This window comes from Methanolobus vulcani (assembly GCF_900100715.1).
In the GTDB taxonomy this organism is placed as follows: Archaea; Halobacteriota; Methanosarcinia; order Methanosarcinales; family Methanosarcinaceae; genus Methanolobus; species Methanolobus vulcani.
In genome coordinates, this window is sequence record NZ_FNCA01000001.1 from 230,686 (window position 1) to 461,371 (window position 230,686).

A 230,686-nucleotide genomic window follows, 5' to 3' on the forward strand; every position below is an offset into this window, starting at 1 on the left:
ACTTAACTTTGAGATAATTATTGTTTGTTCAAAGACTAATATATGCAAACAATGTACCTCTTATTAAACCTTTCGGATTACTCCTATGAAAAAAGAATAGCAGGAGATACAAAAATTCCTGATGTGTTTGAGAATAACGTATAATATCAATAAAACAAATTAATGCAGACCAATTAAAGAAGTAGTTATAAAAATTGCTTTACCTACTATTCAAGATATTATACATCAAAATTATGAATAACAATTACAACAACAAGCTTACAGCTATGAAAAAAGCATCATAAAACTAAAAACAAAAAAGGCAACCCATTGGGTTGCAGAGAAAAGATTATTTCTTGAACTCGGTGTATCCGCACTTGCCGCATGCACGTCTGTCCTTGTGCTCTGCGAGGAAAACTCCCTCACCACAGCGTGGGCAGGACTGGTGTGTGCGCTCGATGGAATCGCCGTTTACTTTATAGAAGTCTTTTGCTGCCATGATTATTCCTCTGCGGTCTCTTCAGCTGCTTCTGGCTCAGGGAGTTTGTTCCTTTCAAGAACATATGCTTCCTCGACCTGCTTCATGCGAGCTGCATCTTCATATATCTTTACATATGACTCAACTTCCTGCTTACCGAACTCATTGTTCATCTTCTGTACAATGACAAGTTCCAATGGTGCATTGAGCATAGCTGCGATTTTAGCTCTAACATCGTTCCTTGATGGTGTTGCGCCATCGAATGTAACCGCAAGGTTTAATTCACGCCTGTTAAGGAGTGCATTATTTTTCTCTTTAATGATTTTGATATCCATTCAGTTTCCTCCGAATAGTTTCTATATCCTGATTGTTGAAGGTCTGTCCGCCAAGTATTGCCGACAACAGATCTTCCATTTGTTCCTTCTTATCTGATGTTATCTTGACAAGTACGACACCTTCATCCGGCTGTCCGTAAAGAACAGCTGAACCTTCCGGTGCCATAAGAATTGCAGGTACAGCCGCAAGGTCCTCCTCGCCGCGCACAAATATCCTGACATTTTCATCTGATTTTAGCGCATTTCCTACCGCATCTATCAAATCTTCGGTTATGACCCCTGCTGGATTGTCAACGGATATTTCGGTGAACCCTTTATGCTTGGTACCCACCACGACCCGATCAGATGCCGGACCGCGTTTTGTTCGGTCATCCACTACAAGGATGTCCGGAATTATTCCATGATTGAGCAAGTGGAAGGTAGTAACATCACCCACGGATATAAGTTTTGTGGGACTACCAAGATCCACGGAAAGTTTTTCAATTGTATCAGCGCCCTTACCTCTGTAAAGACGTCCGAATATTTCCCGAAAACGAGGACGTAGTGTATCGGGCAAAGTTAGCTGAAGGCCCAATTAGCGCACCTTCAATGCATATTTGTCCGGCACCCTCACATCTATTTTCTTTGCAATTTCCGAGCGTTCCGGATCGATGATAATTACCATACCGCTCCAGTCAGCACTGAGATTGCTTGAACCGCAAATGGGACATGTCTGACCATTAATGATCCTGTGACATTCCCTACAAACCTGTTCACTCATCTAAAGCACTCCGGTTTTGTTCACTCTTCTTTATCAGCGGAAGGCCTTCTGGCATCTTCCAACCATTCGAACTTACCCAAGGAATGCTGACGCATTGTCAGTCCTATCTTACTTTCCCTTGGTTCTCTCTCATTGATGCTCACAGCAACGATACGTGCCCTGACCTTGTCACCTTCTGAAAGTGCCCTGCCACCATTCTTGCTGACAAGTCTGCCGTTCTTTCCATCATATGACATGAAATCATCAGTAACCTGACTTACGTGCAGGAGTCCATCCATAGCCCCGATACTTACAAAAGCACCAAAGTCAACTGTCTCGACAACTTCTCCCTCAATGACTTCCTGGATAGTTGGCACAAAGACGATCGCATCAAAATTTACATCGTAATATACCGCACCGTCACCTACAAGGATATGACCTTCACCAATCTCATTGATCTGTGTGATGGCAACGATAGCACCAATTTCCTTGTCTATTCTGCCCTCCAGTTTGTGCTTCAGAGCATTCTTGACATTCTCGTTAACATCCTTGCCTAAAAGATCGGGCGCAACACGAATAGTATCGGCAAGCTTCATCTTTTTATACATATGAAAAACTCCAATAATCCTGTATAATTATATAACAACTTATATGATTTTAAACTGATCTATGATACGATCTCAAGCCTGTTCTTCTGACGCAGACAGATCACCGGGATATTCTTTTCTTCAAGTCTTCTTCTGAGTCCTGTATCATTGGTCAGTACAGCTGCTTCAAGGTCCATGGCAAGTTCCAGAATAATATCGTCAGCATGCCCCTCGGCACGGACGGTCTCACACCTCTCTGCCATTGATCTTGCAACCTTCGCTGCAATCCTGTCCTGTCCTTTGAGATTTTTGATCAGGTTGTCCAGTTCAGTAATGACAGCTGTGGGAACGAGATGAATATCAAATCCAAGTCGTTTCAGCTCTTCAAATATATCGACTTTGAACTGGACAGGTATCATTAATGCGTTGGTATCAATAATTACCTTCAATCCTTGATAACTCCTACACCGATAAGTCTCCAGCGTGATCCCACACGTCTGCTTATAGCAACCATGGAATCGTTTTCTGCACAGACTGGTCTTTTCAACTTGACTTCTGCAATGTCCTTACGTGCACTGGTGACAACACCAACGGTAGTTGCTGTACCTACATTCAGCATCAGTGGTTCACTGGTCTTTATAGGTCCGATAACTTCCTCATCGGAAACACCTACAACTCTCTCAAGCAGGTGTAACTCGAGTTTGAGGTCATCGCGTGTTGGCGGCAAAGTTCCGGGAAGACCTGCTACCTGTCCTGTAAGTGAATCACTCTTCGTGAGTGTCGGATCAAGAGTAGTACCGACTGCAAGCAGTCCTCCAGGTGTTGCCTCTTCAACATTTTCCTTTCCGGCAACGATCATGGAGACCTTGGTGACAATTGGTTCCCACCTGGTCATACCATCACTCTCAACTTTTCTTCCTGGCTTGACTTCAAGTTCATCACCGGGGCGAAGTACTCCTTCTGTAAGTGTGCCGCCGATAACACCACCTGTGATCTTCTTGATCGGTGTTCCTGGCTTGTTAATATCAAATGATCTTGCAATAAGCATGTGAGGTGGTTTGTCTATCTTGTGGACTGGTGTTGGGATCACCTCTTCCATTGTCATGATCAGAGCATCGACATTTATGTTCTGCTGTGCGGATATTGGCACGATAGGTGCATCCTCAGCAACAGTTCCCTTCACGAATTCCTTGATCTGATGGTAGTGTTCAATGACCTTTTCCTTTGGTACAAGATCGATCTTGTTCTGGACGATCACAATGTTCTTGATCCCAATAATGTTCAGTGCCATCAGATGTTCCTTTGTCTGTGGCTGTGGGCATGTTTCATTTGCCGCAATAACAAGAATAGCACCGTCCATGATAGCTGCACCGGACAGCATGGTAGCCATCAGTGTTTCGTGACCCGGAGCATCTACAAAGGATACGGTCCTGAGCTCTTCGGATGCTTCTCCACATCCTGGGCAGGTCTTCTCTACAGTATAACACTGAGGTTCCGGACAATTTGGACACTTTCTGAAAGTAGTGTCTGCATAGCCCAGTCTGATAGATATTCCACGCTTCATCTCTTCGCTATGTGTATCTGTCCATACTCCTGACAGCGCGCTGACAAGTGTGGTTTTTCCATGGTCGACATGTCCTACCATGCCGATATTAACACAAGGTTGACTCAATTTTTGATTTCCCTCCCGGTTGGGCAATATTCTAAAAGTGTAATGATTTCAGTATAAGTTTTAACGGATTACCTGTTTAGATTTGTGGTCTATCATTCGATTAATCATATTTAAATGATTTCGAACAGACCAGAAAATGCAAATACCTGTTGGTATGGCAAACCATGCCTTATTCTTTTAATAATGTATATAATTTACTACTATAACCAGTAATGAAAAGAAGAATACTGACCAAGGCATCATATTATTGATCTCATGGCATCGTTAATTATCTCATCCCTCTGGAAGATCTTCTCGATCTTAATACCCTGATTACTTATTTTGTAATTAAGAGGCTCCAGCGTAAGATAAGTACATCTCATTTTGGGAATATACATTTGCCTCATTCCCCTGCCTGTCACGCTATCCCTGATAACACTCAGTTCAATGTTACCAAAAGAAGTGTGCTGCGCGATGGCAAGTTTCTGTCCGCTTTCTTCCTGGCCGATCAAAAAAAGAGTTGTACATTTCTTATCAAAAAGGATATCATTTATAGTAAAGAACTTATCCGCAAATTCTTCCATATCATGATAAAGAGAAAGCATGTCCAGATTATCAATAACCACAATTTCTGTGTCATCAGGAATATCCTGAACACTCTGCACACAGTCCTTTTCCAGAAATCCTATTCCGCTGCCATGTCTTGCAGCATTGTAGATCTTATTAGTTCTGGTCTCAAAGGATTTGTTTATTTGCAGAGTTCCTTTTTCTATACATGAACTGAAATCTATTCCAATGCTCTGGGCTTGCTCAAGAAAACTTTCCACGTTGACCTGGGTAAGCATAAGTACGCATTTTTTTCCATCCTGACATGACCTATAAAGGAAATGGGTTGCAAGAATACTTTTTCCGGAGCCCGGAGGACCACTTACCAGAATACCCTGTTGTGAAGGATAGCCTCCTTCAAGTATTTCGTCCAGTTCTTGTATCCCCGTAGGAACTCTGTTAATCTGCATGTAATTAGTATTATACAAGTAATTATATAAAAGAACTTTTATTACTTTTTGTACATTATTATTTACAAGAACAATAAATAGAAATAAGTCCGGCCATTGAAGCCGGAAACCCTCAAAGGAAAACCTGAAGGATTTAGAAGATGATTTTATGTGATTATCTTGTCAAGCTGGTCGGTCTCAATTGCTCTTCTGATCTCAAAAGCAACACGGCGACCTGTGCTCATTGGCTTTCTCCATGTGGTGTTACCATATGGGTGACCAACTGACATGTGAACATTTGTTCCACCGCCAACACGTGGTGCTACATCATATATGTAGAAGTTAAGATCTTTGTCAACACAAGTCTGCAGACAGAACGGACCGATTACTCCTGGATCATAGTGCTTCTTTGCAGCATCGATGTATTTCTGGGAAAGCTCAAAGACCTTCTCAAGAAGTGATTCCCTGAGGGTCGCTGAGTTATGACCACATACTGTATACTCCGGTGTAAGCTGGTGTTCTGCAAGTGTCATCTGCTGTGGTGCTGGAAGACGTACGTGTCCGTCAAGACTTGTCTCAAAACGCCAGTCGATACCAAGTATCTCAAGTTTGCTCATTTCTGTCTCAACGGGTGAATAGAACATATCAAAGTTGAATACCGGACCAATCACGTAGCGCTCTATCCTTGCGTTGTCCAGTGCATCCTGTGTGATGACACCCTGTTTAAGAAGTGACTGAGCTTTCTGCTGGTATTCCTCGTAGGTTCCTGCTGTGAAGAAACCTCTTTCAAGTTTCTTGACTGCATGAGGAAGTTTTACCATTACAAGTTCCTCAATGTCCTGAGGGTCATTGATCCTTTCCGGGAATGGCAATCCTGCCTTTTCAAGGAGCCAGTAGTAGTCACGATCCATACCTCTTTCTTCACTGCGAAGCATATTCCTGCTTCCTACAAGAGGGACTTTGAAGTCGTCCTCTACTTCATCGATACCACAGTATGACGTGAATGAACGGTTAGGAATGAAAAGTACATTCTCTTCTACGAGCTTCTTCTGGACATCTGCACTTGTGGTCTCACTGAATTTGTTCAGTAAAATGTGCTCGTCCACAATGCCACGGACAATTTTACCGTTGCTGTTCCTTTGGGACTTGAAGTAGTCAGTGTAGGTTTTCTCACGGCCCTGCTGGCAAACAGCAAAGGTCCTGAAATCCTCTTCAATTGCACCGTCAAAGACATCAAGTGCTGAATGTGAAGCCACAGCACCGATCTTGACCTTATCTAAATCATAATCTTCAATGATCTCTGCGATCTCTTTTCTGTCTATCATTATTTACCCTCGGTTTTGCCCAGACATTGTATTTACTATTAATAAACCTGTTTACGTCAGTATTACATATAAAATGATAAATTAAAGAAGAAATTTAAACTCAAACCCCGCTTACCAGGTAGATAACTACGGGTGTTACGAAAGTCTCTATCACTGCTGCAAGGAATATAAGCGGTAATAACCAATGAATATAGAATTTTATTCCCCTGATAATTTCAGCTTTAAGGTCAACAGGTTCTGAGCGAAGAGCCTGCAATGCAACATATCCTATTTTCATTCCCACCGCAGAAGAGATTATCAGCATTGGGATCTCAATGATCCCATGAGGAGTAAGACCTGCTATCACAAAAAGTGCACCGTTTTCAACAGTCTGATAATGTGCAAAGATACCGAGCACAAAGCCGTTCAGTAAAATGAATCCCAGAGGCACTAGGCCAAGAGCAAAGCCCAAAAGTACCGATAAGAACATTTTCACGGCATTGTTCACAAATATCAGCAGCATTATTTCAATAGCAGAAAGACCCTGTATCATTTTTGCAAGTTCTTCCAGCCCACCAAGGGAATTCAGCGCATAGGAAGGATTGGCAGCATAATACACATAGCCTGCGATAGATGATATAATAAATGCCACAAGGCTGAGAAGAACAAATGGTTTTAACTCATTGATATACGTCCTGAATATCCCTCTTACATTTTCATCGTGCATTGATCAGACTCCAAATGCCATTCTGATTGTGTTCCTGCATGCAGGAGATAATCCAAGGACTATGATCACCAGTTTCAGGAATGTCTTTAATGTCTCAGACTCCTCGTCCTCATCAAAATGATTATCCAGTACATATAATACCGGAATGAATATAGATAGTTTTAACGGATACATCACAAAAGCGGTCCCTGTAAGACCGATCAGATATGAAGGAACCACGTGCTTTTCGTAATATCCCAGAAAATCAATTCCTGCAATAGTGGAAGATGCATCCATAAGGTGGACCCAGAGAATAGCCATATTGATCTTGCTTTTGAGAAGATCGAAACCTATGCGGTCAAATACTACCTTTAGTGAGATAACTATGAGACTGGCTGCGCCCAGCACAAAGACAGGGACCCATGGACGAGTCAGATCTTCCAGATAGAAAAGAATGGAAAGATTAAGTGCGAACCAGGCAAGCCCGAATCCTGCAAACAGATTCCTGTAGTCGCCTGTTCCTTTTAATTTTATTATCCATTTAGAAAGTACCAGGAAGAACACTGTTATGGCAAATACCACAAAATAGATGTTCGGAGTTATGAGAAGGTAACTGAAAGGATGAGTAAGGAATCCCGTATCCTCAAAAACCCTCATGGACGAGCCTGCAAGGATAAAAGGGACCACAGATATTGTAAATCTGTCGTCGATCTCTATATCCAGTTTTTTTAGCAACTTCACAACGCCGAAAATACAAATTCCCAGCACTATTGCCCATGTGACAGTATTAACGATATTGTAGCCACTATCATGCAGTATCGGATCGATGTAATATTCGTTAATGAATTGGGTAACTTTATCTATGAATGGCATTATAATCACAGCAGTAACATAATATAGGAATATCCTAATACAACTAACATTTAATAGTTTATGGGAAATGCAGAGTATATCAAAAGAATTTTCCTGCTTAAAGGGCAGGTCATCCAAAGACCTGTACTCATTTGATATTATTTATTATCTCTGCAATGAAATTCCACATAACAAAAAAAACTATCCAGTTTCTGGCAGGTATATCAAGTGATTCCCACACAAGGCAAAAAAAAATGGATGCAGTTACCAAGAGATGTCGTTGTTGGTCCTGATGTGATCTATGACCTGAAGGACGTATGTAATGACCTCAAGCTCAAAGAAGGTGCTTTCATTGTAACGGGACACCATACCAAAAAGATAGCTGGGGATGTTGTACATGACATTCTTAATGAATGTGGATACAATCCAGTTATAGCTTCCTCAAAAGAGGCATCCATGACAGAGGTCAATAAAATTGTAGAGCTGGCAAATGAAGCAAATTCCAGATATTTGATCGGAGTTGGAAGTGGTAAATCCATTGACGTGGCAAAACTTGCAGCAACACAACTTGACCTGCCTTTTATAAGTGTACCAACTGCTGCGTCACATGATGGAATCGTATCTTCCAGGGCATCCATACATGATAAAGGTAAAAAAGCCTCTATAGAGGTCAATGCTCCCATGGCGGTGGTAGCTGATACAAGTATAATAGCAAAGGCACCTTACCGTTTGCTTGCTGCCGGGTGTGGAGACATTATCTCAAATTACACAGCAGTCCTTGACTGGGAACTTGCCCACAGGCTTAGAAATGAACCTTTCAGTGAATATGCAGCAACTCTTTCCAGAATGACAGCACAGATACTGATGGACTGCCCGGAGGACATCAAACCGGAACTGGAAAGTTCTGTGAGAATAGTTGTTAAAGCGCTTGTATCCAGCGGAGTTGCCATGAGTATTGCAGGTTCTTCCAGACCTGCATCAGGTTCGGAGCATATGTTCAGCCATGCACTCGATATGGTCGCACCAAATTCTGCTCTTCACGGGGAACAATGTGGTGTAGGAACAATTATGATGATGTACCTGCACGGCGGTGACTGGAAGAAGATCAAAGAATGTCTGGAAATAATCGGAGCTCCTACAACCGCCAGTGAGCTGGGAATAAAAGATAGCTATATATTAGAGGCGCTTCTTGTTGCACACAAGATACGTCCGGAAAGATATACTATACTCGGTGCAGGTCTGACTCCTGAGGCTGCCGAGAAGGTCGCACGCTTAACAAAAGTTATTTCATAATTACTGTAAAATATCCTATTCAGTAAAATCAAGGTGATTATATGACAAATGATACTACCATTACGCTTATTGGCTCAAAGCTTGCAAAAGAAGGCGAAGACTTCGTGTTTATGGGAGAATCGCGCGAATGCAAGAAATGCAAGCTCAGGAGGACATGTATGAATCTTGAGCCAGGTAGAAAATATCGTGTTTCAAAACTCAGGGGCGACACTGTCCATGAATGTTTCATTCATGATGGTGGTGTGCTTACTGTTGAGGTTGAAACATCTCCAATCCTTGCGGCTATCGAATCACGTAAAGCTGTTGTGGGTTCAAAGGTAAGCTATGAACTTCCAAAATGCAAGGAGTTCGACGACAGCGTATACGATATCCTTTATCCTGAAGGCCTTAAGGAAGGAGACAAATGTACCGTCATAAAGGTACTCGGGCCGATGGAAGATGGAATGGTATCCGGATGCTCTCTTAAGAAGGTGGAACTGAAACTATAGTTCCGTTGCGAACATCTTTTATATAAAAAGGAAATCGTAAGTGTAAGTAAAATTTCGAATAATAACTATAATTAACTATAATAATAACGACTATTAATGTCACATAGAGGTAATCGAATGTCAGGGACGGAAGGTGATGTATTCCATCAGGACTTTTATACAGCAGAACGCTGGAACAACTGGGTCAACCAGGTAAAGGAATGTGATTTCAAATTTGATGAATCCGATGAGCCACAGGGAAAAGAAGGTGCTATCTTCGTAAATATGGAAGATGACATCATCCTTGCATGCCTTAAGATCATCGCAAAGTGTGAGAACGGGCAGATCTCACCGGAAACTGCAATGCTCTCCATCGCAGACATCAGGGACATCGCACTTGCAGAAATTGATCCCATCTCAGAAGATGCAGACATGATGATCGAATCACTCCAGACATCCCTCATGGGTAGCTTTGCAGCATGTGAAGCATACCTGAGTGGAGATTATGATGAGAACGCAGAGATAGCCGATCTTGTTAAAGTTGCACTTGAAGCTGAATCTTCTGATGACATTGAGATCGCAATCGGTACAATTGCAGAGATAGGTGCCCTTGTTCTTAGTGGAAAGGAGCTTACAGAGAAGGTCATGGAAGAAGTTCCATACGGACTCGTTGCGGAATGGCTTGACGGAATCGACTCCATCGCAGCTGCAATGGTAGGCTCTGACAGCTATAAGAATGATGAAGAAGACGATGAGATGTAAGGGAGCTTTTCCCACTCTCATATTTCTGACTTTACATTCCTGATCAAATCCAAAAACAACCATTTTCTTTTATTCTTTCTTTAAAATTACTATGCTTTCAATTGACAATTTGGATATTTCCAAAATGAGATTTCAAGACGCTTCCAGAGTTATCGTTCTTGACCTTACACACGCCGGAATGATAATTGCCACTAAACTTGCAGAGATGAAATATTCTGTAATTGCTGTTGATGTTTACAGGACCGTAGATGGAAAAACGCTTATTGAACTGGAAGAAAAGTATGGAATCAAGACATCAAAGGAACCGATGCCAGTTAATGGTACTGACATTGTAGTAAGTCCTGCTCATCTTGATCCTGAATATCCAGTACTTGTTGAAGCCAGGAAAAAAGGCATAAAGATACTTACTCATCATCAGGCAGTTGGCAGCATATTATCCATGAAAGAATGGCCGGAAAAAGGAACTGTTATCGAAATTACCGGTTCAAAAGCCAAAACCAGTTCTGCATCCCTGCTTGCTGAAATGCTTTCACAGAAAATGAAAGTGATACTTCACACATCCAGAGGTCTGGAACTGTGGGAAAATAGTCAATGCAAAATATTGAATTTAGGACTTAGCATTGCACCGGGAAGCATACTGCTTGCAATTGACAAACTGGAAGAACTTGAGGCTTCAGCAGATTGCTACATTTTTGAGGTTTCCATCGGCCTGACAGGTTTTGCAGATATAGGGATAATCACAACGCTTGAACCGGATTATTCAATTGCTGCATCAACTTCAAACTCCAGCGATGCGAAAATGAGCGTACTTTCCTATGCAAAAGAGAATGAGATCTTTTTCCTTAATATAAAAGACAGGAAAGCCCAGGATATGGCATATGAATTTGGAAGAACATTTTTTACATTTGGAGATTCGGAATATTCAGGGCATGATTACAAGAATGCTGATGTTGTAGCCGACATAGTGTATGATAGTGCTAATTCCAGTGTAATGTTCAAGCATCAAGAAGGAACTTTCTCATCCGGATTGTCTGAAAAGTATAACTCAAAGTCATATGCAACAGCTTTTGCAGTAGCAGTAGCAGTTGCTTTAAAGGTGGGAATTCCTAAAAAGAATATCATTAAAGTCATTGGTTCTTTTGAAGGACTACAGGGAAGAATGCAGGAAAAGAAGCTTGCTGGCAGATTACTCATTGATAATTCTAATTCAGGAATGGATATTAGATCAGCAGAGCGTTCGCTTGACTATGCTTTAAGCAGACTTGAAGATGAGAATTCAGGAATAATCATGGTGCTTGGCGAAGAAGCTGCACAGGTTTGTGAAGGACTTCCACCGGAACATGTCTCTGAGTTTGTGAAACGGTGCATTGATGACCTTTCTACCCTGATACTTGTCGGGGAAAGAATGCAAAATGTCGAAAATGGCAAGTTCATTTGTGCCAACGGACTTGAAGAAGGACTGGAGATAGCTAGAGGAATTGCCTCAGAGAAGGACATTATTCTATCATGTGTGAAATGCTTCAGATAAGATTCTCCATTCTTAGTTTATTGACTATGATTAGTCCTTTTATACAATAAAGATATAGATAGTGCAGAAAAACTGACTTGTAATAAGTATACTATTTATTACGAAATTACAAAATTATAATAATCTACTAGAATCAACCAAGTTTATCGGGATAAATATGGCTGAAAACGATATTTCTATAATACACCCGCGGCCCAGTTCTATTGTGGCTGCTTTATACACACTGCGTGATCTGAATGTAGATGTTGCAATACTCCATGGTCCACCTGGATGCTCATTCAAACATGCAAGGCTGCTTGAAGAAGATGGCATACATGTCGTAACAACAGCACTTGATGAGAATGGATTTGTTTTTGGAGGGCGTGAAGAGCTTTCAACATTGCTCTGCAAGGTCAATGAGATGTTCAATCCAAAGCTTATCGGAGTTGTTGGAACCTGTGCCAGTATGATCATTGGTGAGGAACTCAGTGAGCCTGTGCAGGATGCAAATCTTGATGTACCTGTGATCGGTGTGGAAGTGCACGCAGGATACCCTAATAACACTAAGGGTGTACTTCTTGCCCTTGAATCCGCATGCGAGGCTGGTGTCATTGATGAAAAGGAACTTGAAAGGCAGAAGATCCTGCTTGAAGAAGCCACCAATGTTGAGAAGCGTCATGGCGCAGCAAGTAAGGAATACCTTGTTCCATCCCGTGGTGACCTGAAATACAAGGTTGCTGAAAAAGTTATCAATTACCTGAAGGAAGGCAAAAAATGTCTGACCATCATGAACGCAAAGAAAGAAACCGGATACATGTTCGCTGACATTACCGTTGCGATCAATGAAGTAGCTGCCCAGCTTGGTGTTGCAGACAATGTCATAAATATGGCAAATGTAGATGATACTCTCGGCCTTCCACGTGTCCGCCACCATGCAACCAGTATCATGAACGATTTCAGGGAAAAAGGAATTGAAATTCACGAAATTATCGGTGGCATGGACGAATATCCGATTGCCGGTGAAAGGGTCAGCGATCTCATAGCTGAAAAATACAGTGACTTTGATTTTGCTGTGATTACCGGTGTGCCACATGCCATTCCAATGGACAACCTGCAGAACATGGATGTTATTTCCGTAACCAATGGTCCAAGGCAGGTTTTCCCGCTTAAAGATATGGGTCACTCAAATGTTATTGTGGAAATTGACCTGCACCCCAAGACACTTGGTGTGAGCAACATTGTGGAATCCGAGTTCGGTGCAACAATGCGAGAGGTTGCAAAAGACATGCAAAACAAGGAGGAAATCTGATGGAACAGAAAAGGATAGCCATTTACGGAAAAGGCGGAATTGGAAAATCCAGTACAGCTTCCAATGTTGCAGCAGCCTGTGCCGATGAGGGTTACAAAGTCATGATCATCGGATGTGATCCGAAGAGTGATTCATCCATCACACTTCTTGGCGGTAAGAGAGTACAAACCATCCTTGACCTTCTCAGGCAGAAGATAGATGTCAAGGAAGAAGACATCGTCCACGAAGGCTACAAAGGTGTAAAATGCGTGGAAGTCGGTGGACCGGAGCCTGGAATCGGTTGTGCAGGACGCGGTATCATCGTTGCTATTCAGAAGCTCAGGCAGATGTGCAAGTCCATTGATGATATGGATCTAATCATTTACGATGTCCCCGGAGATATCGTATGTGGCGGTTTTGTAGCACCCATACGCAAGGGACTTGTAAACGAGGCTTACATTCTTACATCAGGCGAATACATGCCACTCTATGCTGCAAACAATATCTGCAAGGGACTTGCCAAGATTGACACACCCCTTTCCGGCATAATCTGTAATTCCAGAAGCGTTACAAGGGAAGAAGAAATTGTGAGGAAGTTCTCAGAGGAGATTGGCAGCAAGCTTATGGCTTTCATTCCAAAGGAGCAGATCGTCCAGGACTGTGAAAGAGATGGATTTTCTGTGCTTGAAAAAGCTCCTGGTTCATCTGTAGCAGGTGTTTATCGAGATCTGGCACATGCTATTATGTCCAACGACAGTTCCGTACTGCCTTCATCACTTGAAGACGAGAGACTGCGTGAACTTACACGTAAGGTTTGATGAAAATGTCTGACATCCCTCATATCCCGGAAAATAAGGAGAAAAAAGAGATTCCAAGAATACTCCTGTCCGCTGGCAGTTCATCTTCTGGTAAGACAACTATAACCATCGGTCTTCTTGCGGCTCTTACGGAAGCCGGATACAAGGTCCAGCCTTACAAGGTTGGACTGGATTATATCGATCCAAGTTATTACACTGAGATCACCGGCCGCAGGGCTCGTAATATAGATGGTTTCCTTATGGACGAAGAGGGTGTAAGGGACGTTTTCATTCACGGTGCGGAAGTTGACAAGGACGCGGATATTGCTATTATCGAAGGTGTCCGTGGTCTCTATGAAGGATTTGACAGCTTTACCGATACTGGCAGCACTGCACAGATTGCCAAGATTCTGAAATGTTCTGTAATTCTGATTATTAATGCAAGGAGCATTACCCGCTCGGCTGCAGCTCTTGTTAATGGTTTTAAGGACTTTGACAAGGATGTGAATATTGTAGGTGTTATTCTCAACAATATTGGTGGTCCAAGGCACACAAAGAAAGCCACTGAAGCTATCGAGCATTACACAGGCATTCCTGTAATCGGTGTAATACACCGCAATAATTCCATGAAGATCTCCATGAGGCATCTTGGCCTTGTTCCTGCAATAGAGGAACGCCGTCGTGCCGATAATTACGATGAGAGGATCGAATTTATCAAGAACAAAATAAAAGACGGTATCCAGATTGACCGTCTGCTTGAAATGGCACATGCTGCACCGGCACTAGAACGTCCTTCAAAGACAGTGTTCACTCCACGTGAGATCGAAGGTGAGCGCCCGGTTATTGGTGTGGCTCTTGATGAGGCTTTTAATTTCTATTACCATGATAATCTTGAGCTTCTGCAACTTGCAGGAGCTGATATCAAATACTTCAGTCCGATACACGACAGTAAACTGCCCTGTGTCGATGGACTCTATCTTGGTGGGGGCTATCCAGAACTTTTTGCTGCAGAACTTGAGGAAAATGTCTCCATGCGCGAGGATGTTCTCGATGCTTCACAATCCGGCATGCCAATATATGCAGAATGTGGCGGCCTGATGTACCTGACCGAAAAGCTCAGTACGGGTGTGAAAGGCAAAGGTGCTCATCATATGGCAGAGATGCCTGAGTCCACTCATGATATGGTTGGTGCACTTCCCGGACATACTCTCATGGGGCATAAGCGCGTTGTAAGTTACAACATTGGTGAACTTGCAGTGGATTCTATCATTGGTAAAACAGGAAATTCTTTCCGTGGTCATGAGTTCCATCATTCTGAGGTGACAGAGATTCCAACTGATGCAAAATTCGCAATCAAACTTTCCCGTGGAACCGGTATAATCGATGGCTGGGACGGACTTACTGTTGATAATACACTTGGTTGCTATGCGCATCTGGTTGCAAGTTCTTACAGGGAGTTTGCAGGGAGTTTTGTAGATTTTGTGATGGAGAACAGATAATTTCTGTTTTATTGTACCCAATCATTTAACAACAATTCCCGACAAAATACTACTACCATCATTTGAGGGAGTAGTACAATGCAATACATCGTTTTCACAGATCTTGACGGGACACTGGTAGATCATGACACATATTCATATGAAGCAGCTTTGCCTGCAATCAATTTATTAAAAGAGAAAGGAATACCGCTTGTATTCTGTACTAGCAAGACCAGAGCGGAGATAGAAGTTTATGTAGATGAACTAAATACAGGGCATCCGTTCATATCTGAGAATGGTGGAGCTATTTTTATCCCACATGCATATTTTGATGTGGATTACGTATCTTCCAGGTCAACTGAAAAGTATGATATAATTGAGCTTGGTACGGATTATAACCTGCTGAGAAATGTCCTGCTGAACATTGCAGCATCTGAAGACCTTTCAATAACCGGTTTTGGAGACATGACAAACGAAGGTGTAAGCCAGGATACTGGCCTTGATCTTGAATCTGCCTGCCTCGCAAAACAAAGGGAATACGATGAGGCTTTCAAAATGGATGGTGATGAGAAAGATGCTGAAACACTCATCAATAAGATCCAGGCAAACGGCTTGAACTACACCCGCGGTGGCAGATACTGGCACATCATCGGAGAGAACGACAAGGGAAAAGCCGTGAACATCCTCACACAAATATATCGCAAGCAATACGGCAATGTAAGAACAATAGGTCTTGGAGACAGCCAGAATGACTATCCAATGCTGAAAGTAGTTGACATAGCATTTTTGGTTCAGAAACATAACGGCAAGCATGATCCAAAAATAACTGATACAAAAATCACCAAAGTTGAAGGCATTGGTCCGGTTGGCTGGAACATGGCAATTTCAGAATTATTGAAATAAAAAACCCAATAATTCCTTTTTTTGTAATTCCAGACAATATTTTTAATTTTTTATAACCATGTTATCTTCAAATTATTTATACTCATAATACAAACTATATAATTGGGAAACGCGGGAACATATAATCTTACAAGAATTGATAGCAATAAAACTGCATATTTTGTATTTCATGTCATCGCGTAAAATGAATCAATAAGTGTGGGATGAGGGATGATACGATTAAAGAATATACTTCCAAAAGCATTTTTAATAGGGATAGTTGAAATGGTGGATATCTCAGGGGTTGAGAAAACTTATGAGTGGATCAATACCCTTGGTATTAAACTGGCTGAAATAGAAGGTCCGGGATTCGAAGGAGCATGGGAGGACAATATAAATTATCTTCCAATCTATCCTTTTGGCAACGAATTAATAGAATTCATTCATATTTATGGTGGGGAGACACCACACCAGTTCACAGAACTTATCAACTACGTGAACAAACTAAAAGAAGATTCAGATGATCCATGGGACTATCCTGCCCTTGTAAGCGTTCTTGATATTTTCCAGAGTAGTTATGTCAAACGTAGAGCTGAACTTGCAGGAGCTCAAATCTATAATGTAGGCAGTAAATCGGTAATTAAAAACATCAAGGTTTACAATGAAGAAGCAATAGAAAAGGCCAGGATGACAAAGGACCAGGTCAACAAAATACTGGACCGTGCTTTTTGTGTGAATAAAGTAGAATACCTTGATAGGTAGAACCTAAAAAGGAGTGATTTTTTGAATTTCTCAGAAGCTGCTAAAATATACGAGAATAGTGTCAGGATCTTAAAAGAAAATCAGCATGAGAACGGGGGGTTCTATGCAAGTCCGCCAGGTACTCGTTACCCATTCATATACCCAAGAGATCATTCAGTGGATGTCCTCGGTGCCGTTGCCGCTGGATTGCTGGATGAAGCTAAGAAAGGACTTGAATTTGTCCTTAATGCCCAGAAACCACTGGGCGAATTCTCCCAGAGATACGATGTAGACGGCAACGACGCAAGTTACAAGGATCTTCAGATAGACGGCAATGGTCTTGTCCTATTTGCCATGGGTAAATACTTTGAAGCCACAGGTGCCTCATTCTTCGATGAGATGGCTGATCGTGAGTTTGTTGAAAAGTATTGGGAGCAGGTATCAAAGGCCGTGGAATTCATACTTATGAACAAGAATGAAGAAGTAGAACTCATTCATACCATTAATAGTATTCATGAATATCCTGCATATGAACACGGCTTTGAGATATATGCAAATTGTGCCTGCTGTGCCGGGATGTTTGCAGCCGTGAGAATGGGAGAAGCTATTAGCAAGGATGTTTCAGAATGGAAAATGGAAGCTCAAAAAATAAAAGACTCCATTCTGACGCGTCTTTATAGTCCCCGAAGGAGGTCATTCATAAAATGCATAAGGGTGAAAGACCGAAATAGCAAACCAATTGGTTACGATGCATTTGCTTCCACCGTAATAGATGTGGATGCCGTGGAGTATTCACCTGCATACTTCGGACTTTTGAGTGATCATGATATAAAAATCAGATCCACTGTAAAAAGAATACATGAAAAACTCTGGGATCCTGAAATTGGGGGACTTAACAGGTATCCTGAGCACTGGGGACGAAATAACGGTGGATATGGTCCATGGTGTCATTTCACATGTCAGCTGGCCAATCATTATATTGAGACCGATAATATGGACATGGCCGAAATGTATCTTGGCTGGGTGGTTGATATGGCTCACAACTGTATGTTGCCCGAGCATATTTCTACTATAGACAGATTTGAACTCTGGCTTGAGGATTATACCAATGCCAAGATACTCAGGGACAGTAAAAAGACCATGATTGAAAATGTACGTTCCCATCCTAAATGGGAAGACGGTCTTGCGTATGTTACAATACCCCTGATCTGGCCGCATGCGGAATACATCAGGGCTTACAGGAATTTTACCAGCAAAATTGACAATGAATATTCTTTCAAATAATTAATATTCATCAGAAAATATGATTTGTAATATCCTTGTAATCTAATAATTATCCAAGGGGAGTAAAGGGAGTGTTTACTAATGGATTTTTACCAGGAAAAGATAACTACAATACATGATTTTTCAACAGATGACGGGGCAGTTGTAAGTCATTTAATAGAACTTTCTAAAACAAGGCCGGCAGCATTGATAATTCCAATGCTGTATAAGGAAATAAAGAGTCCGTGCCTTGCAAAGATACGTGAAGAACTGAATAAATGTGAGTTCATTAACGAGGTTGTCATTTCACTTGCTGCCGACAGCAGAGAAGAATACGAACATGTTGTACGTTTCTTTCGGGAACTTAAATTAGACCACATAGTTGTATGGTGCAATGGTCCTAATGTAACCAGAATTGTAGAGGAAATGAAAGAAAAGGATCTTGATATCACACAGTTCAAAGGTAAAGGAAAGGATGTGTGGATCGCTATAGGTGTTGCAAGTCTGAATTCATACGCAATTGCCCTTCATGATGCGGATATAATAACATATTCCAGAGATTTTCCTGCAAAATTGTTGTATCCGATTCTCAATCCTAAACTCAATTTTCTGTTCAATAAGGGATTCTATGCCCGTATTAACAAAGAGAAGAAAACTATGCATGGAAGAGTATTCCGCCTTTTTGTCCGTCCTTTCATGGCAGCTTTACAGAGGGATGTGAAATACGAATCCTATGTACTTGATTATATCAGCGCTTTCAGATACACTCTGGCAGGTGAATTTGCCCTTACATCCGATATTGCACTACACCTGAGGTTCCCTTCAGACTGGGGACTTGAAATAGGTCTTCTCGCAGAAGTGTACAGAAATAGTTCCCTGAAGCGTACATGCCAGACAGACCTTGGTTTCTATGATCATAAACACAAGGATACGGGAGAGAATATCACCGAAGGTCTTTGTAAGATGGTAAATGATATTGTATTGACTTTTCTCCGCATAGCCAATGAGACCACCAGTGTCCATATTTCACAATCTTTCATTCAGGGACTATATGTAAAATATATACGGTTTGCCCAGGACTTGATCAGGCAACATCATGCTGATGCCATATGTAATAATCTGAAATACGACAGGCATGTTGAGGAGAGATATGTTGAAGTATTTTCCAAGATTCTCCTGAAAACCGGCAATTCTTACCTTGAGACTCCTTTAAGCATACAGATGCCTGACTGGAAAAGGGCATTATCAGCAGTACCTGATCTGAGGGAACTTTTAAGGGATGCAGCTTTACAGGATCTTGAAACCGTAAAATGAAAATTTCATTCCAAAATTACATATCTCATTATAGATGCCTATCAAAAAGTTTTTTTATTTCTTATTTATATTTCTAGATAATATTTTTAATTATTAATTATGCAATTCAAGGATGTATGGAGAACATGTACAATATCTCAGGATTGAAAGGAAGAAAAATCGCCTATTTTTCCATGGAGATAGGACTGAAGAATGAAATGCCTACTTACAGCGGTGGTCTGGGTATTCTGGCAGGAGATACTATAAGGGCGAGTGCTGATCTTGGTCTTCCTTTGATTGCCGTTACTCTTCTTAACAGAAAAGGATATTTTATGCAGAAGCTCGATTCAGAGGGCAGGCAAACAGAACATCATCAGGACTGGGCGCCAGCTGATTATATGGAACTTTTGCCACATGAAGTAACTGTTCAGATACAGAACAAGGACGTAAAGGTCAAAGCATGGCTTTATGAACACAAAAGTATGACTGAAGAGAAAGTTCCCGTACTTTTCCTTGACACTGATCTTGAAGGGAATTCTCCTGATAACAGGCAAATTACTTATAGTCTTTATGGCGGTGACAGGAAATACAGACTCAAGCAGGAGATGATACTTGGTATAGGTGGAGTGAGAATGCTGAACTGCCTGGGTTGTTCCATATCCAAATATCACATGAATGAAGGTCACTCAAGCCTGCTTGCTATTGAACTATTGCGTCAGAACAACATGAATGCTGAAAAGGTTAAAGAACACTGTGTTTTTACTACCCATACGCCAATTAAAAGTGGTCATGATGTTTTTTTGCATGACATTGTACTTGACTTAATGAGTGACTATGTTAATTTTGAAACTCTGAAAAAGTATGGTGGAGAACATGATTTGAACATGACTCTTCTTGGACTGAATCTCTCCAACTATATCAACGGGGTTGCAAAAAGACACAGGGAAATATCCCAGAAGATGTTTCCCGGATACAAGTTCAATTCCATTACTAATGGTGTTCATTCATACACCTGGGTTACCCCACATTTCAGACAACTATATGACAAATATCTACCTGGCTGGGCAAATGAACCTGAACTTCTTGTAAGAGTTAGGAGCATTCCTGATAATGAGATATGGGATGCTCACAAAGCTGCAAAGAAGGAGCTTATTGACTTTGTTAATAGTAAATGTGATACCAAGATGGATTACAATACCCTGACAATTGGCTTTGCTAGACGTGTAACTGAATATAAGAGGCCGACCTTTATCTTTTCAGACCTTAGCAGACTCAGGAAAGTCAATGAAGCAGGTAAGATCCAGTTGATTTTTGCAGGAAAAGCTCATCCTCGCGATACCATGGGTAAGGGATTCATTGAAAAGATACACCAATATGCAAAGGAGCTAAAGGGAGAGATCGAGATTGCTTACCTTGAGAATTATGATATAGACATTGCTATGAAAATGGTTTCAGGCGTGGATATATGGCTTAACAACCCGCAGAAACCACTGGAAGCATCCGGTACAAGTGGAATGAAAGCGGCCCACAATGGTGTTGTGAATTTCAGTGTGCTTGACGGCTGGTGGATAGAAGGTTGTGTAGAAGGTATTACTGGTTATGCCATTGGCCCAAAACCTGAAGATGAGAAAACTCCTGAGCAGATCAGAATGATGGAACTTGACGACCTATATAATAAACTAGAATACATCATGATCCCAAAGTACTATTGCAGGAAGGATGAATGGATAAATCTCATGAATAATTCCATTGAGATGATCGCTTACTATTTCAATAGCCACAGGATGATGCATCGTTATGTTACTGAAGCCTACCTCTAAAGCAGGCTTCACTCTTTTCTTAGCACAAGTTATGCCATTTGTTTCATGGGTTTTTCTTCAATATTTCACATTTCAGATCTTCAAATATAGCTGCATTTTCACGGATAGCTACTTCAGCTTCAATAAAGTTCATATCCTTGCATTCGTTGTAGAATTCCACAAATCTTGCAAGCCAGAGTACACGGAGCGCGTCTATCAGTGTATCATCCTTTGTTTTTGAATATTCCTGAAACATGTGCCAGACACATATTGCCCAGCTTTCTGCATCAAGTGCTGCATTGCCTTCCGGGAATTTATGTGTAATTTCAAGTATCTCTTTCGGCAGTATCCTTTCAAATATCTCATTGTATTCATCATAACGTGTTGCCACTGTTTCCATCATTTTCTCCCTGTTCACCTCCACCGGAACAGGTATAGGTCCATAGTAATCTGAAACTATTATGTCAGTCTTTGCAGGCTTTTCACTCCGGTATGAGTAATAGACTGCCAGATCAAACATAGTTGTAACCACCTGTCTGAACATTGGTATAAGAGATGATTCTGGGTCAAGATACTTTGTTGTAGATTCATGGAGTTTCAGACCTAGCATGGCTTCTCTTATTCTTGCTCTTTCTGCTGCAGCAACGGTTGTAATGAATATGTCGATTCCAAAATCCGAAGGGAAAAGAGGATGATTACGTAATATTTCCATGAGCTTTCTGGAAATACAGAACTCTCCTCCTATTGGTTGCCTGATATCGCTTCCATAATATGCTTTTGTGAATGGGTATGCAAGATTGTTGGTAATAACTCCGTCAAATTTGTCCCGGACATAAAATGGCACTACAAGATCTGTTCTTCCATAGAGAACGGGCATGACCATTTCCTGTATCCATTCTCCTTTGATGGACAAAAGATCCCCGTCTACAAAGGCGACAGTTTTTGAATTAGTTTCATGGGCAATTTCCATTACAGTGTGTATTCCGTCTCCTTTTCCAGGTACTCCCATCTGCTCAATAACTAACTTTTGTACAGGTTCTATTTCAAACATTCCTGCAAGTTCTGCAGTCCTGTCTGTGGAAAAACCATCTGCAACAACAATTAGTGTCCTGTACTGTGAAAGGTATTGTAATACTCCTTCCCTGACAACGTTTATTACGTGAAGTATGGTAGGCTCAACATTTTTAGTAAGGATGCCTATTACTACATCAACTTCACCTATTTCTTCGATTTTGTCTAATATTCCATGACTGAGTTCCATCTAACCTACTCCCCATGGTCAGATCCCTTTCTTACTTTTCCGGAAAATATAGATATATAATATAGGCAGAATTCCCAGTGTATTGATTATCAATATCGCAATAAACCAGTACTTATCATCATTTCTTGCAGCTTTCCATAAACCGACACCTTTCCAAAGTACTTCCCACAGGACCAGTACTATGAAAAAAGCCATGAATGCCGGACTTTGATATGACAGTAGCGTCATTCCTAGCATATTTTACACTCCCATATAAATTTGGATTCTTAGTGTATAAAAGCTTGTCCGTGTTTATACAAAAATTATTTATTAGTATCGTACAGGATAAATAAATTAATTTTAAATATAAGAAATATAGTAATTATGATGGGTTATTGATATGAAATATCATTATTTAAAAACGTTGTTGATTCTGTATATATGTATCTCTTTTATGCTTGCAGGAAATGCAATGGCTGAGACTATTACAGTAGATTTGTCTGGAACTGGAGACTATACGTCTATTCAGGATGCAATTGAAAATGCAAGTTCTGGCGATGACATTGTAGTTTTTCCCGGATTATATTCTGAAAATCTATTGATTAATAAGCCAATAAGTATAAGGTCTGAGTTAAACAATCCTGAAACTGTTGTAATAAGATCAGTTGATAATCAAAATTATGCAATATTTATCAATTCAGATGATGTCGCACTGAAAGGTTTTACTGTAACTGGTGCAGATTCTTCTAAAGCAGTATTCCTTTATGAGTCATCAGGTTGCCTTATAGAGAACAACATCGTTGAATCAAACAAATATGGTATTTACCTCAACAATTCAGATAATAATGAAGTTTTCAATAACACCCTGAAATCTAACACTTATATCGGATTATGCCTCTTTGAAAGTAATGACAATGAAATAAAATCAACGTATTCATCTAATGACTTTATTGGATTTGACCTCGTGAGATCCTGCAACAATACTGTTTTTGAAAATCATTTACAGGACGACAACATATATGGCATATATTTCCATGAATCGTCCCACAACAATTCATTAATCAACAATTCTATAATTCACACTTACTATTATGAAATTTCATCATCAAATGTTAACTCTTTTAGTGTTGATTCTTCAAATATTGATTGTCCTGACGAATTTGAACTTATTACAAAAGAGATACTAATCTCCTCAAACGAAAATGATAGCAAAAATAACACTGATTTAGTATTGAACTCTTACGTTACCCCTAATCTGGCAGTAGCAAGTGGAATTGCATTGTTTTTAAATCGTGACAATACAGGGAACTTAATCTCAGGAAATGATATAGAAGGCAGTTACATGGAAGGAATGTACATCGCTTACGGTTCTTCCGGAAATATGATATATAACAATTATTTCAATAACGATGTAAACCTGAAACAATATTCTAATGCATCTAACAGATGGAATATCGATAAAACAGCAGGAGAAAATATTGTTGGTGGACCTTATCTTGGAGGAAACTGCTGGACCAATCCTGATGGAACAGATTTTTGCCAGACACATCTAGATACTGATGAAGATGGGATCTGTGATGAAACCTATAATCTTAATCAGAATAATGTAGACAATTTACCTCTTTATTCTTATCAGAATCTCCCTCCTGAAGCTTCAATATTCTCAATATCTCCCGGATATGTAAAAACCGGTGAGAACGTTCACTTTGCAGGAATAGGTATTGACTACGATGGTTACATCCAGGAATATAGCTGGGAATCAAGCATTGATGGTAAATTAAGTGATGATGCTTACTTCAGCACAAACACATTGTCACCTGGAAATCATACAATCTATTACAAAGTAAAAGACAATGAAGATGAATGGTCAGCAGAAGTTACAAGTCACTTGACTGTTGAAAATGACAATGAAGCATACATTAGAAGTCAGGTTTATAATGGAAGTGACCTCTTCTCTATTTTTAGAGAGAATGCCATTGACACCGAAACCGGGTATCCTGCAATCGAAATAAACTCTTCAAATTTCAAAGCCTTTAACTATGATCTGGATACCAGTACGGGCAGTGAGTCATTAAGAATTTACAATTCCACAAATACTAACCAATCAACAGATGGCAGAACTCTCGAAGAAGGAAGACTCAATTACAAAACTGAAATACTTCAGGTAGCTTACGAAGCAGACTTTGATAACGAAGAGGTGTATGGATCTACATATCCTACCACCTATCCATCAATAGGATTCTTTGGTGATAGGTATGTATCAATTTCTGATGAAAAGCCAGATGAAATTGCTAAATTACTTTTAGATAGTGACGACACACATGCAATTAGAACAAGTTCTACTTTAGAGCTCCCGGAGGGCTACGAACTTACTGCAAAACAAATTAATATTGAAGGAGATAAAGTCTGGATGGAACTATCCCAAAATGGAGAGTTCATCGAAGATAAAATTATTGATATTTCCAGTGGTCCTGCAACATGGGAATATTATCTGGATATTGGTGATGAAGACAATGTTATTGTTTTTAGATTGCTTGTTACTGACGTATTCATAGGTTCAGTTGACAGAATTGTTATTACTGAAGGTATATGGTTAGTAGACTTTGAAAATCCCATAGATGTAGATGCACGATCAATATTTAATGAAATGGAAGTTCAGCTGGTTGATAATAATTCAATTATTATGAACAATTTGAATAGTATTGTTCTTGAAAAAGATCGTATTATACCGGTTGCCAATGACCTTTGTTTTAAAGTTGCTGATTCAGATGCATTACGTTTCTGTCTGATAAAAACATATAATCAATCAACACAATATGATATCCCAGGTGCTATTGCAACAGGCCCAAAATTATGGGATTATTCTAATTTTGCGGGTCTGTTCTATGATGTTGACAATAATATATCTTCAGAAGTATTGAAAATAGCGGAACCTTTGACAAATACTGAAAAAATAATCCACCCAGGAAACCTTACATACACAACAACTATCCAGAAAACTAATTTCACATGTGATGAATTAAATTCTGACGGAGAGCAATACGAAGTTGTAGGTATACTCGGAGAAAAGTACATACCTTTAGAACAGGGAAATCCGGCAAAACTTGGAAAACTGCTTCTTGATACAAATAAAGAATATGTTGTGACTGGAAGTGGTAATATTGATTTTAAGGATGGCTATGGCATCCATTATTCATACGATGAAGAAGAAGATGATTTGTATATAGACTTTAAAAAAGACAACTGTATATATGGCAGAAGTTCTTTTGATAACAAAATCACTTTTGACCCGGTATCTCAAGATGCTATATGGAAGTGGGAAGATGACATTGCTGGTGTAGACGATGTCAGAGTTATGAAATTGCATATTAAAAAAATAGAAGGACCAGTTTCAAAACAATTTATAATTGATGGTGTTTGGATTTTGGACTTTGAAGATATACTGAATTTTGAGATTTCGGATAAAGAGGGTTTACTAGAAGTAACTGATATTTCAGAGAATTCTATTACTTTCTCAAATTCGGATTATATCAATCTATTATCAGGAGAAAGATTTGATATTTATAATAGTTTGAAATTAGAAGTTGCAGATAACAGTACACTCTATTACTATCCGGTAATTGAAAAGACAATACCTGAAAATACACCAGCAAATATTGATTCTTATGAAACCAGAATAAGAAGTTACCAAAATGACAATCCTACGGTTAATATTCGTTTGGATTATCCCTCTGATGTATTATGGTATTTAGATGGTGATTACAAACAGATCAATTATTCCATAACAGATGCATCCTTTTGTCCAGATACATATGCATCAGGAGATTATGACATAACTGCCTTTGTATCAAATGGAAATGGTACAGATACTGTCAATTGGGAATGGATAATTGTAAAACCACCAACTTCAGTTGATATTACTCATGAAGGAAATATCGAAGTTAGAAGCCCTATATATGACAGTAATGATATAGGAGCTCTTAATAGCAACGGTTCTTATATAGAAATCAATGCATCCAACTTTCCAGGTTTTTACTATGATCTGGACAGAAATCTGTCAACTGAAACCATTTGTATCAAAAACATGACAGATACAGGAACCAGCGACATTAAAATCGGGAAATATGGCATCAACTATCTGACTTCTGTTCAACGGGTGGTGTATAAAGCAGATTTTGAAAACACCAGATATTTACTAAATGAAACTTATCCAATAATAGGAATTTTTGGTGACCCATATGTCCCCATTACAGAAATTAAAACTAGTACAAAATGTCAGTTTGCAAGATTGCTAGTTGACACTGGTAACAAATATACATTAAGAACAAACTCACCCCTTGAACTTGCAGATGGATATGCTCTCACAGCAAAACAGATTGATGTTGAAGGAAATAAAGTCTGGATAGAACTATCCCGAAATGGAGAGTTTGTTGAAGATGAAGTAATAGATGTAAGTGATGGATTAGCAATATGGGAATATTACTCAGACCTTGGAAACGAGTCTCATGTGCTTGTCTACAGACTACTTGTAAGTGACGTATTTCAGGGTCAAGTAGATGCCCTTGTAGTAATAGAAGGAATGTGGATGATCGACAGCAATGAAGATAATCTGCTTGAAATTGGCTATGGTGACAAGTTCAATGAATTAGATGTTGATCTTTTGGATAATAACAGAATTTCCATGTCTAATAATTATGATGACATCATTCTGAAAGCTGGAACTGAGACAGATATAGCACCGTACCTCTCAATAAAGCTCTCAAATTCAAGTGAGCATAATTTCTATCTCAAAAAGGATATTTACTCTACTAATGAATATGAAATTCGGGGCACGGTAGCAACCGGACCAATTACATGGAATGATAAATTATCCTGGGATTACAAGAACTTTGCAGGCTTCGTATATGACTTTGAAGAAAACATAGGAAATGAGCAACTTGATATAAGCCATATTTCAAATACATCTATTGAGGAAGGAGGAATCACATATTTCTCCACACTTCTTCAAAAAGAATATGCTGCAAATTTTACTCCTGAAAACAATGCATCATATAATGAAACGTACCCTATGATTGGTATTTTCGGGGAAGAATATGTATCTCTTAAAGACAACAGACCGGATGAATTAGTAAAACTGATCATCGATTCAGATTCACAATATACTTTGAAAATTGGTTCGCCGCTGGAGTTTTCAGATGGCTATGAATTGGTAGCAAACGATATTGAAGACAATAATACTGCTGTTATAAGCCTATTAAAGAACGGAGAACTACTTTTCAGTGAAAATATAGATTCTTTTGCTGGAGAGTTTACTCTGGAATGTCAGGAAGATATAGGCTTTCAGGAAAATGTTATTTTTCTCCGCACAAATATCAAAGAAATATCCTCTGGACAATCAGACAGTTATATAGTACTGAATGGTATCTGGTTAGTAGATTCTAAAAGTTATCTTGCAATAAATACTAGAGATAGATTTGGAGAATTTGTAGTTGATTCTATCACAGAGAACAATATCCATATGGTTAATTTTAGAAGCATTCCTATAGGAAAGGGATACGAAATAGAACTTGCTGAAGGTATCAAACTAAGAATTGCTGACAGTGATTCATTACGTTTCTATCCTTATAGAGAATATGAACCTACAGGCTCCATAAATAATTGTGTACCATCTGTATCTTCGTTATTCCTTTCAACAAACAGCATAATGTTCGGCTCAGAGATAAGCTTCTACGGTAATGGTACTGATTCAGATGGTTCAATTACTGCCTACAACTGGCGTTCCAACATAGATGGCCAGTTAAGCACAGAATCCAGCTTCACAACGTCCAATCTCTCGGTAGGTAATCATACAATATATTTTAAGATCAAAGATGACAACGGAGACTGGTCCAGCGAAGTATCAACAAATATTCTTGTTAATACAGCTTCAGGCTCCAATTCTGTTTCAACAACCTCCAGCTCCAGTGGTGGCGGAGGAGGCGGTGGTGGAACCACCGGCGAAACCTACGAAAACATCGCATTCAAGGATGTAAAATCAGAGTTTATAACCAAAGATTCAGTCACACACTATGACTTTGATAATGAGAACAATGAAATAGAATTCATCCAGTTCACAGCTTCCCGTAACTGGGGTAAGATATCTGCAACCATTGAATGCCTGCATGATACATCTGCTCTTGTGGACAAGGAACCTGAAGGAACAGTGTACCGAAACCTCAACATATGGGTTGGAAAATCAGGATTCTCAGATTCAGACAATATCAAGGACTGTGTGATTGGATTTAAGGTAAGCAGGCAGTGGCTTGAAGACAATGGAATAGATGAGGGTTCTATAAGGCTGTTGCACTATTCAGATAGAGAATGGGAAGAACTTAATACGGATATGACCGACAAGGATGATGAGTATCTACACTTTGAAGCAAGAACATCAGGATTGTCTCCTTTTGCAATCGTTGGTGATTCTGAGGAAGAAAAACAGAACTCTAATTCAGATTCCGCAAAAATGTCAACAGATTCAGTTGAAAACAATAATGATGTTGAAGAAGAGCTAACTGAAACTGCATTACAAAGCACACCTGGATTTGAATGTGTTACTTCAATAGCCGCATTTGTGCTTGTAATCTGTTGCATGACTCTCATGAGAAAGGACTAAAGCTGAAAGATTTAGTTTTTCGTTCTCGATCTTTTTTATAACCTGCCTATTTTACATTTACAGTTATACTTACATTTTCTGAATTTACAGATAAAACAGTCCACCACGGTTAAATATATAGTACAATATTTGAATCCCTATAACTCTTAAACGCATTCTTATTATTTCAGGTGAATTTTTTGATCGGAAAATTAGTCAAAGAAAAGGTAAGATCCGGGAAACAGGCCATCAACGAGCTTTACAACACCGGATACTATGGTCGTCCAAAGGGCGATGTTCTTGAGCTCACACTTGTTGAAGCCGCATATCTGCTTTATAAGAACAAGCTTGAGATAACTCTTGATGAAAAAAACCTTGGATTTGAAGAGTTTTTCACAGAAGCATCAAAAAGACAGCAGTTCTTTGAACTGAAATACATCGTTTACAAAGACCTCCGTGAAAGAGGCTACTATGTCCAGCCCAGCGTAACTGACTTCAGGGTATATCCAAGAGGCGGCCACCCCGGCAAGACACAGGCAAAGATGTTCGTTTATGTCAGGTCAGAACGTGTACCGATGCTACTAAAAGACTTGCTCACCCAGTATAATGCTGCGCTTAACGTCCGAAAACAAATGGTGCTTGCCATTGTTGACGAGGAAAGTGACATCACATATTATGAAGTAAAAAGACTGGACATTAAAGGCGAGATGGAACAAATTCTCCCTCTGGAAAAGCCTGTATCTGTTACGATGCTCGAAGACCGCGTTCTTGTCTGGGACGGCGAGACATCCAGGCTTCTTTATGAGAACGGCTTTTACGGTAAACCACTTGATAATGAGCGTCTTCAGTTGTCACTTGTGGAATCTGCCTACCTGCTTGATAAAGGCATAATAGACATAAAGGACAGCAATAACGGAATAATTCCTGACATCTCTGAATTCTCCGAAATTGCAGCTTCAATTGATCCTGATTTCACACGCAAGTACAGTGCATATGTTGACCTTCGCAGCAGAGGATTTGTCCCGAAGACCGGCTTTAAGTTCGGTACACACTTCAGGGTTTACAGCGAGTTGCATTCAACTGACAAGCTTCCTCACTCCAAATATCTGATACATGCGATACCACATGATCATGAGTTCTTACTCCCCGTAATGTCCAGAGCCATCAGACTTGCAAATAGCGTACGGAAACAGATGCTCTATGCAGTGAAATTTACTGATGCTATTGAGTACATCGATATTGGTAGAATTAAGATGTGATTATAGAAATAAGAGAGAGCAAACTTCAAAACCGCTCAGACTTAAATAATATACCCGTCTTTGCTTTAGAAGATGTTTGATATAATCGCAGTGGATATTTCCGGGAGACACAAAGTAAATAATGAATATCTCATGGTATGTGCGGCAGTTGCTGTTTCTGTCACTGCAGATCACATAGAGAAAGTCAACCAGATGGCTCTGAGATCTTTCAGGAGTAGATCCGCCCCTGATATCCAATCAGTTGTGAAGATGGTTGAGACCACTGTTTCTGAACTGAAGTCCGATGGTGTCATTGTCACAGAAGCAGGTGATTTCTACAATAAACCCCAATGGTTAATTGATAGTATGTTCACACGGGATTTCAAATATCAGGAATCGATCAGTGAAAGGCGATGCATTGAGATTGCTCACCACGCATCTCTTAGTTCACGAAAGCTTCTTTTAAAAGAACTGGACATCCAGTGAAATGCCCATATAAGGTATCCATATGATGCGTGCTATTTTAGTTAAACGGAATGACCCCAGGTCTGAAGATGAAAAAAATGAGCTTCAGATGAATGAGCTTCGCGAACTTGCCGGAGCCGCAGGCTATGAAATAATTTTTGAAATGATGCAGACACGTCATCCTGACCGTAAATATCATCTTGGAAGGGGAAAGGTTGAGGAACTGGCACAGGTTGTAGTAGACCTGAGACCCGATAAGATAATATTCCACAACCCTCTCAGCACCATGCAGATATATAATATTTCAGAAACATGCCGTTGTGAAACCATTGACAAATTTCAGCTTATCCTTGAGATATTCGCAACCAGAGCCACTACCCACCGTTCTAAATTACAAGTAGAACTTGCAAGACTGGAATATGAACTTCCTCGTGCCAGAGCAGTGATATCTATCCTTAAAAAGGATGAAAGACCTGGTTTTATGGGACTTGGTGGTTATGAGGACTCATATGCACAGGATATCAAGAACCGTATGACACGTATCAGAAATGAGCTTGAAACTATACAGAAGGATAATGAGTCCTTGCGGACACACCGCCATTCAAAAGGCTTCTCACTTGCAGCCCTTGCAGGTTACACTAATGCAGGAAAAAGCACTCTTTTCAATGCACTCGTGGATGAAAATGTCGAGTCAAAGGACATGTTGTTCACCACACTGTTGCCTACCACAAGATCACTTAAAGTAGAGGGTCGTGACATTCTTATCACGGATACTGTAGGATTTATAGAAGACCTTCCACACTGGATGGTTGATGCTTTCAGGTCAACACTTGATGAGATATTCCTTGCAGATGTTGTTCTTCTTGTAGTGGATTCATCGGAGCCTTTCGAGACTGTACGCAAAAAACTTCTTGTATGTCATGAGACAATGTGGGATCAGTTGCAGGATGTTGCCATTGTGACTGTTTTTAACAAGATAGACCTAATCACAGATGATGAACTGCAGGAAAAGTTCACAGGTCTTGCGTATCTTGCACCTAACTCTGTTGCTGTATCTGCAAAAACCGGTTTTGGATTTGAACAACTCAAATCCGAGATTAGAAACATTCTTCCTGAATGGAAAAGGATAGAACTTATAATACCACTATCAGAAGAAGGTATGTCACTTGTAGCATGGATATATGATGAGGGGCTTGTTCACGATATCAATTACACTGATGTAATTTCAATTGATTTTGAAGCAAGGGATAAAGTTATAAATAAAGCCATATCTTTAGTGAATGGACTATCATAACATGTATATACAGCTGTGAGATGTAAAATTTTTCATATACAGCGTTATATATATATGCTATCAGGTAGTTAGTACATATGCGAACGGGAAAACACTCTAATGTACCACCAATCCTATCCAACCACCCAACCACCAAAATTCTATCCCCGTTCGCAGTTTTTCTATTAATCACACATTGTTTGATTCGACCTTCGTTTTAAACGTTGAATCTAAATATCTTTATTAACCTTTACGACCAAGTTGCTTACATGAAGTTCGATCTTCACGTTCATTCCTGTTATTCCAAAGACAGCAACGCCAGTCTGGATGATATTCTTGAATCTGCTGCTGAAAATGGGCTAGATGGGTTTGCAATATGTGATCACGACCGCATAGAAGGCGGTTTTGTCTGTGCAAAAAGAGCAGAAGAGCTCGGCTCAAAACTGATTGTCATTCCAGGTGTTGAAGTTAGTTCCTCAAAAGGCCACATACTTGCTCTTGGGATCACTGAGCCGATTGAACCTGGACTCAGTCCAGAAGAGACCATCAAAAAGGCACGTCAGCAGGGAGCAGTAGTTATAATACCACACCCCTTTAAACTGACATCCCATGGAATAGGTTATATTGAGGGTCTGGATGCAGATGCAATCGAAGTCCTTAATTCAAGGTGTGTGACCGATGGCCCCAATAATAAAGCCCGAGAAGCCGCAGAAGAACTTGGATTTCCTATGGTTGGCGGAAGTGATTCACATGAAGCGGAAATGGTTGGCAGGTCATATACTGAAATTGATACTAACGCCACAACCGCTGAAGAAGTGCTGGATGCTATCAGGACAGGAAAGACAAGTCCTGGAGGCGGAAAAACACCGATGTCATTTGTGGTAAAACAAATGTTCATAGGGCATATGAATAAACTCACAAGACGTCTTGGAATGAGATAAAAAATAAGCAGTCATGATTTAAATTATATCTCATCCATAATTAGAGGTATATCTTCCGGTTTTTCCAGTATGCTAATGCCTTCCAGTTCCTTTATTATCTCTACGTTCCTTGCATCGATATCCCTTACTTTAAGCTCAACAGGACCGCCTTTTATTGCATTGTAGTTGCAGAGGTCTTTACAGATACCACAGCCACTGCATTTGAGCAGATCTATCTGATCGGTTATCGCACCATTTGGACAATTATCCTTTGGAGGACATGAGTCACATTTCTGGCATTTTTCCCTGGCAATGCCATAAGGAAGCTCTGATATAACAACACCTGCAATATCAACAGGGACCACATATACAGGCACACCACCTTTTACAGCCTGGGCAACCGCGTTGCTTACAAGTGAATCTGCCGTGCCGTGTGCTATCTTGGAAACCGTATTTGATGTGGCTGGTGTGACTACAAGGGCATCATATTTGTCTAGCAGGAAACGTCCGGTCTTAGGCCAGCTCTTACCCTGCTGCGTTTCAAGGAAAACTTCCTCTAGGTATTCACCGCAGGATATCTTTTCCAGTTCCTGCTCAAGTCCATACATCCTCACAACTTCTTCGGCAGCACTGGAAAGGAAAGTGTTCACTCTGATATCGTATTCACTTTTCATCTGGCTGAATATTTCAAAACTTGAGGTGAGAAAATGGCCTGCTCCGGTAATTCCCCATGCTATCGTTTTTGCCATAGGGAGAAAATAGTCCTTCTGTGTTATATACTTTAATATACTTGATTTTGCATTGAATCCGAATGATTACAGATAACCATAGAGCAGTTTCATGGCTTCCTTTTCTTTTTCCCCGCCGCATTTATCCACAATATCACCATATGCCTTGATGAGTTTGAGGTACTTGTCCTCACCTGTAAGCTGGTATCTGGTTGCATGGATGCATGCCTCAATTACACCAAAAATCCCACGATTTGGAGCTCTTATCCGGCATTTATTGACATGTGTTCTCAAAGGAATGAGTTCAGCAACCAGAGCGTCAGATGTGAGTTTAATATTGATACATTCAAAAGCCACCCAGCACTGTGCCTCCTTGAGAGCTACGATAGTCCTTCCATTAACATTGGTAGAGTCAAATTCAGAGTCTTTCAGATCGGAAAATGTTGAGTTTACAAAAGTGATGGCATCCCATGTGGTATTTGCAACAAGGACCTTTTCTGACAACACATTATCATAAGTGGTGGACCCTTTAAAAAGACGCACAAAAAGTTTGTCATTTCTGCGAATAATACCCATGGGTGCAGCATTCATAGACCATCCTCGATTTGTTGTAACAATAGTTTCCGAAATGCCTTCGTATATCCCGTAATCCTCAAGATTCAATTTTATGTGCATTAAAATCGGACTCCGGCAAGTAATGCTATGAACAGACCTGCAATGACCATATCTGCTGTGGAACCCGGGTTTATCTTCTTTTGAAGAAGCTCCTTATCCAGTTTCTCGATCAATGGTAATATACTATTAAAGTCTTCACCGATATTATACATTTGCTCAAGTATCCCTTTAGCTTTTTCAGATACATAAAGAGCCGTATTCGTATCATATTTAGTGCTTATGAATGTGTCTTCATTCTCAGAAAGCATCTTCAGAAATGCATAAACGGTAACATTATTAATATCAGCCTGAAGCCTGGGAGCTTCCAGGCCGTTCATACCATCAATTATCAGTTCCGCACAACGGGCACATCTCTTAAAACCCGTGACCCATTCATTGGCTATGATATCATAACCTCTGGCAATGTCCATGAGTTTGTAAAGGCTCATGTCCTTTTCATGGAGCTCATCTATAGCACTGTTGCTTTGAAGATCGAATTCATCAACGGAATTGACCTTGACACCTGCAACATCAAAACAACTATAGAAATCCACTGAATCTGCAGTTGTAGTATTTTTGACTATCCTGTAAGCAGACTCTGTTAGTTGCTGGATAGTAAATGTTTCATCTTCCTCAAACAGCTCTCCGGCAGCCATTGCAAAAGGTATCAGTAACAGAAAAGCCCCGAAATGGGTATTGCCGCCTTTCTGCCAGCACATGCTTTCATTAACTGCGCTTTTTATAAGTCTCCCTACACCAGTCTCGCAGGAAACTGCTTCTTCAATTACAGGATAAACAGCACTTGCAGATGCAAGGAAGTGCTCGTATCTTGTATCTTCATAATCACTGAACCTGTCAATATTCCCGGGTTTAGGTGAAGAGGAAACCTCAAGACACATGGCAAGCTGCGCACACCGTGCAATATGTGCTGGCAGAGGATAAGCCCCCCTGTCAATTGTGTAGAGAGAATCGATCATCTGTACCTTCTTCTATCTTCTAGCTAAGATGTGATTTTAATTTTGCTATTCATGCCTGACTGTTGATAGGCTTTTTAGCGTGCTCAAGTATGTAATCTGCAAGTTCCTTTTTAAGGCGCATGTACTCTGAATCTGAAAGACCAAGGGTTTCAAGTACTCCATCTCTCAGATAGCATGGTTTTGATATCTTACAGCACCATACAAGACTGCCAAAACATGTGCTATCGCCATATTCAAGCATTGTGCCTTTTGCAAATTCCATCTTTATATCTGCAAATTCCTGTGCGGAATAGCCAAGCTTGGAAATGTTGTGGTGAACCGGACATGGTTTTACAGGCAGGCAGCAGAATGCAAGTCCTCTAAGGTCGCCTTCACCGCGGCAAACATGTTTAGGTGCGTTGTACCAACCCATGTCTTCCTGCTGTATTGAGATCCTGTTCACAAGCTGACTTATTATGCCAGGCTCATCCAGAACAACACGTGCCACAGAAACCATTTCAGCTCCCCTTGTGAACATATCCTTTGCAGCCTCAATGTCAGTGACAGAGTTGTTGCAAATGAGGAACATTCTGGTAGAGTCGCGAATCTCTTTTATGAGTTTCAGGTCTGCACCGGTACCTTCCTTCATGGCATCAAGGTGAAGTATGTCTGCACCGGCAGCTTCTATTGCTTTTACAAGTTCAATATCATCAACAACATTTGCACGTACTTTTACAGAGAGCACGACCCCTGTTTCCTTGACCTTTGATATCCATTCGCTAAGCTTTGGAATATCATTTAGCAATGCCTGTCCGACACCGATATCTGTCATTTCCTTTTGTCTGCAGTGGGCATCAAGTTCAAGTATGGCACCGGCATCCTTTACAATCTCTGCTGCCTTTATGAGAGGGTCGACCTTTGAGCTCCTCACATTAATCCCGACAACAGGCCCTTCATTCATAGCTTTTATCTCGTTCTCTATAACCTTAAGAGGCTCATGGGACTCAAATTCCTTTCTTCCACGGGAAACCATTTCTGCAGCGGCTTTCTGTGTTGCAGAGTCGAGGTTATATCCTCCAAGGATCACAAGTCCTGCATCATTTGCTTTATCATTCGCAAAAGTACTGTTTGTAATTCCCCCCATGGGTGCAAGCGCTATTGGATTTCTGAAAGAGAAATCACCTACCTTAATATCAAAAAGATCATCAGACACGTTTTTACCTCAGGTAAATATAATATATATCAAGATTGATTTGAATTGTCTTCTATGCCGCTGAATAATGATAGGTTCTATTATTAAAATTGCGCCTTGTTTTGAGTTATTTTCCTGCAAAATAGTGTTTAGGCTTAAAGCCTATATACTATCAGCACAGACATTTAAAATAACCATAGATTCACACATATGAGTCTATGAATAATGTAAATGTGGAGGTAAATTCATGAACTGTATTGTTTGTGGTATTGAAAGTGAAACAAAGTATTGTGATGAGTGTGGAAAGGTAATGGATGAGGTAATAAGAACCGTAGGAGAAAAGCGCTGGAATGCAATTGATGATTGTTCTTTCATCTATCCGATGGTTCTCAGGGTTGCCAGAGGTGAGCTTACAGTCCATGATATAATCCAGGCTCTTGAAGTCGAGGATTAATCATCTTTCTTTTTTTAAATAGAAACATATTTCCAAAAAAAAGTGATCATCAGACTTACGTGTTAATCTTTAAGTTTCTCCAAACACTTTCTTTAAGGTCTGATATTTGAGTAATACCATTTGATTTAACATTATACCATTGATTTTCCGATATGGAAAATTTCACCCAAGTCATTTTTTTTTAGGTTATTTTCATGGCAGATCCAAATTATCATTTGTATCAAGTTCCCAGAATGGATTAAATGCGACCTCAAATAAATGTCCGTCTAAATCCTTAAAGTATCCGCTGTAACCTCCCCAGAATACTTTTTGTGCCGGTTTTACAATTGTTGCCCCAATCTTTTTTAGATGTTCGAGAACATCTTCAACTTCTTTTTCACTTTTAGCATTGTAGGCAAGTGAAATTCCAGAAAATCCTGTAGTTTCATCTTTTACTGTTGCATCATCAGCTAAAAGATTTCTTGGATAAAGAGAGAGAACAATTCCTCCAAGCGGAAACAATGCAAGATGATCCTGACTTGCAGAAGATCTTTTCCAACCTAACCCTTTCTCATAAAACTCAACTGATCTTTCGAAGTCGCTTACTCCAAGTGTAATTACATTAATTTTTTGTCTCATATTATACCTCTGGCATAATCAATTTATCTCGTTTTTTCTTCAATTCCTGTGCAGTTTAGCACAAGAAAATGGCAATGAATGCGCAGCTTCTGAGAGCCGGATAGTTGAATTCTTAACGTATTACAGCAGGCAAAAGGCTATTCCTATTAACAATAAAAATGCACTTTCATAGTTTTATTATTTTACATTCAGATAGATTTCAGAAACATTTTTTATGGGAAACACCATTTCTGTCAACATGATACAGGATATTCTTATCCCATTCATTCTTGTAGGTCTGGCGGAACTGGGAGATAAGACACAATTAGCTGTACTTGTTTTGTCCACGAAAACAAGAGAATACGCTCGTTTACTTGCCGGAGTGATGCTGGCCTTTATTCTGACAGATGGTCTGGCAATCCTTCTTGGAAATGTTATTGCAAACAGAATACCAATGGATTACGTGCGTATTGGTGCCGGGGTCATGTTCATCCTTTTTGGTGTGATAACACTGGTCAACAAAGATGAAGAGGATGAAGAAGGTACATATGAATTAAAAAGTCCTTTTATGTCCGGTTTTGGTCTTATCCTTGTATCTGAGATGGGAGACAAGACACAACTTGCATCTGCACTTTTTGCAACACAGTACAATCCGGTTATGGTATTCATAGGTGTCATCCTTGCACTGTTCCTGCTCTCTTCAATGGCAGTATATATAGGCAAGATGCTCATGGAGAAGATCAATAAAAACACTATTTCCAGAGCTGCAGGTGTTCTCTTTATTGTAATCGGTATTTCATTCTTCCTCTGAAGTACGGTTATTTTTCCTTCCTTTTTTGCAGTCAAAACAAAAATTAATAAGGCAGGAGTTTTAACATTAATAAAGGAGGTTTTACAATAGTACATATACTCAGGTGCAAGGATCTTGGCTTCAATGATGATTTTATAGTCATTGACAATGACCCGAAAAAAGCAAAGGAAAGAATGAAGGAACATGTCCTGACCGAGCACAAGGAAGAATTTGAATCACTATCAGACTTCCATCAGGAAGAGATCATTTCCAAAATGGATTTCCTGCTCACACGCGGTTGTGGCTGTGGAGTGCTTAAGCTCTAAGCCATCATTTATATTTTACTCACCCTTTACTGTTTACTTTGCTGAGAATTGTCCTTTTTTGTTCTGAAAACAACATAAATAGCTGCAAGCAAAAGAGGAAATCCTATTCCTAAAAGCAATACCTCAAATCCGTCATCTGAAGCATCAAATCCATTCACATGGAACAGACTGGTGTCAGTTTTTGTTACAGCTCCAGAGAACATGAATAGAAATAGTACCGTCAACAGCGTAATACCAACAATAAGATACCTGTTATATTTCATACCAACCATCTTAGTTGTTTAATTGGATTATAAATAAATGTTGTGATTCATATCCAATAATTTTAAGATGACGTGTTATTTTTAAATAGAATATGAAATTTCAATGAGATATTAAATTATAATAGTGTTGAAAGTCCACACGACATATTAGTACGCTATTGTCACAAGCTATATATCATTTGATTTCATCTCAGCTATTGAGAGAGGAAGGACGGCCGCCGGGTCATTTGACCTGAGGAAAGTCTCCCCACCTTCTAAACACACGAATGCCTGTAAAGGGCATCGGGCGAGAGCCCGGGCAGTTGCTTTGCAACTCATGTGCTCTGCACATGCTGGCACAGAAACGATACCGTACCATGTCAATGCAATGATGCTGAAAAAGCTGAGGTCTCATGGAATGCGGATGGAACGGCGAATCCTCGTGGGTGCAAGTCAGTAGTAGGGGGCAATGGTTGTTTAGACCATTCCCGAAGTTTATGTACGCGTAGCCGAATGCCGTCAATGCAGCTCTTATGAGCACATCATCCTGCCGGTCGGGATGAATGTATTGCATTAACAGAAGGGAGCTTACTCTCCTCACTCAACAATAATCTAATTTTAAGTGTTAGCTTTTGAGCCAGGAAGTAAGAATTCTGTAATAAATTTTTTAGCTAGATCTTTATACGTTTTGTTGAAAGCTGCCACTTCCAGATACATTTCAAAGAGCTCATTGCTGCTGTTTAGCGCATTAAATACTTTTTCCGGCTGACTTTGCATCAATTTTGCAAGGTAAAGTGAATACTTAAGATGTTCGCCAAATTCTGCATAGCACTTATTTTCATATTCCTTAAGTTTTCCTTTATTGCCTATGTTCATTGCAACAATTTCTGCCGCAATCTGTCCGGATCTTATGGCATAGGGCAAGCCCTCACCTGTCAGCGCATCAACGAAACCTGCTGAATCTCCGCTTAACAGAACTCTGCCTTTCACAAGTTTTCTTTTATGACCACCACATGGGAGTATATGCCCCCTTAGTTTGTACTCTCCGTTAAATCCATTATCTGCAAGGAATTTCTTCATGGTTTGTTTTGGATGTGGGGAATATTTTGCCATAGCACTTCCAAAACCTATGGAAAAATTATCATCATGCGGGAAAATCCAACCATATCCCATTCCTTCAGGACTAAAGTCTATTTCAATCACATCATTAGGTCTGTCAATATTTTTGCAGTCTATTTCAGTAACAAGACATACACCATATTCCTCTCTGCTATCAGGTTCCCTAACATGATTTTTAAGTGTACAAAGCGCACCGGTTGCAATAACCACAAATTTGCATTTATAGGTGTTTTTATCTGTTGTAACTGTTACTGAATCCTTTTCCGGTAAAATACCAGTGGCTTTTTCCCCTAAATTTACATCTATTCCTGTTTCTTTTGCCTTTTCAAGCAGGAAATTATCAAAAGTGCTCCTTGTTACAAGGAAATTTATGATATCATCCTTGTGAAATTCAACAACTTGGTCCCGGTAGCGAAGTTTTCCTTTAAAAACAGACTTTTTGATTAACTCTGCAGATATATCAAAATCCAGATAGGATATTGTATGCCCTGATATTGCTCCTCCGCATGGTTTATACCTGGGAAATATCTCTTTTTCTAAAATCAGTGTTTTAAGCCCTTTCTGTCCTGCGATTCTGCCAGCCGACGAACCTGAAGGACCTGCTCCTATGATTATAAGATCATATGTCTTCGCATCCATCTATATTCAATATTAACTTGAAAGTATTTTAAGTGTTTCAATTACTTTATCGTAGTCAACCTTTGTGTTGAAACATCCATCATTAAGCATTGGAATACCATACGTTACGATTTTCTTGCCTTTAAGGCCCATCATAACCTTATTTAGCTCATAATCACATGCAATGAGTAAGGCTGCATCGTAATTTTTTTCTTTAAGAACATGCTTTACAAACGATGAGCCTGTTACAATGTAAAGATCATATCCATATTTAGGAGCGTCTATTTTCAATTGGCTGAAGACACATTTACCACATTTGATGCATTGTATCCCGGTTCTTTTTGAAGAAGCAGGGCAATCCATTGCACGCATGCAATGAGGAGCTATGATCATACGTTTATTGGTTTTCTTAAAACTATTCCTGTTGGAGATGTTCTTCAGGGATACCATCCATTTATCAAGAATACGCGGATCTGAAAACTTATAGAAGAAATATTTCAGTGGCATATAGAAGAAATCCAGTATGCCTGCAAAGAATCCCGCAAGCCATACATGCCTGTTCAGGCTGATACGACTGACCAGCAGTGCTATTGCTGCCAGCAGGAATGAAATGATAAGTAAGAGAGTCACAATAATGCCAATTACCCTATACATCGTCGCATTCCTCCATCTTCCTTATGACCTCATCCACATCAACCTGGGTATCATAGCAACCATCCCGCAGCAGTGAAACGCCCTGTACGACCATAAATGGTGATGCTCCCTGCATGGACTCTGCAAGTTCAGGATAACAAGCTACCCCTATACAACTTTCCGGCCGATGCGCTTTGATGATCTTTTTCACAAAACTGCCTCCGGGAATAATATAAACTTCAAAGTTTCGTTCTTTGGCAGCTTTACATATGGCTCCGATATCACACAGACCACACAATTTACATTCGTATCCTATTAAAGGGTCACAACGAGCTTTACAGTTCGGATGCCTGAGACACTGAGGAAGAAACACGACCCTGCCATTTTTGATCTCTTTGAACTTATCAAGCATTACAGCATTACGAACCTCTACAAGAATCTCGTCTACAAGCGTATCTTTAATACTGAACACCCTGCATATCCACTTTGCAGGTCCGTAGAACAGATAAAGAATGAAGAGAACAAAATTAGGAAACAATATTTTGTGTTTCTTGAAACTGTAAGCACCAACCAATAGCGCTATTGATAGTACTACAAGTACAGTCACAAATATAAGAATAAAGACTTTTCCAAGTAATTCATAAGGGATTTGCATGAGAAAAGTAAATAGTACGAATAAGTATATTCAATTTGCCCTAAAAATAAAAGATAGAGTGATAAAATCACTCTGGTGCATCGCTGAGGTCAATTCCCATTGCTTCTGCAGCAAGAACTACTACATCCTCAACTTCAAGTTCCTTTGCGCCTATTGCATCCCTACCGTCACTGAGATTCCTTTTACAGAATGGGCATGCACTTGAAAGGAGTTCTGCGTTGGTTGCAAGTGCGTCTTCAACACGGGTTGAAGCAACACCGAGTGCGAGATCAGGAATACCTGCTTTTACTCCACCGCCAGCTCCACAGCAGCGCTGGTTCTCTTCGATCCTTTCCATCTCAATGAACTCAATACCTGGAATTGCTTCAAGTACAGCTCTTGGAGGTTCAAAGACACCAACGTGACGTCCGAGGTGACATGGGTCGTGGTATGTGACCTTCTTATCAATGGACTTCTCCCAGTTGATCTCTCCCTTCTCGATGAGATCCTGCAGGTACTGTGTGATGTGCATTACCTTAAATGGAAGTTCCTTTTCTGTGAGTCTTGGCCAATCGATAAGTGACGCTCTGAAACATCCTGCACATGCGTAGAGTACAATCTTTGCACCCTTTGCCTTGATGTTATCAATGTTCTTCTGGGCATTTACTTTTGCAGTGTCATTGACGAAATACTGACCGGTTCTGATAAGTGCTGAACCACAGCATATCTCATCCTCACCAAGCATTGTGAACTTGATTCCAAGCTTGTTAAGAAGACGTGTTGTTGCAAGAGCAAGTTTCCTCTGCTTGAGTTCTGCGGTACATCCACCGAAGTAAAGGATCTCTGCCTTATCTTCTACCTGAATGTCATCAGGGAACCAGTTGATCCTGTTTGCATTGTCTTCCATGTATGGGTTCTTGTACTCACCAATGAGCTTGAGGAAAGCACCCTGCTTGCCGAATGGACCGTTTCCGCGCTTTACAAGGTTTGCACGCATGGATTCCCAGAGTTCTACGGTGTTAATTGCTGATTCACAGACTGTTGCACACATACCGCATGTTGTACAGCCGTATACATCGTTCTTGAACTGTTCGATATCTTCCTCTGGAATCTCTTTTGGACCGAAGAGCTTTGCACGAAGTCCATAGGACTGGTTCATGTATTCTCTCCACCTGAGGATCTTGTCTCTTGGTGCAAGTCCTGGATCCTGTCCGGATGCATCGTATGTTGGACACCATTCCACACATTCGCCACAGCGGCTGCATGAGTCAAGTTCCATAAGCTGAACAGCTGTAAAGTTTTCAGTTGTAATGGATGGTTCACGTTTTGCCATTTTATTCTCCTCCCTTGTTTGCAAGGAGTGCAAGTGGAATTGCTATTACGTGTATATACTTACTGAATGGAATATATGCAATACAGAACAGAAGTGAAATAACCACGTGGAAAAGTGCCATTGGTGGTGCGAATTCAGAGTCAATTCCGAATCCCCAGATTCTGCCTGTTCTGATACCATCAGAAATGAATCCTGAAATGGTAATAATAGTAAGTCCTATAAGAAGAATAGAATCGTATGCGATTGTTGCCTCTCTGACCTTTACAACAAAGAGCCTTCTGTAGATCGCGATTACAATACCGATGAGCAGTATGTAACTGAATACGTCATTTGGAACTGAAAGAAGCTCTCTGAATGTCTCAGGGATCATGAACCATGGAAGTGAATGAGCATATCCTACCTTCTCGCCTATCAAGTGTATCATCTCAACAGCGAACATTGCACCGGACATTGCAAAAAGAGTCATCCAGCCTACGAAAATAGTGAAGTGCATAAACCATCTGAGAGGGCTTCTTCTCAGGATCCTTCTCTGGAAAAGGATGTCAAGTACAAATGTTTCAAGAACGGACTGATTGTGAACATGTGCATGCTCACTCATCTGATACATGAGCATTTTAGGGAATGCCATTATACTCTTAGATGGGGAAGCACCATATCCTGTGGAGCCCATACCCCATTTCTTTAAGTTAATGTACATTCCTACAACAAAAATACCCATGGCAAGAATAGAGATGAGCATCATCTGCACAAAAGTAACCCTTAGTGCATCGGTTACACCGGCAAAATAATCCATATTTTTCTTCTCCTGATATTATTATAAAGATATAATTATTATAAATATTAGCTATGCTTTACTTTAAAATAACCAGTTTGGTTTGCATGATTGTGGTGCCGATATTATTTAAAGATTTTCATCATTAAAATCTACATCGGCTGACGTGTTGTTGTGCTCAATCTCCACACAATTGACGATAAATAATTAATTAACCTTATATGTCGTCACATGCTTAATTAGTCGAAGAACAAAAAAGAAGCAATAGGTAGACTTTACAAATGGACCTTAAAATTGTGCTCGTTGAACCTCTATACCAGGGAAATGTAGGTTCAGTTACAAGAGCAATGAAGAATTTTGGATTCTCTGACCTTGTACTTGTAAATCCCTGTAAGTTATCAGACGAAGCAAAAGCCATGTCCTCTCATGCAAGGGATCTTCTGGAAAACGCAAAGAGAGTTTCAAGTCTGGATGAGGCCATTGCGGATTGCAGTATTATAATAGGTACTACAGGTATAGCAGGGTCAAGATTCGATTTGCATCTCAGAGTACCCGGATATTCTCCAAAAGAGATGAAAGAACGCCTTTCAGGTCTTGAAGGAAAAGTGGCAGTTCTTTTTGGAAGAGAAGATAATGGGTTCACCAGAGAAGAACTTAAAAAATGCGATCTGATAATGACAATTCCAACATCGGAAGTCTATCCTGTCATGAATCTCTCACATGCTGTTGCAGTTGTTCTTTATGAGTTCAGTGATATCAAAAGTGCACAGGCCCCTCTTGCAGACTCAAGGGATATGAGAATACTATATGAACATTTTGCAGAACTTCTTGATGCTATCGACTACCCTGAACACAAAAAGGAAAAGACGAATCTGATGCTTAAAAGGATATTTGGAAGATCCTGCCTGCTCTCTAGGGAAGTCCACACATTGCATGGAATTTTCAGGAAGATACAGAGAAAATCCGGCAATAATTACGAAGATGAGAATACCGATTGTGAAAATTAGAATAGACAGTAAGGGATGTGTTTCGAAATGTTCATATCATTTGAAACCTATGTTGCATTCCCTAAATGATTTTTAACTAATTATTGATTGAACATGACTGAAGGTAAGTGGGACGAAAAATTCGTAGTGTTCCTTAAAAAATACTATTGGGATGATATTCTTCAATTGGCTAATAGCTATCCCGACCAGCGCAGCTTGGAAGTGGACTTCTACGATCTAGATGTTTTTGACAGGGAAATAGCAAACGAACTTCTTTTTAACCCGGATGAGGTACTGCCAAGTGCTAACAATGCACTCCAGCAGATCGATCTTCCGGTAGAGAAAAAACTAATTGACGCTAAAGTGCGCTTTGTCAAGATCCCGAACAAGATACCAAACAGGGATCTTAGAAGTAAGCACCTTTTACAATTCGTTGCCATCGAAGGAATGATACGCAAAGCAACAGAAGTACGTCCTAAGGTGCTTAATGCCGCATTCCAGTGTATGCGCTGTGAACATGTGACAATGGTCCCCCAGAATGAGATCAAATTCGTTGAGCCAGTGGAATGTGAGAATGAAACATGTGGTCGAAAAGGACCATTCAAGATCCTTGTCAACCAGTCTGTTTTCGTCGATGCCCAGAAACTTCAGATACAGGAATCTCCTGAGAACCTCAAAGGCGGTACTCAACCTCAGAGTCTTGATGTTGATATTGAAGATGACCTTGCAGGTCTTGTAAAACCTGGTGATCGTGTTATAATCAACGGAGTGCTTCGCTCTCACCAGCGAACCACAAGAGAGGGAAAATCTCCTTTCTATGACCTTGTACTGCATGCAAACTCCATTGAATACACTGATCTTGAATTCGATGAGCTGGAAATAACACCTGAAGAGGAAGAAGAGATACTTGCCCTGAGTCGTGATCCTGAGATATACCAGAAAGTTATCGGGTCAATTGCTCCTTCAATTTACGGTTATGAAGATGTAAAAGAAGCTCTTTCACTTCAATTATTCTCAGGTGTTGCAAAACACCTCCCTGATGGTTCAAGGGTACGTGGTGATATTCACATGCTCTTTATGGGAGACCCGGGTGTAGCTAAAAGTCAGTTGCTAAGATACATGGTAAAACTCTCACCTCGTGGTGTTTTTGCATCCGGTAAAAGTGCATCATCAAGTGGTCTTACCGCAGCAGCCGTTCGTGATGACCTTGGAGACGGCCGTTGGACACTGGAAGCCGGTGCGCTTGTTATGGCAGACATGGGAATTGCTGCAGTGGACGAGATGGATAAAATGAGCACCGAAGATAAAAGTGCACTCCACGAAGCTATGGAACAGCAGACCATCAGTGTTGCAAAGGCGGGAATCCTTGCCACATTGAAATCCCGTTGTGCGCTCCTTGGTGCAGCTAACCCAAAATACGGTCGTTTTGACAGGTACGAAGGTATTGCCCAACAAATCAACATGCCACCTGCCCTTATTTCAAGGTTTGACATGATATTTGTCCTTCTGGATACCCCGAACGAAGACATGGACTCCAAGATAGCAAAGCATATTCTCAAATCACACTATGCAGGTGAACTCTCAGAACAGCGCAAGAACCTGCCTTCAAGTACTATAACCCAGGAACAGGTTGATGGTCATATGGAAGTTATCAAACCTGTAATTAATCCTGATTTTCTTAGAAAATACGTAGCATATTCAAGAAGGAATATCTTCCCTGTAATGGAAGATGAGGCCCGTGACCATCTTGTGAAATTCTATATGGACCTGCGAAGGATGGGAGACGGAAAAGATGCACCTGTCCCGGTCACAGCACGTCAGCTTGAAGCTCTTGTAAGACTTGCAGAGGCCAGTGCACGTCTGAGACTCAGTAACGTTGCAACCATGGATGATGCAAAAAGAACCACAAGAATCGTATATTCATGTCTCAGACAGGTTGGTGTCGACCCGGACACCGGGGCATTCGATGTGGATGTAATTGCCTCTGGTACAAGTAAGAGTCAGAGGGACAGGATCAAGACTATCAAGGAAATCATAAAGTCAGTCGGAGAAAAGCACCCCGGTGGAAAAGCCCCACTTGAAGAGGTTTATGCAGAAGCCCAGAACCAGCAGATAGACAGGCAACATGCTGAAGACCTTATTGCACGCATGAGGCGTTCCGGCGATCTTATTAAACCCGACAAAGAACATGTAAAAGTAGTTTAGAATCAGGAGTGAAGTGACCTCATGTATCTGAAAATCCATAAATCAGGCGATAGCACAATTGTTGCTCTGTGTGACAGAGAACTTATTGGAAAGACACTTAAAGAAGGTAACATAAAGGTTACTATAACTGAAGAATTCTACAAAGGAGAACTCATATCCAGGGAAGAAGCAGTTGAAATTCTTTCAACAGCAGGAAATGTAAATATCTTTGGGGAAAAAGCAGTATCTTGTGCCATTGAATGTGGGGTTGTAGATAAGAATAATGTAAAGATCATTAATGAAGTAGCACATGCCCAGGTATTTCGGATATAATTGCTACGAGGTTTTGTTATGAATAACGAGATGGCGGATCAGGGCGCAGAGAACAGTGCGCCACATACCTATGACAGGAAAGAGCTTATTGAAGCCGTTGTAGTGAAACACAAAAAGTACATTGATGAATACACTACTGAATTCAATGAGATTGGAAGCAAAATGAAGGAACTTCAGGACAACATCGATTCTTCCAAAAAGAACAGAACAGAGGTTCTGGAAAAGATCGAGATACTGGCTGAAAAGAGACAGTTGTTCTATCACCAGGCAGAGAAATTACTGGATGAACTCGCAGAATCTGTATCTAGTAGCGATTTTACCCGTGAGAAATCTAATGTTATGGATAAATTATCCAAAGTAAAAGGTTCACTGAGTCCCGAAGAGGAAAAAAAGCAGGTTGATTTGATCCTTCAGAGTATCTCAACACTGGGGTCAAAGGCATCCGGCATCGATAGTCAACTTGCAGTAATTAGCGAAAGAATAAAAGATGCTATTGGGTACAAAATAGAAATGAGCTCAATAGACAGTTCTGAAGAATCATTCAACAGCAACATGTCTTCCTGTGAAGAAGGAATAAAAGAGATCGAACCACGTTACAAATGGCTGGAGAACAGAATCAATAGTCACAAGGAAGCTATGGGATACTGGGAAAAGCAGCCACTTTCCAGTGACAAGCAGGAGGTTGAAGCATGAGCGATATCGACGTTTCATCAATGAATGAAAAAGACCTCAAAAATAAGGTGAACGACCTTCGTACCCAGATAGGCCACCATGAACGCGAGCTTAAAGGTATTTTCCGCGAACTCAAACTTCACCGCACAAACACCGATGATCTGAAAAAGAAAAGAGACAAGCTGAACGGCCAGGTAAAAGAACTGGTGGGGAAAGCACGCAATTCAAAATCAAAAAGAGATGAAATAAATGCAAAGATCTCTTCACTGAAAGCATCCAGAAATGCTGTCAATGAAAAAAGCCGCTCATTCTCAGATAATATCAACGAGTTCAAGACAAAAAGAGATGAACTCAACAAATTGTCAAAAGGAAGTGTAGAAACACTGTCAAAAGCCTATGCCGCTGACCTTGAACTTTTCCTTAATGCAGATATTCCATTGAAACATGAGATTGACCTTTTCGGAAGGCTCCTTGACCTGAAAGAACGTCTTGGAGCAGCTTTTGATGCAAACGCAATGCATGAGAAACTCATGGAAACCTATGCAGAATCCAAGGAAGTGTTTGAGTCCAGAGACGACTTTGGTAGTGAGATCGGTAAACTTGCTGAAGAGTCACAGAAATATCACCTTGAGATGATAGAACTCTACAACCAGGCCGATGAACTGAGAAAGGCAGCAGATACCGCTCACTCACAAATATCCGAGAAATATGCAGTTACTGCACCTATCAGAGAAAAGATCGATCCACTCAAAAAGAAAATAGCAGCCCTCAGAGAAGAACTTGATGTTTATCTTAGCAAACTCAATGACATTCAGGTTGAAAAGGATGATAAGAAGCAGGAAGAACATCTTGTTGTTGCAAAAGAGAAACTTGAGAAGAGTGGTCGTCTGAGTCTTGAAGACCTGAAAGTCCTTATGGAAAAGGGAGATCTGAAGTTCTGATCGTTCCCTTTCTGACTTTTTTATTGCAATTTCATTTTACTTTTTAATAGCAACTCTGCACAATATTAATGCGGATATGCATGCAAATGCCTGAAGTATAGTAAATCCACCAGTCTGTACCGTGGACGGATCTCCGGTTGAATTCTGGTCTTCTTCCTGGACAGAATTATTTGTCGTTTCTACAATTTCAGGCTCTGGATAATCGTCATCCAGATATTGATACACAGGTTTGAAAGTGATAAGTTCTCCCCCGGGACTTACATAGATCGTATCTACAGTAATACTAAGGATTTCTGAACTTTTAGAATATGCAAAAATATCACCTTCGGACAGGATATCGTCCTGTAACAATTCACCGTCATGTAAAAGCTTCACCCACACCTGTTTTTTATCCGGGTTAACACTTTTGACACTTAATGAATAGCCCTGATAGAAATCCCAGGAATCGCCAGTTGTCAGGAATATTCCCGTACCATTTATTAATACAGTATCTGTACCCATATCCATGCCCAAAGCTGAATTGATATGCAGAGGCTCAGCATTAACTGCCGTTGTTATGGTACTTAAAAGAAAAAAAATAAAGAAAACAGAACAAGTCCTTTTCAGAAAATCCATGAAAGGTCACTTCATCAACTAATCACTGTAACGGCAATTTCCGGCAATGATCTCGTGTTTTTTATTATTTTTGTCAAGAACAACAAGTGCACCTTTTTCAGTGATACCAACTGCTTTTCCTTCAATAAGCTTTATAGGAGTTGTAACCTTCACATTTCTTCCAATGGTATCTGAAAGATTTATCCACTCATCTACGATCTCAGCAAACTGCCTTGTCTTGAACCTTATATATTGCTGTTCAAGTTCATAGAGAAGAGAAGCCAGGAAAGACGTCCTGTCAATTGGTTTTCCAATTTCATTTGCAATACTGGTGGAATCTCTTCTAATATCATCTTTCAGGTCAGGAAGTTTGACATTTACATTAATACCTATTCCAAGGACAACATAATCTACTTTCCCGATCTCAGCACTAACTTCTGTTAGTATTCCGCATATCTTCTTACCTTTGACAAGTACATCATTGGGCCATTTGATATGAGCATCCACACCCATATTCCTGAGAGTATTGGCCACGGCAATACCTGCAACCAGAGTCACCTTTGACAGATTCTCAAGAGGGATTGAAGGTTTAAGAATAAGGGAAAGCCATAATCCTCCAGGAACAGATTGCCATTCCGTACCCATACGGCCTCTTCCGTTCTTCTGGGTCTCTGCAAGTACAACAGTACCCTCTGAGGCACTGGGTGCAATTTCTCTGGCAGTGCTATTGGTAGATTCAAGTTCGGAATAGTAGCGAACATCGTTACCGATTAGACTGGTTTTAAGAATATTTTGCAGCATCTCAGGATCGACCTTATCAGGACAGGAATCTAATATGTATCCGGTCTTCGGTGAAGATCGGACATCATATCCTTCTTTCCTGAGGGCCTTTATGTATTTCCATACCATAGCCCTGGTGATGCCTAACTTTTCTCCAATCTCCTGCCCGGATACCGGAGTCCCTTCTGATTTCCTTAATATACTGATAATGGATTTTTTATTATCATTCACAGGCATTCCACCCTATGGATGTTACTCCCCAATTAAACATACGTTGCCAAAGTTTATTACTTTGTCTGTTTTTTGGCAGCATTCACATATGAACTTACAGCAGCCGTTACCGCAGCAACTTTCTGGTCCTGATTGGAAAGTGCAGATGCAAGTGTTGCTCCCTTGGCAGAATCTTCTTCAACAACCTTTCTGACATCATCGATAATATTATAATCATCTATGAAGTGAGTTGTGAGCTTTCCTTCCCTGAATGCAGGATGCCTAAGAACTGCCTTGTGGAATGGTATGTTAGTTGTTACTCCAACGACAACGTACTCATAGAGTGCACGCTGCATCCTGTCAATGGCTTCGTCCCTGTCACTTCCCCATGCACAGAGCTTGGAGATCATTGAATCATAATATGGTGAAATGGTGTAACCCATGTGAACACCACTGTCAACCCTGATACCTGGTCCTCCGGCTGAACGATATCTTCTTATCTTTCCTGGTGAAGGAGCAAAATCATTCAGTGGATCCTCAGCATTTATACGACACTCAATAGCCCATCCTCGGATAGTGATATCTTCCTGTTTGAATGGCAATGGTTCACCGCATGCGATATGGAGCTGTTGTTTTGCAAGGTCTATACCTGTGATCATTTCACTGATAGTATGTTCTACCTGAAGTCTTGTGTTAACCTCAAGGAAATAGAAATCACCTTTAGAATAAAGGAACTCAACTGTACCTGCATTTTCATAGCCTATTGCTTTTGCAGCCTTAACAGCAGTTTCTCCCATCTTCTGACGTAGTTCCGGTGTCATTACCGGAGACGGAGCCTCTTCAATAAGCTTCTGATGTCTGCGCTGGATAGAGCATTCCCTTTCCATGACATAAACAGCATCACCATACTTGTCAGCAAGTATCTGGAACTCAATGTGCCTTGGTTCCTCAACATATTTTTCAATAAATACGGTCGAATCTCCAAAAGCAGATTCAGCAACGGACTGTATAGAATGAAGTGCATTGTTGAAATCTTTTCTGGAATGAACTATCTTCATTCCTATTCCACCGCCGCCTGCAGATGCCTTGATAATTACCGGATAGCCAATGCCATCTGCGATATCTGCAGCTTCTTCTGGATCAGAGATAGCTTCATTGGTTCCGGGAACTACAGGAACTCCGGCTTCTATCATGGTGTTCCTGGCAGCTATCTTACTTCCCATCTGCTCAATAGCCTTGCTGGAAGGACCGATGAATGTAATACCTGCTTCCTCGCACTTGCGGGCAAATTTAGCATTCTCTGAAAGAAAACCATATCCAGGATGAATTCCTTCTGCTCCGCATTCAAGTGCAACTTCTATTATTCTGTCACCATTCAGATAGCTCTGACTGGAAGGTGCAGGACCTATATTGTATGCTTCATCTGCATACTTTGCAAAGAGAGCATTCTTGTCAGCTTCGGAGTGAACTGCAACGGTCTGCACACCAAGTTCACGGCATGCACGCATTGCACGAATTGCTATCTCACCCCTGTTAGAGATAAGTACTTTCTTGAACATGTCTGTTCACCTACTCAATACTCAAAAGTACATCACCTGATTTCACAGCATCACCCTCTGAGATCAGTATGGCTTTGACAGTTCCGCCGTGTGGTGCGTGAATTGCATTCTCCATCTTCATGGCCTCAATAACACAAACAGTGTCACCTTCGTTGATACAATCACCTACGCACACCTTTACAGAGAGAACCATTCCCTGCATGTGGCTTGTTACAGCTCCGGGAACAGAGTCTGCTGTTGGCTTATCAGCTGCTTCAACAACCTGTACTGCACCGCCAACCGGATTGACCTTTACATTGAAGACCTCACCATCGATCTCAACATTATACTCTGTTGGTATACCGGTCATATCAGATACAGCACATGGATTCTTTTTCCCCATGATAGGTGTAAGTTGTTCTTCCTCGAGTTCACCCTTGAGGAATGCAGGAGCAATTGCAGGATAAAGTGCGTATGTAAGGATATCTTCTTCCTTCTTGACAATACCCATTTCCTCGGCTTCCTTTTTAACCTTCTCATATTCAGGAGCTATAAGGTCAGCAGGTCTGCATGTGATAGGTTCTTCGTCACCAATGATCTTTGCGACAATCTCGTCACTGATCTTCTGCGGTGGTCTGCCGTAAAGACCGCGGACATAGTCCTTTACCTCTTTTGGAATTACCTTGTATCTTTCACCCATGAGCACATTCAGAACTGCCTGGGTACCTACGATCTGGCTTGTTGGTGTGACAAGTGGCGGATAACCAAGTTCTGCACGGACAAGTGGCATTTCCTTTAGCACATCATCAAATTTGTCAAGTGCATCCTGTTCCTTAAGCTGTGAAACAAGGTTTGAAAGCATTCCGCCAGGGATCTGGTAAAGCAGAACATTAGTATCGACCTGCTCTGATATCGGGTCAAGGATGCATCGATATTCTTCCTTGAGCTCCTTGAAGTATTGTGAAATCTCTGAAATAAGTTCTAAATCAAGTCCTGTTGCACGCCCGGTCTCAGCAAGCGCTGCTACAATGGATTCTGTTGGTGGCTGCGATGTTCCCCATGCAAATGGAGAAAGTGCAGTGTCAAGAATATCAACACCTGCTCTGCATGCAGCCATATAGCTCATTGGAGCCATACCTGAAGTACAGTGGGCATGCAGGTCTACAGGGAGATTGACCTCAGTCTTAAGAGCCTTTACAAGATCATATGCCTGCTGCGGTGAAATAAGACCTGCCATATCTTTGATACAGAGTGAATCACATCCAAGCTCTGCAAGACCTGTGGCAAGCTCTACATATTTATCTACGGTATGAACAGGACTGATAGTATACGCAATTGTACCCTGTACATGTGCCCCTTCCTTTTTGGCTACAGTAATGGCTTTTTCCATGTTGCGTATATCGTTGACAGCATCAAAGACCCTGAATATGTCAATACCGTTCTCATAAGCCTTCTTTACGAACTTTTCAACAACATCATCCGAATAATGCCTGTAACCTACGAGGTTCTGTCCCCTGAGAAGCATCTGTGCAGGAGTTTCTTGCATGTGTTTTTTAAGTTCTCTTAGTCTCTCCCATGGATCTTCATTTAGATACCTTATAGAACTGTCAAATGTTGCTCCGCCCCACATCTCTAAAGAATAGTATCCGACCTGGTCAAGTTTATCCACAATCGGGAGCATGTTGCGGGTGCGCATTCTTGTGGCAATGAGGGATTGATGCGCATCTCGAAGAATAGTTTCAGTTATTTTTACTTTCATGGGAATCCTCCGGGAGTTTTATAATAGTATAATGATCAATGTGATAGAGAATCATCTAATTTCCAGATGAAATTGTACCTTATATATCATGTTCTTTTATGTAGTTTCTGGTGAGCGTTTATATAGCCACAGATGCCACACAATCATGATTTATAAACAAAGAAAAAGAGAGAAAAATATAGTTACGTTGCCATTAAATATCTTACAGAGGATCTATTTTTCTGGTAGTTCCCTGAAAACCCTGATAATTTCCACCCTCATCAAAAAGCATTTTTCCATAGATATCAATGGGTACCAGATCCATCTCCTTATTATAGATTAATGACTCTATACGGGTTCTAGAATTATCAGTCCCATTTTCCAGGAAATAAATAATAATTTCATTCAATTTTTGCATTTCGTTTTCAGGAAAATGATCACTTAATTTAGTACCTATCCATTCTTCAGGAGCATAACCTGCTATATCGTAAACTGCAGGATTCACATAAGTAAATACCATATCTTTATCTATAGTCCAGATGCAGTCCATGGTATTCTCAGCAAGAAGACGATATTTTCTTTCACTTTCCTTTAACTCTTCTTCAATTTTTCTCTGCTCAGTAATGTCCTGACCCGATGAAAGTATCCCGGTCACATTACCATATTTATCTTTCAAAGCAACATGTAACCACTTAATAAGTTTTGATTTTCCACTGGGAGTAATAATATAACTTTCACAGTTAATCTCTTTTTCTCCATCAAAAATCTGCTGACCCCTTTTCATTGATGATTCCCTGCATTCTTCAAGAATAAATTCATTCACGAAGTGATGACCTATGACATCATCAATTTCCCTCTCCAGGATATCAAGACCTTTTTTATTAATGAGAGTACATTTTCCATCAGTTTCTATCACAGCTATCAAAACACCGGCAATGTTCAGGTAGTTTTGAGCTTTTTCATGCTCATCCTGAAGCTTTTCTTCAATCTTTTTTCTCTCATCGATCTCTTTTTTGAGCATTTCATTAGTTTCTTTAAGCTCGGATGTCCTCTGAGAAACCAGTATTTCAAGCTTTTCCTGTTGTCTCTTGAGAATATTTCTGGAATTGATTTCCTCTGTGATGTTTTCCATAATAAGAGTAACACCATTTTCCCCATCGTCAAATGTAGAAGGGATTATCTTAGCCTTGAAGAAACACAATTCATTGTCAACGAATATATCTAAAGTCTCTACCTGCTCATTTCCATTCCTAGCATCCTTTATACTTTCCAGTAAGGTCTTGTTGGAAATCATCGGAGGGAACACATCACATAGTTTTTTGCCCTGTATTGCGTTTTTGGAAACTTTACTAAGTTCTAAAAACCTATCATTTGCCTGAACTACTTTGTTGTTATCATTAATAACTACGATAAAATCAGATGAAAAGTTAAGCAAAGTGGAAACAGGTATCCTTTGTGACAGAAAATAGACTTTTGCAGTGCCCACATTTTCCATCTCAATGTGACCACTGATCCTCAGAAGTTCCAGATACTTTGCAACTGTATTACGGTTAACACTCACATGTTTGGAAATATCCGTGACACTCATGCCACGAGGATTTTCTTTAAGAAGTGATTTTATCTTAGCAGCCTCGTCATTATATAACTCCATTAATATAATAGAGACATTTTCTCTTTATAAATTTTACGAGCAATGTAGCTGTTAATTGGAAGTGGTACACAATAAAAGAGGTTATTATATCCACTTTACTTAGAAATAAGACAGCATATCCCGTAGGATTTTTATCCAAAAAACAACAGAGCTGATTTCTTCTCAAATATTGTTAATATATAGGATAAATTTATATATGTACCCATGATAATATTCTTTTGCATTGCAAAGATGCTTGTCAAATGTGTGCTTTGCGCAAAGTTCTCACAGAAGGTACACAAAAAGGATCAATCGTTAATGGACGGGTGTATATGTTAGGAATGAACGACAAATTAAAAACAGAAATTATCAATGTACTTGAGGCAGCGAACTCAGGAGATTCAGAGGCCAGAATCTCCACTAAAGATTCAAAACAGGATGATCAAGTTGCACAATCACTAAACTCCCTTTTAGATGACTACTTTTCTTTAAAAAATGAAGTTGCACAAAAAAGAAGCATTATTGAACTAAAAGAGGCAGAAGATTATCATAACCAAATGCTTGCAAATCAGGTTGTAGAACTTATTAATGCAGTTGTTGAAGGCAAATTGGATGCCCGTGGCGATACGTCCGAACTGAACGGCAATTGTAAAAATGTACTGGAAGGTGTTAATCAGCTTCTAGATGCTGTAATGGGACCACTCAACGTATCTGCGGAATATATCGACCGCATATCAAAAGGAGATATTCCCGAAAAGATAACTGACGAATACAAAGGTGATTTCAATGAGATTAAGAACAATCTCAACATGTGCATAGATGCCATTAACGCCCTGGTTGAAGATTCCATAATGCTGGCCCAGGCAGGAGTTGAAGGACAGCTTGACAGGCGCGCTAATGCCAGCAGGCATAACGGAGATTTCCGTAAGGTTGTGGAAGGAGTCAACGGATGTCTGGACGCATTCATTGGACCTCTGAATGTTGCAGCTGAATATATCGACCGTATATCAAAAGGAGACATCCCACAAAAGATCACAGACTCTTATAGCGGGGACTTTAACGAAATAAAGAACAATCTCAACCTTTGTATCGATTCTATTAACTCATTACTTAAAGAAGCTGAATCCCTTACAGATGCTGCGATTGAAGGTAAACTGGCAACACGCGCAGATTCTGCAAAATTCAATGGTGAATATGCCAGACTCGTAGACGGAATGAACCAGGTTGTTGGTACACTTGTAAGCCATATAGATAGTATCCCGGTACCATTCATGATAATCGACCGTGATTATAATGTCAATTATGTCAACACAAAAGCAGCAGAAACAGTGAACCTCACAACTGGCTCTATGGTTGGCACAAAATGCTACGACCATTATAATACTAACGTATGTAAGACCGATAGCTGCGTATGCACACGTTCTATGATCTCAAATTCTGTAGAACATGGTGAAGCTGTTGCAGATCTTGGCAAAGATATACATATTACTTGCAGCGGTGTTCCTCTTAGAAACAGAAATGGAAATGTAATCGGTTCCCTTGAAATATTTATGGATCAGACTGAGATCAAAGAAGCCATCGAGGACTCAAGCTCAAAGGTTGAGCTTCTCAACAAGATCCCATCTACAGTAATGGCAGTTGACACAGACATGAACATTACTTTCATAAATGAATATGGAGCCAATGCTGCGGGAAGACCGGCAGAGGAATGTGTTGGTGTAAAATGTCATGAATTTTTCAAGAACGCCCATTGTAATACCGAAAAATGTTGCGTTGCAAGGACTATGAGAGAAGGAGTAGCCTTCACAGCAGACACCGTTGTCCGATCTCCAACCGGTGACCAGCCAATAAGATACACTGCTTCACCATTAAGGGATGAGAACGGATTCATTGTAGGAGCACTTGAATATATGGTCGATCTGACCTCCGAAGTAAATGTTACAAAGGAAGTGCTGAAACTTGCAGATGCAGCAGTGAACGGAAGACTGGATGCACGCGCTGATATTAATCAGTTCCAAGGTAATCCGCGTGATATAGTCAATGCTGTAAATGAAACATTAGATTCTTTTATCGGCCCTTTGAATGTGGCTGCAGAATATGTTGATCGTATATCAAAAGGAGATATACCTGAAAAGATCACAGATGAGTACAGAGGAGACTTCAATGAAATAAAGAACAACCTCAATCAGTGTATTGACGGACTTGGAGCTCTTGTGGAATGCAATAATGTACTTCAGAAAATGGCAGAAAACGATCTTACAACTGATGTGTCAAACAACTACCAGGGAATCTATAATGAAATTGCCGAAGGCACCAATAAAGCCCTGGACCATAACAGGGTAGTGCTGAATACCACAAAGGAAATTGCCAGTGGAAATCTCAGGATGCTTGAAACCTATAGAGAAATAGGAAGAAGGTCTGAAAATGATGAATTCATTCCTGCTTACACAAAAATGATGGAAAACATACAGGGTCTTGTTGACCAGTTCGTTGCTCTTGGAACTGCCGTGGAGGAAGGAAAGCTGGATTACAGAGCTGATCCATCTGGTTTTGAGGGAGTATACAATGAAGCAATACAAGATGTCAATGGAGCTTTTGATGCTGTTGTATCACCATTGAATGTGGCTGCTGAATATATTGACAGGATTTCAAAAGGTGATATTCCAGATCACATCACTGACACTTATTATGGTGACTTCAATGAAATAAAGAACAATATCAATGGATGTATTGATGCAATCAACCTTCTTATAAAGGATTCACAATTACTGGCTCAGGCCGGAGTTGATGGCCAGCTATCCGTACGTGCCGATGCTTCAGAGCATGGGGGCGATTTTGCCAGGATAATTGAAGGATTCAACAATACACTGGATGCTATTGTCACTCCATTAAAGATAAGTTCCGAAGTAATATCAGCATATGCACAAGGTGACCTTAATAGTAGAATCACAATGAAGATGAATGGTGATTTTAATGAACTGGCAAACACTTTGAACTCTTTTGGTAATAATCTCCAGGAACTGATAAGCGATGCCAGCGAAGTCCTGTCAGAGATCTCAAAGGACAATCTTACAAAAGGAATTACTTTTGAATCTGTTGGAGATTTCAGAAAGCTCACTGATGGCATTGAAAGTGCACGTATGTCACTCAACGAAGTTGTCTCACACGTTATGAATGTTGCTGACATGGTTGTGAACACTGCAGAAAATATGTCTGCAGCAACCACACAACTGAACTCTTCAGCAACTGAGGTATCAGGAACTGTTGAAGAAATATCCCGTGGCTCACATGACCAGTCCATAAAAACAGAAGAAGTGTCACGTACCATGCAGCACATGACACAGAGTATTCAGGATGTTGCATGTAATTCACAGAATGTTGCAAGTCATGCACGTGAATCAAACCAGAAAATGACAGAGCTTGGAAGGACCAGTAATGAACTTCTCAGAATGATGGATGGCATAAAAGATGCAGTATCGGGTTCAGCTTCAGTTATCAACAATCTTGAAGAAAAATCAAAGCGCATTGATGAAATAGTTAACCTTATCACAAACATTGCCGACCAGACAAACCTGCTCGCTCTTAATGCTGCAATAGAAGCTGCACGTGCAGGGGACCATGGCCGTGGGTTTGCTGTTGTAGCAGATGAGGTCAGAAAACTTGCAGAAGATTCAGGAAATGCCGCAAAACAGATAGCTGATCTTATTCATGAAATACAGGCTGGTACTTCAGAAGCTGTTAGCTCCATGGAAACGGGTACAACTGAAGTTACCAAAGGTGCGGAATCATTAGGAGAAGGAGTCAGGGAAATAGAACAAGTGATCATTGCTGTGGACTATATCACAAAAATGGTCGTAGATATTGCGACTGCTGCTGAAGAGCAATCTGCTGCCATTGAACATGTCGCATCCTCCATTGAAGAGGTTGCAGCAATTTCAGAAGAGACAGCAGCAGGAACTGAACAAACTGCAGCAGCTGTCCAGGAACAAACATCTTCAATGCATGAACTTGCAAACTCTGCTGATTCATTATCAGAGATTGCAAAAGACATGAAGAATGTCGTCAGCAGGTTCAGAATTGTTTGTGCGGAAAGCAAGGTGAATAATAAAGGTTCTGAAAAACCTGAGACACGTGGATCCCGAACAAAGAATACTGCACTCGTCTGATAGGGAGGAATTATGAATGGAAGATACGTTTTCAGCTTCAAATGCAGCTCCTGAACATATGCTTCAGGTAGTTGTTTTTCAACTAGCAGATGAAGAGTTTGGGATTGACATCATGAGCGTGAAAGAGATAATACGTATACCAGAACTGGTCCAGATCCCACAATCTCCGGATTATGTTGAAGGTGTGGTCAATATTCGGGGCGATATAATAGTTGCGTTGAATATTTCAAATATATTTAATGTAGAAACTAAGGAAAATGATCATAATTCACGCATAATTGTCACAGAGCTTGATGATATCACTGTAGGGATCATGGTTGACTCTGTAAGTGAAGTCCTTAGAATCCCATATTCAGATATTGATCCGGCACCTGCCATGCTCCTATCCGGCAAAAATTCTGAATGTGTAGAAGGCGTAGGTAAACTTGATAATCGACTTCTTCTATTGATAGATTCTAAGAAGATACTAGGAAAAGATGAACAATTGACTATTGTTGAATCCGGATATCAGGAAATGGTTCCTACATAATCTTTTTTTAAAGATAAATCAATAACAGAAAGCATAAGTGAATTTATCCATGTACTTATATACATTTGGAAGATATATTTTTATATAATTATCAACATCTCTAACTCTGCATAATTATAATTATACAGAAGAGTATCATGTGCAAATAGGCAGCAGGTGAGTAAAAGTTAAACTTTGAGAGATGACTTTTATTACTTTAGGGTGAAAACATGTTAGGGAAAAACAACAATAAAGCATATTATGAGATCATCGAAGTCTTGAGATCAGTTGATAATGGGGATTTCGATGCAAGACTTGATAAGGCATCAACAGGTGTCGAGAAAGAAATGGCAGATGCACTAAACGCATTTTTGGATAAAGCTGCAGGATGGAAGAATGAAGTTGAACAACAACATGAACTATCAAAGCAGGTAAATAAAATGGTAACTGCAACTGTTGAAGGTCGCCTGGATGTAAGGACGAATCCTGATGAATTTGAGGGAGAATTCAGAGAACTTGCAGCAGGTGTGAACCAGATGCTTGATGCCATAGTTACCCCATTTATGGCAGCATCAAAGTATGTTACCCGCCTTTCCGACGGAGACATTCCTCCAAAGATCACAAAGGAGTTCAAAGGCAGTTACAACGACTTTAAGGACAGGCTCAACATATGTGTAGATGCTATCAATGCTCTTATTGAAGATTCTGAAATGCTGGCACAGGCAGGTTCTGAGGGTAAGGTTGACATCCGGGCAGATGCCGCCAGACATGGCGGAGAGTTCAGAACTATTATAGAGAACCTGAACAACACTCTTGATTCCATAGCAAAACCCCTGAGAGAAAGTACAGACATTCTTCTCAAACTGGCTGTCAATGACTTTGACAGTGCTGTTGAAGGAGAATACGATGGAATTTTCAAAGACAATGCATACGCAGTCAATGAGGTTCGCAACAGGCTCCTGAATATCCAGCGTACATTTGAATTCATGGCCAGAGGTGACTTTAGCGATCTGCCAAGATACAGGCAGGCTGGAAAGCGCTCTGATAATGATAAATTATTGCCATATACCATCAGACTTATGGAAACTGTCAAAGGAATGGCAGATGAGTTCATTGAACTGGGACAGGCTGCTGAAGCAGGAAGTCTTGATTACAGATTGGATGCTTCAAAATTCGATGGTCTTTTTCAGGAAGCTGTTGGCACTGTAAACGGTGCATTTGATGCATTGATCAATCCACTTAATATGACTGCAGATTATGTAGACCAGATCTCAAAAGGAGAGATCCCTGAAAAGATCACAGATGAATATAGTGGGGATTTCAACAAGATCAAAGATAATATCAATGCATGTATCGATGGTCTTGGCGGCATGGTCGAGGCAAATAATGTATTGCAGAAAATGGCAGTCAATGATTATACAAGCCATGTCGAAGGCAACTATCAGGGAATCTATTCTGAAGTCGGCAATGCAGTAAATGGTGTTCGTGAACGCCTTCTCAATCTAACAGACACTGCTCAGAATATATCACGCGGAGATATGAGCGATCTTGAGACATACCGTGTGATAGGTAACGGAACTGGAAAACGTTCAGAGAATGATGACATTACTCCTTCTTTCATTAAAATGATGGAAAATGTCAACGGAATGATCAATGAGACTGTTGACCTTACAGATGCAGCCAAGGCAGGAAACCTTGATTACAGAGCGGACTCTTCCGGCTATGAAGGTGGATTCAAACTTGTTCTTGATGGTATCAACGAAACACTTGATTCCGTAGTTGGCCCCCTTAACGTTGCAGCCGATTATGTTGACCGGATTTCCAAAGGTAATATTCCAGAGAAGATCACCGACCAATACAATGGTGACTTCAACCACATAAAAGACAACCTCAACCAGTGTATCGATGCTGTGAACATGCTTGTTGATGATGCTTTGTTGCTGGCAAATGCAGGTGTTGAAGGTCGTCTTGATGTAAGAGCAGATGCTTCCAGACACACAGGAGACTTCAGCAAAGTTGTTGAGGGAGTGAATAATTGCCTGGATGCCATCATCTGTCCACTGAATATGACCGCCGGATATGTAGAGCAGATCTCAAAAGGAGAAATTCCTGAAAGAATAACTGACGAGTATCTTGGAGATTTCAACAGGATCAAGAACAATATCAATGATTGTATTGAAGGACTTGGAGGACTTGTCGAGGCAAATGAGGTCCTGCACCTGATGGCGAACAATGACCTGACAAGAAGTGTTGAAGGTGACTATCAGGGAATCTATTCCGAAGTCGCAGAAGCAACTAACGGCATTCGCCAGAGAGTACTCACTATTACAAATGTAAATAAGAATATTGCTAAGGGTGATCTGAGCGACCTTGAAGGACTGAAGAAGATCGGTAAACGTTCAGAGAACGATGAACTGATCCCATGTTACATCACCATGATGGGCAATATTGAAGGAATTGTTGATGAATTTATAAAACTCGGTAACGCTGCCGAAGCTGGTAATCTGGATTACAGAGCTGATGGAAATCCATACGAGGGAAGCTTTAAGGATGCTATCAACACTGTCAATCTGGCAATTGATGCCCTTATGGCACCAATGAATGAAGCAATGCGCATGGTCCATGAATACGCCGCCGGTCATCTGGAAGCAAAGTTCGGCTTTGATACAAAGGGTGATTTCAAGGTATTCTCAGATGCTATTGATGAATTCGGTGGAAACCTCCAGGCCATTATTGCAGACTCTTCAAGAGTTCTTGAAGCCATATCCAAAAATGACCTGAGCAAACCTATAAGGATACACGGAGTAGGTGATTTCAAAGAACTTACAGAAGGTATCGAGAACACCAGAAGATCCCTGAATGATGTTGTTTCACTTATCCATGACAGCTCAAGAAATGTTGCATCCACCTCACAAGAGATGTCAGCATCCGTCGAAGAGATGTCATCTTCATCCTACCAGATAGCCGATACAGTGTCTGAGATCTCAAAAGGAGCACAGAGCCAGGCATCAAAGACGGAAGAAGTTTCACGTGCAATGGTAGATATGACCATGACCGTGCAGGAAGTTGCAACTAACTCACAAAAGGCAGCAGAGAATGCAAAGGATTCCAATGACCTGATCAATAACCTTGGCACAATAGCCAAAGACCTGATCATAAAGATGGATTCAATTAAGAATGCAACTGCTGATTCATCCGGAGTTATTATGGAGCTTGATGGCAAATCCAAACAGATAGGAGAAATTGTTAATCTCATTACTAATATCGCTGACCAGACAAACCTCCTTGCACTGAATGCAGCTATTGAAGCAGCACGTGCAGGAGAACATGGCCGTGGATTTGCAGTAGTAGCAGATGAAGTTAGAAAGCTTGCAGAAGATTCAGGCAATGCTGCAAAGCAGATATCAACACTTATCGGTGAGATACAGGAAGGTACGCACAACGCAGTTACTTCAATGCAGCAGGGATCTGCTGAAGTTGATACCGGTGCTGTTGCCCTGAATGAAGCAGTACAGGTTGTCGAACAGGTCGTAGCTGCAGGTACACAGATAGCTAATATGGTACAGGATATTGCTGCTGCTGCGCAGGAGCAGTCTGCTTCAATTGAAGAAGTCACTTCCTCAATAGAAGAAGTAAGTGCCATATCAGAAGAATCTGCTGCAGGAACCGAAGAAGCATCAGCCGCCGTTGAACAGCAAACTGCAACTATGCAGGAGCTTTCAAGATCAGCAGAGGATCTTTCAAGCCTGGCAGCTGATATGAAGCTTGTAGTTGACAAATTTATATTAGAATCCGTTTCCATGAATGGTGGGAAAAGTGCTAGCCCCGGGAAAATGGAACAAAAAGACAAAGAGGAACATATCCTCGTATAATGAGATGAGAAGATGAAAGATGTTTCAATATCCGGAAATGGCCCGACTGATGAATTATTACAGATGGTAGTTTTCCAGCTGGGTGGTGAAGAGTTTGGCGTAGAGATAATGAAAGTGCAGGAAATAATCAGGATGCCTGAGATCACTCAGATCCCTCAATCTCCTGAATTCGTAGAAGGTGTTATCAATCTTCGTGGCAGGATCATCGTTGTCATTAACCTTGACAAACGTTTCAACCTTGCTTCAAAGGAAGTGGACGCACACTCACGTATCATTGTTGTTGAGATCGGCGAAAATGTTGTTGGAATGATAGTCGATTCCGTTAATGAGGTTTTGAGAATTCCCAGATCAAGTGTAGACCCTGCACCTGAACTTGTAACATCTAACATCAGCCGTGAATATATTACCGGTGTTGGAAAGATCGATGGCCGTCTTCTGATCCTTCTTGATCTTGCAAAGGTCATGGACAAGAAGGAAGCACAGGAAATCGCAAATCTTGCCTGATAAGGCAGGATTTTCGTCTTTTTTATAGTAATATTTTTCAGTGCTATTCATTTAACTTCTTTGTTAATTTTTAAATTTATCTTGTATTTGTTAATTGATATTTCGAGCCAATTACGCCATCAGAAAACATGGACATAGGTTACTTACTTTTGAACATTATATATATATTAATGTCCATTAACTATTTCCAATATAGGAGAGGAAAAATTATGGCATTCACTTATTTCTTCAGAGACATGCAAACACTGGAAATGATCAGAGATTATGTAATTCCTGAACTCAGAAGCAGAAGATACATCCATATATGGGATGCAGGTTGTGCAATGGGACCTGAACCGTATTCCCTGGCTATAGTGTTAAGAGAGAATATGGGAATGATCTTCAGGAATGTAAAAATACACGCAACTGACATTGATAACAGTAACCTTTTCGGTGACATCATCAAAGACGGAATATATCCAAGAGAAATGGTTCAGAGAATACCAAAACCAATATTTGAGAAGTATTTCTCACCAGCAGACGAACCTGACCATTTCCAGATCTCCGATGAGATCAGAAGAAGTGTTGATTTCACAAGACACAACCTTCTTGACATGAAACCCATCAGATCAGGACTGAACCTTGTTCTCTGTAAAAATGTCCTGCTACATTTCACCGAAGCTGAAAGGATAGAAGTAATGCAGATGTTCCATGACTCCCTTGACGGTGGCTATTTTGCAACAGAACAAACACAGAAGATGCCAGCAGAGCTTCAGGACCATTTTGAACCGGTTGTTGCAAATGCACAGTTGTACCGCAAATTGAACAACTAGCTACATTTGTACACTAAATGGAGAGATTATGAACATGCCCCAGGAATTAAAATTCACACTACTTCCACCTGCACAGGGCTCTGAATGCAGGTGGATGAACATAGACAGAAGAGGAATAAGAGTAGGAAAAGCCAGGGGCAAGGCGGAAGGTAACGTTCTTATAATCTATTCCATCAACATTTTCCCGGAATTTGAAGGCAAACATTACGGGAAAAGGACGATCGATTTGTTAAAATCACAGTTCAACACCATTGTTGCGGACAGAGTAAGACCTACTGCAATTGGTTTCTGGGAAAAGATGGAATTTGTCAACAGAGGAGATGGCTCCTACATATTCATAAAAAATAGGTCTGTGCATAATTCCTAAGAATGTTACATTCCTACTATTAATTTCGTTTAATTCACCCTTCATTTTGCTGCTAATCCTGCTATTACTGGTAGAAACTTTTTAACTCTTGACACATATTTCTCAGTATGGAAATTGAAGCTAAATTCCTCATATCTGAACGTGATACTTTTGAAAAGCTCAAAGGCATTGAAACTGTTACCGGATTCAATCCGAAAAAGCCTGTTGATAAAGATTTCACTGATACCTATCTTGACACAATGGATATGGCAATTTATGCTTCCGGTTTTTCCTTCCGCTGCCGTGAAAAAGGTAGCAAAGTGACCTACACACTAAAATCACTTTCAACATCAAGCTCGCTTGTACACATGAGGGAAGAAGTTGAATTCACACTTACTGAAAAGCTACCTGTAAAAGACTGGGATAATTGCGTTCTCAGGAAAAGAGTAATTGATATAATAGGCTCCGGAGAGCTATTCCCACTCTTTACTGTAACACACAAAAGAACTGACATCCTGTTGAGCAGAGACCAGAGAAATGTTGCAGAGATGAGCTTTGATGATGTGGTCCTTACCTGCGAGAAAAGCGAGAAAAGCTATCTCGAACTGGAAGTTGAACTTACAGGTGATGGTACGGAAGCGGAAATGAACCAGATTGCTGAATATTTCAGAGATGACAGGGGACTGACTCCGGGAAGCAATTCAAAGTTTGATAATGGTCTTGAGCTTTTCATGGAGAATGTGAGGAAGAATGCCAGTATATTAAATTATGACATAAATATCGGAAGTAAAAATACCAAATATTCACCCCTTCAGGACATGATCGAGGAATATGGTATTGAAAGAGAACATGCAAGAAGAGTTGCAGAAAATTCCTACCGGCTTTTTAAAGATTTGAAAAATATACATCATGTGCGTAATGAGTTAATTCACACACTGAGAATAGCCTCAGTTGTTCATGATATTGGTGTCATGACCAATGTCAAGAACCACCATAAGGCCGGGAGAGATATTCTCTCTGAGACATGTCCTGATGAACTTCCATACCCTTTATGTGCTTTCCTTCCATGGATGACATTCCTGCATAAGAAAAGAATAGACCGGAAAAAACTGGATAAACTGTCCCTGAAAAAGAAATTCTTATCACTTCCATCCCAGATGCAGGATGATATACTCAAACTTGCAGCCATACTGAGAATGGCTGATGCTCTGGATTACAGCCGGATGGAAAGCAGAATATCAGAGATCGATCTCTCAAAAGAGGATATCATCGTCAAAATAGCCGGAAAAGGAGCCAGTATCGATGCCGACAGAGCAGACACAAAAGCTGACCTCTGGCGCCTTCTCTTTGAAAAAGATATATATTTCAGGGAAGATTACTGAAACATGCATCCCTAAGGTCATTTTATTTTCATTTAAAATGTAGTGATAGCCCTACAAATCATTTCTCTGAATTGGTATCCTAATGGAGAAAGTGCTTCCTTCTCCTTCGTTGCTTTCAACATAGATTTTACCCGAATGCATCTCTATGTAATGTTTGGCAATAGCAAGCCCGAGTCCTGTTCCACCATGAGCACGGTTTACAAATGAACTAACCTGTTTAAATGGGTCAAATATAGCTTTTTGCTGATCCAGAGGAATACCTATTCCATTATCACACACAGTTATCAGAACATTACCGTTCACTACTTTTGAATTTAGCTGCACTTTACCTTTTTCAGGTGTGAATTTGATAGCATTGCTAAGAAGATTATAGATTACCTGTTTGATCTTTAACTTATCAGCATTGATTTCCAGTTTCTCAAATTCAATATTCATTTCAAAATCGTGCCCTTTCTCCTTAAAAAGAGGGTCCATCAATGATATGATCTCACACATCTCTTTGTGAAGATCAATTCTTTCAGGCTTATATTCCATTCCACCAGATTCTATTTTTGAAATATCAAGAATATCATTGATCAATTCTAACAGATGGTTTCCACTTTTAAGAATGTTGCAAACATAATGCGTTTGCCGTTCATTTAGATCTCCAAATAGTTTATCATTCAATACCTGTGAAAAACCGATTACTGAATTGAGTGGTGTGCGAAGTTCATGGCTCATATTTGCAATAAACTCTGATTTAATTTTATTTGACTCTTCAGCCAATGCTTTGCCTTGAAGAAGAGCCATTTCAGCTTGCTTCCTTTCAGTTATGTCAGTTAAGAACAACGTAAGCCCAATAATAGTTCCTTCATCATCTCTGAGAGGACTGTAAACATTCTCGTACCATTTTCTTTCAAGTAATGAATCACCGTATTCTTCAACAATTGTGAAGGCTTCCCCTGCAAGCACCCTGTCAAAATTTGCTTTTGCCTTTTCTGCGTCTACGGGGTTTTTGATGTAATCCAGCATACTGAAGCCAATTTCGATTTTGGCACCCCATATATGTTCCATTGTCAGTTGATGATTCTCATTAAAAGTAATGTACTGATATTTTTTGTCAAGAGCAAATATGACAACATCCCTTGGACTTTCAATAACTTCCTGCAACAACTTATATGCATGCCTGTATTTCTGCTGGGCCTGTTTCAGCATTTCTTCGGCTTTCTTTCTGTCAGTAATATCCCTACAAACACAAAAAGAGAGTTTCTGACCATCAATAATTGCTCCGTTCGAACTAACTTCTACATTGATTAAAGTCCCATTTTTACGACGATGGCATGTTTCAAATGTAAGTCCTGATTCATCAACGTCCTTTATTACCTGAATTACCTCTTCAGGTGTCCAAATATGTTCCCAGTCCCATACGTGTAACTTAGCAATTTCATCCAGAGAATACCCCAGCATATCCGCAAATTTCTGATTAGCCTCAACAACTTCACCTTTGCCGTTGACAACAACGATCCCATCGTTTGATTGTTCAACAAGTATGTTCTTTCTGATACGTTCTTCTTCGATTTTCTTCTCAGCTCTCTTTTTCTCTGTAATGTCTGAATGGGTTCCATACATGAGAAGAGGATTGCCAACTTCATCCCACTCTATAACCTTGCCACGGTCAAGCACCCATATCCAATCGCCACTCTTGTGTCGCATGCGTGCTTCAGTTTCATAATATTCCAAAACACCTGTAAAATGTTTATTAAGGATTATTTCTGCTTTCCTCATATCCACAGGATGAATCAGCTTCCTCCATGTGTGAATATCAAGTGGAGTCAGTTCATCAAGTGTATAACCTACTATTTCAGCCCAGCGTTCATTGAATGAAGTTTCACCAGTCTGTATGTTCCATTCCCATGTTCCGACATTCGTACCTTCAATGATATTCGCAAGACGCTTGCGTTCTTCTAAGACTGCCTTTTCTGCTTGTTTTCTTTCAGAAATGTCCCTGCCAACACCTATAACTCCTATGACTTTGCCACTGGAATCACGCATAGGACTTTTGATAGTTTCCAGATATTCTTTGTGGCCGTCATACGCATAAGTTATGAGTTCTTCATTAACCGATGGTCTTCCAGCTTCCAGTGCCTCAATATCCTTTTGCCTGAATAAATCTGCAAGTTCTTTATCGACAAAATCATAATCGGTCTTTCCAATAATTTCTTCTTCTTTTGCACCAAAGAAACGTTCAAATTTAGCATTACATGAAAGATAACTTCCATTGGCATCCTTTAGCCATACAAGATCAGGAATAGTATCTATCAAAGTACGCAGTTGTCCTTCACTATTTCTTAGTGCTATCTCTGCATTTTTACGTTCAGTTATGTCAATTGTTGTTGCCATTACCCTTTCTACGCCGTTGATTAGCACAGGGCTTAGTCGAACAAACTCCCAAAAATGTTCTCCATTTGCTTTTCTATTAAACCACTCAAACTCTTGCTGTCCTTCGGATGCAGTTTTATGTATCCATTCAAGTGCATCGCTAAAGGAATATGGAGAATCAGCCCAGAACTCATTTGCTTTTAATTGTTCTAAAGAAGAAAAACCATACATTTCATAGGTTTTCGGGTTAGCATCGATTATCTCTCCGCTTTCCTTGTCATGTATTATTATTGAAATAGGTGCTTCTGTGAAAAGAGTTCTATATTGCACCTCTCTTTCAAGAATAGCTTTTTCCGCTTCCTTACGTTCAGTGACGTCTTGAAATACAGTTGCAAAACAATTTTTATCAACTTTATAGGCATTAATACTGTAATGCTTATTCAATGATGGTGAAAATGTTTCAAAATTAGTAGGAGTACCTGTGAGCACAACGTTTCCATATGTATTTATTAAGGTTGATTCTTCAACACCAGGAAGAACTTCAGTAATAGGCTTCCCAATGATATCATTTACATTCAGTCCAGTATGTTTTTCGAATGATTCATTTGCATCAAGGAAGATGTAATCAATTGGCTTACCATTGTCATCGAAAATAACTTTATGGATTGCCACGCCACTAATATCGTTTTCAAAAAGTCCCCTGAATTTTTGTTCACTTTCTTTTAGTGCATTCTCAGCTCCTATCTTTCCTATGATATTCCATACGGAATCCATAAGTAAAGTAAGCTGTAGGGCATCGTTATCAGTATAATCTGATTCTTTGTTGGCAACTCCGACAACGGCAACGGTTTTGTTGTTCTTAAAAATTGGTACAGTCATGAACTTATGAAGTTTGACATGTCCTTGCGGGTAGCCTTTTTTCAACGGATTTGAAGCATGGAAATCATTTACAATTATCGTTTTACGTTGCCTGACAACTTCCCCCCATATGCCCGTTTCTTTAAGATCATATATTGTCTGAGGTTCTGTTATCTCACATTCTTTCATTACATCTTTAGACCATGTGTTTAAAGTGAACTGTTCTTTTTTCTCACTATAATAGTAAATGTAACCAAATTTACTATTAGTAAGTTTAATAGCTTCATTGAGTGTAAAATCAAGGAATTCCTGGATAGAATCATGTCTAGAACCCAGAATCTCAAGGATACTTCTCAATCTGGCTTCCTCAAAATCGAGCTCTTCTCCCATTTCTTTAGTTATAGTAATGTCATGAACTATAAAAGAAAGCAGGATTTTATCTTCGGTTTTGATAGGAATAACACAAGTTTCAACATCATGGATGCTATGGTCCTGCAATCGATGTTTAAAAAGAAAATGATTTTTAATTCCCTGTTTTGCTTTAGACAGTTCTGTTTTTAGCTTTTGTTCAGGTAATGTATCAATCTGGCTCATTTTCTTTTGTCTAAGCTCTACGCATGACCAGCCATAGTAATTAGAAGCAGCATTATTAGCATCAACAATATCCAGGCTATCAGGATCAATGCTTAACATCACAACATAATCATTAGCGAATAGCTGTGCATAGTCTATTGTTTCATCCTGAATGCATCTAGAAGAGATGTTATTGTTTTGCATTATAACCCTTTGTTGATAGCTTTGAAAATCAATAGTTGTTTAGTCGTTTGAACATCGCAATATACATTTATAAATGGTAAATATGTTATGCAACTTTTGCACACTAATATAATACACCATATTATATAACCAAGAGTATTTAATAGTGTTCAGGCTATGATATGATCTAAATAATTGAGAGATTTAATTTTTGTAGCAATTGCAATATTAATAGCTCCTTCATTTCCAGTGCAAAATATACTACTTTTCTATTTTAGTATAATTTTGAAAAGTAGTGATTTGTCTGTATTTATTTCAAAAGCAAGTTGAAAGTTATTCTCAATAAATACTCCGTAAACTCATCAAGCAAGATACATGATATATACAAAATAAAACGGAAACTATATTTCCAGGGAATTAAAATGAACGCTGATGGGGAAGATTACTGAAGTCCTCGTTCCCTCAGTTCATTTTCAATACGCTCAATGACCGTGTTCATAATCTTTATCCTGGAATAATACTTGTCATTGGACTCCACAATGGTCCAGGGTGCCCATGAAGTACTGGTCTTCTTCAGCATCTCGTCAGCAGCATCAAGGTAAAGATTCCACTTCTCGCGATTGCGCCAGTCATCTGGGGTGATCTTCCATTGTTTATACTCAACTTTTTCACGCTGTTTGAACCTTTTTAACTGCTCATCCTTATCAATGTGCATCCAGAACTTGATAATTATAGTACCGTAATTGGAGAGCGTTTCTTCAAATTCATTGATCTCCCTGTAGGCACGTTTCCATTCCTCAACATTACAGAGGTCCTCGACTCTCTCAACCAGCACTCTTCCGTACCAGCTCCTGTCATATATTCCTATATGACCCGCTTCAGGGATCTGGTTGTAGAATCTCCACAGGTAATGACGTCGAAGTTCATCGGGAGTGGGAACTCCTATAGGACTTACCTGGTAAAGTCTGGGATTAAGCTCTTTAACAAGCCTTCTGATACCTCCTCCCTTACCTGAGGCATCCCAGCCCTCAAATACAGCAATAAGTGGTATCCTGTTTCTGAAAAGGTCATACTGGAGCCTTTTAAGCTTTTTCTGACATTTTTTCTTTTCTTTCTTATATTCTTCGTTAGTGAGGTTCTTGTCAAGATCAATTTTTTCCAGTATAGAAGACTCGATATTAGGAATGATACAATTATCCTTTTTCTGATTTTGTTCTATTAGTGCCTTGTTTTCAAAATCCTGAACCTTGTATTCAATAGATTCTATGACCTTTGCCAGGACTTTTACGGTTGCAAAATTCTTATCATCAGCTTCCACAATGGTCCATGGAGCAGAGGCACGATCGGTTTTTTCAAGAATTCCCTCAATAAGCGGCAGATATTTGTCATAACCGTTAAGATAATCCCGTTCTTCCTCTTCAATAATGAACTGGGGAACTCCTGTATCCTTCATCTCCTTGTATCTTTTGTCCTGTTCATCCTTGCTGATATGCAAGAACAGTTTGACCATAAGATAACCACCGTCAGTGAGCTGCCTTTCAAAATATGTAAGTCCTTCAAGACATTTGTTCATGTCTTTGTTGGTCTTACCTTTCTTGTTATGTTCAATGATAATTCTGCGATACCAGCTTCTGTCAAAAATTACCATTCTGCCTTTTTCCGGGATCTTTGTCCAGAAACGCCATAAAAGAGGCTTCTGCTCTTCCTGATAACACGGTCTTCCGGTGGTGTGCAGGTTAAAACCCATTGGACTTAAGGTCAGAAGGAACCTGTTAATTATCTCAGACATACCTGAAGCATGCCAGCCTTCAAAAACAATAATTATCGGAATATCCATTTTCCAGGCTTTTCGCTGTAGTTCTCCCATTCGAATTTTCAGGTCTTCCATTAGCGTTTTATACTCATCCTTTGGAAGGGTTTTGGTAAGATCTACATTTTCAAGCATAGTATCATCATAATTATGGTTTATCTTTGTATATATAGTTATATTGATACGAATTTGGTATAAATTATCAGATATAGAAGCTCCATACCAGCAAAGTGACCGTTCCAACCAGTGCAATCACTATGAAAGATAATACCGCTGTTCTGAAAAACTCCGGTGAACCACTTACCTTGATATACAATGGCTTGTTGAGGGTGCTTACAAGACCTGCAAGTATAGCCGTTATGCCGGCAGTGTGATAGGAAATATTACCTGAGAAAGCAAGGGCTGCAACGGAAGCAGTAACTGCCGAGCTGCTGACTATTCCACCCAGTGCCGTTATGTAGGTTCCTTCGGCTCCTCCATATACATTTGCATAATTTGCGATAATTAAGAGTATTGTAAAAACGGCACCGAACTTGAATGCCGGACCAAGGGCAAAAGGTGATCCTATTTCGATACTTTCCTGAGGATTTAATGTCTTTTTCCATTTAATCGCCACAAATGTAAGAGCAACTATTCCCATTATGATGAAAGGAGGGGCCATAATGGAAGCGGTCTGAGCGGTTGGGTCTGCTATCAGCGCAATTATGGTGTTACTGATTATCATGGATACAACTGCCAGTAAGGAGCCTATATGAACAGAATCTTTTAACAAAGGACCTTTTTTTGACAGACCTGCAAGAGCTGCAACTGTTGCTTCACTGCTTATGAATCCTCCAAAAAAGCCAGAGTAAGGGATACCACCTTTTGGACCCATTTTTTTCAGGGATACATAACTTACAAAACTAATGAAAGAAACAAGTACAACAATAAGTATGGATTGTTTCAGATTTATTATTCCAAAGATAGGTTCTTCTGGCATTACCGGATACAGCACAAAGGCAACTGCAAGAAATTTAAGTGCGCTGCTTATGTCTTCATCTGAGAGATGCTCTGCAAATGAATGAAGTGGTTTTTTCTCAATGAGCAGGAATGTCATTAGAAGTCCTGTAACTATGGCTATCAGATAGAATCCTTCAGCTACAATAACTCCGAGCAGATATGTACAGAATAACGCAATAGCTGTTGTAAGGCCGGATTTTCCCTTGATGATGTTGACAAGATATACAATGGATGCAGAAGCAAATAATACCAGTAATGTTGTCAGTACGAGTATCCACATACCTATATAATCAACCAGGAATGTTGCAAGAGTACCGGCAATACACGTAATGGAAAATGTCCTCACACCTGCAAATATTTTTTTATCTGAACGCCAGTGTTCTCTTTCAAGACCTACAAGTACACCTATTGCCATTGAAAGTATGATTTTTTCAAGTATAATAGCATATAATGGATCAAGAGCCCACTGAACATTCATAGCGATCACGTTTCTCCCAAACAACTGAATGGCATATGCGATTTCAACTTCTGTACAGGTATTATAGTAATCAAATAATTAATAACGCAGCATTCTAAGTATATCATATTCACTGTATATACTTTTATACCTTCTAAACCCATTAGTAATGGGGACTGATATCATGCCATGGGTCAATAAAAAGAAATGTGTGTCATGTAAGAAGTGCGTTAAGAAATGCCCGGTGGACGCCATTGAAATGGTAAAAGGTAAAGCCCTTATCGAAGAAGACAAATGCATCAATTGTGGAAAATGCATAAAGATCTGCCCGGTCAAAGCGATTCTGAAGGACAAGGACATCATAGATTTCACCATTGATTCAAATGTAAAAGCTGCAAAAGCATCAATTTCAAATTACAAGGGTAAAAAAGCAAAGAAACGCGCCATAAAAAGTCAGATGAGGCAACTGAAGCGCCAGCAAAAGATCTTTCAGGGAACAATGAAAAAATTAAAGCGCATCAAACTTTAATTATTGAAAGACAATATTGTAACAATACAAAATTCCAGGCAGAGTATTATTAATAATTGGAGATTGTCAGGGGGAGAACAATGGCATCGAATATATTCGTAAAGAAATATTCCTTAGCGGCATCACTGGGTTTTCTTGCAGGCCTTGTATCCTGTATGACGGGACTGCTTTTTGCTATTGTCAGCAGACTTAACCGTGGTTCAGGTTCAGAGACAATTCTGGTGGTCTGCATGTTATTTGGTGCAGGCGTTGTGCTGATACTTTCAGGAATAAATGTTGCAGGTATTGGCCAGAAGCTTTCACGCAGCTATTCCTTCCTTGCCGGTCTTTTGTTATCCGCGATCGGACTATTTATTTTTATGATATCTTTCCCTGATAACTGGGTCTATCCAAGGGTCAGCTATGCAATTATAGCATACTCACTTGGTATTTTCCTGTTGCTTATCAATATATTTGTGAACTATTTCCTGCAGGCATTGGGAGATTCAGGACAGCAGGAAGATAAGAATAAAACGGACAATGTTCAATATGAACCTCAACACAATGATTGTTCTGTTCTTACAACCTTTGCAGGCATACTAATGACAAATATCACATCAGGTACCTACGAGCCTGCTTTTATAACAAGTACCAGTGATGATGAGAACACTTACATTATAAATAATACCACTTCAGAAGAAAAACATCCGGAGCCTCTATTTATGGAATCCAACGAGGAAAAATCCATCACCGAGACTAAAAGTATAACTGCAACAGATGCGGTTAACGATAAAAGCGTAAAAATATGTAATGTTGATGACGAGCAGGAAGAAACTACCGCTCTTGAAACAACACAATTCCCTGAGATAGCTGAAGTTATTGAACCTGAGATTGAAAAAGAGATCGAGGATATTGAAGGAACTCAGGATAATAAAGGAGAGGGAGAAGCACAATATTCATCTGAGGAAGCGCTTTGTTCAAAGGAAAAAACTGATGTACAGGAACTTGTTGTTCCATATGCGGAATTCCGGTCACTTAAAAAAACAGATATAAGATCTGATGATACCATGCGTGAAGCTGCACGCAAGATCCTCATGTATCATTTTGGACAGATGCTGGAGCATGAGAGAGGTACCAAGATCGGTCGGGATATTGAAGAACTCCATGACATGAGAGTTGCTGCAATGCGTATGCGTTCAACTGTAGAAGTTCTTGAAGATTATCTAAACATGAACGAGATGTCTTCCTATTACAAGGATATAAAGTCCATAAGGAAGACACTTGGAGCTGTACGCGATCTGGACGTATTCCTTGAGAAAATAGACCATTATCTTACGGCCCAGCCACTTGAAAGAGCTCTGGAAATTGAGCCTCTTACAGATTCACTCCTGATAGAAAGGGCAAAGCATCGTGGAAGTATGCTTGTGTACCTTGATGATTCACGTTACAATAAATTCAAAAAGAACTTTGCAGATTACCTGCGTACCAGGAAATCATGGAAGATGAAATCTGCAAAGAAAAATGGTGAACCTATACCTGCCAGAGTTGTAGATGTACTGCCTGTGCTTCTTTACTCTCAGCTTGCGACTGTGAGAGCATATAGTGATGTACTTACTGACGACACAACTATTGACCCTTACCTTGAAAAATACCATCAGTTGAGAATAGATGTGAAGATACTGCGTTACACCATAGAATTCTTTAAAGAAGTCTTGGGTTCTGAAACAAAGACCCTTATAAAAGACCTCAAAGGCCTTCAGGACAATCTTGGTGATATGCATGACACTGTGGTTGCACTTGAGATGCTTGAGAACTTCGAGAAATATGGCGTGTGGGGAGAGACCCACGGAAAGAAGAACTCTGTAAGTATCAGGGACTATCCTGGCGTTGATGCATATATTGAATATAGAAAGAAGGAACTTGCATCTCTGCTTGATTCATTCCCTGATGCATGGTCAAAGGTTATCGATCCCGATTTCAGCGTGAGGTTCTCACAGGCAATAGCAGGAATTTACAATTCCTGATGATAATCTACAACCTGAATTGTATTGATTATGTAAGCTATATTGTGCTATATACTACTATATATGAAACTGTATGAAGTGTTATATAATAGAATCACTGTTGTTTTCTCAAAACACAACAGTTATCTAACGTTTTTAAAACTGAAAAACATGAGTTTTATGCCAAATGAAGTAAACGAATATGTCAACAGGGAAATCAGCTGGCTTTCTTTCAACGCAAGGGTACTGCAGGAAGCAAAGGACCCAAGTGTCCCCTTACTTGAGCGTCTGAAATTCCTAGGGATATTTTCTTCCAATCTTGATGAATTCTTTAGTGTGAGAGTCGGTACCCTGCAGAGAATGATAGATGCAGGCGTTAAATCAAAAGCAATGGTTGGTGTCTCACCCAAGAAGGTCATGAAAGAGGTACACAGTACAGTACTTGACCTGAGAGATGAATTCGATAAGGTTTTCACAAGAGTGACAAAGGAACTTGAAACCCAAAATATTTATATTGTTGATGAAACTCAGTTGGATGATGTCCAGAAAGCATTCCTGAAAGTCTATTTCCAGGAGAAGGTACGTCCACGTCTTATTCCTGTGATGCTGAAGGATATTCCGGATTTCCCATACCTTAAAAACCAGGTGATCTATCTTGTTATCGACGTCAGGAAGAAATGGGACCCTCAAAACTCAAAATTCGCATTGATAGAAGTTCCCGCAGATGTACTTCCCCGTTTTGTCAATCTCCCGGATTCACAAGGACGTAAATGTGTGATCATGCTTGATGATATAATTCGTTTCGGACTGGATGATATATTCTCAACCTTTGATTATGACTCCATAGGTGCGTACACCATCAAGCTCACAAGGGATGCTGAACTCGATATTGATGATGATGTTACCAAGAGTTTCTTTGAAAAAGTATCAGAGAGTCTTGAGGAAAGGAAAAAAGGTCAACCGGTACGTTTTGTTTATGACAGGGAAATACCTTATTACCTTCTTGATTTCACCCTGAAAAGACTGGATATAGAAAACTTCGAAAACCTTGTACCTGGTGGTAAATATCACAATGCTAAGGATTTCATGGGTTTTCCGAAAATTGGACCGGAATCATTCTATTATGAGAAAAAGCATCCTTTACCTCACAAAGACCTGAGAAATTACAAGAGCATGCTTGCCGCCATCAGGGAAAAAGATATCCTTCTTCACTATCCATACCAGTCCTTTGATTATTTCATTGACCTGTTAAGAGAAGCAGCAATTGACCCTAATGTCACAAGCATAAAAGTCACTCTTTACAGGGTTGCGCGCAATTCTAATGTGATCAATGCACTCATAAACGCTATCAAGAATGGAAAAACTGTAACTGTTGTCATTGAACTTCAGGCACGTTTTGATGAAGAATCTAACATTTACTGGACCCAGAAACTGGAAGATGCAGGTGCAAGGATCATCGATGGTGTGCCAGGTCTTAAGGTACATTCCAAACTCTGCCACATTACCAGAAAAGAAGGTGAAGACATCGTTCACTATTCCTGTATCGGAACCGGTAATTTCAATGAGTCAACTGCCAAACTCTATTGCGACCACATGTTAATGACCAGAAACAAGGACATTACGCATGAAGTTGAAAAGGTCTTTGATTTCTTTGATCATAACTACAAGGTCTACGATTATGAACACCTTTTTGTTGCACCACTTCAGATGAGAAATAAGTTTACAAGACTTATTGAGAATGAGATCAAGAACGCAAAAGAAGGGAAACCTGCATACATCCATGCCAAGATGAACAGCCTTGTGGACAGTGAAATGATAGACCAGCTTTATGAAGCCAGCGAAGCGGGTGTAAAGATCAAACTTGTTGTAAGGGGTATATGTTCACTGGTCCCGGGTATTAAAGGACGCAGTGATAACATTGAGGTCATCAGTATAGTCGACAAATATCTAGAACACTCCAGGATATTCATATTCTGCAATGATGGTGATGAGAAATACTTCATCTCATCTGCTGACTGGATGGTAAGGAACCTTGACAGGCGTGTCGAGGTTGCTACACCGATATATGATGTGGCTTTAAAAAAGGAACTCAGAGAATATATGGACATCCAGTTTGTTGACAATACAAAGGCCAGAATAATCAATGAAGCCCAGGATAACAAGTACGTTAGAAACAATTGTAAGATCTGTCGTGCCCAGGAAGACACATACGCATTCCTTGAAAAGCAACTGCAAAATGAGGACACATAATGAAATTCGCTGCCATAGACGTTGGTTCAAACGCTGTCAGGCTTCTTCTCTCAAAAGTTGATTCTGAAGGAGTTGAACCGGTCTTTGAAAAGATATCATTTATACGAATGCCAATCAGACTTGGAGAAGATTCTTTCATTCACAATAACATCTCACCGGAAAAAGAATCAAGCCTCGTAAAAACCATGATGGGTTTCAAATATCTGATGGATGCGTACGAACCACTGAATTACATGGCATGCGCCACTTCAGCCATGCGAGAAGCAGAAAACAGTGATGAGATCATAGCCAGAATTAAAGAAAAAAGCGGCATTGATCTGAAAGTGATAAGCGGCAGGAAGGAAGCAAAGATAATCTATTCCAACAGGATAGAAAAAATAATAGGAAGCAGCGATTCAACTTACCTGCATGTGGATGTGGGTGGTGGAAGTACGGAACTTATCCTTTTTAAGGGAAAACAGGTCTTTGCATACAGGTCATTTAATATCGGGACCATCCGACTGCTTGAAGGTATTGTGACAAAAGAGGACTGGAATGAAATGAAGAAGTGGGTAAGGAAAGTTACCAATGAACACAAACCGGATTATGCAATTGGAAGTGGCGGCAACATAAATAAACTTTATCGAATGTCTGGTCGAAAAGATGGTACACTCCTGTTAAGAGACGACATACGTCAACTCAAAAAGTACCTGAGAGGATTCACACTGGAGCAGAGAATTACAAAACTTGGTCTAAAGCCGGACAGGGCAGATGTTATAGTTCCCGCTTCCAAGATATATTACTCCGTTATGAAATGGGGTGACATTGAATATATGCATGTACCAAAACTTGGTCTTGCAGACGGAATAGTGCATGTACTGTATAAAAAACATATAGACAGATATATAAAATAAAGTCCATATTTACCGTGTTTTTTGAACATGGAATATTTTCCAAATATCCGGCATACTGATGTCTTTTTGTGATTATGTTGAAATTTATGTACGGAAAATATAGCCATAGATGGCAAATCCTATGTTCATAATATATAAATACTGATTTAATCGAATCAACTTTTATCAAGAAAAACGGATCCCATGTATTTTGTTGTAATTCCATGTGGGTCTCAAAAACAAGCAGTTGATTACATGGAAGATCAGACAACCAGTGATAAGAGCCTGTATATTGGCATAGATGCAGGAATGTTCAAAACCTCTGTGTGTACCAGTGAAGGAAAAAGGTTCACTGAACGCAGTACTGTTGCTTATTCCGGTGAGAACAGCAACAACCAGGAACAAAAAGTAGTATCCGGCAAGGATGCACTTGATCTGACAAATGGGAATATAAAAGAGCTTTTCAAAGGTGAGCTCAGGACAGAAGAAGACATAGATACTTGCAGAAAGTTCCTGAGATCTATTCTTGAAAAGCATGATATTGACACAAGTAGAAATACTTATGCAATACTTGGAACTCCTTCAAATGCAAGCAAAGAATACAAACGTAAATTCCTTGAACTTGCAAATGAGGTATTTTCAGGTGCTATGCTTGTTGATGAACTCTTTTGTGCATCCTACAAGAACAATCTTCCTGACAGGTCCATAATAGTTGACATTGGTTACAGTAAAACGGATATTTCCATAATAGACAGTGAAGTTCCCAGGGAAAATGATTGCCTGAGAATCTCATGTGCCGGGAAGGACATTGATTCTGAGATCGTTAAACTGATCAGCGAAAGGTGGGAAGATTCAAAAGTAACTGAAGAACTTGCCAGTGAATGGAAAGAGAAATACGGACATCTGGGGTCCGGCTCAAACAACTGTGTCGTTGAGGTTCCACTGGAAAGTGGCAATGTCCAGGAATCTATTTTAGAAGAGTTGCAACTGGCATGTGAGTTCGTTGTAACGGACATTGTGTCGGGAATTATCAAACTGATATCGGATATTGAGCCGGAACTGCGTGAAAAGTTAAGGAACAATATCCATATTTTAGGGGGGACCAGCGATCTTGAGGGACTTGATACTTTTATCGAGAACGAATTGAAGGTGCTGGGCGGTGGTAAAGTTATTTCTGATATCGATCCTGTGTACGGGATCTCAGAAGGTGCACTTGAAATTGCAAAGAATATGCCACCGGAATTCTGGAATCAGCTGAATGCTGAAAACAAAACTAAGGAAATGATAGTATGAATCCATTGAACTTATCAGGTAGGAAAAAGGAAAATGAAAATTCATCACAGGTATTTACCCCGAATATCTACCGCAAGCCCGTTATGAAAGAGGAATATGAGAAGGAGACTAATACTGCTTCTACAAATCCTCATAACTATATGCCAGCATCTGAAAAAGATGATGACACATTTACCAATCATACTACTCAAACAGTTCATACTGTCAATATTCCTGAAGGTTTCAATTCCAATATAGAGGAACTTATCGAGAAAGAAGCAGAACTTGTTAAGATCAGAGAACGCTATGAGGCTGATATTAGCGAGTATGAGAAAAAACAGAAAGAGCTTGATGAGCTAAAAAACGAATTTTCCGAGCAGGAAAAACAACTCCGCAAAAAGTGTGCGATTGTGAAATCTGCTACTGAAAGAGCCAAGAAGGCTATTCCACAGAATCAGAAAGATAATCTTGAAAAGGAGATCGCTGAGTTTGAAAAGAAACGCGGGGAACTTGAAGCCCGTGTCAAAGAGTTTGAAATATCCAGACAGAAACATGAAAAAGATCTTGCTGAATACCAGACTAAAAAGGATGAGCTTGATTCCCTGAGATCGTCTTATGAAACTGAATTTGAACAGTACAAAACAAAGAGATCCGAACTGGATGAACAGTGCAGGATACTTGAGGAGCAGCTTTCAAAAGGAGAAGAATTATCTATCGAGTTCAGTGAAGCGACTTCCCAGGCAGCACTTGAGGTTATCAAGGCAGGTTATTATTCTGAATTGAAAGAGCTTAACAGGAAAAAGGCAGATATCCAGACCGTAAAAACACAATTGGAAGATGATGAAGCACTTCTTGCTGATAAACGTTCTTCTGTTGAAAAGATGAGAGAACATCTCCAGACAGAGATATCTGATATTGGAAACAAGGCAAAGGAACTGGAGAGTACTGTTGCAAATTATGAAGAAAGGCTTAAAGAGCATCAGGAAAAGGAGCTTTCTTTTGAAGATAAGATAAAGGCTTTCGATGAGAAGAAAGAAGCTTTCAAGGCTGAGCGTGAACAACTCAGGTTAAAGCATGAAGAGAACATCAGAGCCTGCGAGGCGACCTTTGAGGAGAGAAAGGCTGAGTTCGAGGCTGAGAATGAAAGGATCAAGCTGGCACATGAGGAGAAAATCAAAGCCTACGAGAAGACTTTTGAGGAGATGAAAAATGGGTTCAAGGCTGAGCGTGAACAACTCAAGTTGAAGCATGAAGAAAATATCAAGGCCCATGAAGAAAAAGAGCGTGCTTTCCAAGAAGATATGAAAGCTCTTGAAACAAAGAAAGCTGAGATCAAAGCTGAAAGCGAGAATCTTGACCAAAAACGTGAAGATAACTCAAAATTCGAGGTTGAGATGGAGAAAATGCTGGCCGAGATGGAAGAGAAAAGAAAAGAACTTGACGAGATGATCGAGAAAACAAACAATGAGATAGGTGTTCATGTCACGATTCATCGCCAGAACCTTGACATTAAGAAGCTCAATAATAAGCTGGAACAGCAGACCATCTACATACAGAGTCTTGAATCATCGGTTTCTGAACTTAAAAAGAACCTTGAAGAAGCAAAATTTGATGTGAAAAAGAACGAAGTGTTCTCTCAGATACTTAAATCCAATATGGAACTGATGGATAAGCCACAGTTCATATGAAATTATATGTGTGCCTCAGAACTCATAGGGTTCATCATAAATCAGATGTGATTTCTCATCATTGGCACACTGTATCACTATTATATTACTATACTAACGTCTGAAAACGTCTGAATGAGTTTCCAGTTTCCGAATTCTTCACTCTGGAATTCTCAGAGGAACTCTTTCATCTCATCAACCAGCTTTTTTGCAGCCATTGCAGGATCTTCGGCCTGGTAGATGCTTCTACCAACGATAACCCAGTTGGCTCCTGCTTTTATGACATCGGAAGCTGATCCGCCCTGTGCACCGACACCGGGTGAGATTATTGAAAGCTCGTTTCCGATTATCTTTCTTATCTCTGCAACCCTTTCAGGACGTGTTGCAGGTGCAACAACACCTGATGCTTTTGCATCTGCTGCCATCTTTGCAATTCCTTCGCCGACCTGCTGCATGAAATCAAGTGCACCAGGATGGCTCATTTCAGTAACCACGTAGATGTCCTTTTCCTGTTCCTTTGCAAGTTTTACGGCAGCTTCAAGGCTGTCATGTCCTGTAAATCCCTGGACAATCACAGCATCTGCACCTGCTTTGAAGACCTGCTCGCATATCAGGCGGTTTGTGTTAGGAATGTCTGCAACCTTAAAGTCGGCAATGATAGGAGCGAATTTTGAAAGCTGGCTGATCATGTCCATTCCGGTTGAAAGTACGAGTGGATATCCTATTTTGATCGCATCTACATATCCTGCAACCTTTTCGGATATTGCCACGGCTTCCATCCTGTCTGTAACATCAAGTGCCAGTATAAGTCCTGTCTTTCTTTCCATGTGATTTCTCTCCCTCTGCAATTTACATTTTTGAAAGTCTGCTCCTTGCTGCTGCCACCATGATCGGAAGTGTGATGGTTGCATCGGAGTGGACTGTTACTGAGCGTGCTGTTTCGCTGACCTTACCCCATGAACGTGCTTCGTCAAGTGTTGCACCGCTTAAGCCTCCCGTTTCCGGGGTGTCCATTGTGAGCTGGATAGCATACTCGAATTCCTGATGAGTTACAAGCATGGACTGGAAAATGTAGTTCTTTGGGACACCGCCACCGATAAGAACTGCTCCCGGATCTTTTGCTTCATAGCAGATATCGATTATCTCTTTCATGTCTGCAAAAGCATCAACGTTGAGTGGGTGCATCTGTTTGAAAAGCCATGCCTGAAGTCCGATCATTGAGTCCTGGATTGCAGGACAGTAGACCGGAACATTCATGTCTGCTGCGGCTTTTAAGATGGAGTCCTTATCTTCAATGTGATTTCCAAGCTGTGTCATGAATTCCCTGATGGATATTGTGTCACTGCCAACATCGGAGAGAATTGCCTTCATCTTTTCCTCAAAGTCTATAAAATAAGGTTCCGGGAGATAGACATCGTATATCCTGTTTATTTCTTCGTGTTTAAGTTCGATGTCGTCACATTCCGCACAGCCTTTGTAGTGATGCAGCCCCATGGATTCCACGATTTCATGAACCATGTTAGCACCGGTTGTGACAAGTACATCGATGTAGCCGTCATAAATGAGATCGGTAACTATCTGCCTCATTCCCGCAGGCACCATTGCACCGGCAAGTCCGAAGAAACTGGTTGACCCGTTTGCAAGCATCTCAGTGTAGATGTCAACGGCGTCTGCAAGTTTTCCTGCACCAAAAGCACAACCATCGATTGCATGCACCAGTTCGTCAACGCCCATATTTTCTGTAATCTTTGCCTGTTTTATCGGATTTTTCAGTTTATCTTTATGTGAGTGACAATGTTCCATTTGAAAGCCTCTTTAATATAAGCAGAGTTAACGATGAAGTTGTTCTTTAAGGTTATTATGTGAGGAAGAAAGTTAAGTACAAACCTCAATAAATTAGAAATATTTTTAATTGATTATGGTCTTTTCTTAGATTATATAGGGGTAGTGTTCAGATTATGGTTAAAACTTGTTTTGTGATAATGCCAATAGGAAATCAAAAAATCGGAGATGAAATGATTTCTGCTGAAAGTCTTCGAAGTAAATATGATGACCTCATAAAGGAAGCTATTTTAAGAGCGAAACCTGATTTGGACGTAACACGTGCAGACGATGTTGATATACCAGGAGTTATTACAAATGATATTCTTAAAAGATTAATGACTTCTGATTATGTAGTTGCAGATATTACTTTTCCAAATCCAAATGTATTTTATGAATTAGGACTTAGGCACGCATGCAAAATAGGAACCATTTTAATCAAAGAAAAAAGTGATGTTCCGCTTCCTTTTGACATTGCACATTCAAGATATATAGAATATGATAATACAGGTACGGGGTTGAAGAAATTATCTCTAAGGTTAAAAAAACAATTTGAATGGTTTGAAAATAATAAAAATATTCCTGATAATCAGTTCATTGAATTGGCAAACCATATCACAAAAAACCTGCTGGACAGTAAAGCGGAGCCTTCTCCAAAAATCACAATGGAAGATACAAACCATAACAATATTTCTAATTTTAAGGATTTTCATAAAAACGTTTCAAGACAAAAGACATTGTCTTTGCTCAAGAAAGATAAAACAAGTAGCTCATTGGCTGAAAGGGTGAGATCTGCCAATACTCCAACATCCGGTACTGTTTACGAGGGAGACATAACATATATCGGTACAGACCTTCACGATATAATCGGTTTAGATGATGAAATGTATATCGAAATTAATGCAACTAATTTTAAGGGATTCATTTCTCAAGAAAAGCTCAAGATTTATGGTGGGTCTTTTGTTGATGATAGAAATATTAAGAAAGGTGGACTTGTATATGAAACTCGAATAGAGCAGATTGATTTTAAATCCGATGCATGGGAAGACACCTATAACGTTATGGAATTATTTGGGGATGTGTATGTTCCACTAAAGAATAGCACACCAAACAAGTTGACCAAGCTTCTCCTTGACACCCGCGACAAGTACACTCTAAGACTTGGTTCTGAATTAAAGCTCGCTGATGGCTATGAACTCACCGCAAAGCAGATCGATGTAAGTGGTGACAGAGTGTGGATGGAATTATCAAAAGACGGTGAATTCATAGAAGATGAAGTAATCCATGTTGACAACAAAACAGATAGAACATGGATATATTATACCGATATTGCAGATGAGATTAATGTTGAAGTTTTCAGAGTGAATGTAACTAAGTTATTTCAAGGTCAGGTAGATAGCCTTGTTGTAGTCGAAGGCATCTGGCTAATTGATTACGAGAATATCCTTGAGCTTGAAGTAGGCGACGAATTTGATATTTTGAAAGTTGACCGTATTGTTGATAGTTCAATGATTATGGTGAATGAAGACCCAATATTATTAACAAGAAATTCAATTCAAGAAATAGCAGAGGGTATGAAATTAAAAGTTACTGACTCAGATGATCTTGCATTCAAACTGATAAGAGAGTACGTCTAATCTCTAAATTACTGCTCATCCCATAAAGAAGAAAATTCTTTACTAACACCTTCACAACCCAAATCAAAATGGTTCTATTCAACATCATACAACTACATATACAAAATTTGCTACCAAGATACCTTCAATGCAAACACCAAAAAAGCGAAGCTGTGAAATTCCAACAAGAACCATCGAAAGAATTGCCAGAAATGCATCTAAAAATGCAATAATGAATGCATTTAATCACGGATTGCCTGTTACAAGAATAACCGGAAAAGAGACGATATCGTATATGATGCAGCGTTTGAGAGTGTTTGCCAGACAGAATGGTTCAGTTAAATTATGATTTGCTTCTTTTAAGAAAAATATCTCCATGAGTTTGCCTGTCCCTGCAAGTAAAATAACTTCCTTTCAAAGTATTAATTTCTTCAAAATCCAAGAACGTGATGCCATAATGTTTATGCATAGTTTCTGCTGAATTTGAAGAGGGTTCATTTACATATTGATAAACCAATCGAGATTCTGACAATGATATAGAGGCAACCTCACTCTTTGATTTTGAAGTATTCGTTTTCAAAATAATAGAGATAGAACTCCATGTTTGTTGGATATCGACTGTAATATCGATTTTATATCTTGAATTATGACTTGTTATTATATGTCCTTTCCATTTTCCATTTAAATCTGGAACTTTTGATAGCCTGAATCCTTTTAATGATATTTTCCAGAGAACTCTGTCTAAAAGATAGAAAAATAGCATATATAAGAATCCAAAAGTTGCCAATTGTGGAATATATGGAACATGATTAATGTAAGGAAGAGCATTGATATTATCCACAATTGGATTGAAAATTTTGAGGATTATTAAGGAAGCTATAAATGCTAAGCTTCCTATGGAACTTAATATTTTAATCCTCTTTTCATCAATAGAATATGAATGCATAATTACTTCCAATCGTTCCAAAATTTAATAGCACTATTTATAAATTTTTGAGCTTTGCCTGTCGACCACTGATCAGATGAATCCCCAAAAAGATCTGTAACTCCATTTTGACATTTAAAATTACTTATATCACTTTGATTCAGATACGACAGTACATTATAGACTGTATTTCCATAACATGACTCAAATTTGGAATTTGGAATATTGTAAAGTAAACATTCAATGAAATATGAAGGTGCTTCACTTTTACCAATTAAATTATTATCAATAAGTTTTGATTTTATATTTTTGAATATCCTGATTGCAGAGTAATAATTGCCATTAGTATTATTGCTTTTTAGTGTCCCATTTTTGTCATGTTGTTTCGGATAATTTACTACCCACCCTTCATTTGACTTAAAAGTCATTCCTTCAATGTATTTTTCATGTACACTATTAGAGTATTTTTCATAAAGCCGATATTGCATACAAACAACAACATCTGCATCTAAGTATGGAGTTTTCACTTTAATACATTTATTTCCCTGATTTACTGTAAAACCATTCTTATTGTTTAAGGCACTAAAAATATCTGATCTAAAATTATCCCAAAGATATGTTGCATTAGAATGATCTTTGTTATATGCATCTTTTTCAGGTTGTGATAATTTGCTTAAATCCTCTCGGAAAGTTGAATTTAATTGTATAACAACATCAACATCACTATTACTTCTGGTTGTTGTTGAATTCTTATATGAGCCCTGTAGATAGATTTCATAATTTGGCTTTCCACTTGGCCAACTATATGCAGCTATAGCCTTGCGTATTGATTCATGTGCATCTTTATATTTAGCTTGTGAACCGGGATTTGCCCAGATATCCAGTTGATTTTCAGGTATTGTCATCTAATGTCACCTATAGAATATACAACATTAATGGTGAAATTAACTATATACTTTACTCATAAATTTTATATTGTTTTGGGTTTTGTGCACAGACATTTCCTACTCAGGAAAAGATTACAAAATAGTACTATGATAATGTGCACTGTCCACTATACGATAATTATTCTTCACTCAAACCGTATATCAACAACCTCTCCTGCCACTAACCGAACTATAGATATCCATAATTCCCTTGGATGGATACATCATATTCTGATGCACCGACACGATACAATTACAGGCTTTCTGAGGAAGAGAACCTTTTCCGGTTCTATTTCAGCATTTTTGAACGCCTTATCAAAAAGATTGATCTCCCGTTTATGTTAAGAGCTGATGGCTTTGCCACCGACAGCCAACCCCAGCTTGTTGCTGTCCGTGAAGCTCTAGTGAATCTTCTGATGCACTGCGATTATTTCAGCCCAATGAAGCCAAGGATAAGAGTTTTCCTTGATCGGATAGAGTTCTTAAATCCCGGCAGCCTGCCAAAGGATATCGAGTCCATCATAAAAGAAGACTTCACAATGCCAAGAAACCCTATTATCGCTAAAATATTCAGAGTAATCAAACTCTCTGAAAATGCAGGCTCTGGCTTTGATAAGATGTTCAGTGGCTGGAAGTCGTATTATGAGATTGAACCCGAGGTTTCAAGTGATATAGACCACTATAAGATAACTTTCCCACTGGAAAAAGACACTATTCCTGAAAAAGTGTCGGAGAAAACTAGGGAGAAAACTAGGGAGAAAACTAGGGAGAAAATACTGAATATCATTTCCCAAAACCCTCAGGTAACAACTGCTGAACTGGCAAAATTGACAGGAATAACAGACAAAGGTATTGAATGGCATATTAAGAAACTAAAAGATGAAGGATTGCTAAAGAGAGTTGGAGCAGACAGGGGCGGTCACTGGGAAGTAGTTGGGAAATAATAGCTACAATTTTGGCACAGCTTGTGTCAGCATTGAAACACAGAATATTTTTACTGATTTTCAAACCGCATCTTCAATAACTTTCCCACTTCAGATTTATTTCAAATTGTAGAGAATTATAGAACAAAAAAAAGAAAAGCATATCAAGCATCTTTGTTTCTTGTACGGTCCTCTGCAGGATCAATGTCCTCATTTGGATCACATGGTGGTGCTGGATCTCCCTTTGCATCGTCATTGACAGGACCGGGCTGCGGTTGTGAATCATCCGCGCTGTGGTCGTTATAGTTCTCATCGGCTATTGCATTGCCGGCGAACATCGTTATGGCAAGTGCAATAGCAAGCAATACTGCGAACGTTCTTTTCATAGAATCACCCATATATATTATTCATTTAATGAAATATCTCTTTTTTGGGTTTCCAGGGAACTTTTGAGCCCCCACGCATTTCCAACTTTTCCCTGAAATGAGAGTAAAGAAAATAGCTACCGCTCTTCATACTATAACGCATGATAAAACAAAACTCAATAGAAAAAATAAAACAGGAAAATCAATATTTAGATTTTCCATTACATATTAATTATTAATTGAAAGAATTAAGCTAATTCGCCAAATGCGAACTTGCTAAGTACTTTAGTAACTTTAATTGTAACTTCGTCGCCGACTTTTGTCTCTGGTACAAAAACAACAAATCCGCTTACTCTTGCAATTCCATCGCCTTCTCTTGCGATATCTTCGATAGTTACATCATAGCTTTCTCCAGCTTCTACTGGAGCATTTGACTGCATGTTATTAAACAAATATTTCACGTCCTTTAAGTATTAGCTTAAAAAGAATACAACCATTTGGTTAAAGATACGAAAAAACAGTAAATACGGTTAAGGTAATACTATCTAGACCTATAATTATCAAAGTAGTTAAAGCCTCTAAAAGCATACTTACTAAGTTCGGATACTATATAAATATGATAGTACATATGCAAATGAGATACATTTCTGTTTTCTTTATCTACAAATATCCACAGATAAAAAAGGAGAATATTAGTTAAATCTCAGTCACAGCTATTGAATCTTTAAGAATATGATCATAAAGCTCTTTTGTCCAGTCAACTGCACTCTGACCTTGACATAACATGAACTTATGATCAAAAACCCCTTTCTTATTAAACGCACTTATCAGAGAGTGGACACTATCAAATGTAAAATATAAGAATTTCATCTTTTTAGTGTAAACATACATGTGGAAGAACTCATTATTAATGAAACTTGTAATCTCTTTTTGATATTCTGTTCTCAGCTTGTTAAGTAATTCCTGAGAAACTATATAGTAGAAATCGACATTACTTTCAAGCAGTTCTTCGATGATCGAATCGAAATTGGGGTAGAGTGTAGTAGTAACTACATAGACCTGAGGCGATACCTTATAATCCATGTTAAAAGATTTGTGCACGGAGAACAATTCTGTAATATGCGGGGTTATTATTTTGCAATCATTAAGCTGACCTATTTTATCTAATAAAGGAGAGGGAATGAAATCAAGATCCCGGCTTCCCCAATAATCAATATCAATATCAAAAACACCAATTTTATCCAGTAAAGGGATCATATCATCAACAACAACTTTTCCAATTGTTGTCAACTCATAGGTGTCATTGTAGTGAATGATCAGATAATGCTCTTCCAGAATCTTCATTTGAGGGAGCAATGAATTTCTGTTCGTGTCCATTAACTCTAGAAGAGTATCCATCTCTTTTGCACCATTACGCAAAAATAATAGCACATTCATCCTCTTTTCAGAAGCAAATGCTACATCAAGTAACCGTTTTTTCACTAAATCCACACCCATGAACAGGTATTATTTATCTTCTAATTTGATGCGCATTTATGTACCGATTTTATTTAAATCAAATCAGTGAATGGTAATTACGTCTGTTTGTATATGACATAATTATAAAAATATCCGAATATATGATTGCTATATGCACAAGCTTGTCCTAAAATGAACATTCAAATTAAATGGTTTCCCATTCTTAAGATTCGGCATCTATAAATCAAACTTCAGTTTTTCTTCCTGTGAACGACAATGTTCCATTTGAAAAACTCTTCAATTTGCTATACTTTGTACTAAGGTAATTCTGGAAAGATGTGAAAGGTTCAGGCTGATTCATTCTCATATTTAAATGATGTGATATATATCATTGTTAAGTATAAGTACAGCAAAAAATCCTCATGAGGTTTAATCATTTTGGTATGCTGCGTAAAAATATTATAAATTATCCGCAAATATAAAAAGAGTGAATAACTACAATTATATAATTAGTACAACACAAATAATAATGGATGTTGGATATTAAATCATTATACATTAGCCTATTTATAACTCAAGTTATTTTAACATTAATTTACTTTTTTTATTGGAAAACACAAAAGACCTATCCAGGATTTTATGAATGGACACTTTCACTTTTTGTAGCATCCATAGCAAAAATTCTATTTATATTCAGGGATACTCTCCCGGATTTTCTAACAATTACCATTGCTAATACACTTTCGGTTTTGTACTTTGTCTTAGTACTGGATGCACTGAAGCTCTATTTCACAAACCACAGATTACGCCGTGAAATATATTTCCTTTCTTTTCCTTTGATAATAAGCCTTTATTATTTTACAGAATATGTTGATAGTGCAGAGATTCGCAACAGCATCTATTCGATATCAAGCATCATATTAATAATCTTAATACTAAAGGTTCTTTTGACTAAGTCCAATTCAACTGGAAAATTATTTTCTAGACTCCTTGCAGCAGGTTATGTTCTTTATATGTTTACTCTTGTAGTGAGACTTGGAGACTGGTTTTCAAATTTTGCGAGCCGTAATCTATTCTCTCCATCAACATTTAACCTGCTTCTAATGCTTATTGGTATAATAACGATCTTAGATGTAAGTCTATCATTCATTCTACTTAATTTTCAGAGATCAACGCAGGAACTCGATAAAGCAAAGATAGAATCACAGAATATTGCCAACCGCTACTCTCTTGCTGCAAGTTCTGCAAAAGCAGGTCTCTGGTATATGGATTTGAACACAGATACATATCATTGGGATGATTCTCTTGAAAGACTGCTTAGACCTGAAATAGATATATTGAAGAAATTACAAGAAATCTGGAATTCATTTGAAATAACAAATGAATACATGCCAGATACTGATAAAAGATGTACCCAAATAACAGATGAACGTCATTTAACTACTGAATTCAGTTTTCATCGTAAAAATAAAGGTCTACTTCATTTTATGGTTCATGCCCATATTGTGTGTAATGCCGAAGGTTCCAATGTTGTTGTCGGGCTAATATATGATATTACTTCGCTGCGTAAAGCAGAAAATGCGCTTAAAGAATCAAATAAAAAACTGAATCTAATGAATAGTATTACTCGACATGACATCCTGAACATGACCAATGGGACAAATGGTTTTGCAGAACTGCTTATAAGGGAACTGGATGATCCGGAACTCAATAAAATGGCTGAACACATTGCTTATTGTGCTGATATGACTTCTAAATTAATATCATTCACAGCCCAATATCAGGACTTAGGAACCACTGAACCTTTATGGCAGAACATATCTCTTTTATTGGAGGATGATGAGTTCAAGTTCATTACAGAAGGCAAATCACTAAATTATCCGGAACCAGATATTCTTATCTATACTGATAAGATGCTCAAGAAAGTTCTCTATAACCTCATAGAGAACTCATTGAGGCATGGTCAGAATGTTAATTCTTTCTCGTTCTTTTATGACTTTTCAGAAGATGGACTTAATGTAGTATATACTGACGATGGCATTGGCATTCCTGACGAGAATAAAGATAAAATCTTTGAAAGAAACTTTGGAACAAACACAGGACTGGGGCTTTTCTTTTGCAGGGAAGTGCTTGAGATTAGTGGTTTGAAAATCCGTGAAAATGGTGTGTATGGTCAAGGTGCCAGATTCGAGATTAGTGTGCCTTCGGGTTCATTCAAAGAAGTTAATCAACATCTTGACTAAGAATATCAATACATACTCACCCTAGTTGCATAATATAATAATAGATAAATGTCATATTATCTTTAATGAGTTCAGTATTTCAAAAACTGGTACCAAAACAGCGAAAGATGTCAACAAGAATTGGAGGATTGTTGATAATAGTAGGGGAAACCATGTTTCTTTTTTCCCTGCTCAATTTCCTGATGATCACAAGGCTGCAGTATTATAATTCAGGTGATAGTTTCATGAGGACGCTTTTTCCTCATTACCTGCTGTTCCTTGCAGCACTTTTCATAGTAGCATTTCTTGGAATGTGGCTCACCTATGTGTATGTATTCCCGAGCAAGCAGCGGTTTTCTCAGGAACAGGCAATTAAAGATGACAGAAGTCCGATGTACAATAAGATCCTCGAACTTGAGGATGATATCGATGAACTGAAAAAGGTTGTCTTTGAGATGTCAGAGAAAATAGATCGCCTGAATGAAAAGGATAATAGCTAAGGACAACAGCTAATTTGAGAAAAGAATCGTTACAATGACAATTCAAATTGATCCGCTTATTGATGAACCTGCCCTTGTGGTAAGCAACGAAACAAAGTCACTGGTAGTTGCCGATATCCATCTGGGAATTGAATGGGACCTCTACAGAAGTGGATTTTCCATACCAAGCCGCATGAAATACGGCCTTGAAAGGATTCTGAAATACATCGACCAAGTGGCTCCTGAAAGAATTATTCTGCTTGGAGATGTAAAACATAACGTGCCACAAATATCATGGCAGGAAAGAGACGAAATACCATATTTCCTTTCAGTACTTTCCGACCATGCAGATGTGGAAATATTCCCCGGAAACCACGACGGAGGAATAGAGTATCTGCTTCCGGACAGGAAAAACATAACCGTGCATCCTGCAAGGGGAGCCATTATTGAAGACGTAGGTTATTTTCACGGACATACGTGGCCGGACCCTAAAATGTTCAAAGCTGAATACATCATCACTGCGCACAACCATCCTACAATCCGTCTTACCGATTCACTTGGCTATGCCATGGTAGAACAGAGCTGGATAAGGACACGCCTGAACCTCCCTGTTCTGCAGGAACATTTCAGCAGTCTTGAACTTGAAAAGGACAGTGAGAACTGGAATGATCCTGAAATGATAATCGTACCATCCTTCAATGAACTATGTGGAGGTGTGGCTTTCAATGAATCGCTGCATGATGATCTTCTGGGACCATTATTCTCATCACGCGGTGTTGATATCGATAATGCACAGGCATACCTGCTTGATGGAACCCAACTGGGAAAGCTGAAGAACATAAGAAAACTTGAGGAAAGCAAGGTTCGCACGAGGATAAAACGTAAAGGTTCAAAGAAAAAGGAACAAAAAGGGAGCGGAAAATGAGTTTTGACAACATATTCGATTCATTTGATCCGAGAATTCAGACCGCTCTGGAAAAACAGGGATTTAAAGCACCAACTGAACCTCAGGAAAAAGTGTTTCCTTATATCCTGAAAGGTGATCATACATTCCTTATTGCTCCAACGGGTTCAGGAAAGACCGAATCTGCAGTTCTTCCCATATTCCATGCCATTCTTGCCAAAACCCAGGAGCAAAGGACAGGAATATCAGCTCTTTACATCACACCCCTAAGGGCTCTTAATCGTGACATGCTTTCCCGAATACAATGGTGGGGAAAGGAACTTGGTATCGATGTCCAGGTAAGACACGGAGATACTTCCCAATATGAGAGACAGAAACAATCACGCAAACCACCTGATTTCCTGATCACAACACCTGAAACTTTGCAGGCGATGTTTACCGGTTCACGCCTGAGAAAGAACCTGTCCTATGTAACTCATGTTGTCGTGGATGAGATACATGAAATGGCATCCTCAAAAAGAGGAACACAGCTTGCGGTTGGACTTGAAAGACTTGTGGAACTTTCAGGAGAGTTCCAGAGAATCGGGCTTTCAGCCACTGTAGGTAATCCTGAGGAAGTTGCAAAGTTCCTTGCAGGTTCTGAAAGAGAGGTGTCCATAATCTCGGTTTCCCTGCTAAAGCTGCTGGATTTCAGTGTTGTAAGCCCGCAGGTTACTGATGATGACATTACGCTCTCAAAGAAGCTGGCATGCGATGTGAACTTTGCAGCACATATACGCTGTGTTCGGGATATTGTTCTGGATAATGTTTCCACGCTGGTTTTCGTGAATACAAGACAGAGTGCTGAAGCACTCGCTGCCGGATTTAATATGCTGGAACTGCCAATTGGAGTTCATCATGGTTCATTGTCTGTGGATTCACGTATCGAGGCAGAGGAATCATTCAAAAACGGTGACCTTCAGGGACTAATTTGTACATCGTCAATGGAACTTGGAATTGATATCGGCAACGTGGACCACGTTGTCCAGTATGGCTCACCTAGACAGGTTTCCAGACTTTTGCAGCGTGTTGGACGTGCAGGTCACAGGATACATGAAGTTTCCAGAGGTACAATCATTGCAATGGATGCCGATGATGTGGCAGAAAGCATGGCAATCTGTAAACTTGCCACTGAAGGAAAGGTTGAATCTATTTCTCCGCACATGAATTCACTGGATGTTGTGGCAAATCAGCTTGCAGGTATCGTTCTTGATTTTGGAGATATCGGAATTGATAAGATATACAGCATCTTAAAACGTGCCTATCCTTTCAGGAACCTTCGGATCGAGGTTCTCAGGAAAGTAATAGCTCAGATAAAGGATTACCGTATGGTCTGGCAAGAAGAAGGTTCCGATAATATCAGCCGCAGAAGGAAGAGCTGGCAATACTATTACGATAATCTTTCCATGATACCGGATGAGAAGAAATACGAAATATTTGATATTGTAACCGGCAGACCGGTTGGAGTTCTTGATGAGGCTTTTGTTATTAATTTTGCAACACCTGGTGCGGTTTTCATTACAAAAGGAGACATGTGGCGTGTCATAGAGATGATAAGCGACCGCAACAGAATAAAAGTTGAACCGGTCAGAGGCATGGGAGAAATACCGAGCTGGACAGGCGAAGAGATCCCTGTTCCTTTTGAGGTCGCTCAGGAAGTTGCAAATATTCGTTCTATAATTGCAGGTATGATCCTTGAAGAAAATGAAGACGAGGAAATAGCCACTAAACTGGCTGCGTTGTACCCAATTGACCCCGAAAGCCTGACAGAGCTTCTTTCCATAATCAGAGAACATGTTGAAGGTGGTTATCCACTCCCCGACCAAAATATGTTCGTTATTGAGAATGATGGGGATGCAGTGTTAATAAACACCTGCATCGGACACAATGCCAACGAAACGCTTGCAAAGGTGCTGACATCACTGCTGGCTGCAAGATATGGAAGCAGCGTGGCACAGGAGATCGACCCTTACAGGATAAAGATGACATTGCCACGCAGGATCAAGGCTAAGGAAATTGAAACACTTTTGCAGGATATTCAGCCGGAACATATTGAACCTATTATTGAAATGACCTTGAAGAACACTTCACTGATGAAGTGGAAGATGGTGCATGTTGCCAGGAAGTTCGGTGCCCTTAGCAAGGATATTGATTATGACAGGATTAGCATGAAGAAGCTGCTTGAGATATATCGTGATACTGCAATGTATGACGAAGTTATCCGGGAGATCTTCCATGATATGCTGGATGTTGAAAGAGTTACGGATATACTTAGAAGGATGGCTGAAGGTGAGATCCGCCTTGTGGTGAGCAAGTCAACACCTATAGGAAGTTCGGGTTTCTCTATGAAACGTGACCTTGTGGCTCCTGAGAAAGCTGACAGGTCAATTGTTATGGCTCTGAAAGAACGTATTATGAATGACAATGTTATCCTTTTCTGTGTGCATTGCAAGAAATGGACATCAAGAAGACAGGTGAAGAATGTTCCTGATAAGATAATATGCCCGGTTTGTGATTCCGGGATGGTGGCTGCACTCAAACCATGGGAAGATGAGGAGATCAAACTTGTCAGAAAGCAGGATAAGGTCACTGCAAAGGAGGATATCAAACGTATCCGCAGGGTTTACAGGAATGCGAATATTGTCATGACACATGGAAAAATGGCAGTAATAGCACTTGCAAGCAGAGGTGTGGGACCTGAAATGGCAACCCGTGTGATACAGAAAATGCGACATGATGAAGAAGCATTCTATCGTGACATTCTGGTAGCTGAAAGGAACTATGCCAAGAACAAGAGATTCTGGAGCTGAATTGCTTTTATGTATGAGATTACCTGAATAGACAATCTTATATCAATATAAAACAAATATAAAACGGCTGAAGATTACCAGTCTTGAGCCGGGAGGAATAAAATGCAATCTTTTATAGTTGAGCACTATCTGCAAAAAAAGATAGACATTTATTGTGGCGGTCCAGACAGGTTCTATGGAGTTGTTGAAGCATGCGCAGACGGCGTGCTGACAATCAAGGATGAAAATAAATACACACACATTGCCATTGATAAGATCATTGCCATATGGAGCGATGAAAAGAAGTAAACTGAAATATTTATGAATGGTAATTTTATCTTAATATCCTTTTCTTATTTTTAATAAACTATTTGCCTATTGGTCATACTTGTCCCGTATATTTCTGATTTGTTAATGGTTATTAATTTGAATTTTTTTTCATTTTCTGCATCCCCCTGCTTTAATCCAATAGTTTTATATCTGATGTAACGCAAATCAAGGTGACTAAAATCTACTCAACAGAGAAGGATTCATTATGAACATGAAAGAAAGATTACTCAAAGCATTAAAAGGTGAAGAAGTCGACAAAGTACCTGTTTGTACTGTTACACAGTCCGCTATTGTTGAGCTTATGGACCAGACAGGTGCAGCATGGCCAGAGGCACACAGCGACGCACAGAAGATGGCAGACCTCGCAATCGCTTCATACGAAGTATGTGGTCTTGAGGGTGTAAGAGCTCCATACTGTCTCACAGTACTTGCAGAAGCAATGGGCTGTGAAGTCAACATGGGTACAAAGAACAGACAGCCATCAGTCACAGACCACCCATACCCAAAGGGTGTTGACAACCTTGCTATGCCAGAGAATCTCCTTACAGTAGGCAGAATCCCTGTCGTAATGGAAGCAATGAAGCTCATCAGAGACAAAGTAGGAGACGAAGTACCTATCATCGCTGGTATGGAAGGTCCTGTAACACTCGCATCCGACCTCGCAAGTGTAAAGAAGTTCATGAAATGGTCAATCAAGAAGCCAGAAGACTTCCAGACAATCCTCGACTTCGCATGTGATGCATGTATCGAGTACGCAAACGCACTCTTCGACGCAGGAGTAGACGTAATAAGTGTACCAGACCCAGTATCATCCCCTGACCTCATGGCTCCTGACACATTCGACAAGATGCTCAAGCCATGCCTTCAGAAATTCGCTGATGGTGTAAAGGGCCCAATGATTCTCCACGTTTGTGGTGACGTAACCCCAATCCTTGAAATGATGGCAGACTGCCACTTCGAATCTATCAGTATCGAAGAGAAGGTAAAGGACCTCAAGGGCGCAAAAGCAAAGGTAGGAGACAAAGTCACTATCTGCGGTAATGTATCAAGCCCATTCGTACTTCTCGCAGGCGACGAAGCAGCTGTAAAGGCAGCAGCAACAAAGGCTCTCGAAGACGGAATCGATGTTCTCGCACCAGGCTGTGGAATTGCACCTGACACCCCAGTTGCAAACCTTAAGGCAATGGTCGAAGCAAGAGACGAATACTACGCATAAATTTTTTAAATAGCATGCCATAGTTCTGCTATGGTCATGCCATATTCTTTTTTTCTTCAGCATCATTGATTTGACGTTTATTGCTGTCGTTTTCAGTCTTCGGCGTTAACATAAATCTTTAATATAACCTGAACACATCTTTTATTGATCAAAGGTTATTTGCACAACTGCACGTCTTTTCAAATTTAACTTTGGTTCTTTTGCATTGTAAAAAAGGAGATATATTATGCACTATAGTCTAGGAATTGATGCTGGCGGTACGTATACTGATGCTATTCTTGTAAGGGACTCTGATGGAACCGTGGTCGGCTCAGGGAAAGCGCTTACAACATATCCGGATCTTGTAGAGGGAATTAAAAATGCAATCGATACTCTTGATCCTGAATATGCGAAAAAAGTAAACCTGGTATCAGTTTCGACTACTCTTGCAACGAACACAGTGCTTGAAGGAACCGGAAGTCCTGTTGCCCTGATACTGGTAGGTGAACATCCCGTGAAAGGAGATTTTCCTGCAAAACATGTACTTTCGATATCAGGAGGACATAGTTATAATGGAGAAGAAATAGAAAAACCTGACATTGCTGCAGTAAAGGAATTTGCTGGAAAGTATAAGGATGATGTTTCAGCTTTTGCTGTATCTTCATTTTTCAGTGTAAGGAACCCTGAACATGAACTAGAAATTACAAAAGTTCTTCATGAGACCACGGGATTGCCTGTGGTTTGTGGTCATGAGCTCTCACAAGACCTTGGGGCTTATGAGCGTGCTGTAACTGCATCACTTAATGCGCAGCTGCTTCCAATATCCCATAAATTCATCCTGTCAGTTATAGACGAGATCAAAAGAAGAGAGATCGATGCACGTCTTTTGATGTTGAAATGTGACGGCACGGTTGTTGGTTTGAAAGATGCACTGGAAAAACCTGTGGAAACGATATTTTCAGGGCCTGCTGCAAGTCTTGTTGGGGCTTCATTCCTTTCAGGACTTGACACATGTGCAGTTGTAGATGTTGGTGGAACCAGCACCGATGTATCTGCCATAATAGATGGAATTCCTGAACTTTCTGACACCGGAGCAGTTGTAGGTGGATGGAAAACCCGTGTCCGTGCAACAAGGATGGAAACATCTGCAATGGGTGGCGACAGTCATGTCTGGACACGCAACAAAGTGATCCACATTGGACCGCGAAGAGTAATGCCTCTCTGTCTTGCATCATCAAAGTATCCTGGATTTCTGGATAAACTTAAAAGAAACTTAATTCCTAAGAGAAGTGTTCTTGACAGAAATATCCAGCCTACTAAATTTTTCATGAGATCGGGGTTTGTCCCTAAAGGACTTGAAGATTCTGAAGCAGAAGTACTCAAAGCCATTTGTAATGAACCAATGAGCCTGGATGAAATTGCTGCAATTTCTACTCGCTACCCTTCAACTGTTATACTGGACTCCCTTATACAGAAAAGACTTATTCAGGCTATTGGCTTCACTCCATCAGATGCTCTTCATGTTCTTGGAGAGTACAACTCATGGGATTCTAAAGCATCGGAGATAGGTGCTGAAAAACTTGGAAAACTGGATAAAATGACTGCCGTTGAATTCAGCATGAAGGTAAAAGAGATAGTTGCAAAGAATATGGCTTTCAACCTTATGAATTATATGTTACCTGATATTGAAAGAAACGGGATAAAGAAGATTGTCGATGGAAAATTCAATGCAAGGTTTAAAGTTGATATTCCTGTTGTTCTTCTTGGCGGGCCGGTAGTAGCATATAAGGAGATCATGGAAAGAATTATAGATGCAGATATTATTGTTCCTGAATATGCCCAGGTAGGTAATGCTGCAGGAGCTCTCTTTGGAAAAGGTATCCGAAGAATAGAACTTATAGTCAGACCAGTATCTATCAATGACCTTGATGCAGGATATTATGTATTTTCCCCGGAAGGAAGAAATACTTTTTCAGATTATCGGGAAGCTGTGGAATTTGCCGAGGATTACGGACAGAAAATGGTTGTTGAATATATGGGAGAATGTGGTGTCAGCAGAGACAATCTAGATATCAAGATGACAAAAAATACTTTTTCTCCTGAAGACTGGAAACATGATCCGGTTGAAACTGTGATACAGATCACAGGCATAGGTTATCCCAAGAGATTCATAAAATAACCTACTTTTTTATTTTTTAATTCGTATGGTGAATTAATATAACTAGAGTGGCAGTGCTATATTTCTGATAAAAGCAGACTTTACAGTAAGCCAATTAATTGATGAACTAAAAAAGAAAAAAGGAACAAGTTCCGAAAGAACTTGTTTCGCTTCTAGACTTAGAACTTGTAGTTGTCGTCTGGTCTGAATACAGCGACTTCTGCCTTGTACTTCTCCATGCTGTCGCTCATGAAGGTGTCGGCTTCGTCGGTCATTGCATCGAGTGCTGCCTTTGCATCGTTGAGTGCGTTTGTCTCGAACTTGGACATGACAAGTTTCTTCTTGTCTGCTGCGTTCAGGATGTCACAGCATGCAATTGCTGCGTTCTTTGCACGGAGGTAGAGGTCGTCTCCATCCTTTGCGATTGCTTCAGCTACTGAGTATGCGTTGTCGTATGCAAGGACGTATCCCTGTGGGTCTCTGTATTTGTCAGAGAGTACGAGGATGTCACGGAGCATCTTTGCGTTGCCTGTCTCGGTTGCTACGTTGAGCATTGCTGCATCGTAGTTAAGGGACTCGGACCAGCACTGTACAGAGGTACCACCGAATTCACCGTGGTATTCTACAGATTCGTTTGACCAAAGGTCACAGCACTGCATGACAAGGTTACCCATTACATCAGAGTGTGCACAGGTTGAGGTCTTTCCTTCCTGAGCGATTGGGCATCCTGTGATTGCCTTTACGATTGTGTTCTCGTATCCACAGTCCTTTCCTGGACCCTGAGCACCTGCTTCATATCCTGCGAGTGTCCTTGGTGCGGAGATTGCTCTTGCGATGATTGCAATGGTGTGTGCAAGGTTCTTGTCGAGGAGACCACCTGCTATGAACATAGCGGTGTTTGCCTGTGAACAGTCTGTGTCACCAGCTGCAATTCTTCCCTTCTTGTCTGCGATCTTCCTGATGTCTTCCCAGATCATAGTCATGTCAATTGAGCCGAGGCAGCCAATTGCATATACGAGACCAGGAATGTCGTTCCTGAGGATTGCGTAGTCGAGAATTTCCTTACCGCCCATTGTTTCGATGGACAGGAAGTCTGCTCCAGCATCTGCTACAGCTTCGAATGACTCCATAAGGGTGTCATACTTTGCGCCGATAAGTGCAAGGAGGTCACGGTTCTCACGGATGTCACCAGGTGTGTGTCTGAGAGCTGTCTTGATTCCATATTCCTCATGGTATTCTTCCATGATGGTCTTCTGGACGTGTGCGACTTCTCCTCCCCAGTCTGGGTTGTTGGTCATCTGTTCTACGTGTTCTGTCTCGAGTGAGATACCTGGGAAACCGACCTGTACAGCTCTTGCCATAATGTCAGTTGTGAGTCTGCGGTATTCTGAAACGAGTTTCTCTTTGGAGACACCAGCTTCAGGCCTTGGTGCGTAGTTAACTTCACCAGTTACGTATCCTGCACCTACTTCTAATCCGAGTTCTGCTTTTACTGGGTATACTGACTTACCGAAGATCATGTCGTCAGCATTCTTGTATGCAAGTGATGTGTATCTTTTTACCATTTCTGTCACCTCTTTAGTGTTTGTGGAACTGCTCCTTCAGCTGTGCAAGACCCTTTCCTGAAAGGATTGCGTCTGCCATCTTTGGTGCGTCTGCTGCTTCTTCACCATATACACCGAGTTCGTACTGTGTAACGAAGTCCTGGTTAACTGCTCCGCCACCGCACTGGAATGGTACTTTGATTCCGGACTCGAGGAGTCTGTCGTTGACTTCCTTGAATGCATACATTGTTGTTGTCATCAATGCTGTACCGGTGAGCATCATTGGGCTTTCCTTCTTTACAGCTGCGATAACTTCATCTACTGGTACGTCACGGCCAAGGTCAACTACTTCGTAACCAGCTGCTCTGAGGAGTGCTGCTACAATTGACTTACCGATGTCGTGTACGTCACCTTCTGCTACGTGGCATACTACCTTGCCCTTTGGCTTTGGTGCTGCGCCACCCTGTTCCTTACAGTACTCGATACCCTCGAGCATTGCATCTGCTGACATCATAACGTTTGGCAGGAAGATGACACCCTGGTCATATAAGTCTGTGACGATCTTCATTCCTACCATCAGCACATCATCGATGAGCTTTACAGCGTCTGCTCCGCCCTCGATTGCCTTCTCAAGGCCTTCGATTACGTCGTCTTCTTCTCCATCAAAGATTGCAGCACAAATAGTCTTTGCAGGCTCTGTGCTTGGATACATCTCAGCTGCCATCTCTTCAGGTGTCTGTGCTTTTTCTTTAGCAACATTGTACCTAACTAATATTTTGCTTGGGTCTACATCCATCTAATTCTACCTCCTTAGATCTAGATTGACTTCCTACTGAAACGCTAGCATACATCAAACGAAGTATGTACATTACAGCAGATGGATATCAGTTGTCATATGACATTTAACTCTTAGCAAAAGTCTCCACAACCATTTGCTAACATGTTTTAGTCATTTGCTAACTTCATCTTTCCACATAACCACGTATTCTAGATAGCTATATAAACCTAGCGGTTTTGGATATTTATAAAAATAAAACCATGTTATAGAGAGATATATTTTTATACAGTACTACCAGACTTCATTTTTTATGACTAATACGAGACAAAATGCCTGATTATATTTAGGATGTAAACCGGTATTTGTATAATTTTGTGTATAGAATTGCCAAATAAACATTGAAAGTTACGGTTAACTTTAAATATAGGTGCACGATTTTTCCATTTTTGCACCCATAACTAAAGTTAGCTTGTTGAAAGTGATTTGTTTTAATAGATTAATATAAAATAGCATTTGCTTTTTTTCTTTTGACTGTATGAAGAATAAACATGTATAATTTAGATGATATACAAATTATTTTAGACACCGAGAAGAGTTTAGATTTTTTTTAGTAATTGTTAACCGTTCGATTTAAGTATCGTCAAAAGTCGAAGTGTACAATAGAACTAATGATAGAAAATGTAACAGATAGCAAACTTACATGTTATGCGTTATACTTATATATGACATAAATTTGGATAAATGCCTTACAAAATAAAGATAGAAAATGATTCGTCAAACCATGAATATAAAATAATATCTTAACAAAATAATGGATAAAAGTAATAAAAAAGATAGCAGCAAAAGGAATTGCTGCAGTTATTTGTCATAATCAATTGTTATTGACTAGATCTATTGGTTTGACATGACCATGACTATGATCGTGGTCATGAGGTTTATTGTGCTTGAAACCTATCTTCTGGTCGCCCAGCTTTTCAGAAATAGTATCATTTACTAGATTCACAAGCTTATCATGATCAATACTGGAAACTGCCGAGAGAATCTTGAGTCTGGGCACTTGCCCGGTCTCCGTATCAATGACTTCCATGGTAATATCCTGATCATATGCCGTAAGATTGGTCTTTACAGTATTAGAACCGGATTCAATGAAGAGCTTAATGTGCCCCACAAATTCAGGACTTAGCTCTATTACCCTGGACTTAAGGGCAGTCATGATATCTTTTGCAGTTGCCTGGGCAAGCTCTGTGGATATCCGTCCATCAAGCAGGAACTCTGTGGCATAACTTGCAATACCCGAAGCCTCGATAGAATCCAGAGTCTGCTCAACAGCCTTTCCTGTTGTCTCATCAATAACCTCTGTCTCAGGACTTGTAGTTTTCAACACATGATGTCCATGCTGGCTGGGCACATCTCCCATTGCAAGCTCAACGAATTCATACCAGTGCCCATCTTCCTTGGAAGTAGAAAGCAACAGCACCTTTGCCTTGGGATTAAGCTGCTGGACAGAAGTCTCAAGGATAGGTATGCGTATCTCATCAATGAGGTCAACCTTATTAATACATAAGATCTCAGCATCGATGATCTGGCGCATAGCAAAGTTCTTTGCTTCCTTCATTAGCTGCTTGAACCTGCTACCATCTATAAGTGTGACAAGAGGCTGTACGGTAGTATCCTTCAGATCCATCAGATCGATCTCATTCTTGATGATTTGCGGGAAGGCTATCCCAGTTGGTTCTATTAATATGATATCAGGATGGTAATCCTTGTTAAGAATGGTCAATGTTGTTTTCATATTGACCTTAAGAGAACAGCAAATACATCCGCTTGTGAGTTCGGTCATATCAAGACCGTACTTGGAAATGACGTCTCCGTCAAGACCAACTTCACCTATCTCATTGACAATAACAGCAACTTTCTGACCGGCTTCACTGAATTCCTTACCCAGTCGTATAATGGTGGATGTTTTTCCACTACCTAAAAATCCACCAACAACAAGTATTTTCATATTCAATTCCTTCTAAAAATTAAAAGAGAAGGCTATTAAGCCTGCTCAAGAACGACCAGATTCTCCCACTTGAAAGTATCCTTTGGACATGCATTGATGCATCTCTTACAGTTTGCACCATCACAAAGGTCAGAACTGATCATAACAACACCCTCATCATCAATGGTTATGGCATCGTTAGGACAGACCTTGATACACTTTGGACACTCAGGACAATTGACCTTCATTGTCAGATATGTACCGACCTGCTCAAGAACCTGAAGTCCTTCCGGACCAAGTACCGGAATATCTTTCTCAACGACCTTGTTGACCTTTGTTGCCTTTTCAGGCAGATCGATCTGTGGCAGTCCCTTCTTCTTGAGGAACTTCTTGAGCATCTTAAAAGGCATTCCTTCTGTCCAGTATGAAATCTCCTGGATGTATGCTTCCTTAAATGCAGGATCAGTTGCAAACATTACATGGTTGCTGACAATCTTGGCTGCAATGTCCTGGAGTTCCCAGAGCCTATCCTCTGAAAGAAGGATCTCTCTTGCAACGATAAGTGAAGTGTTACCTATCTGAATTACTTCGTCAACATCAAATGGAACCATACCGACCTGGTGTGCCTTGATAGCATCCATATAGGTACCTGCAGCACCGGACATGTATGCTTTCTTAACATCGGAAACCTCTACTCCTGCTGCATTACAGAGTGCAAGGTGTCCTGCGCGGATAGCACCAATAGCAAGACCGGCTGCTTCAACGTCCTTCTCAAAGAACTTGATCTTATTCTGCAGGTAAAGGATGTGGTCTGGTGTGTTGATCTTTGGAAGGGTGATAATTCCGTTCTTCATTCCTGCTTCAAGAATTGCGATAACACCTGTACCTGTGATTCCTTTTGCTTTGATGGAATCTTCTTCGATTATATCACCATTATTAGGGTTGATCAACTCGGCCTTGACGGTGTTCATCTCTTCATCAAGTACATAGTTGCGCATGTTATTGCCCTCAAATTCAACATCTGAAACAACAAATGGTGATGCAAGCTTACCATATTTGATCTGCTGACCTTCCAGAGCAGGACCTGCTGCTGCGGAACCTGTGTAGATTGTTCCTTCATGGATAAGAGCCATTTCTGCATTTGTTCCGTAATCAGTTGCAATGGCTGTTTCTGTTGTGTCAAGGAATCCTGATTTTATGATAAGTGCAAGTGCATCAGCACCAACTTCGTGTCTGATTGCAGGTGGAACAACAAGCTTAGCGTTTGGATATACATCAAGTCCCTTGATCTCAGAACAGTCAATGATCCTGGCACTTCTGTCAGATTCCTTGATGTTGAGCTTTTCCTTCTTCCTTTCTCCTGCATAAGCAAGGTCATCGATTGGGATTCCCTGGAAAATTGAAAGCTGTATAGGGTTTCCACAAATGGACATTCTTTCCAGTTCTTCCGGCTTAACTCCCAATGTCTCTATAACATGCTTTACAGCATTGACGTGCAGACCCTGAGCAAGATCAAGACCATAAGTGATGGCAAAGTCCAGGTGATCCATAACATTTGCCCCAGGGAGGGGGTTACGGAGAGTGATAACTGTTTTCTGGATATCACCAGTGTCAAGGTCAATTTTCTGTGCTCTGATACCACTGGTACCTATGTCTATTGCAACTCCAAGTTTCATTTGAATCCCTTTTAATTCCTTTTAAATTTAATAACGTAGTATCTGTGTCCGAACTTAAAAATATATGTTGCGGTATTTTTTGTGTCTGATTGTCATTATTTAAACTGATTGAAGTACATCTTAAAACCGCTGTAATTTAACAGTACCGTGCGATATCCGGCAGCATAGATGATATTGCATGAATAACAATTATAATAAAAATATTCAGTATTCACATTTCTGTAAACACTTAAAAAACAGAAATGAAGCCTAGCAATGGTGTTTAATTAGTTGCGGCATATCCTTTCACCTTTTTCAGTCAATTGATATGCCTTCGAACCGGAGATGTCATTACTACCAGAACAAGAAGACGCCGCGGTGCATGAACAACATGCAGATGACTTGGGACTTGAGTTATTACATATTTCCTGCACATATCCCATATGTTGCAGCATAAGCAGTCTGTCTTTGATATCACTCTGCTTTACACCAAGCTTTTCTGCAGCTTCCTGAAGTGTACAATTATCAATGAAAAGGACTTTTAGCGTTTCTTTGATCATTTTAGATCCATCCTAATGTTAGTTCCGGAGATTGGTTCAAAAAAATCCTTCCATTTTATATAGGCAAAAAGCGGAAGAATTGCAAGATAAATACCGGGCCTCATATCACTGAGAGGTGTCCAGCCTGCAAATTCCACATTCTTAAGAAGATAAGCCTCAAGCATATTGCCTGTACTCACAAGCAAGTATATAATTGCGAATATCAGTGCAAGAAGAATCCCCACATAAGCATAGGATATACCCTCATAGATGCCTGAACGCATTTCCATGACACCATAAATGAACACGGTACCAATAAGTAACAGGACAAAAGCTCCTATGAGATCCGCAGGAACAAGAAGAATTCCGGCAAGTGGAATACTGAAATCCGTACCAATTAATATCCTGCCTGCTCCAGATGCCATCTGAAGCAAACCCAGAATAATATATAGAGAACCACAGATCACTGAAAAAACCATAGGCACATTTGTATCTGGTTTCTCTTCTACTGTTCCATTAATATCCAAGTAGAACACCTCCCTTGTATATTGTAAATGCTGTTATCCATGCCACTATTATTCCATAGAAAATGGCAAACAGAGTCCATTTCCAGGAACCCGTCTCTTTTCTGATAACTCCCACTGTTGCCACACAAGGCATGTAAAGCAAGCTGAAAGCCATGAGGCTAAGAGAAGTAAGCGCAGTCATACCTGAATCTGCGATCAGCCTGTCACTCAGCACATTCGAATTGTCACCTGCCCCGTAAAGAACACCCATTGACGCAACAACGATCTCCTTGGCAACAAGCCCGAATATCAAAGCAACCGAGATCTTCCAGTCAAAGCCTAGAGGTTTGAGCAGAGGTTCCACAGCATGACCAAGTAAGCCTACATAACTATTCTCGCTTCCATATTGCACACCCCAGGGGAAGGATGCAAGCGCCCAGATAACCACAACACCTACTAATATAATAGTACCAGCTTTCTTGATGTACATGAAACCATTGTCCCACATGTGAATAAAACTGGTCTTAAGAGTGGGAACCCTGTAAGGTGGAAGCTCCATGATAAAAGGCGCTGGTTTTCCCCTGACAACTGTCGTCCTGAGTATCTTTGCAGATATTATCGCAATAACAATACCCAGCACATACATACCGAATATTACAGTTCCTGCCTGCCTGCCAAAGAAAGTTCCCGCAAACAGTACATATATAGGTAATCTTGCTCCGCATGAAACAAAGGGAACTACTAATATAGTGATCAGACGGTCCTTTTCGTCCTCTATGCTCCTTGCAGCCATTATAGCAGGCACGTTGCACCCAAATCCCATGAGCATAGGGATGAATGACTTGCCGTGCATACCTATCTTATACATGAGCTTGTCCATGATAAACGCTGCCCGGGCAAGATAACCGCTTCCTTCAAGCAATGATAGCAGGAAGAACAATATGAAGATGTTAGGCACAAATACAAGCACAGCACCCACACCGCCAATTATACCATCACCTACAAGGGATGCGAGCCATGCAGGTTGCAAACTGGATGATACATACTCTGCAAACCATGTTGATGCAAGGTCTATCATATCCATGAAAGGGGTCGCAAAAGCGAATGTCAGCTCGAATGCACCCCACATAAGTGCTAAGAATATCGGAATACCAAGGTACTTGTTAGTAAGCACCCTGTCGATCATATCGGATTTAGTAAGTTTGTCATTTGCCCGGGTGCACATCTGAGGAAAAACTGTATTGATTGCAAGATAGCGCTTATCAGCTATTTCAGCCTCATATTCTTCCTGGTCAATGGAATCTATTATCTGCATTACCCGATCATAGACCGGACTTTTTGAAATCTTCTCACGGACATTGCTGTCACCTTCAAGAAGACGTATACTAATCCATCTGAGAGGATAACGTGTGTCTCGTGTTTCGTCCTCAGCAAGAACTTTCTCGATCTCAAGTATCTTGTCTTCGATCTCGGTACCATACCCGATCTCATGCCCATGATGTTGCTGGATCTCTTTTTGTTCAATAACCCTATCCAGCAGGTCGCATATACCTTTTTTCTGGCTTGCAACGGTTCTTATCACAGGGGTTGCAAGGAGCTCTTCCATCTTCTCTATATAGATACGGTCGCCTCTTTCCTCTGCGATATCACACATGTTTAGTACAATGAGGATCTCAGAACCAAGTTCCATGAGCTGTGTTGTGAGATAGAGATTCCGTTCAAGGTTGGACGCGTCCACCACCTGAATGACAATATCCGGCTTTTCCTCAATGATAAAATCACGGGCAACGATCTCATCCATGGAATATGCAGTAAGACTGTACGTACCCGGCAGGTCTATTACCTCAATGTCATAATCTTTGTATGAGACCCTGCCACTCTTTTTTTCTACGGTGACACCAGGCCAGTTACCCACATGTTGCCTGGAACCTGTTAGCGCATTAAAAAGCGTGGTCTTACCCACATTAGGGTTTCCTGTTAATGCTATCTTTATTTTCCTGCCTTCCATGAAATATCCTCAGGAACAGTTATAATGTAATTACAATATACGATAATGGGCACAAAACATCTAAAAGCTTTGGAAAATAGCCCGTTCATAGCTTGTTAATGAATATCTGTTTTGCCTCTTCTTTGCGAATGGACAGGTGATAACCTTTTATGTTATAATCCATAGGGTCTCCAAGAGGAGCATTCCTGACAAGTTCGATCTCAGTTCCTGCAACCATTCCCATATCCATTAGTTTTCGCCTTGCAGTACCTTTGACCCTCACCTTTGTTATCCGGGCCTTCTCTCCGGGTTTTAACGTATCCAGTGTGGTCTCGTGATCTTCGCTCAAGTCATTCCCTGTCCTTTTTAATGGTAGCTCTAATCAGTTTTTTGTATATAGCAATTTCGCCTTGCCTAATTTGTTTCAGTATACAAAAAACAAAAGATATTCCCATTTAGAGTTATAACTGTTAGAACCAGATCGCAAACCATAGTTAAAAGAAAGCACAAGAAAACACAAAAAGGAAAAAAGGAAGGTAACTTCAACAGCAATTTATTAAAAATTACTTCTTGTTATGATTTTTGCCATGAATAGGACATGTGTCCTTTGCAGCCGGACTGCAATCAATATACTCGCCGGTTTCACAATAATAATTGAAATGGTCCAGCCAGTATGGCCATTCGTCCTTCATGTTCATGAACTCTACGAACTTAGTGAGCGTTTCAAAAGTCTCAGGTGCCAGAACATGTTCTATCTTACAGGCATCCTGATCAGCAATTTCCTTATCAAGACCAAGAATTAGTAAGAAGTCCTTAATCACACCATGTTTTTCCATGGTACACTTAGCAATCTTTTCCCCTTCAGGAGTAAGTGTGACACCACCATACTTTTCATAATTAATGAAACCCATCTTGGTAAGTTTCTTGAACATTCCGGTGACACTTGGAGAACTTATCTCAAGCTCCCTTGAAACATCCTTGACCTGCGCATAGCCTTTTCTTTCAATTATCTTCTCGATGACCTTCAGATAATCTTCAGTTCTCTCAGTTGTCATTTCAAAAACTACCTTTTATGGATTTGATAAACAGGTTGCCTATCAATCTAATAATTGTAGGCTATAATTTTGTATACTACAGGTAGTATTTTAAGTTTACCAATTTCACCTACAAAAAATAGGTAATATAAAAATAAGTAAATAGACATCGGATGAAAAATGCAGAACAATGCTGCATTAACATCATTCTTTATTCAGGTATTTATCCAGCCTGTCCATGCCTTCTTTTATATAATCAAGACTGTTAGCATAGGAAAATCGCAAATGACCTTCTGCACCCTGTCCAAAATCAATTCCAGGAGTAACTGCAACCCCTATATCCTCAAGGATCTGCCTGCTAAGTGCAAGTGAATCCTCACCGAACTTACGGGCATCTGCAAGAACATAGTAAGCACCCTTAGGTTCAACCTTTATGTCAAAGCCGATATCTCTAAGCCTTTTAATAAGATAGAGGCGCCTCTTATTATAGGTCTTCACCATTTCTTGTGTTTGCTCCTGCGGACCTTCAAGAGCAGCCATACCTGCGTACTGGACAAAGGAATTCGTAGAAATGAACAGGTTCTGCTGCACCTTCTGTAAAGTTCTGATATACTGCTTAGGTGCGATAAGGTATCCAAGTCTCCAGCCGGTCATAGCATAGAGCTTTGAGAAACCATTGAGTACGAAAGCGTTGTCAGTGTACTCTAATATAGTATGATCCTCACCTTCATAAACAAGTCCCTGATATATCTCATCGGATATGATCGGCACATCACCTGCAACCTGCGCGATTCCCTTTAGGGTCTCTGCGGGCAACACCTGACCCGTAGGATTGGATGGCGAATTGATCAGAATTGCCTTTGTTTTAGGATTGATATGTGCGGCAAGTTCATCTGGCTGTAACATGAACCCGTTATCCTCATTTGTGTAAATGAAATCCGGTACACCACCGGCAGTTGTCACAAAGTTCGGATAACATGCATAATGAGGATTTGACATGATTATCTCATCACCCTGGTCTATGAGCGCAAGGAAAAGCAAAAGCATTGCAGGACTTGTACCTGATGTGACAATGATCTGACCAGGATCGATGTCTACATCAAATTTTTCCTTATAGCTTTTTACAATAGCCTGCCTGAGTTCTACAAGTCCCTGGCTGTGAGTGTATTTTGTATTACCTGCACACATTGCAGCCTTTGCAGCATCACATATGTGCGAAGCCGTTGGAAAATCAGGTTCACCTATCTCAAGGTGAATTATGCTTTTGCCCTCTTCTTCAAGCTGTTGTGCCCTTTCCAGTACCTCCATAACATAAAACGGAGGAATGTTTGCAACTTTTTCGGATAACATGTTACTCATCGTCCGCGCAAACTGTGTACGCATTACAGAAAATAAACAGATTCAGGATTGAACCGGTACAATAAAAGATTTTTGTTCCAAAAGAGAGAAAAACACTGGCAAAGATGCCAGCATTAACATTCTATAATAACCTGTATTGAAAAGCGTCTTAACATGTCATTTTCTTGCTTTTGCATATTCCACAAGTGCGTCCTTTATACCCCATTTGAATGCCACGACAACTGCGATTCCCCATGCAAGTGGACCTATGAGTATATAAAATATACTTGTGTCGATAAGCATAGCATCCAGTGCCAGCAGAATGACAACAAATGCAAGGAAACCCCTCAGAGCCGGAACCCATATATTAGTACCCTGAACATTCATGTTCTCAAGCAGGCTGCCGATGTAATCTGCAAACAGATCGATGGACAGCAGCCCTATCAGGAGTATCAGAATACCTGCGAACAGATTTGGCAGGTACGCCAGTATTGCGGCTATTACTCCTGCTATGATGTTAAGTTTGAGAATATTCAGGGCTGCCATGATAAACAACAGGTAACCAAAGACCTGAACAATAAGGGCAATAAGTCCCGAAGCGCTAAGGCCGCTTGCATCCATGGAACTTCCAAGACTCGTTCTGGAAATATGTTCATCAAGTCCTGAAGCTACAAGGATGTTCTTTACGAGATTTGCAAGGAAATCAACGACTAGAAGACCTATAATAAGAACAACTACAGCTGAAAGTATTATAGGTATATAAAGAATTATCTGCGTAATGAAATCTGCAACTATCTGTACATTAAGAAGATCTATGATTATCACAGCGAAAACAAAATAAACGAACCATCTGATTGTGGCATCAAAAAACTCCACTGTGGTGATATTAGTCCTCTCGATCATTTTTCCAAGAGATGTTTTGTCTATCAGGTCATCAAGTCCGATCTTGTCGAGTATTTTCGACCCGATCTTACCCAAAGCCTTTCCTGCAATCATTCCAACTATCAATAGCACTATTACAGCTATTAAAGTCGGAAGAAAAGCGATCATCTTGTCGAGCATAGTGTATACACTATCCAGTATTGGCGATGCTGCCATATTGTTCCTCCTTAATATTATTTCAGAACCGTAATTGCTGGTTCTGCCCCGTTTTCCATTAAAAAATTTCTTGCCATCCTATATAAACATAGCAGAATCTATAGAGAGGATATCTACATAATTAATATTTGTAAAAACGCACTACAAAAAAAGAGGAAAGAGTTTTAGCCTTTGGTGATGCATTCATATTTTACATCAGCTCTTTGAATATCTGGCACATCTCCCCAGAAACCCATGAACTCACCCTGAATTACAATAGCACCTTTTATTCCTTCAACGTTCTTTACAGCATCAAAAGAACCTTCAACAGCATCCCTTCCAATATCCGTTGCATTTCCAAGGGCTGTTGCTGCTGCATCGGCCAGAGATACATTATCTGAGAATACCACAGCAGCATCTGCCATTCCAAAACTGATGGAAGGACCGACACTACCTGAAGAAGTACAAACGCCTGTAATAGAATCACGGGGTTCCATTACAAAACCAAGGTTATTCAGTGAAGAATTTCCTGCATAGATGCCCATAAGCACAGGTCTGTCATTGATAATAGCAATGTCACCACCATTATCAACAATAGCGAATTTCGCCCCGGCATCAACCATGGCCTCTACTGCAAGAGCAGATATAGTACCTGCCACAGCACTCATGGGTCCGATGCCCATAGCATTTCCTGCATTGATCATTCTCCTGACAACTTCAGGAAAATCATTATTGTAATCATAGGGTTCAAGAGTACTCTGGAAAAAAGGGTCATATGCAATATATGATTCAAGTTCCCTGCGATTTTCTCTTATTGATCCACGGGCAACTTCAATATAGACTTCAGAGTCTGCCTGAATTGTAACAATGGTCTCCTTCAGCCTGAAATACTCTTTCATGCTACTGAATCCGGATTTGTAAAAAAAGAAGAATGTATCACTTGTTGTTTCCAAGTGATAGCGCATTGTGAGGACACATATCTACACATGTTCCACACTGAATGCATTTCTTATCATCTACAACCAGACTGAAATCTTCTGCAAGAGAGAAAACCTTGGTTGGACAAACCGAAACGCAGGCACTGCACTCAACACATTCAGTCTCGTCCCATTTGATAGGTACATCCAGTTTTATAACCACTGCACCCCGGTTTGTCAGGGATTTGCACATTAGATCGAACTTATCAGAGTCAACATCTGCAACCACTTCACCATGTGAACGGTCAAAATGTGCCTGTGATATGTTCAGCAGTACACCAGTTTCCAGTATCGCTTCCGCCATAATTGGTTTTGTGAGTATCTCACTTGAAATATTAATCTTGATCTTCAAATCTATGACCTCCTGGCATACAGTTTGCTGATATCATCACTGGTTATCATACCTATGACATGCCTATCCTTGTTAATGACCGGCATAGCAGAAACCTCATTCAGGTCAAGCCTCCTTGCCACTACAGCCACCTGTTCATCTGCATTTGAAGTTATGACCTTGCGGGTCATTATATCTTCCACAAGATCGAATTTGTTGAGAGAAACCGCCTTTGCGATATCCCATGCAGTAATTATTCCTGCCAGGGTCTTATCATCATTCAACACAGGAAGATGGTTAAATGAAGTATCCTGTATGATCTTGGCAGCATCATAGACACTGGCATCCTTGTTTATGGTCACTACATTGACAGCCATAATATCTGAAACAATAGCAATACCTTCTGTCTGCTTCATAGGTTTTGCCGAGATGTCCTTTGGAAGTCTCTCAACAGGCATGGATACAAAGAACTCACCCTTTGCTATCCAGTCCTTAAGTTCATTGGCAATTATCCTGGATTTCTTAAAACTTGAAAGTGAAGATGTCGGGACTTCCTTACCATTAATATCTACAAAACCACTGCGAAGTTCCTCATATGTTACATCACGCATTGCTGGTCTGTCCCTGCTTGGTATGCCGTAATCCAGTATCTTGGTTGTCACACCTGCATCACTCACCGCAGTTGCCTGGGCTATCTGCTCATTCAGTATTGGGATAGGAACACCCATTCCAACATAAAGTGAAGTGCCATAACCTGTAAAATTTGCAGCCCGGATATAATCAGTGCTCATTTTCTTGAGGTCACCCTGAACCATCAGAGTACCAAATCCTCCGCCGGAAGAATGTTGTGTTCCTTCTCCAACTATATAACCCTGGGCACCTCCAAGGAATATCCTTGTGCCTGTACCGATGGTCATGTAATCCGGGTCATTTGACAAAGGTGAAAGAACGCCGGCTCCTGAGTATGTGACGTTTCCAAAGGATGGAAGTAATGATCCCATGTAAGTGTGTATCGTGCTTCGGGTACTGTTTGTTGCAGCATTGTATTTCTGATATGCATTGCGAGGGTTCATCATAATGGCCTGGTTCATGTCATCAAGGGAAAGCGTAGTGTCGAGAACCTTCCTTGGATAACAGTCCGTTCCGTGGGACATTGCATGAAGATGCACGGACTTGCCTCTTATCAGATCTTCAATCACATGGGCACCGCCGTAATCCATGCCAAGGGTTTCAGAGATCTGTGTTGCACCTATGAAAGCATCAACTGCCGCAACACCGGTATATGCCTCCACGTCATTGAGGAAGACCTTTTGCATTTTTATAGGTGGTTCCGAGTGACCGAAGTTCAACCAGACACCAGATGAACACATCGCACCAAATGTCCCGGTAGTTACAACATCAACTTCCTTAGCAGCCTCTTCTGCACCGAGTTCACCTACAATGTGAACCATTTCCTCGGCAGTGACAACATTGACACTTCCATCTCTGATCTTGCCATTGATCTCATGAATTGTTTTCTTAACCATGCCATATACCTCTAAAGCATAACAGTAATTTTTTGGCACCTATATATTACTTATGGTAATTAGTTATTACAGATACCGTTCAGAAACAATAATGAACTTCAATTTATCTATGCACTTACTAATTAAAGTTATGATTCAGTTCTGTCAGCTGCAGAAACGGTAAACCAAAAAGTAGTGCCAACCCCGGTATAACTATCTTCAACATGAATATCCTCACCATGACATTTCAACGCCATACGGACAATTGCAAGTCCCAGGCCATGACCACTCACATGTGAAGTGTCAGCTCTCCTGAACCTGTCAAATATCTTTTTCTTATCCTTATCAGAAATTCCCGGGCCTTCATCTGATATGCTGACCTTCCACTTGCGATCTTGAGGATCAACATTCATCATTTCAATATTCACCATAATTGTGGCACCTTCTGGAGAATATTTGATAGCATTAGAAAGCAGATTGTAGAATACTTCTTCAATTATCGGGTTAACAAGCGCATTGCACTGCCTGGGTGAATCAAGCTCAACATTTATATTTTTAGGAGAAACTTTTGACAACATCCTCTCAAGGGCACTATAATAGATCAAACGAAGATCAAGCTCCTCAATGTTCATATCAGATGCACAGTTAAGTCTGGCAAATACAGTAGCAGAATCTATTGTTTTCTTCAATTTAGCTGTACTGCTTACAACATGCCCCAGAAGATGCTTTTTTTCCTCATCAGTTTCCATCTCCTCAAGATAACCTGCAAATCCTTCTATCAAGGAGATAGAACCTATAAGATCATGGCTTGTTACATCTGCAAACATATCCTTGAGCTCATTGGAATATTCAAGCTGCCTTGCACGCTCCCTTATTGCATGTTCAAGTATGCGGCGTTCACTGATATCACGGCCAATTAACACTATATATGTGGTACCTTCATTTTCGACAAATGCAAGACTTATCTCAGCAGACAGCAATGAACCATCCTTTCTCAGTAGTTCAGATTCAACCACAAGACTTCCTTTTTCAGCTACCTGACCGATCAGTTCCTGCATATCATGCCCGGTTATAAAACATCCGGGATCAAAGACATCCTGTTCCAGTACCTCAGCTTCCGTGTAACCAAGATCATGAAACACCTTGTCATTAACATAGATGAACTTCTTTGTCACCGCGTTGAGAACCATAATAAGATCATTGGACTGGTTTATGAGATTCCTGTAAAGTTCCAGTGACTTGAAAGAATCACGGAGTTTGATAGATTCAGCAAGGATGTTAGCAACAGACTGTAAGAAATTGATATCATGCTCTGTGAATTTTCGTTGCCTGTCCGTGTGTACGCACAGCACACCATACATATCTTTTCTGTCACCAATTATCACAGTGACACTGCTCACAACATTATGCTCATGAAGAAAACGAGGGATCAGGAATCTATCCTCTGTACGCATATCGACCACAACCAGAGGTCTGCCGGTAAAAGCCGTGTAACCTGCAGGAGAACCCAGGTCCTTATCCACAAGCGCTGAGCCCACGCACCACTCACTAAAACCATATCCGTATCTAAGCAGGAATTTACCATCCTGAAGTAGTTCCATTATTAGAGAATATTTTGCATTTAGGGTCTCTGCTGCTATTTTTAGTGCATAATCCATTAATAAATTAATATTAGTACATGAGAGAGCCTTTTCTCCGAGTTTTGAAAGGACTTTTTCCCTGAGATACATATTTTCAATTTTGTATTTATCAAAGGATTTTTGATTTTCATTGGTATTTGGCGTAGTATCTGCCCTTATAATGCATATTTTTCCACCTTTGATTTGATAAACATCAGGAAACGGAAACATATCGCATAACAGGTATCTGATATTACCCTGCTTATCTGCTATGTGGAATTTGCAGGACTTGCCACTTTTGTCCAAAGGTTGTGATGATAAAAAGAAATCTGACAGAGAAGTATAATCATTAAAGGTATCACAGCAAAGCTCGGTGTGGCTTAGATTTAAGATATCTTCAGCCGTGAAACCTGTAAGGTCACCCACCGCTTTGTTGGAACAAAACACTCTGTTATGTTCATCAAGATAAATAACCCCTATATTTAACCTGGTGAACAGATCCTGATCGATGTTCTGTAACATCAATTGCGGGAACGGGTCGTGTATGTTTTCTGAACTCCCAGACATTTACATCCCACTTATTATATTTCAGCAGACCAACTATGGTATACTCGTAGTTCATAAATACATTGTGGTCAGCAAGCATAAAAACAGATAATCAAAAAATAATAAAAGCCGGACGGCTTTAATCGATATGCACAGAGCGGGCAACACCCAGCTCTTTCATGTCCATTATTATCTCAATGACACCATTGCGATATCTTGCTTTTGCAGAATCCGGGTCAACGCTGGAAGGAAGATCGATACTTTCCTCATACACTACATCTTCATTTTCTGCGCTGATCTCAAGTGATGTCTCAGTAACATTAAGATCGATGTCCTCTTTGTCAACATCCTGAAGCTCGATCATGACATGCACTTTATCATCTATCTCAAATACATCCATGAGTGGTTTTCTTTCATTTACCCTGAACTGCTGTATAATGGATTCTTCTTCATCGTCCTCATCTTCATCATCAGAGAAGACATTTCCAAATTCCCTTATCTCAGGCTCCTCCCCAGGATGGCGGGAAACTGAAAAACCATAGAAGAATGGCTGCTTTTCAAAATCTTCGAAGTTAAGACCGAACCTCTCCATCATCTGATCGATAATATCTTCTATATCTGTGAAACTGCCTTCATTGAAGATATCGTCAAAAAAACCTCTCTTTTTTCTTTTGTCAGCCATAGATATACTCCGCTTTGCTAGGTAGATAGAAGTCGCACTATTTATTCTTTGGGAACTATTTCATTCTTTTGGGAGGGGAAATTCAGCTTCGGTTTATATAAAAAACAGCAATCAATACTTATATTAACCGTGTCAATATAATTTATAAATACAGGACAGCAGAGCAGGAGATCCAGATGGAAGACAGGTTAAGAATTCAACCTTTTATTGTCGAACATTTACTTGGAAAGGATGTTATAGTATACTGCGGAGGTATCCTCACATTCCGCGGAAATGTCAAGGCATGCAGCGATGGCGTGCTGACCCTTGAGATAACTAAAGACCGCTATTCTCACATCTCTGTTGACAGTATAATCACAATAAAGTATGATGAAGATTCCTGAAACTTAGTTCCTGTTTTTTGACAGGAAAATTATAATCTTATGTAAGTCTTTTTTAATAAGACCAGTTACTGGAGTCATGACAATGAACATGGATTACGATGCATTTATAGTTGGTACAGGAGTCGCAGGTTCTTCAATAGCATATAAGCTCAAAGCTGCAGGGATGAAAGTTGCCATTGCAGATAAAACAGGCTTTGGAGGTATATGCGCATTTCACGGCTGTATCCCAAAGAAAATACTTAGCGGTGCATCGGAAATTGTGGACGGTGGAATACGCATGCATGGCAAAGGTGTCAATTGTGATCCTAAACTTGAATGGGCAGATATGATCAGTTTCAAAGATGAATTGGTCCACTCATTTACCGACCCGAAAGAAGCAGCTTTCAAAAAAGCAGGTATTGACACATATCATGGCATGGTGAGCTTCCACGACCATCACACTTTGCTTGTGGGAGAAAAACTCGTGTCTGCAAAGTATATATTACTGGCAATTGGTGCAACCTCAAGAAAAATAGAGATACCTGGTTCTGAGTACCTTACTACAAGTGATGAATTCCTTGACCTGAAAGCATTGCCTGATAAGATGATCTTTGCAGGTGGCGGATATATCTCATTTGAATTTGCCCATATAGCTGCAAGAGCCGGTGCAGATGTAACTATAATACACAGAGGCGAGAATCTGCTCAAGAACTTTGATCAGGACCTTGTAAGCATACTTGTGGAAGCATCGGAAAAGGCAGGTATCAAAGTCATAACCGGACAGGAACTTAGAGAGATAATAAAACACGAAAACAGTGACGTATCAAATGAGATTGCTTCCGAACTTGAACTTGTCACTTATGACAAGAAGTCCCAAAAAGAAGTTCGCCATAAATGCAACATGGTTGTTCACGGACTTGGAAGAGTTCCTGACATTGAAGGACTTGAAGCCGAAAAAGGCGGAGTGAAAATAGAGCATGGTGCAATTGCAGTGAACGAGTATCTGCAAAGTGTATCAAATCCTGCGGTTTATGCTGCCGGTGACTGTATTCTACCCGGACCTGCACTTACCCCGACTGCAAGTCTTCAGGCAAATGTGCTTGCTTCTAATATTATTAAAGGCAACAAACATACAGCAGACTATACAGGGATTGCATCCGCAGTTTTTACAATTCCAACTCTTGCAGCAGTTGGATTATTAGAGAAAAATGCCACAGATAAACACAAAGTGATCACCAGTGACCTTAGTAAACTCTATTCTGCAAGAAGAACAAACCTTGGATACTCTGTGTCCAAGGTAATTATTGAAAAGGACACGGAAAAGATAGTTGGCGCACACCTTATCGGACCCGGGGCAGATGATGTAATTAACATCTTCACTCTGGCAATAAAAGCAGGACTCACACTGCCGCAGGTAAGAGAAGCAATGTATGCATATCCTGCTAACAGTTATGATGTGAAATACATGCTAAGGTGAACACAGGATTCCTGTTCCTGTTCTTTTTTCTTCTTAGACATTACTCCTGACCGGCAGGTGCATCAAATGAGCGCAGGCGCATGGAAAGAAGAACTACACAGCCTATTATAGCTGCAGTTAGAATGAAAGACCATCTTCCGACAAGCCCATAAACAAAGCCCCCTCCTATCAGGCCAAAGATACCGGCAAAACTCATGACACTTCCTGAAACTCCCTGAACCAGTCCCTGGTCATCTTTTCCTGCAAGTCTTGCAAGCATGGATTGTATTGACGGCCACATCAGACCGTTTCCAAGAGCCAGCAATACTGCTGCTACATAGGTTAGGAATGTGGTTCCAAATGTCAGTACTACAAAGTTCAGGCCAAGAATGAAACTTCCACCAATTATCATTGTGGAATCCCTTGACCTTTTAGATATGTATGAAAGCACAGGCCCTTCAACGATTACAAGCACGATGCTCAAAAATGAAAAAAAGAAACCCAGTTCTGCTATGCTCCACTGGAGATAATTGGCTGCATGGACCGGAAATGCAGTGTAAAATGTATTGAATCCCAGGAAGATCAGGAAATAAATGATGAACATCAAACGAAGATCTGTCATTTTCCAGACATCCCTGATACCTTTTTTGTGATTTACATTGGGACTGGTCACATTAATTGACCTTGAATTGACATTTCCAGGATCGTTGTTAGCATCTGGTTTATTTTTTCGAGTCTCAGGGATGTACAATGCTATCATTATCAACCCTGCAAGAGCGATCAAAATGGCAGCCAAAACCGGAAGTGCTTCTCCATAGACTGTCACGCTCAGAATACCTGCAAGTGCCGGTCCCAGAATAAAACCGAGATTTGTGGATATTGAAAGTTTACCGAAATTACTGCTGCGGGTCTGATCTGTACTTATATCGGCAATATATGCATTAGATACAGAAACATTGCCACCGGTCAGACCATCCAGACCTCTTGCAAAGAAGAGCATTAACAAGGGAATAGTGATCATGAATTTACCAAGAAGACCTGAGTCTATATTGGTCAAAATTGTTACAGGTACAAAGAGCGCTATAAAGAACAATATCCATGACAGCAGAGTTCCGGCCTGGCTGACGAACAGGATCTTTTTCCTGCCGTAGATATCAGACCATTTTCCAAGAAGAGGTGAACCTATTAACTGGAAAAAAGGGTACATTGAGGAGAGAAGCCCATAAACAAGAGCATTGCCGCCAAATCTCTCTACTAGAAAAATCAGGAAAGGAAGAACTAGACTTATTCCCATGGTCCCGATAAAGTTCACCATGAGAAGAGGGTATATGGATACATCTGTTCCTTTCTCGTCTGACATTTATTAATAATTTTAGGGTGCGGTTAGTATATGATTTTTTTGAGAGGAGGAAATTAGTCCGTTCTTTTAAACATAGATTATAAACTATACTGTTTTTGATTTATCCCCACATGTGTGGGGAACTCTCGCATAGGTTGCAATATACTTCTTCAGATGACGGTTCATCCCCACGTGTGTGGGGAACTCGCGGGAATGTCTTGAGTCAATTGAAGAAGGTACGGTTCATCCCCACGTGTGTGGGGAACTCGTTGGATCTACGTCAATATTTGCAACTGTGAACGGTTCATCCCCACGTGTGTGGGGAACTCCAGAGCAAATAAGGCGTCCGGTACTGTAATAACGGTTCATCCCCACGTGTGTGGGGAACTCCAGAGCCGCAAATACAATATAACACGCTATCACGGTTCATCCCCACGTGTGTGGGGAACTCTGTTTCGCGATAATAGAGCCGCTGAAAGATGTCGGTTCATCCCCACGTGTGTGGGGAACTCTTTATTATTATTATTGTAATTTATTAGTTGTGCGGTTCATCCCCACGTGTGTGGGGAACTCCAGTATGCCGACCCCTATTAAAATTAAAATGTCGGTTCATCCCCACGTGTGTGGGGAACTCTATAGAGTAATTTGTCCCAGAGTCGCCAAACTCGGTTCATCCCCACGTGTGTGGGGAACTCTGCCTCTGAGGTCGCCCAATCTTGAATAGTTCCGGTTCATCCCCACGTGTGTGGGGAACTCTTATACAGGTCGCTCTGAGGGCGTGAAACGGTCGGTTCATCCCCACGTGTGTGGGGAACTCTGTTTTTAGGATCATACGGGAAATAGCCAAATCGGTTCATCCCCACGTGTGTGGGGAACTCTGTGATATATGGAATTTCGTAGTTTGTAGCCACGGTTCATCCCCACGTGTGTGGGGAACTCCAAAAAAAGCATGTAATTCGTCCAGACCTACGCGGTTCATCCCCACGTGTGTGGGGAACTCGTATTACTTTGATCAAGACAGCATCCTTGAACCGGTTCATCCCCACGTGTGTGGGGAACTCGGTAGAACATATCCCATTTGCCAGATATTTTATGGTTCATCCCCACGTGTGTGGGGAACTCGGAGGAATAGGTAAGAGCCTATCCTGAAAATACGGTTCATCCCCACGTGTGTGGGGAACTCTCGGAATCAAGGTTAATTTCATTTATGAAGTTCGGTTCATCCCCACGTGTGTGGGGAACTCGCAGTCACGGTTTCATCTGTCACCCGAACAGGCGGTTCATCCCCACGTGTGTGGGGAACTCTTTTACGGTGATGAACTCATAAGAGAATAGTACGGTTCATCCCCACGTGTGTGGGGAACTCTCTGATACTTGACTTTTGATACCTGGCACATTCGGTTCATCCCCACGTGTGTGGGGAACTCGTTTGGTGATGATCTGTTGTTGTGTGTTATGACGGTTCATCCCCACGTGTGTGGGGAACTCTGTGCATCATTTATGTAATCAATAAAGAAATAGGCTTCCGTCTTCTTTTATTATCAAGGTTTTATGGGATTTGAGTGAAACATCCACATGTTTGACATCTGTATCAGTAAAAATCATGAACATAAAACACCTAATCATTTAGTATCAGGTAAAAAAGATATTAACTTAACCCCATCCATTTCCTTCGGAATACGGCGGTTTTCGCCCATTGTAATAAAATCATAACCTGCTTCATTAGGATAGTTCCAGACAATGACCGCATTTCCATCTTCAAGACCTGCTTCGATGTTCTCAATAATCATGTCTCTTACCTTTACTGAATAATCACCAACATAAACACCTGCACGAACCTCTAATAACCATAAGGCCAGACGTCCACGCAGCCTGTCGGGTGCATTCTCAAGCACGATGACCAACATCGCCAATACTCCTTTCATTTGGAATTGCCGGTGGCCATTGATCCTTAGGTGTATCCGGGATATCAATTCCACCTGCCGAAAGAACATCTTCAATAGCAGGAATTATCTTCTTCAACAGTCTTGTTTCCCTGAATGCATCCCTGCAGGCAAGTCTTACAGCCCTTTCATAATTGGTATGTTTCTCAGATGCAACCCTGAAAGCAACGGGGATTACAGTTTCAAACTTGAAAAGGTCTGCAATGTCATACACAAAAGAACGGGGTTTTCCAGTATGAATGAAGCCTACAGCAGGAGAATAACCTGCGGCAAGAATTGCCGCTTCCGTTACACCATAAATACATGAAGTTGCAGAACTCAGACATTTGTTCTGTACATCTGCACTGTCCCAGTCTTCCGGATCATAACTACGTCCCTTCCATTCGACACCGTATTGCTGGGCGTACAACTGATATAATTTTTTAACACGTGCTGCTTCCATTCCACGCATCTGTTCAATACTGTAATTTTCAGGCACTGGCTCATTGAATCTAATTTCATACATCTTTCTGGAAACTCTGATTCTCATATCATCATCAAGGGCAAGCTTTGCTTGATACAACAACCTATCTGCACGTGCACCTCCCGGCTGTCCTGCTGAGTAAAGTCTGACACCAGCTTCTCCAACCCATATCAAAAGACAGCCAACACGTGCTGCAAGTGTTACTGCTGCATGGGATACTCTTGTACCAGGTTCAAGCATTAAGCAGGCAATTCCCCCTACAGGAATCTGTGAACGTACGCCATTCTTATCAATAATGACAAACGCCCCGTCCACTACATCAAGTTCGCCTTTTTCAAGGAACAGCAGTGAAAAACGTTCTTTTATTGTTATTGGTTTTAGTTTTGGAAGCATTCGATTAACACCTCATTCAAATGAATCAGATTTTTGCAAGAGTTAAGAGACCACATCCAAAAGATTTAGCAGGACCAATTCCATTTGCTATTTTAGCAATCAATAATTCCGGATTTTCTACAGTTAGAACTCCTAAAAAAGTTACAGTTTGAATCTTGCCAACATGCCGGTCTCCAGATTTATTCTTATAAAAACGAAGCAAGTTCTTGTGAACCAGTTCAACGGAATCTACTTCTGCACTACCCTCTAACTGCCTTTTAATCCATGCTACAATTTCCTCATCATGAATAAGAGGCACTCTTACTTTTCCTTGGTTTCTTTTGTCCTTGCCACTTTTGTCATTGATTTTTTTAGTTGGGTTCGCACACAACATGAATCTATAGCTATTTCCGGCTTTTAAGTCAAAATGAACTTCCTTTGGTTCTCTTAACATAATCAGTTCCTCGGATGTTGCTTGTGGCTGAGAGAGGGATTGCAAGAAAATGTGTTGTTCACAGTTTTGTCTGGTGTTTTCAATTCTGAATAAAAAGGAACGTTCAGCATCGGCTTGATCAGGGAACAATTGCCATATTATTTTGTGTAATCGATATGGATTTACCGGTTTATTGGATTTGAGCAACCACTTACTGAAGTACATGTTCATCTCCTAGAATGTATATTGTTCGTGTAGCAAACTGTCGCACCGGGTCTTGAATAGGAACATCACGGATTTGCATGGGTGATGAACCTGTTATCTTTTGCTCGCTGTACAGAGTGCCTTGTTTTGGCTCTATCTGGTCCAATGCTTGCTGGACATTTTCAGCGGATATTATTTTTTCAAATAAAGGGCGATGTATAGGACATGACCGACGCCCCAGAACTGGAGTATAATATGGTTTCTGAATAGCTTCCTTTACCTTTTCCAGAGTGTAAACTGCGTCATCTCTAAAAGCTAAAGCTAATGTAAATTCAGCATCGTACAGATATTCGCGATAAGAAATAATTGCATCAGATCGCGAGCTTCCATCGACTTTGCGGGCATCAAGGACAGTATGATAGTCTGTCAATTTTTGCATTCTTAATGGCTTTTCCTTGATACGGCCAAAATGCTCTGTTTTGAGCTTACGGCGATCAGCCCTTACAAAAAGCTCAAAACTTGCATTTAAATCTGCTCGACTTTGAATATCCGATCTGTCTATACCCAGACAAGCACCCAATAACCCGACAACTGCACTGCGGGTAGGAAATATGTGGCTTGGGCGATAATCCTCAAAGGTATGCCCACCCCAGGATTGCATTGCACCCTGCAACTTTATTATTAAATATTCTTGCATGGTTCACATCCCGGCTTAATTTCCATTATTTTTTAACCATTCCTTGAGCTTTGAGAGATCAGCACCCATATTCGTTGCAGTTTCTAAATTGCATTCCTTTGTACTGAAGAGGGCTTTCTTGTCATCTGTTAAGCCATAAGCACTGGAAATAGTCTTATGATAATCCAGCAAGGCATTAATTGAAGGCTCCATGAATCCGTTTCCTCTTGCTTTGACAGGATTTTCAAAAGCATTTGCTAATGATATTGGTTGATCACTAAAACTGACAAGTGCGAAATCTGCGAGGTTAAAAGCTGCAAAAGCATTTTGTTTGGCAGATGGCACGACTGTTGCCAGCATATGCAGGACATGTGAAGCAATATCCAGTGCCTGCTCACGGTCTACATCACCCAAGTTTTCTTGTAGCTGCCTGAGGTTTAAACTTGCATATCGATAGAACACACCTGAACTGAATTCAGTTGTATCTAAGTGAGCTGAACCGGTTTCTCCAGTTTCCTGATTCAGATCATCAACAGCAGTGAACCAATCTATATCAGTATCTACAGTGTGTGTTGTGATTGCATGTGCAACTGCAAGAGAAGCATCCACGATGGTCATTATTCCTGAAGTGGCCATTCTTCCGGATAAGGCTATGTCCTGACCATTTTGTAATGCTTCACGAAACAGCTTAACCTTTGTTTTATCATCGAGAAGCTTCTTTTTATCTGTTGCATTTTTCCATTCCTTTCCGAATTCCTTTTCATTCGGGAATTGCTCCTGTAACTGTTGATATAACTGACAGTATTGCTCCACTTCAGAGATAGTCCACGCTGCAACTGCACCAGATTGAGTGTTCTCCTTGATCTCTGATTCACCAGAAATCAATGACATAACAGATTTTACCAAGTTTTCACCATACTTGTCTTTCAAAGCTTCCACATACTTTGCAGTCAATTTTCCTAATTGTCTGGTTCTGTCACTTGGCATTCCAATGTTGTTTTTGTAGTAGTCTGAGTGCCTCATTGATCTCTTTAGACTCTGACTTGATATGCGCGTTCTTTTTATCCCACCGAATACAGCGGTTTTCTGCATGTTCATGTCATCCCTGTTAAGATTGGATGGACTGTGCGAAATCAAAATGTGGTAGTTGACATAATTCTTTTCATCCATGATTTACTCCTCCTCTTTAGTATAAATAAAGAAATTTTGAACAAGCTGTTTTTTTGATCTTTCTCCCCAATAGAACAGGCTTTTACCAAATGCATCCCAATCGATGCTCTTTAGTTTGGCTTGCTGTACAGCACGACGCAATTGAACCAGATCATTTGGTGAGCTTGAACGGACAATCTGAAAAATCCGTTTCTCACTGATTTTTCCATCGTTGAGTTGCCTGCCTAAAGGCTTGGCATTTTCACTATGTTTCTCAGCAAACGGTAAAAGGAAAGCTACGCGTGCCAGTTGTTTTATATATCCTGGATTTTGGTATCCTATAAGATGATAAAATGCTGGCAAACATTCCAGATCACCAGGAGTTGAAGCACGCCTTATTTCTGCACGTTGTCCATTATCCAGCGTTTCCCAGAAACGTTGATGAAGTTCAGTAAACTTTTCCATAATGTAACCTCATATTCTCCTATTATTTAGTTAGTTATTATCTCCTATTTTTGCAAGGTTTCTAGTTAGCGTTCTACGACCAGCTACAACAGCTTTCAGCAATTTTGGGTCATGCTCGTAGGGTAAAAAAGTAGTATCAAATGTACCCATAGCCAATTGAACAAAATAGTTTTTGTATTTTGATATCTCACTAACATCTAATCTTCTCATTATACTATGAAAAACTGGCTCAGACCCTGCAAAATAATTCTTTTTAGTTTGCTCTTTCAGTTTCTTTATTAAATTTGACTCCTGCTCCTTATTTCGTATAGTTCGAATTTCGTTTAACTCCTTTCCAAAAGAGTAGATGGCATAATCAAGTGCCTTTTGAGCATCTAAACCGTAGGATATTAGCAAATTAATTTCTGCTATCTGATTTTCCCAACCAGAAGATATTCCATATAATTCGTGTTTTCTAGCAGCTATACTTTCTTGTGATCCACCTTTAACATATCCTCCCACAACTAAATTTATTGATTTTCCACGACCAATCGTTTGTTCGTAGTGTGATACAACCACAGCTCTGCTTGCTCCTTCTTGTCCGGGACTTTTAGTATAAAAGTAACTTAGCATTTCAGTCCAAACAGGATAGTCTCTTCTCAAAGACAAAAATGGTTTTTTACTGGATTTATTTTCTTTAAAAGCTATTTCATCAATTGGTGTATGTGGATGTTTCCAAAATCCCTCAAAGTAACTCATTCCGGGTTCTGTTAAAAATCCGGATAATATATGATCGTCATCAACAAATAACTTTATTTTAGCAGGTTGCCAAAAAAGACCTCTTAGTAAACCAATGCTTTGGGCATTCTCTGGACTACTTTTATCAAATGAGGGGAGAACTACCCAACTAGGATTATTATTTTTGTTTCCATCAAGAAGAGAAGTATTTTGATGAAAATAATCTTTATTTATCACATTAGCCCAGATGGTTTTTCTTAAATTTGTAGCCTGTATCAATGTAGTTGATGGCATTGAGCCTTTTAAACCAACTGCAAATTGTGCACCACCTAAGCTAAAACCATTTGTAGCTTGCTGAAAAATTGCAATTGCAATTTCTCCATAAAACGCATTGTTGATTTCATATGCAGTATTAAAGAATGCTTTTGAAGAAGGCGAGCTACTACTAATTTCAGGCAAACCTATGAATAATTTCTGGAACGAAGTCCAGTTTTTAGGAGTCTGACCTTTTGAATTTGCATCTTTAGCTTTCACATCGGCACACTGCATAAATGGATATTTAGGATGTAACAAATCGAACCATTCCATAAATGACACTATGCCCTTCTCATAATCCGCCTCGCTCATTGTTTTTTCATAAGCATCTAACAAATCGTATTTGTCATCAGGCATGAAAATAACTTGTACAATACAAACTATCAGTTGCAAAGCAGCCATTTCCATATCATCGCGGGACAAACAAATCTGCCAGTCTTCATCATTACAAAGCAAACTTTTCAGGCTGATTGTTTCAAACTGCCCTTGCTTTTGAACTGGAATCCAATCCTCTGTAAGTAAATTAAAACCTGTCATATTTTGCCCTTCTGCAAACCTCTGTCCTGAGTATAAAGTAAGTAACCGCCATCATAATCAAAACGCCATCCTTCATCTGTTTTAGTCATAGCTAAGTAATACAATCCATCTCGATTTTCAGGCAAAATGCTCCTCCAAAAATTGCTGTCTGGAACTCCCAGACTGTTTTGGCTCAAAAGTTCCCGATCAAACTTATCATCTGGCTTGGGTACAGGCAAACCGTCCAAAAAGTATCTAACTCCAGCTTCTTCTGTCACCGGTATTACACTTAGATTCATTTTTCCTTCACGTGTAAGCGAATTTGCATTGCCTTCTGAATCCATAAAGAAAGTATCAGCTTGAGTCAGTCCCTTCGATATCCACTTACTTGCCCATTCTTCCGTTTCATATTCTTCATGCAATTTTGTCAATGACTCCGGCTCATTCTCCCATCTGCTCTTATCATAAACACGTTCAATCCAATCACGATATGCTTCTGGAAACTGGATTGTATTATTTTGCTCTAACAAGCATTGAGTGCGCCAAAGAACTCTTGTATTTTTATAGACAAAATTATGTAAGCCGTATATTTTCTTTGGATTATCAGTTAAATCCACATCAGCAATATTTGGCATCACAACCGTGCAGCGTGGCTTATTATAGGAATCAGGACGCTGCTTTAAATGCCTGTGCAACCTCCCCATACGCTGAAATAGCAGATCAATTGGACATATAAATGATATCATCCAATCAAAATCAATATCCAATGATTGTTCAATTACCTGAGTTCCAACTAATATCCGTCCCTGATCAGGACTCTTTTTATCATAATTATCCAATACTGTTTTTTCTTTATTCATTCTGTCACAGTATCGATATCTTGAATGGAAAATATCAACTGGAATAGAAGCCATTTCACCTAGAAGATGTGCATATCTTTGTGCATCATCAACTAAATTACAAACAATGCCGACTTTAGCTCCCTCTTCTGCTGCTTTAACTATCTGTTCAAGTTGTTCATTGGATATTGAACAATCATCCGTTTTCCATAACTCGATTTCAACAATTTTATCCTGAATATTGTTCCGAGTCTCTAATTTAAATATATGAACATCGCTATCTGTTGCCTGTAAAATCAAAGGATATTCTTTTTCATCGATTACAGCATCAGTACCCCACGCACTACACAGCGATTGCTTTTGATATGCAGGAAGAGTTGCAGATAGTAAAATGACACTGCCACCTGCTTGTTTTTGTTGTTTGATTACAGCTTCCAAAATGCCGTACATGTAAGCATCATAAGCATGAATCTCATCAATTATCAAAACACTTTTTCCGATTCCAAAACTCCGAACAAAATAATGCTTTAAGGGTCTTATTGCTGAAAGCATGACCTGATCAACAGTAGTGACTGCAATTTGTCCTAAAAAAGCACGTTTTCTGCTGGAAGATAACCATTCACTACACTGTGCACCGGCTTCAAGATCACCCTGAGGATTAATAGACTGTCTGTGTCTTTCAATCATCCTTTTGAAGTGTTCATTAGAATCCCGCTTCCCATGTGCCAGGATAACGTTGTCATTACTTTCGAATATTTTGTAAGCAACATTTTCCAGACGATCTAACATTGCATTTGCTGTTGCTTGCGTGGGCAAAGCAAAAACTATACTGTCCGCTAAACTATCCGCCAATAATCTGGATGCGTAAGCCAAAGCAGCTTCTGTTTTTCCACTGCCAGTACTGGCTTCAACTATGATTAAAGACTGTTCTACTGACAATCTATCGATTAGTGTTTGTATGTTCTGTGGTGTGTAATCAGGATAAAGAGCTTGCATCCCGCCAATAGTATGTACATGAGCTAAAAGACCAAAGTCATTCAAAGCTTTTAATGCATTTTCTTTTCTGCTACTAAAGTAATCCTCTAATGATGCTTCATTTGAGGATTCAATTTGTTGGAATTCAAAATGTTCTCTATTGGACCCCAGCCAATCACAAACACTACAAAATCCTGCAAGCAATACCGGTGGATTTTCTGTAGGGATATTATCAAAACTAATACCGGCAGGCTCTAAAAAAATGCGGTTCAATTCTTGTATCAACATTTGGCGAGCCAGGCAATCTTGCACTGTTACAGATTCATCAACAAATGGAGGAAAATTGGGTTCAGCGTTTGTAGGAATAGACCCGTGATGTCCTGCAACTGCGGCAAACCAATTTTGTAACCAGTCTTGCTGCCTGTAAGCAACATTCTCAAAATAAATATCACTTTCAAGCACGAACCACTTGTATCCTTCGTCACCATGAAAATAATTCTTCGTTCCTAAATTTTTAGGCAAATTTGCATTGTAGTTTGTTTCAGCTAAATCCAAAACCTTCATCTGGAACCGAACATCAAATTTCCCAAGATCATGTAACGCAACGAAGAACATCACCCATGCATGAGCTTGTTCTTCGAACAAGCCTGTTTCATGGGAAAAACGATGACGTATACTCGGGCTGTTCTCCCACCACTTATCAGCAACTGCTGCAACATCCATGCAGTGATAAGGCAATGGATGCCAGATTGACTCCTCCGCTTTCCCCCAATATTTGAATATTTCTTTCAATTAAATATCACTCTCACAATTGCTTGATGATAAATATTAAGCAAAATTCCAATGTATCTAATGTAATACTGTATACCTTTAATATATACTTTACTATTCAATAATTAAACTGTATTACTATCAAAATACTATGTACCCATATATCATCGAATACACCTATATACGTCTACTTGTATACAGGTAAACGATGCCAAATCTAACACTCATAACTACACTCTACACACTCGACCCCGTACTGGTCTGTATAACACGTCTTTCACCTTCAAGAGTGATAGTTATTACAGAAGATGGAGCAGTTGACAAGAAAGCCCAAGCAGAGCGGATACTGGAAACCACATTTGGCAAAGTGATTGAGATTCAGAAACTGATTACTTCGCTGTATGATCCGGTAATGGTTGCTCAGGATGTGGCAGATATCATTGAACAAGAACATGACATGGGAAATCAAGTAATTCTCAATGTGTCGGGCGGAAGAAAACCACAGGCATTTGGATCTCTTTTTGGAGCCTATGCACGAAGTGAAATGGTAAAAAAGGTTGTCTATGTAAAGGAAGAAGATAATGCTATGATCGAGTTTCCTATACTTGGGTTTAATATATCCCCCACCAAAAAAGCAATCCTTGAACATATTAAGCAGGGTGAGAAAGCAGTTAGCAAAATTGCCGTGAAAGTAGATATCTCAAGAGGAATGGCCTATAATCATATTCGTGAACTCAAGGAAATGGGCTACATATCAGATGAGGATGGATTCGACATTACCGATTCAGGAAGGCTTGCAGTAATCTGATCGTTCTTTTATATTTAGAGATAATTGCTAATGCAAAAAATTAATTCAGATAAGTTACTTTTACTGCATCCATGAAAGAACTATACCTTACTGATTGTTACCTGAAAGAGTTTGATGCAACTGTTGAAAGTGTAAAGGATGATAAATTCGTGGTTCTGGACCAGACTGCATTCTATCCAAAATCCGGCGGACAGCCACATGACACAGGGAAACTTGTGAAGGAAGACGGCACAGAGTTTCCTGTGATCTTCGCCGGAAAATTTGGTGGAGACATCAGTCATGAGGTTTCAAAACCCGGACTTAATCCAGGGGATAAAGTAAAGGGAATAATTGACTGGGACAGAAGGTACCGTTTCATGCAATATCACACCGCCTGCCACATTCTAAGTGCTATTATCCACAACGAGACAGGTGCCATGATAACTGGAAATCAGCTTGGAGAAGATAAGACTCGTGTTGACTTCAATCTGGAGGACTTTGACCGTGAGCAGATAGCTTCCTATGAAAGCAAGGTCAATGAGATTATAGATCGCAATATTCCGGTGAGCATTGATATAATGCCACGTGAAGAAGCTTTCAGCATTCCTTCTGTTGTCAAACTCAAGGATGCATTCCCTCCTGAGATCGAAGAGATAAGGATAATCAGTATTCCTGGTGTTGATGTGCAGGCATGTGGAGGTACACACATGGCAAATACCGGTGACATTCCACACATATCAATAATAAAAGCCGAGAACAAAGGAAAGAACAACAGAAGAGTATATTTTAAATTTGCAGATGAGTGAGAACTTATCGGCATTAATAAGATCTTAGATTTTATTTTTTGATTTTTCTTTTTAATATTGTCCTGATATATTATTCAGTTTCGTGGATATCTGGATTGAACAGAGGCAGAGATATATGAACTGTTGTTCCCACCCCTTCCTCACTTTCTACTTCTATTGCTCCGCAATGCAATTCCACAATATTTTTTGCCAGGTACAGACCAAGACCATTTCCACCATAGATACGGGTGGCTGAGCCATCCACCTGATAGAACCTGTCAAATATCCTGTCCATGCATGAACCCGGGATGCCAATTCCGTGATCAGTAACCGATATATGAACTTCCTTCTCTGATTCAGTGACGGTGATGGTAACTTTAGAATCCTTTGATGAGAATTTGATAGCATTATCCAGAATATACACAAAAAGATATTTCAGGAATTCACAGTTCCCATAAACAAGATGCATGTCGCCAGGACAGGCTTTTATTATACTGATGCCTTTTTCCTCTGATCTCATCGAAAGACTTGTAATTGCATTGTCCAGGACATCTTTCAGGTATATAGGAGATAGAACATGATATTTTTCAAAATAAAGAGAATTCATGTTGAGTAATGATTCTATGAGTCTTTCCAGACGCTCAGAGTTGGAAACAATTATTTTCATGCACTGTTTTTGCTTATCTTCCAGCTCACCCAGAAGACCTTCATATATTACTTCACTGTATCCTTTGATGGAAATCAGAGGAGTTTTTAATTCATGGGTTATGTTGGCAACAAACTCATCCTTCATTCTGTCCAGGGATTTCAGTTCCTCATAGGCTTTACGAGTTTCATTAATAAGACGTATATTCTCCACAGTTATGCCTATCTGGCGACCTACATTACCAAGTATGTTGAGATCGGATTTTGATATAATAGTATCCTGATCAGGCAGGAGTAAAATAACACCCACAAGATCCTCACGGGCCATGATTGGAATGTAAACTAATTTTCCGATGCTTTCCGAATCGATTATCCACTTCAGGCATCCTTCTATCTCATCAACTTTTCCGGTTATCCACGTGTTCTTAGTATCAGGAACCATCTTAAAGAGCGGATCATCTTCTTTTAAGCAGTCCAGCTTCTCGATTATCTTATCCCTGAAACCTGTGGAAGAGCACAGATCAAATCTGTGTTCTGCGGAATTGAAAAGGTAAACCGAGCCTGCAGAACAACCAACGTATGAATTGATCTCTTTAAGGATATCTCTTAGGAAATCTTTCATTTCCATTGAACTTGCAGCTATCATGGCCGTGGACTGGAGTATCACAAGATTACGATTCTTTCTTTGCAGATCCTCCTGGGCAAGTGATATTTCTGTTATATCCTGGGTTGTTCCCTGGAACAGCATCTGCCTTCCTTCACTGTCCCATGTGACCTCACCAAGAGAATGCAGTATACAGATACTTCCATTCTTTTTGATAAATCTGGTTTTAATATCAAATTTGTATCCCGGTATGGAAAGCGCCAGTTCAGTACATGAAGTGAAAGTTTCCCTGTCCTCCGGATGCATCCTGTCATAATAATGATCCCTTCCGATGTTAATTTCGCCAGGGGAGTAACCCATTAAATGATACATTTCATCTGACCAGAAATGTTTCTTTGTACGCAGGTCTACTTCCCAGCTTCCAACATGCGAGATTTCCTGCGCCCTGGCCAGTCTTTCACGGTGCTTCAGGATGGACTGTTCTGCTTTTTTTCGTTCGATACTGTCTATGAAAATGTCCCCGATAACCCTCATTAGTTTTACATAATTATGTGGCCATTGTTTTTTTCGGCCAATCGTATCGAATCCAAGAAAACCGATCATTTTTCCGCCGGACTGCAAAGGTATGGATAGCACGGATTCAATGCCTTCCTCTTGCAATACTATCTTCTCCTTATTGGCAGAAGGTGGTAGTTTTGATGTGTCAGGAATGTGAACGATCTCGGGACTGGCCATTTTTTCCATCCACCAGGGGAAATCACGCCCAGGGTAATTGTAAATTTTTCTGTTATCCCTATCGTTAGTGTGCCACTGGTATACCGTATCGTTTTCACCTGGTTCCAGGGACAGTAATATTAGGTAGCTGCGGTCAGCATCTGCAAAATCAGCCATTTTTTTAAGTGAATGTTCAATAGCATTGTCAATATGTTCTAATTTCTTTCCAATGAAATTAGAAGATATCTCTGCAACAAGGTTCTCAAACCTTAACTGAGATATTAATTCGTTTTCAGCAAAATGGCATTTCTGAGCCATTTTTGAAACGGTCATCCCGAAAAGAAGAAATCCAAAAAATACAAATGATCTGATGGAAAAGTTATATAGTGTTTCTTTTACTTCAATGGAAAAAGGCAGTATATTAACAGAAAAGAGCAGATGAGCTATGTACGTATCTGCAATTAAAAATGTCAGACCGAAACATATTGAAATCAGTATTATTTTTACGTCTTTTCTCATATACGTTCCTACTACAAAAAGAAAAATTCATTTCAGCATTGTAGATGCTTTATTTCTTTTTCAAGAGCGTTTAGGCTTACATTAGGCAAATATAGAGGATTTTATATATAACTTCCTATTTTATCTGGATTAAAAATTAAGGACTGGAATCATCAGGCAAAATGGATTACCTCAAGGACCTCCTGTGATAATTTCTATGCCCTTAACGCTTATTTCTTTACAATCCTTCTTTATATTATTACGCACTTAAATTCTTAAAGAGACAAGTATATGTAAAATGGTGCATTTACAAAGTAGGTTAAAATAGGTTGAGGTCACTTGAACGAAATCAAAACCTTACGGGCATTATGTAGAAAAAGATATAATTGCATTTGTCCTTTAAACCTATAAAATCAAAATGCGCAATAATTATTGCACTTATCTGCGGAGATAGACAAAATGAAAGTACTAGTCAGTGATCCATTATCAGAACAGGGATTAACAATACTTCAGCAGCATTTCACAGTTGATGTTATTACAAAACTTTCCGAAGAGGAACTTGTAGAGAAAATACCGGAATATGACGCACTTGTAATAAGAAGCGGAACACAGGTTACAAGAAAGGTCATCGAGGCTGCCGATAAGATGAAGATCGTGGGCAGAGCAGGCGTTGGTGTTGACAACGTAGACGTAGAAGCAGCAACAGAGAAAGGAATTATTGTTGTCAATGCGCCTGAAGGTAACATGCTTTCTGCCGCAGAACATACAATTGCTATGATGATGGCACTTGCAAGGAACGTACCTCAGGCCGATGCATCTCTTAAAGCTAAAAAATGGGAACGCAGCAAATTCATGGGTGTTGAGGTCAACGGAAAGACCCTTGGTGTTATCGGTCTTGGACGTATCGGTGCCGAAGTTGCCAAGAGAGCACAGGGTATGAACATGAATATCCTTGCATATGATCCCTTTGTCTCAGACGAGAGGGCAAAGGAAATGGGTGTGAAGATGATGTCCGTTCAGGAAATCGCAAAGGAAGCTGATTTCATTACAGTTCACACACCACTTACAAAAGATACAAGAAATATCATCGATGCCGAAGAGTTTGGCATGATGAAGAGCAACGCAAGAATAATCAATTGTGCACGTGGAGGCATCATCAACGAGGAAGCTCTTGCAGAAGCCCTGAATAGTGAAAAGATTGCAGGCGCAGCAATTGATGTCTTTACCAGTGAACCACCTTTTGACGGGCCACTTCTTGACTGTAAGAACATTATAGTTACTCCGCACCTTGGTGCTTCAACTGCAGAAGCACAGATCAATGTAGCAGTTTCAGTTGCAGAAGAAGTTGTTGCTGTACTTAACGGCGGAACTGCAAAGAATGCGATTAATATTCCTTCCGTAAAACCAGAGCTTATGACAATGCTTGCTCCTTACATTCAGCTCGCTGAGACAATGAGCAATGCATGCGCGCAACTCCTTGGTAAGAACTACGAGAAGATCTCAATATCATACAACGGTGACATCGCTGAGAAGGATACAAGACCTGTCACAGTTGCCGCGATAAAAGGTATGCTGCAGGTTGCCCTGGGTTCTGCAGTGAACTATGTGAACGCAGGTGCCCTTGCAAAGTCAAGGAAAGTAGAAGTTATCGAAAGCAAGTCAGAGACAACAGAAGAGTTCAGCTCCACCATAAAGATTGAAGTTACTATGGGTGATGAGAGGGTATCCATTGGCGGTACTGTTATAGCAGGCAAAGGAAAGATCATAAGTGTCAATGGAGAGCATGTTGATATTGTGCCATCCGGATACATGATCGTTGCAACACACGTCAATAAGCCAAATGTTATCGGACCATGCTGCCTTGTGCTTGGAAAGAACGGCATAAATATTTCCGGTATGCAGGTAGGAAGAGCTGAAATAGGTGGAACTACCATAATGGTACTTAATGTTGATTCCGAAGTGCCTGAGAATATATTGAAAGAGATGAGGGCAGTTGAAGGAATAATCGACGCCAAGCTCATCAAATTATAAACCCGGAACAAAATACTATAAACAAAAAGGATGGTAGCAGCTAAAAATGATGCGAAAGCGAATTTATCATCGATTTCCGCACAGGACTGTGGAGTTTGAACAGAAATACCGCTACCATTCGGACCTACCTTTTTTTGTAAAAGTGATGGCAAACATGGACGGCAAGTTCGGGATGTTCGTTACCGAATCGGTAACCAAGAGAGGACACCGCATCCAGGCTAAAAGAGAAATAGGTGTGGAAATCGTTACCAACGGAATTGATTTTTCACCTCTGAATTATGATACCGTGGAAGGTGTACTTGATACACTTGAACCTGAAGGTATTGTGGATTTCAGGATACATCTGAGATACAGCTACCTTGACGGAAAGTATAACCGTGTGCCATTCAGGGGAGATATCTATCTTGTCAGGGCCATCCTTGAGCATGAACTGCTTGTTCTCCAGATCAATCATATAGACGGTCCGAAGAGAACCGAATGTGGCAGAGTTGCCGACACTATTATAGATGAACTTCGCAGAGGTTCCTGATGGACGAGCTGATGCTTGTTGCAGCTACCCCTTTCAAAAGAAATAACAAAAAATCCCTGTCAATTAAGGATTTTGAATTTGTTCTATCCTTTGATCTGAAATGGATGGCACCAGATGCTGCATCAAAGATCAGGGATAAGGCGATAGGGGCTCAGTTGCTTAGGTTTGAAGGAGCAGAGCTTACTCCTGCATTTGATATTTCCAAAATAGAAATACCGCATGGTTTCAAACCATCAGGTTCACTGTTTCAGGAAAGGTCAATTATAGAGGATATCATTGCCATGATCGTTGCCAGTTGTGGGAAGAATACTAAAGATACCATAGTTATGATCAATAAAAAACAGGAAGAACTTGGGGATCTTATAGATATCGAGATAGCAGGACTTCTGGTTGCAAGGGAAATGGGATGCAGCATTGATTCTATCTATGACCGTGTTTATAGTAAGGTCTTAGGAACCGGAGAAAAATCCACATAATCTTTATGTACTATTAATGTTATTCAGACACCAGTCTGAGTTTACAGACTCTATGTTCTTACTTAACTGACACCTAACGGATGTTCGAACGCACATTGTGCGTGAGTGAGACAAACTCTTGCGGAGGAACATTATGAGCAAGACTACAAACGTAAAAATCCAAAGAAAGACAAACCCTCACACTCCTGTGCTCATTGCAGCACTGAAGGAAGGGGCACGCCAGAACGAAGTCGCAATCTGGAGAGATGTGGCTAAGAGGCTGGAAAAACCTGGCAAGAACTATGCACAGGTAAACCTCAGTAAGATCAACAGGTACGCAAAGGACGGAGAAACTGTCATTATTGCAGGAAAAGTACTTGGTGCAGGACTCCTCGAGAAGGCAGTCACCGTTGCAGCATACAACTTCAGTGCAACCGCAATGGAAAAGATCGCAGAGGTTGGCGGCAAATGCCTGACCATTGAACAGATCATGGAAGAGAACCCAAAGGGTTCAGGTATCAAGATCTTGCAGTAGGTGAAGAAAATGACAATTATCGATGCAGAAGGACTTATTCTGGGCAGACTTGCAAGTACTGTTGCAAAAAAGCTGCTTGCTGGTGAGAAGGTCGAGATCGTCAATGCTGAGAAAGCAGTAATCTCCGGTTCAAAGTACACCACAATGAGAGAGTATGATGAAACCGTGAGAAGAGGAAAGCCTGAATTCGGTCCTTATTTCCCAAAGAGACCGGACCGCATTCTTAAGAGAACAGTAAGAGGTATGCTCCCCTACAAACGTGCAAGGGGAAAAGCAGCAATGGCTAACCTTAAGGTATACGTTGGCATTCCAATGGAACTTGAGAACAAGGAATGTATAAAGATCGAAGAGGCAAACATGGATCGCCTCAGTTCAAACAAGTACCTCAAACTCGGCGACCTCAGTAAGAAACTCGGTGCTAAGTTCTAAGAAGGAGGAAGATCATAATGACTACTAAAGTTATAACCTCATCAGGTAAAAAGAAGACAGCTATTGCACGCGCAACAGTAAAGAAGGGAACCGGAAAGGTGCGCATCAACAAGAAGCCACTTGAGATCTTTGATCCGGAATTTGCAAAGCTCAAGATCACAGAAGCAGTTATGCTTGCTGGCGAGGCTGCTGAAAGCGTGGACATAGATGTCACAGTAAAGGGCGGCGGAATCATCGGTCAGGCAAATGCTGCAAGGACTGCAATTGCAAGAGGCATTGTAGACTGGACCAATGATACAGCCCTCAGAGATACTTACATGGCATACGACCGTAATCTCCTGGTCAATGACTCCAGGCAGAAGGAAACCAAGAAGTTTGGTGGACCAGGTGCACGTGCCAAATATCAGAAATCATACAGGTAGGCGAAAGGATGTTACCAGTTCGATGTTTCAGCTGTGGAAAAGTTGTCTCAAATGTTTGGGAAGAATACAAACAGCGTGTTGCTGAAGGTGAAGACGCGGCTGCTGTACTGGATGATCTTGGGGTTGTCCGCTACTGTTGCAGAAGGATGATCCTTTCACACGTCGAGCTAGTAGATACACTTGCCCCATACCAGTAAAGGGGCCGTAGGGTAGCCTGGACCATCCTTCGGCGTTCGGGACATATGTATTTACTATGCGAAACACGCCGGAACCTGAGTTCAAATCTCAGCGGTCCCACACCCTTTAATCAGGTATACTGGTTTAGACTGAAATGTAATATGACCACATTCGGAGGGATTCCGAATAAATTTATATTTATCAGGGTTATCATTGACCGCATTAATGGCTATTCATACAGGAACACTTTTTGGAAGCAATAGGGGTAGCTATCTATAATTGGGCTGTTGATATTTCCATATATTATTTTGATCAGGTGATCTATTGACTACTGAACATTACACCAGGTATGAAAAGGCAAGAATCGTTGGTGCGAGAGCACTTCAGATTTCTATGGGAGCTCCAGTGCTCATCGATGATCCAAGCATGAACTCATTATTCCTTGCCAAGAGAGAATACGAACTTGGGGTCATCCCCATTACTGTTAAAAGAGATGCATAATTTTTAAAACTATTTTAAGGTGATTTTATGGATTCAATTGAAGAAACTACAACTAATGAAGTTACTACCGAAACAACAACAACCGAGACAGGAGAAGAAGCAAAAACAACTTCACTTGTACCTATAGACGAGTACCTTGCAGCAGGTGTGCACATCGGTACCCAGCAGAAGACCGAGAACATGATGAAATTCGTTTATCGTGTCAGAACAGATGGTCTTTACGTACTTGACATCCAGGCAACCGATGAAAGAATTAAGCTCGCAGCTGCATTCCTTGCAAACTACGACCCACAGAGAATTCTTGTGGTTTCCGCAAGACAGTACGGCCAGTTCCCTGCAAAGATGTTCGCAAAGGCAATCGGTGCAAAATCAATGGTAGGAAGGTTCATTCCTGGAACCCTCACAAACCCAAAGGTAGAGTACTTCTACGAGCCTGATGTGGTAATTGTAACCGACCCAACCGGTGATGCACAGGTAATCAAGGAAACCGTGAATGTGGGTATCCCTGTTGTTGCACTCTGTGATACTAACAACATGACGTCAAACGTTGACCTTGTTATCCCAACCAACAACAAAGGTAGAAAAGCACTTTCCCTTGTCTACTGGCTGCTGGCAAGAGAGATCGCAAAGGCCAATGACTCAATGTTCACTTATGAACTTGAAGACTTTGAAGCTGGAGTCTGAACTGACAACTTGTTAAAAGCATACTACATATATCCAGAAACCCTTATAGAATGATATAGGGTGATCAGTAGTATGAGACAAACAACCGTTGCCGGTCAATTCTACCCGCAAAATCCGAAAAGTCTGAAAAAGGAACTTAGCAGGTGCTTTAAGGATGTGGCTATCTCAGAGGAGCCTATTCTTGGTGCTGTCGTGCCTCATGCAGGATACGTATATTCCGGAGAGGTGGCAGCACATGCATATGCCCGGCTTCCGAAAGCAGACACATACGTCCTGTTTGGCCCAAACCATACAGGATATGGCTCTGCAGTAGCTCTTTCCCAGGATAGTTGGACAACTCCTCTCGGGGTTGTTGAAACAGACAGAGAGATCGGAAAGCAGCTAGCCGGATCTATTATAGACTTTGATGAGCTTGCGCATCATTTTGAGCATTCCATTGAAGTGCAGATACCATTTTTGCAGCATCGTTTCGACAGTGACTTTACAATACTTCCAATATGCATGGGACTTCAGGATGAAGAAACAGCCATGGAAGTAGGATCAGAGGTAGCCAGAGCAGTTAAGACCACAGGGAAGAAAGCGGTCTTTATCGCATCCAGTGACTTTACGCATTATCAGCCGGATGCTGTTGCAAGGGATCAGGATAGCTACCTGATAGAAGCTATACTGGATATGGACATTCCTGAGTTTTACAGGCGCAGGGAAGAAAGAAATATCTCTGCATGTGGATTTGGACCTATCGCGGCCATGCTCGCAGCTTCAAAAGAATTTGGAGCAAGCACTGCCTCATTGATAAAATATGCAACAAGCGGTGATGTTAGCGGGGATATATCAGGAGTTGTCGGATACGCGGCAATCACTATTGAATAAGGTCAGTAAGACCTGTATTCACAAAACAGATCATAATATCACATAAGGATAAGAAAATCTATGATCACATGCTCCGCACCCGGAAAAGTTTACCTTTTTGGTGAACATGCAGTTGTATATGGAGAAAGCGCTATCTGCTGTGCTATTGAACTTCGCACGAAAGTAAGTGTGGAAAAATCCGATGAAATAATCATCGAATCTGTTCTGGGACGCACCGGGCTGGACCATGATAACCATCCTTATGTATCATATGTCATTGAAAAGATGCGTCAATTTACTGACATACAAGGTGTACATATAGTCATAGAATCCCAACTTCCGGTGGGTTCAGGACTTGGGTCATCAGCTGCAGTTACAGTTGCAAGCATTCAGGCATTGAATCATCTTTACGAATGTGAACTTTCCCTGGAAGACATAGCAAAGACCGGGCATGAGATCGAAAGAATGGTTCAGGGCAATGCAAGCCCAACTGATACATACGTCAGCACCATGGGTGGTGTCGTTATGATTCCGCAGAGGAAGAAACTTGACCTTATCAATTGTCCTATTGTGGTCGGCAATACTCACAAATTCTCTTCTACAAAAGAACTTGTAGGCAATGTTGCAAAACTGAGAAGCGATTTTCCATCTGTGGTTGAGCCAATACTTTCCAACATCGGACAAATGTCCATTCTGGCAGAAAGACTGGTTGCTGAAGGTGACTACGAAACCATCGGGAAACTCATGAACATTAATCAAGGGCTACTGGATGCCATTGGTGTTGGTAGTGCAGAGCTTTCATCCCTGGTATATGCTGCCCGTGGCAGTGGTGCCATTAGCGCCAAGATCACAGGCGCAGGTGGCGGAGGTTGTATGGTTGCACTTGCCCGGGAAAATAATGCACAGGACATTGCAAAAGCAATAGAGGATACTGGCGGAGAAGCCATAATTACAAAGAATACGGCAGAAGGCGTGCGATTGGAGTCATTGCATGGATAACACTAATATTACTATCCTGAAGATTGGCGGTAGTGTCATCACAGACAAGAGTGCTGATGACGGTGCTGCAAGAATAAATCAGATCGAAAGAATAGCATCTGAGATTGCAGGTTTTGAAGGAAAACTTATCATTGTACATGGAGCAGGGTCATTTGGACACCCACAGGTCAAACGTTTCGGACTTACCGGGAAATTCGACCATGAAGGTTCCGTAATTACGCACATGTCAGTAAGGAAACTCAACACCATGGTTGTTGAAGCCTTAAACTCTGCAGGAGTTAACGCATTGCCAGTACACCCAATGGCATGCACAGTATCAAACAACAGCCGCATAAAAAACATGTTCCTTGATCAGATCGAAGAAATGCTTGCAAATGGATTTGTGCCTGTTCTTCATGGTGACATGGTAATGGACATCGAACTTGGAACCTCGGTACTTTCAGGCGACCAGATAGTCCCATATCTGGCAATACAGATGAAAGCATCAAGAATAGGAATTGGAAGTGCAGAAGAAGGCGTTCTTGACGACAGGGGAGAAGTCATACCCATCATCAACAATGGAAATTTCGATAAGATAAAGGCGTATCTTGGTGGTTCTGCCAACACAGATGTCACCGGCGGCATGCTGGGAAAAGTACTTGAGCTTTTAGAACTAAGTGAGCAATCAAACAGCACTTCTTATATATTTAATGCAGGCAATACAGGAAATATATCTGAGTTCCTTAACGGTAAGAATATTGGTACAGCAATTGGTACCAGGACAATTTAACAAACATATTTTGTAAAGATATTAATAAGGGTATTAATCATGAGCACATCCAGAAGAAAGATCGAACATCTAGAACTATGCGCTGCAAGTCCGGTAGAATCAAGGAAAACAGGAGCAGGGTTTGATGATGTGATGCTCGTTCACAGGGCACTGCCTGAGATGAACATGGATGAGATCGATACATCGGTCAGTTTTCTGGAAAAGGAAATGAATGCACCTTTCATGATAGCTTCCATCACAGGAGGACACCCCGAAACAACTGCAGTCAATGCTGCCCTTGCTGAAGCAGTTGAAGAACTTGGACTGGGAATCGGTGTTGGCAGTCAGCGTGCTGCCATTGAGGACCCATCGCAGGAAGAATCATTTCGCGTTGTAAGGGATAAAGCACCCAATGCATTTGTTTATGGCAACATCGGTGCAGCCCAGATCAGAGAATACGGCGTGGAAGGCGTTGAGAAGATCATAGAAATGATAGATGCAGATGCTATTGCAGTTCATCTGAATTTCCTTCAGGAAGCCATTCAGCCAGAAGGAGACAGGGACGCATCTGGCGTTCTTGAAGTAATCAAGGATATTTGTTCACTGGCAGTACCGGTGATCATTAAAGAAACCGGTGCGGGCATATCAGATGAGGATGCATTCATATTTAAAGAGGCAGGAGTTGCTGCTATTGATGTTGGCGGTGTCGGAGGCACAAGCTGGTCAGGAGTAGAGGTTTACCGTGCCAGAGAAAGAAAGGACACCGAATCTGAGATGCTAGGAGAATTATTCTGGGACTTTGGAATACCCACTGTTCCAAGCATAGTGGAATGCAGTGTATCGCTTCCTGTAATAGCCACAGGAGGATTGAGGACCGGACTTGATATTGCAAAATCAATTGCTCTTGGGGCTTCAGTTGCAAGTGCAGCCCTTCCTTTTGTCGGACCGGCCCTTCAAGGAAAAGATGCGGTAGTAAAAAGCATAGAGCACATGCTAAAAGAAATGGAAGTTGCAATGTTCCTTTGCGGATGTAAAGACCTTAAGGATCTGCATCTTGCGCCGGCAGTTATCAGTGGCTGGACACGTGAGTATCTGGAACTGCGCGGGTTTAATGTAAAGGATTTTGCCCTGCGTTCAAAGAACAAGGACTTCCAGAGAGTATAACATTCATCTATTAATGGGAACTTAAATAAAATAATTTTAATAATTAGAGGTAAATATATATGACAGAAATAGGAATTATTGCAGTCGGCGGATACAATGAAATGGGCCGCAATATGACTGCCATCAGGATTGACGAGGATATCATCATCGTCGATATGGGTCTTCGTCTGGACAGAGTCCAGATTCACGAAGACGTGGAAATAGATAAAATGCATTCACTTGAACTCATTGAAATGGGAGCCATTCCAGATGACACCATAATGAAGGAAGTGAATGGAAATGTACGTGCAATTGTCTGTACACATGGTCACCTTGATCATATCGGTGCGATCTCAAAGCTGGCACACAGGTACACTGCACCAATTATCGGAACCCCATACACAACAACCCTCATCAAACACCAGATAGAATCTGAGAGGAAATTCGGGGTAAAGAACAACATTGTATCCTTAAATGCAGGTGATTCACTGGAGATAACAAAAGAGATTTCCATTGAATTCGTTAACACCCAGCACAGCATAATCGACACTGTTTTTCTTGTTATCCACACAGTAAGCGGATCAATTGTCTATGCATGTGACTTTAAGCTTGACAGGACCCCAACCCTTGGAGAAGCTCCTGACTTTAACAGGCTCAAGGAACTTGGTGAAGAAGGCGTCATAGCCCTTATCACAGAAAGTACAAATGCAGGACGAAACGGTAAAGCACCTTCCGAAAGGATTGCTCATTCCATGCTAAGGGATGTGCTTATCGAGACAGAAGAGTCAGATGTTGGTATGATCGTTACCACATTTGCATCACACGTTGCACGTGTGAACTCTATTGTTAAATTCGCCCAGGAAATGGGAAGAATTCCAGTCCTCATGGGAAGCTCCATGGAGAGGTACATCGCAACAGCTCACCAGATGGAATACATCGAACTTCCGGAAACTGTCGAGATCTACGGCAACCGCAGAGAGATCGACAAAGCTCTTGCAAAGATCATGGAGAAAGGTAAAAATAAATACCTGCCAGTGGTCACAGGACACCAGGGCGAGCCAGGTGCTGTACTTGGAAGGATAGCAAATGGTGAAACACCTTTCAAGATTGACAGAGGAGACCGTATAATATTCTCCGCAAATATCATTCCAAATCCAATGACACAGGCAAACCGCTATGCACTTGAGACAAAATTGAAGATGCGCGGAGCCAGGATCTATGATAATGTCCATGTTTCAGGACACGCATACCGCGAGGACCACTGGGAACTTCTCAGGATGCTCAAACCGGAACACGTGATCCCTGCACATGGAACCATACAGATGCACAGCGAGTACATTCAGATGGCAGAAGATGCTGGATACGTACTTGGTGACACTCTTCACCTTCTGAGGAACGGAGAAGAGCTCTACATAGATGAAGAGTAAACTAAAGAATAGGGATGTTTATGGATCTTATCGAAGAGATTAAAAAACGTTCATCACACGTCGATAAAGGAATAGAGGAATACTTACCCATTGACAAGCCGTATGAACTTTACAAGGCAGCAAGATACCTCCCTGATGCAGGCGGCAAAAGACTGAGACCGGCAACAGTGATACTTGCAGCAGAAGCTGTTGGTTCTGACCTTGAAACTGTCCTTCCTGCAGCGGTAGCAGTGGAACTGGTCCACAACTTCACACTTGTCCATGATGATATCATGGACAGGGATGATATTCGCCGTGGAATGCCTGCTGTTCATGTAAAATGGGGAGAAGCAGGAGCAATCCTTGCAGGAGATACCCTTTATTCAAAGGCTTTCGAGATACTCACACATGCATCAGGAGAACCAGAACGTATTCTTAAATGTATAGACATTCTTTCCAAGGCATGCAGGGATATCTGCGAAGGCCAGTGGATGGATGTTGAATTTGAAGACCGCAATGATGTCACAAAGGAAGAATACCTTGAGATGATCGAGAAGAAGACCGGAGTACTCTATGCAGCTTCAATGCAGATCGGTGCAATTCTCGGTGGATCATCTGAAGAAGTATCAGATGCGTTCTATGAATTCGGAAGACTCATAGGTATTGCATTCCAGATCTACGATGATGTCATTGACATGACAACACCTGAGGAGATCCTCGGTAAGGTAAGGGGTAGCGACCTCATGGAAGGAAAGAAGACCCTTATTGCCATACACGCACTCAACAAAGGTGTCGAGCTCAGGATATTCGGAAAGGGAGAAGCCACAACCGAAGAGATCAATGAGGCAGTTCAGCAACTTGAAGATGCAGGTTCGATCGGTTATGTCAGAGACCTTGCGCTGAACTACATTGCAAAAGGTAAAGAGCTTCTCAATATTGTTGACGATTCTGAATCAAAGACAATTCTTCTTGCAGTTGCAGATTATATGATCACAAGATCATATTGATCTGCCAATTCTTCTTTTTTCTTTTGGATTTAACTTGTGTTTATAGTAATTCTCATTGGGTAGCTATGCTTTTGAAAAATCCCGAGTTTGCCAATGCTCAAAGCTAAACAAACAAATCAAATTAAATGGAACAAAAAAGAATAAAAAAAGAGAATTGAAATCAGGATTAGTTATCCTGCTTTTCAATTACTGCCTGTGCTGCTGCAAGTCTTGCAATTGGCACACGGAAAGGTGAACAGCTTACGTAGTTTAGTCCGACATTGTATCCGAACTTAACAGAACTTGGTTCTCCACCATGTTCACCACAGATTCCTATTTTAATATCAGGTCTTGTTGAACGCCCTTTCTCAATACCTATCTTGACAAGCTCACCAACACCTTCCTGATCAAGGACTGCAAATGGGTCGCTTGGGAGAATGGAGTTCTCGATATAGAATGGAAGGAACTTGCCTGCATCATCCCTGCTGAAACCGAATGTTGTCTGAGTAAGGTCATTGGTTCCAAATGAGAAGAATTCTGCTTCCTTGGCGATCTTGTCTGCTGTGAGTGCTGCCCTTGGAAGTTCGATCATGGTACCCACCATGTAATCAAGTTTGCAGCCTTTTTCAGCCATGACAGATTCTGCAACTTCAACAAGGTCTTTCTTTGTTGAGCTGAGTTCGTTCACATGTGAAACAAGTGGTATCATGATCTCAGGAACTATGTCCATTCCGCCTGCCTTAAGCTCACATGCTGCCTCAATGATAGCTTTTACCTGCATTGCATAAATTTCAGGGTATGTGATTCCAAGACGGCATCCACGGTGTCCAAGCATCGGGTTTGTCTCTTCCATGGAGTCAACACGTTCAAGGATCTTGTGAATACGCTCGATCTCTGATGCACTTGCACCTTCTGTTTCAAGAGATGCAAGTCTCTCTGCGATCTCGTCGTGTTTTGGAAGGAACTCATGAAGTGGCGGATCAAGAAGACGGATTGTGACCGGGAAACCTTCCATGACCTTAAAGATTCCAATAAAGTCCTCTTTCTGCATTGGAAGGAGCTTTTCAAGAGCTGCTTTCCTGGTTTCAGTATCCTCAGCAAGGATCATTTCCCTTACTGCAGGAATACGGTCATCACCGAAAAACATGTGCTCTGTCCTGCAAAGTCCGATACCTTCAGCACCGAAGTCTCTTGCAACCTGAGCATCATGAGGTGTGTCTGCATTTGTCCTGACACCCATTTCCCTTATCTCGTCTGCCCAGGAAAGAAGTGTGTCAAGTTCTCCGCTTACACCTGGTGTTACAAGCTCGACTTCACCAAGAATGAGATTACCTGTGCTTCCGTCAATGGTTACATAATCTCCTTCACTGATGGTAACATCACAAACAGAGAATGAACAGCTTGTCATATCTATGCTTACTGAACCACATCCGGCAACACATGGCTTGCCCATACCTCTTGCAACTACTGCTGCATGTGAGGTCATTCCACCTCTTACGGTAAGGATTCCCTGTGCTGCATCCATGCCACCGATATCTTCAGGTGACGTTTCAGTACGTACGAGAATTACCTTTTCATTGGACTTTGCCATCTGTTCGGCATGCTCTGCGGTGAAAACAACTTTACCCACGGCAGCGCCGGGGGATGCTGGAAGACCGGTTGCAACAACTTCATATTCGGCCTGAGAATCAATGGTAGGATGTAAAAGACGATCGATCTGTTCGGGGGAAACTCTTGTGACTGCTGTTCGTTTATCAATGAGACCTTCATTGACCATATCAACAGCAATTTTTAACGCCGCCGCCGCAGTTCGTTTACCAGTACGGGTCTGCAGCATGTATAATCTGCCTTCCTCAATGGTAAACTCGATATCCTGCATATCCGTAAAGTGATCTTCCAGTTTCTTGTAGATAGCCTCAAGTTGAGCGTATGCTTCAGGCATGTTATCTTTAAGAGTGGATATAGGCTCTGGTGTCCTAATACCTGCTACAACATCCTCACCCTGTGCGTTCATGAGGTATTCTCCGAAGAAACGCTTTTCTCCGGTTGCAGGGTCTCTTGTGAATGCCACACCGGTTCCTGATGTCTCACCCATGTTGCCGTAAACCATAGACTGCACGTTAACGGCTGTACCCCATTCGCCTGGAATGTTGTTAAGACGCCTGTAAGTTATGGCACGCTGATTGTTCCATGAATTGAAAACCGCATCTATTGCCATCTGGAGCTGCTCACGTGGATCCTGTGGGAAATCATTGCCGGTTTCCTTTCTAATGATACCCTTGAACTCTTCTGCAAGTTCTTTAAGTGCATCTGCATTCAGATCAGTGTCAAGTTCAACACCAAGGTTCTTTTTCTTAGCGCTGAGAGCAGATTCGAACTTTTCATGTTCAATGTCTAGTACGACATCACCGAACATGGTGAGGAACCTGCGGTAACTGTCATAGGCAAACCTTTCGTTACCTGTCTTATTAGACAGAGCTGTGACAGTATCATCATTTAAACCAAGGTTCAGAACAGTGTCCATCATTCCTGGCATGGATACTCTTGCACCGGATCTGACAGATAGAAGTAAAGGATTCCCGTTGTCCCCAAATTTCTTGCCAGTTGCCTTTTCGAGCTTTATTATTGTGTTGTTTATCTGGTCTATAACCTCTTCAGGATAAGCCCCTTTTTCAAGATAAAGTAAACAAACTTCTGTTGTTATAGTAAATCCTGGTGGAACAGGGATTCCCAGATTGGCCATCTCTGCCAGGTTGGCTCCTTTGCCACCCAGCAGATCTTTCATACTATTTTTACCTTCAGTTTCTTCGTTTCCGAAAAAATATACGAATTTGTTATCTGCCACCGAATTTCCTCCATGCATAGAACATATGATGGACATTCAATTAGTATTAAGTCGTGCCACAATTGTTCTTTTATAACTTTAAGGTTGTGGTCTGTGATTGAGTAGCATAGTCCCTACATATTTATTGGAAAATGAACATAAAAACAAGATTGGGGTCATTAAATCTAAACTATAATAAAATGAGCAAACAAACAGACCACAATCAAAATAGCACGGTATCATATAGTGACACAATTCAGGCATGGTCTGGAAGATTATAGATATGTTTTTGTACTGAAAAAAACTAATATTAAAATGCTTACGATATATTTATATACTATGAATGGAACATATAGTACAAAAACCTAAATACAATAAACGAAAGCATATGAAACGATTAGGTCAGATCCTGCACATTTCTAAGCAGAATGAAATCGTCGTCAGAGGCGATGAAAAACAGTTTTCCGGGTCAATGAGGGACTTGCCGCGAATAAACTCTTTTGTTCTTGACAAATCCATAAAACCCATCGGAAAGGTTTCCGGCATATTTGGTCCAGTGGATCAGCCTTATTTTACTCTGAAGCCTGACAAGCGAGTTATAGCTTCCGGATTGGAACGACTTGTGAATGAACGAGTTTACGTTCAATGAAGGATTGCAGGTTATATGATATATTACTTATGCTGTGAGCTGTGAATGATTGAGGATACACATATCAAATATATTTTCATGAGAGATTCTTTAAAGGTGATAGAATGGTCGAAGTAGAAAGGGTACGATATTCCGATACTTCCGAAAGGGAGAAGATACGTGCAATGATCAAGGCACGTAAAGAGAAAGATAAGAGCGCTGAAGTCGAAAAAGCAAAAGTCCAGTGTCCAGAGTGTGGCAGCCGCAACCTTGTACAGGACTACGAGAGAGCTGAGCTCGTATGTTCTGACTGTGGACTTGTGGTTGACGCAGAATTTGTTGATGAAGGACCAGAGTGGCGTGCTTTCGATCATGACCAGAGGATGAAGCGTTCCCGTGTGGGTGCGCCAATGACCTACACGATCCACGATAAAGGTCTGTCCACAATGATCGACTGGAGGAACCGTGACTCTTACGGTAAATCCATTTCATCAAAGAACAGGGCACAGCTTTACAGGTTGAGAAAATGGCAACGTAGGATAAGAGTAAGTAACGCTACGGAAAGGAACCTTGCGTTCGCTCTGTCCGAACTTGACCGTATGGCATCAGCTCTTGGTCTGCCAAGAACTGTACGTGAAACCGCTGCTGTAGTTTACAGAAAAGCAGTTGACAAGAACCTCATCCGTGGAAGAAGTATTGAAGGTGTTGCAGCAGCAGCATTGTATGCAGCATGCCGCCAGTGCAGTGTTCCAAGAACACTTGACGAGATAGGAGAAGTATCAAGAGTAAGCAGGAAAGAGATTGGCAGGACATACCGTTTCATCTCAAGAGAGCTTTCACTGAAACTTATGCCAACCTCACCAATCGACTACGTACCAAGGTTCTGTTCAGGACTCAACCTTAAAGGTGAAGTGCAGTCCAGAGGTGTGGAGATTCTCAGGCAGGCTTCCGAGAAGGAACTCACAAGTGGCCGTGGTCCAACAGGTGTAGCAGCAGCAGCAATCTATATTGCTTCAATCCTTTGTGGAGAGCGCCGTACACAGCGTGAGGTCGCCGATGTTGCAGGTGTAACAGAAGTTACTATCCGTAACAGGTACAAAGAGCTTGCAGAAGAGCTTGACATTGAGATCATTCTCTAAGCACACTATAAATTAAATAATGATAGACAAAGGAAGTCTCGTACCACCACTTCCTTTGTTACATATACTTTTTTACAAATCATTTTTAACATTTAACTGACTAAGCAGTGTAGACTATGTTCGAGCTACTGGAGATGCTGACAATCGGATTTGTTCTGGGACTTACAGGTGCACTTGTACCCGGACCTATGCTTTTTGTGACAATAGACACATCCCTGAAAAAAGGATGGAAGGCAGGTCCCGAAATTTTTGTCGGTCATGCAATACTGGAGTTTATGGTGTGCGTACTGATAATCTACGGTATTACAGCAGTCAGTGACAGCACTGTTATGGCAATATCCATTCTTGGAGGAGCTACCCTTGTGATATTTGGTCTTATGACAATGAAAAGTGCAAAAGGTGCAGCAGAATCCATGCATGAACATAATAAAAGTACTTCCAGACCGGTGCTTGCAGGAATTCTCACCTCTGCCTCAAATCCTTATTTCTGGATATGGTGGCTGGCAGCAGGAAGTGCACTTGTGCTCCGGGGAATGGAGATAGGTATAATTGCAGCCGTGATGTTTATGATAGGACACTGGCTTGCCGACCTTGGATATTTCACTGTTGTTTCCACATCTTTTAGCAAAGGAAAGAAACTCATGTCCCCAAAGGTTTATGAAAGAGTGTTACTTTCTTGTGGTCTGTTCCTTGTTCTGTTTGGATCATGGTTTATCATAGGTACGTAGACATGAATAAAAGTTGCATCAAGGTTTTGAAGAAAAAGGGTGAGCCAATACGCAGATTACTGCTGGAAATGGACCTGCTGGATAATTCCGCACGAATTGCTTCGCTGGGAGATTATCTTCTGCTGCCACTCACAAGGAAACCAGAGGAAGCAGAACTTAGAGAACTGCCCGGAGAGTTTGAGCTTACCGAGTATGAGTTTGAGGAGCAGAAAGGACAGCTTAAACTTGAAGACCTTCTGGAAGTCGTACCCCACTTTGAAATCGTCGGAGATATCGCACTTATCGAGGACGACGTTGCTGAACCTGAGAAGATGGCAGATGCCATCATGAAAGTGAAGAAGAACGTCAAGACTGTACTTGCAGCCCAGAGTCCTGTTGAGGGAGAGTTTAGAACCCGCAGGTTCAGGACTATTGCAGGAGAGGACAGAACATCCACAATACACCGGGAATATGGTTCGAGATTCTACATCGACCTTGAAAGAGCTTATTTTACACCACGTCTTGCAACCGAACGTTCACGCATACTTGAACAGGTGACTGAAGGCCAGACAGTTGTAGATATGTTCGCAGGTGTTGGCCCATATAGCATTATGTTCGCCAGGAAAAGCCCGGACATCCGTGTGATTGCAATAGACAAAAACCCGGATGCTGTTGAGTTCCTTCGTCGCAATGTCGAACTCAATTCAGTTCCAAACGTGGAAGCTATAGAAGGCGATGCTAACCTTGAAGCTGAAAAGTATGCCGGTATCGCAGATCATGTGATTATGAACCTGCCTCACAATGCAAATGAGTTCCTTGACGCTGCTGTGAAGGTTTGTGCTCCAAGCGGCATTATTCACTATTATGATATTACTCCTGAGGACGATCTTTTCGATAGTTCCCTGAAACTTATCGATGAGGCTGCAAAAAGAGCAGGAAGAACTACTGAACTTGTAGAGTCACGAGTTGTTCGTTCCTATGCACCGCACCAGTTCAATGTCTGCATTGAAGTGAGAGTGCTCTAGCTGATATTAATATAACTAAGCGCAATTATTAAATCATTATATAGAATTATAGTGTCGTTCAGTTTTGCCTCTGTGGCTTAGGGGTATAGCGGCTGATTCGTAATCAGCAGGTCGGGGGTTCAAATCCCCCCGGGGGCTTTTTTTATGCATTTTTGTGAATATGAAAATATATAGGTTAATTGAATTAGCTTTGCGTATGAAAATCCCAAAAATATTAGGAAATAACATGAAATTAAATATTTACCAGTTTTTGAGTAACATATCACCAATGTAAATTCCCACAAACAAGACACCTAATATAAAAGAATAATAAGCAGCTTGGATGTATTTTGATAAATGGGTATTCAATTCCATATTTTTACTAATGCCGCTGTAATACTCATGTATCAGATAATCTAATAACCCATCTTTTTCAGCCGAAAGTTCACATCCAATCATAAAGTAATTTAGGTCATAGCCTTCGCTCCATTCCCTCATTTTGAGAACTGACAAGCTAGCAATAATAGTTAATATGAAGAAAAAAAAACTAATCAAAAGAAGTATTATCCCTCTTTGACTATTTTGATCAATATTCGGAAAAGTAGCTGCACTTATCGTAAAAATAAGACCAACAAATCCAATCAAGCTTGCTGCTTTTCTTTCGATATTCAGTTTATTACTCCAGTGGAAATTGAACATGTCTTTTACTGCTTCATGAATGCAACATTTTCTAGAGATTTCACTATCTAAATTAATCTTTCCCACGCATAATAATATGCAAACCAATATATTTAATTATATTCAATTTGAGAGGAAATATATTCAAGCAGAACTCCATATCAAAAGTAACCATCCATAGAAATAAGCTGGAAGATACAGAACAATCCAATTCTGTAAAACCAGAAACTTTTCATATGAATTCAGGAACGAGGCCATCAGGAAGGTTTATCCCAGAAACAAAACTCCTATCGACCACTATTATCCTCTAGATCATCCTTAATATTCTCCAGGATATCCTTTTCCATCTCTTCAAGGGTATCACCGGAATCCCAGAGGAAATTAGGGATACCCTGGGTCATTCCTTCCACATGCTGTTTTCGGAAATACTCGCCAGCGGCAGTAACAAAGCCCAGCAATATTCCAATTCCTGTGAAAACATACAGAATGGTGAACATCTTACCAAGGTCGGTTTGCGGGGCAAGATCACCGTAACCTATGGTTGTCAGGGTAATCACTGAGAAATACAGGGCATCAAGCCATTTCCATCCTTCTATTGAATGATATACAACCGTTCCAAAAGCCAGTGTAAATATAACAAGCACAAAAAAACTTCTGAATTCCGGCTGTTTGAGCATTTTGTAGAGGGAACGCAGATATATGACGAATGTCAGAAAAAAAGGCATCATGATTATTCTAGTACTAAATCTTTCTTCATAGACAAATACTATTCGCTATGTTCAATGATACAAACTAAAAATGACAATCATGAACTATTTATAATTTTACAGCTTACTTTCTCTGGGAGTTACAATCACTTCTCTGCAAGTGATTGTTGAAAAGAACATTTACCATACGTATAAGGCTTTAGAACATATGTCATCGTCTTATGATAACTATTTAGGGGGAAAGTTGCATTATGGTTTTGATAAAGCAGTCGAAACTATCAATAAAACCATAGATGATACCGACCCTGCAAAAAAACTCAATGTTGCTATTCTGTCTTTACCCTACGGAGGAAAATCGCAACTTTTAGAAGATATAATTTACACACATCCAAGCCATACAGTAAGGACAAACTTTTCATCGGTACTAAAAAAAAGATCCGACATTCCTCTTCCTGAAAAAAAAGAAAAGATAATGATATTTGATAACTGCCATTATCTGTATACAAGGAAGATTGGCGGCTTTGATATTATCGAAGATTTCCTCAACAGAATGCTATTACAGGATAACAGAATCTGTATCACCACATGGAACATCCATTCATGGAACTATCTTGATCAGGTACTTAACATCAGCAAATATTTCTCTCTTCAGATTGCGATTCCTTCACTTGAAAAAGATGAAATGAAAGATTTTCTGATCTCTGATAATAGTGATATCGAATTTATAAATGACACTCAAAAAGAGGAGAAAAAGATCATTGAAATATCAAAAAGACCAGTGCTTGAGAAAATAACAAAAAGCAAATTTCATTTTTATAGTATACATGTCGACTATTCCCATTTGTTCTCTTTGCTAAAGAGGAATAAAGATGAAAGTCCGGAATCGATAATACTTAGAGAGATTACAAAATTGTCTTATGGCAATCCCGGACTTGCAAAGAAAATATGGGTAAAGTGGCTTGACAACAATAAGATAAAGGTTAGTACCACTTCAAATGCCTATGTGAATATTGATCTTGATGATACGGGACAGTTCATACTGGCCCAGATAATGTCATACGGGCATATCACAAAAGATGAGATCTCAGACATAATAAGCTGGGATTGCAGTGACAATTCCACGGAAATAGACAAAGTCCTTTTCCAGTTATCAGATATGGATTTTATTGTCAGAGATGATGATAATTACAGTATAAAGCCTGAGAAAATGTATTCTGTAATTACTTATTTGAAAAATATAAGACAGGTGTGGTGATGGCAGAATCCAACATACAGTTATTAATTGACAATTTTCAGGGAATTGGTATTACTTCTATATTGCTTTCCATTGTCATATTTATCATTGCCTTTCTAATTGCAAGGATAATTGCATTCATACTTACTTATACTTCAGAAAAAATATGGAGACACAGACTTCACTTAAAAACCATAATCCCTGTAATTAAAGTTTTCATTTATCTATTCGCCATTTATTACATTCTGACAGCAGTCTTTGCATTCTCGATCAATCAGGTAATGATACTGATGGCATTGCTTGGTGCTGCAATAGGTTTAGGACTGAGGAATCTATTTGAGGATCTTGCCGCTGGTTTTGTGATAGTGATTGAAAAACCATATCAGGTAGGGGACAGAATTGAAATGGGAGAATATTATGGTGAAGTAACAGACATAGGTTTAAGGTCCACAAAACTCGTAACACCCTATGACAATACTGTCTCAGCCCCTAACAATCTGATATTTACAGAATGCGTAGCAAGTGGAAATTCCGGCAGTTCTGAAATGATGGCTGAACTTGATGTTTATATTAATAGCAATGCTGATGCTGATTTGGCTATTAAGATATTAAGGGAAGCAGTTGTAACCTCTCGATTTGTTTATATTTCATCGTCAAGACCTGTAATAATACTTCTTAATGACTATCCGTTTTATAAAGCTATCAAGGCAAAAGCTTATGTAAACGACCTGAGGGATGAATTTGTATACAGATCAGATGTGACAAGAAGAGCATGGAATGAATTCCATAAAGCTGGCATCAAGCCTCCTGAGTTAAGTATATTAGGATATGGAAATGAATATTCAAGATCAAATAATAGGAAAGTCATTATAGACAATAATAGAAGTAATAGCTATTGACCTGACACATTAATCACACAATAATCCTGAAACGACACTCATCATCTCCAGAAAGCACAGTTTTCTCCATCTGAATATCCACATCCCTGTCAAATCCGAGCCTGAATTTCTTTTTCAGATTTCCCATGGTGCAATAGCAGAGTGTCTTTGAAGCACCTTCAATATTCTCATTGACAAGCGGACAATAGCATTTATCAAAGACCACATAGACATTTCCGTTTTCAATTTTTACACGCCACTGTCGGGAGAGTTTTTCCAGGAGATCGGATTCATTCTCAGATGAGTTTTTGATCTCCAGGAGTTTGTCATCTTGAAGGTGGGTGAAAGGACATTCTTCTCCGCAAGCTTCCATAATTTTGATCTTTGTTGATTCATCCAGATTATCATCCAGAGTTACAAGCAAATTCTTAATCCAACTGTTCATTGAGATTCACGCTGCATGTTGTTAACACCTAGGTAAGCAATCTGTAAATTTTAACTCTATTTTAATTAAAGTTTACATATCAAAAAGAATTATATGTTTTGTGCTTATTTTTGAGATTGGTGGTATGAATTCTAATACAAAGATAGCAGTAGCCATTTCCTTATATCTCTTAATGATGCTTACTGTTGCTATTTTAACCGGGATTAGTACAATGTGACATCTAAACCCGCAATAGCAGCTTCAAATGATTTTATCTGACATCGCAAATATCCGTAGTTACTTGGAGAATCAATAAATGTGCTTATTTATTGAGCCAATTGCTCTCATTTTAGATTAGACCGGATCTATCATTTTTCATTGAATCACTACCTATGACTGTGTACTTTACAATTTGAGACACATTATGATATGTTCAATAAAAACACAAAATAGATATTAATAATATTGGTTCAGAAAATAACATCTTTATAAAAAATATACATAACCATACCAATGAAATCAATATCTAGTGAATAAAATCAGCAAATTAATATAATAGAGTATTCCAATATAATAATTGAGAGAAACATCCGGTAGAGAAATTAAACTCTATGAATTGTTGAAATAGTGTAATAATTGATCAGTTTATTAATTGTGGGTTAATTGTGGGTTGGAAATCTGTAAAGAACAGAATAATATTAATAAGACTGAGTGCCACTTCCTTGAATCCTGAAACTGATTTTGCAGACACATGAAATAGGAATAGTTGAAAACGTTAACAACCGTAAACAGTAGGCAATATCATGCAAAGGGATTCGGCGGAATACAGAACATTATTTGAAAAAAACCACACTCCTATGCTGTTGGTTGATCCTGATAAACTGGATATCATTGACGCCAATAGTACTGCCTGCAAATATTATGAATCATACCATGAAGAACTGACCCGGATGAAAATATTTGATATCATCACACATCCTGAAGAAGAATGTAGGCAATGTGTCAGCAGAGCACTTAATGGACAACAGGATCAGTTCATCTGTACTTCTCAGTTTCCGGACAAAGAAAAACATGATGTTGAAATTTCTACAATACCAATTAAAATAGAAGATAAATACATACTCTGCTTCAGTATTATTGATATAACCAGAATAAAAGAAGCAGAAAAAGAACTTCATACAACGGAAAAAAGGTTAAAGAGCCTTGTAGAGATCCTGCAATCAAAACATGAATCCATTCATGAAGCACTGGACTATGCACTTGAGGAAGCTATCCGTTTAACAGAAAGCAATGTGGGTTACATTTTCTATTATAGTGAAAAAGAAAAACTATTCACTTTGAACTCATGGTCCAGAAATGCAATGAAAGAATGCAATGTCATAGATATACAAACAGTTTACAAACTTGAAGAGACAGGAGTCTGGGGGGAACCTGTAAGACAACGCAAACCAATTATTGTAAATGACTTCCATGCACCAAACTCCCTGGTCAAAGGATATCCAGAAGGACATGTCAAAATTGATAAGTTCCTGGGCGTACCCATTTTCAGAAATGGAAAAATTGTTGCTGTCATAGGTGTTGCCAACAAAGAATTGGATTATACTGATAACGATGCCTTTCAGCTAACTCTTCTCATGGATTCAGTATGGAAAGCTATAGGCCAGATAGGTGCAGAAGAAGCTCTCCGGGAAAGTGAAAAGAAATACCGTGGTCTTTTTGAGAATAGCATCAGTGGAGTAGTGATCGCTGAGATACTTAGAGATGAAAATGGAACTCCAATCGATTTTGTTTTCCAGGAAGTAAATGAGTTTTTTGAAAATAATACCGGACTTAAAGCCGAAGACATAATAGGAAAACGTGTAACTGAAGTTTATCCCGGTATGGAAAAAAAGGAGAACACAATTCTTGGCCTGCATCTGAAAGTAGCAAACAATGGAAAGCCTATTAGTACTGAGATATATTCTGAAGAATTAAACAAGTACTTCAACATTAACGTTTATCTGATCGAAAAGAACGTTGTGACCAGTATTTACCGAGACATTACAAGGCGCAAGGAGATGGAGATAGAACTTGGAGAAAGCCGGGAAATATACCAGATGCTCTCTGATCTGACGTTTGAAGGGATCACTATTCATGACAACGGTGTCATCCTTGAGGTAAACGAAGCTGTGTATCGCATGACGGGATACACAAAAGAAGAACTTTTGGGCAGGAACATTCTGGAAGTACTTGCACATCCTGATGACGTTGCCAACATCCGTCAACAGATCAAAAATGATACTGCAAAGCCCTATGAGATTCGCGTTATAAGAAAAGATGGTACTGTATACCCTGCAGAAATAGAATCACATACTTTTATGTATAAAGGAAAGAAGGTTCGCGTAGCTGCAGCAAGAGATATTACAGAGCGTAAAAAAGCCGAGCAGGAACGCAGGGAAAATGAAGAGAGATTCAAAACACTCCACAGCGCATCTTTTAGTGGAATTTTTATTCATAAGGACAACATCATAATTGACTGCAACCAGGGACTTGCAGAGATGACTGGCTACACGGTTGATGAACTGATCGGAATGGATGGACTGCTACTTACAGATAAAGATTACAGAGATGAAGTAGTAAGCAAGATCGGAGTAGATTATCAAAAACCATATGAGGTAATGGGAGTTCGAAAAGATGGAACCAAGTATCCACTTGAAGCACATGGAAAAGATATCCCATATAATGGTGAAAAGGTCAGAGTTGTTGAGTTCAGGGACAGAACAGAACAGAAAGAAGCTGAAGAAGAATTGAAACTGACAAGTGACAGACTTAAGCTGGCAACACGGGCTGGAGGAGTGGGGATATGGGATCTGGATCTGCTAAACAATGATCTTGTATGGGATGAACAAATGCTCAATCTATATGGTATCACAAAAAATGATTTCAGTGGTACCCTTGAAGACTGGCAGAAACTTGTTCATCCTGAAGATTTTGAAAAAGGTGATGAAGAAGCCAGGATGGCACTTCGGGGAGAGAAAGAATACGATACTGAATTCCGCATTATCCGACCTGATGGAAATATCCGCACCATCCGATCTCTTGCCCTTGTCCTGCGAGATGGAAAAGATAATCCTGTACGCATGATCGGTATGAATTGGGACATAACAGCTCAGAAAGAAGCTGAAAAAGCCCTCAAAGAAAGTGAGGAAAAACTAAGGCTGTTCATAGAACATGCACCAGTATCAATAGCGATGCTGGACCGCGATATGAGACACATTGCAGTAAGTCGCAGATGGCTTGAAGATACAAAACTTACTGGACAAGACATCATCGGACTAACACATTATGAAGTATACCCGGATCTTAGTGAGGAAGTTAAAGAAGCACATCATCGAGCGCTGAAAGGAGAAATTGTTCGCAAAGAAGAAGATAATACCACGCTACCTGATGGAAATATGGTATGGAATCGTTGGGAAGTCAGACCATGGAAAGCAGCTGATGGTACAGTTGGTGGAATAATCATTTTCTCTGAAAATATCACGGAAAGAAAAAAAGCTGAAATTGCGCTCAAGGAAAGTGAGTCTCTTCTGAAAGAGGTAGGAAATATCGCTAATGTCGGAGGATGGGAGTCTGATGTAGCAAGTGGAATCACTAAATGGACGCCTGAAGTATACAATATCTTTGAGACTGATCCTGATTTTGATACTAGTTCTCAAAATACATTGGATTATTATCCCCCGGGTTCAAGAGAGATCATTGAAGAAGCATTCAACAATGCCATTGAGAAAGCTGAGCCTTATGATCTTGAATTGGAATTTGTCTCTGCAAAAGGCAATCATAAATGGATAAGAACAATTGGAAGCCCCACAATAGAAAATGGAAAAGTGTTAAAGGTAACCGGAACATTTCAGGATATAACTGAACGCAAGGATGCTGAGAAAAAACTGCGTGATAGTGAGAAAAAACTAAGGTTGTTCATAGAGCAGGCTCCAGCATCAATAATGATGTTAGACCGCAATATGCGACACATAGCCATAAGTCATAGATGGCTTGAAAATATTAACCGTCCTGATCAGAATGTTATCGGACTATCACATTACGAATTATACCCAGATCTTAGTGACGAAACTAAAGAAGCGCATCAGCGCGCTTTAAAAGGGGAAGTTATCCGAAAAGACGAAGATATGGTCACACTACCTGACGGTAGAAAAATATGGTCTCGTTGGGAAGCAAGACCATGGAAAGCAGCCGATGGTACTATTGGTGGAATTACGATTTTTGCAGAAGATATCACAGAAAGAAAACAAGCACAAGATAAACTTCGTGAAAGTGAAGCTTTTCTGAGTGAAGTTGGAAGGATCGGCAAAATTGGCGGATGGGAACTTGATGTAATATCAAATGAGATTACATTTACGCCAGAAGTTGCAAGGATCCATGAAACTGAAGAGATCAACACTTATGATAAAGCAATAGAACGTTTTGCTCCGGAGTCACGAACCATAATCGAAAAAGCAATGAAAATTGCAATCGAAAAAGGTGAACCTATTGATCGCGAACTCAAGATCATTACTGAAAATAGAAAACATAAATGGGTAAGGGCAAGTGCTCGTCCTAAAATAATTGATGGAAAAGTCCTAAAAATAACCGGTACACTGCAGGATATTACAGAACGTAAGGATATGGAACAGGAACTCAGGGAAAGCCATGAAAAATACCAGATGCTTTCTGATGCTACCATGGAAGGTATTGTCTTCCATGATAATGGCATTGTTCTTGATGTAAATCAAGCCGTGATCCGTGGTACTGGGTATTCAAAAAAAGAGTTATTGGGAAAGAATATTCTTAAAATGGTTATCCATCCTGACGACATAGACATAGCCTTCCAGAAGATGAAAAATAAGGTTTCAAAACCTTATGAAGCTCGTTGTATCAGGAAAGAGGGATCCGAATTCCCAATTGAAATTGAATCCTATCGCATAACCTACAAGGGAAAAAATGTCCGTGTTGCAGCAATAAGAGACATCACTGAACGTAAGAAAGCCGAACGGGAACTCAAAGAAAGTGAAGAAAGGTTCAAAGCACTACACAATGCATCTTTTGGTGGGATTACCATTCATGATAAAGGACTGATCCTTGATTGTAATCAGGGTCTTTCTGAAATAACAGGATACTCGCATGATGAATTAATTGGAATGGATGGACTGCTGCTGATAGCCGAAACTAACAGGGATCTGGTAATGTCCAATATCCTTGAAGGATATGAGAAACCATATGAAGCAATAGGATGTCGCAAAGATGGAACTGAATATCCCCTCAGGCTTGAAGCAAAGAATATACCATACAAAGGAAAACAGACAAGAGTTGTCGAGTTCAGGGACATAACAGAACAAAAGCAGGTTGAAAATGCTTTGCGTGAGAAGACCGAAGAACTTGAGCGTTATTTTACATCCAGTCTTGACATGCTATGTATTGCTAACACCGAAGGCGAATTTATTCGCTTGAACCCGGAATGGGAAAACGTGCTTGGATACACTGTCAGTGAGCTGGAAAAACATAACTTTATGGACTTTGTACATCCGGATGACAAAAAAGCTACCATTGAAGCTATTGCAACACTTGCCAACCAGAACGAGGTCCGAAACTTCGTAAATCGTTATCGTGCCAAGAATGGAATTTATCACTGGCTTGAGTGGCGTTCTGTTCCAATAGGAAAACTTATCTATTCAGTAGCAAGGGACATCACAAAACGCAAGGAATACGAAGAAAAGTTGCTTGAAAGAGAATCTCTTCTTACAGAAATGGGAGATATTGCAAAGATTGGCGGATGGGAACTTGATCTGCTGACCAACAAAGCTGCATGGACTCCTGAAGTTGCAAAGATACATGAACTGGATTATGATGAGGCGGCAAATATTGAGATGGGACTAACATATTACCCTTCCGGATCCAGAGAAATACTTGAAAAATCAATTAATGAACTCATAGAAAAAGGTACATCCTATGAACTCGAACTTGAATTCATAACAGCTAAAGGAAAACATAAATGGGTCAGAACAAGTGGTTATCCTAAGATAGTAAATGGAAAGATCATAAAAGTAACAGGCACACTTCAGGACATTACAGAACGTAAGAGTGCAGAGGAAAAGCTGCTGGAATATGCGGAGGAACTGGAAGATAAAAATGTCGAACTTGACAAAGCTCTGATCATAGCAGAGGAAGCTACCAGAGCAAAAAGTGATTTCTTGGCCAACATGTCACATGAGATCCGCACTCCAATGAATGGTGTAATAGGAATGACAAACCTTCTCTTCACTACACAGCTAAATGAAGAGCAGAAACACTACGTAGATACTGTAAAAAAAAGCGGGGAAACTCTGCTTGAACTTATCAATGATATTCTTGATATCTCCAAGATAGAAGCAGGAAAGCTGGAAATTGATGAAACGGACATAAACCTTCAGGAACTACTGGAGGAACTGGCAACCCTTCTGTCTGTAAAAGCACATGAAAAAGGACTTGAGTTTATATGTATAGCTGATCCTGAAGTACCGTTGAATATCAAGGCAGACCCTGCAAGGCTTAAACAGATACTTATCAATCTCGGCGGTAATGCAGTAAAATTCACACATGAAGGTGAAGTTGTTATAAGAGTAACCCTTGAATCAGAAACTGATTCTGAAGCTACACTACGTTTCTCTGTAAATGATACAGGTATTGGAATTCCTGCAGAGAAAAAGAACTTACTTTTCCAGAAATTCAGTCAGGTTGACACTTCAACAACACGTTACTACGGTGGAACAGGACTTGGACTCGCAATTTCAAAGGAACTTGTTGAACTGATGAACGGTGAGATAGACTTTGAAAGCAAGGAAGGAAAAGGTTCAGAGTTCTGGTTCAAACTGAACTTTGAGAAGTGCCCCGGAAAAGATTATTCTGATAAACACCACCCGGAGGTTGAAGGTATTCACATACTTGTGGTGGATGATAATGAAAATAACCGTGAAGTACTGGTGAAGCTTCTTGGTTCATGGAATATGAAAGTAGAGGAAGCAAAAGACGGACCTTCAGCAATCCAGAAGCTTTTCAAAGCACATGAGGAAGGAGAACCATTCCAGATAGCTATTCTGGATATGCAAATGCCAGGAATGGACGGTGCTCTGCTGGGGCGTATCATAAAATCTGACAAGGATTTGAGCGCGATCTCATTGATAATGCTAAGTTCTGCAGAACTGATGACTGAAAGCTGGAACCAGAATAAAAACAACTTTGCAGCCAGCCTTTCAAAACCCATCAAATCCTCCATACTATTCGCTAAATTATTATCACTGCTTTCCGATGCTTCAAAAGCTGAAAGAAAAAAGACTTATGAAGAAGAGAACAAAGTATCCGGCATAGATCACGATGGACGGATACTACTTGTAGAAGATAATGTTGTCAACCAGCATGTTGCCCAGAGTATGCTCCAAAAGCTTGGTATTACTGCAGATGTTGCAAATAATGGACTGGAAGCCATTGAAGCCCTGGAAACAATACCTTATGACCTTGTATTTATGGACATCCAGATGCCTGAGATGGATGGGATGGAAGCAAGCAAACACATACGCAATAAACAATCTTCGGTCATCAACCATGATGTTCCTATTATTGCTATGACTGCACATGCAATGAAAGGGGACGAAGAAAAATGTATAGAAGCAGGCATGAACGACTACATGTCAAAACCCATTAGTCTGAAATTGCTTGCCGGCAAAATAGACAAATGGCTGAAGCATGATGCAAAAAAGAGTTATACAAACAATTATCAGGATAAGAATGTCAAAGAACCTCTGATATTTGATTATGAACAATTTATGGAAAATATCATGGATGATATTGACATGGCAAGGGAGATCATTGAGATATTCTATAAAAATGCACCTCGTCAGCTTGAAGAGCTAAAGGAAGCTATTGACAAAAAGGAAATAGAGAATATCATAAATAGTGCACATTCATTAAAAGGCGCTTCGGCAAGTGTTGGTGGAATGGCATTGAGTGATATTTCTGCCAGTATTCAAAATCAAGCAAGTTCCGGACAGATAGATAAGGTTATGGAGATTCTGCCTGAACTGGAAAAGAATTATAATCTCCTTGTCAAAGAATTAGATAAAATATAAAGACGATATATCTTTTTTACAATTCGTCTTATTAAAAAAGAGATTTACAAACAACAGCTCAACCAGAGCTGCCGTTTGTTTTGTTTGTGTTGTTTCTATTCTTTCTCAGATCAGACAAATGCATTTTCCGGGAAAGAGGAAAACATATCATTTACCTGCGAAGAATCGTCGATATCCAGATCCTCATTTTTTGCTGATGATGTATTGATGCATAACTTATCTATACGGAACTTGGCAACCACAGACTGCATTCCAGAGGCAACCTCTGCAAGTTCTTCGGCAGCTCTGGCAAGCTCATGCATAGAAGCTGTCTGTTCCTGAACAGAAGCGGAAGCCTGTTCTGCTCCTGCAGCAGACTCTTCAGAAATTGCAGATACTTCCTCAACAGAACTTGTAACCTGCTCAATGGATGCAGACTGTTCCTCTGCTGCTGCAGCTATCTCCTGAACCATCCTCACAATTACATTTCCTGCTTCAACAACTTCACCAATTGCAGCAACTGAGTGTTCCAGGGACTCTGCTCCGGTATCAACTTCCTCTGCACCCTTCTTCATGGATGAAACAGCTTCATGAGTTCCACTTTGCATCTGACCTATCAGTTCTGCTATCTGCTTGGCAGCATTACCTGAATCTTCAGCAAGCTTTCTAACTTCATCTGCTACTACTGCAAATCCACGACCATGTTCTCCTGCTCTTGCAGCCTCAATGGCAGCATTCAGAGCAAGCAGGTTTGTCTGGTCTGCAATGTTCGTTATCAGGTTAACAATTTCCCCTATCTGCTTGGATTTCTCATCAAGTTCGTTGATCACATTTGAAGAATCCCCTACAGCAGACTTTATGCCTGCCATTTTGAACTTAAGATCCTCAGACATCTGACCAAGGTTCTGTATCAGGGTATTTGACTGAACTGCACTATCGGCAGCGCTGCTTGAATTGGAAGCAACTTCCTGGACCGTGCGGCTCATATCACCCATTGCATGGGATACCTCCTCAGCTTTCTGAGACTGGACCTGTGTTCCCTTGGAGATCTCAGTTACTGTTGTTGTTAGCTGTTCGGCAGTAGCTGATAACTCTTCACTGGATGAGGACATCTGCTGTGCAGTAGCCGCAATACTCTCTGCATTATCAGTTACAAGAGCAACGATCTCATTCAATGAAACCCTGCAGTTCTCTACACCATCGGTCAGCTGTACAAAGTCTCCTACACCACGTACATTAATTTTTCTTGTCAGGTCCCTGGCTGAGATAGACTCCAGAACTTCACATGAATCAGTGATAATAGCTTGCAGACTGTCACCGAATCCATCAAGTGTATCGCTTAACTGTTTGAAATCACCCTTCGCATCAATGCTTACCCTTGTATTAAGATCACCATCAGCATAAGCATTAATTACTCTGGCTGTCTCATTGATCGGGCCAACGACCGCATCCAGACAATTATTGACGCCTTCAACAATAGCACGATAGTCACCACGGTGTACCGACACATCGGCACGGGTACTTAGTTCACCATTAACTCCTGCCTCTGCAAGCATATTGGCATCAGAAACCAGAGCATTGATGGCATCGATACATTGGTTAAGGTTGTTCTTGATGGTGTTGAAATCACCGTTGTACTCATCAGTGATCTTATCCGGAATAGCACCGCTGGATATGAAATCAACATAATCTGCAGCAACATTCAGAGGACCGATAACAGCATCAAGAGTGTTGTTAACACCTTCGACAATGGCACGATAATCACCCTGATGTCTGGAAGCATCAGCACGGGTGCTGAGTTTACCTTCAACTGCAGCTTCTGAAAGCATATTAGCATCGGAGATAAGTGCATTAATAGCATCGATACACTGGTTAAGGTTATTCTTGATGGTGTTGAAATCACCGTTGTACTCATCAGTGATCTTTTCTGGAATATCACCATCAGAGATGCGAGCAACATAATCAGCTGCTACATTCAGAGGACCAATTACAGCATCAAGAGTGTCATTGACACCTTCAACAATAGCACGATAGTCACCCTGATGTTTGGTTGCATCGGCACGAGTATCGAGCTGACCTTCAACAGCAGCTCTTGAAAGCATGTTAGCATCGAAAACAAGTGCGTTGACTGCATCAATGCACTGGTTAAGGTTGTCCTTGATCTCATTGAAATCACCACGATAATCATCAGTGATATGGTCAGGAACATCTCCTTTTGAAATGCGGTCAACATATTCTGCAGCAACATTAAGAGGACCTATTACTGAATCAAGAGTATTGTTCACACCTTCAACGATAGCACGGAAATCACCTTGATGCCTTGTTTCATCAGCACGTGTATCAAGTCTTCCTTCTACAGCTGCTTGTGACAGCATATTAGCATCAGCTATCATAGCATTGATGGCATCGATACATTGGTTAAGGTTGTCCTTGATCTCATTGAAGTCACCATAGTATTCATCGGTGATTTTTTCAGGAATATCACCCTTAGAGATACGATCGATGTATTCAGCAGAAACGTTGAGAGGACCAATAACAGCATCAAGAGTATCATTAACACCTTCAACAATAGCACGATAGTCACCTAAATGCCTGTTTGCATCGGCACGGGTGGCAAGTTTACCCTCAACAGCAGCCCTTGAAAGCATGTTGGCATCAACAACAAGTGCATTTATAGCATCGATACACTGATTAAGATTATTCTTGATGGTGTTGAAATCACCATTGTATTCATCTGTGATGTGTTCAGGAATGTTACCACTTGAAATGCGGTCAACATAATCAGCTGCAACATTAAGAGGGCCAATGACAGCATCAAGGGTATCATTGACGCCTTCAACGATGGCACGGTAATCACCCTGGTGTTTTGAAGCGTCGGCACGGGTGTCGAGCTTTCCTTCAACGGCTGCTTTTGATAACATGTTGGCATCTGAAACCAGTGCATTGATGGCATCGATACACTGGTTAAGGTTGTTCTTGATCTCGTTGAAATCACCATAGTATTCATCGGTGATATGATCAGGTACTTCACCCTTGGAAATGCGGTCAACATATTCTGCAGCCACATTGAGTGGACCTATAACGGCATCAAGAGTGTTATTTACACCATCGATGATACGTCTGTAGTCTCCGAAATGCTTAGTTGCATCGGCACGAACATCAAGCTTTCCTTCAACAGCTGCATCTGCCAGCATATTAGCATCAGTTATCAGTTCATTGATGGCATCGATACACTGGTTAAGGTTGTCTTTGATCTCGTTGAAATCACCTTTATATTCATCAGTGATCTTTTGAGGAATATCTCCCTTGGAGATACGGTCAATATATTCGGCGGAAACATTGAGAGGACCGATGACAGCATCAAGAGTGTCATTGACACCGTCAATAATAGCTTTGAAATCTCCCTGGTGTCTTGAAGCGTCGGCACGGGTGTCGAGCTGACCTTCAACAGCGGCAGCAGAAAGCATATTGGCATCTTCAACAAGTGCATTAACTGAATCTATACACATGTTCAGGTTATTCTTGATCTCGTTGAAATCACCTTTATATTCATCAGTAATCGGGGCAGGAACATCACCTTTAGAGATCCTGTCGATATATTCGGCAGCAACATTAAGAGGACCAATTACTGCATCAAGAACCTGATTGAAGCCCTTTGGAATATCTATGAAATCAATTCCGACATTTGTGCTTGCCCTCTTGTCAAGTTTACCATCAAGAGTGTCCTTGGTCAGTTGTTTGAAATCATCTACAATGTCATTGATGGATTTTGATATTAGCTTAGAGATCAGGAATGACATCACAATACCTAGTATTACTGCTAGAATCAGAACAGCTGTCAGTGTAGTAATGGCAGTGTCCATTCCAGCTTGCATCTTTTCTTTCTGGTCGGCACGTGCCTCTTCGGTTATGGTCTGTACTGAAGTAGCACTCTGCTGCATAGTTTCTTTTGCAGTTATCTGCTTTTCTGAATAAGAAACATAAGAATTAAAGTCTGCCTTGTAGGCTGTTGCTGCAGTAACTATAGCCTGTGCATTGGCTTTGTCATCCGGATGCTGGAAACGTGAATCAAGAGTTTGTGAAATCGTTATAATCTTATCCATAATGTCATTGACATTGTCTGCATATTGCTGATCAACATGTATCATAAAACGCAATCTTTCACCACGTGATTCGAGATTCAATTGCAAAAGCTGGTTTGCATAATCAACATTCTCAATTTCACTTTTTATGACAGAGTTTTCTGCATTCTGTGCAATTGCGTTGGACAGGTCATTTGACTGTGTTGAAAGTATTTGATTGATTAGTTCATCAAGAACAAGACCACGGTCTACAAGAGCATCTTCAGCTGTTTGCTTTTGTTTTTCAAGTTCTGCATAGTTATTGAATGCAGCATTATAATTAAGAGCAGCCGTCTGGACATCATCCATCTGCTGATCATTGGCCGGATCAGTGAAAATGGCTTTTGATGACTCGGTCTGAGCTACTATATCATCTATAATACTGTTTACCTGAGTTGCATATATCTCATCCTGTGTTAATTGATAGTTATCTTCTGCTATGCGGGCATCTTTCATGTATTTTACAAGGCGGTTCATGTCATCTGCTTTTACCACCCTATCATCAATATTGATAATCCCACTATAACCACCATATCCTACGACAGCGGTTAATAGTAATAATACTGCAAAACTCCCTATAAGGATATTTTTAATTTTCATATTCTCAAACATTTTATACCTCACCAAATACCAATCAGTTTGTAATTTTGTTACTCATCAAATACAGATCGTTATATTGTGAATGTAATGCCACCATAATTAAGCAACAGTTCAACTAGTACAAATAATATCTAAATAATTATATATAAATTCCATGGTATTAAAAAAATACTCCTTGCATGATACTGTTTTCTTACAAATACAGCTGATATACAAAACAATACGTATATACACAAAAGTGTAAGTGTTCAACTACACCATGAGGAAATAATATTTTAAATAAAATACACAGTAAAATAGAAGCAAATAATTGGTTGTGTTTATTCTTACATCAAACAGGATCAAATTATAAAAACAGGTGCAACAAAGCTGTAATATGATTAAAAAAAATAAGAATAGCTTATAAAAAAAAGAATAATAGAATAATTAGAATAATTAGATGCTCAAATTAATTAAATGAAATCATGTAGTAAAGGTTAGAAGTATATACAACTGTGCAGTTGTAACTTAGAAAATAATATCTGAATTAAGACATAGATAAATAATATTCATCCACTCTAAAGTAGATAAGGAAGCAATGTTTTGAATTTAAACCGCATATAAATTTTTTGCCACCATACTCAATTATAGTTTCAAAAGCACTAATAGATCATATTCAATTGTTGCAATTCAAAACCAGACTGCCGGACTTACTCAAAAAATTAATAGTTGACAATAACACATCAGTAAAAATATATACTACCCTGACCAATCTTTTATTGGGGATCTGAATACCATAATAAAAAAATTAAGTGCTATCAAGTAAGGCAAAGTGTGGTTGGTTTGTAGGTACAAATATCTTCAAATGATGAGAAGAAAACGTTGATAAATGTATTTCATCATTTGTATATCAATAAAATGCTTCTTATCACACAAAAAATTAGATTTACTTAATTGCACAGGTGTGATAAATAGTGGATGCAGATGAAATGGGAATTCCTGAACATATAACAGAGGGGAGTCCTGGCTTTTTTAGATCATTATTCATTAACAACGATGCGATCATGTTACTGATAGATCCTGAAAATGGAGATATTATCGATGCAAACAATGCAGCTTGTAGATATTACGAATGGTCCCATGAAGATCTTATCCACAAAAAGATATGCAATCTGAATACTTTACCACAGAAAGAAGTCGTTGCTGAAATGACAAAAGCAAAGAATGAGACCTGGAATCATTTTTTCTTTAAACATCAAAAATCCAGTGGTGACATTCGTGATGTTGAAGTCTTCAGCGCTCCTGTTACAATAAAAGATAAAAAGTTACTCTGGTCAATAATTCATGACATAACTGAAGCAAAAGCCGCGCAAACCGAGTTAGCAAATAATGAAAGAAAGTACCGGAAGCTTTTTGAAAACGATATCAGCGCTATTGCAATTCATAGAATAATCCTAGATCAAAAAGGTAAACCCTGTGATTATGTTTTTCTGGAAGCGAACGAAGCCTTTGAAAAACATACAGGACTTAAAGCAAAGGACATTATAGGAAAAAGACTAACAGACGTAATTCCGGAAACTGAGAATGAAACTTTTTTCGATATTTTTGGTAAAGTCGCTCTCACCGGAATCCCTGTAATGTTTGAACAGTACAGTAAACAACTAAAAAGATACTATATTATTAGTGCATACCAGATCAAAGATCAGATTTTTGCAACCATTTTCCAGGATATAACTGAAAATAAACTGGTAGAAATAAAACTGCGTGAGAAAACAAAAGAACTTGAAACCTATTTTGAATCCAGTCGGGATCTACTGGGCATTGCTAACAAAAAGGGAAAATTCATTCGTATGAACCAGGAATGGGAAAGAGTTTTTGGATATTCGATCAAAGAGCTTCAAAATCATTCGTTCCTTGACTTTGTACATCCTGATGACATTGAATCTACTCTAGAAGCTATTGATTCTCTTGACTCCCAGAAAACAGTCCTGAACTTAGTGAACCGTCATGTCTGCAAGGATGGTTCCTGCCGCTGGATAGAATGGCGTTCGAGACTTGAAGGTGACTTGATCCATACAGTGGCAAGGGACATTACAGAACGCAAACAGGCAGAAGAAGAAAGACTGCAATACGAAATAGAACTTGAAAAAAGCCGTGAGCAGTTCATGTTAGCTGTGAGTGGTTCCAATGATGGTATATGGGATTGGAACATCCGTGAGAAAAAAGGATACATGTCCCCCAGACTAAAAGAGATTATCGGTTTTGAGGACGAAGAGTTTCCAAATAAATATACAGCATTTGAGGAACATATTCATCCTGATGATCAGAAGATAGTCAAAACATCCATGGAAGAATACCTATCTGGAAAAAAACCTAATCATAGTGTCGAATTCCGCCTTCGCCATAAAGATGGCAGTTATATCTGGGTACTATCTAAAGGTAAAGCTCTGATTGATGAAAAAGGCAAACCTTACAGAATAGCAGGATCTCTGACAGATATCACTGAACGTAAACGGTCAGAAGAAAAACTACGCCATTATACAATGAAACTTGAAAGAAGCCGGGAACAGTTTATGCTGGCAGTTAGAGGTTCAAAGGATGGTATATGGGACTGGGATCTACGTAATAAAAGCCTATATCTTTCAGAAAGATGGAAAGAAATTATCGGTTACAAAGATTCTGAACTGCCAAATGAACTATCTACATTTGACGGCCGTCTTCATCCCGATGATAAAGACCGTGTTCTAAATTATATTGAAGAATACCTGAATGGTGGAATACCAAAATATCAGATGGAATTTCGTCTGAGACATAAAGATGGTACTTACAGGTGGATACTGGCAAAGGGTGAAGCTTTACGTGATGAAAAAGGAGTTCCTTACAGGATGGCGGGCTCCCATACGGATGTAACCGAACGCAAGCATGCGGAAGATAAATTAAAGGAGAACAGGGAGCTTCTTCAGTCTATAATAAATATTCTTCCGGGAGTTCTTACAGTAGTGGATACGGACTACAATATTATTACTCTAAATGAATCGGATAGCAGACTAAAAAGAGTCGGATTCACTTATGCCAGTGAACTTGAAGGAAAAAAATGCTATAAGGTATTTCAGGAAATGGATTCACCCTGCCCGTGGTGTAAAATAAATGAAGTGATTGACACAGGTGAAAATGCGTATGATGAAACCGGTCCTGATGATATACGTGAAAAGAAAACAGGTAGAGCTTACAGCTACACTGTTTGTCCTATAAAGGACAAATCAGGAAATATAATAAGTGTCGTGGAATACGGAGCTGATGTTACAGAACTCAGGAACTCAAAACTTGAAGCCGAAAATGCAAACAGGGCTAAGTCCGAATTCCTGGCAAATATGTCACATGAGATACGTACACCAATGAACGGTGTCATAGGCATGACAGGATTACTTCTTGATACCGAATTGGATGCAGTGCAAAGAAACTATGTGGAAATGATCAGGAAAAGTGGTGAAACATTAATTGAGGTCATCAATGATATCCTTGACATATCCAAGATCGAAGCAGGTAAATTAGAATTGGAGAATGTGGATTTCAGCCTGTATGACCTCCTGGAAGAGCTGTCATCACTATTTTCTATTAAAGCTTACGAAAAAGGACTTGAGCTCACATGCCTGATCGAGAATAATGTACCGGACCATATTAGAGGAGATCCATTTAAACTAAAACAGGTCCTTACAAATCTTACCGGCAATGCGTTGAAATTTACAAATGAGGGAAGGGTCACGATACATGTCAACCGTGAATCAGGCACTGATAAAAGTGCCACATTATGTTTCTCTGTAAAGGATACTGGCATTGGCATTCCTGAGGACAAAAAATATCTTTTGTTTGAAACATTCAGCCAGGTGGACGCCTCCACAACACGCAAATACGGAGGAACCGGACTTGGGCTTGCAATAACCAAGCATCTTGTTGAAATGATGAACGGGGAAATAAACGTAAGGACATTAGAAGAAAAAGGGTCTGATTTCTGGTTCAGGATACCTATAGAGATATCAGGGGAGCTATCAGGAAAACATGTTAAACCTTATGACCTGCCATATAAGAAAGAACAAGAGCTTATTCACCACAAAAATAAAGATCTGTACGGGCATGGAAATACAGATGACATTAGAATTCTGATAGTTGAGGATAATCAGATAAACCAGAGGCTTGCCCAGGCATTGCTTCAAAAACTGGGATATGATCCTGATGTTGTGACCAACGGTAATGAGGCATTAAAGCTTCTCGAAACACAACCTTATGACCTTGTTTTTATGGATGTGCAAATGCCTTTAATGGATGGACTGGAAACCACACAGCATATCCGCAACCCTGATTCCACAGTTATTGACCATGACATCCCTGTTATTGCTATGACAGCTCATGCCATGAAAGGCGACAAAGAGCAATGCCTCGATGCTGGCATGAATGATTATATGTCAAAACCTATCTCTGCAGAGCAACTTTTTATCCTGATGGAAAAATGGTCATCGATCATACTGAAAAGAAATACGGAAACCAATATCCGGAAGAATTCACCGATATCAGGAAACACGCTTCAGATATTTGTTAAAGAGAAATTTATGGAAAGAATGGCAGGAGATTACAATCTCGCCAATGAGATCACATCGATGTTCCTGAACAATATACCCGTAATTATTGCGAACATGAAAAAAGCTGCAGACATTGATAATATGGAAGAGGTGAGCAGTTATGCTCATTCTATAAAAGGTTCTTCTGCAAACATAGGGGGAGAAGTTTTGAGTGACATTGCTGCAAAGATCGAAAAACTTGGAAGATCCGGAAAAATCACAGAAGTTCAGGCTTTGATACCTGAACTTGAAAGACAATTCGAATTACTGACAGAAGAATTTAAGAATATATAAACAAATAATGTACCCAGAGCCTAATGTAAATATAGATGGCTTTTAGAACTATTGCAATATCTTCATCATATTTTGAACTTACATATTCTAAAACAAAGAATGCAAATAAAAAGGACTGGAACTGATATTTGTTATCAGTTCCCTGAAATCCGTTAAAAATGAATATTAATCGATCTTATCGAACCTGAATGCAGGTGCACCGCAGACAGGACAGTTATCTTCAGGTTTACCTTCATGTGTATGCCCGCAGACACTGCAAACGTAATAATCCGTTTCTTCGTTGCTGCCAAGTTCCTTAAGTGCTTTTTCATAAAGAGCTGCATGGGTTTTTTCCACTTCATTTGCAACCTTGAAACTCCAGAGAGCCTTGTCATTACCTTCTTTTTCTGCTTCTTCGATGAAGGCAGGGTACATGCTCTCAAACTCATAAGTTTCACCATTGATAGCCTCTTTCAGGTTATCCTCGGTTGAACCGACGCCATCCATGCGTTTAAGGTGATTCAGTGCATGGATCGTTTCAGCAGCTGCTGCAGCCCTGAAAAGTTTAGCTACCTGAGTATATCCTTCTGAATCTGCTTTTGCTGCAAAGGCCAAGTATGTCCTGTTCGCCATTGATTCACCGGTGAATGCTGCTTTTAGGTTATCTTTGGAACTCATAATTATCTCCTTTAATCTTTTCAGCCTGATTACGTGTTCCTGCATATATCACATTAACGCTGCAAGAATAATAAAAATGAAAGAATATGAATGAGGAGAGATATCACTCCACAATAACCTCATTCTCCTCTGCCCATGCAGGCTGGTCTATTGCAAAGAACTCAAGATCTGTATCCCCTGTATTTTCAGTACTTTGCACTGCATTGGCAGGTATTACAACAAGGTCACCTGCTTTTACATCAAAAGGAACATTATCAATATAAAGCACTCCTTCCCCCGAGATCACATAATGGGTTTCCGGGTTCTTCATAATGTGGGCCTCAATGGAAGAACCGGATTTAATGATCACATGTGCAATACTGTAATCAATTCCAAGGTCCCGGCCAACTTTTGCAGGATGAAGCAGATTTCCAAGGGAAACGGTATCAAAGCGTGTGAAATATTCTATGTCATCAAGACTATTGGTATAAACATAGTTGTTAACATAGAACCCGGATGTAACCAGATATTCCTGCTCACCTATTGAAGCTTTCTTTACGAAGGTATATTTCATTGAAGGAACTGTTTCTCCTGGTTTTGTCCACTGATAAGTTACCCAGCCCTCACCTTCATTACTTGTGGCGGTATCTATAAAGTACTGGCCAAGAGGAGCACCGTCGTAATCTGTCATACCTGAAGCATCCTCACCTTCACTACTTACGTTTGGAGCGTAGACTGTTCGGATACCATCTATGGTCCATATACTGAGATAAGTATCATCATGGAACCATTTGCTGTCTGCCTGCCTGAATTCATCAAAGGCATCTGTACCCTGTTCATCCATAAGGGCAATTGCATCATTGACAAGTGACTCTGTGCTGATCATTGCAGACTGCAGACTGTCCTGTCCCGAAGTGTTAATATCCGTTCCCTGTTCTCCGACTGATGAAGCGTTCCCATTCTGGTCGTTTATACCTGAACCATCAGTTTGTACACAACCAGCGACCATAAGTAAAAGGATAGATAAAGAAATTGCAAATATTATTTTTCTTATAGAAATCATTTTTAGCACCTGTTCTTTGAATTGATGGACAGAAAAAACTTAAAGGAATGTCTTGATCGACCATCATCTTATTACAAATCAAATTGGAGATTACTTGTTAAAAATATAAATAGATTCATGTTAAGGAGAGTGACAATATTCCTACATGCTGAATTGATTCTAAAATCACTACTCGCATTGTAAATAATATTATACATATGGCATGTAATTTTGCAAAGTTTTATATGAATTGCCTGCCATTAAATGTTAGGAATGGGATAAAAATATGAAATTCAATGAAAAAGCTATCAATTCAATAATGAAATGGATAATCCTGGCACTAGTTGTACTGATAATAATTCCTGTTACATTTCATATCGGCCAATTGCTTTGGGGAATAATAATTCTGTTCTTTACATTCTGGATGACGATGCTGGTTGATTGCCTGCAGAGAAATGAAAATGATTTTCCTTCAAAAGGACAGAATGAAAAACTTATCTGGTCGATGGTCCTTATCTTTCTTAATTTGATAGGAGCATTTCTCTATTTTGTGCTCGTGTTCACAAAATACAATGAAGTTACTGACCTTCAGGTCAGCAAAAATATGAATTGAATTACGCGAAGAAATATGATTTGATAGTCCACATAACTCCGATAAGTACCATAAAAATTCCAGTCAGCCCTACATTAAAAAAGATCGAAGGCAATGTATGAGGACTTCCGGTTGGATTACCTGCTGCATCACATGCACTTTCAGTAAGATTGATTCCGGCTATGTTGCATATTGACAGGACACTTGCTACAAGAAAAATAATAACAAGTCCGCCTGCTACCATATACATTGGCGTTTTTAAATTCATCTGTCCCGTAATGGCATTCAAACGATATAACTTTTTACAAATTCATCCGTAAGTCGATCGATCTCAGCTAACACATTAATTCCAAATCAAAAACGAAGAAAAAGATGCATCGTTTGTGGGGGTGTATGCTGTTATGATCCTTATCTCACCTTCCTATTTATTCAAGCAGGAAGGCAGACCACCTGTTCTGGCTAATGCCTATTGAGATGGTCTGCCTGGTGAGACCACCCCCACGTCTGATAGAATCATTTCAGTAAACAATGTAATATAAGCTTTGTGAAATTGACCGGGATAAACAAGGTATTCAGGAAATTATCCAGTTAATTGTAGATATTTTATAACAAATAATCATTATATACATTAAAAACATATAATAACGCGAGGTAAATAATGAATAACAATGCAATCATCAGCGCCAAGAAGGTAGGACTGATGTTCTTCCTTTATATCCTTATGCTGATGGCAATTGTCGTAATAGCAGGACTTGTTAATACCTGATAGATTACGACATCACCAAACTAAAGTATACACACCAATTTACTGGTGCTTATTACATTATTTCTATATTTGCATTATTTATGTTCAGGCAGTTGGAACTACGTAAGGGATTTCCTCATAAGGTTGAATAACCACAAATCCTTCTCCCTTAAAAGCCATCTGTATGCTTTCGCCACTCGATCTTCCGACTAATGTCTTCAGGGAAATATCGGTCTTTATATCAGGTTGCAGATTTCCTGACCATGCAACTGTTGCATTTGGATCTGTAAATACCGGCCTGTCAGAAGACACCATAAGTGTGAGCGGATCGTAGTGTGTAGTAATAGAAACTCAACAGGATTAGGTATGGTTGCAAAATATATCGGCATCATTAGACATCCATGCCACATTGCAAATAACATTAGATTGTGGCATATGGAATAAAAGATTTTCTTTGATTGATAAGGAAAAATAGAAATGTTTTTATTCAAGTAATAAGTCAAACTGGTAAAGATTTTTATGTGACAAACATGCAATGCCAAACGCCATTTATATTTGACCTTGATTCTGATTCGTCTGATGTTGATTACTCTAAAGCCCTTTCGATTACTAGATATGTGACAAATTATCCATTTGACGTAGATGAAATTAATAACAAGATGAGTGATAAAAAAATCAAAATTAGTGATGATTTTGGTTGTTTGAATATAAAGAAAAATTCCGATTCCGTTCACACATTGTTTGTAAAAACTGGTTATAAATCATTACTAGGACTTAACTATGAATCAGATTCCGTTTATTTAGAAAAATACAAGGTAAGCAACGTGGTAGTTGCAACAATGCATATTGACCATTTTCCTGATGAAGATAATAATTTAAATCTGCTTGTTTTTGGTGGAGGTCAAATCTCACAAGATATGTGGGTTAATTATTATAAAAAAACACTAGGGATACACAATTTTAATATTGTTAAGTTCAATGAATCACAAATAAGAGAAATGTGTTTCAAAAAATATAGTGATGTAATATATGAAATGATATTTGACCCTGCATCTGTGGATAAATTTGGAAAAGTTGACATTGCTCAATATAAAACAAATAAAAGTAAAATAGATATAGATGCAGAAAATATCAAAGAAATAGTTGACAATGAAGAGATAAAAATAATCAAATTTAAATCAGAATATATTTCTACATGCAAGTATTTAGACAAAAGTTATCCCATAAAATTCACTATAAACACAAGCGGAAAAATGAAACTAGACTTCCCTTCACTTTCTTTTACCAATGTGGAGAATGCATATGATGTAGAAAATTTATTTTACTCATTTGCTCGGAAAGTATACAATGAAATAATATCTGATGAATTATATGAATCAGTTGAACAAAAACAACAGACTTTATTTGAATTTATGTGATGAATATGGTTCAAGTAGCTACAAGAGATATTTTTCAAAAGCTAACCGAAATGGCATTCAATGACGATACAGTATCAAAAAACCTATCTGGTATTGATGGTTTTGTAAATAACAATTCTAATGACGCTACTGTTCTAAAAGAGATACTAGACTCTATGCTTGAATGTGGAAAAACAAATGTAGAATCATACATCAGATTTTACAACTACTCAATGAAACACTCTTTGTTTTGTTTGAACCATTTGTTTTTAAAATCATCTATTGTTCTTTTACACGATTTCCAGAAAACTAATAAATTAGATACCAACACAACTCAAATAACATTGTTATCAAAAATAATAGCTACTATTTTAAAATATGAGATTTGTGATTATATTGATATTACTGACTCATTTGAAACTATTTACTTTGGTAAAGATGTACGTTTTCCAGTATCTTTTTCCGATATTAAAAAATACGAACTAGAGGTACTATGCTTGCTCCGAAGTAAATATACACAGTATATAATTGATAGTGACCAAGTACTTGATACACCTGAATTGATACGTTTTATAGGAAAATTAAATAAAATACACAATCTATTGGCATTGAAAAAATATACTTCTCAATTAGACGATATAGTATATTCTGATAAATCAAAAGAAAATTTATTCAAAACTGACGATATAAGTCCTAATGACTACGATAAAGCTGTTTATGATAATTATGACATTCTGCTTTTCCCCATGATAAACGATGATATTAGATTAAAAAACAATAAAATATCTTTTCTCAATGAAGGTTTTGGAAATATCGAATATGGAACTTTCTCTATTTCATCAGAAGATAATATTCATTTTAAACAAACTTTTTCTCTCGAACATAGTGATGAATTTGAAGATTACTTATCAAATGAAACAAAAAACAAAATACTATCTATAGATGATTCAGTGAATATGCAATTTGTTTTCGATTTTTCTAAATTTGGAAATGATTATAAATTTATTTTTTCTAAGAAAGCAGGCAAGGTCAAAGAAATGATGAACAACAATGAACAAAATAATGGTATTAACGTCACTTTCAATGGCAATCCATCTTTTGAAAATTCTCCTCTCATGATTGGGAATAATCAAAAAATGAAATTTAATATAGTACCATTAAAAGATATGTATGAAAATTTGGCAAACGAGCTTGATAAAACTTCAATGAACGATAACGAAAAGTCATCATTACAAGATGATATAAATGATACCATAAAAGAACTTAAATCTGAAAATATAAATGTATCTAAAGTAAAAGAATATACAAATAAAATCAAGACCACTATTACAGGTTTGTCAGGATGTGCGCATCTATTAACTCATGTTGAAAAGATACAATCATTTTTGTCATCGATAGGGGGTAATTGATTATCTTCCAAACCCTCTAGTTTTGTTAAACCTTTACTCTCGCTTAATTATGTTTTAATCCACCAATAAATTGTATTACCATTTTTCTTTCAAATTAAAAATCATCAAATATATCTATAGTTCATATAGGATATTTTGATATTCAAGTAGATTTTATTTATTTTTGTATGGGTAAAAAGAATAACTTGTTGTGGGATTTATTTTTAGAACTTTATGGCTTTAGAATAACTATATACCTAGTACTTGCAATTTTTACTGGTTTTCAAATTGCTGCTTGGATTTCAGGCTTTTTTCCACTTGAATATCAAAGTCGTGCATATCTTTCAATTGTATCCATTAGTGCAATCACAATAGCTATTCTATTGCATGTAATTATGGAAACCCCATCTTTTATTATGAGTTTCGTAAGGGGAAGGTATCGAAGATGATATGATAAATTGAAAAATATATGAAAGAAATGATGTGAAAAAGATTCTATAATCATTTATTTGTTTTTGGAAATAAAACCAGCCAGTGTGCATAAAGTGACAAAACTACTAAAAGAGGTAAAAAGCACTAAAAAGCACTAAAAAGAATGCTGTTAAAGCATTCTCAAGTATTATGCTGTAGGTGTTACGTAAGGTATTTCCTCGTAAGGTTGTATCACGACAAAGCCTTCACCCTTGAATGCCATTTGAATACTTTCTCCGCTTGAACGACCTACAAAAGTCTTCAGGGAAATATCTGTTTTAATATCAGGATTCAGGTTTCCAGACCATGCAACAGTTGCGTTAGGGTCAGTGTAAACTGGTCGGTCATTTGTGACTTTTAGGGTAAGGGGGTCAAAAAATGTGGTAATAGCAACCATACCGGTTCCTTCAAGTTTCACATTGAAAAGTCCGCCAGCCATCATACCAGCTACCTTTTTCATCATTTTTATGTCCCAGTTAATGCTTTCTTCAAAGGCCAGAAGGTCATTTCCATTGACATAGATTGACTCATTTTTGAGATTGAGTACGGATATTTTCTTGCCACTATCAGCAAGGTAAACTTTTCCTGCGCCCTCAGCTTTTGTAAGAGAAACACCTTCACCGGTAACTGCTTTTTTCATCATCTTTCCAAGGCCATGTTCCATCACACCTTCTCTTGTGAATTTAACGTCACCAAGATATGCAACCATTGAGCCTCTTTTGATCCATACACGACCATTCAGGTTCACCTCAAGCATGCGGTCCCTTTCCAGTTCAAACTTGCCCTGGCCAAGGTCTTTCTGACCTGTATTTTTTACAAACTCATCTAAAGAGTATTTTGAAATATCAATCCCTCCATCATTGTAAATATTGATTATTTATAATATACTTTTTCAAAAGGAAAAACATAGTTTTAAACGCTTACAGGAAGTTAACAGTGATAATTAACTTTTTACAGTCATTAATTTGATATACTCTCCTAACTAATAGAATAATGACCAATACAAGGAGTGTGGAAAATATGGTAAAGGTTATTTTAGTCCATTCGGAATGGTGTCATTTTTGTCCTACTGCCAAGAAAATATGGCGAGAATTGAAAGAACAGTGCGATTTTGAGTACGAGGAAGTAGAACTGGACACTCCTGAGGGAAAAGAACTCGCAAAGAAGTTCAAGATCCGTTCAATACCTACAACAATTATTGACGATAAGGTCGCCTTTGTAGGAGTTCCTGACAAAGCCCAGGCAAGTAATGTTTGTGATGCAAACTGATTAACATGTATGATCTAGTAATTATTGGCGGAGGACCTGCGGGAATGACGGCAGGTATCTATGCTGTACGTTACGGACTTGATACTCTTGTGCTTGAAAAGAACGTAGTCCCCGGCCAGATAGCAACTGCTGACAGGGTAGAGAATTACCCCGGGTTCTCTTCCATTTCCGGAATGGAACTCATGAACAAGTTCAGGGAGCATGCAGAACACGCTGGTGTCAGTATCCGGAATGCTGACGTCAAAACCGTAAAAGATGAAGGTGATAAAAAGGTCATCATCACTGATGACGGTGATCTTGAAGCTCTGGCTGTGATAGTTGCCACTGGTGCCAATCCAAGAAGACTGGGAGTTCCCGGTGAAGATGAATTCCTGACAAAAGGTGTATCCTACTGTGCCACATGTGATGGTCCCTTCTACTCCGGACTGAATGTCATCGTGGTAGGCGGAGGAGAATCTGCGGTTACCGATGCACTCATACTTTCCGATATTGCCGAAAAGGTCTATGTAGTGCACAGGCGTGATGAACTGAGAGCCTGTTCTCTTCTTCAGAAAAGAGCTTTTGATAAAGAGAATATCACATTCATCTGGGACACAGTTGTTCAGGAGATACAAGGGGAGGAGCTTGTAGAGAGAGTTGTTCTCAGGAACACAAAGACCGATGAACTGACTGAAATGGAAATTGACGGTATTTTCATCTATGTTGGTATCAACCCCAATACATCCATGGTGGACGTTGAAAAGAAAGGTGCAGGATTCATTGTTACCGATGAAAAGATGGAATGTTCCGTACCCGGCATATTTGCAGCAGGCGACTGTCGCAGAACTTCCATGTGGCAGGTAGTCACAGCCGTTTCAGATGGTGCGGTTGCAGCCATATCGGCTCATGAATATATTACATCTGTGAAATATGATAACTAAATCCTTTGCATAATAATAGAAGGTGAGTAAATGACATGCGATAAAAAAGTAGATGGTACGTTTTGCCTGAACATATGCTCAGATTCCACGGCTGATGATCTGGAACCCATAGCAACTGCCGTACATGCTCTGATAGGAATCCCAACAACTATTCGCAGTCTTAATTGCAAGGGCATCCGTATGGAAAGAGGTATGATCATTGACAGGAACTACACGGGCCCGGTCCTTGAAGAGGTCATGAGGACGAACCAAAGTATCAGGACAGTACCAAAAGAAGGAGTCTATAAGGGCAAGTCAGTCATGGTAGCTCCTATAAGGACAACCAGCGGGGAAGTTATTGGTGCAATCGGTGTTGTTGATCTTGTTGCAGCCCTTGATATCCTGGTGATGTTCAGAGAATATCCAGGTATAATTGACGAAGTGGAAGAATCAAGAAAAAGAATTCAGTGAATAAATGCATAACCATGTACCACTGAACTCGTTTTTGCCTTTTTTAAAAACATAATTCTATTTTTTATGCAAGGTAAAATTGAAGTATTGCCTTTAGGGATTAAACCGGAAGCTTAGCTCCAGTTTATATTCGGAGGATTCCTGCCAGGAATATTGTGAATTTCGTATTCAGGACAACCAAACATCATTGCATGCTGCAGAACATGTCCTGGCGGTAAATTCAGCTCATCAATAAGTGGCTGATAAGAACTTGCTGCAACCTTTACAAAGCCTGCCCAGCATGAACCCATTCCAAAGGATGGTGCTGCAAGCTCGAACCATGAAAGAGCAACGACACAGTCTGTATATATCATAGGATCATCAACTTCACCATATGCTATTGCAAGATGGGGAGCTCCGCGACAAACAGGGTCATCACCTGACTCATACGCAGAAATAATAGAGGGAAATACTGGTTTTAACGGATGATCTACAGTTGATTCAGCTATTTCACGCAACCAGTCAATTGTAAGTGAGATAATCTTTTGCATCTTTTCAGGGCTGTGAATTATCAACCAGTTCACCGGTTGCTTATTCATTCCGGATGGAGCATATCTGACAATGTCCAATAGGTCTTCGATTTTTTTCTGGTCCACGGGTTCATTTCTGTAATTACGTATAGAACGGCGCCTGCGCATGTAAAGACCTAGTTGTTCGAATTCGGTCTCAGGAGATGTTGTCTCAGATAATTGTGAATATTGTGTGCTGAACTGCGGAGAAATTGCATTTTCAGGACAGAAAGCCTCACAGTTTCCACATTTCATACAAACATTATCCATTTCATCTGGCATGAAAGGTGTACTGTTATTATAATTGTTGTCAGATATCAAATTAAGAGGACATATGTCGATGCAGATTCCACAGTTTATACATGATTCGGGATTGAAGGATATCATTGCCATGTTACCAAACTCACTATTTACCATAAAATGATGAATGATAAATAATTATGTTCCTCACCTTGGATTGCTGTACACTTTTTCAGTTCAATTAACTACAAATTCTATGTAAAGTACAAGTTTAGATTACGACCGCCTACGGCAATATGAGCATTACCTTAAAAGAAAGAATAAAAACAGATGTTCGATATGTTTCTTTAATCTTATAGTGCAGCATGTATGCTACTCAAAAATAGATTGAAATTGTTTGCAATTTCTATCAGTTGCTTAAAACTTTTTGAGATTCTGGAACTTTATCGCCCTGCTTACTACAAAAGCTACGATAGAAATCGCAATTGCAAGTATTACAACCATCAACACGTTTCCGTTTTCCGCTGCCTTCATCAGACTATAGAAAAGGAACGCACTCAAAACCATACCAACAACCAGCAACACTGCTGGCGGAATACTATATATTTTACCAAGTGGTCCTTCCATAGTTGGAACATCATTTTATCCATATTATAGTTTTCTATTCATATCGAGTTCAAGTTAACAATGATTGTGAACATATTTACATGTTAAATTTTGCAATAAGATATTTATACCAATAATTAAAATTCAAACTAAAAATGACTATTCAGTCAAAACTGAATGAAGTAGGAAGAAAAAGCAATGAGAAAAAGGACCTACCTTAAACTTGCCACAAATATCTTAGTCCATAGCAAAATAAGAAGTTGGCTCACCATAATAGGCATCGTCATAGGTGTCGGATCGGTTGTTACCATTATGGCACTTAGCGACAGTATGGAAGCGGATATGCAAGAAAGGTTAGCTGATCTGGACCTTACCCTCATAACAGTGACCCCGGGTTACACACAGGCAATGTCAGGCTTTAGAGGGGGAGGTGGCTTTGGCGGTGGCACCTCATCTTCGGATGCAGAACTGACAGATAAAGATATAATGGCAATAAAACTTGTAGAGAATATCGATTATATCTATGGCCAGATATCAGGCAGTAATCTGAAAGTCTACTTCATGGGTGAGACTGCAGGTCTCTCTGTTACCGGTGTCGATCCGCAGGTGTGGCAGTACACTGTGACATACAAACTGGAATCCGGCAGATTACTTGAGGCCACTGACAAAAATGTAGTAGTTATTGGTTATAGGGTAGCTCATGAAATGTATGACCAGGAGATCGGCATTAACCGCATAATTACCATTGAAGGTAGATCCTACAGAGTAGTTGGCATACTGGCAGAAGGTGAAAGTGACAGTGCTATAATCATGCCAATTGATTCTGCAGTAGATGTTATTGATGATGCAAAACCGGATGTATATGATAGTATCATTGTAAAAGCAGATGATGTAGATAACGTAGAAACGGTTGTAGCTGACATCGAAGAGAAGCTCATGATCTCAAGGCATGTCATGAATGACGATGATCGTGATTTCACAGTTTCAGATTCATTATCAATGGCGGAATCATTCAGTGAGATGATGGCATCATTCACAATATTCCTAGGAGCAATAGCAGGTGTATCACTTGTGGTGGGTTCTGTAGGTATCGCAAATACAATGTTCACATCGGTATTGGAAAGGACAAAGGAGATTGGTACTATGAAGGCTATTGGAGCCAAAAATAGTGATATTCTTATGATATTCCTTTTTAACTCAGCTCTTGTGGGTTTTGTAGGAGGAGTACTCGGCATATTGCTGAGTCTGGTGCTTACTTCTTTCTTCCCATATCTTGGACTTCCAATGGTACGTTCGTCTACAGGACTGGCAGTTGCTCCTGATTTAATGTTACTTGGTATCGGAATAGCAATGTTTATAGGAGTTATTTCTGGACTGATACCCGCATACAATGCATCAAAAATGAAACCAGTGGACGCATTGAGATACGAGTGAACTAAATAGAACTCGATAACTAATTAAAAAAAGAGAGTTAGCCAGCGAATTGAATATTATATCAAATTGCATCATCATCCATGCCTAGAGTTCTCACAAGTTCCAGCATGGAATTGAGAAGATGATAACCTGTAAAAGTGATCTGATATTCACCTCTTTCTTCACGTTGGCGTATCAATCCTTTGTCCTGTAATTTGTCCAGATGGAAAAGAAGATTACCTGCACGTAGTTTTATGAGCTTGGAAAGTTCGGTAAACGATTTTTCAGCATCTCGATCTGATCAAAGTACAATTCTACGTGTTTAAAGTATTGTGAATATTGGTTCAGTTTGGTTAATTCCAGTATTCTTTTGCTCTTATTTGTTCACCGTACTGCAGAATTACATAATTCCCTCTTCTACAATGGATTCCTCCTTGATCTGTTCACTAATCCTGACATCCTCTGTGACCCTGTGATCTTTCCAGTTGCCTTTCATGAAATATGCAATAGAAATGAATGCACCAATGATATTGGTTACAGGAAAAGCCCACCATATACCCTGTTCTGCAAGAACAGTATCCTGCGAAAGGACATAGGCAAGCGGGAACTGTAGTACCCATAGTGAAACAATCGCCAGAATCATTGCAATAAGGGTATCCCCTGCTCCTCTGAAGGCACCTGTCAGTACCTGTTGTATGCCCATGAATCCGAATGAAAGAGCCATTATCTTAATGAACAATGCACTTGAGCTGATAGCCTCGGTCTCCCCGGGAATGAAGAAAGCAGATAGTGGCTCTGCAAGGAAATATATAATGATTCCCACCAGTGTCAGTGAAATAAAACCAATCCAGCCACTCACCTTTGCAACCTCCTCTGCCCTGTTCACCTTTCCTGCACCTATATTCTGTCCAACCAGTGTAGAAGTAGCCATAGACAGGCCAAGAGCTGGAATGATCACAAAACTCAATATTCTGCTGCCAATACCATATGCAGCAACTATCACCGTACCAAAGCTCGCAACAAGAAGTGTAAGTACTGTCAGTCCCAAAGCACGTGTTGATTGTTCGATGGAAGCGGGAAAGCCCAGTCTAATCATTCTGTTGATCAGATTGATATCCGGCTTCATATCTTTTAGAGAGAGCTTAATACCGTATTTACCGCTGAATAATATATATATGCCCACAACTGCAGCTATTCCCTGGGTCCCTACAGTTGCCAGAGCCGCACCACTTACCCCATAACCAGGTATCGGCCCATATCCGAATATGAATAGAGGATCAAAAACAAGATTCAATAGCACGGTTACAAACACAAGGTACATGGGCGTTTTAACATCGCCTACTCCCCTCATGAGAGATTGGAATACAAAGTAGGCGAACATAAATATAAGTCCGAGAAAGGATATCCTCAAATACGAAACAGCGCCCAGGAACACATCAGGTTCTGCTCCCATCAATCTCATAAGACCAGGTGACGCATAATAACCAATAATAGTCAGAAAAACAGAGATGACAAGTAACATCAGCATTGTCTGTGCTGAAACATAGTTAACATTTCTCTTATCCCCTTTCCCTTCATACTGTGATACAAGTATCGTGCCAGCTATAGCAAGTCCACCTCCAAAAGAGATAAGAAGAAATATCACAGGAAAACTTATGGACACTGCAGCTACTGCTTCCTGTCCAAGACGTCCAACCCAGAATGTATCAATAAGCTGGTAGGCTGACTGAAGTATATTCGCAAATATTATCGGCACAGCCAGTGTTATCAGGGATTTGAAGATGGGACCTTCTGTTAAATCACCTGATGATTTTATATCATCCATGTTATAGATATAGAAAAACAACGTTATAAAAGGATATAGTATATTTTTAAAGGAACTGATATTTTGGCTTTGTAGAAGTGTTCATGAAGACTGAATTGTTACATGAAAACCAGAACTAATTACCACGGAATCACATGACAATCAGATCTCAAAATCAGGAATATGTTGATGCTGTGATCGATTAGATTTCCTATTTTTGATAAATTATGAATGAATGCACTTTACTACAGGTGAAACATGACACTCTTTTTCCAGATGAATACAAAAAGTATATATAGAACAAATTATTTTTATTTACATAAAATGACTAAACAGTCAATCCCAGAGAAAATCCATGAAAAAACAGATCGAAGACAAAAAAGCAGCCCTTTTGGAAGCTGCCCTGAAGCTCTTTACTGAAAGGGGCTTCCATGGTACATCCACTGCCCAGATTTCAAAAGAGGCAGGTGTAGCCACAGGGACTTTATTTAATTATTTCCCTACAAAAGAAGATCTCATCAATGGCCTTTATTTCGAGGTAAAAGGAGAATTAAGCCGCAGGATGGGAAAAGAAGTCCAGACACAGGAAACCTACAGAGAGAAATTAAGGAAAATGTGGTATAATCTGGTTGAATGGGGAATCGAGAACCAGGATCAATTCCTTTTTGTCGGACAGTTCTGTTCTTCTCCTTACATAACAAGCCATACACGTGAAGTAGTTATGGAAGAGTATGTTTTTTTCCATGATCTTGTAATGGAAGGATTGGAAAATGGCGAGCTTGGAGACTATCCACCAGGAATGATAACTTCAATGTTCTATCAGTCAAGCAGGACAATAGTTGAGTATATTCTCTATTCAGAACCGCAGGATCAGAATAAAGCTATAGAAGATGGGTTTCAGGTTGTATGGCAAGGAGTGGCCAAAAAATAATATTTTTTTATAATACGGATGAGTGACCGGTCACTCATAACACTGAAAGTACTCAGCCACTTTCACAATAAAAAAAATCAAGTAACCATATACCAAAAAAGGAGAACAAACGAAATGAAAAAGCACAGTACTATTTTGCTGGTTTCTATCCTGATGTTCTCTTTAATTGCAGGATGCATCACGGATGATAGCGCATCAGAAACAAATTCTGAAACACTGGAAATAGATAACATCCCGGGTGAGGATTCTCAGATGACAACAACTCCAGATAATACGATGAATGAAGTTCCTAAAGTATATATGACCACTGACATCAGTCCGGAAGGACTCATAGCTGTTTACGAAGCACTGGGACGCAATGTTACAGGAAATGTTGCGGTCAAACTTCATAGCGGTGAACCTGGAGGAGAATACTATCTTTCACCTGTTCTGATAAAAGACCTTGTACAGTCTGTGAACGGAACAATCATTGAATGTAACACGGCTTATGGTGGAGGACGTGCTGAAACCGCCATGCATAAGCAAGTTTTAGAAGATCATGGTTTTACTGCCATAGCACCTGTTGATATTATGGATGAAGAGGGATCCATATCCCTGCCTGTTGAAAACGGTCAGCATCTCCAGGAAGATCTTGTAGGTTCCCATTTTGAGAACTATGATTCTTTCATCATACTTTCCCACTTCAAGGGACATGCCATGGGAGGTTTTGGCGGAGCTATCAAGAACATGGCTATAGGAATTGCATCTGCAGAAGGCAAAGCGTACATCCATAGCGGTGGAGAGAGTAAAGACTTGAGTGATATATGGAATATCTTTTCTAATACTGAACAGGATGTTTTCCTTGAGTCTATGGCTGAAGCAAGTGGCGCTGTCATGTACAATCTCGGAGACAATATTGTCTATATCAACGTGATGAACAATCTTTCAGTTGATTGTGATTGTATGGCACATCCTGCTGAACCGACAATGGAAGACATCGGCGTTCTGGCATCTCTCGATCCTGTAGCACTTGATCAGGCATGTGTGGATCTTGTCTATGCAGCTCCTGACGGACAGGATGTGATCGAGCGTATAGAATCAAGGAACGGTGTACATACTCTTGACTATGCAGCAGAGATTGGTCTGGGCAGTCAGGAATATGAACTGGTGAACCTGGATGCTTGATATACTTCAGAGAGAGTTCATATATATCTGGTATTATTCCAGCGTCCTGTTCAACCAGATCGCAATATACTGGGTATTTGGCATTTTTCTGGGCTCGGTAATATCCGTATTTGGAAAAGATAAGATCCACAGGCTCTTTGTCTCGATACAGAACAAACACCTTGGAATATTCGGAGTGATTCCGGCAAGTCTGCTGGGAATCGCCTCCCCCCTTTGTATGTTTGGTACCATCCCCATCGCAGCTTCGTTCTCTCAAAAAGGAATGAGAGATGACTGGCTGGCTGCGTTCATGATGAGCTCTATTTTACTGAATCCACAATTACTTATTTACAGCGCTGCTCTTGGCAGAACAGTTTTTTCCATACGTTTGGTTTCATGTATCATTTGTGGGATACTGGCCGGTCTCTTCGTCAGGTTATTCTTCCGGGACAGGGGCTTTTTTAATTTTTCAACGCTTGTATTGCCAAAAAGCAGGGATACCGATCCCAATATGCTAATGCGCCTGCTAAAGAATATATGGAGAAACATCAAAGCTACAGGAGGCTATTTTCTCCTTGGTATCGTGCTTTCAGCACTTTTCCAGCGCTATGTATCTACCGATGTATTTGCCAGCCTTTTCGGAAGCCAGCAGGGGTTTGGTGTATTAATGGCGGCAACGATAGGTGTACCCTTATACGTATGTGGCGGAGGAACCATACCTTTGCTGCTGGAATGGTTACAACATGGTATGAGTCTGGGTGCTGCTGCAGCGTTTATGGTAACCGGACCTGCAACAAAAATAACAAATCTTGGTGCTGTGAAAATTGTTCTGGGTAAAAGACAGTTTAGCATATATCTGGCATATACGATCGTGTTTGCCATCATAACAGGGCTTTTTATAGATATTTCCCTGTAATAACTTATAGTGGAGTTATACAAGCAAAGTGTTTAGAAAAAATGGTGTTCTAGTGATTGAAAAAGCAAAAAAGATAAAACTTAGAAAGATAGCATTACATTCATTCTTACTTTTGGTCCTGTTTTGTGCAGGCCTTATATTATTTATGAATATAGACCCTGCTTTTGGCGGGGATCCGACATCAGAGCAAAAAGAGACATATGAAAGATTAAGTAATTATGTTGATGGACATTTTATAAATGAAGTGCCTACAAGTATGTTCGCTGATTCATCAGAGATATCATCAACAAACGATTCTTATGCTTCCGAGGTCATTGACCGTGATCCTTCAGGTTCTATCCCTGTTTCCACTGTTAACTGGAAGCATGTCAATAGTGAAAATGATAGTTTGACCTGGTTAGGACACTCTGCTTTTCTGCTTAGCATTGATAGCAAAAAACTATTACTTGATCCTATGCTGAGTCCTGTTGCCTCACCTGTTTCATTTGTAGGGATCAACAGATATGGATATAGTAAAGATATCATGCTTAATATCACTAATGAAATGCCGCCTATAGATGCAGTTCTCATCACACATGACCATTATGACCATCTGGATTACAAATCCATTGTAAAGCTGAACAGTAAAGTATCACACTTCTTCGTTCCTCTTGGATGCGGTGCTCATCTGATTCGATGGGGAATTCCCGAAGAGAAAATCACTGAACTTAACTGGTGGGAAGAAACTGAGTATCAGGGTTTGACTGTTGCTCTGGTACCATCCAGACATGGTTCCGGAAGGGATCCTTTCAGCATTGATACCACATTATGGGGTGGATGGGTCATTCTAGGAAGTAAAAATCGGGTATATACCAGCGGAGATGGTGGATACGGTCCGCACTTTGAGGGGATTGGAAACCAATACGGACCTTTCGATATCACCCTGATAGAAGGTGCCCAATATGACCGCAGATGGCCGGATATTCATATGGTGCCGGAACAAGCAGTACAGGCAAATCTGGATGTAAACGGTGAGACCATGATGCTGATGCACTGGGGAGCATTCACGCTGGCGAATCATGCCTGGAACGAACCAATAGAAAGGGCACTTGAAGAAGCAAATGAGAGAGAAGTGAACATTATTGCTCCAATGATAGGTGAAACAGTACTGTTAGATTCAGACCTGCAAAAGTTTCCCACTTCGTGGTGGGATTTCTAATAAGGAAATGCAGGATTATCAGGATATATCGATAATGATAGCAACAAAATGTGTTGATTCATTCGTGAAAAAATGAAGAAGCTCGATTAAGATACACAACCTATTATTCTCCAATTATACTCATCTTTATATACCAGTAAACATAACTAGTTGTTGACTGATTAGTCACTCGTCACGCAAAGAATTTAAATGGCATTACACACCAACTAGTGACTGATTACTCAATCATGCGATTTGTTGAGTAAATAAGACTTTCAGAAAAGGCAAATTGGGAATTCGAAGTGGAGTTAAAATCTAGAAATTAAATAAGAGGAGTTAAAATATGGCAGAAAATATTCAATCAAAGGGTTATGCTGGAAAAGATGATTCAGGAAAATTATCCCCCTGGTCTTTTGAAAGAAGACCTGTAGGCGATGATGACATACTGATTGACATTAAATACTGTGGAGTTTGTCATTCCGATATCCATCAGATCAAAGGTCACTGGGGACCACAACAATATCCGCAGGTACCAGGTCATGAAATTGTAGGTATTGTTGCTGCTGTTGGAAAGAACGTAAAGAATTTCAAAGTAGGTGACCGTGCAGGAGTCGGGTGCATGGTTGACAGTTGTATGGACTGTGAAAGTTGCAACAATGGTGAAGAACATCACTGCGACAAAGGTGAAACTATAATGACATATGGTTATCTGGAAGAATCATCACCAACAGGCATAAGTCAGGGAGGATATTCCAAAAACATCGTTGTCACCGAGCATTTTGCAATAAAGATACCGGATTCCATTGAGCTTCAGGAAGCTGCTCCGTTGCTGTGTGCCGGTATTACTACTTATTCACCTTTAATGAGAGCTAATTTCAAAAAAGGGGATAAAGTAGGAGTTGTAGGAATTGGCGGACTGGGACACGTAGCTATTAAATTAGCAGTATCAAAAGGTGCCGAAGTTTATGCCTTTACAACCACTGAAAGCAAAAAAGAAGACTGCCTTGCATTCGGAGCAAAAGAAGTTATTGTTGTAAACTCAACAGAAGACCTGCAGCCATTAAGAGGAAAACTGGATTACATGATATCCACAGTTCCATATGCATACGACATGTCATCATACATTGATTGTGTAAAACCATACGGATACTTCACCCAGGTAGGACAACCAATTGGCGGAGAACTTACAATTAACAACTTCAATATGATCTTCAACAGAGTGAACTTCAATGGATCACTGATCGGAGGAATCCCGGAAACTCAGGAAGTTGTTGATTATTGTGCTGAAAACAAGATCTATCCGGAAATTCAGATGATCAAACCTGAAATGATCAATGGGGTATGGGAAAAGGTCGTAAATAAGGAAGCACGCTATCGATATGTGATTGATATGTCATCCTTATAATAGGGCCTGATCAGGTCCTTACTTTTTTACTATAAAAGGATGATAATTTCAGTGTAAAGGTTTCCTGAATCATCCAGGAATGAAAGTGAGGTTTAATTATGAGTATAAGTGAAACAGCAAAAAAGAATTGTGAAGAATTATTCCCTGATTATAGATCGGATTTGAATGTAACAGACCCGGAACTCATGGAAGTTTTCGATAATTTTGCTTTTGATGAAGTTATAGGCTATGGAAATTTAGATACAAAAACCAGGATGATGGTAATTCTGAGCTCCATGATAGCAAGCCAGACCTTGAGTGAATATAAAGTAATGCTCGAAGGCGCACTTAACGTTGGTGTAACTCCAATAGAGGTTAAGGAGATTGTATATCAATCCATACCATATGTGGGATTTGCAAAAGCAGTTGACTTTATTTATGCCAGCAATGAAATACTGGAAAGCAGAGGAATTGAACTACCACTGGAAGGCCAGTCTACAACTTCACCTGAGACACGATTTGAAAAAGGATTGGAAGTGCAGAAGAAGATATTCGGTGATGTGATCGACCAAATGTACGAGGCAGCACCAGAAAACCAAATCCATATTCAGAAATATCTGTCTGGAAATTGTTTTGGTGACTATTACACCAGAAAAGGTCTGGATGTGAAAATGAGAGAACTCCTTACGTTTTCCATGATTCTGTCACTTGGAGGATGCGAGCCTCAGTTAAAAGGACATATTATGGGTAATCTGAATGTAGGAAATGATAAAGAAACACTGCTCAGCACAGTTACGCAGCTTTTGCCATATATCGGATATCCAAGAACATTGAATGCTATTACAGCTCTGAACGAGCTGATACCGGAGTAAATTTGATGGTAAATTATGGAGAAAAGTTTAATGGATGAAAAAAAGTTGCATAAAGACATTTTTGAACGTGACAGGTCTGGAGAAACAGTTTCTATAGATGACCCTGAATTTCCAAAATTGAAGGAAGTGATGCTTCGCACTGCGGAACTTACAACCAGAATGAACACTTCATATCATGACGAGGATGAAGCTAGAAGTCTGATAAGTGAACTGATCGGTTCGAAGGTTGACGAATCAACCAGAGTAACCCCTCCATTCTATACCGATTTCGGACGGAATATCAAGCTCGGCAAAAATGTGTTTATCAATCACGCATGCACCTTTATGGATAGAGGAGGTATAACTATCGAGGACGACACCAAAATAGGGCCAAAAGCCAATCTCCTCACATCCAATCATCCATTGGATCCGGCCCATAGAAAAGAATTAGTATCCACTCCTATATGGTTCAAAAAGAATGTATGGATCGGTGCAGCTGCAACTATTTTACCAGGTGTGACAATCGGAGAGAACTCTGTAGTAGCAGCTGCAGCTGTAGTTACGCAGGACGTTCCACCGAACACAGTCGTGGCTGGCGTACCAGCAAAAATAATCAGGACATTGTAATGCTTAGTATTATATACTAGTATTGAATACATGCTTCTGACTGATTAGTCACTCTGAAGACAATTGATTAGTTTAACGTATGCTAAAAATCATGACTGATTACTCAATCACGCACAAATACAGAGAGATAATAAAATGACAAAAAATACTAAAACCAGATTACTTATGCTGTGTTTTTCTTTGATGTTCATTTTTGCAACAGGATGTATTACTGATTCTGATAATGAACTCGAAGATGATACAATATTTCCAAGAGGAAATAGTGTTGCCGGAAGTCCACTTGAAGATACTTTTACAGGAGATGTTTGGGTCGAAATGCTTGTAACTGACAACACTTTCAATGCTCCATCTTATAACGTAATATTTTCAGAGGATGCAAGAACAAACTGGCATTCCCACCCAGGAGGACAGCTTCTGTTCATCACCAGTGGAGAAGGTTATTATCAGGAAGAAGGTGAGCCAGCAAGATCACTGAAAGCCGGTGATATTGTAGAAATACCACCAGATGTCGTACACTGGCATGGTGCAACAGCCGATAGTACATTTGAGCATGTTGGAGTTACTACCAATCCACAAGCAGGACCGGTAGAATGGTTTGGAGAAGTTACAGATGAACAATACAATAATTTAGTCATAGAAACAGAAGAAAATTCAGAGGAAGATAATATGGTAGAAAATAACGAACAAGGAAGATATGATCCAGGAGATCTTACATTCGAATTAAGTGAAAACGTAATTTTAGAAGAAGTCAGATTCAAGAATAAATTTGGAGCTGAGGTTGCAGGCCACTTATACGTGCCAATAGACATAAACAGGTACGAAAAATATCCAGCAATCATTGTTGGAACACCTTACGGCGGAGTAAAAGAACAGGGAGCAGGACTCTATGCTCAGGAACTGGCACAGAGAGGTTTTGTTGCCATGGCATTCGATGAATCCTACAATGGAGACAGTGGTGGAGAACCAAGACATATCTCATCTCCTGACCTGTTTGTTGAAGACTTTAGTGCAGCGGTTGATTTTATCGGCACAAGGGACTTTGTAGACAGAGAGAAGATTGGTGTAATTGGAATTTGTGGCAGTGGTGGATTTGCAATTACTGCAGCTCAGGTTGACCCACGTATTAAGGCAGTTGCTACTGCAAGTATGTATGATATAAGCAGCATGTTCAGAAATGGATTCGGATATTCATTGACCAATGAGCAGCGTGCTGCATCTTTAGCCCAGATGGCTGAGCAGAGATGGGTAGACTTCGAAAATGGAAGTCCATTAGTACCTGAAGGATTCCCTCGTGAACCAGCAACATCAATTCCAGAAGGTATGGACCCTGTTACAAGTGAATTCTTTGAATACTATGCAATGGAAAGAGGATTCCATCCAAATGCGGGAGCATCATTTACTGCAACAAGCGGTATGTCCTTTATGAACTTCCCTCTGATGAACTACATTGAGACAATTTCCCCAAGACCAATTCTTTTCATCATGGGAGAGAATGCTCACTCCAGATATTATACTGAAGAAGCCTATGAAAAAGCGGCTGAACCAAAAGAACTGGTAATCATTCCAGGAGCAAGGCACATCGACCTGTACGATGGCGGAGACAATGACTATATTCCATTTGACAAACTGGAATCTTTCTTCAAAGAAAATCTGAACTAAAAGCATATGGCAAAATAGAAAATCATTTTCTATTTTTCCAATTTTTATTTTGTTATCATACTAACAAGTGAGGATTCAGATATGGCAACTCGTAAAATTAAGAATGGAACAAAGATCAACATGCATTTTGGTAGCAAGATAATTCCTGGAATACTAAATGATAGTGAACCTGCCAGGGAACTCATCAGCAGACTACCTTATACGATCCATGCCAGCAGATATGAGTTTGATGTTTGTGGTGTAATGGATGAACCATTGTCATTTGCTGATGAAGACCTGGTCCCTGGATGGAAAAATGGTGATATTGATTATACTACTCAGGGAGATTATTTTACTATTCTGTTTGATAATGAAGAAAATTGCTATGGTGAATTTGTAAATCTTGGTGTTATTGACTGTGACTCTTCCACAATGGACTCACTAAAAGGTAGCTTTGATATTTTGATAGAACTTGCCTGATATAATGGAGATTTCATTTTCAACCATAGGTGTTTATTAGAAAGTTCAGTTTGATATAATAATTACTGCAATTAAAACAAAGTGAGGAGTAAAGCAATGAAATACATGAATAAAGAAGAATTTGAAAAGGCAAATATGTTTGGAACCGGCGTGCCTAATGAGAAGTTTGCACAATATTTTATAGGAGATTCCTTCCTGAATCCTTTAACAAAACCCGGAGAAACTCCCGTGTTTTTAGCAAATGTAACCTTTGAACCCGGATGTCGCAATAACTGGCACATACACCATGCAGAGAGCGGTGGTGGGCAGATGCTTATTTGCACTGCCGGAGAAGGCTGGTACCAGGAAGACGGAAAAAAGGCAGTTAGTCTGCATGAAGGTTCTGTAGTATATATTCCGGCAGGAGTGAAGCATTGGCATGGTGCAAAAGCTGACAGTTGGTTCTCCCATGTTGCTTTTGAACTACCTGGGGAAAATACCCAGAACGAATGGTTAGAGATTGTTAGTGATGAGGAATACAATAAACTATAGAGAGGAAATTCGATATAGCAACTCGTAAGATCAAGAATGGCACAAAAATTAAAATACATTAGATGGTTAGTGACTGTGCCCCATCCAAGATGGGGGCATTACATGCTTTATTTGATGTTTTAATTGGACTAGCCTGCTAAAATAAGGTTACTACAAAAGAAAAACGAAGTGTAATTATAATTTGTAATTTACCTATTGAGGGACCCGTATGAAAGAAACCCATTTAACTGAATGTAAATACTTAACTTCTTCTATATTATTGATGGCAGAACATCTTGAAAATGTAGCAAATAAACTTGATAAGGATGCTGTCAGGCAGATGCTTGAAGATATTACGGGTGCCAGACGTATCTTTGTTATGGGTGCGGGACGTTCTGGTCTTGTAGGCAGGGCATTTGCCATGAGACTTATGCACCTTGGTCTTACATCACATGTCGTAGGAGAAGCCACGACTCCTGCTGTCAGCAAAGAAGATGTTGTTATAGCAATATCAGGTTCAGGCCAGACCCGTTCAATCGCAAATCTGGGAAGGGTCGCCAAAGAGATCGGTGCAAAACTTGTTACCATCACATCTAACAAAGAATCAGCTCTCGGTGAGTTGTCTGACACAGTAATTGTTCTTTCGGGAAGAACAAAGGATGATGTAGGCGGCTATGACGAACGTCATATGCGTGGTGAATACACTTATCTAACTCCACTTGGCACTTCTTTTGAAATATCTTCAAACGTGTTCCTTGATGCTGTCATTGCTGAGCTTATCTTCATAACAGGTGCTTCAGAAGAAGATCTCAAATCAAGACACACAAATATTGAATAAAGTTCAAAATGATAAAATACCTGATCAGAAGTTCACATATAGGTTTTAGGGTATTGATCCCCCAGGATTGTCTGAACTTCTTCAGGCATAAAATTTAACAAACTCTTTTACAAAGACAAGTCCAGGACTTGTACAGCATACCTTCTTTTTCCAGAAATATCCACATGTAAAAAAGGAATGAATATTCTTTTCTGCATTTCTGTTGAAATCTCAATATCGATGTCAGTAATTTCCTGATAAAGCAAAAAGGACATGTCTTTGCAGACATGTCACTGAAACACTAACATTATTTCTCTATATCGTCAGGGATTGCATGCACAAAATGCTGGCCTTTCACTGCAGATTCTATCTCGTTATGGATCTCATGCACATAGTGCTGGCCTCTCATTGCAGACAGCAGAGCTGCAATAGCTGAAAGGAAAGCACCTATGAAGAAAGATACCCTGAGTGCTGGCATGAAAGCTTGTTGCAGAGTCTGGGGGAACCAGTAGTTGCTGGTCAATGTATCGACCACTGATTGTGGAATTGAGGCTACGATACTGCTGTCCATGACATTCAGAATAGTACCCATCGGATTGTATCCAAGGAAAGCTGAGAATAATGCATTAGTTGGGGATATCTCTGATATCTGGGCTGCAAGATTCTGCATTACCGGGGCAGTCTGTGTCGATGCAAAACTTGAGAATGACTCATGTATTGCACTTGGGAACGTTCCCTGAAGTCCAACTATCACGATAGTGAAGAAAAGTGCCATGCTCATTGTCATAGCTGAGTTCATCAGGGTTGACATCATGCCTGAAGCAACTCCTCTGTCCTCGGCTGGTACCGAGTTCATTATGGATGAACTGTTTGGTGAACTGAACATGCCGTTACCTATTCCCATTAGGAAAATGAGAATACCAAGTTCCCAGTAGTCGAAATTGTAAGGCAGCATAGCAAGGCCCAAAAATACCACAGCCACAAGTACCATTCCTGAAGTAGCTATCCATCTGGGTCCGTATTTATCCGAAAGCATTCCTGATATAGGGCCCATTATGATAAAGCCGACAGTCAACGGAAGCATATAAATGCCAGCCCAGAGAGGCGTATCCTCAAAACTATAGCCGTGAAGTGGCAACCATATTCCCTGAAGCAACAATATCAGCATGAACATTATGCCTCCTCGTGCAATAGCCGCCATGAAATTTGCAAGGTTTGAAAAAGCAAAAGCCCTTATCTTGAAGAACTCGAAGCGGAACATTGGATTCTCTGCCCTGCGTTCTACGAACGGGAATGCAAGAAGCATTATAATTCCGATTGCGGAAGTAATCCGGACAAGTGGACTGTTCCATCCCATTGCATCCATAATTCCATTGTGTTCGTAAGGCATTAAGCCATAGGTTATGCCCACAAGAAGTGATGTCAGTCCGCCAATGAAGAAGACATTTCCAAGTATGTCTACACTGGTTTTCTTTGCCTTAAAAGAAAGCTCTTCCATTTTCCAGTACGCCCAAATAGTTCCGATCAGGGCAAATGGGATATTTACAAGGAAAACATAGCGCCAGTTATAGGTTACAAGTATACCTCCAAGCAGGAGTCCTATGAACTGGCCTGACATGAGAGCTACTGTATTGATACCAAGTGCTTTTCCCCTTTCACTGCTTGGGAAGACATCAGTGATTATAGCCGGACCATTAGCCATGGTCAGTGCACCGCCTACCGCCTGCACGAACCTGAAGAGGATAAGTTCTATCGCTCCGATACTGCCGGTTCCGGGCGTAAGATATAGCATGACCGAACCGATCATGAATATGAAAAATCCGAGTCTGAAAAGTCTTACTCTTCCGTAAATATCGGCAAGTCTTCCGATACTTAGAAGAATCGTAGCCGTTACAAGTCCGTATCCCATTAATATCCATAGCAGGTATTGGAACGCATCCGGTTGCATGGGATCTAGGTGAATTCCATTGAAAATTGCAGGAAGCGAAATAAGTATAATACTACTATTGATAGTGGCCATAAATGATGCAAGTAGCACGGTAAGTAGTGCCGTCCACTTATATGGGATACCATGTCCCTTTCCATGAGAAATGTTCTCTGTTTTTACATTGTTTTTATTTTCCAAACTATTACCTTCTGTAGATCAAAATATTATTCAGAAAATAGCTATCGTTATCATTCTGGATTACTGTTCCTTATTTTTTAGAACAGGATATGACCCAGATTATGTGTAGTCACCTTCTGTGATGTTATCGATAATCATGGATATTTCATTGAGAAGCTCATCTTTTCTCTGAGTCATCTCTTCTAAAGCTGCTAATCCTCCAGGCGTGATCGTGTAGACTTTCTTACGGTCTGTTTCCTCACTTTGAATGTATCCTTCAGATACCAGATAGTCCAGTATTGGATAGATAGAACCTGTACTTGGTTTCCATTTACCTTTAGAACATGTTTCTATAGTCTTGATGATATCGTAGCCATAAGTGCTCTTCTTACTTATCACAGTCAAGACTATGTATTTGAGAAAAAGCCTTCTGATGTCGTTATCCATATAATCCTCCATTAATCCTGTATTAGTCGTCTGCCGATGTATCGGTACACGACATAAAGGCGGATGATATATAGATATAATTATAAGATATAAATGTTTCTGAGTGAGTAGTCAATCATAACCTATAAATACAACATTCGTCTATTGATAATTGACTGTTCAGTCAGTCACCTAATGTGATGTTCAAAATACTCTGATCAATGGCGGGAAAAAAAGGTAAAAACATGAGTCAAAAAACTAATGAATTTAAGGACTTGATATTGGATGAAGAGCGTGCTCTGTATGCTATACAGAACGCTACAATCTCTCACTGTACCTTTGATGGTCCTGCAGATGGCGAGTCTGCTTTAAAGGAAAGCGCAGATATATATGTTTCAGATTGTGACTTCAGACTTCGCTACCCATTCTGGCATGTCAGGAACGCTCAGATCGAAAATAGTCGTATGACAGATACATGTCGTGCTGCATTATGGTATAGCAACCAAGTGACAATAAAAGATAGTCAAATGGGAGGCATCAAAGCTGTACGGGAATGTAAGGACATAACTATTGAAAACTCAACTATTGTGTCACCAGAGTTTGGATGGTTATCACACGAACTTGTGATAAAGAATTCAGAACTTGAGTCTGAATATCCATTCTTCTACAGCTCGAATATCTTGCTTGATAACTTTGTATTAAGCGGCAAATACTCTTTTCAGTATGTGGAAAATGTCGAGATCAGAAATTCCCGACTGGATACGAAAGATGCTTTCTGGCACAGCAAAAATGTCACCGTCTCAGACAGTATCGTAAAAGGCGAATATCTTGGTTGGTACTCTGAAAATCTCAAACTTGTCCGATGCAAAATAATAGGAACCCAGCCGCTTTGTTATGCAAAAGGTCTAATCCTGGAAGATTGTGAGATGATCGATTGTGATCTTTCATTTGAGTACAGCGACGTTCATGCTACAATTGCCGGTTCAATAACAAGTGTAAAAAACCCACGTAGTGGACATATCATTGCAGATTCGATTGGAGACATAATACAGGATGATAATCAACTGACAGATGTTTCATGTATGATCGAAGTCCGGGAAGAACTGAACAAAGAAGAAATTCAAAAATCAGAGATCTATGATGAAAAGTATACCAAACAATGCAGATGTGCCTGTGCAGGAAACATAACAAATTGAGGAATTATCTATGAAAATTACTCCGAAACACAATGATGGTAAAAAATGGATGGTGATTTGTTTAGGAGTGTTTTTACTGATATTTTTAGCGACTGGATGTGTTGAACAAAATAACATGGACCAAAAAACCATCGATGATCGATTAGAAAATGGGCAGGGTGAAACCAGCCAGGAAGAGGAGGAAACAAAAATGATGATCAGTGTTCAAGCAAATGGAAATACAACAATCTTTGAGCTCAATGATGGGAATGCTGCAAAAGAACTCTATGAGCAATTACCTTTAACGATAGATGTTGAAGATTTCAGTAATAATGAAAAAATATTCTATCCACCCAAAAAACTCGGTACAACTAACACACCTATGGCAAATGCAAAAGCTGGAACGCTTGCATATTATGCTCCCTGGGGAGACGTGGTGATATTCTATGATAAATTCGGCTCTGCAGGTGGTCTGTACGAATTAGGTAATGTCGTATCAGGTGGCGAGTATATCAAAAATATGTCAGGCACGATACTAATTGATAAAGTGTAAATAAAGCACGAAATTTTAAAAATAATACAGTAAGCAGAGAGGACAACTTTAGTGACTACAAAAGAATGTACATGTTTCGATGAAAACGTAAAGAAAATTCGTATAGGTACTTTTTCGCATTCCAGTGAAATGCGTGATATTGCCAGTCTGATCAATGAAAAGGTATTCAAGAAATATGAATAAAAATTAATTCATTATGACATAGTGAGAGTTGTTGGTCAATCATAATAGAGATAAAAATTCACAATTCAGGAGAACTAAAGATGCTATACAGAGAAATGCCAAAGAATGGAGACGAGCTTTCAATACTTGGTTTTGGAGCCATGCGTCTTGCCTCTAAAGAAGATGGCAGCATTGATGAAGAAAGAGCCACTAAACAGGTACGCTATGCAATTGACCACGGAGTGAATTATGTTGATACAGCCTGGCCATATCACATGGGTGCAAGCGAGCCATTCCTAGGTCGTGCCCTTACTGACGGATACCGCGAGAAAGTGAAGCTTGCAACAAAACTTCCTTCATGGCTCATAGAAAAACGTGAAGATATGGATAAGTTCCTGGATGCTCAGCTTGAGAAACTGAACACCGACCATATTGATTACTATCTTATACACTCTCTGGTTGGTGATTTGTGGGACACTCTTGAAAAATTAGGTGTGGCTGATTTCCTTGACCATGCCAAAGCCGATGGTCGCATCATCAATGCAGGGTTCTCCTTCCACGGCGCATCAGAGGATTTTAACCGTATTGTAGATGCTTATGACTGGGACTTCTGCCAGATCCAGTACAACTATCTGGATGAAAAGAGTCAGGCAGGTAAAGCCGGATTGGAATATGCTGCATCAAAAGGTCTAGGTGTTATAATAATGGAACCTCTTCGTGGGGGAAGCCTTACAAAAACTGTACCAGAGGCTGTGGAAGAGATATGGAACGAGGCACCTATTAAAAGATCACCTGCAGAGTGGTCTCTGCGCTGGGTATGGAATCACCCGGAAGTAACAGTTGTTCTTTCCGGCATGAACGAGGAATCTCATATTGAGGAGAACCTAAGAGTTGCAGAACAGGCATTGCCAAATTCACTGACAGAAGAGGAACTGCAGCTTATAAAGAGAGTTGAAAACAAGTATCGTGAACTTATGAGAGTAGAATGTACCGGTTGCCAGTACTGCATGCCCTGTCCGGCAGGTGTGAATATCCCACTTTGTTTTGAGCTGTATAACAACCTTTACTTTGCGGATGATCCTGATGCAGTAAGATTCATGTATGCTGCACGTCTGGGTGGTGCTCTTGGAACAGGTGGAGGCGAGTTTGCATCTCAATGTGTCCAGTGCGGACAGTGTCTGGAGAAATGCCCTCAGCACATCGATATACCAACAGTTCTCGATTCAGTTGTAGAAGAACTGGAAGGGTCCGACCTTGAGCAGAGAGTTGCCATGGCAAAGGAGATGTTCAAGCAGGTATAATTCTGATGAGGAAATAAAGATAAAATGAATGATGGGCAGAAAAAGTTCCAAAAAAGCCTTTCTTCTGTCATTTTCAATGAATTAAATAAACTGACAAAAACACTGGATACCCGAACAGCCAATTTAGTGAAAGGAATCCCATTAGAGATCAAAATGAGATGATTACATGAAGGTAATAGCAATAAACGGAAGCCCTAGAAAGAACTGGAACACTGCAACTCTTCTTGAGCACGCACTCAAAGGAGCGGAATCCAGAGGTGCGGAAACAGAACTTGTTCACCTCTATGATCTGGATTTCAAAGGCTGTATCAGTTGTTTTACCTGCAAGAGAATAGGTGGTCAAAGCTATGGCACCTGTTCCATGAAAGATGGACTGACACCGGTCCTTAAGAAAATAGAGGATGCAGATGCCCTCATTCTTGGTTCTCCTATCTACTTAGGTGATGTTACAGGTGAGATGAGGTCCTTTCTGGAGAGATTATTCTTCCAGTATCTGGTGTATGATAAAGAGCATTCCGTCCTGTTTCAAAAAAAGATACCATCTGCTTTCATCTATACAATGGGTGTTAATGAACAGCAGATGGAAATGATGGGATATGAGTGTATTTTCAACAAAATGGAAATGCTTCTACAGAGATTTTTCGGATATGCGGAATCACTATACTCATTCGATACGTATCAGTTCGATGATTACTCCAAATACGTTTCAACTGCTTTCAATGCTGAAGAAAAAGCTAAAAGACGGGAAGAGGAGTTTCCGAAGGATTGTGCAAAAGCCTTTGAGATGGGAGTCAGATTCGCTGAAAAAGCATCTGAGAATCAAAAACTATAGACAGGAAATAATGTGGAAATCAGAATCTTCAGGTTCAGTTAATTATATTAGCCATCCAATGCAGAAGTGAAATAAATGGATCTTAAAACTATATTAAATCAGCTGAAAAATAATGAACTTGATATTGAAACTGCAGAATCCGATATCCGTTCAATGGGCTATGTCCCGGTCACAGACATTGCCAAAATAGATATCTTCCGCAAGCATCGTACAGGTATAATGGAAGCCATCCTTGCAGAAGGCAAGGACCCTGCAGATGTTGTAGAAATTGCAAAAGCACAGGTAGCTGCAACTGGAAGAGTGCTTATCACAAGACTTAGTGAAGGTCACAGAGAGATGATCGAGGCTATGTTCAATTCCGATAATCTTGAGTGGGACCTTCATTCAAAAGGTGTTGTAGTTCACAACGGCACTCCTGTACCAAGAACCGGAGGAGTTGTTGCAATAATCACAGCTGGTACCGCTGATATTGATGCGGCTGAAGAAGCAAGGATGGTTGCTCATGAAATGGGCTGCGAGACCATTGCCATCTATGATGTAGGAGTTGCAGGCTTCCACAGGCTGGTATCCGAAATGCAGGTTCTCAAGGACAAGAAACCGGACTCCATAGTAGTGGCAGCAGGAAGAGAAGGAACCCTGCCAACTGTTGTTTCAGGCCTTATGGATGTACCGGTAATTGGCCTTCCGGTTTCCACAGGTTACGGAGCTGGTGCAAAAGGTGAGGCTGCACTGCTTTCCATGCTTCAGTCATGTTCTGTGCTTTCTGTCGTTAACATAGATGCAGGATTTGTAGCAGGTTCCTTTGCTGCAAGGATCGCTAACAGGGTTGCAGAAGCAAGGAACAATGAATAAGAAATGCATCTTATAGTAGTGTTACAAATTGAAACGTTCTTATTTGAAATTTGAAACTTAAAACTTAAAATAATAATCTGGAATGAATAAAATGAAATCCCTAATATTCGATCCATTCTCCGGTGCCGCCGGTGATATGATACTGGGAAGTCTCATTGACCTTGGAGCAGATGCTGCAAAGATATGTGAAATCATCGAATCTGCAGTTGATGTGAAAGTGTCTGTTGACAGGGCAAATAAAAGAGGTATATCAGCCACCGATGTTAAGATCCATGTAGCACACGAGGAACATTCCAGACATTATCATGAACTTGTAGATATAATCAAGTCAGCAGGACTTCATCCACAAATAGAAAAAAGTGCTCTTGATGTTTTTGCCATCATGGCAGAAGCTGAGTCTAAAGTACATGGAGAGTCACTTGAAACAATCCATTTCCATGAAGTCGGACAGAATGATGCACTTGCAGATGTTATCGGTTCCTGTGCAGCGCTCCATGAGATCGGAGCCGAGGCGATATTCTGCACACCTGTAAACGTTGGCGGCGGAAAGGTAAAAGCTGCACACGGACTTATGGCTGTTCCTGCACCTGCAACACTTGAAATTCTGCGCTCAGGGAATCTCTCATCATATGGTTCCGGCAAGAGAGAACTTCTCACACCAACAGGTGCCGCTTTACTATCTTATTTTGCAAAGCCCGTTGATAATCTGCCAAAAGGAAAGGTTCTTTCAATTGGATACGGTGCAGGTGATGCTGATACCGAAGACCCGAACGTTCTCAGAAGTATGCTGGTCGAAATGGACGATATTCTCACCAAAGACCAGATAGAAGTTCTGGAAACCAATGTTGATGACGTCACCGGAGAGGTTCTTGGGAACCTGTTCGACAAACTCCTTGCAGCAGGTGCAAGGGATGTTGCCATCACACCAACTATTATGAAGAAAGGCAGGTCAGGCCATATAATCAAAGTTATCACAAAATCCCAGAACAGCGAACGTGTTGCAAGGGAAATTATGAAAGAGACCGGCACACTTGGAATTCGTGTAATCCCAACGGTACATCGTTTTGTAGCTGATCGCAGGATGGATGAAGTGACTATCCAGCTTAAAGGCGAGGAATTTAGCAGTGCCATAAAGATCGCACAGGATAAAACAGGCGAAATACTGCATATTTCAGCGGAGTATGAGGACTGCCGGAAGATTGCTGATAAGGTAGGACTGCCGCTTAAAGAAGTGATTCGCAGGGTTGAGGAAGAGGCGTGGGGGAAGTTTAGTTAATTTTAACTTAGGTCTACCACAAACAATCTAAACCATCCCGGCAATTAGGAGTTCAGATGATAGACGACGTTGTGAAGTTATTCAAGGAAATGGACAGCAAAGACCTGCGTATACTTGCAGGTATCGAGATAGGCATGAAACACTTTGAATGGGTGCCTGCTGAAGATATAATGAAATACACTCGCCTTTCACACTCAGACCTTGAGTTCAAACTTAAAAAACTAATCAGGAACAACATGGTGATCGGTACCAATCAGCCATATGAGGGTTACCAGATATACTTTGATGGCTATGATACACTTGCTCTTAACACACTCGTAAAAAGAGGAACGATCAGCGCCATTGGTGACGAGATTGGTGTTGGGAAGGAATCGGTTGTTCATGAAGCTGTCAAGGAACCTGAACTTTCCTTTGGTGAGCCACAGGGAGTCATACTCAAATTCCACAGAGAAGGTAGAACCAGTTTCAAGAGCGTCAAAAGAACCCGATCCCATCTTGAAGGAAAAGAACATTTTTCATGGATCTATGCAGCCAGACTAGCAGCGAAAAGAGAAGCTGCAATCATAAAAGAACTCTACCCGGATGTATCTGTTCCAAAACTGCTGGACAACAATCGTCATGCACTTGTCATGGACGTAGCAAAAGGAACGCTTCTCTACAAAACAAAACTTGAAGACCCTGAGTGGTTCCTGAATGAGATTCTCAGACAGGTGGCTCTTGTCTATGAAAAAGGTTACATTCATTCCGACCTCAGCGAATACAACATCTTTGTGAATGAGAATGGAGTCCAGTTCATTGACTGGCCACAGTACGTTGAAGTCAGCCACCCACATGCTGAAGAACTACTTGAAAGGGATGTAACTAACGTCCTGAAACACTTCAAACGCAAATACCAGATAGACAAAGACACTAAAGAAATTATTTCAGAGATAATGAATAACTGAAGCTGAAAATCGCCTGTAGTCATTCATATATCTTATTAGTAACATAAAATAAACTGTATGCAAAACGGGGTAATTTACGGTATTGACATAGCAAAAGGTTCATCCCGTGCTCAGGAAGTTCCCAAATATGCCGTTGCCGTACTCAGGGACGGGGAAATAAGCCATTATACAATGGTCAGGCTTCACAGGATACTGCGGATGCTGAACATGGACAGACCGGATTACATTGCAGTAGACAATATTTTTGAGCTTGCACCAAACAAAAAAGCACTTATTCATTTACTTGAAAAGCTCCCGGATAACACCAGACTTGTACAGGTAACAGGCGGGATACACCAGAAACCACTACTCCGGCTTGCACAGGAACACGGACTTTCCCTTAACCAGTTTGACCCTGTACAGGAAGCTGAAACCTGTGCCATACTTGCAAGTCTTGGTGTGGGTGAAGAAGTTTCCCTTTTTGAAGATATCACGCGTATTAAAGTCAGCCGTGCCCGTTCCCTTGGAAGAGGAGGCTGGAGCCAGAACCGCTATCGCAGGAAAGTTCATGGAGCAGTCAAGGAAAAAAGCAGGGAAATAGAGAACATACTGCGCAAATTCTCCCGGGAGACCGGGTACACATATACAGAACGTATTACCGAAGGTTTTGGAGGATATGTCAGGGCTGAATTTACCGTAAAGGCAAGACGAGAGAGAGTACCGGTTAAACCATCTTCAAATGCTGATGTGCAGGTCACAGTAAAAAGTGTTGAAAGGGACAAGATCCAATACATACCCCTTAAGAAAACAGGAAGAAAGTACACCATTGTTGGTATTGACCCCGGAACTACCGTGGGAATTGCAATTCTGTCACTTGATGGGGAACTTCTGCTCTCTGAGAGCATTCGTGGAATCTCACATGATGAAGTTGTCAGGAAGATAGCCGAATATGGCAAGCCTGTAATCGTTGCCACAGATGTCTATCCCACGCCTTCAGCCGTCGAAAAGATCCGCCGCAGTTTTAATGCAGTTGCATGGAGTCCGGGAGGGGAAATAAGAGCAGAAGACAAAATTGCTCTTGCCAGAACTTTCGGATATTCCAATGACCATGAACGTGATTCACTTACCGCAGCAATTGCAACCTATAAATCTTACAAGAATGTCTTTTCCAGGGTTGAAAAAAGAGCACCAAAATATCTCAATACGGACAGTATCAAATTCCATGTTATAAACGGAGATTCAATAGAAGAGGCTATTGAAAAAGTAGCTTCGGAATCAAAGATTCAGGTACGTGTCAAACCTGAACCGGAACCTGTAAAAGAAGAACTTACAGACACAGATGAACTTGTAAAGAAACTCCGTGAGGAACTCAGGCAGAAGAATTCACAGATAAAGCAGCTCAAAGAGTATGTTTCTGAAATCAAGTACGAATCCGGGCAGAAGGACAAGACCATAGAAAAACTAGAGATGCGTATCAATAAATTCAAGAATTCCATTTACAAACAGATTAAGAGGGAAAAGGAGATACAGATAAGGGATACTGAGATCGAGCGTCTCAATAAAGAGCTTGCAAAGACCCGGAAGAATCTTAAGAACCAGCGCAGGCAGAACAAACGCCTTAAACAGATACGCAAAAAGGAAGTTAAGGGCGAAGGTCTTCCTGTCAAAGTTATATCTGCCTTTACAAGGGAAGCAATTCAGCATACAAAAGAACTCTACGGAATCAAAGAGAACGATGTTGTTTTCCTCAAAGACCCAAGTGGCGGTGGACCAATAACTGCTTCGCTGCTTGCTGAATCAAAAGTGAAAGCTGTGCTTATAACTGAAGATATGCCTCATGCTGCACTTGAATCATTTTATGATAACGATGTACCGGTTTTGAAAGATATCCAGATCCACCGTGTTGGAGACCTGGCTTCAGTTGACCCGGATATCCTTGAAAGTGCCATTGAGATATGGCAGGAAGGGGCTGAAAAGCGTCGCCATGAAAAAGAGCAGGAACAATTCCAGTCCATTCTTGATGAATACAGGAGTGAACGTAGAAGAGGTCTTGCATGATCCGTTCATCACTTCTGCTTGCCGGTGGACTTGGCACCCGGATGAATGGCAGGGAAAAAGCCCTGATGGTACTTGAAAGTAGTACTCTTCTGGAGCGTTCGCTTTTCGTTTTAGATGATGTATCGGATGAAGTGATAGTCTCACTGCGGGATGAAGAACAGGTTCTGGACTTCTCACCTTATCTTCATGAAAGAAAGATAGTCACTGACAGGATCAGAAATGCAGGTCCTCTTGCCGGAATGCTCGCGGGTTTTAAGAGAGCGGATGGTGACTATGTTTTTACTGTTGCATGCGACATGCCATATCTGAACAGGACACTAATTGATATGATGTTCGACATGGTGGGTGAGCATGAGGCGCTCATACCGATAAGCGAATATGGTAGAAAAGAAACGCTTCATGCGGTGTATAAAAAAGATGCCATGCTTGCAGCAATTGAAAGTGCTCTTGAAGAAGGCAGCAGAAGCATACTATCGCCGGTATCGTTTCTTGATGATGTAATCTATCTTGATTCCGAAGTTATAAGAACGATAGACAGAGACTTTAAAAGTTTTGTTAACGTTAATACCCCGGAAGATATGCTGAAACTGGAATGATAATCCATTAAATAACCCTGATTATCATGTATCTTATGTTCCTGCAGGATGTGTCTGAATGATAGATAATGGAATTGTTATTGAAAAAGCGATCTGGAGAATTGCCGATGAATATGGGTTCGATGTCAGAACAGTGGAAGATGCTATCAATTTCTCGGAAGTTCCGCTGGACCTTGAGAAACTGGTCGGTGAAGGAATTTTCTGTTTCAGGGGACCAAGCGAGAATGTAAAGTACGATAACGCGTCCATTTGTCTTTCTAACAAGATACTGGCCAATAAAGGTGTTGCGCAAATATTGATCCCTTTGATCTGTAACAGAATACGCAATTGGGATCATGAAGATATCGAAGTTCTGCTATCTGATCTGAAGAAAGTTATCACAATAATGGAACTGAATCCTGATGACTATCCTGGCCTGCAGAAATGCAGTATTGATCCAAAAGACCTGCCTAGTGAAAAAATACCGGATGATATCAAAGAAAAATGTCAGGTGTGGGCAATGGATAAAAAAGGTATGTGTCTTGTGGGAATTGACGCCAACAAATTAATGCATATAGATGATATTCGAAAGGCTGCATCGGGTAATTGTTCTTAGGATTTACATAGAGAATAAACTAATCACTGTTTATACTTCATATGCATATTAAGTTATTTTTTTTATTATTATGACAATATATACTTCTTATAATTCCGAATAATTTCGATAACTTAATTAATATGTTATGTACATTAGGGAAAAGTAAAAAGAGAAAATTGATTGCCGTAAATGTGATATTGTGTTAGTGTATTATAACTAGTTCTGGAGTTGGTTGGTTGAATGGATTCTGATACGCCGGAAGAATGGTTCAAATTAGCATTTGATGCAGATGATCCGGAAGAAAAAATCGAATATTTTTCACTTATCCTTGACCATAATGATTTGGACCCGGACCTATGGAGTAATGAAGCGCTTGCGCTGGTCTGGAACAATAAGGGAATAGCGCTTTTTTTTCTTGGACGGGATAAAGAAGCCCTTGAATGCTTCAAAATGTCTGTCCGTCTTAACAAAAATGATGTTGATGTCTGGTGCAACATGGGAATCATTCATTTTAACATAGGTAACCATGAAGCTGCAATCAAATGTTATAACCGCATACTAAGACTTGATCCCTCAAATGAGAATGCCTGGGTAAACAAAGGCGATATTTTAGGCGTAATGGGAATGCACAATGAAGCTATCGAATGTTACAGTAAGGTCCACAAGGAGATCGAGCTTGACAACAAGTTTGCAGTTGTGTGGAATAAAAAAGGTCTTGCTTATTTTGGTCTTGGAAAATACGAAGATGCAGTTGACTGTTTCAACAGGGTTCTCAAGATAGACCCCGAACATATTGATGCAATAGAGAACCTTAAAGCTGCAATGTCAAAAGTAAAACAGATCAACGAGGAGATAAGTTATTCAGACCCCTCGTGCCTGTAAAAAATAATTAATTTAGAACCTGTTTTTCAGAATACTCTGAATATGTGATCATACAGTGAAACGTTCTCCCAGTTCAGGAGCGTAGGCTTTCACACCGACCTCTTCACTTATCCAGTCTGCAAATCCTTCACAGTTATCACCATGCATGGTAAATACATGCTCAGTTCCCCTGTCACAGAAATCCTTTACCATTTCCTTAAGCTCTTTATCACCGGAATGAGCAGAGAAATCATATTGCTCGATCTTTGGTTTCAGGTGCTGGATAACTCCGTCATTATCAATAATACCAGTATCCATAGCCATTCTGCCGTTGGTGCCTTCTACCTGATAACCTGTAAGTATGATCTTTGATTTTGGATCCTTGTACTTCTTATTTATATAATGCAATACAGGGCCACCATTCAGCATTCCGGCCGTTGTAACAATGACAGAAGATTCAAGATGGACTGAATCTCTTTTTCTTCCTGAAACGGTTGTTGCGTTATCAAACGCCTTCTTAAGGTGTGTTGGATTCCTTATATAATCCATGTGTTTTGACATTATCTTGTATGCATGAACTCCCATGCCGTCAACATAAGCCCTGATTCCGTGGGCGTCCAGAAGCATCAGTATCTCCTGGGTCCTTCCGATTGCAAAGGCAGGAACAATAACCGTACCACCTATATCCAGAGTGTCCATTACAGAATCTATGAACTGCTTTTCAACTTCCCTGCGAGGAGGGTGCTCATCACCAAAATAAGTGCTTTCAGTTATAAGAACATCAGTATCCGGAAATTCAACTGCACCGGAAACAAGTCTTGTGTCTGCTGTATTTATGTCACCTGTATAGTACAGACTTTTGCCTTCTTTATCTTTCAGGAATATAGAAGATGCACCAGGTATGTGTCCGGCATCGAACAATTCAACATCATACCCGTGAGTATGGAATGGCATACCAGTATCAACTTGCCTGGTTTTGTGCGCGAATTTTGTAAGTTCTATGGAATCATAGGCAGGCATTTCACCTTCTCTTTCAGCAATCCTCAGGGTATCCTGAGCCAGCATATATGACAGATCAAAAGTAGGTGGTGTCATGAAAACATCGGGCTCAAGGTCCATAAGATTAGGAACTGCACCTGAATGGTCAATATGTGCATGAGAAACAAGAACTGCCTGAGGTCTTGATCCGTTCACAGGATATTTTACCAATTCTCCCGGAGAAACTCCGTAGTCCATCATTATTTTTTCATCAACCAAAACTGCCGATCTTCCGACCTCTCTACATGCACCCTTGAATTCCAGTTCCATTTTAACCTGTCTCCTTTCAGACAATATCTGATTGCCATGTTTTTATTTTCTTGACAGGTATACTTGTAGCTTTTGCAAGTTCCAGTGCATCAGCTTCACATAATTCATCGACACTACAGATACCGGCATCTGCAAGTTTCTCCGCGGTGACCTTGCCAATACCTGATATATCATTAAGTGTCTTTGGCTTTTCCTTGTCAGAAGACTGCTCTTTCTGCTTTTGTTTCTCTTCTTCCTGTGTCTTTTGCCACTCTATGAAATTACACTCCGGACAACCAAGGTTCCAAGGCCTTTTTCCGGCATTAATGATACGTATATGGTACAGGCCATGATCCTCACACAGTTTGTCTGTGACAATAACCTGCCCCATCTTTGGAAGCGGTAGTGAGAAAGTACAATCCGGGTAGCCTTCACAACCTATGAAACGTCCTCCACGCTTTGACCTCATTACCATTAGATTTGAACCGCATTCAGAACAAACACCAATTATTTTGTCCTCACGCAAACCTGCACGTAGTGACTCACTTATATCATCCTTGTTCTTTCCAAGCTCATCGAAAACAAGCTCCAGCATCTCTCTGGATTCATTCAGGACTTCATCCTCTGGTATATCACCTTCGGCTATCCTGTCCATGTCAGCTTCAAGCTTGCTGGTCATATCAGGTTTGGATATAGTAGGTGCGAACTTCTCAAGTGTGTCCACAACTGCAACAGCAGTCTTTGTAGGTTGCAGCGGGTTTCCATGTACATAAGCCCTTGAATAAAGCTTACTGATAATATCGTGACGTGTAGCCTTTGTACCAAGTCCCAGCTCTTCCATGATCTTGATGAGTCTGCCCTGACCATATCTTCCGGGAGGTTGTGTTTCCTTTGCCTCAACATCTATCTTGAGCACGGAATGGACATCGGCTTCTTCCATTTTTGGAAGCAGTCTGTCCTCTGGTGCGTTGTAATGATAGTACCATCTCCATCCAGGTTCCACAAGCCTTGCACCATTTGCCTTGAATTCCTCACCTTTGATATCATACTTCGACCTGATGGTCTCCCATATTGCAGGGTCGGCAAAGGTTGCAAAGAAACGCCTGACAACCATTTCGTAAAGTTTCCATTCCTGCTCGTTCATCTCGGATTTCTTGGCAAGGGATGCAGGGAAGATTGGCGGGTGATCTGTTGTTTCTTTCTTACCCTTTGTAGGAACAAGTTCTTTCTTCTCAAGAAGTTTAAGAGCATATTGTTTGAATGCCCCTGTCTTGAATATCTCTATCTGTGCTCTCAGGTCAATAGTATCAGGATAAACTGTGTTATCTGTCCTTGGATATGAGATGAAACCGTTAGTGTAAAGTGTCTCAGCAATTCTCATGGCATTAGCTGCAGTAAAGCCAATTGAACTTGCTGCACTGATAAATTCAGTAGTGTTAAAAGGTGTTGGAGGTTTGTCTGTTTTCTCGGAAGTGGTCAGTTCAGTTACCGTTGCATTATCACCAATGGAGATCTTATCCATTGCAGCATCAACTTCTGCTTTCTCCCAGAACCTCTTTGTGCGGTGCTCAACCTTGAACTCTTCACCGTTTTTGCTCTTAAGCATGGCTGAGAGTTCCCAATATGGCCGGGGAATAAAGGCTTCTCTTTCTTTTTCACGTTCAACGATAAGTGCAAGTGTCGGAGACTGGACCCTACCAACTGACAGGAACATCTTTCCTAAACGTCCGGCTGCAAGTGAGATATAGCGAGTTAGTGATGCACCCCACACAAGATCGATGACCTGACGGGAATGTCCGGCATCTGCAAGATTGAAATCCACATTTGTAGGATTTGAAAATGCAGCATCGATAGCTTTGGGAGTTATTGCACTGTAATGTACACGGTCAAAAACAACATCTGGATTTACCTGCTTGATGATATCAAGGGCTTCAGCTCCAATGAGTTCTCCTTCTCTGTCGTAGTCAGTTGCAATAGTGACTTTTGTAGCTTCCTTTCCAAGTTTTTTAAGTGCGGATACGATCTTTACCTGAGTTGAAGCTGTAATGATCTCTGCCCCGATGAGTTCATTTGCCTCCACCTTCTGCCAGTTATTATACGCCTTAGGAAAGTCCAGTTTCACAATGTGACCACTAAGACCAATGAATACTTTTTTCCCCTCTTCTGATTCGTATTCATAAGTATCTACCCCACTTACACGAACCTGTTTTATTTTTTCTGATGCCAGAATTGCGGCTATTCTTTTTGCTGCAATGTGCTTTTCTGCTATGATGAGATGCATGTTATCTCCGTGAATCTTGATATTGTGCGATAGTATGCAAAACGATCAAACGCTTGTTTGATCTGAGACTTTCGATAGAAAATCTTTATTTTTACAGTGTTATTTAATGATAAATCTAACAAACATTCTTCTAAATATATCTATCGCAAATACATCGCAAACAATATAGAAAAGGGCTTTGAAGAAAATAGCATCAAGCAAAGCTGTTTAATAAAACAAGATATGTGTATACTTGCACAGTAAAAACAAAAAAGATAAGATAATAACATTTCCTGCCCTATTAAGAGACAGGAAATGTCCAATCCTTTCCATCCACCAGAAAAGGTTAGTCTCTTCTCTGCATAAGTTCGATATCTTCCATTATGGCCTGCAGGTCATCCTCGTGCTCGATCTCATCGGTAAGGATCTGTAACACGATCTCATATGTTACCGGGTCCTTGTCCTTGACCTTGCCAAGAATTGAATTGTATACCTGGATAGCACACTGTTCACCTTTGATGTTCTGCTCAAGGATCTTCTTGACGAAAGGATCTTCAGGAGACTCGTATCCACAGTTACTTAATTTCTCCCAGTCCTTTGGTGAAAGCACAGGCGTTCCACCAAGCTGAATTATCCTGTTGGATACCATATCTGCATGGCGAAGTTCATCAGTAGCATGCTGGATAAGTTCAGCTACGGCAGCTTCTCTCATCGGACCCTTAATGACTTTTGCACCAATCCAGTATTGGTAGTATGCAAACCACTCATCTGCAAGTGCTTTGTTCAGTAATTCTATCAATTCATCGACATCTAAACCTAAGATTTCCACACCTTTTGTTCCCATGATAGGTCACCTTTGGATTATATCTTTACTTATCTATTTAAGACTGTTTCTTCAGGCACATGAACCAGTCGAGGCAGTACTTTCCTTCTTCCTTGCTCTCGACTCTCTCCTTTGCAGTACCGCATGATCCTGGAGGTGGGATTATTACGTCATCGCCGGGCTGCCAGTTGGCAGGTGTTGCGATGTTTTCTGCATCGGCTTTCTGTATTGCTGTAAGCAGCCTCTTGATCTCATCCATATTCCTACCATTGGACAATGGGTAGTAGAGGATGGCCCTGATGGTTGCCTTTGGATCAATAATGAAAACTGCTCTGACAGCCTGTGTTGTGGAGGCGTTTGGCTGTACCATGCCGAATTTCTTTGCAACTTCCATCTTAAGATCTGCAATAACAGGGAATGTAACTTCTACATCCTTCATGCCCTTGTATTCGATCTTCTCTTTGATGGTGCGCAGCCATGCAATGTGAGCATAGATACTGTCAATGGACAGTCCGATAAGTTCTGTGTTGAGTGCTTTGAATTCATCCTGCATTGTTGAGAATGTCATGAACTCAGTTGTACATACAGGTGTAAAGTCTGCAGGGTGGCTGAAAAGAATTACCCACTTGCCCTTGTAGTCTTTAGGGAAGTTGATCTCTCCGGCGGTTGTCTCTGCTTTAAAGGTTGGTGCTGCGTCTCCGATAAGTGGCATTGTTACAATTTCTTCTTCCATATTACTCCATCTCCATACATTTCTTACAAATTCCGTAAAAGTTAGTGTCTGCTGATTCTATTCTGAAGTCATCTATCTGTTCTGCTATTTTCATAGCATAGTCGCTAAGCTCTTCTGACTGGTAGTCTGTTATTTCTCCGCATTCGAGGCATATTGTGTGGTGGTGAGGCACCAGATTCGCTTCGAACCTTGAAACCCCCTTGACATTCACCTCCTTTATCAATCCCTTTTCAGCAAGGAACTTCAGGTTATTATAAACTGTAGCTTTGCTAATACGTGTGAGCTTTTGTCTTACTCCCTCATAGACATCATCTACAGTTGGATGACCATCAAATTCCTTGAGGAACTCCAGGATCTCGATCCGCTGGTTTGTATATTTGATGTCTGCTTGTTTCATGTTTGACCACTTTCCGCTTTTTCTGGTTTCTAACATATCTTATGTAAGAACAGATTCTAAATAAGAATTGTTATTATTTAAACTTTGTTACTATTTAGGATAAAAACCTGTTTGGCACTATATATTTGAAGATATAATGCTAAAAAACCAGACCAGTAAGCAAGAATGAATTCATTTGAGCAAGTTACTTATGAGATAATTAGCAGATTACTAGCAAATAATCATCAAACTCCCGGAGAAATAAAATGAGTAAGAACAGGATAATTTCATGGAATGTGAATGGTATAAGGGCAGTTCATAAGAAGGGATTCCTTGATTGGTTCAATGAAGAGAGACCTGATATACTCTGTATCCAGGAAACAAAGGCCCACAGGGAACAACTCCCGGCAGACCTTCTTGAAATAGATGGTTATTACAATTACTTTGCATCTGCCGAGAAAAAAGGCTACAGTGGAGTTGCACTTTACACCAAAAAAGAACCTGTGGATATAAAATGTGGCTTTGGAATTGAAAAGTTCGATAGTGAAGGACGCACACAGATAGCAGATTTTGGAGATTTTGTGCTCTTTAATATATACTTCCCAAATGGCAAAGCATCTGATGAAAGACTTGCATACAAAATGGAATTCTACGATGCTTTTCTTGAATATGCCAACACACTCAAGTCAAGAGGCAAAAGGATAATCGTCTGCGGAGACGTGAACACTGCACACAAGGAAATCGACCTTGCACGCCCAAAAGACAACGAAACTGTATCCGGTTTCCTGCCAGAAGAACGCGCATGGATCGATAAACTACTTGACAATGGGTATGTAGATACTTTCAGAATGTTCAACGAGGAACCTGAGAATTATACCTGGTGGAGCATGAGGACTAGAGCCAGGGAAAGAAACGTTGGCTGGAGAATTGATTACTTCTTCGCAAGTGATAATGTGAAAGATAACATCAAAGATGCATTCATACTACCTGACGTAATGGGTTCGGACCACTGCCCGATAGGGATCGATGTTGAGTTCTGATCCAGATTCCAAACTCGGAAATAACTATTGTTTTTCACTGATGCTGTCCAGGGCGATCCTGACAGCATCCTTCGGGTCACTTGCTCTGATGGTACCTTCTATTTCCCATTTTGACTGCAGGGTCACCACTGTTTTGCCCATTTTCAGTGAATGTGCTATCTCCGAAAGAGTGCCATATTCACCGCCTAAAGCTATAAGAGCGTCAGCTGAGCGTGTAATGATCACATTCCTTGCATGTCCCATTTCAGTGACTATGGCAATATCAATATAGGGATTTGCACTTTTGCGGTTGTCTCCCGGCAGAAGACCAACAGTTGTTCCGGATTCTTTTTTTGCACCTCTGGCAGAAGCTTCCATTACTCCACCAAGTCCGCCGCATATAAGAAGTGCATCGTTTCTGGCAATCTCAGCACCTACTTCTTCAGCCAGGTTTTCCAGTTCCCTGTCACATGAACCCGCACCAATCACTCCAATTTGTATCATTGAACACCAAACCCCCAATTAACTTATTTTTTACATATATTCACTTTGTATCCGTAGAATATCTTTACTGTCCCTGGCCTGAGAATATTCCTCCAGAGGCTCATGATTTAGCTCAAGAAAAGTGTGTCCCCAGTTGAACTTGGACATTATTTTCTCTGCCTGCTGCTTGTTCCCAAGAATATAAAGTGCAGCGGCAAATGCTTCCACAGATGTCAGTTTGAATGGTCTTCCGAAATTTACCGGATTTGCGGCTACAAGGTAAGGCAGTGCACGGTGTTCAAGTCTCATTTTGAGGAGCTGCGGGAACACTCTTTCAACTTCCTCCCAGGAGCAGTCCAGCACAGTAATACCCTTTTTGGAGTTATCCTCAGGTGAGAGGGCTTTTTGGGCCATCGGGTCAAGTAAAATAGATCTCGAAGGAATTCTCTCGATCTTCTCTGAAAGATCCACAAGTCCGAATTTTGCCATTTTCTTACCTGTACACTTTTTTGGATCGCATTGTTTGGCATGGTATAGGAAGAGTTTTATGTCTTTTTCATCAGCTTGAATCATGTGGGAAAAAGCGTCATGATGCTATAAATTCTTGTTCTGTGAATAATTTAACACTGCAATAATATAGATATGTATTTATATTTTTAAGTAGTATTTTGAGATGATTATACATTATTTACATTAACTGAATATGATCGCCATTTGAATGGTACATCAACTGCGATCATTAATCGAGGCATTTTATGACAGCAATAATTTTCACAATCGTCTCAGGGAAGGGTGGTGCAGGCACAAGCACTGCTGCTATAAATCTTGGTGCCGCTCTGGCAGGGTTCGCAAAAAAAACTCTGATCATCGATGCTGATGTAGGGATGCCCACCATTGGACTGATGTTGGGGCTTGAAACTTCAAAAGGAACTATCCACGAAGTACTTGCAGGCAAAGTAGAGCTTAGTGAAGCCGTTTATGACGGACCAAATAACATGCACATACTCCCTGGGAGCATCTCACTTCAGGGTTTTGTGAATGCAAATACAGAGATACTTGCAGACATTGTGGAAAGTGTCAAAGAAAAATATGATTATATCATAATTGATTCCCCTACCGGAATAAACAAGAATTCACTACTGGCAATATCCCTTGCTGATGAAATTATCCAGCTTGTCAATCCGGACATAGTATCGCTTGCCGGTGCAATGAAGATCAAAGCGATCAGCGACAATATGGGCAAGCAGTTCAGGGGATTGTTGCTTAACAGGACAGGTGTTACCCAGAATGAAATTAGTTCAGAGCGGATAGAAACTGCCCTTGGGCTCAAAATACTGGCAACATTACCAGAAGAGAAGAATGTGAAGAATTCACTTGCATTCAAATCTCCGATCGTCATCAAATATCCGGCTTCTCAGGTAAGTGTGAACTTTAATCGCCTTGCTGCCGAAATTGCAGGTATCAAAGTATCAGTAGAAGAACTGTCCCGTGAAGAGCCTGAAAAGAAAAAGAAAGCAAGAAAATTCTCACTTGCAAAGAATAAGAACTGATCCGGGTGAGAATATGCAAACTCCATCGGAAATGACTGAGCTGAAAAAGAATGGGATGATCATAATTACTGGGGTTGGTAATTTTGAGCATAGATAACACTTCTGATAACCGGACAGATGCAACAGAAAATGCAGATGAGATCGATTCATCTCTTCAGCCTGAAAGTGAAACATCTGAAATTGAAGACTTCCTGCGGGAAATAAAAGAAAACGATGTTAGATCGGACTCCTCAGGAGAGAATTCAGAAAATGACATATCACTGGATGACATACCCGTAAAAGAACCTGCAGAAGATGCGATCCAGGAAGATGGTCTTGCAGATGATGTCGATAATTCTCAAACTGAAACTAAAGAGATCTCACCTCAAGAAGAAGCAACATTGATAAAAACAGAATCAGATACTGCTGTTCCCGAAATTGTTGAAGATGATGTGCAGCAAGACGGGAGCGAGACTCTGGCAGTTGATGAGGATGATATAATAGGCGAACTTGCCGACCTTATCCTTCCTGATGCAGAGCCGGTAAATATCGAAGACCTGAAAAGTAAGATAGATGACGTTTATATCCCTTTATTCAGAGATAATGTAGAAGAAGAAAGGGATTCTTTCTGGAAGGACACTATTTCTGAACTATATAAAGAAGAACCCGTTGAAGAAGATATATTTACAGAAGAAGAGAAAGACTCTTCTATTCTTGACCGCATTACCAAGCTTTTCTCATCAAAGAAATCTCTCTATGAACCATACAATATTGTGGAACACGGACCAATAGTAGACCTTACGATGCCTGCGGACAGTCCTTTCAGAGAAGTTGAACTTTATGAGGTAAACCCACTCTATGCATATGTCAGAATTGCATATGACCCTGAATCACATGAATATCAATATCAGGCAATTGAACCTGTATTATCAGAAAAAGAACAGGAACTCCTTGATACTATAAAGTTGAAATTCATTGAAACCTTGGATGTGAACCTTAAGGAGATCTCCCGCAAAAATGCTGAGGACTACCTGAGAGAAAATGTAGCGAAATATCTGCAGGAATTCAAGATAGATATCTCACCGAGAAAACGTGAAAGAATAATGTATCACATTGTCCGTGACTATGTCGGATATGGAGAGATCGATGTGTTAATGAGAGACCCGAACCTGGAGGATATTTCCTGTGACGGACCTAACACTCCTGTGTATATCTATCATAAAGAATACAACTCGATCCCAAGTGACATTGAGTTCCCATCTGATGAGGTGCTGGATTCATTTGCCATCAGGATCGCACAGATATGTGGCAGACATATTTCAATTGCAAAACCATTGCTTGATGCTACAATGCCGGATGGTTCACGTATCCAGATGACCCTGGGACGTGAGATCACAACCCGTGGAAGTACTTTTACAATCAGGAGATTCAAGGATAACCCCATAACTCCAGCCAACCTTATAGAATATCATACATTCTCAACAGCCATGATGGCTTACATGTGGCTGGCTGTTGATTCAAGTAAAAGCCTGATATTTGCCGGAGGAACCGCTTCCGGTAAAACAACTGCCATGAATGCAGTCTCACTTTTCATTCAGCCGGAAATGAAGATCGTTTCTATTGAAGATACAAGAGAACTGAATCTTTCACACCCTAACTGGATCCCTGGTGTTACCAGACAGGCATTTGCAGGCGAGGATAAAGGTTCCATTGAGATGTATGAGCTTCTAAGAGCATCACTCAGACAGAGGCCTGAATACATCCTGGTGGGTGAGGTACGAGGAGCTGAAGCCTATGTGTTGTTCCAGGCAATGTCCACAGGACACACTACATTCTCAACAATGCATGCTGATTCCGTACAATCAGTAGTACACAGGCTTGAAAACCCGCCGATCAACGTACCGAGGATCATGATCCAGGCGCTTGACCTTGTAGCCATCCAGATACAGGTAAAGGTTGGTGATGAGCGTGTCAGAAGATGCAAGAGTCTAACTGAAATAGTTGGTGTTGATCCAAGGACCGGTGAACTGCTTACTAATGATGTTTTCGTATGGGATGCTGCGCGTGATATGTTCCAGTACTCCGGGCGCTCCTATATTATTGAAAGCGTGATGGAAAGCCGCGGATGGAGTGAAGAGAAAGTTCGTGACGAACTAAAACGGCGGCAGGACATACTTGAATGGGCTCGTGATAAGAATATAACTCATTTCAGAGACTTTGCGAAGATCGTTGTGGGTTATAATCGTGAACCGGAAATGATAATGAAACTCGTAAGGCAGGAATTGTATGGCTAATCCGTATTTTATTTTTGCTTACAACCTATTTGGAAAATACTATGAGAAAAAAAGGGTCGAGTTTTTCGGCCTGCGTCATAGTCTCCTTAAGAACAGAGTAGACATGGCTTTTGATGTGTACATGTCCGGTGCACTTCTAAGTTCAATACTTTCTGCATTTGTAGCATTGTTTGGAGTTTCTTTCCTTTTTCTTATATTTGGTGTACCTGAGGTAAAACCAACCAGAATCATGTTCCCTGGATGGATGGCACCATACCTCCAGTACAAATCGATTGTACTTGGAGTATTTTTCGGAATATTGTTCACAGCCCTTGTGTTTGTGATCATTTACAAGCTATTCCTTGTATATCCATCTATAATGGCAGGTGACAGAAAAAGAAGAATTGACAGCATGCTTCCATATGCCGTGAACTATATGTCGGCCATGTCTGGTGCCGGAGTTCTTCCGGTTGATCTGTTCAGATCACTTGCGAACAATGATATCTATGGAGAAATGGCAGTTGAATGCAGATACCTGGTGCGTGACCTGGAGATATTAGGTCATGACCTTGTGACAGCTATGAAGAATCTTTCTGTAACAACACCATCAACAGCTTTGCAGGATTTCCTGCAAGGAGCTATCACAGTCGTAACTTCCGGCGGACAGCTTGAACCTTACTTTGAAATCAAGACCGAACAGTACATTTTGGAGAACAGACAGAACCAGAAAGAATTCCTGGAAACCCTTGGCCTTCTGGGGGAAACATATGTAACGGCTTTTGTTGCCGGTCCTCTTTTCCTTGTGGTGGTGATATCCATTATGTCCATTATGGGTAATGCACAGCTTATATTCCTTTATGTGATCATCTACGCACTGATACCAATTGGTAGTATCATGTATGTTGTCCTTATCAGTACTCTAACTCCGGAGGCCTAAAATGAAGTTAGCTGATTTTTTGAGATTAAATGCAAAAGAAAATGAAACGCTGACGGAAGAAGAACTGATAGAATTGGAAGACAACCTGATCAACGCAAAAATGGAGGAAGCAACAAAGAATGTAGTGATAAAGGAATTCCTGAAGGATCCCTTAAAGACACTGTATAACTATCCGGAATACACATTCGCAATTAGTGTGCCTATTGCACTGGTTTTCTTTGTAATTGGTATGATTGCTACATGGGACACCCCTATAATAGATGATGTGATAATCTTTTCAGTGCTTATTTCCATTACACCTCCTGCGTTTACATTCCATAAGAAATACAAGAGGACAGATACAATCGAAGAATACCTGCCTACTTTCCTCAGGGACATTTCCGAAATGAGCAGGGCAGGACTTACCCTTCCAAGAGCAGTGAACACTGTTGCAAAAGGAGAATATGGCGCCCTTACAAAGGAAGTTCAGGCAATGGATGCATCAATGTCCTGGGGTGTTTCTTTTGAAGAATCATTACAGAACTTTGCAAAAAGAGTTCCAACTCCGATTATCGTAAGGTCAGTTTCACTTATCACACAGGCAAGCAAAGCCGGAGGTCGTGTTGCTTCGGTTCTAGAAGCTGCTGCCCGTGATGCAAGAGAAGTTAAATTACTGGAACGTGAGAGACGTGGTAATATGATGGTATATGTGGTCATCAGTTACATGTCATTCTTTGTGTTCCTTTTTGTTATAGGAATGCTCACATCCACTTTCGTACCGACCATGGCAGAAGCCGGAAAAGCTGCACAGGCAGCTGGAGCCGGAAGTCAGTTCATTGGTGCATTTGACCCGGCAAAATACACACGACTCATGATGCACACAGGAGTGATCCAGGGATTTATGAGCGGACTTGTGGCAGGACAGATGGGCGAAGGTTCTGTGTTCCAGGGTCTGAAACACTCTATCATCCTGACACTCGTAGCATGGATGGTATTTACTTTTGTGATCTAAAACCAAAAATATAATAAAATAAAATAATCAAAGGAAGGCTTATTCTATTTTGGAATAAGCTTCCAGTGCTTTTTTTCTTACATCTGTGAAAAGATCATTCTCATGGGAATCTATTCCCACAACCAGAGGACCGAAATTCTCTACCTTAAGTTCCCATACAGCTTCAGGCATCCCAAGGTCAAGCCAGTGAACTGTGGTTACTTTTTCAATGCTCATGGCTGCAAGGGCTGCACATCCTCCTGTGAATGCCAGATAGACAGACTTCCCCTTCATGGCTTCTGTTACGTTATCCATGCCACCTTTCCCCACAAATGCACGAACGTCATGGATATCAAGGAGAGCCGGTGTCATTTTTGACATCCTTGCACTGGTGGTTGGTCCGGCAGCAACAACTTCCCAGCCATCATCTTTTCCCTTCATGAGAGGACCGCAGTGATATATTACCGCACCTTCAAGGTCAAATGGAAGTTCTTTCTTTTCCTCTGCCATTTCAAGAATTCTTGCATGGGCTTCGTCCCTTGCAGTGTAAACAGTCCCGTTGAGATAAACAATGTCACCTGCATTTAGTTTATCAACATCTTCTTTTTTCAGTGGTGTATTTAGCTTGTATTCCATTATTCATCACCACCCAGAACAACTGAAGCATGACGATTCGCCCAGCATTGAATATTTACCGCAACAGGAAGTGATGCTGTATGACAATGTGCTTTTTTAATGTGGACTGCTAAAGCGGTTGTTTTTCCTCCAAGTCCCATTGGTCCTATTCCCAGTGAATTAATGTCATCAAGGAGAACTGTTTCTTCTTCGCTCATCTCATCAACTTTCTCAAGCAGAGCTGACTTTGCAAGTCTTGCAGCTTTGTCAAATGAACCACCAATACCCACACCTACAACAACCGGAGGGCATGGTTTTCCACCTGCATTAAGGACGGTTTCAAGAACAAAATTACGGATGCTGTCCTTTTCAGTTGGATTGAGCATTTTTATTGCGCTCATATTCTCAGAACCTGCACCCTTCGGTGCCGCGGTTATCTTAATGCTGCTTCCATCAACAAGTTCGTATTTAATGTCAGGAATTCCGTTTCCAGTATTATTTCCGCTGTTGCTTCTGGTTAAAGGATCAACAGCATTTGGACGCAGTGGTATCGACCGAGTTGCTTTTTTCACACCTTCAAGAATTGCATCTTCCAGCCTGAAATCCATTCTGGCATCACGACCGAGTTCAACATAGAAAATCAATATGCCAGTATCCTGGCACATCGGTACTTTTTTCTTTGCTGCGATCCCTATATTCTTCAGGATAGCTTCAAGTTGCTCTTTTGCAACAGGAGATGATTCTTGCGATGCAGCTTTTTCTAATGCAACAACAACATCCTTTGGTAGTACGGTCTCAGCCTCTTCTAATATATCAACAACAGCAGATACAACAGTATCATAATCAATAGGATTTGACAAAAAAGATCACCTTTGGTGTGGTGCGGGAGAAGGGATTCGAACCCCCGAACGCCTGCGCGAGCAGATCTTGAGTCTGCCACCGTTGGCCACTTGGTTACTCCCGCATTTGAGATAAACGATACCACTATTGCCGTATTTATTATAAATTTAACTGTCGATTCATATGACACACTCAGCCTAAAAAGTATGCAGGAAATAAGCAGAAATATAAATTCAGTAACATATTTACTGAGTATGATTACAAATCGATGGAGTTAAATAGATAGGACATGAAATAAAGAGTATAGTGGTATACCAGTGATTAAGTATTATATTACTGGTCTATGTGGTACTAAAATAGAATGCAGGGGGCATACTATTAGACGGAGTAGGTTGGATATTACAATAGCCATTCTAAGAATTGCAATGGATGGTGCAAAAAAAACACAGATAGTTTACGGAGCGAACCTTAATTCAACAATTGCAAATAAATACCTTTCAAGGCTTGAAGAAAAACAGTTAATAGAGCAAAAAGGTAATCTATTTGTTACTACAGATAAAGGTAGGATGTATAGGGATATGGCCAGCGAACTGGATATCCGCTGACATTGACTTAAAGACTATTTTGGGATTTATAACATAATATATTTTTATATTTTTTCAGATAAAACCTAGTAACTGTGAGATTTTAAGGACAACGTTTGCCACGGTGTAGGTGACGCTGTTCACAAAACCCACGGGTTCAATAACAATATCACCGTTATCTTTTGCTTCGATGAAAGTTTCAAGCGGGGTATCTGAATCTATTATACTTCTTACAGTGGCTTCACTGGAACCAATGATCATGGTAGCATCAAATTCTGTATCTTTTGAAACTTTCTCAAAGGTCGTCACATATGCATTTTCAGTTACCGCCTTTATGTAGATCTCATCACCCGAATCAGCTACGATGACAAGTTTTATCACTTCATCCCCGAGCAAGCTCTTGAGATAGGAAGGCAAGTACTCTGTATTTTGGTTGTAATCATTGACCTTTATTTCAAGATCATTGAATATGTCCGCACTTGCTACCGGCATGAGCAACATCAGTAATATTAAAAGAATTATTATTTTTTTCATCTGCTTCCTCCTGCGTATGATACTTTTCTCATTGACAGAGTCTTGGATCAATGTAAACATCATAATTTACAATTTGTCTAGCAGCTGAATAAAAGACGGGATCAATGACCCGCATAGATACATACCATTTTCAGCCATATAGACCACCCTATATAGTACCAAATATATATTGAATACGATTATAGTTATAGTTGACTGTGTTTTATATATAAAAGACTCTTTTACAGGAAAACTGTTTTAAGAACATACGCATAATTGCATTTTCAAGAGGGCGATTTCTAATGGGTGAGATTGTAGTAAGCGATGCCATGAGAGACTATTTTGAAGGGCTTGAGTCTAATCTCCACAAGGAAATAGAAATTGCCAATCGTGCACGTTCCAGAGGCAGAGACCCAAAACCTCACATTGAGATTCCCCTTGCAAAAGACCTTGCAGACAGGGTGGAGAACCTCATTGGCGTGAAAGGTGTTGCAGAGCAGATCCGCATATTTGACGAGACTATGTCTCGTGAAGAAGGAGCTCTTGCTATTGGAAAAGCTGTTGCTGAAGGTGTCGTCGGTAAGTTTGATTCAAAGGAAGAGGCAATAGAAGCTGCAATCCGTGTGTCCGTTGCAATGCTCACTGAAGGTGTGGTAGCAGCACCAATTGAAGGAATTGATAAGGTCACACTTGGAAAAAACGATGACGGAAGCGAGTATATCAGGATATTTTATTCCGGACCTATACGCAGTGCAGGAGGTACAGCCCAGGCACTGTCTGTTCTTGTTGGTGATTATGTCCGCCGTGCAGTAGGGATTGAAAGATATAAACCACGAAAGGAAGAAGTTGAACGATACGTTGAGGAGATACTGCTTTACAGACGTGTGGCAACTCTTCAATATACTCCATCTGAAGACGAGATTAGACTTATCGTAGAGAATTGCCCCATATGTATAGATGGCGAACCCACTGAAGCCGAGGAAGTTGAAGGTTACAGGAACATGGACAGGATAGAGACGAACAGGGTTCGTGGCGGTATGTGTCTTGTACTTGCCGAAGGTCTGGCCCTGAAAGCCCCAAAAGTTTTGAAGCATGTTAATAAACTTGAGATGGACGGCTGGGACTGGCTCAACACACTCATAGCCGGAACAAAAAGTACAGACGATGATGACGGCGGGTTTGTAGGTGTCAAACCCAAGGATAAGTATCTCCGTGACCTGATAGCAGGAAGACCTGTATTCTCACACCCCATGCGACCAGGTGGTTTCAGGCTCCGCTACGGCAGGTCAAGGAATACATCCTTTGCTGCTGCAGGAATCAGTCCTGCAAGCATGTATATTATGGACAGCTTCATCGTTTCAGGCACACAACTTAAAGTTGAGAGACCTGGAAAAGCCGCAGGAATGGCACCAGTTGACAGTCTTGAAGGTCCGACCGTGAGACTGAGGTCAGGAGATGTAATAAGAGTTGATGACGAGCAGGAAGCCATTGAAATTCACCCGGAAGTCGAAGCTATAATTGATATTGGAGAGATTCTGATCAATTACGGAGATTTTCTTGAGAATAACCATCCACTTGTACCTGCATCTTATTGTTTTGAATGGTGGATACAGGAATTTGA

At 40.2% G+C, this 230,686-nt stretch carries 203 protein-coding genes, 3 tRNA genes, 1 other RNA gene, 1 pseudogene and 1 CRISPR repeat array (1 of these 209 cut by a window edge); of the genes and pseudogenes, 117 read left to right on the forward strand and 91 right to left on the reverse strand.

Annotated elements, in window-relative coordinates:
* Positions 1–328 precede the first annotated feature (328 nt).
* The 11 genes from BLP52_RS00990 to BLP52_RS01040 all read right to left on the reverse strand — a co-directional run bounded on the left by BLP52_RS00990 (position 329) and on the right by BLP52_RS01040 (position 7,647).
* Positions 329–478, reverse strand: coding sequence for a 30S ribosomal protein S27ae (locus BLP52_RS00990; protein ID WP_091707909.1), 150 nt, complete (start codon positions 476–478; stop codon positions 329–331).
* Between the two features lie 2 nt (positions 479–480).
* Complete coding sequence (locus BLP52_RS00995) at positions 481–792, reverse strand: 30S ribosomal protein S24e (protein ID WP_091707910.1); 312 nt, start codon at positions 790–792, stop codon at positions 481–483.
* Positions 773–1,366 (reverse strand): GTP-dependent dephospho-CoA kinase family protein, encoded by a 594-nt coding sequence (locus tag BLP52_RS01000; protein ID WP_091707912.1) that lies wholly within the window; start codon positions 1,364–1,366, stop codon positions 773–775. The genes BLP52_RS00995 and BLP52_RS01000 overlap by 20 nt, the downstream gene beginning before the upstream one ends.
* Positions 1,367–1,552: a transcription elongation factor subunit Spt4 gene (gene spt4, locus BLP52_RS01005; protein ID WP_091707914.1), complete on the reverse strand. Its 186-nt coding sequence runs from the start codon at positions 1,550–1,552 to the stop codon at positions 1,367–1,369.
* A 20-nt stretch (positions 1,553–1,572) separates the two neighbouring features.
* Entirely contained in the window at positions 1,573–2,139 is a 567-nt protein-coding gene (locus BLP52_RS01010; protein WP_091707916.1) for a DNA-directed RNA polymerase, read from the reverse strand.
* 59 nt (positions 2,140–2,198) lie between these two features.
* Positions 2,199–2,567, reverse strand: a complete 369-nt coding sequence (locus BLP52_RS01015) for a type II toxin-antitoxin system VapC family toxin (RefSeq protein ID WP_091707918.1) — start codon at positions 2,565–2,567, stop codon at positions 2,199–2,201.
* Positions 2,564–3,790, reverse strand: a complete 1,227-nt coding sequence (locus tag BLP52_RS01020) for a translation initiation factor IF-2 subunit gamma (RefSeq protein ID WP_091707920.1) — start codon at positions 3,788–3,790, stop codon at positions 2,564–2,566. The genes BLP52_RS01015 and BLP52_RS01020 overlap by 4 nt, the downstream gene beginning before the upstream one ends.
* 239 nt (positions 3,791–4,029) lie before the next feature.
* Positions 4,030–4,785 (reverse strand): RAD55 family ATPase, encoded by a 756-nt coding sequence (locus BLP52_RS01025; protein WP_091707922.1) that lies wholly within the window; start codon positions 4,783–4,785, stop codon positions 4,030–4,032.
* Between the two features lie 146 nt (positions 4,786–4,931).
* Positions 4,932–6,089 (reverse strand): formate--phosphoribosylaminoimidazolecarboxamide ligase family protein, encoded by a 1,158-nt coding sequence (locus BLP52_RS01030; protein WP_091707923.1) that lies wholly within the window; start codon positions 6,087–6,089, stop codon positions 4,932–4,934.
* A gap of 100 nt (positions 6,090–6,189) precedes the next feature.
* Entirely contained in the window at positions 6,190–6,795 is a 606-nt protein-coding gene (locus tag BLP52_RS01035) for a stage II sporulation protein M (protein WP_091707925.1), read from the reverse strand.
* Between the two features lie 3 nt (positions 6,796–6,798).
* Positions 6,799–7,647 (reverse strand): DUF63 family protein, encoded by an 849-nt coding sequence (locus BLP52_RS01040; protein ID WP_338011361.1) that lies wholly within the window; start codon positions 7,645–7,647, stop codon positions 6,799–6,801.
* Positions 7,648–7,884: 237 nt separating this feature from the next.
* On the opposite strand from BLP52_RS01040, the gene BLP52_RS01045 reads away from it, so the two are divergent.
* The 12 genes from BLP52_RS01045 to glgP all read left to right on the forward strand — a co-directional run bounded on the left by BLP52_RS01045 (position 7,885) and on the right by glgP (position 21,217).
* Positions 7,885–8,919, forward strand: a complete 1,035-nt coding sequence (locus BLP52_RS01045; protein ID WP_091708377.1) for an NAD(P)-dependent glycerol-1-phosphate dehydrogenase — start codon at positions 7,885–7,887, stop codon at positions 8,917–8,919.
* A gap of 41 nt (positions 8,920–8,960) precedes the next feature.
* Positions 8,961–9,407 carry a UPF0179 family protein gene (locus tag BLP52_RS01050; protein ID WP_091707927.1) on the forward strand — a complete coding sequence of 149 codons (447 nt, stop codon included), beginning with the start codon at positions 8,961–8,963 and terminating at the stop codon, positions 9,405–9,407.
* 117 nt (positions 9,408–9,524) lie between these two features.
* Positions 9,525–10,148: a DUF2150 family protein gene (locus tag BLP52_RS01055; RefSeq protein WP_091707929.1), complete on the forward strand. Its 624-nt coding sequence runs from the start codon at positions 9,525–9,527 to the stop codon at positions 10,146–10,148.
* A 124-nt stretch (positions 10,149–10,272) separates the two neighbouring features.
* Positions 10,273–11,676 (forward strand): coenzyme F430 synthase, encoded by a 1,404-nt coding sequence (gene cfbE / locus BLP52_RS01060; protein WP_162272916.1) that lies wholly within the window; start codon positions 10,273–10,275, stop codon positions 11,674–11,676.
* Positions 11,677–11,833: 157 nt separating this feature from the next.
* Positions 11,834–12,964, forward strand: a complete 1,131-nt coding sequence (gene cfbD, locus BLP52_RS01065) for a Ni-sirohydrochlorin a,c-diamide reductive cyclase catalytic subunit (RefSeq protein ID WP_091707933.1) — start codon at positions 11,834–11,836, stop codon at positions 12,962–12,964.
* A complete protein-coding gene (cfbC, locus tag BLP52_RS01070) occupies positions 12,961–13,761 on the forward strand; it encodes a Ni-sirohydrochlorin a,c-diamide reductive cyclase ATP-dependent reductase subunit (RefSeq protein ID WP_091707935.1) in 801 nt (266 codons plus the stop codon). The genes cfbD and cfbC overlap by 4 nt, the downstream gene beginning before the upstream one ends.
* 5 nt (positions 13,762–13,766) lie before the next feature.
* Complete coding sequence (gene cfbB / locus BLP52_RS01075; protein WP_202905701.1) at positions 13,767–15,239, forward strand: Ni-sirohydrochlorin a,c-diamide synthase; 1,473 nt, start codon at positions 13,767–13,769, stop codon at positions 15,237–15,239.
* 78 nt (positions 15,240–15,317) lie between these two features.
* A complete protein-coding gene (mpgP, locus tag BLP52_RS01080) occupies positions 15,318–16,121 on the forward strand; it encodes a mannosyl-3-phosphoglycerate phosphatase (protein ID WP_091707939.1) in 804 nt (267 codons plus the stop codon).
* Positions 16,122–16,331: 210 nt separating this feature from the next.
* The gene (locus BLP52_RS01085) at positions 16,332–16,862 is read left to right on the forward strand and encodes a hypothetical protein (protein ID WP_091707941.1); all 531 of its coding nucleotides are present in this window, start codon (positions 16,332–16,334) and stop codon (positions 16,860–16,862) included.
* Positions 16,863–16,883: 21 nt separating this feature from the next.
* On the forward strand, positions 16,884–18,125 hold the full coding sequence (locus BLP52_RS01090; protein ID WP_091707943.1) for a glycoside hydrolase family 15 protein: 1,242 nt from the start codon (positions 16,884–16,886) through the stop codon (positions 18,123–18,125).
* Positions 18,126–18,206: 81 nt separating this feature from the next.
* Entirely contained in the window at positions 18,207–19,418 is a 1,212-nt protein-coding gene (gene gpgS, locus BLP52_RS01095; RefSeq protein WP_091707945.1) for a glucosyl-3-phosphoglycerate synthase, read from the forward strand.
* Between the two features lie 125 nt (positions 19,419–19,543).
* Positions 19,544–21,217 (forward strand): alpha-glucan family phosphorylase, encoded by a 1,674-nt coding sequence (gene glgP, locus BLP52_RS01100; RefSeq protein ID WP_338011362.1) that lies wholly within the window; start codon positions 19,544–19,546, stop codon positions 21,215–21,217.
* 43 nt (positions 21,218–21,260) lie between these two features.
* Here glgP and BLP52_RS01105 read toward each other — a convergent pair whose 3' ends face one another.
* Both BLP52_RS01105 and BLP52_RS01110 read right to left on the reverse strand, forming a co-directional pair.
* The gene (locus BLP52_RS01105) at positions 21,261–22,457 is read right to left on the reverse strand and encodes a glycosyltransferase (RefSeq protein WP_091707948.1); all 1,197 of its coding nucleotides are present in this window, start codon (positions 22,455–22,457) and stop codon (positions 21,261–21,263) included.
* Between the two features lie 18 nt (positions 22,458–22,475).
* Positions 22,476–22,694 carry a DUF5652 family protein gene (locus BLP52_RS01110; protein ID WP_202905702.1) on the reverse strand — a complete coding sequence of 73 codons (219 nt, stop codon included), beginning with the start codon at positions 22,692–22,694 and terminating at the stop codon, positions 22,476–22,478.
* Between the two features lie 196 nt (positions 22,695–22,890).
* Here BLP52_RS01110 and BLP52_RS01115 point away from each other — a divergent pair, with 196 nt between their 5' ends.
* The 5 genes from BLP52_RS01115 to BLP52_RS01135 all read left to right on the forward strand — a co-directional run bounded on the left by BLP52_RS01115 (position 22,891) and on the right by BLP52_RS01135 (position 32,984).
* Positions 22,891–29,088: an S-layer protein domain-containing protein gene (locus BLP52_RS01115; protein WP_162272917.1), complete on the forward strand. Its 6,198-nt coding sequence runs from the start codon at positions 22,891–22,893 to the stop codon at positions 29,086–29,088.
* A 179-nt stretch (positions 29,089–29,267) separates the two neighbouring features.
* Positions 29,268–30,326 (forward strand): tRNA-intron lyase, encoded by a 1,059-nt coding sequence (endA, locus tag BLP52_RS01120; protein ID WP_091707952.1) that lies wholly within the window; start codon positions 29,268–29,270, stop codon positions 30,324–30,326.
* Between the two features lie 72 nt (positions 30,327–30,398).
* Positions 30,399–30,791, forward strand: a complete 393-nt coding sequence (locus BLP52_RS01125) for a DUF2209 domain-containing protein (protein WP_091707954.1) — start codon at positions 30,399–30,401, stop codon at positions 30,789–30,791.
* Between the two features lie 22 nt (positions 30,792–30,813).
* Positions 30,814–32,064, forward strand: a complete 1,251-nt coding sequence (gene hflX / locus BLP52_RS01130; RefSeq protein ID WP_091707955.1) for a GTPase HflX — start codon at positions 30,814–30,816, stop codon at positions 32,062–32,064.
* Positions 32,065–32,312: 248 nt separating this feature from the next.
* Positions 32,313–32,984, forward strand: a complete 672-nt coding sequence (locus tag BLP52_RS01135) for a CehA/McbA family metallohydrolase (protein ID WP_091707956.1) — start codon at positions 32,313–32,315, stop codon at positions 32,982–32,984.
* A 23-nt stretch (positions 32,985–33,007) separates the two neighbouring features.
* Here the strand turns inward: BLP52_RS01135 and BLP52_RS01140 are convergent, their stop codons facing one another.
* The 4 genes from BLP52_RS01140 to BLP52_RS01155 form a co-directional block, all read right to left on the reverse strand.
* Positions 33,008–33,712, reverse strand: a complete 705-nt coding sequence (locus BLP52_RS01140; RefSeq protein ID WP_091707958.1) for a dihydromethanopterin reductase (acceptor) — start codon at positions 33,710–33,712, stop codon at positions 33,008–33,010.
* A 66-nt stretch (positions 33,713–33,778) separates the two neighbouring features.
* Positions 33,779–34,366, reverse strand: a complete 588-nt coding sequence (locus BLP52_RS01145) for a DUF447 domain-containing protein (protein ID WP_091707960.1) — start codon at positions 34,364–34,366, stop codon at positions 33,779–33,781.
* Complete coding sequence (locus BLP52_RS01150; protein ID WP_091707962.1) at positions 34,366–35,322, reverse strand: triphosphoribosyl-dephospho-CoA synthase; 957 nt, start codon at positions 35,320–35,322, stop codon at positions 34,366–34,368. The genes BLP52_RS01145 and BLP52_RS01150 overlap by 1 nt, the downstream gene beginning before the upstream one ends.
* Before the next feature lie 49 nt (positions 35,323–35,371).
* Complete coding sequence (locus tag BLP52_RS01155) at positions 35,372–36,514, reverse strand: methanogenesis marker 9 domain-containing protein (RefSeq protein WP_091707964.1); 1,143 nt, start codon at positions 36,512–36,514, stop codon at positions 35,372–35,374.
* 226 nt (positions 36,515–36,740) lie between these two features.
* Here BLP52_RS01155 and BLP52_RS01160 point away from each other — a divergent pair, with 226 nt between their 5' ends.
* A complete protein-coding gene (locus tag BLP52_RS01160) occupies positions 36,741–36,947 on the forward strand; it encodes a hypothetical protein (protein ID WP_091707966.1) in 207 nt (68 codons plus the stop codon).
* A 192-nt stretch (positions 36,948–37,139) separates the two neighbouring features.
* On the opposite strand, the gene BLP52_RS01165 is transcribed toward BLP52_RS01160, so the two are convergent.
* Entirely contained in the window at positions 37,140–37,565 is a 426-nt protein-coding gene (locus BLP52_RS01165; protein WP_091707969.1) for a VOC family protein, read from the reverse strand.
* A gap of 238 nt (positions 37,566–37,803) precedes the next feature.
* Between BLP52_RS01165 and BLP52_RS01170 the strand changes: the two genes are divergently transcribed.
* Entirely contained in the window at positions 37,804–38,355 is a 552-nt protein-coding gene (locus tag BLP52_RS01170) for a TMEM165/GDT1 family protein (protein WP_091708380.1), read from the forward strand.
* A 173-nt stretch (positions 38,356–38,528) separates the two neighbouring features.
* Positions 38,529–38,660, forward strand: coding sequence for a hypothetical protein (locus BLP52_RS14745; RefSeq protein ID WP_274377629.1), 132 nt, complete (start codon positions 38,529–38,531; stop codon positions 38,658–38,660).
* 26 nt (positions 38,661–38,686) lie between these two features.
* Here BLP52_RS14745 and BLP52_RS01180 read toward each other — a convergent pair whose 3' ends face one another.
* Positions 38,687–38,932 carry a hypothetical protein gene (locus BLP52_RS01180; RefSeq protein WP_154717759.1) on the reverse strand — a complete coding sequence of 82 codons (246 nt, stop codon included), beginning with the start codon at positions 38,930–38,932 and terminating at the stop codon, positions 38,687–38,689.
* A gap of 190 nt (positions 38,933–39,122) precedes the next feature.
* Here BLP52_RS01180 and rnpB point away from each other — a divergent pair.
* Positions 39,123–39,505: RNase P RNA component (gene rnpB, locus BLP52_RS01185), an RNA gene on the forward strand.
* Positions 39,506–39,520: 15 nt separating this feature from the next.
* On the opposite strand, the gene BLP52_RS01190 is transcribed toward rnpB, so the two are convergent.
* From BLP52_RS01190 to BLP52_RS01210, 5 genes are all read right to left on the reverse strand, one after another.
* Positions 39,521–40,660 (reverse strand): geranylgeranyl reductase family protein, encoded by a 1,140-nt coding sequence (locus tag BLP52_RS01190; RefSeq protein WP_091707974.1) that lies wholly within the window; start codon positions 40,658–40,660, stop codon positions 39,521–39,523.
* A gap of 12 nt (positions 40,661–40,672) precedes the next feature.
* Positions 40,673–41,293 (reverse strand): DUF116 domain-containing protein, encoded by a 621-nt coding sequence (locus BLP52_RS01195; RefSeq protein ID WP_091707976.1) that lies wholly within the window; start codon positions 41,291–41,293, stop codon positions 40,673–40,675.
* Positions 41,286–41,927, reverse strand: a complete 642-nt coding sequence (locus BLP52_RS01200; protein WP_091707978.1) for a DUF116 domain-containing protein — start codon at positions 41,925–41,927, stop codon at positions 41,286–41,288. The genes BLP52_RS01195 and BLP52_RS01200 overlap by 8 nt, the downstream gene beginning before the upstream one ends.
* A 67-nt stretch (positions 41,928–41,994) precedes the next feature.
* Positions 41,995–43,239 (reverse strand): (Fe-S)-binding protein, encoded by a 1,245-nt coding sequence (locus BLP52_RS01205; protein WP_091707979.1) that lies wholly within the window; start codon positions 43,237–43,239, stop codon positions 41,995–41,997.
* A 1-nt stretch (position 43,240) separates the two neighbouring features.
* On the reverse strand, positions 43,241–44,032 hold the full coding sequence (locus tag BLP52_RS01210; RefSeq protein ID WP_091707981.1) for a respiratory nitrate reductase subunit gamma: 792 nt from the start codon (positions 44,030–44,032) through the stop codon (positions 43,241–43,243).
* 260 nt (positions 44,033–44,292) lie between these two features.
* On the opposite strand from BLP52_RS01210, the gene BLP52_RS01215 reads away from it, so the two are divergent.
* The 5 genes from BLP52_RS01215 to BLP52_RS01235 all read left to right on the forward strand — a co-directional run bounded on the left by BLP52_RS01215 (position 44,293) and on the right by BLP52_RS01235 (position 49,127).
* The gene (locus BLP52_RS01215) at positions 44,293–45,018 is read left to right on the forward strand and encodes an RNA methyltransferase (protein ID WP_091707983.1); all 726 of its coding nucleotides are present in this window, start codon (positions 44,293–44,295) and stop codon (positions 45,016–45,018) included.
* A gap of 93 nt (positions 45,019–45,111) precedes the next feature.
* Positions 45,112–47,202, forward strand: coding sequence for a minichromosome maintenance protein MCM (locus tag BLP52_RS01220; RefSeq protein ID WP_202905703.1), 2,091 nt, complete (start codon positions 45,112–45,114; stop codon positions 47,200–47,202).
* Positions 47,203–47,223: 21 nt separating this feature from the next.
* Positions 47,224–47,514: a DUF424 domain-containing protein gene (locus BLP52_RS01225; RefSeq protein WP_091707986.1), complete on the forward strand. Its 291-nt coding sequence runs from the start codon at positions 47,224–47,226 to the stop codon at positions 47,512–47,514.
* An 18-nt stretch (positions 47,515–47,532) separates the two neighbouring features.
* Positions 47,533–48,207: a hypothetical protein gene (locus BLP52_RS01230; protein WP_091707987.1), complete on the forward strand. Its 675-nt coding sequence runs from the start codon at positions 47,533–47,535 to the stop codon at positions 48,205–48,207.
* Positions 48,204–49,127 carry a coiled-coil protein gene (locus BLP52_RS01235; RefSeq protein WP_091707989.1) on the forward strand — a complete coding sequence of 308 codons (924 nt, stop codon included), beginning with the start codon at positions 48,204–48,206 and terminating at the stop codon, positions 49,125–49,127. Before BLP52_RS01230 ends, BLP52_RS01235 begins: the two co-directional genes overlap by 4 nt.
* 36 nt (positions 49,128–49,163) lie before the next feature.
* Here BLP52_RS01235 and BLP52_RS01240 read toward each other — a convergent pair whose 3' ends face one another.
* The gene (locus BLP52_RS01240; protein WP_162272918.1) at positions 49,164–49,628 is read right to left on the reverse strand and encodes an S-layer protein domain-containing protein; all 465 of its coding nucleotides are present in this window, start codon (positions 49,626–49,628) and stop codon (positions 49,164–49,166) included.
* A 4-nt stretch (positions 49,629–49,632) separates the two neighbouring features.
* Between BLP52_RS01240 and BLP52_RS14750 the strand changes: the two genes are divergently transcribed.
* The gene (locus BLP52_RS14750) at positions 49,633–49,764 is read left to right on the forward strand and encodes a hypothetical protein (protein WP_274377630.1); all 132 of its coding nucleotides are present in this window, start codon (positions 49,633–49,635) and stop codon (positions 49,762–49,764) included.
* Here BLP52_RS14750 and BLP52_RS01245 read toward each other — a convergent pair.
* The 4 genes from BLP52_RS01245 to BLP52_RS01260 form a co-directional block, all read right to left on the reverse strand.
* Positions 49,761–50,732, reverse strand: coding sequence for a biotin--[acetyl-CoA-carboxylase] ligase (locus BLP52_RS01245; protein WP_238380673.1), 972 nt, complete (start codon positions 50,730–50,732; stop codon positions 49,761–49,763). The genes BLP52_RS14750 and BLP52_RS01245 overlap by 4 nt on opposite strands.
* A 56-nt stretch (positions 50,733–50,788) precedes the next feature.
* On the reverse strand, positions 50,789–52,270 hold the full coding sequence (locus BLP52_RS01250) for an acetyl-CoA carboxylase biotin carboxylase subunit (protein ID WP_091707995.1): 1,482 nt from the start codon (positions 52,268–52,270) through the stop codon (positions 50,789–50,791).
* 10 nt (positions 52,271–52,280) lie between these two features.
* Entirely contained in the window at positions 52,281–54,008 is a 1,728-nt protein-coding gene (gene oadA / locus BLP52_RS01255; protein ID WP_091707997.1) for a sodium-extruding oxaloacetate decarboxylase subunit alpha, read from the reverse strand.
* Between the two features lie 202 nt (positions 54,009–54,210).
* Positions 54,211–55,638: a PAS domain S-box protein gene (locus BLP52_RS01260; protein ID WP_091707999.1), complete on the reverse strand. Its 1,428-nt coding sequence runs from the start codon at positions 55,636–55,638 to the stop codon at positions 54,211–54,213.
* A 320-nt stretch (positions 55,639–55,958) separates the two neighbouring features.
* Between BLP52_RS01260 and BLP52_RS01265 the strand changes: the two genes are divergently transcribed.
* From BLP52_RS01265 to BLP52_RS01295, 7 genes are all read left to right on the forward strand, one after another.
* The gene (locus BLP52_RS01265; protein ID WP_202905704.1) at positions 55,959–59,783 is read left to right on the forward strand and encodes a methyl-accepting chemotaxis protein; all 3,825 of its coding nucleotides are present in this window, start codon (positions 55,959–55,961) and stop codon (positions 59,781–59,783) included.
* A 16-nt stretch (positions 59,784–59,799) separates the two neighbouring features.
* Entirely contained in the window at positions 59,800–60,312 is a 513-nt protein-coding gene (locus BLP52_RS01270) for a chemotaxis protein CheW (RefSeq protein WP_091708002.1), read from the forward strand.
* A gap of 209 nt (positions 60,313–60,521) precedes the next feature.
* Positions 60,522–64,163, forward strand: a complete 3,642-nt coding sequence (locus BLP52_RS01275; protein WP_091708003.1) for a methyl-accepting chemotaxis protein — start codon at positions 60,522–60,524, stop codon at positions 64,161–64,163.
* Between the two features lie 12 nt (positions 64,164–64,175).
* Entirely contained in the window at positions 64,176–64,667 is a 492-nt protein-coding gene (locus tag BLP52_RS01280) for a chemotaxis protein CheW (RefSeq protein ID WP_091708004.1), read from the forward strand.
* Positions 64,668–64,876: 209 nt separating this feature from the next.
* On the forward strand, positions 64,877–65,479 hold the full coding sequence (locus BLP52_RS01285; RefSeq protein ID WP_091708005.1) for a CheR family methyltransferase: 603 nt from the start codon (positions 64,877–64,879) through the stop codon (positions 65,477–65,479).
* A 28-nt stretch (positions 65,480–65,507) separates the two neighbouring features.
* Entirely contained in the window at positions 65,508–65,846 is a 339-nt protein-coding gene (locus BLP52_RS01290) for a hypothetical protein (protein WP_154717760.1), read from the forward strand.
* 107 nt (positions 65,847–65,953) lie between these two features.
* Positions 65,954–67,207, forward strand: a complete 1,254-nt coding sequence (locus BLP52_RS01295; protein ID WP_091708007.1) for a CYTH domain-containing protein — start codon at positions 65,954–65,956, stop codon at positions 67,205–67,207.
* A gap of 51 nt (positions 67,208–67,258) precedes the next feature.
* On the opposite strand, the gene BLP52_RS01300 is transcribed toward BLP52_RS01295, so the two are convergent.
* From BLP52_RS01300 to BLP52_RS01310, 3 genes are all read right to left on the reverse strand, one after another.
* On the reverse strand, positions 67,259–71,200 hold the full coding sequence (locus BLP52_RS01300) for a PAS domain S-box protein (protein ID WP_091708008.1): 3,942 nt from the start codon (positions 71,198–71,200) through the stop codon (positions 67,259–67,261).
* Positions 71,201–71,621: 421 nt separating this feature from the next.
* Positions 71,622–73,124 carry a polyphosphate:AMP phosphotransferase gene (gene pap / locus BLP52_RS01305; RefSeq protein WP_091708009.1) on the reverse strand — a complete coding sequence of 501 codons (1,503 nt, stop codon included), beginning with the start codon at positions 73,122–73,124 and terminating at the stop codon, positions 71,622–71,624.
* Between the two features lie 67 nt (positions 73,125–73,191).
* Positions 73,192–74,466, reverse strand: a complete 1,275-nt coding sequence (locus BLP52_RS01310) for an MgtC/SapB family protein (protein WP_238380695.1) — start codon at positions 74,464–74,466, stop codon at positions 73,192–73,194.
* 148 nt (positions 74,467–74,614) lie between these two features.
* On the opposite strand from BLP52_RS01310, the gene BLP52_RS01315 reads away from it, so the two are divergent.
* The 6 genes from BLP52_RS01315 to BLP52_RS01340 all read left to right on the forward strand — a co-directional run bounded on the left by BLP52_RS01315 (position 74,615) and on the right by BLP52_RS01340 (position 83,038).
* A complete protein-coding gene (locus BLP52_RS01315) occupies positions 74,615–74,974 on the forward strand; it encodes a DUF362 domain-containing protein (RefSeq protein ID WP_091708010.1) in 360 nt (119 codons plus the stop codon).
* A gap of 80 nt (positions 74,975–75,054) precedes the next feature.
* A complete protein-coding gene (locus BLP52_RS01320; protein WP_091708012.1) occupies positions 75,055–76,977 on the forward strand; it encodes a CHAD domain-containing protein in 1,923 nt (640 codons plus the stop codon).
* A 150-nt stretch (positions 76,978–77,127) separates the two neighbouring features.
* Positions 77,128–79,206 (forward strand): polyphosphate kinase 1, encoded by a 2,079-nt coding sequence (ppk1, locus tag BLP52_RS01325; protein ID WP_238380674.1) that lies wholly within the window; start codon positions 77,128–77,130, stop codon positions 79,204–79,206.
* Positions 79,206–80,099 carry a Ppx/GppA phosphatase family protein gene (locus BLP52_RS01330; protein ID WP_091708014.1) on the forward strand — a complete coding sequence of 298 codons (894 nt, stop codon included), beginning with the start codon at positions 79,206–79,208 and terminating at the stop codon, positions 80,097–80,099. Before ppk1 ends, BLP52_RS01330 begins: the two co-directional genes overlap by 1 nt.
* Positions 80,100–80,333: 234 nt before the next feature.
* Positions 80,334–81,371 carry a rod shape-determining protein gene (locus tag BLP52_RS01335; protein ID WP_162272919.1) on the forward strand — a complete coding sequence of 346 codons (1,038 nt, stop codon included), beginning with the start codon at positions 80,334–80,336 and terminating at the stop codon, positions 81,369–81,371.
* Entirely contained in the window at positions 81,368–83,038 is a 1,671-nt protein-coding gene (locus BLP52_RS01340; protein ID WP_091708017.1) for a hypothetical protein, read from the forward strand. Before BLP52_RS01335 ends, BLP52_RS01340 begins: the two co-directional genes overlap by 4 nt.
* Positions 83,039–83,190: 152 nt before the next feature.
* Here the strand turns inward: BLP52_RS01340 and pyrF are convergent, their stop codons facing one another.
* Together pyrF and BLP52_RS01350 are read right to left on the reverse strand one after the other, a co-directional pair.
* Entirely contained in the window at positions 83,191–83,844 is a 654-nt protein-coding gene (gene pyrF / locus BLP52_RS01345) for an orotidine-5'-phosphate decarboxylase (RefSeq protein ID WP_091708018.1), read from the reverse strand.
* A gap of 22 nt (positions 83,845–83,866) precedes the next feature.
* Complete coding sequence (locus BLP52_RS01350) at positions 83,867–84,820, reverse strand: deoxyhypusine synthase (protein ID WP_091708019.1); 954 nt, start codon at positions 84,818–84,820, stop codon at positions 83,867–83,869.
* Between the two features lie 155 nt (positions 84,821–84,975).
* Here BLP52_RS01350 and BLP52_RS01355 point away from each other — a divergent pair, with 155 nt between their 5' ends.
* Both BLP52_RS01355 and BLP52_RS01360 read left to right on the forward strand, forming a co-directional pair.
* Positions 84,976–86,475 carry an S-layer protein domain-containing protein gene (locus BLP52_RS01355; RefSeq protein ID WP_091708021.1) on the forward strand — a complete coding sequence of 500 codons (1,500 nt, stop codon included), beginning with the start codon at positions 84,976–84,978 and terminating at the stop codon, positions 86,473–86,475.
* Positions 86,476–86,602: 127 nt separating this feature from the next.
* Positions 86,603–86,803 carry a hypothetical protein gene (locus tag BLP52_RS01360; protein WP_091708023.1) on the forward strand — a complete coding sequence of 67 codons (201 nt, stop codon included), beginning with the start codon at positions 86,603–86,605 and terminating at the stop codon, positions 86,801–86,803.
* Here BLP52_RS01360 and BLP52_RS01365 read toward each other — a convergent pair.
* Positions 86,798–87,412 (reverse strand): Cap15 family cyclic dinucleotide receptor domain-containing protein, encoded by a 615-nt coding sequence (locus tag BLP52_RS01365; RefSeq protein ID WP_154717761.1) that lies wholly within the window; start codon positions 87,410–87,412, stop codon positions 86,798–86,800. The two genes, BLP52_RS01360 and BLP52_RS01365, sit on opposite strands and share 6 nt — an antisense overlap.
* Positions 87,403–88,284 carry a nucleotidyltransferase domain-containing protein gene (locus tag BLP52_RS01370; RefSeq protein ID WP_091708027.1) on the reverse strand — a complete coding sequence of 294 codons (882 nt, stop codon included), beginning with the start codon at positions 88,282–88,284 and terminating at the stop codon, positions 87,403–87,405. Before BLP52_RS01370 ends, BLP52_RS01365 begins: the two co-directional genes overlap by 10 nt.
* A gap of 236 nt (positions 88,285–88,520) precedes the next feature.
* Between BLP52_RS01370 and BLP52_RS01375 the strand changes: the two genes are divergently transcribed.
* Positions 88,521–89,249, forward strand: a complete 729-nt coding sequence (locus BLP52_RS01375) for an ATP-binding protein (RefSeq protein ID WP_091708029.1) — start codon at positions 88,521–88,523, stop codon at positions 89,247–89,249.
* 143 nt (positions 89,250–89,392) lie between these two features.
* Here BLP52_RS01375 and BLP52_RS01380 read toward each other — a convergent pair whose 3' ends face one another.
* The 3 genes from BLP52_RS01380 to BLP52_RS01390 all read right to left on the reverse strand — a co-directional run bounded on the left by BLP52_RS01380 (position 89,393) and on the right by BLP52_RS01390 (position 91,075).
* Positions 89,393–89,614 carry a hypothetical protein gene (locus BLP52_RS01380; RefSeq protein ID WP_154717762.1) on the reverse strand — a complete coding sequence of 74 codons (222 nt, stop codon included), beginning with the start codon at positions 89,612–89,614 and terminating at the stop codon, positions 89,393–89,395.
* Between the two features lie 227 nt (positions 89,615–89,841).
* On the reverse strand, positions 89,842–90,033 hold the full coding sequence (locus BLP52_RS01385) for a TRAM domain-containing RNA chaperone (protein ID WP_091708033.1): 192 nt from the start codon (positions 90,031–90,033) through the stop codon (positions 89,842–89,844).
* A 256-nt stretch (positions 90,034–90,289) separates the two neighbouring features.
* Entirely contained in the window at positions 90,290–91,075 is a 786-nt protein-coding gene (locus tag BLP52_RS01390; protein ID WP_091708384.1) for a helix-turn-helix transcriptional regulator, read from the reverse strand.
* A 509-nt stretch (positions 91,076–91,584) separates the two neighbouring features.
* On the opposite strand from BLP52_RS01390, the gene BLP52_RS01395 reads away from it, so the two are divergent.
* From BLP52_RS01395 to BLP52_RS01425, 7 genes are all read left to right on the forward strand, one after another.
* Positions 91,585–93,294, forward strand: coding sequence for a sensor histidine kinase (locus BLP52_RS01395; protein WP_091708035.1), 1,710 nt, complete (start codon positions 91,585–91,587; stop codon positions 93,292–93,294).
* Between the two features lie 65 nt (positions 93,295–93,359).
* A complete protein-coding gene (locus tag BLP52_RS01400) occupies positions 93,360–93,773 on the forward strand; it encodes a stage II sporulation protein M (protein ID WP_238380675.1) in 414 nt (137 codons plus the stop codon).
* 34 nt (positions 93,774–93,807) lie between these two features.
* Positions 93,808–94,677, forward strand: a complete 870-nt coding sequence (locus BLP52_RS01405; RefSeq protein ID WP_091708039.1) for a metallophosphoesterase — start codon at positions 93,808–93,810, stop codon at positions 94,675–94,677.
* Positions 94,674–97,505, forward strand: coding sequence for a DEAD/DEAH box helicase (locus BLP52_RS01410; RefSeq protein WP_091708041.1), 2,832 nt, complete (start codon positions 94,674–94,676; stop codon positions 97,503–97,505). The genes BLP52_RS01405 and BLP52_RS01410 overlap by 4 nt, the downstream gene beginning before the upstream one ends.
* 102 nt (positions 97,506–97,607) lie before the next feature.
* On the forward strand, positions 97,608–97,793 hold the full coding sequence (locus tag BLP52_RS01415) for an MM0924 family protein (protein ID WP_023846069.1): 186 nt from the start codon (positions 97,608–97,610) through the stop codon (positions 97,791–97,793).
* A 226-nt stretch (positions 97,794–98,019) separates the two neighbouring features.
* A complete protein-coding gene (gene mtaA, locus BLP52_RS01420) occupies positions 98,020–99,030 on the forward strand; it encodes a methylcobamide:CoM methyltransferase MtaA (protein ID WP_091708043.1) in 1,011 nt (336 codons plus the stop codon).
* A 226-nt stretch (positions 99,031–99,256) separates the two neighbouring features.
* Positions 99,257–101,188, forward strand: coding sequence for a hydantoinase/oxoprolinase family protein (locus tag BLP52_RS01425; RefSeq protein WP_091708045.1), 1,932 nt, complete (start codon positions 99,257–99,259; stop codon positions 101,186–101,188).
* A gap of 158 nt (positions 101,189–101,346) precedes the next feature.
* Here the strand turns inward: BLP52_RS01425 and mtaB are convergent, their stop codons facing one another.
* The 16 genes from mtaB to BLP52_RS01505 all read right to left on the reverse strand — a co-directional run bounded on the left by mtaB (position 101,347) and on the right by BLP52_RS01505 (position 119,269).
* Positions 101,347–102,732 carry a methanol--corrinoid protein co-methyltransferase MtaB gene (mtaB, locus tag BLP52_RS01430; RefSeq protein WP_091708047.1) on the reverse strand — a complete coding sequence of 462 codons (1,386 nt, stop codon included), beginning with the start codon at positions 102,730–102,732 and terminating at the stop codon, positions 101,347–101,349.
* A gap of 13 nt (positions 102,733–102,745) precedes the next feature.
* Positions 102,746–103,507, reverse strand: a complete 762-nt coding sequence (gene mtaC, locus BLP52_RS01435; RefSeq protein WP_091708048.1) for a methanol--corrinoid protein MtaC — start codon at positions 103,505–103,507, stop codon at positions 102,746–102,748.
* An 853-nt stretch (positions 103,508–104,360) separates the two neighbouring features.
* Positions 104,361–105,494: a GTP-binding protein gene (locus BLP52_RS01440; RefSeq protein WP_091708050.1), complete on the reverse strand. Its 1,134-nt coding sequence runs from the start codon at positions 105,492–105,494 to the stop codon at positions 104,361–104,363.
* Between the two features lie 35 nt (positions 105,495–105,529).
* A complete protein-coding gene (locus tag BLP52_RS01445) occupies positions 105,530–107,149 on the reverse strand; it encodes a methylamine methyltransferase corrinoid protein reductive activase (RefSeq protein ID WP_091708052.1) in 1,620 nt (539 codons plus the stop codon).
* A 266-nt stretch (positions 107,150–107,415) separates the two neighbouring features.
* Positions 107,416–107,688, reverse strand: coding sequence for a hypothetical protein (locus BLP52_RS01450; RefSeq protein ID WP_091708054.1), 273 nt, complete (start codon positions 107,686–107,688; stop codon positions 107,416–107,418).
* Complete coding sequence (locus BLP52_RS01455) at positions 107,685–108,194, reverse strand: hypothetical protein (RefSeq protein ID WP_091708056.1); 510 nt, start codon at positions 108,192–108,194, stop codon at positions 107,685–107,687. The genes BLP52_RS01450 and BLP52_RS01455 overlap by 4 nt, the downstream gene beginning before the upstream one ends.
* Positions 108,184–110,181, reverse strand: a complete 1,998-nt coding sequence (gene feoB, locus BLP52_RS01460) for a ferrous iron transport protein B (RefSeq protein WP_091708057.1) — start codon at positions 110,179–110,181, stop codon at positions 108,184–108,186. The genes BLP52_RS01455 and feoB overlap by 11 nt, the downstream gene beginning before the upstream one ends.
* A gap of 85 nt (positions 110,182–110,266) precedes the next feature.
* Entirely contained in the window at positions 110,267–110,509 is a 243-nt protein-coding gene (locus BLP52_RS01465; protein ID WP_091708060.1) for a FeoA family protein, read from the reverse strand.
* Positions 110,510–110,723: 214 nt separating this feature from the next.
* Positions 110,724–111,215, reverse strand: coding sequence for a metal-dependent transcriptional regulator (locus tag BLP52_RS01470; RefSeq protein ID WP_091708062.1), 492 nt, complete (start codon positions 111,213–111,215; stop codon positions 110,724–110,726).
* 183 nt (positions 111,216–111,398) lie between these two features.
* A complete protein-coding gene (locus BLP52_RS01475; protein WP_091708065.1) occupies positions 111,399–112,544 on the reverse strand; it encodes a pyridoxal phosphate-dependent aminotransferase in 1,146 nt (381 codons plus the stop codon).
* Between the two features lie 165 nt (positions 112,545–112,709).
* Positions 112,710–113,630, reverse strand: a complete 921-nt coding sequence (locus BLP52_RS01480) for a mechanosensitive ion channel family protein (RefSeq protein ID WP_091708067.1) — start codon at positions 113,628–113,630, stop codon at positions 112,710–112,712.
* A gap of 164 nt (positions 113,631–113,794) precedes the next feature.
* On the reverse strand, positions 113,795–114,508 hold the full coding sequence (locus tag BLP52_RS01485) for a UPF0280 family protein (RefSeq protein ID WP_091708386.1): 714 nt from the start codon (positions 114,506–114,508) through the stop codon (positions 113,795–113,797).
* Between the two features lie 37 nt (positions 114,509–114,545).
* Positions 114,546–114,938, reverse strand: coding sequence for a 4Fe-4S binding protein (locus BLP52_RS01490; RefSeq protein ID WP_091708069.1), 393 nt, complete (start codon positions 114,936–114,938; stop codon positions 114,546–114,548).
* Positions 114,939–114,940: 2 nt separating this feature from the next.
* Positions 114,941–116,443 (reverse strand): homocysteine biosynthesis protein, encoded by a 1,503-nt coding sequence (locus BLP52_RS01495; protein ID WP_091708071.1) that lies wholly within the window; start codon positions 116,441–116,443, stop codon positions 114,941–114,943.
* Positions 116,444–116,571: 128 nt separating this feature from the next.
* Complete coding sequence (locus BLP52_RS01500) at positions 116,572–118,608, reverse strand: ATP-binding protein (protein WP_091708073.1); 2,037 nt, start codon at positions 118,606–118,608, stop codon at positions 116,572–116,574.
* A 118-nt stretch (positions 118,609–118,726) separates the two neighbouring features.
* On the reverse strand, positions 118,727–119,269 hold the full coding sequence (locus BLP52_RS01505; protein ID WP_091708076.1) for an Hsp20/alpha crystallin family protein: 543 nt from the start codon (positions 119,267–119,269) through the stop codon (positions 118,727–118,729).
* A gap of 176 nt (positions 119,270–119,445) precedes the next feature.
* Here BLP52_RS01505 and BLP52_RS01510 point away from each other — a divergent pair, with 176 nt between their 5' ends.
* The gene (locus BLP52_RS01510) at positions 119,446–119,652 is read left to right on the forward strand and encodes an MM0924 family protein (protein WP_091708078.1); all 207 of its coding nucleotides are present in this window, start codon (positions 119,446–119,448) and stop codon (positions 119,650–119,652) included.
* Positions 119,653–119,734: 82 nt separating this feature from the next.
* The gene (locus tag BLP52_RS01515; protein ID WP_091708387.1) at positions 119,735–121,108 is read left to right on the forward strand and encodes a dihydrolipoyl dehydrogenase family protein; all 1,374 of its coding nucleotides are present in this window, start codon (positions 119,735–119,737) and stop codon (positions 121,106–121,108) included.
* Between the two features lie 40 nt (positions 121,109–121,148).
* Here the strand turns inward: BLP52_RS01515 and BLP52_RS01520 are convergent, their stop codons facing one another.
* The 9 genes from BLP52_RS01520 to cas3 all read right to left on the reverse strand — a co-directional run bounded on the left by BLP52_RS01520 (position 121,149) and on the right by cas3 (position 132,285).
* Entirely contained in the window at positions 121,149–122,447 is a 1,299-nt protein-coding gene (locus tag BLP52_RS01520) for an MFS transporter (RefSeq protein WP_091708080.1), read from the reverse strand.
* A gap of 96 nt (positions 122,448–122,543) precedes the next feature.
* A CRISPR array of direct repeats spans positions 122,544–123,914; the repeat unit is 29 nt; unit sequence CGGTTCATCCCCACGTGTGTGGGGAACTC.
* Between the two features lie 134 nt (positions 123,915–124,048).
* Positions 124,049–124,333: a type I-E CRISPR-associated endoribonuclease Cas2e gene (cas2e, locus tag BLP52_RS01525; RefSeq protein ID WP_091708082.1), complete on the reverse strand. Its 285-nt coding sequence runs from the start codon at positions 124,331–124,333 to the stop codon at positions 124,049–124,051.
* Positions 124,314–125,225 (reverse strand): type I-E CRISPR-associated endonuclease Cas1e, encoded by a 912-nt coding sequence (gene cas1e / locus BLP52_RS01530; protein ID WP_091708084.1) that lies wholly within the window; start codon positions 125,223–125,225, stop codon positions 124,314–124,316. Before cas1e ends, cas2e begins: the two co-directional genes overlap by 20 nt.
* A gap of 25 nt (positions 125,226–125,250) precedes the next feature.
* Complete coding sequence (cas6e, locus tag BLP52_RS01535; protein ID WP_162272920.1) at positions 125,251–125,862, reverse strand: type I-E CRISPR-associated protein Cas6/Cse3/CasE; 612 nt, start codon at positions 125,860–125,862, stop codon at positions 125,251–125,253.
* Positions 125,849–126,538: a type I-E CRISPR-associated protein Cas5/CasD gene (gene cas5e / locus BLP52_RS01540; protein WP_091708088.1), complete on the reverse strand. Its 690-nt coding sequence runs from the start codon at positions 126,536–126,538 to the stop codon at positions 125,849–125,851. Before cas5e ends, cas6e begins: the two co-directional genes overlap by 14 nt.
* A 15-nt stretch (positions 126,539–126,553) precedes the next feature.
* The gene (cas7e, locus tag BLP52_RS01545; protein ID WP_091708090.1) at positions 126,554–127,687 is read right to left on the reverse strand and encodes a type I-E CRISPR-associated protein Cas7/Cse4/CasC; all 1,134 of its coding nucleotides are present in this window, start codon (positions 127,685–127,687) and stop codon (positions 126,554–126,556) included.
* 3 nt (positions 127,688–127,690) lie between these two features.
* Positions 127,691–128,131, reverse strand: coding sequence for a type I-E CRISPR-associated protein Cse2/CasB (gene casB / locus BLP52_RS01550; protein WP_091708092.1), 441 nt, complete (start codon positions 128,129–128,131; stop codon positions 127,691–127,693).
* 30 nt (positions 128,132–128,161) lie between these two features.
* Positions 128,162–129,700 carry a type I-E CRISPR-associated protein Cse1/CasA gene (gene casA, locus BLP52_RS01555; protein WP_091708093.1) on the reverse strand — a complete coding sequence of 513 codons (1,539 nt, stop codon included), beginning with the start codon at positions 129,698–129,700 and terminating at the stop codon, positions 128,162–128,164.
* Positions 129,697–132,285, reverse strand: a complete 2,589-nt coding sequence (gene cas3 / locus BLP52_RS01560; RefSeq protein WP_091708095.1) for a CRISPR-associated helicase/endonuclease Cas3 — start codon at positions 132,283–132,285, stop codon at positions 129,697–129,699. Before cas3 ends, casA begins: the two co-directional genes overlap by 4 nt.
* A gap of 187 nt (positions 132,286–132,472) precedes the next feature.
* Here cas3 and csa3 point away from each other — a divergent pair, with 187 nt between their 5' ends.
* Positions 132,473–133,072, forward strand: coding sequence for a CRISPR-associated CARF protein Csa3 (gene csa3 / locus BLP52_RS01565; protein WP_091708097.1), 600 nt, complete (start codon positions 132,473–132,475; stop codon positions 133,070–133,072).
* A 71-nt stretch (positions 133,073–133,143) separates the two neighbouring features.
* Positions 133,144–133,857, forward strand: a complete 714-nt coding sequence (gene alaXM / locus BLP52_RS01570; protein ID WP_091708099.1) for an alanyl-tRNA editing protein AlaXM — start codon at positions 133,144–133,146, stop codon at positions 133,855–133,857.
* Between the two features lie 70 nt (positions 133,858–133,927).
* On the opposite strand, the gene BLP52_RS01575 is transcribed toward alaXM, so the two are convergent.
* A complete protein-coding gene (locus tag BLP52_RS01575) occupies positions 133,928–136,132 on the reverse strand; it encodes an ATP-binding protein (RefSeq protein ID WP_162272921.1) in 2,205 nt (734 codons plus the stop codon).
* Positions 136,133–136,756: 624 nt separating this feature from the next.
* Between BLP52_RS01575 and serA the strand changes: the two genes are divergently transcribed.
* From serA to BLP52_RS01655, 16 genes are all read left to right on the forward strand, one after another.
* The gene (gene serA, locus BLP52_RS01580; RefSeq protein WP_091708102.1) at positions 136,757–138,328 is read left to right on the forward strand and encodes a phosphoglycerate dehydrogenase; all 1,572 of its coding nucleotides are present in this window, start codon (positions 136,757–136,759) and stop codon (positions 138,326–138,328) included.
* A 46-nt stretch (positions 138,329–138,374) separates the two neighbouring features.
* Positions 138,375–138,857, forward strand: a complete 483-nt coding sequence (locus BLP52_RS01585) for a hypothetical protein (RefSeq protein WP_091708104.1) — start codon at positions 138,375–138,377, stop codon at positions 138,855–138,857.
* Positions 138,857–139,333: a DUF2240 family protein gene (locus BLP52_RS01590; protein ID WP_091708105.1), complete on the forward strand. Its 477-nt coding sequence runs from the start codon at positions 138,857–138,859 to the stop codon at positions 139,331–139,333. Before BLP52_RS01585 ends, BLP52_RS01590 begins: the two co-directional genes overlap by 1 nt.
* Positions 139,334–139,466: 133 nt before the next feature.
* Entirely contained in the window at positions 139,467–139,847 is a 381-nt protein-coding gene (locus tag BLP52_RS01595; protein ID WP_091708107.1) for a 50S ribosomal protein L18e, read from the forward strand.
* A 9-nt stretch (positions 139,848–139,856) separates the two neighbouring features.
* Positions 139,857–140,276 carry a 50S ribosomal protein L13 gene (locus BLP52_RS01600; protein ID WP_091708109.1) on the forward strand — a complete coding sequence of 140 codons (420 nt, stop codon included), beginning with the start codon at positions 139,857–139,859 and terminating at the stop codon, positions 140,274–140,276.
* 17 nt (positions 140,277–140,293) lie between these two features.
* A complete protein-coding gene (locus BLP52_RS01605) occupies positions 140,294–140,698 on the forward strand; it encodes a 30S ribosomal protein S9 (protein ID WP_091708111.1) in 405 nt (134 codons plus the stop codon).
* An 8-nt stretch (positions 140,699–140,706) separates the two neighbouring features.
* The gene (locus BLP52_RS01610) at positions 140,707–140,895 is read left to right on the forward strand and encodes a DNA-directed RNA polymerase subunit N (RefSeq protein ID WP_023846039.1); all 189 of its coding nucleotides are present in this window, start codon (positions 140,707–140,709) and stop codon (positions 140,893–140,895) included.
* A 1-nt stretch (position 140,896) separates the two neighbouring features.
* Positions 140,897–140,995: transfer RNA gene (locus BLP52_RS01615), tRNA-Pro, on the forward strand.
* Between the two features lie 204 nt (positions 140,996–141,199).
* Entirely contained in the window at positions 141,200–141,376 is a 177-nt protein-coding gene (locus BLP52_RS01620; protein WP_091708113.1) for a DNA-directed RNA polymerase subunit K, read from the forward strand.
* A gap of 27 nt (positions 141,377–141,403) precedes the next feature.
* Positions 141,404–142,060, forward strand: coding sequence for a 30S ribosomal protein S2 (rpsB, locus tag BLP52_RS01625; protein ID WP_091708115.1), 657 nt, complete (start codon positions 141,404–141,406; stop codon positions 142,058–142,060).
* 72 nt (positions 142,061–142,132) lie between these two features.
* On the forward strand, positions 142,133–142,930 hold the full coding sequence (locus tag BLP52_RS01630) for an MEMO1 family protein (protein ID WP_091708117.1): 798 nt from the start codon (positions 142,133–142,135) through the stop codon (positions 142,928–142,930).
* A gap of 60 nt (positions 142,931–142,990) precedes the next feature.
* Positions 142,991–143,908: a mevalonate kinase gene (locus BLP52_RS01635; RefSeq protein ID WP_091708119.1), complete on the forward strand. Its 918-nt coding sequence runs from the start codon at positions 142,991–142,993 to the stop codon at positions 143,906–143,908.
* The gene (locus tag BLP52_RS01640; RefSeq protein ID WP_091708121.1) at positions 143,901–144,677 is read left to right on the forward strand and encodes an isopentenyl phosphate kinase; all 777 of its coding nucleotides are present in this window, start codon (positions 143,901–143,903) and stop codon (positions 144,675–144,677) included. The genes BLP52_RS01635 and BLP52_RS01640 overlap by 8 nt, the downstream gene beginning before the upstream one ends.
* Before the next feature lie 39 nt (positions 144,678–144,716).
* Positions 144,717–145,820, forward strand: coding sequence for a type 2 isopentenyl-diphosphate Delta-isomerase (gene fni / locus BLP52_RS01645; protein ID WP_091708122.1), 1,104 nt, complete (start codon positions 144,717–144,719; stop codon positions 145,818–145,820).
* Positions 145,821–145,879: 59 nt separating this feature from the next.
* Positions 145,880–147,226 (forward strand): RNase J family beta-CASP ribonuclease, encoded by a 1,347-nt coding sequence (locus tag BLP52_RS01650; RefSeq protein ID WP_091708124.1) that lies wholly within the window; start codon positions 145,880–145,882, stop codon positions 147,224–147,226.
* 20 nt (positions 147,227–147,246) lie between these two features.
* Positions 147,247–148,212 carry a polyprenyl synthetase family protein gene (locus BLP52_RS01655; protein ID WP_091708126.1) on the forward strand — a complete coding sequence of 322 codons (966 nt, stop codon included), beginning with the start codon at positions 147,247–147,249 and terminating at the stop codon, positions 148,210–148,212.
* A 166-nt stretch (positions 148,213–148,378) separates the two neighbouring features.
* Here BLP52_RS01655 and ppdK read toward each other — a convergent pair whose 3' ends face one another.
* The gene (gene ppdK / locus BLP52_RS01660; RefSeq protein WP_202905705.1) at positions 148,379–151,036 is read right to left on the reverse strand and encodes a pyruvate, phosphate dikinase; all 2,658 of its coding nucleotides are present in this window, start codon (positions 151,034–151,036) and stop codon (positions 148,379–148,381) included.
* 322 nt (positions 151,037–151,358) lie between these two features.
* Between ppdK and BLP52_RS01665 the strand changes: the two genes are divergently transcribed.
* From BLP52_RS01665 to BLP52_RS01685, 5 genes are all read left to right on the forward strand, one after another.
* Positions 151,359–151,664, forward strand: coding sequence for an H/ACA ribonucleoprotein complex subunit GAR1 (locus BLP52_RS01665; RefSeq protein ID WP_091708128.1), 306 nt, complete (start codon positions 151,359–151,361; stop codon positions 151,662–151,664).
* 104 nt (positions 151,665–151,768) lie between these two features.
* Positions 151,769–152,782, forward strand: a complete 1,014-nt coding sequence (locus tag BLP52_RS01670; RefSeq protein ID WP_023846028.1) for a transcription initiation factor IIB — start codon at positions 151,769–151,771, stop codon at positions 152,780–152,782.
* 116 nt (positions 152,783–152,898) lie between these two features.
* Positions 152,899–153,510 (forward strand): LysE family transporter, encoded by a 612-nt coding sequence (locus BLP52_RS01675; RefSeq protein WP_091708130.1) that lies wholly within the window; start codon positions 152,899–152,901, stop codon positions 153,508–153,510.
* Positions 153,511–153,512: 2 nt separating this feature from the next.
* A complete protein-coding gene (locus tag BLP52_RS01680) occupies positions 153,513–154,514 on the forward strand; it encodes a class I SAM-dependent methyltransferase (protein WP_091708132.1) in 1,002 nt (333 codons plus the stop codon).
* Positions 154,515–154,580: 66 nt separating this feature from the next.
* Positions 154,581–154,652 (forward strand) — tRNA-Thr (locus BLP52_RS01685).
* 102 nt (positions 154,653–154,754) lie between these two features.
* Here BLP52_RS01685 and BLP52_RS01690 read toward each other — a convergent pair.
* Positions 154,755–155,258, reverse strand: a complete 504-nt coding sequence (locus tag BLP52_RS01690) for a hypothetical protein (RefSeq protein WP_154717763.1) — start codon at positions 155,256–155,258, stop codon at positions 154,755–154,757.
* A 200-nt stretch (positions 155,259–155,458) separates the two neighbouring features.
* Positions 155,459–155,815, reverse strand: a complete 357-nt coding sequence (locus BLP52_RS01695; protein WP_238380676.1) for a potassium channel family protein — start codon at positions 155,813–155,815, stop codon at positions 155,459–155,461.
* Between the two features lie 307 nt (positions 155,816–156,122).
* Between BLP52_RS01695 and BLP52_RS01700 the strand changes: the two genes are divergently transcribed.
* Complete coding sequence (locus BLP52_RS01700) at positions 156,123–157,133, forward strand: hypothetical protein (protein ID WP_091708135.1); 1,011 nt, start codon at positions 156,123–156,125, stop codon at positions 157,131–157,133.
* The gene (locus BLP52_RS01705; RefSeq protein WP_091708137.1) at positions 157,133–158,011 is read left to right on the forward strand and encodes a mechanosensitive ion channel family protein; all 879 of its coding nucleotides are present in this window, start codon (positions 157,133–157,135) and stop codon (positions 158,009–158,011) included. Before BLP52_RS01700 ends, BLP52_RS01705 begins: the two co-directional genes overlap by 1 nt.
* A gap of 13 nt (positions 158,012–158,024) precedes the next feature.
* Here the strand turns inward: BLP52_RS01705 and BLP52_RS01710 are convergent, their stop codons facing one another.
* A complete protein-coding gene (locus BLP52_RS01710; protein WP_091708139.1) occupies positions 158,025–158,435 on the reverse strand; it encodes a DUF6144 family protein in 411 nt (136 codons plus the stop codon).
* Between the two features lie 782 nt (positions 158,436–159,217).
* Here BLP52_RS01710 and BLP52_RS01715 point away from each other — a divergent pair.
* Positions 159,218–166,546, forward strand: coding sequence for a PAS domain S-box protein (locus BLP52_RS01715; RefSeq protein ID WP_091708141.1), 7,329 nt, complete (start codon positions 159,218–159,220; stop codon positions 166,544–166,546).
* A gap of 110 nt (positions 166,547–166,656) precedes the next feature.
* On the opposite strand, the gene BLP52_RS01720 is transcribed toward BLP52_RS01715, so the two are convergent.
* Positions 166,657–171,258 carry a methyl-accepting chemotaxis protein gene (locus BLP52_RS01720; RefSeq protein WP_091708143.1) on the reverse strand — a complete coding sequence of 1,534 codons (4,602 nt, stop codon included), beginning with the start codon at positions 171,256–171,258 and terminating at the stop codon, positions 166,657–166,659.
* Between the two features lie 941 nt (positions 171,259–172,199).
* Here BLP52_RS01720 and BLP52_RS01725 point away from each other — a divergent pair.
* Positions 172,200–176,132 carry a PAS domain S-box protein gene (locus BLP52_RS01725; RefSeq protein ID WP_091708145.1) on the forward strand — a complete coding sequence of 1,311 codons (3,933 nt, stop codon included), beginning with the start codon at positions 172,200–172,202 and terminating at the stop codon, positions 176,130–176,132.
* A gap of 165 nt (positions 176,133–176,297) precedes the next feature.
* On the opposite strand, the gene BLP52_RS01730 is transcribed toward BLP52_RS01725, so the two are convergent.
* Together BLP52_RS01730 and BLP52_RS01735 are read right to left on the reverse strand one after the other, a co-directional pair.
* Positions 176,298–176,789, reverse strand: coding sequence for a rubrerythrin family protein (locus BLP52_RS01730; RefSeq protein ID WP_091708392.1), 492 nt, complete (start codon positions 176,787–176,789; stop codon positions 176,298–176,300).
* Between the two features lie 103 nt (positions 176,790–176,892).
* Positions 176,893–177,777, reverse strand: coding sequence for a cupin domain-containing protein (locus BLP52_RS01735; protein ID WP_162272923.1), 885 nt, complete (start codon positions 177,775–177,777; stop codon positions 176,893–176,895).
* A gap of 319 nt (positions 177,778–178,096) precedes the next feature.
* Here BLP52_RS01735 and BLP52_RS01740 point away from each other — a divergent pair, with 319 nt between their 5' ends.
* Positions 178,097–178,423, forward strand: coding sequence for a PLDc N-terminal domain-containing protein (locus tag BLP52_RS01740; protein WP_238380677.1), 327 nt, complete (start codon positions 178,097–178,099; stop codon positions 178,421–178,423).
* A gap of 1 nt (position 178,424) precedes the next feature.
* Here the strand turns inward: BLP52_RS01740 and BLP52_RS01745 are convergent, their stop codons facing one another.
* The gene (locus tag BLP52_RS01745; RefSeq protein ID WP_154717764.1) at positions 178,425–178,670 is read right to left on the reverse strand and encodes a hypothetical protein; all 246 of its coding nucleotides are present in this window, start codon (positions 178,668–178,670) and stop codon (positions 178,425–178,427) included.
* Positions 178,671–179,252: 582 nt separating this feature from the next.
* Positions 179,253–179,498, reverse strand: a pseudogene (locus tag BLP52_RS01750) (AIM24 family protein); the annotation flags it as partial.
* Positions 179,499–179,605: 107 nt separating this feature from the next.
* Between BLP52_RS01750 and BLP52_RS01755 the strand changes: the two are divergent.
* The 3 genes from BLP52_RS01755 to BLP52_RS14245 all read left to right on the forward strand — a co-directional run bounded on the left by BLP52_RS01755 (position 179,606) and on the right by BLP52_RS14245 (position 182,381).
* On the forward strand, positions 179,606–180,565 hold the full coding sequence (locus BLP52_RS01755; protein WP_091708150.1) for a hypothetical protein: 960 nt from the start codon (positions 179,606–179,608) through the stop codon (positions 180,563–180,565).
* A gap of 5 nt (positions 180,566–180,570) precedes the next feature.
* Positions 180,571–181,953: a hypothetical protein gene (locus tag BLP52_RS01760; protein WP_154717765.1), complete on the forward strand. Its 1,383-nt coding sequence runs from the start codon at positions 180,571–180,573 to the stop codon at positions 181,951–181,953.
* 167 nt (positions 181,954–182,120) lie between these two features.
* Positions 182,121–182,381 carry a hypothetical protein gene (locus BLP52_RS14245; RefSeq protein WP_154717766.1) on the forward strand — a complete coding sequence of 87 codons (261 nt, stop codon included), beginning with the start codon at positions 182,121–182,123 and terminating at the stop codon, positions 182,379–182,381.
* A 170-nt stretch (positions 182,382–182,551) separates the two neighbouring features.
* Here BLP52_RS14245 and BLP52_RS01765 read toward each other — a convergent pair whose 3' ends face one another.
* Entirely contained in the window at positions 182,552–183,247 is a 696-nt protein-coding gene (locus tag BLP52_RS01765; protein ID WP_091708153.1) for an AIM24 family protein, read from the reverse strand.
* 176 nt (positions 183,248–183,423) lie between these two features.
* Here BLP52_RS01765 and BLP52_RS01770 point away from each other — a divergent pair, with 176 nt between their 5' ends.
* From BLP52_RS01770 to BLP52_RS01780, 3 genes are read left to right on the forward strand one after another with little or no spacing between them, the layout of a single operon-like run.
* Positions 183,424–183,672, forward strand: a complete 249-nt coding sequence (locus BLP52_RS01770; protein ID WP_091708156.1) for a glutaredoxin family protein — start codon at positions 183,424–183,426, stop codon at positions 183,670–183,672.
* Between the two features lie 5 nt (positions 183,673–183,677).
* Entirely contained in the window at positions 183,678–184,592 is a 915-nt protein-coding gene (gene trxB / locus BLP52_RS01775; RefSeq protein ID WP_091708157.1) for a thioredoxin-disulfide reductase, read from the forward strand.
* Between the two features lie 30 nt (positions 184,593–184,622).
* The gene (locus BLP52_RS01780; protein ID WP_091708159.1) at positions 184,623–185,042 is read left to right on the forward strand and encodes a DUF2111 domain-containing protein; all 420 of its coding nucleotides are present in this window, start codon (positions 184,623–184,625) and stop codon (positions 185,040–185,042) included.
* 113 nt (positions 185,043–185,155) lie between these two features.
* On the opposite strand, the gene BLP52_RS01785 is transcribed toward BLP52_RS01780, so the two are convergent.
* Positions 185,156–185,983, reverse strand: coding sequence for a nitroreductase family protein (locus BLP52_RS01785; protein ID WP_091708396.1), 828 nt, complete (start codon positions 185,981–185,983; stop codon positions 185,156–185,158).
* Positions 185,984–186,247: 264 nt separating this feature from the next.
* Complete coding sequence (locus BLP52_RS01790) at positions 186,248–186,457, reverse strand: hypothetical protein (protein WP_091708160.1); 210 nt, start codon at positions 186,455–186,457, stop codon at positions 186,248–186,250.
* A gap of 177 nt (positions 186,458–186,634) precedes the next feature.
* Between BLP52_RS01790 and BLP52_RS01795 the strand changes: the two genes are divergently transcribed.
* A complete protein-coding gene (locus BLP52_RS01795) occupies positions 186,635–187,870 on the forward strand; it encodes an ABC transporter permease (RefSeq protein WP_091708162.1) in 1,236 nt (411 codons plus the stop codon).
* Between the two features lie 379 nt (positions 187,871–188,249).
* Here the strand turns inward: BLP52_RS01795 and BLP52_RS01800 are convergent, their stop codons facing one another.
* Positions 188,250–189,674: an MATE family efflux transporter gene (locus BLP52_RS01800; RefSeq protein ID WP_202905706.1), complete on the reverse strand. Its 1,425-nt coding sequence runs from the start codon at positions 189,672–189,674 to the stop codon at positions 188,250–188,252.
* Between the two features lie 334 nt (positions 189,675–190,008).
* Here BLP52_RS01800 and BLP52_RS01805 point away from each other — a divergent pair, with 334 nt between their 5' ends.
* From BLP52_RS01805 to hxlB, 11 genes are all read left to right on the forward strand, one after another.
* Positions 190,009–190,584, forward strand: a complete 576-nt coding sequence (locus BLP52_RS01805) for a TetR/AcrR family transcriptional regulator (RefSeq protein ID WP_091708164.1) — start codon at positions 190,009–190,011, stop codon at positions 190,582–190,584.
* Between the two features lie 114 nt (positions 190,585–190,698).
* Positions 190,699–191,748 carry a DUF362 domain-containing protein gene (locus BLP52_RS01810; RefSeq protein ID WP_091708166.1) on the forward strand — a complete coding sequence of 350 codons (1,050 nt, stop codon included), beginning with the start codon at positions 190,699–190,701 and terminating at the stop codon, positions 191,746–191,748.
* Positions 191,741–192,643 carry a permease gene (locus BLP52_RS01815; RefSeq protein ID WP_091708168.1) on the forward strand — a complete coding sequence of 301 codons (903 nt, stop codon included), beginning with the start codon at positions 191,741–191,743 and terminating at the stop codon, positions 192,641–192,643. The genes BLP52_RS01810 and BLP52_RS01815 overlap by 8 nt, the downstream gene beginning before the upstream one ends.
* Before the next feature lie 52 nt (positions 192,644–192,695).
* Positions 192,696–193,841, forward strand: coding sequence for an MBL fold metallo-hydrolase (locus BLP52_RS01820; RefSeq protein WP_238380679.1), 1,146 nt, complete (start codon positions 192,696–192,698; stop codon positions 193,839–193,841).
* 322 nt (positions 193,842–194,163) lie between these two features.
* Positions 194,164–195,225, forward strand: coding sequence for an NAD(P)-dependent alcohol dehydrogenase (locus BLP52_RS01825; protein WP_091708170.1), 1,062 nt, complete (start codon positions 194,164–194,166; stop codon positions 195,223–195,225).
* A 98-nt stretch (positions 195,226–195,323) separates the two neighbouring features.
* The gene (locus BLP52_RS01830) at positions 195,324–196,076 is read left to right on the forward strand and encodes a carboxymuconolactone decarboxylase family protein (RefSeq protein WP_091708172.1); all 753 of its coding nucleotides are present in this window, start codon (positions 195,324–195,326) and stop codon (positions 196,074–196,076) included.
* A 30-nt stretch (positions 196,077–196,106) separates the two neighbouring features.
* Positions 196,107–196,682 carry a sugar O-acetyltransferase gene (locus tag BLP52_RS01835; RefSeq protein ID WP_091708173.1) on the forward strand — a complete coding sequence of 192 codons (576 nt, stop codon included), beginning with the start codon at positions 196,107–196,109 and terminating at the stop codon, positions 196,680–196,682.
* A 135-nt stretch (positions 196,683–196,817) separates the two neighbouring features.
* A complete protein-coding gene (locus tag BLP52_RS01840; RefSeq protein WP_091708174.1) occupies positions 196,818–198,341 on the forward strand; it encodes a cupin domain-containing protein in 1,524 nt (507 codons plus the stop codon).
* A gap of 81 nt (positions 198,342–198,422) precedes the next feature.
* Entirely contained in the window at positions 198,423–198,800 is a 378-nt protein-coding gene (locus tag BLP52_RS01845; RefSeq protein ID WP_162272924.1) for a cyclophilin-like fold protein, read from the forward strand.
* A 96-nt stretch (positions 198,801–198,896) separates the two neighbouring features.
* Entirely contained in the window at positions 198,897–199,331 is a 435-nt protein-coding gene (locus tag BLP52_RS01850) for a cupin domain-containing protein (RefSeq protein WP_091708176.1), read from the forward strand.
* 208 nt (positions 199,332–199,539) lie between these two features.
* Positions 199,540–200,148 (forward strand): 6-phospho-3-hexuloisomerase, encoded by a 609-nt coding sequence (hxlB, locus tag BLP52_RS01855; RefSeq protein WP_091708179.1) that lies wholly within the window; start codon positions 199,540–199,542, stop codon positions 200,146–200,148.
* Between the two features lie 286 nt (positions 200,149–200,434).
* On the opposite strand, the gene BLP52_RS01860 is transcribed toward hxlB, so the two are convergent.
* Together BLP52_RS01860 and BLP52_RS01865 are read right to left on the reverse strand one after the other, a co-directional pair.
* Positions 200,435–202,252, reverse strand: a complete 1,818-nt coding sequence (locus BLP52_RS01860; RefSeq protein ID WP_238380680.1) for an MFS transporter — start codon at positions 202,250–202,252, stop codon at positions 200,435–200,437.
* A 99-nt stretch (positions 202,253–202,351) separates the two neighbouring features.
* On the reverse strand, positions 202,352–202,678 hold the full coding sequence (locus tag BLP52_RS01865) for a PadR family transcriptional regulator (RefSeq protein WP_238380681.1): 327 nt from the start codon (positions 202,676–202,678) through the stop codon (positions 202,352–202,354).
* A 224-nt stretch (positions 202,679–202,902) separates the two neighbouring features.
* Here BLP52_RS01865 and BLP52_RS01870 point away from each other — a divergent pair, with 224 nt between their 5' ends.
* The 12 genes from BLP52_RS01870 to BLP52_RS01920 all read left to right on the forward strand — a co-directional run bounded on the left by BLP52_RS01870 (position 202,903) and on the right by BLP52_RS01920 (position 213,844).
* Positions 202,903–203,853, forward strand: coding sequence for a DUF3737 family protein (locus BLP52_RS01870; RefSeq protein ID WP_202905707.1), 951 nt, complete (start codon positions 202,903–202,905; stop codon positions 203,851–203,853).
* A 10-nt stretch (positions 203,854–203,863) separates the two neighbouring features.
* Complete coding sequence (locus BLP52_RS01875) at positions 203,864–204,385, forward strand: cyclophilin-like fold protein (RefSeq protein WP_091708185.1); 522 nt, start codon at positions 203,864–203,866, stop codon at positions 204,383–204,385.
* Between the two features lie 51 nt (positions 204,386–204,436).
* Positions 204,437–204,568 (forward strand): hypothetical protein, encoded by a 132-nt coding sequence (locus BLP52_RS14760; protein ID WP_274377631.1) that lies wholly within the window; start codon positions 204,437–204,439, stop codon positions 204,566–204,568.
* Between the two features lie 80 nt (positions 204,569–204,648).
* Complete coding sequence (locus tag BLP52_RS01880) at positions 204,649–205,848, forward strand: aldo/keto reductase (RefSeq protein ID WP_091708187.1); 1,200 nt, start codon at positions 204,649–204,651, stop codon at positions 205,846–205,848.
* Between the two features lie 166 nt (positions 205,849–206,014).
* Positions 206,015–206,680: a flavodoxin family protein gene (locus tag BLP52_RS01885; RefSeq protein WP_091708189.1), complete on the forward strand. Its 666-nt coding sequence runs from the start codon at positions 206,015–206,017 to the stop codon at positions 206,678–206,680.
* Positions 206,681–206,755: 75 nt separating this feature from the next.
* A complete protein-coding gene (gene larB / locus BLP52_RS01890) occupies positions 206,756–207,532 on the forward strand; it encodes a nickel pincer cofactor biosynthesis protein LarB (protein WP_091708191.1) in 777 nt (258 codons plus the stop codon).
* Positions 207,533–207,623: 91 nt separating this feature from the next.
* Positions 207,624–208,808, forward strand: a complete 1,185-nt coding sequence (larC, locus tag BLP52_RS01895) for a nickel pincer cofactor biosynthesis protein LarC (RefSeq protein ID WP_091708193.1) — start codon at positions 207,624–207,626, stop codon at positions 208,806–208,808.
* 56 nt (positions 208,809–208,864) lie between these two features.
* A complete protein-coding gene (locus BLP52_RS01900; RefSeq protein WP_091708194.1) occupies positions 208,865–209,752 on the forward strand; it encodes a serine/threonine-protein kinase RIO2 in 888 nt (295 codons plus the stop codon).
* A 57-nt stretch (positions 209,753–209,809) separates the two neighbouring features.
* Positions 209,810–211,789 (forward strand): DUF460 domain-containing protein, encoded by a 1,980-nt coding sequence (locus tag BLP52_RS01905; RefSeq protein WP_091708196.1) that lies wholly within the window; start codon positions 209,810–209,812, stop codon positions 211,787–211,789.
* Positions 211,786–212,385 carry a molybdenum cofactor guanylyltransferase gene (mobA, locus tag BLP52_RS01910; protein WP_091708198.1) on the forward strand — a complete coding sequence of 200 codons (600 nt, stop codon included), beginning with the start codon at positions 211,786–211,788 and terminating at the stop codon, positions 212,383–212,385. Before BLP52_RS01905 ends, mobA begins: the two co-directional genes overlap by 4 nt.
* Positions 212,386–212,443: 58 nt before the next feature.
* Positions 212,444–212,980, forward strand: a complete 537-nt coding sequence (locus BLP52_RS01915) for a hypothetical protein (RefSeq protein ID WP_238380682.1) — start codon at positions 212,444–212,446, stop codon at positions 212,978–212,980.
* 222 nt (positions 212,981–213,202) lie between these two features.
* Positions 213,203–213,844 carry a tetratricopeptide repeat protein gene (locus BLP52_RS01920; protein ID WP_091708199.1) on the forward strand — a complete coding sequence of 214 codons (642 nt, stop codon included), beginning with the start codon at positions 213,203–213,205 and terminating at the stop codon, positions 213,842–213,844.
* A gap of 48 nt (positions 213,845–213,892) precedes the next feature.
* Here the strand turns inward: BLP52_RS01920 and BLP52_RS01925 are convergent, their stop codons facing one another.
* The 5 genes from BLP52_RS01925 to BLP52_RS01945 form a co-directional block, all read right to left on the reverse strand.
* Positions 213,893–215,131: an MBL fold metallo-hydrolase gene (locus BLP52_RS01925; RefSeq protein WP_091708201.1), complete on the reverse strand. Its 1,239-nt coding sequence runs from the start codon at positions 215,129–215,131 to the stop codon at positions 213,893–213,895.
* A 16-nt stretch (positions 215,132–215,147) separates the two neighbouring features.
* Positions 215,148–217,391: a DNA topoisomerase I gene (locus tag BLP52_RS01930; RefSeq protein ID WP_091708202.1), complete on the reverse strand. Its 2,244-nt coding sequence runs from the start codon at positions 217,389–217,391 to the stop codon at positions 215,148–215,150.
* Between the two features lie 325 nt (positions 217,392–217,716).
* Positions 217,717–218,214: a ferritin-like domain-containing protein gene (locus BLP52_RS01935; RefSeq protein WP_091708204.1), complete on the reverse strand. Its 498-nt coding sequence runs from the start codon at positions 218,212–218,214 to the stop codon at positions 217,717–217,719.
* A 37-nt stretch (positions 218,215–218,251) separates the two neighbouring features.
* Positions 218,252–218,926 (reverse strand): peroxiredoxin, encoded by a 675-nt coding sequence (locus tag BLP52_RS01940; RefSeq protein ID WP_091708205.1) that lies wholly within the window; start codon positions 218,924–218,926, stop codon positions 218,252–218,254.
* A gap of 1 nt (position 218,927) precedes the next feature.
* Positions 218,928–219,323, reverse strand: a complete 396-nt coding sequence (locus tag BLP52_RS01945) for a Fur family transcriptional regulator (protein ID WP_091708206.1) — start codon at positions 219,321–219,323, stop codon at positions 218,928–218,930.
* Between the two features lie 245 nt (positions 219,324–219,568).
* Here BLP52_RS01945 and BLP52_RS01950 point away from each other — a divergent pair, with 245 nt between their 5' ends.
* The gene (locus tag BLP52_RS01950; protein ID WP_091708208.1) at positions 219,569–220,342 is read left to right on the forward strand and encodes an exodeoxyribonuclease III; all 774 of its coding nucleotides are present in this window, start codon (positions 219,569–219,571) and stop codon (positions 220,340–220,342) included.
* A 24-nt stretch (positions 220,343–220,366) separates the two neighbouring features.
* On the opposite strand, the gene BLP52_RS01955 is transcribed toward BLP52_RS01950, so the two are convergent.
* Complete coding sequence (locus tag BLP52_RS01955; protein WP_091708210.1) at positions 220,367–220,825, reverse strand: TIGR00725 family protein; 459 nt, start codon at positions 220,823–220,825, stop codon at positions 220,367–220,369.
* A 30-nt stretch (positions 220,826–220,855) separates the two neighbouring features.
* Positions 220,856–221,377, reverse strand: coding sequence for a DUF367 family protein (locus tag BLP52_RS01960; protein WP_091708212.1), 522 nt, complete (start codon positions 221,375–221,377; stop codon positions 220,856–220,858).
* A gap of 182 nt (positions 221,378–221,559) precedes the next feature.
* Here BLP52_RS01960 and minD point away from each other — a divergent pair, with 182 nt between their 5' ends.
* The 4 genes from minD (at position 221,560) to BLP52_RS01980 (ending at position 226,534) form a co-directional block, all read left to right on the forward strand.
* Positions 221,560–222,354, forward strand: coding sequence for a cell division ATPase MinD (gene minD, locus BLP52_RS01965; protein WP_091708214.1), 795 nt, complete (start codon positions 221,560–221,562; stop codon positions 222,352–222,354).
* 83 nt (positions 222,355–222,437) lie between these two features.
* The gene (locus BLP52_RS01970; RefSeq protein WP_238380683.1) at positions 222,438–224,627 is read left to right on the forward strand and encodes a type II/IV secretion system ATPase subunit; all 2,190 of its coding nucleotides are present in this window, start codon (positions 222,438–222,440) and stop codon (positions 224,625–224,627) included.
* On the forward strand, positions 224,620–225,543 hold the full coding sequence (locus BLP52_RS01975; protein ID WP_091708216.1) for a type II secretion system F family protein: 924 nt from the start codon (positions 224,620–224,622) through the stop codon (positions 225,541–225,543). The genes BLP52_RS01970 and BLP52_RS01975 overlap by 8 nt, the downstream gene beginning before the upstream one ends.
* A gap of 1 nt (position 225,544) precedes the next feature.
* The gene (locus tag BLP52_RS01980; RefSeq protein WP_091708218.1) at positions 225,545–226,534 is read left to right on the forward strand and encodes a type II secretion system F family protein; all 990 of its coding nucleotides are present in this window, start codon (positions 225,545–225,547) and stop codon (positions 226,532–226,534) included.
* 39 nt (positions 226,535–226,573) lie between these two features.
* Here the strand turns inward: BLP52_RS01980 and BLP52_RS01985 are convergent, their stop codons facing one another.
* The 3 genes from BLP52_RS01985 to BLP52_RS01995 form a co-directional block, all read right to left on the reverse strand.
* On the reverse strand, positions 226,574–227,149 hold the full coding sequence (locus tag BLP52_RS01985; protein ID WP_091708219.1) for a FumA C-terminus/TtdB family hydratase beta subunit: 576 nt from the start codon (positions 227,147–227,149) through the stop codon (positions 226,574–226,576).
* Complete coding sequence (locus BLP52_RS01990) at positions 227,149–227,988, reverse strand: fumarate hydratase (protein WP_091708221.1); 840 nt, start codon at positions 227,986–227,988, stop codon at positions 227,149–227,151. The genes BLP52_RS01985 and BLP52_RS01990 overlap by 1 nt, the downstream gene beginning before the upstream one ends.
* 18 nt (positions 227,989–228,006) lie before the next feature.
* A tRNA-Leu gene (locus BLP52_RS01995) sits at positions 228,007–228,092 on the reverse strand.
* Between the two features lie 268 nt (positions 228,093–228,360).
* Between BLP52_RS01995 and BLP52_RS02000 the strand changes: the two genes are divergently transcribed.
* Positions 228,361–228,573 (forward strand): winged helix-turn-helix domain-containing protein, encoded by a 213-nt coding sequence (locus BLP52_RS02000; protein ID WP_238380684.1) that lies wholly within the window; start codon positions 228,361–228,363, stop codon positions 228,571–228,573.
* A gap of 54 nt (positions 228,574–228,627) precedes the next feature.
* On the opposite strand, the gene BLP52_RS02005 is transcribed toward BLP52_RS02000, so the two are convergent.
* Entirely contained in the window at positions 228,628–229,086 is a 459-nt protein-coding gene (locus BLP52_RS02005; protein WP_091708222.1) for a hypothetical protein, read from the reverse strand.
* A gap of 281 nt (positions 229,087–229,367) precedes the next feature.
* On the opposite strand from BLP52_RS02005, the gene BLP52_RS02010 reads away from it, so the two are divergent.
* Positions 229,368–230,686, forward strand: partial view of a DNA polymerase II large subunit gene (locus tag BLP52_RS02010; RefSeq protein WP_091708224.1) — the 5' end (the start) only. Its footprint extends 2,107 nt past the window's final position; only the first 1,319 of its 3,426 coding nucleotides appear in the window; its start codon is at positions 229,368–229,370; its stop codon lies beyond the right edge, outside the window.

What these genes read in the sequence shown, in the direction of transcription:
- BLP52_RS00990 (WP_091707909.1), bottom strand. Translation starts at nt 478, where the DNA reads ATGGCAGCAAAAGACTTCTATAAAGTAAACGGCGATTCCATCGAGCGC.
- BLP52_RS00995 (WP_091707910.1), bottom strand. Translation starts at nt 792, where the DNA reads ATGGATATCAAAATCATTAAAGAGAAAAATAATGCACTCCTTAACAGG.
- spt4 (WP_091707914.1), bottom strand. Translation starts at nt 1,552, where the DNA reads ATGAGTGAACAGGTTTGTAGGGAATGTCACAGGATCATTAATGGTCAG.
- BLP52_RS01010 (WP_091707916.1), bottom strand. Translation starts at nt 2,139, where the DNA reads ATGTATAAAAAGATGAAGCTTGCCGATACTATTCGTGTTGCGCCCGAT.
- BLP52_RS01025 (WP_091707922.1), bottom strand. Translation starts at nt 4,785, where the DNA reads ATGCAGATTAACAGAGTTCCTACGGGGATACAAGAACTGGACGAAATA.
- BLP52_RS01030 (WP_091707923.1), bottom strand. Translation starts at nt 6,089, where the DNA reads ATGATAGACAGAAAAGAGATCGCAGAGATCATTGAAGATTATGATTTA.
- BLP52_RS01035 (WP_091707925.1), bottom strand. Translation starts at nt 6,795, where the DNA reads ATGCACGATGAAAATGTAAGAGGGATATTCAGGACGTATATCAATGAG.
- BLP52_RS01040 (WP_338011361.1), bottom strand. Translation starts at nt 7,647, where the DNA reads ATGCCATTCATAGATAAAGTTACCCAATTCATTAACGAATATTACATC.
- BLP52_RS01045 (WP_091708377.1), top strand. Translation starts at nt 7,885, where the DNA reads ATGCAGTTACCAAGAGATGTCGTTGTTGGTCCTGATGTGATCTATGAC.
- BLP52_RS01050 (WP_091707927.1), top strand. Translation starts at nt 8,961, where the DNA reads ATGACAAATGATACTACCATTACGCTTATTGGCTCAAAGCTTGCAAAA.
- BLP52_RS01055 (WP_091707929.1), top strand. Translation starts at nt 9,525, where the DNA reads ATGTCAGGGACGGAAGGTGATGTATTCCATCAGGACTTTTATACAGCA.
- cfbE (WP_162272916.1), top strand. Translation starts at nt 10,273, where the DNA reads ATGAGATTTCAAGACGCTTCCAGAGTTATCGTTCTTGACCTTACACAC.
- cfbD (WP_091707933.1), top strand. Translation starts at nt 11,834, where the DNA reads ATGGCTGAAAACGATATTTCTATAATACACCCGCGGCCCAGTTCTATT.
- cfbB (WP_202905701.1), top strand. Translation starts at nt 13,767, where the DNA reads ATGTCTGACATCCCTCATATCCCGGAAAATAAGGAGAAAAAAGAGATT.
- mpgP (WP_091707939.1), top strand. Translation starts at nt 15,318, where the DNA reads ATGCAATACATCGTTTTCACAGATCTTGACGGGACACTGGTAGATCAT.
- BLP52_RS01085 (WP_091707941.1), top strand. Translation starts at nt 16,332, where the DNA reads ATGATACGATTAAAGAATATACTTCCAAAAGCATTTTTAATAGGGATA.
- gpgS (WP_091707945.1), top strand. Translation starts at nt 18,207, where the DNA reads ATGGATTTTTACCAGGAAAAGATAACTACAATACATGATTTTTCAACA.
- glgP (WP_338011362.1), top strand. Translation starts at nt 19,544, where the DNA reads ATGTACAATATCTCAGGATTGAAAGGAAGAAAAATCGCCTATTTTTCC.
- BLP52_RS01105 (WP_091707948.1), bottom strand. Translation starts at nt 22,457, where the DNA reads ATGGAACTCAGTCATGGAATATTAGACAAAATCGAAGAAATAGGTGAA.
- BLP52_RS01110 (WP_202905702.1), bottom strand. Translation starts at nt 22,694, where the DNA reads ATGCTAGGAATGACGCTACTGTCATATCAAAGTCCGGCATTCATGGCT.
- BLP52_RS01115 (WP_162272917.1), top strand. Translation starts at nt 22,891, where the DNA reads ATGCTTGCAGGAAATGCAATGGCTGAGACTATTACAGTAGATTTGTCT.
- BLP52_RS01125 (WP_091707954.1), top strand. Translation starts at nt 30,399, where the DNA reads ATGTTTGATATAATCGCAGTGGATATTTCCGGGAGACACAAAGTAAAT.
- hflX (WP_091707955.1), top strand. Translation starts at nt 30,814, where the DNA reads ATGATGCGTGCTATTTTAGTTAAACGGAATGACCCCAGGTCTGAAGAT.
- BLP52_RS01135 (WP_091707956.1), top strand. Translation starts at nt 32,313, where the DNA reads ATGAAGTTCGATCTTCACGTTCATTCCTGTTATTCCAAAGACAGCAAC.
- BLP52_RS01140 (WP_091707958.1), bottom strand. Translation starts at nt 33,712, where the DNA reads ATGGCAAAAACGATAGCATGGGGAATTACCGGAGCAGGCCATTTTCTC.
- BLP52_RS01145 (WP_091707960.1), bottom strand. Translation starts at nt 34,366, where the DNA reads ATGCACATAAAATTGAATCTTGAGGATTACGGGATATACGAAGGCATT.
- BLP52_RS01150 (WP_091707962.1), bottom strand. Translation starts at nt 35,322, where the DNA reads ATGATCGATTCTCTCTACACAATTGACAGGGGGGCTTATCCTCTGCCA.
- BLP52_RS01160 (WP_091707966.1), top strand. Translation starts at nt 36,741, where the DNA reads ATGAACTGTATTGTTTGTGGTATTGAAAGTGAAACAAAGTATTGTGAT.
- BLP52_RS01165 (WP_091707969.1), bottom strand. Translation starts at nt 37,565, where the DNA reads ATGAGACAAAAAATTAATGTAATTACACTTGGAGTAAGCGACTTCGAA.
- BLP52_RS01170 (WP_091708380.1), top strand. Translation starts at nt 37,804, where the DNA reads ATGATACAGGATATTCTTATCCCATTCATTCTTGTAGGTCTGGCGGAA.
- BLP52_RS14745 (WP_274377629.1), top strand. Translation starts at nt 38,529, where the DNA reads ATGAAGGAACATGTCCTGACCGAGCACAAGGAAGAATTTGAATCACTA.
- BLP52_RS01180 (WP_154717759.1), bottom strand. Translation starts at nt 38,932, where the DNA reads ATGGTTGGTATGAAATATAACAGGTATCTTATTGTTGGTATTACGCTG.
- BLP52_RS01190 (WP_091707974.1), bottom strand. Translation starts at nt 40,660, where the DNA reads ATGGATGCGAAGACATATGATCTTATAATCATAGGAGCAGGTCCTTCA.
- BLP52_RS01195 (WP_091707976.1), bottom strand. Translation starts at nt 41,293, where the DNA reads ATGTATAGGGTAATTGGCATTATTGTGACTCTCTTACTTATCATTTCA.
- BLP52_RS01200 (WP_091707978.1), bottom strand. Translation starts at nt 41,927, where the DNA reads ATGCAAATCCCTTATGAATTACTTGGAAAAGTCTTTATTCTTATATTT.
- BLP52_RS01205 (WP_091707979.1), bottom strand. Translation starts at nt 43,239, where the DNA reads ATGGCAAAACGTGAACCATCCATTACAACTGAAAACTTTACAGCTGTT.
- BLP52_RS01210 (WP_091707981.1), bottom strand. Translation starts at nt 44,032, where the DNA reads ATGGATTATTTTGCCGGTGTAACCGATGCACTAAGGGTTACTTTTGTG.
- BLP52_RS01215 (WP_091707983.1), top strand. Translation starts at nt 44,293, where the DNA reads ATGGACCTTAAAATTGTGCTCGTTGAACCTCTATACCAGGGAAATGTA.
- BLP52_RS01220 (WP_202905703.1), top strand. Translation starts at nt 45,112, where the DNA reads ATGACTGAAGGTAAGTGGGACGAAAAATTCGTAGTGTTCCTTAAAAAA.
- BLP52_RS01225 (WP_091707986.1), top strand. Translation starts at nt 47,224, where the DNA reads ATGTATCTGAAAATCCATAAATCAGGCGATAGCACAATTGTTGCTCTG.
- BLP52_RS01230 (WP_091707987.1), top strand. Translation starts at nt 47,533, where the DNA reads ATGAATAACGAGATGGCGGATCAGGGCGCAGAGAACAGTGCGCCACAT.
- BLP52_RS01235 (WP_091707989.1), top strand. Translation starts at nt 48,204, where the DNA reads ATGAGCGATATCGACGTTTCATCAATGAATGAAAAAGACCTCAAAAAT.
- BLP52_RS01240 (WP_162272918.1), bottom strand. Translation starts at nt 49,628, where the DNA reads ATGGGTACAGATACTGTATTAATAAATGGTACGGGAATATTCCTGACA.
- BLP52_RS14750 (WP_274377630.1), top strand. Translation starts at nt 49,633, where the DNA reads ATGCCCAAAGCTGAATTGATATGCAGAGGCTCAGCATTAACTGCCGTT.
- BLP52_RS01250 (WP_091707995.1), bottom strand. Translation starts at nt 52,270, where the DNA reads ATGTTCAAGAAAGTACTTATCTCTAACAGGGGTGAGATAGCAATTCGT.
- oadA (WP_091707997.1), bottom strand. Translation starts at nt 54,008, where the DNA reads ATGAAAGTAAAAATAACTGAAACTATTCTTCGAGATGCGCATCAATCC.
- BLP52_RS01260 (WP_091707999.1), bottom strand. Translation starts at nt 55,638, where the DNA reads ATGGAGTTATATAATGACGAGGCTGCTAAGATAAAATCACTTCTTAAA.
- BLP52_RS01265 (WP_202905704.1), top strand. Translation starts at nt 55,959, where the DNA reads ATGAACGACAAATTAAAAACAGAAATTATCAATGTACTTGAGGCAGCG.
- BLP52_RS01270 (WP_091708002.1), top strand. Translation starts at nt 59,800, where the DNA reads ATGGAAGATACGTTTTCAGCTTCAAATGCAGCTCCTGAACATATGCTT.
- BLP52_RS01275 (WP_091708003.1), top strand. Translation starts at nt 60,522, where the DNA reads ATGTTAGGGAAAAACAACAATAAAGCATATTATGAGATCATCGAAGTC.
- BLP52_RS01280 (WP_091708004.1), top strand. Translation starts at nt 64,176, where the DNA reads ATGAAAGATGTTTCAATATCCGGAAATGGCCCGACTGATGAATTATTA.
- BLP52_RS01285 (WP_091708005.1), top strand. Translation starts at nt 64,877, where the DNA reads ATGGCATTCACTTATTTCTTCAGAGACATGCAAACACTGGAAATGATC.
- BLP52_RS01290 (WP_154717760.1), top strand. Translation starts at nt 65,508, where the DNA reads ATGAACATGCCCCAGGAATTAAAATTCACACTACTTCCACCTGCACAG.
- BLP52_RS01295 (WP_091708007.1), top strand. Translation starts at nt 65,954, where the DNA reads ATGGAAATTGAAGCTAAATTCCTCATATCTGAACGTGATACTTTTGAA.
- BLP52_RS01300 (WP_091708008.1), bottom strand. Translation starts at nt 71,200, where the DNA reads ATGCAAAACAATAACATCTCTTCTAGATGCATTCAGGATGAAACAATA.
- pap (WP_091708009.1), bottom strand. Translation starts at nt 73,124, where the DNA reads ATGCTTGAAAATGTAGATCTTACCAAAACCCTTCCAAAGGATGAGTAT.
- BLP52_RS01310 (WP_238380695.1), bottom strand. Translation starts at nt 74,466, where the DNA reads ATGAATGTTCAGTGGGCTCTTGATCCATTATATGCTATTATACTTGAA.
- BLP52_RS01315 (WP_091708010.1), top strand. Translation starts at nt 74,615, where the DNA reads ATGGGGACTGATATCATGCCATGGGTCAATAAAAAGAAATGTGTGTCA.
- BLP52_RS01320 (WP_091708012.1), top strand. Translation starts at nt 75,055, where the DNA reads ATGGCATCGAATATATTCGTAAAGAAATATTCCTTAGCGGCATCACTG.
- ppk1 (WP_238380674.1), top strand. Translation starts at nt 77,128, where the DNA reads ATGAGTTTTATGCCAAATGAAGTAAACGAATATGTCAACAGGGAAATC.
- BLP52_RS01330 (WP_091708014.1), top strand. Translation starts at nt 79,206, where the DNA reads ATGAAATTCGCTGCCATAGACGTTGGTTCAAACGCTGTCAGGCTTCTT.
- BLP52_RS01335 (WP_162272919.1), top strand. Translation starts at nt 80,334, where the DNA reads ATGGAAGATCAGACAACCAGTGATAAGAGCCTGTATATTGGCATAGAT.
- BLP52_RS01340 (WP_091708017.1), top strand. Translation starts at nt 81,368, where the DNA reads ATGAATCCATTGAACTTATCAGGTAGGAAAAAGGAAAATGAAAATTCA.
- pyrF (WP_091708018.1), bottom strand. Translation starts at nt 83,844, where the DNA reads ATGGAAAGAAAGACAGGACTTATACTGGCACTTGATGTTACAGACAGG.
- BLP52_RS01350 (WP_091708019.1), bottom strand. Translation starts at nt 84,820, where the DNA reads ATGGAACATTGTCACTCACATAAAGATAAACTGAAAAATCCGATAAAA.
- BLP52_RS01355 (WP_091708021.1), top strand. Translation starts at nt 84,976, where the DNA reads ATGGTTAAAACTTGTTTTGTGATAATGCCAATAGGAAATCAAAAAATC.
- BLP52_RS01360 (WP_091708023.1), top strand. Translation starts at nt 86,603, where the DNA reads ATGCAAACACCAAAAAAGCGAAGCTGTGAAATTCCAACAAGAACCATC.
- BLP52_RS01370 (WP_091708027.1), bottom strand. Translation starts at nt 88,284, where the DNA reads ATGACAATACCTGAAAATCAACTGGATATCTGGGCAAATCCCGGTTCA.
- BLP52_RS01375 (WP_091708029.1), top strand. Translation starts at nt 88,521, where the DNA reads ATGGATACATCATATTCTGATGCACCGACACGATACAATTACAGGCTT.
- BLP52_RS01380 (WP_154717762.1), bottom strand. Translation starts at nt 89,614, where the DNA reads ATGAAAAGAACGTTCGCAGTATTGCTTGCTATTGCACTTGCCATAACG.
- BLP52_RS01385 (WP_091708033.1), bottom strand. Translation starts at nt 90,033, where the DNA reads ATGCAGTCAAATGCTCCAGTAGAAGCTGGAGAAAGCTATGATGTAACT.
- BLP52_RS01395 (WP_091708035.1), top strand. Translation starts at nt 91,585, where the DNA reads ATGTTGGATATTAAATCATTATACATTAGCCTATTTATAACTCAAGTT.
- BLP52_RS01400 (WP_238380675.1), top strand. Translation starts at nt 93,360, where the DNA reads ATGAGTTCAGTATTTCAAAAACTGGTACCAAAACAGCGAAAGATGTCA.
- BLP52_RS01405 (WP_091708039.1), top strand. Translation starts at nt 93,808, where the DNA reads ATGACAATTCAAATTGATCCGCTTATTGATGAACCTGCCCTTGTGGTA.
- BLP52_RS01410 (WP_091708041.1), top strand. Translation starts at nt 94,674, where the DNA reads ATGAGTTTTGACAACATATTCGATTCATTTGATCCGAGAATTCAGACC.
- BLP52_RS01415 (WP_023846069.1), top strand. Translation starts at nt 97,608, where the DNA reads ATGCAATCTTTTATAGTTGAGCACTATCTGCAAAAAAAGATAGACATT.
- mtaA (WP_091708043.1), top strand. Translation starts at nt 98,020, where the DNA reads ATGAACATGAAAGAAAGATTACTCAAAGCATTAAAAGGTGAAGAAGTC.
- BLP52_RS01425 (WP_091708045.1), top strand. Translation starts at nt 99,257, where the DNA reads ATGCACTATAGTCTAGGAATTGATGCTGGCGGTACGTATACTGATGCT.
- mtaB (WP_091708047.1), bottom strand. Translation starts at nt 102,732, where the DNA reads ATGGTAAAAAGATACACATCACTTGCATACAAGAATGCTGACGACATG.
- mtaC (WP_091708048.1), bottom strand. Translation starts at nt 103,507, where the DNA reads ATGGATGTAGACCCAAGCAAAATATTAGTTAGGTACAATGTTGCTAAA.
- BLP52_RS01440 (WP_091708050.1), bottom strand. Translation starts at nt 105,494, where the DNA reads ATGAAAATACTTGTTGTTGGTGGATTTTTAGGTAGTGGAAAAACATCC.
- BLP52_RS01445 (WP_091708052.1), bottom strand. Translation starts at nt 107,149, where the DNA reads ATGAAACTTGGAGTTGCAATAGACATAGGTACCAGTGGTATCAGAGCA.
- BLP52_RS01450 (WP_091708054.1), bottom strand. Translation starts at nt 107,688, where the DNA reads ATGATCAAAGAAACGCTAAAAGTCCTTTTCATTGATAATTGTACACTT.
- feoB (WP_091708057.1), bottom strand. Translation starts at nt 110,181, where the DNA reads ATGGAAGGCAGGAAAATAAAGATAGCATTAACAGGAAACCCTAATGTG.
- BLP52_RS01470 (WP_091708062.1), bottom strand. Translation starts at nt 111,215, where the DNA reads ATGACAACTGAGAGAACTGAAGATTATCTGAAGGTCATCGAGAAGATA.
- BLP52_RS01475 (WP_091708065.1), bottom strand. Translation starts at nt 112,544, where the DNA reads ATGTTATCCGAAAAAGTTGCAAACATTCCTCCGTTTTATGTTATGGAG.
- BLP52_RS01480 (WP_091708067.1), bottom strand. Translation starts at nt 113,630, where the DNA reads ATGGCAGCATCGCCAATACTGGATAGTGTATACACTATGCTCGACAAG.
- BLP52_RS01485 (WP_091708386.1), bottom strand. Translation starts at nt 114,508, where the DNA reads ATGAAAGAGTATTTCAGGCTGAAGGAGACCATTGTTACAATTCAGGCA.
- BLP52_RS01495 (WP_091708071.1), bottom strand. Translation starts at nt 116,443, where the DNA reads ATGGTTAAGAAAACAATTCATGAGATCAATGGCAAGATCAGAGATGGA.
- BLP52_RS01500 (WP_091708073.1), bottom strand. Translation starts at nt 118,608, where the DNA reads ATGTCTGGGAGTTCAGAAAACATACACGACCCGTTCCCGCAATTGATG.
- BLP52_RS01505 (WP_091708076.1), bottom strand. Translation starts at nt 119,269, where the DNA reads ATGGCTGACAAAAGAAAAAAGAGAGGTTTTTTTGACGATATCTTCAAT.
- BLP52_RS01510 (WP_091708078.1), top strand. Translation starts at nt 119,446, where the DNA reads ATGGAAGACAGGTTAAGAATTCAACCTTTTATTGTCGAACATTTACTT.
- BLP52_RS01515 (WP_091708387.1), top strand. Translation starts at nt 119,735, where the DNA reads ATGAACATGGATTACGATGCATTTATAGTTGGTACAGGAGTCGCAGGT.
- BLP52_RS01520 (WP_091708080.1), bottom strand. Translation starts at nt 122,447, where the DNA reads ATGTCAGACGAGAAAGGAACAGATGTATCCATATACCCTCTTCTCATG.
- cas2e (WP_091708082.1), bottom strand. Translation starts at nt 124,333, where the DNA reads ATGTTGGTCATCGTGCTTGAGAATGCACCCGACAGGCTGCGTGGACGT.
- cas1e (WP_091708084.1), bottom strand. Translation starts at nt 125,225, where the DNA reads ATGCTTCCAAAACTAAAACCAATAACAATAAAAGAACGTTTTTCACTG.
- cas6e (WP_162272920.1), bottom strand. Translation starts at nt 125,862, where the DNA reads ATGTACTTCAGTAAGTGGTTGCTCAAATCCAATAAACCGGTAAATCCA.
- cas5e (WP_091708088.1), bottom strand. Translation starts at nt 126,538, where the DNA reads ATGCAAGAATATTTAATAATAAAGTTGCAGGGTGCAATGCAATCCTGG.
- cas7e (WP_091708090.1), bottom strand. Translation starts at nt 127,687, where the DNA reads ATGGATGAAAAGAATTATGTCAACTACCACATTTTGATTTCGCACAGT.
- casB (WP_091708092.1), bottom strand. Translation starts at nt 128,131, where the DNA reads ATGGAAAAGTTTACTGAACTTCATCAACGTTTCTGGGAAACGCTGGAT.
- casA (WP_091708093.1), bottom strand. Translation starts at nt 129,700, where the DNA reads ATGACAGGTTTTAATTTACTTACAGAGGATTGGATTCCAGTTCAAAAG.
- csa3 (WP_091708097.1), top strand. Translation starts at nt 132,473, where the DNA reads ATGCCAAATCTAACACTCATAACTACACTCTACACACTCGACCCCGTA.
- alaXM (WP_091708099.1), top strand. Translation starts at nt 133,144, where the DNA reads ATGAAAGAACTATACCTTACTGATTGTTACCTGAAAGAGTTTGATGCA.
- BLP52_RS01575 (WP_162272921.1), bottom strand. Translation starts at nt 136,132, where the DNA reads ATGACCGTTTCAAAAATGGCTCAGAAATGCCATTTTGCTGAAAACGAA.
- serA (WP_091708102.1), top strand. Translation starts at nt 136,757, where the DNA reads ATGAAAGTACTAGTCAGTGATCCATTATCAGAACAGGGATTAACAATA.
- BLP52_RS01585 (WP_091708104.1), top strand. Translation starts at nt 138,375, where the DNA reads ATGATGCGAAAGCGAATTTATCATCGATTTCCGCACAGGACTGTGGAG.
- BLP52_RS01590 (WP_091708105.1), top strand. Translation starts at nt 138,857, where the DNA reads ATGGACGAGCTGATGCTTGTTGCAGCTACCCCTTTCAAAAGAAATAAC.
- BLP52_RS01595 (WP_091708107.1), top strand. Translation starts at nt 139,467, where the DNA reads ATGAGCAAGACTACAAACGTAAAAATCCAAAGAAAGACAAACCCTCAC.
- BLP52_RS01600 (WP_091708109.1), top strand. Translation starts at nt 139,857, where the DNA reads ATGACAATTATCGATGCAGAAGGACTTATTCTGGGCAGACTTGCAAGT.
- BLP52_RS01605 (WP_091708111.1), top strand. Translation starts at nt 140,294, where the DNA reads ATGACTACTAAAGTTATAACCTCATCAGGTAAAAAGAAGACAGCTATT.
- BLP52_RS01610 (WP_023846039.1), top strand. Translation starts at nt 140,707, where the DNA reads ATGTTACCAGTTCGATGTTTCAGCTGTGGAAAAGTTGTCTCAAATGTT.
- rpsB (WP_091708115.1), top strand. Translation starts at nt 141,404, where the DNA reads ATGGATTCAATTGAAGAAACTACAACTAATGAAGTTACTACCGAAACA.
- BLP52_RS01630 (WP_091708117.1), top strand. Translation starts at nt 142,133, where the DNA reads ATGAGACAAACAACCGTTGCCGGTCAATTCTACCCGCAAAATCCGAAA.
- BLP52_RS01635 (WP_091708119.1), top strand. Translation starts at nt 142,991, where the DNA reads ATGATCACATGCTCCGCACCCGGAAAAGTTTACCTTTTTGGTGAACAT.
- BLP52_RS01640 (WP_091708121.1), top strand. Translation starts at nt 143,901, where the DNA reads ATGGATAACACTAATATTACTATCCTGAAGATTGGCGGTAGTGTCATC.
- fni (WP_091708122.1), top strand. Translation starts at nt 144,717, where the DNA reads ATGAGCACATCCAGAAGAAAGATCGAACATCTAGAACTATGCGCTGCA.
- BLP52_RS01650 (WP_091708124.1), top strand. Translation starts at nt 145,880, where the DNA reads ATGACAGAAATAGGAATTATTGCAGTCGGCGGATACAATGAAATGGGC.
- BLP52_RS01655 (WP_091708126.1), top strand. Translation starts at nt 147,247, where the DNA reads ATGGATCTTATCGAAGAGATTAAAAAACGTTCATCACACGTCGATAAA.
- BLP52_RS01665 (WP_091708128.1), top strand. Translation starts at nt 151,359, where the DNA reads ATGGAACATATAGTACAAAAACCTAAATACAATAAACGAAAGCATATG.
- BLP52_RS01670 (WP_023846028.1), top strand. Translation starts at nt 151,769, where the DNA reads ATGGTCGAAGTAGAAAGGGTACGATATTCCGATACTTCCGAAAGGGAG.
- BLP52_RS01675 (WP_091708130.1), top strand. Translation starts at nt 152,899, where the DNA reads ATGTTCGAGCTACTGGAGATGCTGACAATCGGATTTGTTCTGGGACTT.
- BLP52_RS01680 (WP_091708132.1), top strand. Translation starts at nt 153,513, where the DNA reads ATGAATAAAAGTTGCATCAAGGTTTTGAAGAAAAAGGGTGAGCCAATA.
- BLP52_RS01705 (WP_091708137.1), top strand. Translation starts at nt 157,133, where the DNA reads ATGGCAGAATCCAACATACAGTTATTAATTGACAATTTTCAGGGAATT.
- BLP52_RS01710 (WP_091708139.1), bottom strand. Translation starts at nt 158,435, where the DNA reads ATGAACAGTTGGATTAAGAATTTGCTTGTAACTCTGGATGATAATCTG.
- BLP52_RS01715 (WP_091708141.1), top strand. Translation starts at nt 159,218, where the DNA reads ATGCAAAGGGATTCGGCGGAATACAGAACATTATTTGAAAAAAACCAC.
- BLP52_RS01720 (WP_091708143.1), bottom strand. Translation starts at nt 171,258, where the DNA reads ATGTTTGAGAATATGAAAATTAAAAATATCCTTATAGGGAGTTTTGCA.
- BLP52_RS01730 (WP_091708392.1), bottom strand. Translation starts at nt 176,789, where the DNA reads ATGAGTTCCAAAGATAACCTAAAAGCAGCATTCACCGGTGAATCAATG.
- BLP52_RS01735 (WP_162272923.1), bottom strand. Translation starts at nt 177,777, where the DNA reads ATGGTCGCTGGTTGTGTACAAACTGATGGTTCAGGTATAAACGACCAG.
- BLP52_RS01740 (WP_238380677.1), top strand. Translation starts at nt 178,097, where the DNA reads ATGAAATTCAATGAAAAAGCTATCAATTCAATAATGAAATGGATAATC.
- BLP52_RS01745 (WP_154717764.1), bottom strand. Translation starts at nt 178,670, where the DNA reads ATGAATTTAAAAACGCCAATGTATATGGTAGCAGGCGGACTTGTTATT.
- BLP52_RS01760 (WP_154717765.1), top strand. Translation starts at nt 180,571, where the DNA reads ATGGTTCAAGTAGCTACAAGAGATATTTTTCAAAAGCTAACCGAAATG.
- BLP52_RS14245 (WP_154717766.1), top strand. Translation starts at nt 182,121, where the DNA reads ATGGGTAAAAAGAATAACTTGTTGTGGGATTTATTTTTAGAACTTTAT.
- BLP52_RS01770 (WP_091708156.1), top strand. Translation starts at nt 183,424, where the DNA reads ATGGTAAAGGTTATTTTAGTCCATTCGGAATGGTGTCATTTTTGTCCT.
- trxB (WP_091708157.1), top strand. Translation starts at nt 183,678, where the DNA reads ATGTATGATCTAGTAATTATTGGCGGAGGACCTGCGGGAATGACGGCA.
- BLP52_RS01780 (WP_091708159.1), top strand. Translation starts at nt 184,623, where the DNA reads ATGACATGCGATAAAAAAGTAGATGGTACGTTTTGCCTGAACATATGC.
- BLP52_RS01785 (WP_091708396.1), bottom strand. Translation starts at nt 185,983, where the DNA reads ATGGCAATGATATCCTTCAATCCCGAATCATGTATAAACTGTGGAATC.
- BLP52_RS01790 (WP_091708160.1), bottom strand. Translation starts at nt 186,457, where the DNA reads ATGGAAGGACCACTTGGTAAAATATATAGTATTCCGCCAGCAGTGTTG.
- BLP52_RS01795 (WP_091708162.1), top strand. Translation starts at nt 186,635, where the DNA reads ATGAGAAAAAGGACCTACCTTAAACTTGCCACAAATATCTTAGTCCAT.
- BLP52_RS01800 (WP_202905706.1), bottom strand. Translation starts at nt 189,674, where the DNA reads ATGGATGATATAAAATCATCAGGTGATTTAACAGAAGGTCCCATCTTC.
- BLP52_RS01805 (WP_091708164.1), top strand. Translation starts at nt 190,009, where the DNA reads ATGAAAAAACAGATCGAAGACAAAAAAGCAGCCCTTTTGGAAGCTGCC.
- BLP52_RS01810 (WP_091708166.1), top strand. Translation starts at nt 190,699, where the DNA reads ATGAAAAAGCACAGTACTATTTTGCTGGTTTCTATCCTGATGTTCTCT.
- BLP52_RS01815 (WP_091708168.1), top strand. Translation starts at nt 191,741, where the DNA reads ATGCTTGATATACTTCAGAGAGAGTTCATATATATCTGGTATTATTCC.
- BLP52_RS01825 (WP_091708170.1), top strand. Translation starts at nt 194,164, where the DNA reads ATGGCAGAAAATATTCAATCAAAGGGTTATGCTGGAAAAGATGATTCA.
- BLP52_RS01830 (WP_091708172.1), top strand. Translation starts at nt 195,324, where the DNA reads ATGAGTATAAGTGAAACAGCAAAAAAGAATTGTGAAGAATTATTCCCT.
- BLP52_RS01835 (WP_091708173.1), top strand. Translation starts at nt 196,107, where the DNA reads ATGGATGAAAAAAAGTTGCATAAAGACATTTTTGAACGTGACAGGTCT.
- BLP52_RS01840 (WP_091708174.1), top strand. Translation starts at nt 196,818, where the DNA reads ATGACAAAAAATACTAAAACCAGATTACTTATGCTGTGTTTTTCTTTG.
- BLP52_RS01845 (WP_162272924.1), top strand. Translation starts at nt 198,423, where the DNA reads ATGGCAACTCGTAAAATTAAGAATGGAACAAAGATCAACATGCATTTT.
- BLP52_RS01850 (WP_091708176.1), top strand. Translation starts at nt 198,897, where the DNA reads ATGAAATACATGAATAAAGAAGAATTTGAAAAGGCAAATATGTTTGGA.
- hxlB (WP_091708179.1), top strand. Translation starts at nt 199,540, where the DNA reads ATGAAAGAAACCCATTTAACTGAATGTAAATACTTAACTTCTTCTATA.
- BLP52_RS01865 (WP_238380681.1), bottom strand. Translation starts at nt 202,678, where the DNA reads ATGGATAACGACATCAGAAGGCTTTTTCTCAAATACATAGTCTTGACT.
- BLP52_RS01870 (WP_202905707.1), top strand. Translation starts at nt 202,903, where the DNA reads ATGAGTCAAAAAACTAATGAATTTAAGGACTTGATATTGGATGAAGAG.
- BLP52_RS01875 (WP_091708185.1), top strand. Translation starts at nt 203,864, where the DNA reads ATGAAAATTACTCCGAAACACAATGATGGTAAAAAATGGATGGTGATT.
- BLP52_RS01880 (WP_091708187.1), top strand. Translation starts at nt 204,649, where the DNA reads ATGCTATACAGAGAAATGCCAAAGAATGGAGACGAGCTTTCAATACTT.
- BLP52_RS01885 (WP_091708189.1), top strand. Translation starts at nt 206,015, where the DNA reads ATGAAGGTAATAGCAATAAACGGAAGCCCTAGAAAGAACTGGAACACT.
- larB (WP_091708191.1), top strand. Translation starts at nt 206,756, where the DNA reads ATGGATCTTAAAACTATATTAAATCAGCTGAAAAATAATGAACTTGAT.
- larC (WP_091708193.1), top strand. Translation starts at nt 207,624, where the DNA reads ATGAAATCCCTAATATTCGATCCATTCTCCGGTGCCGCCGGTGATATG.
- BLP52_RS01900 (WP_091708194.1), top strand. Translation starts at nt 208,865, where the DNA reads ATGATAGACGACGTTGTGAAGTTATTCAAGGAAATGGACAGCAAAGAC.
- BLP52_RS01905 (WP_091708196.1), top strand. Translation starts at nt 209,810, where the DNA reads ATGCAAAACGGGGTAATTTACGGTATTGACATAGCAAAAGGTTCATCC.
- mobA (WP_091708198.1), top strand. Translation starts at nt 211,786, where the DNA reads ATGATCCGTTCATCACTTCTGCTTGCCGGTGGACTTGGCACCCGGATG.
- BLP52_RS01915 (WP_238380682.1), top strand. Translation starts at nt 212,444, where the DNA reads ATGATAGATAATGGAATTGTTATTGAAAAAGCGATCTGGAGAATTGCC.
- BLP52_RS01920 (WP_091708199.1), top strand. Translation starts at nt 213,203, where the DNA reads ATGGATTCTGATACGCCGGAAGAATGGTTCAAATTAGCATTTGATGCA.
- BLP52_RS01925 (WP_091708201.1), bottom strand. Translation starts at nt 215,131, where the DNA reads ATGGAACTGGAATTCAAGGGTGCATGTAGAGAGGTCGGAAGATCGGCA.
- BLP52_RS01930 (WP_091708202.1), bottom strand. Translation starts at nt 217,391, where the DNA reads ATGCATCTCATCATAGCAGAAAAGCACATTGCAGCAAAAAGAATAGCC.
- BLP52_RS01935 (WP_091708204.1), bottom strand. Translation starts at nt 218,214, where the DNA reads ATGGGAACAAAAGGTGTGGAAATCTTAGGTTTAGATGTCGATGAATTG.
- BLP52_RS01940 (WP_091708205.1), bottom strand. Translation starts at nt 218,926, where the DNA reads ATGGAAGAAGAAATTGTAACAATGCCACTTATCGGAGACGCAGCACCA.
- BLP52_RS01945 (WP_091708206.1), bottom strand. Translation starts at nt 219,323, where the DNA reads ATGAAACAAGCAGACATCAAATATACAAACCAGCGGATCGAGATCCTG.
- BLP52_RS01950 (WP_091708208.1), top strand. Translation starts at nt 219,569, where the DNA reads ATGAGTAAGAACAGGATAATTTCATGGAATGTGAATGGTATAAGGGCA.
- BLP52_RS01955 (WP_091708210.1), bottom strand. Translation starts at nt 220,825, where the DNA reads ATGATACAAATTGGAGTGATTGGTGCGGGTTCATGTGACAGGGAACTG.
- BLP52_RS01960 (WP_091708212.1), bottom strand. Translation starts at nt 221,377, where the DNA reads ATGATTCAAGCTGATGAAAAAGACATAAAACTCTTCCTATACCATGCC.
- minD (WP_091708214.1), top strand. Translation starts at nt 221,560, where the DNA reads ATGACAGCAATAATTTTCACAATCGTCTCAGGGAAGGGTGGTGCAGGC.
- BLP52_RS01975 (WP_091708216.1), top strand. Translation starts at nt 224,620, where the DNA reads ATGGCTAATCCGTATTTTATTTTTGCTTACAACCTATTTGGAAAATAC.
- BLP52_RS01980 (WP_091708218.1), top strand. Translation starts at nt 225,545, where the DNA reads ATGAAGTTAGCTGATTTTTTGAGATTAAATGCAAAAGAAAATGAAACG.
- BLP52_RS01985 (WP_091708219.1), bottom strand. Translation starts at nt 227,149, where the DNA reads ATGGAATACAAGCTAAATACACCACTGAAAAAAGAAGATGTTGATAAA.
- BLP52_RS02005 (WP_091708222.1), bottom strand. Translation starts at nt 229,086, where the DNA reads ATGAAAAAAATAATAATTCTTTTAATATTACTGATGTTGCTCATGCCG.